Raw genomic sequence first — 230686 nt, forward strand, 5'->3', positions numbered from 1 at the left:
GAAAGTAACTTGATTTCCTGTTCTTTAAGCTTGATGTAAGTAAATACAAATTGTCTGAGCAAAACCAAGAAAGGTATCGCAATGATCAATGCAAAAGCATATGGTAAATATCCTGAAAAACTTGTCATAATTTGAGGTAGCAAAATTACTAATTATTTGGTAGTTTTTGAACATGTTTTCATCAATTCTTACTACAAAATTTTAAAATTTATTTTTAGCATCAAATATTCTTTCCGATCAGCATAAATAGTATTAATTTGCAGGCGCTAAATAAAACAGAAGTGTCTTTCAAAAATTATATATCAAAGCTGTCTTTTAACGGTAAAATGAGTAGTAATATCAAAACATGTATTGCTTTTATTGTTAATTCTAAAAGATACAGTTCAAAATTTAAACAAAATAAACTTGATCTGAACAACAACGAAACTTTTGTTTATCATTTCAAGAAAAATCATAGAAAATTTGATCTTTATCTAAGGACTTTTAAAGGTGATATTGATATTTTTTACGAAATATTCTGGAAAAAAACATATGATCAGCATTTAAATTTCCTTCAGGAAAAACCAAAAGTGATTGTTGATCTGGGGGCTCATATCGGTCTGACTTCCATTTATCTGAGTTTGAAATATCCGGATGCCAAAATTATTGCTGTAGAGGCTTCTCCTGAAAATTTCCTGTTATTGAAAGAAAATACCTCTTCATTCAAAAATATTGAATGTGTGAATGCTGCTATTTATTTTGAAGACGGAACTGTGAATTTCGGAAGTGAAGAACTTTCTTATAATCAGAGAATTTCGGATTCGGGTGCTGAAATTAAGGCTATTTCTGTTGAAAGTTTAATGAAAGAACATCAATTAAACGAAATTAATTTACTTAAAATCGATATAGAAGGCGGAGAAGTTGAACTGTTAAGCAAAAACAATTCATGGCTGGAAAAAGTAGAAAATATCATTATTGAAATTCACCAAGACTACACTCAAGAACACCTGAATAAAGATCTGCAACCTTTCGGATTTACAATAGAACTGAATAAAAATGCGGTGTTGTTTGCCGACAAAAAACAATAAGTCAGGACAATTTTAAAGTCTTTCTGATGACATCTTTTTTAGAATTTGCAATGACCGGATACATTTTCAGTTCAGGACGAAATCCTCTGAAAAATTCTTCGATTGCGGGTACTTCACTTCCCTCAAAATCAAAGATTTTCTGTGCTATATTCTGTGCAATGACATAATCAATAATCGTGGAAGCACCGGAAAGCTTCACATAATCTTTATCATTAAAAGTGCCTAAAAGCGCAACAGTTTTCTCATCAAAATACACGGCAATTGTATTAATAATTTTCTCCTGATACACAAAAGCAACGATTTTCAAATGCCCTGAGTTTTCCAGATTAGTAAATATTTCTAAAAAATGGGCTTTGCCTTTATTATCTTTGGCTCCGATAAAATTGGCTGATATAAACGTTTCCGCATCTTTTATTTTGGTTTCTATCACTTTGGAATGGGCAGAAACCTCTTCGTCCAGCCTTAATTTTCTTTTTCTTTTCGGTGAATATTTTTGACGTATTATTTCGTATTTTTCAGGCTCAATCAGAAAATTTTTTCGAAGTTGTAAAGGTTCTGAAAATTTATTTCCATCATTAAAAGCATAATACCAGATATTGTATTTTTTCCGGAAAAATTGTAAAAACTGATCATTTATTTCAACATTGTCCGTTTTTGAAAAAACGCCCAATTGCTGACAGAGTTTAGGATTAATCACAAGTTTAATTCCCAGTTTCTTCATAAAAGGAACGGGCATAACAGCTTCATAATCACCGTAAACGAGAAGTTCCCATTGCTTATCGGAAGTGATGTCTAAAAAAATCTTTGTGGCAGAATATTTTCTCTGCTCAGAATTTTCCAAACAATCCGAATATTTATCGAAATCAATTTCGTTGTATTTCAATCTTCTAATCATAGCAATCCGTCATCTGAAAAACTAAAATATGAATTCTGCGTGATAATCAGGTGATCCAATAGCTGAATATTCAGAAGTTTTCCCGCTTCTCTTATTTTCTGCGTGATTTCAATATCTTCGCGGCTCGGTTTCAGGTTTCCGGACGGATGGTTGTGAGCAATGACAACTCCCGTTGAAAAGTGGTCTAAAGCCGTTTTAAACAGAATTCTTACATCAACGATGGATTGATTAATTCCACCCTGTGTAAGCTGTGCCAAATGAATGACTTTATTACTTTGATTCAAAAAAGCAGCCCAAAATTCTTCTGTTCTCAAATCTGATAAATGGTTCCTGAAAATCTGATATGCATTGTGACTGTTTGAAATAACAGGCTTTTCCGGGATTTCCTGGCTTGCCCTTCTTCTTCCGATCTCCAAAGCGGTTGTAATTGAGATCGCTTTTACCTCTCCGACTCCTTTAAATTTCATTAAATCTTTAATCGAAAGCAGACTCAGCTGATGCCAATTGTTGTTCACTGAACTTAAGATTCTTCTCGCTAATTCCACAGCTGTTTCATCCCTGCTTCCGCTTCCCATGATAATGGCCAGTAATTCAGAATCCGACAATGAATTCTTGCCTTTCAGTAAAAATTTTTCTCTGGGCCTGTCGTCTTCGGCTAAAAATTTAATGGACATTTATTGAGTAAGAAGTTATGAATAATAAGTTTAATAAAAAGCATATAAAATAATCGACTGCTTTGACTGATCGATGTATTTTGCCGTCTGATTAAATGCGTTTTGAGAAAGCATCGGACAACCCAAGCTTAAACATGCCGGATCAGTCGATTCTTTGTCGGGAATGCAACCATACGAATGAAGGACAATCGCCCGTGACATTGCATTACTGTTTGTGGGATCTAAGCCATTCAACCGGTAGGATTTTCCGAATTTCCCGGAATAGCTTTCTTTGATCTCATATTTTCCCAGAGAAGACTGAAAAGAGCCGTCAATATTACTAAACTGCAGATTCTGAGAGTTTTTAACCACAGAACCAGAGCCGTGGGCAACGACCGCTTTTTGTAAAATTTTATCGTTTTTTAGATCATAAACGAAATATCTGTATTTCCCGGAATGTACTTTAAAATTGATGAAAACCGCCAAATCCTGATTATAATTTTTCCCTTTAATATAATCTTTAATTTCCAGAATTTTTGATTTCGGTAAATAATCAACCAAATTTCCCGACTGAGATTCTATTTTTGAACAGGAAATGATAAAGAGGAATAAAAAAATAAAATATTTCATCATTCAACGGAATTTTAATCGATAATCATCCCGTCTTTCATGACCAATTTTCTGTCGGTAATTTCCGCCAGATTCGGGTTGTGGGTTACAATGACAAAAGTCTGGTTGTATTTATCCCTCAAATCAAAGAATAATCTGTGAAGATCATCCGCATTTCTAGAGTCCAGGTTTCCTGTCGGCTCATCGGCAAAAATGATTTTCGGAGAGTTGATTAAAGCTCTAGCCACCGCTACCCTCTGCGCTTCCCCACCCGACATTTGGTTGGGTTTATGATGAAGTCTTTGTTCAATTCTAAGGTCTTCAAATAAAGCATAAGCCTTTTCCAACGCTTCTTTTTCGTTGGCACCTGCAATTTTTGTCGGCAGCAAAACGTTTTCCAAAGCCGTAAACTCCGGAAGCAACTGGTGAAACTGAAATACAAAACCGATATTCTGGTTTCTGAATTTAGAAAGCTGTTTGTCATTCATATTGATGAACGATTCCCCGGCGATAGTGATTTCGGTATTGAATTTATTGGAAGCCGTAGGCTGATCCAGCGTTCCCAGGATTTGCAAAAGCGTAGATTTTCCTGCCCCGGATTCTCCTACAATAGATACAACTTCACCTACTTTAATGTGAATATCAACACCTTTTAATACTTCTAAATTTCCATAAGATTTATGGATATTCCTTGCTTTAATCATGATTCAAAAATAGTAATTTGATTTGAAATATGGTAGAATTTTACAGTGAATTGTGAGTGGTGATTTTTTTTAATATTTAATTTCTTCTTACTAAACCTTCAAGGTTTTCAAAACCTTGAAGGTTTGATTTCGTAAAATAATTTCCAAACAAAAACGCTTCCCAAAATTGAGAAGCGTTTTTAATATTTAAAACTTTAGAAAATTACAGTAACAAAGTTAAAGGACTTTCCAAATATGTTTTCAGTGTTTGTAAGAACTGAGCACCTGTAGCACCGTCTACCACTCTGTGGTCACAAGCTAATGAAAGCTTCATGATGTTTCCAACTACGATCTGACCGTCTTTTACGATCGGTTTCTCGATGATGGCTCCTACTGAAAGGATCGCAGAGTTTGGCTGATTGATGATGCTTGTAAATGTTTCAATTCCGAACATTCCCAAGTTTGAGATAGAGAATGTAGAACCTTCCATTTCGTTTGCTTTAAGACCTTTAGATTTAGCTCTTGCAGCCATATCTTTCACAGCAGCAGAAATTTGAGTATAGTTCATCTGGTCTGTATTCTTCAACACAGGAACTACCAATCCGTCTGGGATCGCAACTGCTACACCTATATTGATGTTTCCTCTGTGAATGATCTTATCACCTGCCCAGCTAGAATTTACCTGCGGATGTTTTCTTAAAGCAATAGCTGTTGCCTTAATGATCATATCGTTGAAAGAAATTTTTGTATCCGGTAAAGAATTGATCTCATTTCTGGCCACAATTGCCTTGTCCATGTTAATTTCTACCATCAAGTAGTAATGAGGCGCAGTGAATTTACTTTCAGAAAGACGTTTCGCGATAATGTTTCTTACCTGCGAATTCGGAGTTTCCGTATCTTCACCCTGAATGAAGCTTAATGCCACTTGTGCAGCAGCACTTGCAGCCGGAGCTGAAGCAGCTGGTTTCACCTGAGATGGCTGATAATTTTCAATATCTTTTTTTACGATTCTTCCGTTTTCTCCTGAACCCTGTACAGAATGAATATCAACACCTTTATCCTGAGCCATTTTCTTAGCTAATGGAGAGATGGCTACTCTTTCGTTGTTGCCGGTTGCCGGTTGTTGGTTATTTGATTCTTGTTTTGGAGCTTCAGCTTTTTGTTCAGCAGGTTTTTCTGTTGACTGGGCAGCTGCTGCTTTTGGTGCACCAACTCCTGAAACATCCGTTCCCTCAGGTCCTATAATTGCCAATACAGAATCTACCGGAGCAGCACCACCTTCTTCAACACCCTGCTTCAATAATACCCCATTGAATTCAGATTCAAAATCCTGAACCGCTTTATCTGTCTCGATCTCAGCAAGAAGATCACCTTCTTTTACTGTATCGCCTACGTTTTTGTGCCATTTCGCCACTTTACCTTCTGTCATTGTATCAGAAAGTCTTGGCATTGTAATCACTTCTACCCCTGCAGGAACTTCCGCAGAAGTTTGCTCTACGCTTGTAGAACTATTTTCTGTTTTAGATTCTTCTTCAGATTTTTTCTCTTCAGAACCGCCTGCAGCCGGAGCAGCAGCCCCACCTGTCAATCCTGAAATATCTTCTCCTTCATTTCCGATAATCGCCAAAACAGAATCTACAGCAGCAGCACCGCCTTCTTCTACACCCACGTATAAAAGAGTACCTTCTACTTCAGATTCGAAATCCTGAACCGCTTTGTCAGTTTCAATTTCAGCTAAAATATCTCCTTCCTTTACTTTATCTCCTACTTTTTTATGCCATTTTGCCACCTTTCCTTCCGTCATAGTATCGGAAAGACGTGGCATTGTAATTACTTCTGCCATATTATAATATTGATTTGAGATTTGAGATTCGAGATTCGAGATTTGAGATTCGGAAACATCAAATTCAAAGGTCAAATTTCAAACTAATTATTAATTTTTTTAATTTTCTAATTTATCTAAGAACGGATAATCCTGTTGAGCGTACACATACTCGTAGATTTTCTCTGCATCAGGATACGGAGAATTTTCCATGAACTCGATGCACTCTTCAACGAAATCTCTTGATTTGTTGTCCGTTGCTTCCAATTCTTCTTCAGTTGCCCAATTATTAGATAAAATTCTTTGTTTAATTAATTCAATCGGGTCATCATTTTTGTGAAGAGCAACTTCATCCTTAGATCTGTAAGGCTCCGCATCAGACATAGAGTGACCTCTGTAACGGTAAGTTCTTGCTTCAATGAAAGTAGGGCCGTCTCCTCTTCTTGCTCTTTCAATAGCTTCGTAAGCAGCTTCAGCCACTTTCTCAGGATCCATTGCATCTACAGCAAGGCAAGGCATTTCGTATCCTAAACCTAATTTATAAATATCTTCGTGGTTGGCTGTTCTTTTTACAGAAGTTCCCATTGCATACTGATTGTTTTCAACAACGAAAACTACCGGCAGCTTCCAGTTCATGGCCATGTTAAACGTTTCATGTAAAGAACCCTGTCTAGCCGCTCCGTCTCCGAAGAAACAGATATTCACCGCTTTTCTGTCGAAATACTGATCTGCGAAAGCGATACCCGCTCCTAAAGGAATTTGTCCTCCTACGATACCATGACCTCCGTAAAATCTGTGTTCCTTACTGAAAATGTGCATAGATCCGCCCATACCTCCTGACGTTCCTGTAGCTTTACCACAAAGTTCCGCCATGATTCTCTTAGGATCCACTCCCATCGCCATAGGATGGATGTGACATCTGTAAGCAGTGATCATACTATCTTTTGTTAAATCCATTGCATGCGTAAATCCTGCAGGGATTGCTTCCTGACCATTATACAAATGTAAAAAACCTCTGATTTTTTGTTTTAGATAAAGAGAACGGCATTTGTCTTCAAACCTTCTCCACATAGTCATATCTTCATACCACTTCAGGTATACCTCTTTAGAAAATTCTTTCATGTGTTAGCCTTTGCTTATTTATTATGAAATAGTTGAGCAAAATTATAAAAAAAACTTTGTTTTTATTGTATATAGATCAATTGTTTTTTTAGTTATAGTATTATATTTACATTATCAAACTAGAATATGGAAGAAAAACAGCCTTCACTATTACATAAAATCTCAAAAGTCATATCCGATTTTTTCAATCCTTTGGTTTCTTTGTTTATCTTTTTTGTCTACATGAGTGTGAGAAATTATACATTAAAAGACTCATTACTCTACTTTCTTCCTATATTATTAATGATCATTCTTCCTGTGATTATCTGGCTTGTCTGGAATGTGAAGACGGGAAGATATACGAATATGGATGTTTCCAACAGGATCCAGAGGAAAACGTTGTATATTTTTATTGCAGGCTGTGTGGTTTCTTATCTTTTATTTAATTATTTTCAAAATGGGTATGTTGATTTTGTAATGCTTTTCATTTTAATTCTGCTGTTTTCGATGCAGATCAGCAATTATTTCATTAAAAGTTCGATGCATACAGCTTTCAATATATTTGTAGCGGCTTTATTTTTTGCTTTGGATACAACGATGGGGTTTGTCTGGCTGGGAATTTCATTTTTGGTCGGGATTACGAGAATTATTTTAAAAAGACATACGCCCAGAGAGGTTTTTATGGGTGCCGGAATTGCTTTCGTGGTATCTTTTATTTACTTATATTGCAATATACAATTTCAACATTAAGAATTTAATATGAAAATAAATCATCTTACCCCTGCCGAGGAAAACTTAATGAAACTGTTTTGGAAGCTTGAATCCTTTTATCTAAAGGACATCATGGAGCAGCATTCTGAGCCGAAGCCGCATCAGAATACGGTTTCCACTTATCTGAAAATATTGGTTGAAAAAGGCTATTTATCGACCGAAAAAGAAGGCAGGATCTTCAAATATACTGTTCTTGTACCGTTGGAAGAATACCGAAAATTTTTATTGAAAGAGATTTCACATCATTTCTTCAACGATTCCGGGAAGGAAATCCTGGAGTTTTTATTTAATGAAAATCTGATCTCTCAGGAAGATTTGCGAGGGTATTTTGATCTGAAAATCGAAATGAAACCCGCAAAAATAAAGGAACCGAAACATGAATACGCTAATGAAGTTTTGAATCCAAAAAAAGATAAAAAAAGCAAAGACAAGAAGAAAAAAAAGAAAAAAGATCAGCCTAAATAATTATTAACCATAAAAAAACACTCAAATCATGAAAACAAAATTTCAGGAAACGCTGAGCCGGGCAAATGAAGTCATTTTCCGGTACCCTATCGTTCTGGTAATGGCTCTGTTAGCTGCAATCGGGGCTATTTGTATGTTTGAAAATAACAGGGAACGTGAGTTGTTTTTTGTCTTTTCAAAATTTACCATCTGTGCCTGTCTTGGGATTTCGCTGATGTTTGCCTTAAAAATGTTGTCCCAGCGAATAGGAAAAGAGCTTCTGCTACAGCTTTTCGGGATTATTTTCCTTGTCGGATTTTATTTTGTCTTACCCGGAAAAGAGAAGGATTTCACGGAAGTATATGGCTATATTATTGCTATTACGGTGCTTTTAACGCATTTATTCGTCTCATTTATTCCATTTCTGGGACAAAATGTAGAGCTCAAATTTTGGCAGTATAATAAGAACCTTTTTGTTAATATTTTTCTTACAGCCGTATTTACAGGCGTTCTTACGGGCGGTGTTGAACTGGCGATTTTAGCAGTCGACAAGCTTTTTGATTTTAATTTTGATGACAGGCTTTACACTGATACATTATACGTTCTGGCAATATTCGGTAGTTGTTTTATTTTTCTTTTATTCAATGATAAAGGTTTAAATAATCTTGAAAAAGATAGAGATTACCCTATTGTTTTAAAGTTTTTTACTCAATTTATTTTAATTCCTTTATTATTAATTTACGTTGTCATTCTTTATTTTTATTCTATAAAAATCCTCATTAACTGGCAATTGCCTCGAGGCTGGGTTTCCTATCTCATTCTGGCTTACAGTATTGTCGGGATTTTGGCGCTGCTTCTGGTTCATCCTTTGAAAAATGAGAATACGAAATCGTGGGTAAGAATATTTTCAAAAGCCTTTTATTATACAATTATTCCATTAATTATTCTACTTTTTGTAGCCATCTTTACTAGGATTTTAGAATATGGATATACTGAGCCGAGATATTTCGTTTTACTGCTGGCTTTGTGGCTGTTAAGCATTGTTGTTTACTTTATTTTTGTTAAAAAAGGAACGATAAAATTTATCCCGATAAGTTTATTTGCATTTGGAGTTTTTGCTTTAATTTTTCCTTATTTAAATGCTTTCAGTGTTTCAAAAAGAAGCCAGAAGGCAGAACTATCGAAAATTTTAAATGAAAAACAATTATTAAACAACGGCAAAATCGATTTCAAAAAGAAAGTCGCCGATACCATCAGTATTGAAATAGCAGATAAATTCCAGTATTTGTCGGAAAGAAAAGAAGGTGATTTTTTGTCTGAATTACTGGATAAAAAGGAGCAAAATGATTTAAATAAAAATATTGAAAAAGGAGAATTTTATTCTATAAGATATCATATTCAGGATCAATTTACCAATATCAACACAACCTCAAAAAATGATCCTGAAGAAACACAACGACTTAGTATCACTTCTGAAAAACAAACAACAGAAATTGGAGATTATCAGTATTTCATGAGCTTTTCCCGCTACGATCAAGAGCCGAAAAAACTCAATGAAGATCAATTTAAATTCATTGATGAACTTACGGATAAATCTTCATTAAAACTGATTTTAAATGATACAGATGAAGTAGATTTCGGCCCTCAAATCGTGAAGTTATTTGGAGAACACAAGGACAAAAAGAATATAGTAAAAGTCCCTGAAATCGCAATGGAAAGTGACCTGGGAAAATATCACGTGAAACTTGTTTTCCAACAAATTACAAAAGAAAAATATCCTTATAATAAACGGTCAAACATCTATTATCAGGAGGCTTATCTGCTGATAAAACTAAAATAACCTTCTAAAAATAAAAAAAGCATTACGTTTTGTAATGCTTTATATTTTTAGTTTAAAATTATCTTTCTGAGCTCCAAAGAGGGGTAGAATTTTGATACACCACCAAATTCCCATCATCCTGAACAGCTAATCTTGTTGCCCCACGATTTTGAGTATTAGAACTCCAAACAGCTTTATTATAAGAGTCATAAACCACTAAATTCCCATCCTGCTGAAATTCTGCTCTGCTGCCTTTATTATCCGTTCCGGAAGCCCAAATCGCTTCACCATTGTTTCTCGAAAAAACCAAGTTACCATCATTTTGAAATACCAGATAATAATTACGATTGGCAGAGTAAATTTTACTGTTTTTGTAGAATGCAAATCCAGGATTTACGCCTCCGCCTCTGAATCCCCAGCCATTTCCGCCGCCATTATTATTAGAATCGTCATTACTGGTATTAGATGCCCATACTGGACTCGATCTATTATAAATTACCAGGTTCCCATCATTTTGTACCGAAAGTTTGGTGGCTCGTTTTCCATTAGTATTGGAACTAAAAATAGGTCTGTTTCCAGGTGCATACACTACAAGATTACCATCGCTCTGAAAAATAGCCTGAGTACCTCTGTTCGTTGTTTTAGACTCCCATAATGGGCGTGCAGATCTATTGTACAATACAAGATTTCCATCTTTTTGAAATAAAAGATAATATTGCCCATTATCAGACCAATACCTTTTATCCTGTTGAATATTTTGTCCGTTATAAATAATCTGCGCATTGAATAATAACCCACAAAACATCAGGGTCAATGCTAATAAATGTCTTCTCATTATAATTAATTTTTGATTGGTTAAAAATTTTCTAAAATTATGCCAAATAGCAATGTTTTCTCAATCTAAGATACTAATTAAATGATTTACTGTCAATTAAATTTTGCACAAAAAAAGCGGCTTAAAAAAGCCGCTTATATTTTTTTACCAACGTTTTCCGCCGTTTCCGCCGCCGCTGTAACCGCCTCCTCCACGGTTATTTCCTCCTCCGTAGCCACCGCCACTTCTGTTGTTACCTCCGTAACCTCCGCCTCTGTTACCACCTCCATTGTTACTGAAAGTTCTTCTAGGCTTCTCTTCTCTTGGCTTAGCTTCTGAAACGTTAAGTGTTTTTCCGTTAAATTCCTTTTGGTTAAGAGCTTCAATAGCTTGCTGTCCTTCAGAGTCTTCCATTTCGATAAAACCGAAACCTCTAGAACGACCAGTTTCTTTGTCTGTAATGATTTTTACTGAAGAAACTTCTCCAAATTCTGAAAATAGATCTTGCAACTCATAATCTTTAGTTGCGTAATTGATGTTTGAAACAAAAATGTTCATCTGGGTTAAAAAATTAAAAATGTTAAAAATGATTTGGTTTATAAAAGAAAAACAACATAAAGTCATGAACAAATATTGATTCCAAATATAGACTCATGCAAGATACGATTATTAAATTCATATCAAAGACTTTTTTGAAATTATTTTAATAAATTTTTCATTCGATTTTTAGTTTCGTTAAAAAGTATTAATTTTTCACTAATTAATCATGAATTTTTATTAAAATCAATATTATTATTAACAATATTAATTACAAACTCTTTTTTCCGGTGGGGAGTTATTGTAAATAATGAGTATATTTAAATATATTTTTCATTAAATATGAAACAACACACCACTAATTTCATCAATACATTCATCGAAGTTGCGGAAGATTGTCCTGTTTCCGAAGCACAAATTCCGCCCGAAAAGAAAGAAAAAACATTGGCCAATTTACAATACGAACAGATAGTAAAAAATCCATACAAATACTCTTCTGATGATGTTATTTTTGATTGTTATGCCTTTAAAAATGACATTTCAAAAAGTGAAAAGCATGAAACGAGAGAAAAATTTTTCTCCAAAGGTCAACCTTGCCTCCGATGTTCTCCTTTAGCCAAGAAATATGGCTTCGGGATTCATCATAACGACAAAGGAAAAGTGGCAATTTACCCTTTAGAAAGTAAGGAATATCAGGAGTTCTTGCATGACCACTCCATCATGAAAGTGAAAGCCATGCGATCCAAAAAAAAATAATTGAGAATATAAATAATTCTCTTTTGATAACTAAATCCATTTCCTTTGAAAAAGCCGGTTTTAAATACTAAATTTGTGCTTCAAATTATTAAAAAACATGAACTATCATACTAGAAAATGGGTAAAGCCCGAAGATCTGAATCCCAACCATTCTCTTTTTGGAGGAAGATTATTGCAATGGATCGATGAGGAAGCCGCACTTTACGCCATTATCCAACTGGAAAATACCAAAGTGGTTACAAAATTCATCTCTGAAATCAATTTCGTAAGCTCCGCAAAGCAGGGCGACATCGTTGAAATCGGGATTGAAGTTATAAAATTTGGCTCCACATCCATTACTCTGGCTTGTGAGGTTAGAAATAAAATGACTCACCAAACCATCATTACCGTCGACAGAATTGTTATGGTAAACCTTGATGAGGAAGGAAATCCGGCTCCTCATGGAAAGACAAAAGTTGAGTTTGTAAAAGACAGGTTAAACAACCAGCAACCATTATGAAAATTTTCATAAAAAATATGGTCTGCGACAGGTGTGTTGCTGCGGTGTCAACGATTTTCAGTGATAGCAATATTAAGGTTAAATCCATTCATCTTGGTGAAGTGGAAACTGAAGCCGAAGTTTCAGAAAAAGACCTGCAGTCTTTAGAAAAACTTTTAGAAAAAACCGGATTTGAAAGGATAAAAGATTCTGCTCATCAGCTTATAGAGAAAATTAAAAATCTAATCATTGTAAAAATCAGTGAACTTGATATCGATGAAAATTTTCTTTTATCTGAATTTTTAAGTTTAAATCTTCATAAAGACTACAGCTCGCTTTCCAAAACTTTTTCTCAAAACGAAAATATCACTTTAGAACAGTTTTTTATTCTTCAAAAAATTGAAAAAGTGAAGGAACTGCTTTTGTATAATGAATTTAATTTAACAGAAATCGCCGGAAAACTTGGCTATAAAAGTGTTCAGCATTTGTCGTCACAATTCCGGAATAGCACGGGTTTCACTCCCACAGAATTCAAAAAACTGAAAGTTCATAATAGAAAACCCCTTGATCAGGTTTGAGAGTCGGAGCATATGAGTGATATAGAGACTGCCATACACAACTCCAACCCCTCAACCTCTCAGACTTTAAAACTTCCCAACAAAATTCTATAAACATTATCCTTAAATTTATAACAACCTTCCGTTTGCATTTTGGAAATTTGTAATATAAATTAAAGGATCATGGAACAACAATATAAAATTCTCGGAATGACATGTTCCGGCTGTCAGAAAAAAATCTCTGAAAAACTCAATAGTATCAAAGGGATAAAAGCTGAAATCAACCTTGAAAACAATACAGCCACTATCCATTCTGAAAAAAGAATTGATATAAATACTTTAAATAAGGCCTTAGAAGAAATAGGAAATTACAAGCTAGAAGATCCCGCTCAGCCGGAGAAAGCTTTTGTAAAACCGCAGGATCGCGTTTCTCCTTCCTCCGTTTATTACTGTCCGATGGAATGTGAAGGGGAAAAAGTCTATTTCCAGCAGGGAAAAAGATGCCCCGTTTGTAATATGTACCTGGTTCCGATCGAGGAAAAACAGGCGAAAGATCCGAATTTTAAGCCAACTTACTCGTCAACCCATCTTCCCGAAAATTTCAAAGATAATGTCGGTAAATATTACTGTCCGATGTTCTGCGAAGGTGATAAAATCTATGATGAAAAAGGCGATTGCCCTGTCTGCCACATGCATTTGGAGCCAATAACGGAAGATTTGGTTAAAAATTCAGTTTCCCATTCGCATCATCATATTCATGATCACAGCCATCATCATGAAGCTCCGAAAGTTACGGATGAAATGGCTGGAAAGTATTATTGTCCAATGTATTGCGAAGGTGATAAAGTTTATGACAGAAATGTCGGATGCCCCGTTTGCGGAATGGATCTGGTAAAATATCCCGAAAAAAAAGTTGCAAAATACACCTGTCCGATGCATCCGGAAATTGTTCGGGATGAGCCCGGAAGCTGCCCGATTTGCGGAATGGATTTAGTCAGAATGCCTGATGCACACGATGATGAAGAAGATGAAACCTATAATGTCTTAAAAAGAAAATTCATTATTTCCTTAGTTTTCACGATTCCCGTTTTTATGCTTTCGATGGGCGGAATGTTTATTAATTTTTCGTTTTCGCATCAGATTCAGGGATTTATCGAGCTTATTTTAACGCTTCCTGTATTGTTTTATTCAGGTTGGTTCTTAATGAAAAGAGGTTGGGTTTCTTTTAAAACATGGAATTTAAATATGTTCAGCCTGATTGCTTTGGGCGTAGCTGCAGCATTCATTTTCAGTATAATTTCGTTGATTTTTCCTGATATGATTCCTCATGAAATTCGCGGTCACAATCATGAAATTCCGTTGTATTTTGAAGCGGTCTGTGTGATTTTAACGCTGGTAATTTTAGGTCAGTTAATGGAAGCCGCCGCCCACAAAAAAACTGGAAATGCCATTCGCGAATTGATGAATCTTTCGCCTGATGAAGCCAATCTTATCGTTAACGGAGAAGAAAAGAAAGTCTTACTTTCCCAGGTGAAAATCGGTGACCTGTTAAAAGTAAAGCCGGGTGAAAAAATTCCGGTTGACGGAAAAATTACGGAAGGAAATTCATATGTTGACGAAAGTATGATCACGGGAGAGCCGATTCCTGTTGAGAAAACGGTCAATGATCGGGTTTCTTCAGGAACCATCAACGGAAATCAGGTTTTCATCATGAAAGCTGAAAAAGTGGGCGATGAAACCTTGCTGTCCCAAATCATTAAAATGGTGAATGAAGCCAGCCGAAGCAAAGCTCCGATTCAGAAATTAACGGATAAAGTTTCGAAAATATTTGTGCCTGCAGTGATTTTAATTGCTATTTTAACCTTCGTTTTATGGCAGTTTTTTGGTCCGGAAGGAAAGAGAAGCTTATTTGCTTTTGTAAATGCCGTTGCTGTTTTAATTGTTGCCTGTCCATGTGCTTTAGGCCTCGCCACACCAATGTCATTGATGGTCGGAATTGGAAAAGGTGCAAAAAACGGTATCCTTATCAAAAATGCCGAAGCTCTTGAAGAAATGCATAAGGTAAATGTTTTAATTACCGATAAAACAGGTACTTTAACAGAAGGAAAGCCTTCCGTAGAATATATTGAAACAGTAAATAATGATCAAAATTTATTATTAAAACTGGCCTATTCTTTAAATCAAAATTCGGAACACCCTTTGTCGAATGCAGTTATTAAAAAAGCAAAAGACGAAAATATTTTACCTGAAAAAGTGGAAAATTTTGAAAATATTTCAGGAAAAGGCGTAAAAGGAAATATCAATGGAAAGACCGTTTTTCTCGGAAATGAGAGCTTATTAAATTCAAACAAAATTTCAATTCCGGAAAGTTTAAAGCAAAAAGCCGTTGAAGTACAGTCGAAAGCACATACCATTTCATATGTTGCCCAGGAAAATGAAGCATTGGGATTCATCAGTTTTACCGATAAAATCAAAGAAAGTTCTAAAAAAGCTGTTCAACAGTTGCTCAATGAGGGCATCGAAATTATCATGATGACAGGCGATAATGAACACACTGCAAAAGCCGTTGCGGAAGCCCTTGGAATCAAAAATTTTAAAGCCAATAGCCATCCTGAAGATAAATTAAATGAGGTGAAAAAACTCCAGCAACAAGGCAAAATCGTAGCCATGACCGGTGATGGAATCAACGACTCCCCTGCTCTGGCACAGGCAAATATTGGGATTGCGATGGGAACAGGGACTGATATAGCCATTGAAAGCGCAGAAATTACATTGTTAAAAGGAGATATTTTAGGTGTCGCTAAAGCCAAATTATTAAGCGAAAAGCTACTGAAAAATATTAAGGAAAATCTGTTTTTTGCTTTTATTTATAATGTCTTGGGAGTTCCGATTGCGGCAGGATTATTGTATCCATTTTTTGGAATTCTATTATCACCGATGATCGCTGCGGCCGCTATGAGTTTCAGTTCGTTATCTGTGATTTTGAATTCATTACGATTAAATTCGGTTGATCTGGATGTGAAATAAATAGTTTAAACTTCTCTCGCAGATTTGCCAGCAGATGATTGTGTTTTAGTTATTTGCATTAAAAATTTGCGAGAGAAAAATAATCAAAATAATGGAAAAAGAAAATCTTTACATTGGATGCTCAGGGTTTTACAACAATGACTGGAAGGGCTCATTATATCCCGAAGATGCCAAAAGTAAAGACTTTCTGACCTTATATTCTCAGACTTTCAATTGTGTTGAAATAAATTCTACGTTTTACAGAAAACCTACGGCGAAAACACTCTTAAAATGGGTGGATGAAACACCGGCTAACTTTAAATTTTTCATTAAAATTCCGAAAACAATTTCCCATGAAAAGCGATTGAAAGATTGTAAAGAAGAAATTACAGAATTCTGCGAACATGTTCAGACTCATTTAAAAGAAAAACTTTCAGGATTTCTGTATCAATTTCCACCTTCTTTCAAAAATACTCAGGATAATATTGATTTAATTCTTAATAATATTGATTTTAATTATTTAAATGTCATAGAATTCCGTCATGAATCTTGGTGGAAAGAGGAAATTTTTAATCTTTTAAAAAAAAACGACATCATTTTTTCAGGAGTAAGTTTTCCAGGAAATCTGCCGGAAGATGTGATTGTCAATCATTCCGAAATTTTATATTACCGCCTTCACGGAAAACCCATACTCTACAAATCTGAGTACAGTAAAGAATTCCTTCAGGATTTAGCTGAAAAAATTAAAGCAAACAAAAAGAAAGCATTTATATTTTTCAATAATACCTGGGGAAATGCTGCGATTCATAATTCTTTATTTTTAAAGAAAATACTGGAATAAAAAATTGTTAAAAATAAATTTATTAAAATCTCCTTAAAAAGTAAAGTTTTAAGGAAATCTGGCATAAATTTTGTTAAGAATTATTTGGAAAAATTAACAATTTTTAACATTTAAAATTCCATTACCTTTATGAGAAAAAACTTTGCGGAAAAGTCTAAAAATAAGGCTTTTCTTGGGATGTTTGCATTGATGAGTGCAACTTCAATTTTATTCAACGGCTGCAACCGTAAAATCGACAAAAAAGAATCAGAAATACTGATTCCGAATGGACATCCCATCGCAAAAAAAGTCCCCAAAATCGATAATGAAGACGTAACTTCCGATAAAAGAGTTATCTATCTTACCTTCGATGACGGTCCCAATCAGGGAACCGAAAATCTTCTCAGAATTTTAAATAAAAGAAAAGTTTGTGCAACCGCCTTTCTGGTCGGAAAACACGCCTATGGAAGCAAAAAACAAAAGAATGATCTTGAACTTTTAAGGAAAGACCCTCTTGTTGAGCTGGCCAATCATAGTTTTACTCACGCCCACAATAAGTATACAGATTTTTACAAAAATCCTGAAAGTGTAGTAAATGATTTTAATATTGCCAAAGACAGCTTAAAATTATACGATAAAATTGCCAGAACTCCCGGAAGAAATATCTGGAGGCTGAATAATATTTCCGTTACCGATCTTAAAAGCTCAACGGAAGCCGCAAATAAACTTAAACAGGCTGGTTATAAGGTAATTGGCTGGGATCTTGAATGGAAACCAACCAATAAAATGGTATTAAAAGGCAAGCATGAAGAAATGCTTAAAAAAGTTGACAGTATCTTTTTTAACGATCTCGAAAAAACTTCAAGACACCTTGTTTTTCTTACTCATGATCAGTACTTAACGGATACGGATTCTGTGAACGAACTGGATCTCTTTATTGAAAAATTACAGAAAAGCAACAGGTTTATCTTCAGAAAAATCTCGGAATATCCGAAGATTAATGAGGTTTTGAATTGATTTTTTTATCCCACAGATTGCTCAGATTTTATGTTATACTTCCATTAAAATTAAAAAGCAATATGTAATTATCTCTGAAAATATGAGTAGGTCTGTGAGATTTAATTTTAAATTCAGAAATTTGCAATTATGAATATTCAGGAAAATTACAACGATATAAAAAGTCAACTTCCGGGAAATGTACAGCTGGTGGCTGTTTCAAAAACACATCCTGTTTCAGCGATCCAGGAGGTTTATGACTTAGGACAAAGGGTTTTTGGTGAAAATAAAGTTCAGGAATTAACGGAGAAATATCCTCTCCTGCCCAAAGATATTCAATGGCATCTGATCGGTCATTTACAGACGAATAAGGTGAAATACATTGCCGAATTTGTAAATACCATTCAAAGTGTAGATTCTGAAAAACTTCTTAAGGAAATTAATAAAGAAGCGGCCAAATACAACCGTACCATTAAAGTTTTATTACAGATAAAAATTGCTGAAGAAGATAGTAAATTCGGACTTGAAATAAATGAGGCTAAAGATCTGTTTCAAAAATATTTAGACGGAGAATTTTCTAGTATTGAGATCACAGGATTGATGGGAATGGCAACTTTTACCGATGATGAAAACCAGATTCGTAAAGAATTTTTAGTTCTGAAAAGAGTTTTTGATGAATTAAATCAGCTTAAAACACTGGAAACTTTGTCTATGGGAATGAGTGATGATTTTCCGATCGCCATTGATTGCGGAGCTAATTCCGTGAGAGTGGGATCTGCAATTTTTGGGAGAAGAGATTATTCAAAATAGAATGATTTAGGTATAATTTTTGCTAATAATTCATTCAAAAAATCTAAATTTGCAACTATGCAAAAAATCCTTATTGTAGAAGACGAAAAAGCAATCTCGGGAGTACTCCACAGTATTCTTTCTGACGAACTTACTGATTATGAATTTGTTATCGCTGAAGACGGCCTCGAAGGTTACAAACAGGTAGAAAAAGAAGATTTCGCATTAGTGATTTCGGATATTAAAATGCCTAAACTTTCCGGTACTGAACTTTTAAAGCAGAGTTTAGCACTGAAGCCCGAATCCACTTTCATCATGATTTCAGGACACGCGGATATCGATTCTGCCGTTTCCTGCCTGAAAGACGGGGCATACGATTTCATTTCCAAGCCTATCGACATCAACAGATTGATTACAAGCGTAAAAAATGCTTTAGTTAAAGAAACTTTGAAGAAAGAAAATAAAAATCTTCAAACCGAAAATAAAACCTTAAAGAAAAAAGTAAGCAAAAAGTATCAGATGATCGGTGAATCTGCTGGTTTAAAGAAGATTCAGGATATGATCGAGAAAGTTGCTGTTTCTGATGCGAGAGTTCTGATCACAGGTCCGAACGGAGCCGGAAAAGAACTGGTAGCCCACGCGATTCACAATCAAAGCGACCGTGCAAAAGGTCCTATGATAGAGGTAAACTGTGCGGCAATTCCTTCAGAATTAATTGAATCTGAACTTTTCGGACACGTAAAAGGTTCTTTTACAGGAGCAATCAAGGATAAACAGGGAAAATTTGAGCAGGCAACCGGTGGTACTATTTTCCTGGATGAGATCGGGGATATGAGTTTGATCGCTCAGGCAAAGGTATTGAGGGTTCTTCAGGAAAGTAAAGTTTCTCCTGTCGGAAGCGACAAAGAAATAAAAGTTGACGTAAGAGTACTTGCGGCTACCAATAAAGATATGCAGAAGGAAATTGAAGCAGGAAGATTCAGGGAAGACCTTTACCACAGACTTTCTGTGATTGAAATCTACGTTCCGCCATTGGATGAAAGAAAAGAAGACATCAGATCGTTGGTAGAACATTTTGCAGGCATGATCGCCGATGAACACGGAACTGCCGTTAAAAAATTTGATGATAAGGCTATTGATGCCTTAAAAGCGTTATCATGGACCGGGAATATCAGGGAATTGAGAAACGTAGTAGAAAGATTAATTATTTTAGGTGGGAACACTGTTTCCGCTGAAGATGTTGCAAGTTTTGTAAGGAAATAATGTAAATTATTACTTAAACAACATATTAAATTTGCAGTATCAATTGGTTACTGCAAATTTTTTTTTGAATTAAACTATATATGAATTTTAAACTATTATGAACTTTTTACATAAAAACTACACCAAAGAATGCCTTACCCTGGCTCTTCCTGTGATGCTGACGCAGGTGGGGCAAGTCTCGGTGAACTTATTCGACAATATTATTGTCGGGAAACTTTTGGGAGCCGACGCTCTGGCTTCCGTTTCATTGGGAAATGCTGTGTTTTTCTCAATGTTTGTTTTGGCATTAGGATTTTCTTTTGCGATTCCGCCATTGGTTTCGGAAGCGCATTCTCAGCACGATCATAAAACAATCAACTCTGTTTTCAGTCATGGATTTATTATCAATATTTCTGTGGGAATTGTTTTGATGGGAATCCTTTTTTTAGGAACACCGCTACTCTATCATTCCGGGCAGCCGGCGAAGATTATCCCTGATACGGTTGATTTCCTGACGATTATGGCGATCAGTATTGTTCCGTTTATGGCTTTTCAGACGTTACGGGAAGTTTCGGAAGGGTTATCTTATACTATTGGAGTGACAAAGGCTACGATCATCGCCAATGTGATTAATATTGTTTTAAATTATGTTTTCATTAAAGGACTTTTCGGAATTCCGCCAATGGGCGTAAAAGGCTCTGCTTTAGCGAGTTTAATTGCCAGAATTTTCATGGTAGTTTTCCTTTATTTTGTTCTTTTAAACGAAAAGAAAACAAAACGATATATCAAAGATTTCACTTTAAAAATGGAAGTTTTTTCAAAGAATATGTTTGATAAAATGATCAGATTAGGTCTGCCAACCGCTTTGCAAATGTTCTTTGAAGTGACGGCTTTTGCGGGTGCCGCTTTCATTTGTGGATTAATTTCAGCGCATGATATTGCATCCCATCAAATTGCGTTGAGTATGGCTTCATTCACCTTCAATTTATGTATCGGTTTCAGTGTGGCTTCAACAGTGATGATCGGGAGAAAACTGGGCGAACAGAACTTTGTTGAACTAAGAAAAGTAGGTATCAATAATTTGAAAATAGCCTTTATTTTCATGGCAATCTGCGGAATTGTCTTTATTTTGGGACGAAATATTCTGCCAACTTTCTTTACTAAAAAAGAGGAAGTTGAAGTGATTACATTAGCTTCAAAATTAATGATCATCGCTGCATTGTTCCAGTTATCAGACGGAATTCAGGTGACAGCATTGGGAATGTTGAGAGGTTTGCAGGATGTGAAAATTCCTTCTATCTATACGTTTATTGCGTATTGGATCATCACGATTCCTTTAGGATATTTCTTTTGTGTAACGCTAAAAATGGGAGCTTTCGGAATGTGGATCGCATTAGGATTAGGACTGACGGTTTCTGCAGTTTTCCTCGTCAAGCGATTTTTGAATATGTCTGCGAAGAGAATTAAGCAGAATTTGTAATGGAAAGCGATCTTTTGAGGTCGCTTTTTAATTTGATTTCAATGAATGTTCATTTATCCAGATGACTTTTTTAAATTGCTTAACCTGCCCTGTTTGGGCATTAACACCAGTTCCAAAAGCCGCAACTTTATTGGTTTTAATATTTTTAAATGAATAAAGATAATATCCATCAATAATCAAAGCTGGATAAAAATGTGTGGATTTCACAGTATCAATTTTTTCATATTTTGAGATAAATCTTAGATAAATTTTATTGGATTCATCAAATTTTATCCGATTTTTAGATTCAAATATTTTTGCTTCTTCTCTAAGTTTTTCATCACCATTAATAAAATTAGTGACGAGAATTACCTCGTGATTATTCAAAAATCTTTTTTCTTTACAACTAACAAGCAATAAAAATATACAGGCTAGACGAAAAAAAGTAAAAAATTTCATTATAGTTTTCCATTAGCAATCCTCTTCCCCAAAATCACCAGTGTTCTTTCCACTCCGTCCAAAACCGCCACATCAGGAAACACTCCCCAATCTTCGAAACCGAAATGTCTGAACAGCTTTAAACTTGGTTCATTATGCAAAAAGATAAAACCTAATAAAGTTTTTACCCCGAATTTCTCTGCATTATCGATGCAATATTGAAGCACTTTCTTGCCATATCCTTTTCCCCTGCTGCTTTCATGCATATAGATGCTCAATTCCACTGTTCCATTGTACGCAGGTCTGCCGTAAAATGACGAAAAACTTACCCACCCGATTATTTTACTTTCCTCATCTTCAACGACCCAAAGTGGGCGTGTTTCGGGATTGTGTTCGTGAAACCATTGTAATCTACTTTCTACAGAAACATTTTCCGTATCGGCGGTTACCATTCTCGAAAGGATGGTTGAGTTGTAGATTTCTACGATCTTCGGTAAGTCTTTTAAAGTCGCATTCTTAAATATAAGTTCTTGCATTCTTTTAACGTATATTTTCGCAAAGATACGTGAAGAATTTTTTAATTTTTTAAGAATTATTCTTCGTTATTGCTTTGTTTTATTTCTTTTAAAGCTCGGTTAAGGCTTCTTACGGTAATTCCAAGATAGGCTGCCATATCTTCTTTTGAGATTTCCATTTCTTTGGATTTTAATTCAAGAAGTTGAGACAGTGTATGTTCCGTCGTATAAAGCTGTTGATATGATGCTCTGCTTGAAGTATTCACAATACGTTCCACAAAAACATCGAGCAGTAAATTATTCAATGAAAGATCATTTTTAATTAAAAATTGAAAATAAGGAATTGTCATGGAATAAACTGTAACTTCCGTCATCGCTTCAATACTGCAAAGGCAGGAAACATTTTTTATGACTTCAATTTCACCAATAATTTCACCTTTTCCTAGAAATTCAACAATATATTCCTTGTCATTTTCTTCAACGAAATAACATTTTGTAATTCCGTTTTTAATAAGCATTATTTTATTAGAAACTTCATTTTGTGTTAAAATTTTTTCGCCTTTTTCAAAAGATTTCAACACAATATTCTTTTTGTTTTCAGGCTTGTTATAAAGCTCTTCCAGATAGTCTAAAAACTGAGGATTGGTACGTAACATATTTCGGTTGGGACAAATGTCCTTTTCTGGTTTATTTTTTATACTGAATTTTGTCGGCAGAAAATTACAAAAACTAAAGTAAACTCAATATGAATAATAATATCACCACCATCGCTTTTGATGCAGATGATACACTTTGGATCAATGAACCTTATTTTCAGGAAGCGGAAAAAGAATTTTGCATTTTGCTGGAAGATTATCTCCCGCAACATTCTGTATCTCAAGAGTTATTTAAAACAGAAATGAAAAATCTGCATTTGTATGGATACGGCGTGAAAGGATTTATGCTTTGTATGATTGAAACGGTAAGCATAATTTCGAATAACACAGCCTCTCTGGAATTGATTAATAAAACCATTGAAATTGGTCATGAACTTCTTCAAAAACCTGTTGAACTTTTAGATGGAGTAACGGAGACATTGGAAAATTTAAAAGGAAAATACAGACTGGTTGTTGCGACAAAAGGTGATCTGCTCGATCAGGAGCGTAAATTAAAAAAATCCGGATTACAGGAATATTTTCATCACATTGAAATCATGAGCGATAAAAAGGAATCTGATTATCAAAAGCTTTTAAAACATCTAGACTGCAGGACTGAACATTTTCTGATGCTTGGAAATTCAATCAAATCTGATATTTTACCTGTTTTGGAAATCGGTGGATTTGCAGCGCATATTCCTTATCATGTGACCTGGAACCATGAGCAACATGATCTTCAGATAGAACATCCGAATTTTATGGAACTTAAAAATATTAAAGGAATTTTGGATTTTTTATAAATCCTTTCCTATTTGAAGAGGTTTTAATTTTTATCAATAAGCTTAATATTCCATTGGTTCTCTTATTCCGGATCTGCAAAATTTCATATATTTTCTAATATATTCAGAATTATATTTTTCTTCGAAATAAGCAATTTTTTCGAAATAAGGAACTTTTAAGCTTTCTGATAAATGATATCCGCAGATAATTTCAACAAGATATTTTGGAGATTTATGGTCATTTAACACAATTTGATCTAATGTATTAATCAATGAGTCAATTTCTTTAATTGTCCAGCTTGTTTTAGTATTAAACAAATCAAAATAGTCATCAGGCATTGGTTGTTTATTAATGATCATACTATCTCTCCATTTCTTTTCGAATTCTGTCTGTTTTATAATTTGTTTTTCAAAATTTAATCTCGTGTAAATTTTACTGCTTAAATGATCTGTTTCGCCTACACATCCTCTTAAAACACTGACTGAATCCTTACTTTTTAAATAATACTGAAATAATTTCTCCAATGATTTGGATTTTCTTTCAAAAAGAATATTTGTTGCATAATATTTCGTTACAGGATTACCATTGAAAGCAATATATTCTACCTCTTCATCTGTGGCTATTTTTGCCATTTCTTCATGAATTTTATATAAATCACTTTCACTTCCGGCAAACCCTATATTTTTGCCTTCTGCACGTTTACTCATAGATAATTGGTCATAAAACGTCTTGACTTTAGGAGATAATTGTCCAAAAATAAAGCAAGGCAAGCATATTAAAATGATTAAGATTTTCAAGGTTATTTTTTTAAAATTAAAAATAAAAAAAAACTCGTTCACATCTGAACGAGTTTACTATTAATTTTAGTTTATTTCTTCAAACATTTCTCCAAAAACTGATCCTGTTCCCAAAGCAAATGCAGGATATTTTCTTTTGCAACATATCCGTGAGCTTCTTTTGGTAAAAGAACCATTTTTACGGGAGCTCCAAGGTTTTTTAAAGCCTGGAAGTATCTTTCCGTCTGCAAAGTAAACGTTCCCGGATTATTGTCTGCATCACCGTGAATTAACAGTAATGGTGTTTTCATTTTATCCGCGTTCATGAACGGTGACATCGTGTTGTAGATTTCCGGAACATCCCAGTAATTTCTCTGTTCGCTCTGGAATCCAAACGGTGTCAATGTTCTGTTATACGCCCCGCTTCGTGCAATTCCGCAAGCGAAAAGATTAGAATGAGTTAAAAGATTAGCCGTCATAAAAGCACCGTAAGAATGCCCTCCTACCGCAACTTTTTTTCTGTCGATATAGCCTAACTGATCCACCGCATTAATCGCAGCTTCAGCATTGGCCACCAATTGCGGAATAAATGTATCGTTCGGTTCTGTTTTTCCTTCTCCGATGATCGGGAAAGCAGCATCATCCAACACGGCATATCCTTTTGTCGTCCAGTATACGAAAGATCCGTAGTAAGGGAACGTAAAGTCATTTGGATTCTGTGTATTCTGCCCTGCCGTATTTTTATCTTTATATTCAGTTGGATATGCCCAGATTAACAGAGGTAATTTTTCTTTTTTTGCTTTTCTGTCGTAGTTTGCCGGAAGATAAAGGGTTCCTGTCAAGGTCACCCCGTCGTTTCTTTTGTAGGTAATAACTTCTTTATAAACGTCTTTGATGCTTTCAAAAGGGTTGACAAAATTGGTTACTGCTTCTGTTTTATTAGATTTAATATTCTTTTTAAAATAGTTCGGATACTGACTGGGAGATTGTTGGGTTGTCAGGATTTCCCCTTTGGAAGGGTTTAAAATATCAATGATTTCTTCCTTAGCATTTTTAAGATTTGAAGTATAAAGCCTTTTTTTCTTTAAAGTTTTCATATCCATTTCATCGATGAAGGGATGTTGCCCGTCTTTGGTAAAACCGGCTCCGATGAGATAGGACTTTCCTCCTTTCATATCGACCACATATCTTCCGTACTGATTTTTTGTTGTGTTAAAATTCCCCGGATCGCTGTAAACATCCTGATAATTTCTGTCATCAATTACTTTTGATTCACCATTATCCAGATCAACAAGGAAAGATTTTGTATTTCTGGTGTCGTACCAACCTTCGGAAACGATGGCATAATGATCGTTTGTCCAGCTTGTTCCTCCATATCTTTGTTTTGTTTTAAAGAACGATTTCGGAGCATTGCTGAACGGAGCATCCCAAGTGAAAATTTCATCTCTGTAATCGGCCGTTTTCGACTGGTCGCCACCATCCAAAGCTTCGGCATACACCAAAGTTGCGGGCAGATCGCTTCTCCATCCCATATCTCTTTTTCCGGTTCTTACAGACGAAAAACCTTTTGGCATAACCTCATTCAACGGAACTTCATTCACTGTTTTTACAACATTTCCGTTCATATCATAAACAGTCGTCGTCATGGGAAATCTGTTCAAAGGAATGATGTATGAAAATGGTTTTTTAATTGTCGTAGCCATCAGATAATTTCCGTCCGGAGAAAAACTCAGTCCGGAATACAGATCCTGATCTTTTACTTTCTTCAAGTTTCCATTGAGATCAACGTTGTAAATATCAGAAGATGTAAGGATTTCAAAATTCTTTTCATCCTGTGGATTTTTCAAAAGATCCTGATACGTTCTGTTTTGCGAAACTTTTCCGTCTGCTGTAGAAACGATCGGGCCTGTCGGAAGATCTTTGCTGGAATCAATTAAAGTTGCTCTATTTTGAGGAAGTGTTTTAATCAACAAATTCTGAGAATCTTTATACCAAACGTAAGGACTTCCCAGATTGGCATTCAGATTATCGGAGGTGATTTTCTTTGCTGTAGCTGTTTCCAGATCGATTACCCAAAGTTCTACTCCTTTGTTGGTGGTATTTGTAAAAGCTAATTTCTTTTCATCCGGAGAAAATGAAGTGTAAGTGATTTTCGGATTCGATGGTAAATTTTTAACCTGAACTTCCGTTTTATCATTAATTTTTCTAACCTTAATATTATTTGAATACGTCGCCGAACTTGAAATATTGGTCACAGGATTGATTCTCAACCCTCCCAATTTCATTTCCTGCTGGCTCAGATCTTCCAATGTTTTGTAAGTCGGGCGGTAAGTAAAGACAATCCAGTCTTTTTTATTATTCATCAAAACACTTGGAGGTCTTTCATAATCTGCAAGTTTAAGAATTTCAGCAGACGGTTTCTGGTAAGTAATACTCTCCTGCGCATCATAAAAATTAAGAAATGCAAGGAGACAGATGGTTAGTTTTATCTTCATAATAATCTCTTTTCAACGAAAATAATGATTTTAAATTAAAATTAATATGGTCTCAGATCGAAGATTTTAACCCTAAAAAAAGCAGCAAGAAAACTTACTGCTTATATTTTTATTTTCTGATAATTACCAGTCGTTGGCTCGTTTTCTCTTCTCGATCATGTAATCTACGGAGATTTTTCCGGCTCCGAAAACAATCAGAAGGAGGTAAACGGACAAATAAATGAAACTTAATTCCTGTTTTGCAAAAGGTTCTGCACTCAACACTACAAATCCTGCAATAATCATGGTGAAAACCAGAAACCCTAAAGCCACTCTCGTGAAAAGCCCTAAAATAAGCAGGATCGAACAAACGAATTCTGAGAAAACAGTCAGTATCAAAGTGATTTGAGGTCCCAATCCCAGAAAATCAAAAAATTCGATCTTTCCGCCTTCCAGCAGAGTCTGAAGTTTTGGGAAACCGTGAGATAACATGGCAAAACCAATAAACACCCTCACAATCAATAAAATAATATCTTTTAAAACTGTAGAATTTGAATTCGAATAGTTCATTAAGTTAAAATTTACTTTAAAGATAACAATAATCTTTTAATAGAACGGTCTTTATTGGGTTTTTAGTTTATCTGTAACCAAAATTTTTCAGATCCCTGTCATTTTTTCGCCAGTCTTTTTTCACTTTTACGAAAAGATTCAGGTGAATTTTTTTATTAAAGAATTTCTCAAGATCCTGTCTTGCTTCAGTTCCCACTTTCTTGATGGCTTCTCCTTTATGCCCGATAATAATTCCTTTTTGTGTATCTCTTTCTACATAAATAATAGAATCGATGAAAATTATTCCTTCTTTTTCCTTAAACTGTTCCGTAACCACTTCTACAGAGTATGGAATTTCTTTATCATAATTCAGAAGAATTTTCTCACGAATCGCTTCATTTACGAAAAATCTTTCAGGCTTATCTGTATACTGATCTTTATCGTAATATGGCGGGTTTTCCGGTAGCATCGATTTTAATTTAGGCAAAATAATATCCGTATTAAAAGCATTCAACGCAGAAATCGGAAGAATTTCAGCCTTCGGGATTCTTTCGTGCCACTCTCCCACCAATTTTTCAAGTCCTTCCTGATCGGTCTGATCTACTTTATTCAATAAAAGTAATACAGGAACGGGGATTTTATTTAATTTATCAATCAAAAATTCTGACGGTTCGGCTTTATCGGTAACATCCACAATGAAAAGGAAAACGTCTGCATCCTGTAAAGAATCTTTTACAAAATCCATCATTTTTTCCTGTAAACCGTATTTCGGATCCAAAACTCCCGGAGTATCGGAAAATACGATCTGTAAGTCATCCTCATTATAAATTCCGAAAATCCTGTGGCGTGTTGTCTGAGCTTTTTGGGTTACAATTGCCAGTTTCTCTCCCATTAATTGGTTTAATAAGGTAGATTTTCCGGCATTGGGTTTCCCAACTATATTTACAAATCCTGCTTTGTGCATAAAAATTATATTACGAGTTGCAAAGTTAGTAAAACAAATCTGGTCTTTCGGTCTATTCCGAAGATTAAAAACAAAAAAGCCTTCCCAAAATATGGAAAGGCAATCACATTAGATTTTTATTGATTAATTACTGTGATTTTTCATGAATTTCAGACTTCCTAAAGCCAGTTCTTCTGCATCATGCGGAGATTTTTGCCATAAAGAAACCATCTGCTGCATTCCGGGAACGGAAGATGAAAAATTTTCAAGCACCAGATTTCCTTCAAAATTAATTTCTTTTAATGCTTTAAACAATTCATTCCAGTTTACGGTTCCCTCGCCCAGCATTCCGCGGTGGGAATCTGTCATATGAAGGTGTTTCAGTTTATTTCCTGCTAAAATAATGGGGTCATAAAAATTATTCTCCTCAATATTCATGTGGAAAGTATCGAGATGAAGAAACAGATTATCTTTTCCCGTTTTTGAAATTAAATCCAACACATTTTCCGCTGTATTGCAAACATACGTTTCGTAGCGATTGATGGGTTCAATGCCGATATTTACGCCTTTTTCTTTAGCATAATCTGCAACATTGCTCCAGACTTCGGTAATGATTTCCTCTTCATTTTCCGTGAGAATATTCCCCGAAAAAACACCGATTCCGCCATGAAGAACGCCTCCTAAAAAGTCAGTTTCCAGCTCTGAGGTTTTATTGATGGCTTGTTTCATCAGGTTTTCAGCGACTTTTGGATAATGTGCAATATGTGCTTCTTTCGGAAGGTTTAAAGAACAGACTGCTTCCAGATTATTATTTTTAAGCTGTTTTTTTACTTCATCAGTATTAAATTCCATGGATGCAGGAAGCAAAATTTCAATCAGATCAAAACCTGCACCGGCTGTTTTTTCAATAGCATATTTTCCCGCTTCAGGACTCCATACCGGAGTGATCCATGAAAGAAGGGAAGCCCCAAATTTTATATTCATTTTTTTAATTCTTGTTTTTTTATATTTTTTTTAACCATAAAAGATTAAAACACATAAATTTTTAGAAAACCCACCATTCGGTTCTTACGCCGAGATAAGTTCCTATTCTTTTTGAACCTGATTGCTGTAAAAACGGTGAATAAAGCGTATTCATCGCCTGGTCGTTGTATCTGGAAATTTCCGCGATCAGTCGTATGTGAGGTCTTGCCCAAACACTTCTTTCCGCAGTAGGAACTATGGTTGGCGCCAACACAAACTTCACCATGGAAGCAGGATCCTGGGTTCCGTCTTTTCGCTGTGCGTAGTGCAGCTCCGAAAGAATATGGAACCAGTTATTGAAATAGTAAGTTGCTCTTACTCCTGTATTAAACTCAGATTTTTTATTAAAAATTTCTCTTTTATAATAATCAATGGCTTTGTTGTCGCTGTCTGCGCCGCCTTTACTTTGGGTATACACTGCATATCCGTTCAGAGACCATCTGTCTGAAAGATTTAATAAAAAATGTTCGACAGCTGTGAGTGAATATGCTCCTTTATATGTTCTCGTAACTTCATTCGGGGCACCGTACGTTCTCCAGGTCTGGGTATTTCCTCCATCTCCTCCGTTGGCAATTCCAGCTCCGTATCGCAGTGAAATCTGATTAAATGAACCCGGAAGTCTGGTTTTTAAATTTGAATTTAATTTCGCTCCCAAGACCCAACCGTAATCTGAAGGATAATTTTCGACAGAATGCTTTCCGGATTTATCAACAGCGTGGAATTCTGCCAGTAATTTTACTTTATGATCATTATTTTTAAAAGGAATTGTCTGCTCCAAAACAAAAACTTCCCGCTGTCTGTAGATCAGATGTTTTCCTCCACTGATAATATTGGTGTAGGAATACGGCGTTGAATTGCTTGCTGCAGTATCAATCGCAGCCGGGAAAAACATGGAAAATCTTGTGTTTTTATGTCGAACTCCCCACCCCGTCGCCGAATGATCATCAAAGTAAAAATAATCTGCAATATGCACGTCATCAAATCTCAGCCATCGCGAACCTGCCCAGACATCCCAGTCACTTCCCATGATATTTCTAGCTTCAACAAATGCTTCCGGTAATGCCACGATCATTCCCTGATTGGATTTTGTATCTACATTTCCCAAAAAAGTTCCTCCCGAGTAAAAGCTCAATCTCGCCTGCATATCGATTTTTGTTTTTTTGGCACTGTCGCCAACAACCGGTGTAAAATGAAACGCCGGCAAAAAATCCACATAATCTCCCTGATCCATCCTTCCTCCCAAAGATCCCTGATTGGCAAGGTTCAATTGCCTACCTGTTCTTCCATCTGCGTTTGGAGAATATCCTGCCCCGATTCTTCCCGTTGTCCCGAATGAAAACTTCTTATTGGTAATGATAATCTGGGCATATCCTCTCTGGCTGAGAATCAATATCATCAAAAAACAGCCTTTTAAAATTTGATTTTTCATTGTTTTACTTTAAAGTTTTTGGTTTGTAAAGTTTTAAAGCAAACAAAACAATAATCACATAACAGATGATCGGCAATAAGTAAGCATGGGCAACATCCGTTTCTGCAATTTTTCCCATAATCGGAGTGAAGAATGCCCCGCCAAACATAGCCATTACCAGAAAAGAAGATGCCTGCTGAACTTTTCCTCCTAATTTTTTTAAGCCTAAACTGAAAATCGTAGGATACATTACACTTAAAAATAAATTAAGCATAATTAAACTGACAAAAGAAACCCAACCGAAACTTTGAGAAATAATTAAACAAAGAACAATATTACAAGCCGTAAAAATGGCTAAAACCTTATTCGGAGCGATATATCTCATTAAAAATGTTCCGATAAATCTCCCTACCATCATCATCGCCATACTCAGTGAAAAATAATAGGAAGCCTGAGTTTCCTGAAGGTGCATTTTTTCAACACCATAATTGATGAAAAACGCCCAGGTTCCGCCCTGCGCCGCAATATTAAAGAACTGGGCGACAACAGCGAAAACAAAATGTCTCTGCTTCCAAAGCGGTGCAGCAGCATCTACCTGATCTGCGTGATGGTCCTCTCCTGTTGCATGCTCAAGGATTTCCATTTCTTCAGTGTGAGGATCTTTCAAATCAGGAACTTTAATGAAAGAAAAAATAATGGCCAGAACAAGAACCACAATCCCGATCCAGGTATAAAGGCTTTTAACCGAATCCAAAGAATTGTCTTCTCCAGCTCCTCCAAAAATGAAGAAACCACCCAGCAAAGGTCCTACAATGGCTCCCAAACCGTTGAAAGACTGGGCAAAATTCACCCTCTGATCGCTCGTTCTTTCGTCTCCCAAAGAAGCCAAGAAAGGATGCGCTACCGTTTCCAAAGTCGCCATTCCTAAAGCCAGAATGAAAAGTGCAAACCTGAAAAAATCAAAAGAAGCCATATTGGAAGCCGGAACGAAGAGAAAACATCCCCCCGCAAATAAGGTTAGTCCTAAGATAACTCCCATTTTATACCCAAACTTTTTCATAAAAAGTCCTGCAGGAATTCCCATCAAAGCATACGCTCCGAAAATGGAAAGCTGTACCAATCCCGATTTCGATTTCGAAATGTGAAGGACATTCTGAAAATGCTTATTCAGAACATCTCCCATCGTAAGTGCTATTGCCCAGAAAAAGAACAGGGAAATAACAAAAGCCAGTACAACTAGGTACTTTTTTTCTGTAAACTTAGCTGATTTCATACCGTGTTTTTACAAATTAAGTGTTAGTGAAATATTTTAATTAAATGCTATTTTGAATCCTGAAATTCTCAAATTCCGAGTATGCATAATCCGGACAAGCTCCTGATTTTGAAGTAATAAAAGCGCCCAAAGAAATGGCCTGATTCATAATTTCTTCAGGACTTTCCCCCTGAATTCTTTTCGAAATAAAACCGGACAGAAAAGCATCGCCACTTCCTACTGTATCCGCAATGGTAATAGGAACCGCCGGAAATCCGTAATTTTTGTTGCCTACAAAATATCTTGCTCCTTTACTTCCTTTGGTGAGAATAATTTCATTGATATTAAAATGATTTTGAATAAAAACCACACTTTCATCTTCGCTTTTATATTCTTCGCTTAAAAAAAGCATGATCTGCCGCAGTTCGGCTTTGTTCATTTTAACGATATCTGCTTTGTGCAAGAGTGTTTTAATCAATTCTACATCAATAAAAGGCGGTCTAAAATTCACATCAAAAATTTTCAATTTTGCGTGATCCAATAGTTGCAGAAGTGTTTGTCTGGTCTTTTCATTCCTTGCAGAAAGGCTTCCAAAAATAAAAGCATCAGCGTTGGAAACCAGTTCGATATGTTCCGGCTGCAGTTCGATATAATCCCAAGCGACATGGTTGATGATTTCATAGGTTGCTTCATTATGCTCATCAATTTTAGCAATAACAGTACTCGTAGGATTTTCGTTATCGATTTGGATGAACTCAGTCGTGATTCCCCAGCCTTGAATTTGTTCAATCAATTTTTGGCCCAACTCATCACTTCCGATTCTGCTTAGCATTTTTACATCAATACCCATTTTGTGGATATTATAAGCTGCATTAAATGGTGCACCTCCCGCTCTCGAGCCTTCAGGAAAGATATCCCAAAGAACTTCACCAAAACAAACGACGTATTTTTTATTATTTATCATTAGGTTAAACGTTTAATTAAATATTCAAAATTTTTATTTCACGGAATTTCGTCCCATATATTTTGCATGGAAAATTACCCTCTTTCCGTTTGGAGTATAATTATTTATCTGACTGTCAAGAAGTTTTACTGATTCTTTCGCCATATCAATCAAAGGTTGTTGTACAAAATCTATATCGGTAGGAAAAAGATGATAGGCTTCTGTTTCATCAAATGCAATCACCGAAACATCTTCCGGAACTCGGATATTATTGTCATTCAGATAGCGTAAACCTGCGATTCCCAACTTGTTACTAGAAAAATAGATCGCTGTTTTTTTATTAAGATTCAAATTTTCTCTAAGCTTGCTATGAACTTCTTCCGTGATATTATGAATTCCGATTAAAATTCTTTTTGATTTAATCTTTGAAGCAGAAATTCTTTTATCAAAACCATCCTGTCTGTCAAGCAAATGTGGCAATTTCGTATCATATCCAACGTAAATGATTTCATCAAAATTTTTCTCGACCAATTGATCGCAAATATACTCGGAAATCTCTGAATTATTGATCATTACGCCAGGAAGACTTACATTTTTCAGGTAACGATCGATCGTTACAATTGGATATTCTTCACCGATTAATTTATTGATTGCATCATCAGAATCTACCACCGGTGCGATGATCATTCCGTCAACTTGCTGTTCAGAAAATAGTTCGGTTAGTTTTCTAAATTTTTCCGGGTTCTCGTCTGAACTTCCGATCAAAAGCGTATAACCAAGCTTCATGGCCTGATCTTCAATATTCCGTGCAATGTTTGAGTAAAAGTCATTTGAAATATCCGCTACGATAAGTCCGATCAATTTGCTTTTGCTCATTTTCAAGCTTTTCGCAATTTTATTTGGAGTATAATTGATTGATTTTGCTACATCATGAATTTTTTTCTTAGTAGCTTCACTTATTCTGCTTCCTTCCTTTTTGTTTAAAACATAGGAAACCGTTGCCACGGAAACTTCGGCAATTCTAGCTATGTCTTTGATGGAAGCTCTTTTCATAACGGTACTAACTTACAACCGCAAATTATCTCATAAAAAATATAAAAAACAATAGGCTTATTTTTTTGGCTGTTTCAAAAATAATTGTATTTTCGCGCCTTTTTGAAAAACGAAAATCGAACAAATTAAAACACTGTAAATTAAATAGTTAATTGAAAAATTGTAATTTATATTAATCTAATATTAATTCAATATTAACAGAATTATATTAATTTAGGACAAATTTTGGTTAAACGTTTATCTCAATTAAATTAAAGAAATCTGAAATAATTATAAAATTAATAGCAATATTCTTTTATTAAAAATTAAAAAACTGATAATTTTGAAATACTCAATAGATCTTTATGACCATCAACGATATTCTTAATAATATTCATCCCCTACCCGAAAGCTCGGCAAATAAGCTTAAAAAATATATCACAGAAGTTTCATATCCGAAAAATTTCTGCCTGATGGAAGCTCATAAAATTGTGCCTTATATTTACTTTATAAAAAGAGGAATTGTCCGTGCTTATGCTACTACAGAAGATAAAGACATTACTTTTTGGTTTGGAAAAGAAGGCGAAACAATCGTTTCCATGAAAAGCTATGTGGAGGATAAACCCGGTTACGAAAATATCGAACTTCTCGAAGATTGCGAATTATATAAACTGGAAACAGAAAATTTAAGAAAATTATTCAATGAAGATATTCACATTGCCAATTGGGGACGGAAGTTTGCAGAAAGAGAATTGGTAAAAACTGAGGAACTGATTATTTCAAGGCAGTTCAAGCCTGCTTTGGAACGTTATAAAGATTTGATGAGAGATAAGGCAGATCTCATCAAACGTGTCCAGTTGGGACATATCGCTTCTTATCTGGGCATTTCTCAGGTGAGTCTGAGTAGGATTCGGGCGGAGATTAAGTGAATTTGTGTTGAAGAGTTGGAGGGTTTGAGTGTTCTATGTATTTTTTAACAATTGTAAAATTTTAATTCCTTTTAAATCCTCAACTTTGTGGCAGAAAAATAAGTAATTATGAATTGGATTATTTTAATTGTTGCCGGATTATTTGAAGTCGCATTTGCCTCTTGCCTGGGAAAAGTAAAGGAAACATCGGGAACAACCATGTATTTTTGGTTCGCCGGATTTTTAATCTCCCTTACTATCAGTATGCTTCTGCTGATAAAAGCCACTCAAACTTTACCTATAGGAACCGCTTATGCAGTTTGGACCGGGATCGGCGCTGTCGGAACTGTTTTGATGGGAATTTTCTTCTTTAAAGATCCGGTAAGTTTTTGGAGAATTTTCTTTATTGTTACTTTAATTGGTTCTGTGGTTGGGCTAAAAGCGGTTTCTTCACATTGATATTTAAACATAAATAGCACTAATTTTTCACAAAGCTGAAAGATTAATAATATTTCCATTAAGGAGTTGTTTTTCATAATATTATAAATTTATTTCATACTTTTGATTAAACTTATTAACCATGAAAAAAGCTTTACTTCTCTTATTCACAAGCAGCATCTTGTGGGCACAAAATATTCCTGAACTATTCAATACCAATTGGTATATTTCACAGATGGTTATCGGAGGACAGACTACCATTACGCCGGTTATGGATTTTACTGTTCAGCCTTCAACTTTTGCAGTTGTTTCCGGAAACAATGTTTTTACTTCAAAATATTTTAATGTTTCAGGAATTGGGATTACATTTTCAACGATTGACGATACTTTTATGAAAAGTAATTCCGGAAGCTGTACGATTGCCGATTACTCGGGAACTAACATGACGGCCGTACAAGGCTATGACCAGAAGAATTGCGATTTTTACGGTCTGCCATCTATAGGAAATGCTTTCAGTTATGAAATTGTACCCAACGGTTCGGGTAAAACATTAATTGTAACAAACATTTCCAACGGGAATAAAATTTATTATAACAGCTTTATATTAAGGACAAAAGAAAATGAAACAAAGAGTGCTTTTTCGGTTTTTCCTAATCCTGTAAAAGAAAGTTTAACCATTGATAATCTAGGAAACGGGCTGTCTGTAAAGGTTTTCAATATGCTTGGGCAATTGATGTATGAAGGAAAAACAACCGATAGAAAAATTAAAATTGATGCTCAGAAGTTTTCAACGGGCGAGTATATTTTAACGATTCAAAATCACAAGTCGTATAAATTTATTAAAGAATAATTTAATTTTTTAATTCAAATAAAAACAAAAAACCGTCTCCACTATTGAAGACGGTTTTATTATTTTTTATAGACTACAGGCAGAATTTCATTTTTTCTCAGCCCATATTTTTTGATTTCTTCCTCCGTGAAATTTTGAGAATAAAAATTAGGTTCTGTTTCAAAACCGGCTTTTCTCAACCGATCAAAATAATCCATCCCGTACCAGCGAACGTGATCGTATTGTCCGAAATGTTTCTGACGCTCTTTTGGATCTTTAATTGTGAAATCTTCGTAGGTTTTTTCCAGAGAATTTTTCATCGGAACCTGCAAAATTCCCCATCCTCCGGGTTTTAAAACCCTGTATAATTCACTTATTGCCTTCGCATCGTCTTCGATATGTTCCAAGACATGATTGCAGAAAATAATATCAAAACTTTCATCGGCAAACGGAAGATCCAGAATATCCGCTTTCACGTCTACAATCGGGGAAAAAAGGTCGGCTGAAATATAATCCAGATTCCTCATTTTTTTGAATTTTCTTAAAAATTCCTGCTCGGGAGCGATGTGCAGAACTTTATAATTTTTAATAAAAAAATCAGTCTCATTCTGAAGATACAGCCACATCTGACGGTGTCTTTCCAGGCTTAATGTTCCGGGAGACAATGCATTTTCGCGCTGATTTCCGTAGCCGTAGGGAAGAAATTTCCGGTAAGACCTTCCGTCAATCGGGTCGAAAAACTGATCTCCTTTAAAGAATTTATAAATAAGCGGCCGCGCCCAGATACTCATCTTGATAAGCATCGGACGTGGAATTTTATTTAATAAGAGTTTAGTGACTTTTTTCATTAAAAATCCAATTGGAAAGCCTTTTCTTCGTCGCTCTCGATTCCCAAAGCATCATAAATATACTGGAATGTAGAAAGCAGCACCGGTTTTCCGTTGATCACCGCTACATCATGTTCGAAATGTGCAGAAGGTTGATTATCAAGGGTTGTCACCGTCCAGCCATCATTGTGGAACTTCACTTTTTCCGTTCCCAGATTGATCATCGGCTCGATGGCGATGGCTAACCCGTCTTTGATCACTTTTCCACTGCCCTGTCTTCCGTAATTCGGAACCTGAGGATCTTCATGCATTTTTCTTCCCAAACCATGTCCTACAAGCTCTTTTACCACTCCATATCCTTCTTTTTCACAGTGTCTCTGAATAGCATAAGAAATATCCCCGATTCTTTTTCCTCTGATGCACTGCTCAATCCCTTTGTATAAAGATTCTTTAGCAACTTTCAAAAGTTTTTTTGTTTCAGGATTTACTTCTCCGATTTCAAAAGTATAGGCGTGATCGCCCACAAAACCATTCAAAATAACGCCGCAATCTACAGAAAGTACATCACCTTCTTTGACAACATCATTGTTTGGAAACCCGTGAACAACCTGATCGTTCGGGGAAATACACAAAGAATACGGAAAACCTCCATATCCTAAAAAAGCAGGTTCGGCACCGTGATCTTTAATAAAATCATGGGCCAATTTATCTAAATGCAAAGTGGTAATCCCTGGTTTGATTTCTTTTGCCAACATTCCCAATGTTTTTGAAACCAAACGGGCACTTTCCTTCATAAGACGTAACTCGTCAATTGTTTTTAATTGAATCATTGTTCTAAATTACCAATGTATTAGTGTATTAATGTAACAGTATTAAAGAATTGCTAATTGCTACATTGTTAAATTATTACATTATTATTCTACCAGAATAATCCTCTTTTCTTTTCTTTTTTAAGTTTTGAATAGGCAAGAACTTCTTTTCCTTCTACACGGAATTCTATCCTTTCCTGAATGATGTTGTAGATCTCACCCCAACCTGGGAATCCACCAAGATTTCTGTCATCAATAAACCAATCTGCATCGAGCTTTCTTGATTGAGTTTCAGAATCAAAAACTTCTCCTTCAAAACTTGAGTTTACAGCATAGAATTCGATGCCGTTTTGTTTGCAGAATTCTACTGCCTCGTCCAACGTTTTTCCGTGTCTGTATGTCCAAAGTATCAGTCTGTATCCTTCACCCTGAAGCCTTCTCAGTGTTTCAAAAGCAAAAATTTTCGGTTTCCCAATTGCCGGATAAGCATCATCTACGATGGTTCCATCGAAGTCTACAGCAATTTTTTTATTACTCATCATTTCGAATATATTTTTGAAGTGCAAAGATACAAATAAAAAGAGTGCCAAAATACTCGGCACTCCTTAGTTTTATAATTTAATGATAATATGGAACTAACTTTTCACCCAATTGAACTGAAATTGTAAATCAGGTGTTGAAATTCTGTCGGTGATCTTCTGTAATCTTCCTGGTAATTTCATTAGATATTCCTGAGCCTTTTCGGCCTTTTCAGTAAGACCTTTTACATGCTCAATCTTCCATTCATCCAACAAATCTTTTAAAATATTGATGTAATCCTGTCCGGTATACACCATACATCTCTGTGCTGCATCAGAAAAATGTCCCCAAAGTTCACCCGCCATCTGTCCGGATTGTCTCATCATGTGAGCCGGCATTACGATCTTTTTACGCATCATATCTTCAAACGCCAGGATCATTTCCGAAGGATCAATTTCTAAGATTTTTGCTACGAAATGCTTGTATGCTTTTGCGTGTCTTGCCTCATCAGCTGCAATTACACCACACATTTTTGCTAGCTTTCCGTTTCCGGACTGTTTTGCCAGTGTACCTACCCTTCTGTGAGAAATATTGGTAGCCGTCTCCTGAAAACTTGTATACACGAAGTTTCTGTAAGGATCCATACTTGTTCCCAGATCGAAACCGTCGTTAATTAAATACTGAGTCGTGATTTCCACTTCTCTCATATTCACTCTTCCGCACAGGTAAAGATATTTGCTTAAAAGATCTCCATGTCTGTTTTCTTCGGCAGTCCAGGCTCTTATCCAGTTTGCCCAGCCCACTTCTTTCTTTTCCTGATCGATTCCGTCTACACCCATCAGCCAAGATTCGTATGATGGTAAAGCTTCTTCAGTGATACAGTCACCAATTAATGTTACGAATAAATCGTAAGGCATTTCACGTGCAAAAGTCTGGATCTCATCTAAATCGTATCTGAAATTGTCGCTCGACGGATCCGGAAGGTAATCAGAAGGTTGCCAGATTTTTTCTATAGGCGTTAAAAATTTATCCAGAAAAGAACCTACTTCCTTTTCCAAAATTCCCATTACTTCTTTCCTTACGAGCGCTTGATACATTTTTAGAATTTAGAATTAAACTGCAAAGTTATGATATTATTTATTATTTAGGACATAATAATTTGTTAATTGTTCTGATATTAATCATAAAAAATGCCGCTATATAAATTATAACGACATTTTTTCGTTAATATTATTCAATTTTAGCTAACTAAAATATCTCCCGTCATTACTTCCGGAATTGGGATTCCCATTACTTTCAAAATTGTTGGGGCAACGTCTCCCAGTTTACCCGATTTCAAATTCCAGGTGTGGTCTTTATCCATTACGATGAAAGGCACCAGATTGGTTGAATGTTGCGTATTTGGTGTTCCGTCAGGATTAATCATTACATCAGAATTTCCGTGGTCTGCCAAAATGAAAACTGCATATCCGTGTTCGTAGGCTGTCATTGCAACTTTTTCGATGCATTTATCTACTGTCTCGGCTGCTTTTACCGCTGCTTCAAAAACGCCTGTATGACCTACCATGTCTGTATTAGCAAAATTTAAACAAATAAAATCTGCTGTCTCATTTTCCAACTCAGGAACGATGGCATTGGTGATGTCATAGGCTGACATTTCCGGTTTTAAATCGTATGTCGGAACGTCTTTCGGGCTTGGACAAAGTAATCTTTTTTCACCCACAAATTCTGTTTCCCTGCCTCCTGAAAAGAAGAACGTAACGTGAGGATATTTCTCTGTTTCCGCAATTCTGATCTGTGTCTTATGGTTTTTTTCCAAAATTTCACCCATTGTGTCATGCAACACTTCTTCATCGAAAACTACGTGTACATTCTGGAATGTTTTGTCATAATTGGTTAAAGTCACATAATAAAGGTTCAGCTTTCTCATGAAATATTCCGGAAAATCTTTCTGTGAAAGCACTTCTGTGATTTCTCTCCCTCTATCTGTACGGAAATTGAAGCAAATTACTACATCATTATCAACGATTTTTGCGACAGGAACTACATTCCCGATAGCCGTAGAATCAATCATTATGATGGGTTTCATAAATTCATCGGTGATATTTTCATCGTAAGACTTCTGAATGGCCGGCAAAGCATCTGTTGTCTGATCTCCAACACCTTCTACCAAGGCATCATAAGCGATTTTCACGCGTTCCCATCTTTTATCTCTGTCCATTGCGTAATATCTGCCGACAACGGTTGCCAATTTTCCGGTGGTTGCTTCCATGTGCTTCTGAAGCTCCTCGATAAATCCTTTTCCTGAGTGCGGATCACAGTCGCGACCGTCTGTAAAAGCGTGTACAAAGACATTTTCATTTAAGCCAAATTCTTTTGCGGCTGTTAAAAGACCTTTCAGGTGATTGATATGAGAATGTACTCCCCCATTGGAAACCAAACCGATGAAATGTACTTTTTTGTTTTCTCTTTTAGCATATTCAAAAGCGTCCTGAATGACTTTTTCCTGACCCAGCGTTCCGTTTTCAACTGCCATATTCAGCTTTACAAGGTTTTGATAAACGACTCTTCCGGCTCCTAAATTCATGTGTCCCACCTCAGAATTTCCCATCTGTCCTACAGGAAGTCCTACCGCTAAACCACTCGCTTCAAGTGTCGTGTGCGGAAATTTTTGGTAACAACTATCTATAAATGGTGTATTTGCTTTATCTATTGCAGAAACGTCCGGATTCATTCCCAATCCCCATCCGTCAAGGATCGCTAATATTGCTTTTTTTGACATTGTGTATGATTTAAACATACAAATTTATCTATTTTCCTATGAATATAAGAATTTGAAAGGATTATTTTGAAAACATTCATACGTATGTAAATTAATTAAATAAAAATGTAGAAAAAAATCATATAATTCCATTGAATATAATCAATTACTATTGACGTTTTTCATCCAGATATACAGATCTTCTCCTGAGGAAATATTCAGTCTTTTTCTCAGTCTATTTTTTCTGATCTGTATAGACTGTGGTTGTACGAATGTATATGTAGCAATGTCTTTGGTAGAAAAGTTCAGAAATAATAAAGCACAGAATTTTAATTCACTGTTTTGTAATTGGGGTTCAATTTGTAGCAGTTTTGGAAAAAAATTAGGATAAACTTCTTGAAATCTTGTCATAAACTCCGGGTCATTATTTTTAGCCAATAGAATCACTTCTTCAAAAGCAACATTCAGCTTTTGAGTCAATACTTTGGTTTCCTGCTCTTTTACATTGAGAATTTTATTTTTTTTGCGTATTCTCTTATTCACTAAGAAAATAAAAATGATAGAAACTATACCTGCTGCAAATATAATATAAAGTAAAAGGTTGTTCCTGTCTTCCATAGGCTTTTGCTTTTCTTCTACCAGAAGGTCGACGGTATCTTTTAGATTTGCCTCCTCTATTATCTTTAAGCTATCGTTAAGAGTATTATATTTAAGCGCATATTTTTTTTCATTATCCTTTTCACCTGTTTTTTCATATATTCCTGACATTAAGCTATATAATTCCAATAGTTTTTTTAAATTCTTTACTTTTGCAGCAAGGTCTATTGCTTTTTTATAATCCATAATGGCTGAATCATATTGTTTTTTCGCCTCATTAATTTCACCTAAAAGCTTAAATGTTCTGAATTCATTATTGCCCAATACAATAAGTACAGATTGAGCTGACTTTATATAAAATTCTGCAGAATCAATTTTATTTTCTTTAACCTTTGCTTCAGCCAAGATTAAAAGTGCAATTTTTAAACTTGTATTCAAACCCGAATTCAGATTTTTAGGTTTTTTTACCTCTTCAATAACCCTCTTACCGTAATAAGTAGCAGAATCATAGCTCTTTTTCTCAATATAGTTTTTAGCCATTTCAACCAAAGTCATGGCATTTGAGGAATATCTGGTAGAATCTACTTTTATATTGTTTGCCAGTACTATATTTTTTCTGAGTTTTTTCAATGCTTCATCATACATTTTAATTCCTTTATAATTCATGCTGTATAATAAATTCATAGAAATTTCTTCATCCTCGTCATCCAAATTTTTAAACTCAGATTCCATTAATTTCAAATAATAATTACTTTTATTATATCTGTACTGCATAGAAAAAGCAAGAGCTAAATTATAGCATGCATATACTTTTCCTTTGGGATAATTAATACGCTTTGAGTCTTCCAGTATTGAAAGATTTAATTTAATCATGTTATCTGTTTGACCTTCAAAAAGAAGAGCATTAGATTTTTCCAGCCTGTTATCAATAACTGTTGGAGTAATCTTCTGCTGAGCAAACAGAAAAAAAGGAAAAAGTAAAATAAGAAATCTCATAGGTTTAGAGTTTTTTTCAATTGTAAATTTCTCAATCAAGAATAAGTAATTTACCTACAATAATATTAAATTTACCATTAAAATTAATAAGTAATCCATCTTATTCACAATTCATATGTATTTTATTCAAGTTTTGATATTTCTTTTAGCATTAAAGAATATAGCAGCTTTTATTAATTATTATTAATTTTGCGGTATGGATTTAAGAGATCAACTGAAAAACCTTTTTCCTGATCATGAAGAGCAGGATTTTAAGATGCCTGAAGAACAATTCAAGCAGAAAGAACCTTTGGTGTGCAAATTTGAAAAGAAAGGCCGAAACGGAAAGCCTGTAACCATTGTTGAAGGCTGGGAAGGAAGCGAGGAAGACCTTAAGAAAATCTCAAAAAAAATAAAAACTACGCTGGGAATCGGTGGTTCTGAGAAGGATGGAACGATTATCATTCAAGGAGATAACCGTGATAAAATAATGGATATCCTTAAAGAAATGGGGTATAAAACTAAAAGAGTCGGTGGATAGTTTTTGTTCAACTTTTAAGGCAAATTTTTAAATTCTTTAAGCGCTATGATCGCAAAAGTTTTTTTAATTAAACTTGAAAATATTTTCGTTCGCAACGGCACTTCGTTCAGCAAATGATAGCTGTTCAATAAGTTTTTTGACATTATGTCCAATTTCAAAACAGTTTTAGAAATAAATCTGCGTTTGCGGCATTATGGTCTTTAGTTTTTCAATGGTGGATTTATCCATTGGATTGCCCGTTAATATTAATGTTTTCAAATTTTTTAATTGCGAAAACTCAGTGGGAAGATCTTTTAAATCGTTATTCGCCAGATTCATACTGACAATATTCTTCAAACCTTTTACTTTCGGTGAAATTTCTTTGATATTGTTCTGACTTACATTTAAAAATTCCAGGTTTTTTGACTGAAACAGGTTTTCAGGAAGCTTTGAGATAGAATTTTGCTGTAATTCTAGATATTTCAATTGTTTTGGGAAGGTCAGATTGCCTAAATCGTTAATCTGATTTAAAGCTAAATTTAATGATTTTAAATTTTTAATCTGATCCAGGTCTTCAGCAATAAAACTGATCTGATTTCCCTGCAGATTAATTTCTTCCAGACTCGGGATTTTCATCAGCGCTTCCGGAAAAACATTCAGATTGTTGGCATCCAGGTGAATGACTTTCAGTTTCTGAAGCTTAGCGATATTTGGATTTATGTTGGTTAATTCATTTAAATTAATAGAAAAACTTTCCAGCTTCTGAAGTTCTGCAATTTCATCGGGAATGAATTTGATGTTGTTTTCGTTTACATTTAAAATAGTTAATTCTTTTAATGCAAAAATCGATTCATCCATTTTCTCGAACTTATTTCCCATTAAATTCAGAAAAAAAATGGCATTTAATTGTTGGATTTCAACAGGTAAATTAAATATCCCTTTCTCCCGAAAACTCATACTGTAGACCGTTTTTCCGCTTTTAAATGCTTCTTCTACATTGGTATAGGTCGGATATTTTACGGGATCGATCTGGGCTTTTGCCTCTGAAAGAATTAAAATAAAAATGGAAAGAAACAGCTTTTTCATAAATAGAAAAAAGCTACCGATAACAAAATATTACCGGCAGCCTTGTAAATATTAATAGTTTATTTTTTCAAAAGTTTTACCGTCTGCTGGAATCCTCCTTCCGCTTCGATATTTAAAACCAATACTCTTGAAGCCTCAAGCTGGTTTGTAAAATCTAAGTCTAAAGATTTGTTGGTTCCTGAGTATTTCTGAGTGAAAACAATTTTACCGTCGATGCTGTAAGCCGTTACCACGATATCTTTCAATCCTTTTGGAGAGTTGATTTTTACGATACCTGAAGTAGGGTTTGGAGCAACAGTTACTGTGTTTTCAGCTTTAGTATCAACAGTTCCCAAAGATCCTGCAGTTCCTAAATTGTTTTTAAGAGCCACTACGATCGTTGCAGATTTTCCTCTGTAGTCAATGGTATTTCCAGTAGCATCGATATCCGTAGAAATTGTAGAATCCGGGTGCTGGATTGAGAAGAATCCGAATTTGTGATCCGGCGTAAATGTAAGTCCAGTCGGTTCTGATCCTGCAGGCATTGAAGCGAAAAGTCTCACTTTAGGATTCGCCTGAGTATGATCCGGAGCGACTACCCAAATGTAGTTTTTACCCCCATCCTGAAGCACCCAAAGGTTACCCAATTCGTCGAAAGTAAGGTTGTCGTTTCCATCTCCCCAAGCTTCCGTTTTCGTTCCCTGAGCCGTGTCGAAAGAATAGTTCGTAGTAAGACCTCCCACGAAAGTTTCAACCTGAGAAGCGGTAGTTCCGTTATCCTGAAGTCTGTATACTTTATTTAAACCTTTTGCCGTAAAATACACTTTACCATCTAGAGGACTGATCTCAATATCTTCTACCCCGTTGAAAGAAGTACCTCCTAACGATTGAGCTAATGCAGCCGTATTATTTTGATCTGCTTTTGTTTTATTTGGAATCTGAACCCAAGTAGCCGTTGTTGCTACAGGATCTCCTCCACTTAATCCCTGGTCTAATTTTAATGCATAAAGATTTCCGGAAGAAAGATCATTTGGAGTATCCATCACATATTTGTACACCATATGAGTTCCTCCGTCTTCACCGTAATAAGCAACTGTTCCTGCATTATTTACCACTACATTTTCGTGGTTCATGATACCCATTTGCCATAATTTTCCTTTAGAACCGTCAGCGTTTTGAGAAATAACCTGGGCCGTAGCAGGATCAATTTCTACCAACCAACCGTAATCCTTCATTCCGTCAGCATTTACATCACTTGAAGTCGTTTGCTCTTCTGCTGTAACGATGGTTCCCCATGGTGTAACACCTCCTGAACAGTTTCTGATTGTCTGAACCAAGCTCGGAGCAGAGAAACTTACCGCTCTTGATTTTGTCAATTGCCAAAGTTTTGTTGTACCATTATAGTTGATTTCAGCCATGGTAACTCCACCCGGATTCGTTTCGTGGTTTACAGAAAGATATCCGTTGGTAGCGCTTCCATTCTTCGGAACGTATCCTGTAAAGTCGTTCAGACCTCCTACTAATCCTCCGCCTTCTGTATAATTGTCACCTTCTTTTAGGATTAATTGATATTTATGTTCTGTAGGAATGATCAGTTTATTTGTCTGAGCTGTCGGTACGATAGACGTAAAGCAGCTGATATGTGTTGAGTTGCAGGCTACTGGAGTTGTCGTCACAACAGTTTTAAGATAAGCATCAATTCTTAAATCCGAACTTGCAGCACCTCTGTTGTGCAGTTCGATAGAAATTCTGTTGTTTCCGTTTACAAATTTAGATTTTGGAATAGAGAAAACATTATAAACACTTTCCGCAGAGCTGTCGATCGTTGTACTAGACCAAGTCGTGAAATCTATTGTTCCGGCAGGCATATTGTCTCTTACTACTTCTTCTCCGTTAAGATAAACAACGATACCGTCGTCTCTCATAATTCCCAATTCCATGGTAGAAGAAAGATCGTTTAAATTCACTGTAAAATCTTTCGCAAAATAAGCTGTTACAAGACCTGTAGCCGTTGTCGTTGTCACAGGATCACCGTACCCAAGAGGTCCGTTTCCTTGAGACCATGCAGAAACATCGTAAGTTGTATCCTTCCACTGAGCAGCCAACGCTGTATTGCTGTCATTATATTTCCAAGAAGAATTCTTGTTGAAAATAAAAGTCTGAGCATTGAACAATGAACTTGAGATCATCGCAAGAGCTGCAATTGTTAGTAGTTTTCTTTTCATAATTAAATTTCGATTTATTAGACTCTGCAAAGCTATTTTTTTGTTGTGAACCCTCTATTAATAGGACTTTAAATAAACTGTTACGAATATTAATTAATCTGAAATTTAATGTTAAGCGCATGAATTTTTTGTTAAGAGATGCGGGATACGAGTTTCGGGTTTTGAGTTTTCGTGTAAAAACTCAGATTATCCGTTTGAATTAAAACTCGCAACTACCTCTTACTCACATCCGTCAGAGCATTCAAAAAGGCAATGATTTGCTTGATTTCCGGTTGGGTAAGGTTCAGTTTATCCGGAGCCAGGGTTTGATTTTTCATTTTCAAGCCAAGACCTTCTCCTCCGCCTTCGTTGTAGAAATCCATCACCTCTTCCAGGGTGTTGAATGCACCGTTATGGAAATACGGTTTTGTTAAGGCAATATTTCTCACCGTCACTGTTTTGAAAGAATTTTCGTAAATCCAGGAATTTTCCTTTTTCACAGGACTGTTGATTCTTCCTTTGTCGGCATCGAGTTCAATAGGTTTTTGATTGATCGGTTTTGTAGGAATTCCCAACACTTCAGATTCATTTTCATTAAAAAATGGAGGAACTAATCCCGAAAAGTTGGGAGCAAAATGACAAGTAGCGCAATTGGCTTTTCCCATGAATAAATTAAACCCTTTTTTAGCATCAACAGAAATTTCTTTTTCGTTTCTCATGAATTTATCAAAATCACTCTCATAAGAATACAGTGATGCCACATAAGAACTCAATGCTTTGGAAAAGTTTTCTTTGCTGATATTTCCGTTTTTAAAAGCTGTTTTAAACGCTTTTTTGTATTCCGGTTTTGTTTTTAATTTTTTAATGATGCTTTCGTAGCTTGTATTGAACTCATCTTCATTGTAAATCACGTGTTCCGCCTGTTGTTCAAGATAAAAAGCTCTTAAATCGTAGAAAAATCTTTTCGCAAAAACGGCGTTGTATAAAGACGGAGAGTTTCTCAGTACCGTTTTTCCTTCGACATTACTTGGAGATTTTGATTTTAAATCTGTGAAGGCATTTTCCGGCAGGTGGCAGGTTGCACAGCTCATTTTCCCGTTGTCGCTTAAATTCTGATCGTAGAAAATCTCTTTTCCCAATGCTCTTAAATCGGCATTATCTTCCTCTTTTTTCAATAAAGTATAAAAATACGGATCCAGAAAATCGCTGCTGAAAAAGTTTTTGTTATTGACATTCCAACCTGAAAATTCTTTCAGATCATCACTTCTTCCGTCCCATTTTCCGAATTCTTCATACAAAGGCTGAATATATTTTTTGTAGAATTCTATCCTGTCAAAAGTCTCAAAATCGGTATTTTTTGAAAGATAACCGATTCCATCCGTTAAAATCGCATTGGCTTTCTGAATATTATAATTTTTAAAATACGGATCATCATTAATGTATTTTTTCATTCCCGAAAAAACATGCTTTGCTTCTTCTGAAACATTCAAAGAACCGGGAGTATCAAAACCTGTCACGCCCAAACTGTACATTCTGATCAACTCGATTCGCAGGGGTAATGTTTTGTTGTTTCCTTTGCTTAAACCGTTTTTAACAGAGCTTAAATAAAAGCTTGCATAACTATTGTATAAAAAATCTGTGATTGCCTTTATTTTTTCCTTTTCTTCCGCCGCTTCATCGGAAAATATCAACTCATCCAAGACCTGAAGCCCTTCCGGAGGCAACGTATAAGCCGATGTTCCCGCAGCTTCAATGTGAAATAATGGCGCCGCATTCAGGTGGGTTTTTGTAAATTCCGGATAATGATAAGCGATGTAAAATTCTATTTCTTTGAAAGAGTTCCTTGTGTTTTTCAGGGATTCCTGAAGTTGTTCCAAAGGGATTTTTTCCTCAGAAAACTGGTAAACATCTGATTTTAACTGATCCAGCTTGGTTTTAAAATCTGCTAAGCCTTTATTAACAACATTATTTTCATTTTCAACTCCTTTATAAACAGGATTAAAAGACATTATCGCAAAACCGATGAATAGGAAAATAAGAATCAGAGGATAGAATTTCATTAAAAATTTTAACGACAAAATTAGTGTTTGAACAGTATTTCTAGTTTAAATTTAGATTAACTAATGTTTACATTTTATATCAGGGATTTTTTATTAATTTTGATTCTTTAATATTAATTTATACCAATCCTTCGATTACTTTACACCCAGGATGAAACGGATAAATCAGGCTGTCCTTTAATTATACATAATATTTGCAGTGTCATCCTAAGCGCAAAGCAATCGAAGAATCTATTAATTATCAGAATTTAATTATAAAAAAAAACATATTATGCTAAATAAACTGGCTGCTTCAGAACTCGTTCTGAACGATGATGGAAGTGTTTACCACTTAAACCTTTTACCTGAAGATATTGCAGAAAAGATCATCCTTGTAGGAGATCCCGACAGAGTGGCAAAGGTTTCAAAATATTTCGATACCGTAGAAATCAAAAAAAATAAAAGAGAATTTTATACGCATACCGGAACTTTAAGAGGCGAAAGAATCACCGTAATTTCTACCGGAATCGGTACGGAAAATATTGATATTGTGATGAATGAGCTTGATGCTCTGGTAAATATCGATCTTAAAAATAAAGAGTTCAAAAAAGAGCATTCTTCGCTTCAGCTTTTCAGAATGGGAACTTGTGGAAGTGTAAATCCTGATGTGCAGGTTGATAATATGCTGGTGACCCAGAATGTTGTGGGATTGGATGGTCTGATGCATTTTTACCAGGATTATGAGTTTGAAAACGAATTTTCGAAGAACTTTTTAGATAAATTCCCTTACCCGAAAATCAAGCCGATGCTGTATTTTGCAGACTGGTCGGAAGAATTGGGAACCTTATACAAAGACGCCAAATATCACGGAAATACCGCTACTTTCCCGGGATTCTATGCTCCACAGGGAAGACAACTCCGTCTGAAAGCACTTGATGACAGGTTTTTGGAAACTTTAAATGATCTTGGTATTACCAATTTCGAAATGGAAACTTCGGCAATTTATGCTTTATCTAAACTTTTAGGTCATAAAGCGATTACGGTAAACAACGTCATTGCCAACAGAAGACGCGGAGAATTTTCCGCAGATCACCATGCTTCCGAAAGGAACCTGATCGAATGGGTTTTGGATAGAATTATCAAATAAAATAAAAAGGATTTCAACAGTTTTGAAATCCTTTTTTTAATCCCCTATATAATGTTTCTAACCTTAGAATTCATTGATCGTTACATAGAAATGTGATGAGTTCAGACTTTCTGCATTTCCTGAAATATTGGTAAGGTTGATGGTAATATTCGACGTAGAAGTCATTCTCGGATTTGAAATTGAAAACGTAGCATTTCCTGCAAAATCTCCTGCCGGTGTTACCACAATCGTTGCTCTTGTAGAAGTCGGAATCAAAGCCGGAGGAATTATGATATTCATCGTTGTAGATTTCCCGGAAGGCAGGTTATTTACCGATACACCCGGCCAAGTTTCAAAACTGATCTGGTTTTTGTTTACCGTTCCTCTTTCTCCCAATTTGTACTGTCCGTACACATCAAGCTTGGTATTTACATTCGGTGTGCTGGTTCCTATTCCTACATTGGCATTACTGTCTCCCAAAACAATCGCATTATATTGTGAAGTAGTTGCATTATACCCGATCGCTGTAGAATTTTGACCTGTTGCAGAAGCTCCTGAGCCGATAGCTGTAGAATTCTGACCGTTGGTTAAAGATCCGTAACCAATTGCTGTTTCACTATTCGCATTCGTTTTAGCGTTGTATCCTAAAGCAATTGACTGGAAACCTGCTGCCAGAGAATTATTTCCCAACGCTGAAGATTCGTTGGCTGTAGTTTTGGCGTTATACCCTACTGCCGTCGACTGAAATCCTGAAGCCGTAGAATTGTTTCCCACTGCTGAAGATTCGTTCACCGTTACTTTTGCATTGTAACCCAACGCAATCGAGCGAAATCCTGAAACATTGGACAATTCTCCCAAACCAACCGATTCATTAGCCGTCACACTTGCATTATTCCCAATAGAAATCCCTTGGTAAGCCGTACTTGAAGTACCTAAAGCTATACCGTTCTGAGAAGCATTGGCCCCCACTCCGAAGCTTATGGAATTGTAGACTCCCAGTCTTCCCATTATATTTGAATTTACTTTAAAAACAAGATCATCCAAAGTATTTGTTCCTAAAGCCAGTGTTGTATTGGCTCCGGCGTAAGTTCCGCTGTTTGTTCCTGTTGTATTCCAGCCAGAAGAGCTTCCGTTGATCCCGTTTCCGGAATTTGTACTTGCGATAGAAAGCATATTCCATTTCAGGTTATTCCAATAGTAGAATCCTGTATCTGTCAATCCGCCTTGTCCGTTGTTCCAAACAATTAAGCCGTTAGCCGGTGTCGGAACTGTTACGTTGTCAGTAACTGATGTCAAAGCAATGCTCGGAAACAATACTCCTTTATTTTTAGAATTAATTTCCAGCATCGCGGAAGTCGCAGGATCAGGCGTGCCTATCCCTACTTGAGCAAAGACAAAATTAAAATTAATTAAAAGTAAAATGATAAGTCCGAATTGTAGTTTTGATTTTTTTTGCATCCCTAGGATAAAAATTTATTATTAGTTTCTGATGCAAATATAAGAATTTTTAATAAAAGTGTACTTTTTTTGTGAATTTTTTAAAATTAACACTAATTAGTGAATAAATGTGCATTTAATCACCATTTAATGAACGTTAACATAGAATTAATTCTATATTAAATATTGATTAAATGCACTTCAGGAGCCATTTTTAATTCTAAATTGAGTGGATTAATATTGTAAACTTTTTAAAAAACATCACCTAAAATTGAATAAAATACAATTTATCACTATCTGATGAAACAATTTTCGACATGATCATTGACCATTCCCGTCGCCTGCATGTGCGCATAAACGACAGTTGAACCCATAAATTTGAATCCTCTTTTCTTCAAATCTTTTGCTAAAGAATCTGATATTTCGGTAGTTGCAGGAATATCTTTTAATGTTTTCGGCTTATTGTCAACAGGCTTTCCACCTACAAAATCCCAGATATATTTTGAAAAACTTCCGAATTCTTTCTGCACTTCCATAAATTTTTGAGCATTGTTTATGGTGGCTAAAATTTTAAGGCGATTTCTGATAATGCCGGGATTTTGCATCAATTCTTCAATTTTTGCTTCAGAATATTTTGCAATTTTTTTATAATTAAAATGATCAAAAGCTTTTCTGAAATTTTCTCTTTTGTTTAAAATAGTGTACCAGCTCAGCCCCGCCTGAAAGCTTTCAAGAATTAAAAATTCGAAAATAGTTTCATCATCGTAGACAGGTTTCCCCCACTCTTCATCATGATATTTTTTGTAGAGATCGTCTTTTTCGGACCAGCCGCAGCGTATTTTTTCCATGATTTTTGGTTTTAATTTAATTTTTATTGAATTTATACATCTCAATCCTTCGACTGTTTTGCGCTCAGGATGACACTTCTAATACTATCTGTTATAAATTATTAGTATAAATCAACTGCATAATTGTCCAGTGTCATCCTGAGCGCAAAACAGTCGAAGGATTTAGTTTAAACTAATATAAAGTTGATAATTAAATATACCAAAGTTAAAAATAAACTGATTTAGAAAAGTATAACAAAAGTTTATGAAAAGTTTAACACGTCCCGAAATTTTTAGGAATGGTTCTTGTTTATTGAATATCAACACACAAAAATATTAATGTTATGAATAATTCAGAATACAACAAAGCGGAAAATGCAGTAAACAACACCGAAAACTCATTACAAAATGCTGCAGATAAAGCAAAATGGAAAGTTGAAGATTTGGCAGACAAAGCCAGAGATTACATCAACGAAAAAAGAAACAATGATGAGGAAGCGCAACAGGAAGACTGGCTCGACAGGGTAAAAGCTAATGTTTCCGAAACGTGGGAAGACATCAAAGACAAAGCCAACGACGCCTGGGAGAAAACGAAAGATGCAGCAGAAGATGTAAAAGCAGAATGGAACAAGAAAACGAATTAAAATTTCAGTCATATAAATATTTTCAAGAAAAACGGAGTCTTTTATATAAGGCTCCGTTTTTTATTATGTGATAAACACAAATTATTGCTACATTTGTATATTAATAAACATTAAAAAATTATGTCATACGGTTTACTTAAAGGCAAAAAGGGAATTATATTTGGAGCCCTTAATGAACAATCAATCGCATGGAAAGTTGCAGAAAGATGTCATGAAGAAGGTGCTGAATTTATCTTGTCTAATGCTCCTATCGCAATGAGAATGGGAGAACTTAATGCTTTGGCAGAAAAAACTGGTTCCGAAATAGTAGGTGCAGATGCCACTTCAATAGAAGATCTTGAAAAACTTTTTGACGCTGCTGTTGCAAAATTTGGTAAAATCGACTTTATCCTTCACTCTATCGGAATGTCCGTAAACGTAAGAAAGGGAAAACATTATACAGAAATGAACTACGACTGGTTGGAAAAAGGCTGGGATGTTTCCTCTGTTTCTTTCCACAAAGTAATGCGTGTGGCTTGGGAAAAAGACTGTATGAATGAATGGGGAAGTATTTTGGCGCTTACTTATATCGCAGCACAAAGAACATTCCCGGATTACAACGATATGTCTGACAATAAAGCTTATCTTGAAAGTATTGCAAGAACATTCGGAAACTATTGGGGAGAAAGAAAAGTACGTGTGAATACAGTTTCACAATCTCCTACTCCTACTACTGCGGGAAGCGGTGTGAAAGGTTTCGGAGGCTTCCTTGGATATGCAGAAGATATGTCACCGCTAGGAAATGCTACAGCTCTTGACTGTGCAAACTATTGTGTAACGTTATTCTCTGATCTTACCAAAAAAGTAACGATGCAGAATCTTTTCCACGACGGAGGTTTCAGCAGTACAGGGGTTACTCAGAAGGTGATCAGTAAATATGATACTGAATAATTATTCTTACAAAAATAATATATAGGCCGGAGCAGTTTTTCTGTTCCGGTTTTTTTTGCTTAAAATAAATCGGCGGCATCTTCGATGCCGCCGATTCTTAAAAAATAATGTTAATATGAAGCTTATAAAATTACGGTCTGGATAGAATGTGCAGGAGCAGAAAGCTTGGCTGCCATTCCTTCGATCCAGAGATTGGCATCGATATCGTTGTCGGAATCATTCATGATGACAGTTACCAATTGTCCGTTTTCATTCATGAAAGTTGTGGAAGTAAGCGCCGCTCTGTTGGATGAAGTTCCGATTCTCTGTGCATTCGGTTTAATGAATTTCGAAACGTGTCCTACATAATAATATTCGTAAGTATAATGAACTTCCCCTGTTTTGGTATCTGCAATGATAGGCGCAAAACAGAAATTCCCGACGTGGTTTGGTCCGCCAGTTTCATCGAGAAGAACATTCCAGTCTGTCCATAAAGCGGTTCCTTTGTTGAAATCATTCAGCATATTTCTACCGTATAATTCGCCCAACTTCACGTCATAAATTTTAGTCATATCAAACTGCTCTTTACAACCTTCCGTGAAAGCCAAAAACTTATCCGGAAAAGCTCTTTGGGTTTCTGATAAATTATCAAAAAGTTGGGTTTTGTTATTCCATGTTTCGTACCAGTGGTAGCCGATTCCGGAAGCGTATTTTGAAGTTTCGGGATCGCTTAATGTCGTTGTAGCTCTCTGATAAATCAAATCTCTGTTGTGATCCCAGATCATTACTTTTTTATCTTTAAAACCATTCTTCCAAAGGGTTGGCCCTAAATTATTTTTAAGAAAAGCCCCTTCCTCTTCAGCAGTATAAATACAAGATTCCCAGGTTTGTGTGGCCATTGGCTCGTTCTGAACCGTCAGTCCCCAAATATTAATTCCTCTTTTTTCGTATTCTTTAATGAATTTAATATAATAATCTGCCCAGGTCTGATAAAAAGCATTTTCCAGTCTTCCTCCTTTCAGCATATTTTTATTCGATTTCATCCATGCTGGCGGACTCCACGGAGAAAAATAAAAAGTGAAATCTTTTCCGATCGCCTTTTGAGCTTCTTTAATCATCGGAATTTTATACTTTTCATCATGCGCAACGTTGAATGATTTTAATGAATTATCATTTTCCTGAACATAGGTATAAGAATCGCTTGAGAAATCACATGAGTTCATATTGGTACGGACGACCGTGTATCCCAACCCGTTTTTCCCGTAATACGCTTCGATAATTTCCTTCTGCTTATTTTTAGGAAGTTTATAAAAAGTTTCGGCGGAAGCATCCGTGATCGCACCTCCGATTCCGATTAATTTTTGATATTTAAAATCAGGATCCACAAAAATACACGCATCAACTTCTTTAGGTTGATCCATTTTTTCGAATTTTACCATTCCTTTATCTACCATTTTTTCGTTGGTTTTCGAATTGGTAAGAATGACTTTCGCTGTTTTTCCTGCGTTTTTTTTCCAGTAATTTTGTGCGTTGGCATTAAAAGCCATCCCGATAACAAAACAACTTACGATTAGTTTCTTCATAATTTCTTCTTTCTATTTTTCTTTATTAAACCACCCCGTCAAAAATTCTTCGAATTTTCGCCACCCCTCCAAAGGAGGGGAATTTTCACAACGCCCATTATTTATTTTGATAAACTCTTACATAATCTATCTCATATTTTTGAGGAAAGATCGTATCATCTATTCCTTCTTTTCCGCCCCAAAATCCACCGACAGCTAGATTTAAAATGATAAAATACGGTTGATCAAAAGGCCATGCTTCGTACGTCTTTTCTTTATTTTCATAAGTGAAAAACTTTTGATCATCGATATACACATCAATTTTCTCAGGTGTCCAATCTGCTTTATAGACGTGGAATTTCTCACTTGCATCTTTCACGATCAAAGTATCGGTTTTCTGTGTTCCGATGATGTGATTGTATTTTTTTGTATGAACCGAAGCATGAATATAGCCTTGATTAAAGCCCACATGTTCCATGATATCCAGCTCACCGTCGTCCGGCCATTTTTTCATATTTTCGCTCATCATCCAGATGGCAGGCCAGGTTCCGCGACCTTTCGGAAGTTTTGCACGAACTTCAACCGTTCCGTACTGAAAGGAAAATTTACCTTTCGTTAAAAGTCTTGCAGAAGTATATTTCTTATTTTCCCAATCTTCTCTTCTGGCTTCAATGACAAGATTTCCTTTCTCCAGCCTTGCATTTTCTAACCTATCTTTGGTATAAAACTGAGCTTCTTCATTTCCAAAACCGCTTCCTCCCACATCGTAGTTCCACTTTGTAGAATCGGGCAATCCTTTTCCGTTAAACTCATCGCTCCAGATCAGTTTCCTGTTGGAATCAGGTTTGTTTGAAGCACAGTTTGAAACAGAAAAAAGTAATGTTCCTCCGATTAAAATGGTGATGATGGCTTGAAGTTTCATTTATTAGGGTTTTGAGTTTGATGATGCTGTTTTTTAACGCAAAGTTTTTGTTTAAATATTTATAATGTTGAGTGAGCAAAGAGCTGCGACAAGTCGCTGAATAAGCATAACTATAAAACATACACTTCAACTAATCAACTTTGTTGATTTTCTTTGCCTCCTTACAATCAATAATCCTTTTAAATAAATCTTTGCGTTAAAGATTCTTCAATTAAGTTTAATTTATTTTCAAAGTTTGTCATACTGGAAGCATCTCTACAAAGATTATTTAGATTCTTTCAGAATGACAAAAACACTGTTTATAATATTTTATTAAAAACCTTTAGTCTTTTACTACCAAAAGCGGGTTTCATCCCGCTTCTAGTAAGTAAACTAATATTTATTTTGACCAGTTAATTCTTTTTGTCTGAACATTTTGAGAATCGGTTCCGATCATAATGTCGAAGTCGCCGCTTTCCCAATCGTAATTCAGTTGATCATCATAGAATTTCAGATTTTCCGGAGTTAATGTAAAGTTTACCGTTTTACTTTCTCCTTTTTTGATGAACACTTTTTGGAAGCCTTTCAGCTCTTTTACAGGTCTTACCACTTTTCCGAACAAATCTCTGATGTACAATTGTACTACTTCTTCCCCGTCATAATTTCCGGTGTTGGAAACATTGACACTGATATTTAAGGTCTGATTTCCTTTAAGATTGGTTGAGCTTAAAATCATATCAGAATATTTAAATTGAGTATAACTTAAACCAAAACCAAACGGAAATTTCGGGTCATTATCCAGGTCGATGTACGCTGAAACATAGTTTCTGTCGGTGTTGTTTTTCGCGGGTCTTCCTGTATTGTAATGATTATAATAAATTGGAACCTGCCCTTCCGTTCTTGGGAAAGTCATGGGAAGTTTTCCACCTGGATTTACCGTTCCGAAAAGTACATCTGCGATAGAATTTCCGGCTTCCGTTCCCAGCCACCAAGTATACATGATCGCCGGAATATTGTCTGCTGCCCAATCAAAAACCAAAGGTCTTCCTGCATTGATCATCAATACAATCGGCTTTCCGGTTTTTGCAATTTCTTTTAATAAATCTTCCTGAACGCCCGTGAAATGCAGATTGCTTCTGCTTTTCGCTTCACCACTCATGGCGTGACCTTCACCCAAAGTCATGATCACAACGTCTGCTTTTTTCGCTGTTTCCACCGCTTCTGCAAACATCGATTTGTCCTGATCATCAACATTGGCACCTTTTGCGTAGAGTAAAGTTGAGTTTTTGTCTAACTGATTTTTAATTCCGTCAAACTGCGTTACGATTCTTTGATTATCATCTTTAAAAGCAATCGACCAAAATCCGTGATTGGCAGAAGTTTCTTTCGCGAAAGGACCGATCAGAGCAACTGTTTTCGTTGATCTTGAAAGAGGTAAAATATTCTTCTGATTTTTAAGCAAAACAATACTTTTCGAACCAAATTCTCTTCCGAATTTTCTGTGTTCCTGATTGTTTAACTGTTCTTTCTGCCTTTTCTCGCTGCTGAATCTGTAAGGATCATCGAATAATCCCATTTCAAATTTTTTAACCAAAATTCTTCTCGCTGCATCATCAATCAACTTCGGGTCAACCTTTCCTTCCTGAACCAATTTTGGAAGTTCAGCCATGTAAGCGCGGCTTTCCATATCCATATCACTTCCTGCATTGATCGCTTTTTCCGCTGCATCTTTATTGTCTTTGGCATAACCGTGAGGAACCATTTCGCCGATGCTTCCCCAGTCGGAAACAACAAAACCTTTGTAGTTCCATTTTCCTTTTAATAAATCTCTTAAAATGTATTTGTTAGCCGTTGCCGGAACTCCATTAATATCATTAAAAGAATTCATAAAAGTAGCAACTCCTGCTTCTGCAGCCGCTTTGAAAGGTGGCAAATAGGTTTCGTTCAATTGTCTTAAACTCATATCAACGGAATTGTAATCTCTTCCGCCAACTGCCGCTCCATACGCTGCAAAATGCTTTGCACAAGCCATAATTGCATCAAGATTTCCCAAACCTTTTCCCTGAAAGCCTCTGATTCTTGCCAAACCGATCTGTGTTCCCAGATAAGTGTCCTCGCCCGAACCTTCCATCACTCTTCCCCATCTCGGATCTCTCGCGATGTCGACCATCGGTGCAAACGTCCAGTGAATTCCGTAAGCCGATGCTTCTGTTGCTGCAATTCTTTCGGATTTTTCGATTAATCCTAAATCCCAGCTCGCCGCCTGACCTAAGTTTACCGGAAATGTTGTTCTGTACCCGTGAATCACGTCCTGGCCGAACAATAATGGAATTCTTAACCTTGATTTTAAAGCTAATTCCTGAAACTTTCTGGTTTCCTCTGCTCCCGCTACATTGAGCATGGAACCGACTTTGCCTTGTTTTATTTCATTTAAAACAGTTGCAGAATTGGAATTTTGAGGCCCCGTTGCATATTCAAAACCGCTGTATTGAACCAACTGCCCTACTTTTTCTTCTAACGTCATTTTCGACAACAACTCAGAAACTTTCTGGTCGATTGTCTTTTGCCCAAACGCATTCATCCCAAATGCTGTAATTGCCAATAAGAAATAAACTCTCTTCATTTTACTTTAATTTTCTATTTTCTGTCGTTTATCAAATTATTTTTAACGCAAAGTCCGCAAAGTTTTTTTGAAATTAATACTGTCTATTTTTAAGTTCGCAAAGGCGTTTTACTTAACTAAGAACACTAAGACTTTTCAAACCATACAATTGATTCTTTACTTTAAAAAATATATGTCGCTGTTGAGCTTCCTGAAATTGTTACAGGAGCCGTTTTTTGATTATATTTAATCGAAAACGCTTTATCGGTAGAGTTGCCGTTCTGAACGATCAAAACTGTTTTCCCAGCCGGAGTTTTAAACGCTACCGTTGAAAGGTTATCGCTCTGCGTAGAAGCGATTCTCTGAGAATTTACAGGAACGAATTTTGAAGCATGGGCAATAATATAATACGCCACATTTTTTTCATAACCTGAACCGCCGGTAATCGTCACCGCACCCTTACATTGGGTACAACCGCCCGGTGTATGAGGTCCGAAAGATGCGTCATTTGCTACATTCCACTCCAATGCTGTCTTGCTCCAGTTTCTCATGGATCCAATAATAACATTTTTAACGTGCCAATCCAAATCTCCCCCGAAATTTCCTGTAGAACTCGTCCATTGTTCTGTAAAATAGACGTTTTTATTCGGGAATAAATTATGAACCGTACTTAAAGCCGAAATATCTCCCGCGTACAAATGGAAAGCCGATCCGTCAACATAGGGATTTGCCGCTGAATCATTTAAAACCGTCAAAGGATAAGCCGGATTGTCGCAGTTGTGATCGTAAGCAATGATTTTAGTAGTAATATTAGCCGCCTGGAAAGCAGGACCTAAATGAGTTTTAATAAAAGTAGCCTGATCTGTCGCAGTCATATACATACTCGGATTATTTCCGGGATGTAAAGGTTCGTTTTGAGGAGTGATGGCATCGATTTTAATTCCCTGCGCCTGCATTGCCTGAATATATTTTACAAAATATTGAGCATAGACTCCATAAAATTCAGGTTTTAAGCTTCCTCCGATGCTGCTTCCGTTGTCTTTCATCCAAACCGGTGGTGACCAGGGTGTTGCCAAGATTTTAATATTAGGATTAATAATTAAAATATCTTTTAACATCTGGATAACGGCCTGATCTTTAGTTAAGCTAAATTGAGCAAGCGTAGGATCCGTCTGTCCGGCCGGCATATCGTCATAAGAAAATACTTCGCTGTTCAAATCTGAAGCTCCGATGCTGATTCTTAAATAATTAACTCCAATTCCTGAACTTCCGAATAAGTCATTCAGTAATTCCTGTTTCTTGGCTGCATTCAGCTGGTTGATCACCTGAACACTTCCTCCGGTAAGCGTATATCCGAAACCATCAATATTCTGGAAAACCTGTGAAGCATCTACCTCGATCGTCGTTCCTGTACTCGATGTTCCTGAAAAATAGACTGTACTCTGCTGTTGTAGTTTCACTGACTGATCTCCTTTCGTTAACCATACCTGTACCGGATCTCCGGAAGTATTTCCGCCTCCGTTGTTCCCCGAATCGCCATTGGCTAAATCCGAAGATGTACTGCTACAGTTAAAAAAAGAAAGAAGTGCTACACCGCAAAGTGCAGCACCTCTAAGTACGAAACTATATGAATATTGTGATATCATATTAAATTTTATAAGAAAATTATTGTGTTCTTCTCAGCTCAACTTTATCAATACTTAAGCTGTTAACTGTCTTTCCTCCGCATTTTATTACTAGATAAACAGTTCCTGTGGTAGTTGCCGTGTAGATACCTCCATTTTTATCTCCGTTACATCCAATTGTAGAAACTCTTCCTTTAAAAGCAGATTTTCCACATCCGTCCCACGTGTTGATGTTTCTGTAAACAGCTCCACTTACGTCCTGTCCTGAAACCGGAATACTGTTTAGCATGTAAACTTCAAACCATGTATCTTCCAAAGCTGTATCTGACGATGCTACCATATCGATAGCATATTTTTGTCCCGCAACAACGTTTACTGCCTGATAAATAGCCTGTTGATTGCTGCCAGATGCAACAATCGTAGCTTTGCCATTAGCAAAAACCCATTGTGCACCAGAAGGACTGATGGTATGGATAGTCCACTTAGCAATATCATCCGCAGAATCAAATCTTCCTCCCTGAATAATATTTCCCGCCACAGGATCATCTGTAGGAACAGTAATTGTTTCCGTTCCTGTACCCGCTACAACACCACCTTTACCGATAGCTTGATGTTCAATGATATAAGTTCCTTTGTCCGGAAGGAAAATATCCTGGATGTTTTTTCCGATATTAAAGCCTTCGTCATCGATATTCCATTTTGTGGTAATATAATTGTTGGCATTTGTCGTTAATCTATATCTGTTTTCTGCTGTTTTAGCTACTTTAAAAGAACCGTCTACAGCGTCTTGAGAAAGACCGTTTCCATCTCCGTCAACGGTATCAGGAGTACAGCTTGCCAAAAAGAAAACTGAAGCACCTAGTAGAAGCGTTTTATTAATATATTTAGTTATCATTTTTATTTAATTAATAGTTAGGATTTTGTTTAAGAATTGTTCCTGTAAGCTCTGTGTAAGGAATTGGTAAAATCTCGTTCTTCCCTGCAATGAAGCCTCTTGATCCTAATTTTGCAGGAGCTTCTCCCCATCTTACAAGGTCAAACCATCTGTGTCCTTCTCCTGCCAGTTCTCTTCTTCTTTCATCTTTGATGGCCTGCATAGAAACCGGTATAGACGCTAATCCCACTCTGGTTCTTACTGCATCCAGCAACGCCTGAGCTCTTGATCCTGTACCGTTCAATGCTTCTGCTTCCATTAAATAGGTGTCTGCCAGTCTTATGTAGATATAATTTTGACGGTAATTTAATTCTGAGGCTCCCGGTAACGTTGTTACTTCATCTTTTGTTGGCATGTATTTATTCAGGAAATATCCTGAATCCATATAAGCAGGTGAATAGTCTGCTTTATTTTGCTGTTTAAGGACTTTTACATTTAAAATTGTAGCATCCATCCTTGGATCTCCCTGCATAAAATTATAAAGATCTGTTGTCACAGGATTAAATGCCCAACCTGCAACAACATCCGGTGCATCATCTGTTTTTTTGCTATATCCTCTTGGAGCAACCATGATATTAATAGAATTTCCTTCATCATTACCCTGTCCCCAGAAACTCCAGTCAGAATTTCCTTTATTGGTATGCATTACTTCAATAATTGATTCTGTAGTGAATTTGTTATCAGTAACCCAAAGACTTGCAAAATCACTTACAAGCTTATATCCGTATTGGCTGGTTCCTCCAGGAGTTCCGTTTACATCAGCAAATTGTGCCGCAGCTTCAGCTTTTTTATTTTCATATAAATAAACTTTACCAAGCAATGCTTTAGCAGCCCCCTGAGTTAATCTCCCTTTTTGGTCTCCTGAAACTGTCATTGGAAGTTTCGGAATTGCATCCAATAAGTCGGCTTCTATCTGAGTATATACTTCAGTTTTTGTAGCCTGTGGAATGTTGTAGTAATCATCTGTTGCTTTGATTTCTTTGAGAATTAAAGGAATATTTCCAAACATTCTCAATAACTCAAAATAATATAAAGCTCTTAAAGTTTTAGCTTCTCCCGTGAACCTGTTTTTTATAGCATCACTCATACTTGCCTGAGGGATTTTTTCTATCAAAATATTAGCTCTGGAAATTCCTTGGTAATAATCTCTCCAATAGCTCGCAGGCATTGTGTTGGGGTTTAGCTGATAATTTGACAACCCCTGAATTCCGGCACCATCTGTTGCGCTTCCTCCTCCTGCATAGAAATCATCCGATCCTGCATTGAAAAAAGTAACCATATTTTCAAAACCTCCTGCATATTTTCTCAACGGGTCGTAAGTTCCAACAAGGGCAAAGAAACATTCCTGCTCATTTCTGAAGAAATTGTTTGTATCGAATGCTCCAAGATTTTTTACGTCTTCAAGATTATCAGTATTACAGGCAATACTAATTAATCCTGTACCTAATAATAATGATGCGGCTATACTTATTTTAATTATTTTATTTTTCATTTTTAATCTTATTAGAATGTAACGTTAGCTCCAAAAAGGAAAGTTTTAGCTTGTGGATAATAGGCTCTGTCGATACCGAAGCTGTCTCCTGCAGCAATTTCAGGATCGTAACCTGTATATTTTGTAAATGTGAAAAGATTTTCACCTGTTACATAAAAACGTACTTTACTTACTCCAAAATTTTGTGTCATTGTTTGTGGAAGTGTGTAGCCTAACTGAACTAATTTAACTCTCACATAATCCCCTTTTTGTAAATAATAATCTGACATCCATGTGTAATTGTGGTTGGTATCATTAGTAGTTACTCTTGGAGTTGTATTGGAAGTACCTTCGCCTGTCCAACGATCAAGAATAGCTGTCTGATAGTTGGCATTCAGAATATCAAGACGTCTAAGACCTTGGAAAATTTTGTTTCCTGCCTGCCCTTGAGCAAAAACCATCAAATCCCAGTTTTTGTAATTTAAATTCACTGTCAATCCAAAAGTATATTTTGGTACAGAGTTTCCAAGATTCACCTTATCTGCATCACTGATTTTTCCGTCTCCGTTTGTATCCTGCCAAATAAAATCTCCCGGTTTTGCATCTGGAAGGATCATTTGTCCGTTTGCATTTCTATATGCATTTACCTGCTCTTGATTTTGGAAAATACCTAACGTTTTATATCCATAGAAAGATCCGTAAGATTCTCCCACCTGAATTCTTGAAACCGGTCCCATAGACTGGAAGCCTGGTCCGTCCAAATAATCACGTCCACGCTCAAGACTTGTAACGGTATTTTTAAGATAAGCAAAATTTCCATTTACAGAAACTCCAAAATCCGTCCAGCTTTTCTTGTAACCTAATTCTACTTCTACCCCTTCATTTTCCATATCTCCTATATTTGCCGTTGGAGCTACCGTTACCCCGACATATCCTGGAATCTGTATTTGTCTTAAGATATCTGAAGTTTTCTTTTTGTAATAATCAACAGTTAAGTTAAAATTATTCAGGAATCTGATGTCTGCTGCAACGTTTAGCTGGGAAGTTGATTCCCATTTCAAATCCGGATTCGCTAATGTGTTAGGAATATATCCAGGCATAATCACGTTACTTCCGTTTGTATAATTGGCACCCGGTACATAGAAACTTGCAAATAGGAAATCTCCGATACCATCATTTCCTAATACTCCGTATCCTCCGCGAAGTTTTAAAGTATTAATGATTTTATTTTCCGGCCAGAAATTTTCCTTATCCACATTCCATCCCACAGAAAATGCTGGGAAAGTACCCCAATGGTTTGCATTAGGAAACTTTGATGATCCGTCACGTCTGATTGTTCCTGTAAATAAATATTTGTTGGCATAGTCGTAAACAACTCTTCCGAAATAAGATGCTTTATGAGTATTTACATAATCCCAGGCATTTAAATTCTTTTGATCCTGTGGAATAAAATAGTTGAAAGAAGCGTCCTGATAGTTGCTGATTGGCAGATTGGTATGTGTTACCGTTTGTCCGAAGCCGATGTTATATTCATAATAACCCGTACCAGCTAAGATGTTTAAACTATGTTCTCCAAATTTCTTCTGCCAGTTGATTGTATTTTCTAAACTCCACTCCAGTTTTTGTTGTGTCGTTCTGCTTAAGCTGTTAAAATTTAAGTTACTGTAGTTTGGATTCAGATAAAAAAGTGGTGTAAAACTCTGATTTCCCCAATATGATTTTTTACCGTTGATTGAAGATTTAAATGTAAAATCTTTTAAAAATTTTACTTCTGCAAAAATATTAGCGATAAAATCATCAGACCATCCAGAATTTCCTAGTTGTGTATATCTAAAAGCCATTGGGTTTGACATTTCCTGACCAACCAATGTAGAAATACCATATGGATTTCCATAAGGATCTCTTACGATATTAGGATTTGAGTATGTGCTAGAATTAGCTAAGGCCGGATCTGTAACCACTATAGGCGTTGTAGGATCAAGATTCACCGCAGAACTTAACGGTCCTCCGAATTCCCCATTGGAGTTGATTCCCTGAGATTTTGTATGAGTATAAGCAAAAGTCTGGCCTACTGTTAACCAATCCGTTAGTTTGTGTGTTGAGTTTAAACGTCCTGTTAATCTTTTGTAATAAGAAATATCACTCATTACAATCCCCGTCTGGTCAAAATATCCAAAAGATCCGTAGAAAGTAGATTTTTCATTTCCTCCACTGATACTGATTTCATGATTGGATCTTTCTCCCGTTCCGAAGATTACATCCTGCCAATCAGTTCCCTTTCCTAAAGATTGCGGGTTTTGGAAAACAGGATTTTGCCCCCCGTTTACATAAGCCTCGTTTAGGATTGTTGCATATTGAGTTGCGTCCAAAAGGTCTAATTTTCTTGAAGCTCTTGCCGTACCGTAAGATCCATTGTAAGACAAATTAAGTCTTCCCTTTTTTCCTTTTTTAGTGGTTACCAAGATTACCCCTCTTGCTGCGGAAACACCGTAGATTGCAGAAGAAGCACCATCTTTCAATACTTCTATACTTTCTATATCCGACTGGTTTAGCCATCCGATACCATCCACTACAATTCCGTCCACTACCCATAAAGGGTCGTTATTGGAATAATAACTGGTGATACCTCTTACCCGAATTGTAGCCGAAGAACCAGGCTGTCCGGAATTGGTGATCACATTTACTCCTGCTGCTCTACCTTGCAATACCTGTTCCGGTTTACCCGCCGGAATGTTTTCTATATCGCTGGCTTTAATACTTGAGATCGCTCCCGTTACATTACTCTTCTTTTGAGTACCATAACCGATCATTACTACTTCCTCGATTTTCGTCTCTTTGGAAACAGTATCCTTCGTTGTGTTTTGGGCATTGAAATTCGCAGTAAAATAAAGCACTGCAACCATTCCCAAACTTCTAGATATTTTTACATTCATATACAGTTAGTTTTTTAATTCTCAAATTGAGACAATAAAAATATATTTTTTTTTAAATAATTAACATTTTATTAATAAATATTTTAATATTTCGTTTATTTTTGGGACTTCAAAGGCATAAATTTTATCTCTTAAACCGTAAATTTTTCTTAAAATTCATTAAAAACAATCCCCAAAATGACGACCAAGCATTACAATATTTCGCTTCCTTTAAAGCTCACTTTTCTTATTTTCTCTATGGTCTTAAACTGCATGGGTATTGTAATTCTGCAACTTTCGGAGGCAAAAATCACCTATGAAAAATTAGGATTTTTAGAATCTTTTAAGGATATTCCAATTGCTTTTATTTCACTTTTTGTCGTTAATTTTATCAGTAAGATCGGGGCAAAAAAAGCACTGATTCTGGCGTTAACAATTGTTGGCATTTGTTCACTTATTTTACCATTTGTTGAGGTATTTTGGTTTTACAAACTTTGGTTTGCGATTATCGGAACTTGTTTTGCCATCGGAAAAATCTGCGTTTTCGGAATTATACGGAATAATATTTCGGATGAAAAATCCCTTGCAAAGACCATGAATAATGTAGAAGCTTCATTCATGATCGGTATTTTTGTTGTGAATACAGGTTTTGGATGGCTTATTTCCAGCCAGTATTCTCAATTCTGGAAATTCGGATTTTTATCAATTTCTGTTCTTTCAGCAATAACCATATTTTTATTTTCCAGGTTAAATATTTCAGAACCGATAAAGGAAGAAAAAGTAAACATCATTGAAGATCTTTCAGGCTTTATCAACCCATTGGTTATCATATTCTTAGCCGTTATTTTTTCAATTGTTTTTGTAGAGCAGAGTTTTAATTCCTGGCTGCCTTCTTTTTATAAAAATCATTTAAAGGTCAATTCTTTTTTTGCTCTTCAGGCATCGTCATTTCTAGCGCTTTTCTCATACATAGGAAGAACGGTGACTGCCAATATCATTCAGCGGTTTTCTTTGTCGAAATATTATATTTTATGTCTGTCACTTATCATTTTCGTATTGATCATTATTGCCGGAATACAGTTTTTAGACATGGATAACTCAAAAATCCTACTCTATTTATTTCCTGTGATCGGATTGTTTTTATCTCCACTTTATCCTGTTATTAATTCAAAAATGATTGCTCAGATTGATAAAACGAAAGCCAATCTTTTCACGTCGTTAATCGTCATATTTTCGTCGTTGGGAAGCTCTGTCAGTTCGATTATCATGTCGATTTTGTTCGGAAACCAATTGCTAAGCTATTATTCTGTTTATATTTTACTCGCTGTAATTGTGTTATTTACGATAAGTTTAATTTATTTTAAACTTGCTGATAAAACATTTAGAAAATAATTTTATTTTTACTCCCATGAAAATCAAGAACGAAAAAAATAAAGAAACCCTTCAGGAACTCATTGATACAAAAGACTTTGTAGCACATGTCTCTGTCGATTGTACCATATTTGGTTTTCATAATAATATCCTGAAAGTACTGCTTTTAAAGTACCATGACCTGGATTTGTGGTCACTTCCCGGCGGTTTTGTCTTCAATGATGAAGATCTTAGGGAAGCCGCTGCACGTGTTTTGCATGAAAGAACACATCTTAAAGATATTTTTTTAAAACAATTCCATACATTCGGCAGAATTGACAGAACGGAGAATAATGTTCATCAAATTTTGTTAAATAATAAAGGAATTGAAGTTCCAAAAGATCACTGGATTTTCCAACGATTCATCACGGTCGGATATTGCAGTTTGATCGATTTTTCGATTGCAAATACTTTTCCGGACGCTTTCAACGAAACTTGCGAATGGTTTGAGGTCAATAAACTTCCGAAAATGGCCTTCGACCACGACAGAATTATAGAAACCGGACTGGAATATCTGAGAATGAACATCAATACGGAAGTGGCCGCGAGTAATCTCCTTCCTGAAAAATTTACTATGAAAGACCTTCAGTCGCTTTATGAAACTATTTTGGGGCAACAGTTCAGGAGAAATAATTTTCAACGTAAAATATTGAGTTTAAATATTTTGGAAAGACTTGAAAAGTTGTACGACGGCTCTGCCAACAAAGCTCCGTATTTGTATAAGTTCAAAAACAGAATTTACAATCCTACCAACCAGTACCCTATTTCAAACGAAGAAGAAAATTAATTTTTCTCTTATTTTGTTTAAAATTTTAATTTAAACTATTAAAAATCAATTAAAAAAAGACATTCAAAAAAAATTTCTCTGAAATACTGAAAAGTGTTACTTTTAGGAAAATTAAATTACAATGTCATATTATTCCCTTACTAGCATTCCCGATTACTACGGGATTGATGCTTTACTTACCGAAGAACACAAGCTTATCCGTCAGTCCATAAGAGAATGGGTGGAGAGTTTTGTCATGCCAAAGATCGATCAGGCAGCACAGAATCATACAGATTTGCCTGGTTTAATGAGAGAATTGGGAAAAATCGGAGCTTTAGGTCCGTATATCCCGGTTGAGTACGGCGGTTCAGGATTAGACCAGATTTCTTACGGTCTGATTATGCAGGAGCTGGAAAGAGGTGACTCTGCGGTACGTTCTGCGGCTTCTGTACAGAGTTCTTTGGTGATGTTCCCTATTAATGAATTTGGTTCTGAAGAGCAAAAAAGAAAATATTTACCAAAATTGGCGTCCGGCGAAATGATCGGTTCGTTCGGTCTTACGGAGCCTAATCACGGTTCAGATCCGGGTTCTATGGAGTCTAATTTTAAAGATATGGGAGATCATTATCTTCTAAATGGTGCCAAAATGTGGATCACCAATTCCCCACTTTGCGATATTGCCGTAGTTTGGGCGAAAAATGAAGAAGGAAAAGTGCAGGGACTGATCGTGGAAAGAGGTATGGAAGGTTTCACAACACCGGAAACGCACAATAAATGGAGCTTAAGAGCTTCAAAAACAGGAGAATTGGTGTTCAACAATGTAAAAGTTCCGAAAGAAAATTTACTTCCGGGAGTTTCAGGATTGAAAGGACCTTTATCTTGTTTAAATTCAGCGAGATATGGGATTTCTTGGGGTGTAATCGGTGCAGCGATCGATTGCTACTGTACTGCCGTTCAGTATTCTAAAGAAAGAAAACAGTTTGGAAAACCTATCGGATCTTACCAGCTTCAACAGAAAAAATTAGCAGAATTCTTAACTGAAATTACTAAGGCTCAGTTACTTTGCCTGCAGCTAGGAAATCTTAAAAACGACCATAAAGCAACTCCTGCCCAAATTTCAATGGCGAAAAGAAACAATGTAAAAATGGCTATTGATATTGCAAGAGAATCCCGTCAGATCCTTGGAGGAATGGGTATTATGGGCGAATTCCCGATGATGAGGCATGCTGCCAATCTGGAATCTGTGATCACTTACGAAGGAACTCATGATGTTCACTTATTGATTACAGGGATGGATATTACCGGAATTAATGCTTTTTAAGCTTAAAAAATAACAATAAAAAAGAGCTTGGCGTGATTGCTAAGCTCTTTTATTTTATTCATATTCAAATAATTAACTCAATTTGAATAACTTTTAATTTCTTCAATAAAATTAACATCTGGATTTAAAATTTCCTGGATCAGACTTTTTATAGATTTCATCGCATCATCGATATTTCCCTTTTCAAACTGTAGAGAAACCACCCCTTTTTTTGCTTCTGCAAAACTCCAGATTCCTGTTTCGATGGGAAGCCCCCAAAATTCCGGTAAGTTTTGAACAACGTATTGATAGATACATAATTGCAACGCCTGTTTCCTGTCACTGTTATGAAAATATTCATCAACGTTATTTTCGTCAATTTTTACGACAAGGTTTTTAATTTTTGCGGTTTTATAATCGATAATTCTCAGTGTTCCGTTCAATCTGTCAATCCTGTCGATGAATCCGAAGAAAGAAATTTTATCATTTTCATCGAGGTAAAAATCTACATTTTCGAAACGTTTTTCGATGTCGAGAATTTCTAATTTATTGCCTTTTTTTACCAATTCCAGATCATGATAAAGAATACTTTCAATCACTTTTTTGGCAATGGCTTTATGGATGAAGTTCATCCCTTTTTCATAAAATTCCGGCTGATGTTTTAGCTTCTCAATAGCAATTTCAATATATTGATCTATTGCTTTAATTGATTCTTTTAAATCATTTTCTTTTAATACTTTACCTTTTAATACTTCATAAATTTCTTGAAGTGTGTAATGCACTAAATTTCCGTAATTTTTAACGGATAATTCTTCTTCAATTTCATCACTTTCCGAAGTATTTAAAATCTTGGAAAGATAAAAATCTATCGGATTGTAAAGGTAACTCGTAAGGTGCGAAGCGGAAACTTTTTCTTTCCATTTCTGCAGTCTTTCCAAAACGATATCGGTCTTGGAAATTTCGATCGGCTGGATAATGATCGGCTCGGATGAGTTTTCAATAATAAGATGCTCGATCTGGTGAGAACTTTCCATCTCGATCTGGGTGATAAATCTACTCTTTTCCCCCGTATTCACCCCGGAACTCAATGCATTGAAGAGCAAATGAACGTTCTTAGCATCCTGTATCAAACGGTAAAAATGATAGGCATAAATACTGTCATTTTCCAGAAAAGTATGTAGATCAAAAAACTTCCTGATATCAAAAGGAATGTAGGTATTTTGCGAATTTCCGAGCGGCAGTTTTCCTTCATTTACCGACAGCATGATTACATTTTCAAAATTAAGCAAACGTGTTTCCAAAAGCCCCATAATCTGCAGTCCTTTCAACGGTTCTCCTTGGAAATCAATACTTTCAGAGTTGATATGTTGATTGATTAAAATTTCCAATGTTTCCATCTTAATTTCAAACTGATAAGGAGACAACTGGTTTTTAATCATCCTAAAGGCATTCTCGAAGTGAGAGACATTTTCATATTGAATATCATCGATTTCCAGCCATTTAATTTGTCTGCAAAATGCAATTAATGAATCCAGATATACATTCGTAGAATCTGCTTTCTGAAGCAAATGATAATAAGAAAGATTGTGTAAAAGCTCGTGAAGTAATTTTTTTGAGATATAAACAATATTTCTTTCTTCAATTTTAGATTTAAACTGATTGATAATCAATTCATCCTCAGCTGATTTCGGAAGCTCTTCAAGAATTGGAAAAATATCACGGTAATAGTAAGATGATTTATTTTTTTCTAATTGTTTCTGCAGATAAAAAAGCTGTTTAACAGCATTGGAAAACGAAAGATTCTTCAACGGAAACCCCATTGTAATATTCAGATTCTGAACACTGTACATGACATCCAGACTGGCAGGAAGCAGATTCTCATCGAGCAAAACCACTGCAGTATTCGAATAGGTTTTATTTTCAATTTCTTTGAAGATTTCCGGTAAAATTTTAGTCTGCGTAATATTTCCTGAAACCTCGTAAACTTTAATATTTTTTGGCTGATTGAAGTCGTCTTCTATCCATTCAAAAAAACGATGGTCATTAAATTCTTTCCATGTTTTATGATTCCTTAAAAATTTTCCGGCTTCCTGTCTTTCATCATCAAAATAATAACGGTCTGCCTGAAAAAAACATTGCCCTTTATCCCATTGCAAAAGGTTTCGTACGAGTTTTTCCTCAACCGGAGTAAAGGCATTGAAGCCACAAAAAACGAATAGTTCTTGGGTATTTTTAGCGAAATTTACAATTTCAGCTTTCGCTGTTTCGTGGATCATTCCTGACGTAGCCCAGTTTTTTTCCTTTAATTTTTGCTTTAAAACAGGAAGAAAAACATTCATGTTTTTCCAGAAATTAAGGAATTTTTTTCTTGGCACATCATCATCTTCGCCCAAATTCTGCGCCCAGTCTTTGATCCTTTCTTCGTCAAACATATACTGTAAAACGACCTGATCATTTTCAGAGAACTTTAAAATATCATCCCAATCCTTTTGTAAAGTGGGAAACCATTTCAGGAAATCGGCAAAATCATCATTGGGAATGAGATTGAGACTTTTATAAACATCGAAAGCAAAAAGCCATAAGGAAATCCCCTGAATAGGCTGTTTATCGGCAATATCGACAATCAGTTCCTCGATTGTAAAAAAGTTGGGAAGAAATCCTGAATAATTGTTTTCCTCTAAAATCTGCCTGATAAAAACAATGGGACGTTTTCCCGGCAAAACGATGTTAAACGCAGATAAATCCGTGTTTTGTGCTAATAATTCATGGATGATTTTATTGAGGAATTTCAAGACGTTTTATAGCTTTTATAATTTTCTAATTCTTCAGCAATAATACGATTATATTCTGATTGTTTTTCCTCCACCATTCCATTCTTTGTTTCGCCGTCATAAGCTCGTTGGAAATCCTGGTATTGTCTAAGGATTTTGCTATAAATACCTTTAAAATATTTGTCAAAATCGGAAGATGTCTTTATTTTTTCCGAAATTTCTTTTCTTAATTTTCTTGCAAAAATTTCAGCCGCATCAAAATGCTTCTGTTCATGCAACAAGACATAATCATTGATGCGCTTTGTATCTTTCCATGATTTGTCTTCATTGAAAACGGTTTGAACTTCAATTTTTATGGGAGCTTTCGGATTTGAAGATTTTTCATACGAATAGATCCACCCGCAATTGGTGTAAGCAACGACGTTATCCCCTCCTTTACGGTTTATTTTACTTTTAAAATTGTTCCAGTTTAATTTATTTCCCTCTTCCCAAAATATTTTCTGACCCAATAAAACATTGGAAACCAGAAAACAAGCTACAAAAATCCATTTCATTTATCTACTCAACTACAATTGTTTTGGTGATCCAGTTGCTGCCACCATTCCAGAATTTAAATGTATATGTACCAACCTGTTGCGGACTAAAGTTTATCTGGCCCGGCGCCGTATAACTTCCCTGTGCACACGGCCCGTTTGTGATGTATTTATAAGCCGTAACCGTTCTTGTGGAACTGTCGGTGTGAATGTAATCATATCCGTAAAAACCCTCACAATGAGACGGATACGTAGAATACGTCTTAATACTCTGAACGGTAAAAACATCCATGGTATCGTTCACTATCCTCACACTGTCGATCTTTACCTTATCTATAGATTCGATGGTCTGATAATCGTCATCGTCATTACATGAAGTAATAGATAATCCTAAAACCAGCGTCGAAAATCCAAAATATAAAAGCTTTTTCATAACAACAAAATTTTGATTATCAATAAATTTTTATGCAAAAATTATTCCTTAATTATGTTAAATTAAGAATTAAAATTACCTTTTGATACATAGACAACTTTCTTCGTATCAAAAAACTCTTCATCAAAATAGTTTTTAAGATTAAAAATTTCACATTTTATTCCGGCAAGCTCTTCTGCAAGGTCTCCCCCTTTTAAATATAAAATTCCGTTATGTTTGGGATTAAATTGTTCTTTTTCAAATTTGCCTTTCAACCATCTTAAGAATTCCGGCATCTGCGTCACTGCACGACTTACTACAAAATGGAATTTTTCCTTTAATTTTTCCGCTCTTCCATGAATGGCGGTTACGTTTTTCAAACCAACACCTTCTGCTACAGCATTTACCACACTTATTTTTTTACCAATGGAATCTATTAAAGTAAATGTCGATTCCGGAAACAAAATAGCCAGCGGAATTCCCGGAAAACCACCACCGGTTCCGATGTCCAGGACTCTTGTTCCGGGTTCAAATTCCATTACTTTTGCAATTCCCAAAGAGTGTAGAATATGTTTTTCATACAAAGATTCCATATCTTTTCTTGAAATCACATTGATTTTTTCGTTCCATTCTTGGTATAAATCCTCCAATTTATTGAACTGTTCAATCTGATTTTCTGTAAGATCCGGAAAGTATTTTAGTAGTAACGTTGTAGACATGCAAATTATTATAAAAAGCAAAAATAAGTTTTTATTTCAACTTTTTGAAGTAAAAAGCCGGAAGTTATTAATCTGCAAAAAGGCACTTCCAGCTTCCGGCTTCCGACTTCTATCAAAAAAAGCTTAACGTATGCACAAAAATTTCTCGGAGCATGGTTTTTTTATATATTTGTTCAAATGCAAAAAACTATATGAGCAAACTTTCAGATAGAGTAAAAAGACTTGGTTACTCACAAACTTTCGTGATGTCAAATAAGGCTAGAGAAATGAAAGCCAACGGAATAGACGTTATCAGTTTAACTTTGGGCGAGCCCGATTTCGATGTTCCTGATAATATTAAACAGGCGGCTTTCGATGCCATTAATCAAAACTACAGTCACTACTCTCCTGTTCCAGGGTTTTTAGAACTTCGTGAAGCCATCTCTTACAAGCTAAAAAGAGATAATAATTTAGAATACAAACCAACACAAATCTGTGTTTCAAACGGTGCAAAACAAGCTATTTTAAACGTTTTGGCGGCACTTCTCAACGATGGTGATGAAGTGATCCTTCCCAATCCGTATTGGGTAAGCTATGATGAAATGGTGAAAATGATGGGTGGAACTTCAGTGATGCTTCCAACTTCATATGTAACTGATTTTAAAGTAACTGCCGAACAATTAGAGGAAGCTATTACAGATAAAACCAAAGCAGTTCTGTTCAGCTCGCCATGTAACCCTTCCGGTGGATATTATACGTATGATGAATTAAAATCTTTGGCAAGAGTTATTGCTAAATATCCCCATGTAACGGTAATTTCAGACGAAATCTACGAATATATCAACTACGAAACGACAACTACTTCGATAGCCCAGTTTCCTGAAGTTTATGAGCAGACAGCCGTCATCAACGGAATGTCAAAGGCTTTTGCAATGACAGGATGGAGAATCGGATATTCTGCGTGCCCGGAATGGCTGGCAAAAGCGTGTGAAAAAATCCAGGGGCAAATGACCAGCGGAGCCAACACGATGGCCCAGAGAGCGTCAATTGTAGCGTTAAAAACCGATCCTTCGGAGTATAAATACATGATCGATGCCTTCAAAAAAAGAAGAGATCTTGTTTATGATTTGATTAAAGAAATTCCTGGATTTAAAGTGGTATTGCCAAAGGCAGCATTTTATTTCTTCCCGGATATTTCTCATTATATCGGTAAAACATTGGACGGAACAGAAATCAAAGATTCTGATGATTTCGCCATGTTTTTACTAGAAAAAGCTCACGTAGGCTGCGTTGGCGGAGTTTCTTTCGGAAGCCCCGAATGCATCAGATTTTCGTATGCGGCTTCTGAAGAAGATTTAATTGAAGCGATGAAAAGAATTAAAAATTTGTTGGATAAATTTAATTAGACAAAATTATTTTAACCACAAAAGCTTCAAAGATTTTTATTCAACTATCTTTTGAGGTTAACTTTTAAATTAGAATTAATAATTAAAAACACTGAATAAACATCAATTAAAATGAATTTTTTAAAAAAAATCACAATTGCTACAAGCATAGCGGCGGCGAGCTACTGCGGATATGCTTACGGACAGGATTTCCAATGGAAAGAAGCGACATCTAACGGCTATTCGTATAAATATGTAACGAACGACCCTACTTCAGCAAGATATTATACTTTAAAAAACGGCCTAACGGTTATTTTAAGTCCGACAAAAAAAGATCCTAGAATCCAGACTTTTATTGCTACAAAGGCAGGAAGTAAAACCGATCCGTCGGATCATACAGGTCTTGCGCACTACCTTGAACATATGCTTTTCAAAGGTACGGATCAGTTCGGATCGAAGGATTGGGCAAAAGAAAAACCGCTTTTGGATCAGATCGATGCCCTTTACGAAAAATATAATCAGACGAAAGATGAAGCCAAAAGAAAAGAAATTTACAAGGAAATCGATAAAATTTCCGGTGAAGCTTCAAAATACGCCATCGCTAACGAATACGACAAAATGATGTCGGGAATGGGCGCAGATGGAACCAATGCTTTCACTTCTTTCGAACAGACAGTTTATACGGAAGATATTCCTGCCAATGTAGCGGATAAATTTTTGACGGTTCAGGCAGAAAGATTCAGACAGCCGATCCTGAGACTTTTCCATACGGAACTGGAAGCGGTTTATGAAGAAAAAAACAGAGGTCTTGATAATGATCCTAGAAAAGTATACGAAGCCATGTTTGCGGCAATTTTCCCCAATAACAATTATGGAAAACAGACCACAATCGGGACAGTTGAACATTTGAAAAACCCTTCATTAAAGGCGATCAGAGAATATTTCAACAATTATTATGTGCCTAACAATATGGGTATCATTATGTCCGGAGATTTCAATCCTGATGAGATGATTGCTAAAATTGATAAGGCATTTTCTTATATGAAATCTAAGCCGGTGCCTGAATATAAAGTAGGAACCGAAGCACCGATCACGGCTCCTATTATCAGGGAAGTTTATGGCCCAAATCCGGAAAATATCACCATCGGATTCAGGTTTCCGGGTGCAACGACGAAGGATGCAAGAATGCTGAACTTCATTGGAAGTATGCTCACCAACGGACAGGCCGGATTGATCGATTTAGATTTAATTAAAAAACAAAAATTACTGAGTGCTTATGCTTTTCCGTATGTTTTAAAAGATTATTCGGTGCTTTTGCTGCAGGGGAATCCAACGGAAGGGCAGTCTTTGGATGATGTGAAAACATTATTGCTTCAGGAAATTGATAAATTGAGAAAAGGAGAATTTTCTGATGACCTTTTGCAGTCGATTGTAAATAACGAGAAGAAAAACGTTATCCAGAAATACGAAAAATATAATTCCAGAGCAGAATCGCTGATGGATGAATTTACTTCTGATGTTGATCATAAAACGCAACTGGCCTACATCGATGAAATCTCGAAGATAACGAAGAAAGACATCATGGATTTTGCTTCCAAATACCTTCTGGATAATAATTACGTAGCAGTTTACAAGAGAAAAGGTGAAGATAAAAACATTGTAAAAGTTGATAAACCCGCCATTACTCCGGTTTCCGTAAACAGAGAAGACCAATCACCGTTCCTGAAAAAAGTAAATGAAATGCCTGAATCTCCGATTGCTCCCGTTTGGCTGGACTATAATAAAGATATTGCTAAAAATAAATTAGGAAGCGTAGATGTGCTTTCTGTAAAAAATACAGACAATTCTTTATTCAGACTATATTATTACTTCGATTCAGGAAAATGGAATAATAAAATTCTTCCTTTGGCTGCAGAATATCTGCAATATTTAGGAACAAAAAATAAATCTTCGGAAGACATCAGCAAAGAATTTTACAAACTTGCTTCCAGCTTCAATGTAAGCGCAGGAAACGAAGAAACATATGTTACTTTGGAAGGTTTAAATGAAAATTTTGATAAAACAGTAGCTTTATTTGAAGATTTAATTAAAAACTGTCAGCCCGATCAAAAAGCTTTGGATGCTTATAAAACAAGAGTGAAAAAATCTAGAGCCAATGCAAAGCAGAATAAAGGCACCATTATGACCGGATTAAGAAGCTATGCACAGTATGGCCCTCAAAATCCTTTCAATAACACCTTCAGTGATGCTGAGCTGGACGCTTTGAAAGCTGAGGATCTGGTGAATGTACTGCATGATTTGTTTAATTTTAAACATAAAGTCCTTTATTACGGTCCGAAATCAGGAAACGAGGTAACAGCTTCTTTGACACCGATTCATAAAGTTTCGAATTCATTGAAAGATATGCCGAAATCTAAAACTTTCACGCAGATCCCGACTGATAAGAACAAAGTTTTGTTTGCTCATTACGACATGGTGCAGGCGGAGATTTTCTGGGTGAGAAACGGTGATCCTTACAACGTAAATACAACGCCGACGGTAAGTTTATTTAACAATTATTTCGGTGGCGGAATGGGTTCTGTGGTATTCCAGACGATCAGAGAGTCTAAGGCTTTGGCGTATTCTACGTATTCTTATTTCTCTCTTCCGAGCAAGAAAGAGGATAAAGATATGATCATGGCTTACGTCGGAACTCAAGCGGATAAGTTCAATGAATCTACTGTTGCGATGAACGAGCTTTTAACTACGCTTCCGAAATCTGATCAATTGTTTGAAACGGCAAAAAGCGGATTGAAGAAATCTATCGCTTCCGAGAGAATTACCCAGGACGGAATTATTTTCTCTTATCTAAGAGCACAAAAGCTTGGAAATAATACAGATATCAGGAAAAATGTTTACGAACAGGCGCCTAAATTATCTTTCACAGACATTAATAACTTCCATGATAAGGAAATGAAAGGTAAAAATTATACATACTGCCTTGTCGCTTCGCAAGATAAAGTAAGCGAAGCCGATATGAAGAAACTCGGCGAGGTGAAAAAACTTAATCTGACTGAGATATTCGGTTACTAAAATAAACTAAAAGCCCTGAATTCAGGGCTTTTTTATGTCTATCAAGATCAAAAACAATTATAGATTTTATTTATCAATATCAACTTGTTCGATAGACGAAATAGTTTTATATTTGCATCAGAAAAATTTAAATATAAAAACGAGAAAATTATGTCTTTAGTAGGAAAAAAATTCCCGAATGTAACAGTAGATGCAATGTCTGAAATGGGTGATGATCTTAGAATCAACATCTTTGAAGAAGCTACAACAAACCAACAAAAAGTTCTTTTGTTCTGGTATCCAAAAGATTTCACTTTCGTATGTCCGACTGAGCTTCACGCTTTTCAGGAGGCTTTAGGTGAATTTGAAAAAAGAAACACGAAAGTAATCGGTGCTTCTTGCGATACAAACGAAGTACATTTCGCTTGGTTGAACGTATCAAAGGACAATGGAGGTATCGAAGGTGTTACTTACCCGCTTTTGGCTGATACCCACAGACAATTGGCAAACATATTGGGAATTGTTGATCAGGATTTCGAATACAATGAAGAAGGTGAAGAGGTTTTCACAGGTTCAAACGTTACGTACAGAGCAACCTATTTGGTTGACGAAACAGGAAAAATTTTCCACGAGTCTGTAAACGATATGCCTTTGGGAAGAAACGTAAAAGAATATTTAAGATTAATCGACGCTTATACTCATGTTCAGAAGCACGGTGAAGTTTGCCCTGCAAACTGGGAAGAAGGAAAAGAAGCTATGAAAGCTGACAGAAATTCTACTGCTGAATATTTAGCGAAAAACTAATTTTTTAATCTAACAATGTAACAATCTAACAGTATAACAATTTTAAAAGCATTTTTTGAATTGTTAAATTGATAAATTTTTAGATTGTTACATTGTTTATTTTTTATTCTAAAAAATAAATTTATGTATACAGAATTAACAGAAGATACGCTGCAAAATATTGTAAACGATAATGAAAAAGTTGTAGTTCAGTATGGTGCAACATGGTGTGGGAATTGCAGAATTATGAAGCCGAAATTCAAGAAATTGGCATCTGAAAACGATGGTATTCCTTTCCTGTACGTAGATGCAGAAAAGTTACCGGAAAGCAGAAAATTAGCTAAAGTAGACAACTTACCAACTTTCGCGATTTTCAAAAACGGTGAATTGGTGAATCAGGTTCAGACGAATCAGGCTGAAAGTTTAATTAATTTATTTAATGAATTATAATGAAGTTACCCGTAATCAGACAGTTTTATCAAAATCAGACTCCTGAAAACCTTGAAAAAACGCTTGAAGTTTTAGAAAGCTTCTGCGAGTTCAGAGGAACAAGCGAAGAGGATTTAAATGTTGCAGGAGAATTAATTACCAATATCTGCGGAGCGCTTGAAGTGCACGCCAACGTACAAAACGGAATGAGTGAAAAGGATGCCTTAAACTCATTTGCTCAAAAGGTTTTAGGATCGATTGACAAATAATGTTTAAACACTAATTTCCACGAATACTTTCACGAATTGCACAAATCTTATTATTTAAAATTGTGTTATTTGTGTTTAAACAACCAAAAATAAAATCCCGATGAAAAGACATCAGGATTTTTTGGGTTTATAAAATGAATTATAAAATTTCGATTCACTCATCATTTATAATTCATGACTTATTACTAAATTTAGTTTCTTCTGCTCATCAAAATACTCAAGATATACCAGAACAAAAGCATAATCGAAGCAAACAGCTGTAAAGAAGCACCTACATACTGATTCGTACTGTAAGAATCTTTCAGCTTACTTGTTTGATATAAAATAGTTGCAGAAGCCAGGATCACCATTCCTACCGAGAACCAAAGCCCAAGGTTGAAACCGAAAATCATTCCGGCAACGATTAATCCCAAAGAAATAAATCCTCCGATAATAATAATATTTCTAAGGAAAGAAAAATCTCTTTTTGAAGTGAAAGCTACCGCAGAGATCCCTGCAAACATCGCAATAGTAAGCATTGCAGCCTGATAAATCACCTGCGCTCCGGAATATACCACCGCAATGTAGATTAACGGAAGGAAAATCACCGCCTCAAGCAAAACGTAAAACGCCAAGCCGAAATATTGTATTTGTTTGCTCTGTGAAAGCGACCATTTCGTGGCTAAAATCGAAGCCAGCCAAAATACCCCGATAATCAATAACCATGCGAATCTCTGGGCAAACATGGCGATAATCAATCTTTCAGGAACAATTTTTAACAAAATTGTCTCAACACCGATAAATGCTAAGATCGATAAAGCAACGTGTAAATACGTCTTCTTGTAAAAGCTCGCCTTTTCTACATCCGAAGAATGAGCGACTAAAACATCTGTCATCATAATTGTTTAATTTTACTTTAAATATATTAATAATTATTCAATTTTTTTAACTGGCTTAATCCCTAAAATTTTTCCGTTCTCTTCAAAAAGAACAGTGATAATTTCGTTTGGCGGGAAATCGTCTTCTACATATTTGTATTGAAGCATCGGATATTGATTACCATCGTTTATTATTTGATAGCCAGTCATAAAGATTTCTACTTTTTTCTCAAAATGAGTATTTTTAATTAAATTTTTAAGGACTTCATCTGTTGTAGAACTTCTAATCTTTTCGGAAAGAAAGTTTCGAACTTCATTAAAATCAGATGTTTTGAGTTTATCAATAAATTTTAAAAATTCATCATTAAATAATTTTATTTTTTCTTCACTTAAAATATCTTTTTCATTTTCATCTCCATTGGTGACATACAATCGTATTTTGTGAGTAGGCGTTGTTGTTACCATTCCATTCTTTTCATAATATTCTGATAATATTATATAAGAATTTATTTTTAAATTTTTATTGATTTCCCAATTGTCACTTCTTTCAAGCCCATCTTCTGCATTAAGTAATTCTAATTTTTCTAAATTTCCTTTCTGAATACTTTTACCATATTTCTTAGAAACTTCATCTACAAGTTGATAATATTTTTTGATCATTGCTTTATTAAAGCTTAATGTTTTTTTTACATTATCTCCTTTATCAAAATTATAAACATCCCATTCATAAAGGATTTCTGAAATTGTAGAATCTTTTTTATTAGGTGTATAAAAAACCAGCAGATTGGGAATGTCTTTTTCTTTTCGTTCAAAAATTACAGGTTGAAGAACTTCTCCTGAAGAAATATGTTCTTCATCAGTTTTATAGATTTTACTTCCAAGTTTATTTTCTAATTGAACAAAATAGTCTAATTTTTTCCCTTGAATATCTGCTTGAATAATATTTTGTGATAAATAAAATTGACTTATTAGAAGAAAACCTAAAATTTTCACTTTCATTTGTGTTTTAATATTCTTAATAATAAATAATAAAAATTACTCATTACCTATTACTCATAATTTATTTACTATACTCCGGCTTCACCCCAAGAATCTTCCCGTCATTTTCAAAAATCACCGTAATAATATCTCTCGGCGGATTGGATGAGTCATCAACATATTTATACTGAATTCCGGGATACGTCTCGTTATCTAGTAATTTCTGATAACCGGATTTGTACACTTCCGTTTTTCTTTCAAAACTGATGCCACCGGACAATTGTTGAATAACATTTTCTGTCACCACATCTTTCACTTTGTCCGACAGCAAGTTACTGATTGCCTGTCGGTCTGAAGCCTTCAGTGCAGCAACAAATTTTGAAAATGATTGATTATACAGATCGATTTTATCCTTACTCAGCTCGGAAGTGAATTCTATTTTCTTGCTTTCAACAATTCTCACATTTCCTTTTTGTTGAGAAAACCCCAATTGAAAGGCTGCGACAGCAAATATCAGAAGTAATTTTTTCATGCTAAATTTTATGATTGTTGAAGCAAGATACGAAGAATTATATTACCGATAAAAATTTCATCGTATCCACATTATCAGCATAAACATCTAAACCGGGGTTTTGAGCTTCTCCCAATTTCACAGAGTTTAATCCCAGTTCTTCCTTCGCCACAACACATTGAATATTTTCTTCATTTTCGGCAATAAAGTTTTTCACTTCATCCAAAGACGAATATCTGCTAAAATTAATTACAGAAAGCGGACTGAAAAGTTTTTCATCTTCTTTCATCATAACAAAATTATTATCCCAGAATTTTTCCTGATTTAAAAGATAAACTGCCCTGTTGTACTCATAATTGTTGGCATATTTATTATGATTGATAATATCCTGGTAATTTAAAAAGTTTTCAAATAACTTGTCAATTACAAAATCCTGCGGAATAAACAATCTGGTTACATTTCTACAGCCTAAACCAAAATACTGGAAAATATCTTTCGCCAAAAGCTGCAATTCTTCTGTCGTTTCATCACCTTTCAATACAGCGATCGATGTTCTGTTTTTTCTGATGATGTTTAAATGATTTTTAAAGTAATATTCCAGATATCTCGCCGTATTATTACTTCCCGTTGCAATCACAGCATCGAAGTTTTCCAATCTTTCAACAAACTCAAACTCAACCTGATTGTCAGAAAATTCCTTCCATTTTTTTAATAAAAACGGGATCATATACCGGTCTTTTGAAGATAATTTGATCACCGGAATATGATTGCTCAATACCACAGACATCACATCATGAAATCCCACCAATGGAATATTTCCGGCCAGGATCAGCCCTACTCTTTTTGAGATTTTCGAGATGGAATATTCTTTAATCCAGTTATTTATGTTTTCCTCTGTCAACAGATCTGCCCACTGTTGCAAAGCAAATTTCTGATTTTCAAGAGTAAACCACGGATTTTCAATTTCCGATTTCTTCAACAAAAGCTCAAAATCAGAATCATTTTCACTATAATTTTCCGGATTCTTTGCTAAAAACTCTTTTATATAATCACTAAGTCTTGTAAGTCCTAAAACTTGATTTTCGATATTCATAATTACTGTAAAATTGGGGAATATTTTGTAATTTTGTGCAAATTTAAAAAAAATTAGCGATGGCTATTAAAATAACTGATGAATGCATTAATTGTGGAGCCTGCGAACCGGAATGTCCAAATAATGCAATTTATGAAGGAGCAGTAGATTGGAAAGCTTCAGAAGGAACTGAACTTAAAGGTACGGTGACACTCACGTCAGGCCTGACAGTAGATGCAGATGCACCACAGGAACCTGTAAGTGATGATGTTTATTTTATCGTTACCGACAAATGTACCGAGTGCAAAGGTTTCCATGAGGAGCCACAGTGTGCGGCAGTTTGCCCTGTCGATTGCTGTGTGCCAGATGAAGATCATGTAGAATCGGAAGAAGCACTGCTTAATAAAAAAGCATTCTTACACGGAGAATAAAAAACTGCCGTCTCATTCACCATGAGACGGTTTTTTATATACAAAAACACAAAAAATCTTAATAAGAAACTAAAAATAAAGCTGTAAAGTGAAAAACTTTCACAGCAAACCAAAAAAAATAAAAATATGAGCAAAAAGCACAACTTTAGCGCAGGACCATGCATTTTACCTCAGGAAGTATTCGAAAAATCGGCACAGGCGATTTTGGATTTCAACGGAATCGGACTTTCGCTTCTTGAAATTTCACACAGAAGTAAGGATTTTGTTGCCGTAATGGACGAAGCACGTGCAATTGTAAAAAGATTAATGAATCTTGGTGACGACTATGAAGTCTTATATTTAGGAGGTGGTGCCAGCTTGCAGTTTGCGATGGTTCCTTACAATTTGCTTAAAGTGGGCGGAAAAGCTGCTTATCTTGACACAGGAACCTGGGCAGCCGGAGCTATTAAAGAAGCAAAAAAATTAGGAACAGTAGACGTTGTAGGCTCATCAAAAGAAGAAAACTACTCTTTTATCCCGAAAGGTTATACAGTGGGTTCAGAATACGATTATTTTCACTGTACGTCCAATAATACCATCTACGGAACTCAAATGAAGTCTTTCCCGGAAGTGGATACTTTAATGGTTTGTGACATGAGTTCTGATATCTTCTCAAGACAGCTTGATTTTTCAAAATTTGATTTGATCTACGCCGGAGCTCAGAAAAATATGGGGCCTGCAGGAGTCACTTTAGTAGTTGTAAAAAAAGAAATTCTTGGAAAAACAGGAAGAGAAAATATGCTTTCAATGCTTGACTATTCTCAACATATTGCTAAAGAATCGATGTACAACACGCCGCCGGTTTTCCCTGTTTATGCGTCTTTACTGACGTTACAACATTTGGAAAACAATGGTGGAATTGCCGCTGCTGAAGGAAGAAATGAAGCAAAAGCAAAACTTTTATACGACGAAATCGACAGCAATCCATTGTTTGAAACATTCTGTGTGAAAGAAGATCGTTCGTTAATGAATGTTTCTTTCAAATTAATAGACGAAAGCAAAAAAGAAGAATTCGACAACGCATGGAAAGCTGCAGGAATCAGCGGGCTGAACGGACACAGAAGTTTGGGCGGTTACAGAGCAAGTTTATACAATGCTCTACCGATTGAAAGTGTACAGGTCTTGGTGGATGTCATGAAGTCAATTAAGTAATTTAAAGATTTAAAAATCAAACATTTAAAGATTATTGAGTATTATTTTAAATTTTCTTAATTTGCGCAACTATTTAAATTTTTAAATAACGCAGTCTTTAAATTTTTAAATTAAATAAAAAACCATGAAAGTTTTAGCTAACGACGGAATTTCGAAAGCGGGAGAACAGGCATTGAAAGATGCAGGAATTGAAGTGCTGGACAACAGAGTTGCACAGGATCATGTGATTAATTTCATAAACGAAAACAATGTAGACGTTCTTCTGGTAAGAAGTGCTACAAAGGTAAAACAGGATGTGATTGATGCTTGCCCAAGCTTGAAAATTATCGGAAGAGGAGGCATCGGAATGGATAATATCGATGTAGAATATGCAAAAAGTAAAGGGATTAAAGTCATCAATACCCCGACTGCATCTTCAAAATCGGTGGCCGAATTGGTTTTCGGACATTTCTTTTCTCTGGCAAGATTCCTTCACGAATCCAACAGATTGATGCCATTGGAAGGAGAAACCCATTTCAATGCCATGAAAAAATCGTTCAGCAAAGCGTACGAACTTTCAGGGAAAACGTTAGGAGTTATCGGGTTTGGAAGTATCGGTCAGGAAGTGGTGAAGATGGGAATTGCTTTAGGAATGAAGGTTAAAGTGTTAACAAGAAAACCTAAAACGGAAGTTCTTACGTTAAGTTTTTTCGACGGACAGTCGGTGAACTTTGAGATTACTTCCACCAATGATATGGATGCTTTCCTGAAGGATGCAGATTTTATCAGTATTAATACTCCGAAAACGAACGAATATATCATAGACACGCCTCAGTTTGAGAAAATGAAAGATGGAGTCTATATTGTAAATACTGCAAGAGGTGGAGTCATCAATGAAGTTGCTCTGATTGATTTTATAGAATCGGAAAAAGTAGCGGGAGCCGCACTGGATGTTTTTGAAAAAGAACCTAATCCGGAAGTACTTATACTTATGAATCCTGCCCTGTCACTTTCTCCGCACGTCGGAGGAAATACGGTGGATGCGCAGGAGAAAATAGGAGTCGAACTTGCAGAACAAATTATTAAGCTTAAAAAAGAAACTATACAATAAAATATGCCTGTTTTTAAACCTTTCCGTGGAATAAGACCTCATAAAGACTATGAAAGCACCTTCCCTACTCATCCTTTGGACAATTTTACACAGGAAGAAATAGCGGAGAAAGCCCAAGTTGAAAACACTTACATCAACATGATAAAACCGTATGTTGTAAGTAAATCCAAAGATATTGACCGGAATCTAAGGAAAATCCGGTCGACATTCGAAGAGCTTCTGGACGAAAACAAACTCGTACAGGATAATTCGGCGTACTATCTTTATGAGCAGATCTATCCCAGCAAACAGGTTTTCAGAGGACTTCTCGGGCTGGCAAGTATCGAAGATTTCTGGAGTGGTAAAATCAAAAGACATGAAAGTACAATTCCCCAAAAGAAGGAAAAGCTGGCTCATTACCTTGAAAAAGTAAACCTTCAGGCGGAACCTGTACTGCTTACCTACCCTGCCAATTCTAAGATCGAATTGCTGATGAACCATGAAGAAAAGAATGTTCCGATCTTCAACCATGTAGATTCTAAAGGAATCAGACATAAAATCTGGAGAATCGACAACCGTTTGAAACTTCAGCAGTTTAAGGAAGTTATCGACCAGATCGACTCTTTCTACATCGCAGACGGACACCACAGAATCGGATCTACCGCGCTGAATGCCAAATATCATAAAGATAAAAATAAAAGACATAACGGTACCGAGCTTTACAATTTCGTGTACAGTTTCATAGTTTCCAACCAGTCTATTAAAATCCACGACTACAACAGAGTTGTGACCGATCTTAATGGCCTGTCGAGTGAAGTGTTTCTGAAAGAATTGGAAAAATATTTTTTAATTCACGAAAAAGGAGAAACGGCATATTACCCTTCTCAGAAATTCCACCTTTCGATGTATCTGGACGGGAAATTTTATTCTCTTCACGTAAAGCACGATCTGCGTTCAAAGGAAATGTCTCTGGATAATCTGGATCATCATCTTCTGGACAAATATATTTTTAAGGATATTTTAAAAATTGAAGATCCGGACAGTTCAGAAAAAATTTCTTATATAAAAGGAACTTCAACCATTGAAGGAATCAACCAGATCAAAGAAAAAATCGACAGCGGAGAAGGAAAAGTAGGATTCGGAATTTTTCCTGTAAGTTTTAATGATATGATTAAAATTTCAGATTTAAAACTGAGTATGCCTCCAAAATGTACATTTATCGAGCCAAAACTCGTTACTGCATTGTTAATGTATGATATGAAACCTTAAAAAATTACTATTTTTTCCCTACTTTTATCACGGAAAAAGAAAAGGTAAATAAAAAATGAAAAAAATCTTCATTATAATTCCACTCTTTTTGGGTGGATTTTTATTTTCTCAAAAAAAACCTCAGAAAAAACCGGCAAAAAAGACAACGGTCGCTGCAAAATTCAACTATCATGATGAATTTAAAAAGATTTCAGACGAAATCATGACCAACGGAACCGCATATAATAACCTTGGAGAACTCACGAAAGGGATCGGATCCCGTTTCAGCGCTACTCCCGGCTATACAAAAGCCGTAGAATGGGCAGAAAAAAAGTTTAAGGAGATCGGCATTGAAATGATTTGGAGACAGGAAGCAAAAGCTCCGGTCTGGATCAGGGGAAAAGAATCTTTGCAGATAAAAGCAGGAAACGGAGACTGGAAAAACATCAGAATGTTATCTTTCGGAAACTCGGAAGGAACTGGTGGAAAAGATCTTACCGGAGAAATTGTTTTAATTAACAGCACTTCTGAGCTTAATGCCTTATCCGTAGGACAATTAAAAGACAAAATCGTCTTCGTGAATCTTCCGATGGATCCGAAAATCATCAACACCAGCGATTCATATTTAATTACTGCAAAATCAAAATTAATTTCCGCTTCTGTGATTGCTAAAACAGGAGCAAAAGCTTTAATTATAAGATCTTTAACGACCGCTAATGACGATATACCCCATGCTAAAATGATCTACTATGAGCCAGATGATAAGGTGAAAATTCCTGCTTTATCGATCGGGGTAAGATCTGCGGACGAACTTGAAAAGCTATTAAAAAAGCAAAAAGTCATCGCAAAGCTCAACATGACCGCCGAATCAAAAGGCGACACTACCAATCCGAATATCATTGCTGAAATTCCGGGTAAAAAAGATTCTAAAGTGATTCTTTTGGGAGCCCAGCTCGATTCCTGGGATTTTGGAGAAGGCGCAATTGACGACGGAACCGGGGTTGTACAATGTATCGAAGTTTTAAGAACATTAAAAGCACTTGGCTTTGAAAATAATCATACAATCAGGGTTGTACTGTTTGCCAACAGTGAAAACGGCGGACAGGGACGCGAAATGTATGCTGCCTATGTAAAGAAAAAAGAGGAAAAGCATATTTTTGCTTTGGGAACGGATGCAGGAGGCTACTCACCAAGAGGATTTTCACTGGATATGTCGCCACAAAGAAGAAGATTGATTTTTCCATGGAAAGAATATTTCCTTCCTTACGGGGTTTATGATTTTGACCAGACAGATGCCATTCAGGATGTTTCTCCTCTGAAAAAGCTGGATATTCCTTTGGCTGAGCTCGTTGTAGACACCCAAAGATATTTCGATTACCACCACTCTGTAGAAGATACTTTCGACAAAGTAAACAAGAGAGAGCTTCTTCTAGGTGCAGTTGCCATGACACAAATGATCTTTATGATTGATAAAAATTGGTAGAATGAAAAAGATATTAGGAACGTCATTACTTCTTCTGAGCATTACAATTTTTGGCCAGACAAAGCAGGACTCCATACAATTTGCAGAAATTTCTAAAGAAATTCTGAATAACGGTAAAAGTTACACCGAATTAAAAGATTTAACTAAAAATATCGGTCACCGTTTGAGCGGTTCCGAAGCGTATGAAAAGTCCGTAAAATGGGCAGAACAAAAGCTCCGTGAAGCCGGTGCTGACAAAGTATGGCTTCAGGAAGTCATGATTCCGGTTTGGGTAAGAGGAAAAGAATCTTTACAGATAAAAACCCAGGACGGAAAATGGAGAAACCTGAAAATGCTCTCTCTGGGAAATTCAGAAGGAACAGGCGGAAAAGATATTTCCGGAGAAATTATCATGGTAAAATCTCTTGAAGAATACGAAAAACTTCCTAATGAAAAGGTAAAAGATAAGATTGTTTTCTTCAACTACCCTTTTAGTCAGACTTTCATCGAAACTTTTAAAGGATATGGTGATGCGGCAAAATATAGGGTGAATGCAGCTTCTCTGGCTGCGAAAAAAGGAGGAAAATTTGCAATCATACGTTCACTTTCTTCGGCTTTTGACGATGTGCCACACACAGGAGCGATGCGTTATGAAAACGACAATAAAATCCCGGCTGTTGCGATTGGAAACACCACTGCGGATGAATTGGAAGTACTTTTAAAATCTCAAAAAATAACCGCAAAACTGAACTCCAACTGCGGAATGAAAGGGGAAAAACTTTCCCATTCCGTGATTGGTGAAATTACTGGTAAAAAGGATAAAAATGTCATCGTTGTTGGCGGTCACCTTGATTCCTGGGATGTTGGCGAAGGCGCACATGATGACGGAGCCGGAATTGTTCAGAGTATTGAAGTGTTGAGGACTTTCAAAAAAATGGGAATTCCGAATAACCATACCATTCGTGTTGTTTGTTTTGCCAATGAAGAAAATGGCTTAAAAGGAGGCATCCAATATGGGAAAACAGCGAAAGATAATAATGAAAAACACCTTTTCGCGATAGAATCTGATGCAGGAGGTTTCGCTCCGAGAGGAGTTTCCCTGGAAATGGACGATGAAAAAAGAAAGCAGATCAAATCATGGTCTAATTTGTTTTTTCCTTATGGGGTTTATCACTTTGAAGGTACCTATTCCGGTGCGGATATCAGTCCTCTTCATGCCATGGGTGTTCCTACGGCAGAGCTGGTTCCGGATTCTCAACGGTATTTCGACATCCATCACACAGTGGAAGATACTTTCGACAAGGTCAACCGAAGAGAATTGCTGCTGGGCGCCGTTGCCATGACGCAGCTTATTTATATGATTGATAAGAATTGGTAATATGTAACCGCCTTTTAGGGGCGGTTTTTTTGTACTTTTTAATCCTATTTGTTACTCTCCTGTCATTCCAACAAAGGAGGAATCTATTTGTAGTAGATACTTCGACTGATCCACGCTCAGCATGACAGCGTTATGTCTTTCTGGAAGGATCTGTATGGTTGAAAGGATATTGATTGATAATTTAATTGTTTTGTTTTTCTAACTGTATCATTGAGATTCTTTCAGAATGACAAAAAAAGTGTGGCTATTAGTTTTGTTTTAATTGTTTGTTGGAATTCTTTCATATCTTCCGCTGTCATTCCAACAAAGGAGGAATTTATTTGTAGTAGATGCTTCGACTGCTTCGCGCTCGGCATGACAGTGTGGATGTTTTTTCTTGTAAAAATTTGGTTATTACTGTGTTACAGACTAAAAATGACAGTTAAAAACGCCTGATAAAAAATGGGAAATATATCTTAACGATTTCATAATTCATATAGAAAAAAGGTATTTGGCATGATAATGGCTAATTAAAATCACGAAAAAAAATTAAAAAAACACACTTTAACGATGAAAAAATTGACATCGGTGGATCTTTCACGGTTACACCATGCAGAGTTTGGACAATTCATTGTCCGTCTCTTCGAAGATTTCAGCAACTCAGGTTTAAACGCCAATACTGATGAGGATTTTAAAAGAATGTTTACGAATATTCAGGCTCAGATCCCGGTTTACACTGCTGCTCTCGATCAGATAAAAGCTAATGATGAATCGGCGAGAATGGCTGATGCAGATAAGATACGCGATGCGGATCTACGGGCGTTGCGCGATGCTTTAAAACCATACAGGAATGCAAAAACCCAAACAGAGAAAGATGCCTATAACACAGTAAAACTATTGCTGAACGAGTACAAAAATGTACAGCACGCATCTTACGAAGAAGAAACCAGCAAGCTGAATATACTTGTTGAAAAACTTCTCTCTTCAGAATACAGCTTCCATGTGTCTGCATTGGGGATTGTGAAATTTGCGAATCACCTGTCTGATTCTAATGCCGCATTCAACACAATTTTTGCAAGGCGCACTTATCAGACATCACAACAGCCGACATTCGACGTGAAGGCATTGAGGAAAATCCTCACCCACGACTATAAACAGATGACGAACTACATCGTAACCTTAGCCAACGTAAAAGACCAGGTTTTTTACAAAGATGTATTAACCGTCATCAACAATGTGAGAAACTATTTTTCGAATATTATCCTTTCGAGAAATGGTATTAAAAAAAAAGTTTAACAATTTAAAGTAATTTATGATGAAGAATTTAATGGAAACAATGTTTAGGAATCAGGAAGATTCTATGAAAATGAAAGTTTGGAGTATTATTTTATTAATTGGATTTGCACTGCTTTCAGTGCTTGTATTTGTCTCAAAGATCAGTTTTAACAATATTATGATTTACCTGATCGCTTTTGCAGCTTATATCGGTTTCAGTTTTATGTTTATTAATTCTTTAATGGAAAAGCACAGCGTAATGCAGAGCAAAAAAAGAATGAACAGACACTCATAACTTTTCAATTATAATTTTTACTAAAAAACCACTCTCTTTCGGGAGTGGTTTTTGTATGCCGTTAGGTTTTACTGTAAATATTCTTTCTTTTTCATTGTAACATCTAAAATCTTTCCGTCTCTTTTTATTTTGATATCAATGGTTTCCTGATCGCGTTCTATCCTGTTGAGGGTGTAATGACAGGCACCGTCCTGATCCAGATTCTCCAGATTGATATTGTTGATACTGATGATGGAATCCCCGATTTTCAAAGGGAAATTGTCTTCTTTAAATACAAATGTCACCACCGGTTTCAGGTCAATAAAACGATAGCTAAACCCGAAAGTTTCCAGTTTGGCGGGCGTTTCCTTGATTCTTTTCATATAAATCTTGCTGTTTTTCCAGTCGAAAATAAAAGCAAAATCTTTGAAAAATTCGTTTCCGATAAGATCCGAACCTCCGGTTGCGATGAGCTGGTTGGGAAAGTTTTTATTGCCCAACGTCATGTCTTCTGCCCTGAAAATATATCCTGCAACAGGTTTTCCCGCCCCGAAAGCTCCGACAGCACTTGTCCCGAAGGTTTCAACAGCTCGTGTAGCTTTTTTGGAATCAAAATTCTGATCTGCAATTCTCAACCTTCCCGAAGCGCCTGTATCGAAAGTCAGTTTTATGTTTTTATCTAAAATTTTAGTTTCAATCATCGGAGTTTTTTGGGTCTGCGTCAGAAAAGGAATGGTAATGTCGTACCCCGAAAGATCAAAAAGCGACAAATCTTTCGTTGCTTCCAGTGAGTTCTCGGAATAATTGATTCTCCAAAACAACTTGGCCATCTGGTTTGCCCCAATCAGTCCGTCAACTTTCAGACAGCCGAGTTCTGCGGAACTGAGATCCAGGACAATGGCTCCGATTTTCTTGAAAACCACATGATCGATGGTCATTTCCGGAAGTTCCGTAAAGATCTGTTCATGTTTGTTTTTCTGTGAGTCTTTTACTTTGCTTCTGTGTTTTTTCTCAAGGTTCAGTTCTTTGTAGATGGTTTGTGAAATGACCGTCGGCGCACCGGAATCAAACAGAAAATTATACATTTTCCCATTGATTGTCACCTTCACAAAAGGAAGTTCATTCGCATAGTTCAGATTAATTTTCTCAACAGGATTCCGAAGCTGCACTTCCCCATTTTCAAAAAATCTTTTTCCCTGCGCGGAAATCAGAATACTGCAAAAAGCAAAAAACGAACAGAAAATATTTTTCATAAATTATTTTTCATGCGAAAATATCACTATTCATTTTAAGATCATTTAGCTTTTTAATTAACAGGGGTTGAAAAGAAATAATTTTCGATTAAGTTTACACCATTAAAAGTTGCTGCATTATTGAATGTATAAACACTTCTTGAAATGCTGGTACTGTCCGACTGAAAAACATAATATAACGTGATATTCGAGTTGGTACCATTAGTATATACAAACGCCTGTGTAATTTCAAAATCACGTCCCATCAGTGGCTGAAAATTAGTACTTCCCAAAATAGGGGTATCTTGTGGATTGCTATTATTTGTTCCGATATTCTTAGTTCCCACATAAGTTCTTACAAACCCGGAATTAGCGTTGTTTAAAATATGTATTTTCAAATAAATCATATGTGTGCCGGGAGGAATGGTAAGGCTTGCAATCCTGTTCCAATTGGTATTTCCTATCGCAGTGTTGTTTAGCCAGCTGAATGTACCTACAATATTTTGTCCGGTAAAAAGTGATAATTCCTTCCATGTTCCTACTCCATTTGCATCGCTGTACAAAACCTTATTATCAGCTTGATTTCCATCCCAAAGCTTAAAACCAAATATAGGAGAAGCTTGTGTCCCAGCTGTTTTTATATCTAGCTTCACAGTTGGATTTGTATGCCCAAGCGCCAGATTACCATCGGGTTGGGAAATAACAACATCGTTATCTGGATTAATATCCAAACTACTGTTTGCTCCATTTACATGAAATATTCCTGTAGGTTGACTTGTATTAATCCCTATCTGTGCATGTATTAAAAAAACATTGCAAAAAATGCCTAATAAAATAATTTTCTCTTTCATAGTTTTTTCACAAAGGTAAGATATTTTAGATAATATGCAAATAATTAAAAACTTTAACAAATTAAACATAAAATAACTCAAAATAAATACGAATATGACAATTCATATAAATGTAAAATTATTATTAATAAAAATAATTTTAAAAATTAATTCACATTTAAAATAAATATTATTAAAAAAATAAAAAGCATATTTTTAACTTTCAATTCTACACCCTTAACAAAAAAGCCATCCTCCCGGACAGCTTCATATTAAAAAAAAAATCTCTTAAATTTTATCAAGAATTTTCTGTGGCAAGACTTTCACCAGATCACGTTTGAACTCTTTTTCAAGAATGACAAATTTCCAGTACTTTCTGTCTTTGGAAATGGCACAGGCCTTCATGGTGGCATTGATGAGATAAGCGCCTTCGTTGGCAAGGTATTTCACGTTATTTTTACCGTATTTATTCGTCAAGGCACCGTTGATTTTCTTTTTCATGTCCGCATCTAAGGAGCTGACGTTGCATTTCATTGTAAAGGAATAATTGGTGATAGAAAAATATTCGCCTTTTATCAGTTCCGGCTTTTCAATATTTCCGAATTTAAAATCCTGCATGTCGATTTTCATGAAAGGATTGTTGTAGGTCATGTTCAGAAGCTGGGTCATCTTATCTTTTGGAATCACCGTAAAGAACTTCGGATAGATACAGCTTACCGCCTGATCTATGTTTTTGGTTTTAATGCTGTTGGTGAAATAAGTAAGCGATTTTTTTATATTCGCATTATCGGGACTGACTTTGGTCTGTGCAAAAGTCACCAACGACAACAGGACGAATAGAAATAGAAGTGATTTGATTTTCATTATAATTTTAATATTAATTTTCTGCGTCAATTCGAGTGTTTTTCATAATAAAATAAAGAAAAAATGTATCGTGAACTTTTAATTTTAATAAACTTCTCGGTACGATTTTTTCAAAATCTACTCGAAGTGACGTTGTATTAGTTGAATGTTTGATTAATCTGTCGCAGGTTGTAGTAAGTCGTTACAGAGAATATTTAATTCAATAAAAAAGCCATCCTTTCGGACGGCTTTCAGAATATTGTAAGATTCAATTATTTTACTTTTACAAGCTCCACATCGAAAATCAACCATGCATTTGGCGGGATTACCCCTCCTGCTCCTCTTTCTCCGTAGCCCATTGCCGGCGGAATCAATAATGTAGCAGTTTCTCCTTCTTTTAACAAAAGAATACCTTCGTCCCAACCTTTGATCACTCTTCCCATTCCGATAGGAATTTCGATCGGCTCGTTTCTCTTGAATGAAGAATCGAACTCTGTTCCGTCTACTAATTTTCCTGCATAATGTACAGAAACATTGTCACCTGCTTTCGGAGCTTTTCCGTCAGTAGTTTTCGTGATTTTATAGTAAAGACCAGATTCAGTTTTTTGCATTCCGGCTTTCAGGTTTTCAACCATTTTTTCCTGATTTGCTTTGAATTCTTCTTCTTTTTTCTTCTTTTCAGCTTCTTCTTTCGCTAAGTAAGCCTTGTTATTTTCAGCGATTTTAGCTTTTCCTTCCGTGAAAGTCTTTGCTGCATCGTAGTTTTTGTACTCGTCGCCTTTGCTGAAAATAGAAACTTTTTCTAAAACGATATCTGTTTTAGGCTTATCCTGAGCTCCTTTTTCTACGTTGGCAATCGCATCGATCACATCTTCACCTTTTACCACTTTTCCGAAGATCGTGTGTCTTCCGTCTAGCCAAGGGGTAGCAACTTCCGTGATGAAGAACTGAGAACCGTTTGTATTTGGTCCGGAATTCGCCATAGAAAGCACTCCTTTTCCTGTGTGGTGAAGATCGTTTTTCTCGTCTTCAAATTTATATCCGGGATCTCCCATTCCCGTTCCCTGAGGATCTCCCCCTTGGATCATGAAATCTTTGATCACTCTGTGGAAAATCGTTCCGTCATAATAAGGAACTCCTTTAGCCTTAGCTTTGTTGTCGATTTTTCCTTCTGCAAGACCAATAAAATTAGCTACAGTTACAGGTGCTTTTTTATCCTCAAACTTTACGATCATGTTACCTTTTGTCGTCTGAAGATTTGCATAAAGTCCGTCATTAAGACCTTCGTAAGTTTCTTTGTCTACGTTCATTTTTTTATAAATTGGTGTACAACTCATCAGCGAAATACTAGCCGCTGCCAGAATTATATTCTTGTTAAACAATTTCATTGATTATAATGCTTTTAATTTTATGATTAATGGAATATCGTTGTCGATTTTCTTCTCGTCTCCGTAAGTTCCGTATGCGAGAGAAGATGGAACTAAAAGTGTAACTTCCTCACCATCATGTATAAAACGCAAAGCATCTTCTACAGCTTTTAATTCATCAAAGTGTCCGAATCGGGCGTCTCTTCTTTCAAACGGTTTGTCATAGATCTTGGTCTGATCAAAATCGTACAGATCATAAGAATAGGAAATGAAGGAATTGTCCTGTCTTCTCTGTCTCTGGTCGAAACCTTCTGCATTTACCCAATAATTAAGCTGCGTCGGGTAAAATTTCACAGGCTGATCATTGATCCATTCCTGGATCTGCATTCTTTCCTGTGTATTAAGGTTTTTCATCCTGTTTCTGGAAACCTCAAGGTCATTCTTGCTGAGAACTCCGCCAACAGGGGGATGAGTCTGCGCATTCTTGCTGCAGCTCAGTAGACCCAGTACCGATATGAAGAGTATTTTTTTCATAAACTTTTGCGAAAATACACATTTCGGGAATCAATTACAAAACTTGGAGAACTTATTGAATTAAAAGTTTCCATAATTTTTGAAAATAATTTGATCTTGAAATTGCTTTTCTTTTAAACGCAAAGGTTTTATATTAATGATTAATAATTTTAAGGGGGCTAAGTTTTAATCAACAAGTTGATTGGATGAAGCTAAGAGTCAAGCTTCATGAAGTAATGTATTGCTTTTGCCTCCTAACAAAAGAAGTTTGTTTAATAAATCTTTGCGTTTAAATTGAACCATTACAATTCTAAAATTTCTTAAAAAAGCTGTTCAAACTTCCCCGTTTCTATGCATTGTCAGGCTGAGGCTCTCGAAGCCCTTATGTATTATTATTTTAAAATTTTTAATAAGGCTTCGAGAGCCTCAGCCTGACAACGCGGATACTACTACCTGTATCAAAATAAAATAGTTTTAAAACAAAAAAAGCCGGGAAAAACCCGACTTTATATCATTTTTAAGTTTACAATTAAACCGTTTCCAAAACATGATCAACCAATACTCTCCATCCGAAAGGATCTTCTGCATGGTTGGTCTGTATATCAACTAAATCGTTTTTCAAAATAACTGCATAGCTTTCTTCATCCGAAAGTCTTGGTAAAGCCAATTTTTCACCGTTGTATCCTAACGCCTGGAAAACGGTAGTCACAACAGCTGTTCCTACGCCCCAAACTTCTTTCAGAGTTCCGTTTCTCTGAGCTTCTACAACGTCTTTTACTTTAATTGGTTCTATTTTTACTTCGATTCCTCTTCTTCTTGCCAGTTGGATAAAGCTGTCTCTTGTAACACCGTCTAAGATTTTTTCAGAAGTTGGTGGCGTGTAAATGGTATCGTTAATTCTTACGAAAACATTCATTGTTCCACTTTCTTCGAAATATTCGTGAGTAGAATCATCTGTCCAGATAATCTGCTCGTATCCTTCTTCGATCGCCAATTGCGTAGGATAGAAAGATGCAGCATAATTTCCGGCAGCTTTAGCAGAACCAACTCCACCGCTTGCCGCTCTTGAATAGTGATCTGAAATTTTCACAGAAACAGGTTCTGTATAATAGCTTTTTGCCGGTGTTGCAACGATCGCGAACATATATTTATTAGCTACTCTCGCTTTCAAAGCTTCTTCAGTAGCAAAAATCAATGGTCTGATGTACAAAGACATACCTTCTCCCGAAGGAATCCAGTCTCTGTCGATATCCACTAATGCTTTTAGCCCGTCCAAAAACATTTCTTCAGTTACTTCTGGCATTGCAAGACGCTTTGCCGACTTGTTGATACGTTCAAAATTCTTTTCAGGCCTGAAAAGGAAAACCTGTCCGTCTTTGTCTTTGTAGGCTTTCATGCCTTCAAAACAAGCTTGTCCGTAGTTGACACCCATCATGGCAGGAGTAAACATCAAAGGACCGTAAGGAACTAATTTCACATCACCCCATTTTCCATTTTCATACTCGCATATTATCATGTGATCAATAAAAGTATTTCCAAATGAAAAATTGTTTGGGTCGAATGTAGAAATTCGGGAGTTTTCAGTTTTTTGAATTATCATTTCTAAAATTTTTTATGATGTTCTACAAATTTAACATAATTTTCTAAATATAAAAATTTTGGAGTAAATTTGTCAAAAAATAGCTTGAAAAGAGAAATTAAGACCACAAACGACGGCAGTAAAACATTGTTTATCAATGATTTAAATGAAAACTATCATTCTCACCACGGAGCCCTTCAGGAAGCAGAACACGTGTTTATCAAAAATGGATTAAATTTAATAAATGATTACGAAATTAATATTTTAGAACTCGGTTTTGGAACAGGTTTGAATGTTTTGGTGACAATTAATGAATATTTAAAAACTGACAAAAATCATATCATCAATTATTTTACACTGGAAAAATATCCCATAAATGAATCGGAAATTAACGATTTGGCATATTTTGAGCTTTTCGATAACGAGGAATTTAAAAATATTTATCAAAAAATTCATCAAGCAGATTGGGAGAAACCGGTTGAAATTATTAATGGATTTAACCTAAAAAAGATACAATGTGATTTTTTCGATCTGAAAGACATTGATTTACCGAAGATTAACCTCGTGTACTACGATTGTTTCGGAGCCAGAGTACAACCCGATCTGTGGGAAAAACCTTTATTTGAAATGGTTTCCGACAAAATGGCTGTTAACGGACTTTTAACAACTTACTCATCAAAAGGCAGTGTAAGAAGAATCCTGCAGGAGCTGAACTTCCAGGTTGAGAAGAAACAGGGGCCTCCGGGAAAAAGAGAGATGATTAATGCGGTGAAACTGTAGGATGAAGTTTGAGGATGGGTGCAGGAAGTTTATTACTAACTATTGATGAGTTACAGTTTTTAATATTGAAAATTTTAATGATTTTAAAGACTTAATAGTAAACCTTTAGCTTCAAGCTTCCCTCACCCCGCCATTTTTTCAACAAAAATTCCTACATTAGCTTTACAAATTATTATATATGATAGACAAGATAAACATTAGAGTTTATGCCTGTGCTGTAAAGGATAAAAAAGTCCTTACATTATTTGAAGAATATGCCGGTGAACCTTTAATGAAATTTCCGGGTGGCGGACTGGAATATGGGGAAGGATTAATAGAATGCTTACATCGCGAATTCGATGAAGAACTGAATGTGAAAATAGAAGTAGTAGAACATCTTTATACGCAGGAAAATTTTCTGGTATCGCGTTTCAGAGAAAACGAACAACTTCTTACCATATATTATATAGTAAATATTGTAAACGAAGAAGATTTCCTGATCCTCGACCCTTGCATCGAAAAAACCGAATGGATGGACATCGATACCCCCCACAATCCGTTTCCTCTCCCGATAGACAAAATTGTTTTTGATAAATTAAAAGAAAAATTCCTGTAAAATACTTACAGGAATTTTTTATATATAATTAATTATTTTCTTGTTACTTTGAACTCGCTTGCTCCGGGATATGGCTGCAGATAGCCGGAATTCCAGTTGGATTGCAGTAAAGATTCCAAATACTCGTCGGTTCTGTTCTGATAAGGATCATATTTGTCTTTCAGGTCGATATCTGCCATTTTTCCTTTTACATTCCACCAGAAAGCGCTCCATCCACCTCTCAGTTCTTTGATGATTTCGTAGACATTCTTTCCAGTTGCCCTGTTCATCAGCTTTGCGAATACCTGTCCTTCTGTTGTTGTAAGATCTCTCAGTTGCTTTTCATACTGATCGGCCAACATATTCTGCCTGTCTTTGATGTATCTTCTTTTTGCTTTGCTGTCGAGATCAGTCATTTCTTTCTGGATATCTCTGTACTGCTGAAGTGCCGTAAGGAATAAAGGATACACTCTGTATAGCTTTTTATTAAGGAAAAAATAATAATTTCTGTCTAGTTGATTATTGAATTTCGGCTTGTTGATTAAAACCAGTTCATCCATGACAATTACAGTTTCTCCGTTGATTTCATACACCTTCATCTTCTGCCTTTCGTCATAGTAGTACTTTTTTCCAAATTCATCTGTTTTCAGTAATTCAGGAGGATATTGGCTTAAAGGTTTTGCGTACACAGAATCCTTCTGACCAAAAGCACTGACCCCAAAAAAGAAAAGAAAAAGACAAATAATCTTACTAAAATTCATTATTTTTACGCGTATTAGAACAAAAATTAAACGCAAAAATCATTCCTTTTTATGAAATTTGAGAAGAAATCTTTAAAATTTTTAGAAAAATATTTAAATACTTCATCGCCAACAGGTTACGAACAAGAAGGCCAAAAAATCTGGATGGACTACATCAGACCTTATGTAGATAAAATTGAAGTAGATCATTACGGAACTTGCTATGGCATAATCAATCCCGATGCCGAATTTAAAGTAGTGATTGAAGCTCATGCAGATGAAATTTCATGGTACGTAAATTACATTACCGACGACGGATTGATCTACGTAATCCGAAACGGAGGCTCTGATCAGCTCATTGCTCCGTCAAAAGTTGTTCACATTCACGGAGAAAACGGAATTGTAAAAGGTGTTTTCGGATGGCCTGCCATTCATACCAGAGCCAACCAGAACGAACCAATTCCAAAAATCGAAAATATCTTTATCGACTGTGGTGCTACTACCAAAAAAGAAGTTGAAGAAATGGGAATTTATGTCGGCTGCATGATCACCTATCCCGATGAATTCTTTGAAATGAACGACCGTTATTTTGTGTGCAGGGCTTTAGACAACAGAATCGGCGGATTCATGATTGCAGAAGTGGCAAGACTTTTAAAGGAAAATAAAAAAACAATCCCGTTCGGATTATATATTACCAATTCCGTTCAGGAAGAAGTCGGTTTGTATGGAGCTGATATGATCGCAGATACGATTAAACCGAACATTGCGATCGTTACAGACGTTACCCACGACACAACAACACCCATGATCGAAAAGAAAAAAGAAGGTGACCAAAAATGCGGAGCCGGACCGGTAGTTTTCTTTGCACCAAGCGTTCATCACACCATCAGAGAGTTGATTATTGATACGGCAAAAGCTAAAAAAATACCTTACCAGAGAGCAGCTGCAAGCAGAGCAACAGGAACAGATACAGATGCCTTCGCCCACTCAAACGGAGGTGTACCAAGTGCATTAATTTCCTTACCTTTGCGCTACATGCATACAACGGTGGAAATGGTATCTAAAGAAGACGTAGGAAATGTGATCAAACTGATCTATGAAACTGTTCTGAAGATCAAGCCTGAAATGAAATTGAAGTATCATTAACAAAAAGTAAAAAGATACAAGTAAAAAGTATAAAGTATAAAAAGTAAAAATGAAAACGAAGCTTATTGCTCCTTCCCTTTTATCTGCAGACTTTGGGAATCTGCAAAGAGACATTGAAATGCTGAACAATTCGCAGGCAGACTGGTTCCACGTAGACGTGATGGATGGCAGATTTGTTCCCAACATTTCATTCGGTTTTCCGGTGATGAAAACGGTTCAGCAGCATGCTAAAAAATTTGTAGATGTACATTTGATGATCGTAGAACCTGAAAAGTATGTAGAAGAATTCATCAACCACGGTGCAGACCTTGTTTCCGTTCATTATGAAGCATGTACTCACCTTCACAGAACCATTCACCACATTCAGAGCTTAGGGGCAAAAGCAGGGGTTGTTTTAAACCCTTCCACTCCGGTTTTAATGCTTGAAGATATTATCGCTGATGTAGATTTGGTATTATTAATGAGTGTAAATCCGGGATTTGGCGGACAGAAATTCATTGAAAACACCTACAAAAAAATCGCCGAAACAAAAGATCTGATTTTAAGCAACAACTCTACTGCTCTAATCGAAATTGACGGCGGAGTAAATCTTGACAACGCAGCAAAACTTTTCGAAGCAGGAGCTGATGTACTGGTTGCCGGAAATGCAGTTTTCTCGGCAGAAAGTCCTGAAAAAACAATTGAATTATTAAAGATTTAATCTTAATTCTTTACAACAATAAAAACAAAGGCAGCTCAATGAGCTGCCTTTCTTCTTGAAAATCTGAGCCTTTAATGGTTATTAGTTTGAAGACTTTAATGCTTGAATTTCCTTATTCTAATGCTGACGTAAAGATCACAATAAAAATAAATACAAAACATCCGTAAAAACACTGAATTTTAATGTAAGTATTTTTACTGAATTTAAAAATGATAAAAAAATTTTCATTTAGTCGGCCTTATTCCAGATGCAGGCGCAAACGGTCAGAACAATGGTTATTACGGAAAAAACAGTTCTGATATTATTTAAAAAATTCCATTTTCTTTCAAAGTTGTTGCGCATTTCTTTAATCGCTTCTGCAGATGAATTGACGATATCAAATTTATCCAGCTGATCATTCAATGGGACATTCCCGAACATCGTTACTCCGAAAACACCGATCAGATAAGCCAAAGTCGCCATTAACAAGAGGATGAAAACCAGATTTTGTCCGCGATACAAAAATGTTGAAATCGGAAGCAAAAATGCAGTTCCCATGAAACTTAGAAAAAATACAGGATTAAGAATTTCCCTGTTGATCGACTGCATAGATTTCAGATATTCACTGTCCGATAATTTTCCCAACCCAAGAACCACGGAACAGGAATAAGCGTAAAAAAGCCCTGCAATTAAGGCTGTGACAGTCGCTGTAATGATCAAAAGTATTGTCGTCATTTTCATATAATTTATTTTGGGATTGACATTTTAGCCTTAATAAAAATAATACATTAAAATGATTTTTATGTTGAATATTATTAAATAATAAATAGGAATTTTTAAGAATTTTCGGCACTTACTATATTAATTGAACTTTAAATATGCTTTTCTTCTCAGCTTTCCTTATTTTAGTCCGCAAAAGAAGGAAAGTGAAAGGAAAATTTATTTGTATTTTATCTTTGGGACTGGTTTTAGCAGCAGGAAAAATACATGCTCAAAAAGAAAATTCAGACAGCAAAAAAATGGAATGGTTTCAGGATGCCAAGCTGGGAGTCTTTATTCATTGGGGAATTTATGCTGTTGACGGTATCCCGGAATCCTGGTCATTTTTCAACAATTATACCAATCAGGAAAATTATATGAAACAGCTTAATGGTTTTTCAGCTGCTCAATACAAACCTGATGAATGGGTAAAATTAATCAAAGATTCGGGTGCAAAGTATGCCGTAATCACAACAAAACACCACGACGGAATCGCCCTTTGGAATTCAAAAGCAGAAAAAGCCACGACAATTCCAAAAAATTCTCTGGCGCAAAAAGACGTGTTGACTCCTTTCGTTTCCGAACTTAAAAAGCAAGGTCTGAAGACAGGACTTTACTTCTCCCTTCCCGATTGGATTCATCCTTATTATGATATTAACACAAAAATAAAAAAGCGCTATCAAATAAAAAACGATCCCCAACGCTGGCAAAATTTTGTCACTTATTATCAAGGACAATTAAATGAACTTTCGTCACAGTACAGCCCCGATCTTATCTGGTTTGATGGCGATTGGGAACATTCTTCAGAAGAATGGAAAGCTGAACAAACCTTAAAAAATTTAAGAAAATATAATCCGAATATTATCATTAATTCCAGGTTAAATAATCACGGAGATTATGAAACACCGGAACAGGGAATTCCTGTAATAAAACCACACTACGAGTACTGGGAGCTTTGTTACACAATGAATGACGCATGGGGATATCAACCTTTTGACACCAATTATAAAACTCCGAATATGATGGTAAGAGCTTTGGCAGATGTTATCAACATGGGTGGAAATTTACTACTTGATGTCGGGCCAAAAGCAGATGGCACCATTCCCGAGAAGCAGGTGGAAATCTTAAAAGCCCTCGGAAGATGGACTTCAAAACACCCTGATGCGATCTACGGAACACGGTCAGGACTACCTTTTGAAAATTTTAAAGGTAAATCTGCTTTTTCAAAAGACGGTAAAAAATTATTTCTTTTCCTGGAAGAAGCTAAAGATTTTACAAAAATTTACGGCTTACATTCAACTCCGGTATCAGGAAGAATTTTGGGTGACAGAAATGGTAAAGTTGATTTTAAAAAAGATAATCAGGGAAATCTTATGATTAATTTTTCTCAGGTTAACTTTGATCAGGACGTTACTGTTGTAGAATTGAGTTTTAATGAAAAAATAAAATTTAACGAAAATAGTAAAGAAGAAAATCAATCTTTATCTCAAATTTTAGAAAATCCAAATGTGAAACTGGCTGCTTTTGAAATTGCAGAACGGCTTCACGCAGGAAATAATATTTTTAATAATTCAGGCTTAACTGAAGATGGATTGGATATGAAAATTCAAAAAACATCAAAAACAAATCCTGAAGTTATGAATTGGATCAGCAAGCACGCCGAAGCTCTTTTTGAAACAGAAAAAGGTCTGCCAGACGGTCATTTTTCAGGAAATACGGTTTTATCTAAAGACAAACAAACCCTTTATATTTTCGTAGAAGGAACACCAACCGGACCGATCGCTTTGAAGGGAATCAAAAATGGGATTGCCAGAATCCGGATTGTGGGAGAAGGCACTCTTTTAACGCATCAAATTTTTAATAAACTGTATTGGAGCACTACTCCAGGAATCATTTATATCGATGTTCCCAAAGAAAAACTGGATAAGAATATGACTGTCGTTGCAGTTCTACTGGACAAACCTATTGAACTACACCGCGAAAAAGTGGGTGCAATCGAAAATAACCTATAGAATAAACATTGAACTTGTTTAAACTTCTCATAAAAAACAAAATCCGAAGAAAATTTTCTCCGGATTTTTTATGGTAAAGTAATTTTTCTTAGAAAATTTCTCTTCCTGAAAAATGGAATTTTGCTTCAATAAGAGCGTTTTCATCAGAGTCTGAACCGTGAACAGCGTTTTCCCCGATGCTTCTTGCAAACATTTTTCTGATCGTACCTTCAGCAGCTTCAGCAGGATTTGTAGCCCCGATCAAAGTTCTGAAATCTTCAACAGCATTATCTTTTTCAAGAACTGCGGCAACGATTGGCCCAGAGCTCATGAAATCAACCAATTCTCCGTAGAATGGTCTTTCAGCGTGTACTTCATAGAATTTTTTTGCATCTGCAACAGTAAGTTGAGTCAATTTCAAAGCTTTGATTTTGAAACCACCTTCTGCAATTTTACCTAATATAGCACCGATATGTCCATCTGCAACTGCATCAGGCTTAATCATAGTGAATGTAATGTTAGACATAAATGTATATTTTTTTAATGGCGCAAAAATACAAAAAATATCTTTTACTTTAATTTTAAAATAATTTTAACATAAAAATAACTTTTATTAAGAAATCATGAACCAAACTTTGGCACAGTAATTGTTTATTCTATTGCGATTCTCATGTTTAATTTGAGTTTTCATGGTTATTAGTTTTTACCCAGCTTCGGCTGGGTTTTTTATTGGCCGATGTTTCCCAAATTTTGCTCCTAACTGGAAGAATATTAAATAATTAAACCACCGTTTAATTAATGGAAAATTTCATATTATTTTTCATTAACAAAAGAAAGGTTATTTGTGAAATAAACTTTAACGCAAAAAAACACAAATATATTTTCTGTTTTTAATGAAAATTTTTCACATATTAATTCTGCTCAGTAAAACTTTACTAAGAAATTTAAATGAAATATTTTAAAATGTACTATTTCTGAGAATTTTCTTCCGCCTCTTCCATCAGCTTGATGTAGGTAGAATATCTCGAATGTTGAATTTCTCCGGTTTCAAGGGCATCAATTACGGCGCATTTTGGCTCATTGATGTGAAGGCAATTGTGAAATTTACATTCTTCCCTCTTTTTGAATATTTCCGGAAAATAATGCTGTACTTCTTCTTTTTCGATGTCGATCATGGCAAATTCGCGGACTCCGGGTGTATCAATTACATTTCCGCCGAAATCCCAGAAGTGCATCTGTGCGAAAGTGGTCGTGTGCTTTCCTTTTAAATGGGTATCGGAAATTTCTGAAGTTTTTAAGTTCAATCCCGGCTGCAATGCATTCACCAACGTAGATTTCCCACATCCTGAATGCCCGAAAAACACTGAAGTTTTATCCTTGAGAAGCTCCTGCAACTGATCTAAATTTAACCTTGAATAGGAAGAAATCTCCAAAGAATCATATCCTATTTCACTATAAAGAAATTCTATGTCTTTTACAATTTCGATTTCTTCTTCATGCAAAACATCAATTTTGTTGAATAAAATCAATGGAATAATATTATATGCTTCACAACAGGCCAAAAATCTATCCAAGAAGCCGAGAGAAGTTTCAGGATGTTTTAAAGTAAAAATGAAACATGCCAAATCGATATTGGAGGCAATGATATGGGCTTCTTTTGAAAGGTTTACGGATTTTCTGATGAGATAATTTCTGCGGGGTTCGATTTTGGTGATCCATGCAATATCATCCTGTTCCAGCTGAAATTCTACAAAATCTCCTACAGCAAGCGGATTGGTAAGTCGGGTTTTAATTAATTTAAACTTCCCCCGAATTCTGGCCTCGAAAATTTTATCGGTTTCCAACTCCAAAACCTGATACCAGCTTCCTGTAGATTTAATGATTTTTCCTTTCATAAATATTATTGATGCAAATATAGGAAATTAGGATTAGGTTTGAAGGTTTGAGAATTGGGAGTACATATTTTATAACATATTAATAAACTCTCCAACTCTAAAACCCTCAAACTCCCAATGCAATCACCTGTCAATCATAATATTGTTCTGAACTTCAATCGATTCTTCGTGAATAGTCTTGAAAACCTTCTCAATAAATTCCTGTGACATCCCCGTTTCCTTTGCTTTTTGAGTTGCATATTCCGTGATTACTTTCCAACGTTCCGGCTGGAAGATGGCAATATCATTCTCTTTTTTAAGCTTACCTATTTTTTCGGAAATTTTCATCCTTTGGGAAAGAAGTTCGATCAACTGGAAATCGATATCGGAAATTAATGTTCTGTGTCTTCCCATATCTCCTTCAAAACCAGCCAAATCGGTACTTCTCATTTTTAAATTACCAATTAATTCCGCTAATACTTCAGGCGTAATCTGCTGAGAAGCATCACTCCACGCTTCATCGGGATTGCTGTGTGTTTCAATAATCGCACCTTGGTAACCTACGTTTAAAGCTTCCTGGGTAATATCTGCCAAACCAGTCCGGTTTCCGCAAATGTGGGAAGGATCGATTAACATTGGAATATTAGGAAACTGACTCTTGAAATCTAAAGCAATCTGCCAATTTGGATTATTTCTGTATTTTGTTTTTTGGTACGTAGAAAAACCTCTGTGGATCACTCCCAGATTGGTAATTCCCTGTCCTAAAAGTCTTTCTAAAGCACCGATCCATAAAGCCAAATCAGGATTTACGGGATTTTTTACTATAACCGGCTTATCGGTACCTCTTAAAGCCATCGCAATTTCCTGAACTGTAAAAGGATTCACCGTTGATCGCGCACCGATCCAAAGGATATCTACATCAGCTTCAAGAGCCGCAAAAACGTGGTGAGCATTGGCAACTTCAGTCGCGGTTTTGAATCCGTACTCCTCTTTTACTTTTTTCAGCCAGTTTAGACCAATTACTCCTACTCCTTCAAATCCGTTGGGTTTTGTACGTGGTTTCCAGATTCCCGCACGGAAAATCGGAACATTCGCATGAGTTTCCTTAATTCTCCTTGCCGTCTCCAACATCTGAGCTTCACTTTCTGCACTGCATGGTCCCGCAATCATCAATGGCTGTGAAAACTCATTGATCCATTCGTTTTTTAAATCTTTTAAATTCATATCTTAATTTATTTTTATTCTTTTTTCTTTACTGCACATCATACCCATTGCATTATAAAATTACTTTATAATTCTTTTCAAAAAATGCCGTTAAAATTTTTTAAAGGAATCAGGAAATAAGAAGAAATCTATTATTCCTGTATTTTTTTGGAAAGAAATTTATACTAGCAATACCAATAATAAAATCGATAATACGTTCTGAAATTTCTAAAATAAGAAAATGAAAAACTAAAATAACCGCTAAAAAAATCAGCGGGTGTAAAAGCAGACATGTATGGTTTTAATAATTTTTCCACTTTTAAATAAGTCTCTTTCTAGCTTTTCTAAGTTATTTGCTTTTTATCAAAAAATGATTTTTCGAACAAATATTTGACAAATATATAAAATTTATTTAAATACAAGCTTGGAGTGATTCTAAATTTTAAATGATGTGAGAATTTCACTTTGTCAAAAATTTTATTTTTACAAAGGATAAGTCTATGTCAAATCAAATCTCATTAAGTCGTCAAGATCTTTTAATAAAGGATTTTTATCGATGAATTTTTCGAAGATTTTTCTTTTGGTCATCACTTCAACCTTCAGGTTTTCAAAGTCTCTTTTATACTCTATTTCAATGGCAAAGTTGTGAACTTTTGTTTTAAAATGATTGAAAAAAGCCCTGCTCACCTTATCAAATTCAACCTTTGCGGAATCTGACGGATACAAGACCGTAATCTTATTTTCGTCTGATTTCAGCATTTTGAATGTCTTAATGGCGTTGAAAACGAATGTATCTTTGGTTTGAAGTTGTTTCAATAATAGGTTCCATTCCATTTGCAGATCTGTTTCTGTGAAATGGTTTTGCGGAAGATCTTCGGTTTTCACAACAGTACTTTCTTCTTCCTCAGGCTTCTCTTCTTTGTTCATTAAAGAGCTGATGCTGATTCCGGAAGAAACAATCTGTTTAGATAAAGGCTTTGTCGTTTTTTTAATCTCAACCTCCTGAACCATGTTCAGACTAATTACCGTTTCTGCCTTCTCTTCTGTTTTTTTCTCCTGAGGTATTTCAGGAAGCTTTACCTCCTGCTTTTCATGAAGAAACGGGGCTAATATTATAAACTTTTTTTTTTAGAAACGTCTGAATTAGCCGTCAGAGAAGCCAGTTGCATGAGAGCAATTTCTACTGTCAGTCGAGGATTTTTTGAATTTTTATAATTAATATCCGCATGATTACAGATCTCTATAGCATCGATTAGCTGTTGAGCATTCCAGTTTTGCGCCTGCTGCACAAATTTGGATTTTGTTTGTTCGCCAACCTCAATAAGATCAATGGTAGACGCATTTTGAGCCATCATCAAATCTCTGAAATGATTTCCTAGCCCTGCAATGAAAATATGCGGATCGAAACCTTTTTTTACAATTTCATTAAATGCAAAAAGTACTTCAGGAATTTTGTTTTCTTTGGCTAAATCCACCACTTTCAGATATTGGTCATAATCCAAAATATTTAAAACCTCTGCAGCTTTTGCAAGGGTAATATTTTTTTGGGAGAATGTAGAAAGCCTGTCAAAAATAGATAAGGCATCTCTTAGTGCGCCATCTGCTTTTTGGGCAATTAAATATAATGCATCATCTTCATACTGAATATTCTCTTTCTGAGCAATATTCCTAAGATGACCCTGGATATCTTCTATGGTGATTCTCTTGAAATCGTAAATCTGGCAACGTGATAAAATCGTAGGAATGATTTTGTGCTTTTCCGTTGTAGCCAAAATAAAGATGGCGTGAGCCGGCGGCTCTTCAAGAGTTTTAAGGAAAGCGTTAAAGGCAGCAGAAGACAGCATGTGAACCTCGTCTATGATATATACTTTGTATTTACCAACCTGAGGCGCAAAACGAACCTGATCGATCAGTTCCCTGATATCATCTACAGAGTTGTTCGAAGCTGCATCCAGTTCATAGATATTGTACGCAAAACCGTCTTCTGAAACTGAACCATCCTTTTCATTGATCTTTCTTGCCAAAATTCTGGCACATGTAGTTTTTCCTACTCCTCTTGGTCCGCAGAACAATAAAGCCTGAGCTAGCTGATTTTCTCCAATCGCATGTTCTAAAGTATCCGTAATGTGTGATTGCCCAACAACAGTGTCAAACTCCTGTGGACGATACTTTCGTGCAGATACGATAAAATTTTCCATTGGCCAAAAGTAAGAAATATAGTTCTAATTTGAAAATTAAAAGTTTTCAAATTATCCACAAAAACTTATTTATTGGTCAATAGGAAAACTTTTTTTCATCATTATTTTTCTTCGTATGCGAAATCAATGATCTCGATGATTGCTTTTTCGATCTCTTTTCTACCTTCATCTGTTTTCAGATCAATACCGCAGAATTTGCTTGCATTGTACCCTGTGTAAAGGTTCAGATAATACGCTCCGGAAACAAGGAGTGCAGCAATCGCACGGTATCTCGTAGATTTGTCTTTGAAATGCGGATCGACAATGTTGGTAAAAAGCAATTCTCCGATCTCTTCTCTCTCATCGGCAATTTTTTTCAAAATAGGCTTGTTTTCAGAAAGTCCCCAAAGGATAATTTTCTGAAGCTCCTTATTTTTCTTAATGTGCTCAAACTGATTGAGAATCGCTACTTTAGAAAGTTCTTTACCACCATCGGAGAAATCAACGTGGATGTTATCCTGGTTCATCTTACTCCAATAATCCTGAGACTTGATATACTCATCTATGAGTTTCTCGGTACTTCCGAAATACTCATAGATAAGTTTTTTATCAAAACCCGCTACAGCAGCTATCTTACTCACCTTCAGACCTGAGTAGCCTTTTGTTCTTAAAATTTTTCCAACTGCGGCAAGCAGTTTTTGTTTTGTTTTTTCTTTATCCCTTATTGGGCCTTGTACAACTTTTCTAGGCATGTTGTTATTATTTTTTTGCAATATGCAATTTTTTATCGATATCCTCAAACGCGTTGAGTGTTTTATCAAGATGTTCCCTCTTGTGAGTGGCCATAATACTCATCCTGATACGTGCATCTTTTCTCGCTACTGCGGGATATATTATTGGGTTTGTATAGATGCCTCTTTCAATTAGTAGCTTTCCGACGTCACCTGTTACATGCGGATCACCAATTTTTACAGGAATTACTGCAGAACAAGTTGTTCCCGTTTCCAATCCGAGGTCATTCAACCCTTTTTTGAAGTAGTTGATGTTCTCCCACAGCTTTGCACGCCACTGCGGTTCTTCATCTATCAATTCAATGGCTTTTACAATTCCCATTGACGACGGAGGCATTGTTGCAGAAAAAATCTGCTGACGAGACTGGAATCTTATAAATGTCGCCAGTTTCTCATTCGTAATCACATATCCTCCCAAACTACCGAATGTTTTACTGAACGTTCCGGTAATAATATCTATTTTATCCAATAGACCCGTATCTTCTATTGTTCCTCTTCCCGTTTTGCCTAAAATCCCTACTCCGTGTACATCATCAATCATCAGGTAGGCATTATATTTTTTAACTAATTTATAAATTTCCTCGATAGGTGCAGTATCTCCATCCTGAGAATATACTCCATCGATTACTACCAGCTTGGTACGATACATACTTTCAGAAGTTTTCAGAATATTTTCCAAAGCTTCCAGGTTGTTGTGAGGGAATGTTTTTCTGTTGGTAAGAATACATCCTTCATATACACTTGCATGCACCGCCATATCAATGATGGCAATATCTTCTTTCTGAAGCAGGATCTGCAAAGTCGCACTATTAGCAGTATATCCTGTAGTGAAAATCACCGCTTCGTCCTGAGACCTACCAAAAAAAGAAGCTATTTTTGCTTCTAATTCGTTGTGGTACAGATAATATCCACCAATAAGCGGAGTTGCCGCTGTACCCGTTCCATATTTTTCGATACCTTCTATCGCTGCCTGCTTTACTTTTGGGTGCTGAGTAAACCCTAAATAATCGCTGGTAACGAAACTAATGTATTCGTGTGTTGCATTTTCCGTGCCAACATTCATTACCGAGCTGCATCCTGTGTTATTTCTCAGTCTGTATCGGTGTCCGTTAGACTTCATATAATCCAGGAAATCGTAATATATTTCTGCACGTTGCATCATATCATATCCGGGGATATTCTCGAAGTCTTTAAAAGTTGCTGTTGAAAAGTTAATGTCCATCCTTATATTGTTAGCTGTTAATATAACAAATATAGGACTATTTTAAAAGAAAATCTACGTATTTACTAGTAAAATTTATTATGTGTGAAATATTTTTATTAAAAAGTCTTAAATGTGGGATATATTCATAATATACTTCGCTAATTTTAATTAAAAAAATAAAGGCAATTTTCAATCCAATTCATTATAAATTAAATGGTTAATTAACAAATTAAATCATCTAAATCAATAAAAAGGGAACTATTTTAAAAAAAATTAACAAAAAAAATGATGTATTTATTCTACCCGAAAAGTCAGTTTTTATGTCAGTTTTTGTTCCGATTTAAAGTAGAGTTATTAAAAAATAATTCACAAAACCGACATTATTTTACCTGAAGACTTTCACTGAAAGCCATAATTGAGTTTTTTACTTTCAATTTTTCAAGAATATTTTGACGGTGTCGGTTTACCGTATTGATGCTTATGGAGAGAGAATCAGCGATTTCTTTGCTTGTAAACCCCTCTCCCACGTACTTTAAAACTTCCAGTTCTCTTGGCGAAAGAATTTTTTTATAGACCAGCTTATCTTCCACCACCACTTCTCCTTTTGTAGAGTTGATAATCAGGAATTCTGACGGAAGTTGTGGAGACTGATCCAAAGCGAAATTGTACAGGCAAAGCGCAAATCTCAATTTCAGATTGTAAGGCGAGTAAAAATAAAACATCCGGTGCTGAATAAACCTGTAAGCCTCATCTTTGTCCTTCATCCGTATTCTCGACAAAACACTGAAATCCTGTCTCTCATTGATTTTCATTGATTTTAATAATTTAAAGAAACGCAACTCGTGGATATATTTCTTGAGTTTGTCGTCTGGATGAATTTTCTTCAGGATTTCTTCCTCCCAAATGGAATCGATTAGGACAGGGTTTTCATGGAAGTTTATTCCCAATTCCGAGCTTGTTTTTGAGGAATATACCCAGCTTTTATTCAATTGCATATCACTCAGCACTGCGATAGAATTTTCCGTTTGAGAATAGGTGAAAGCAATCGCTTTGTACACTTCAATATCCAGCAAACAGTTTTGTCCGGAATTCTTTTGAAGCAGGGTTTTGTTCAGTGTTTCTACGATTTCCATAAAATGGTTATTTATCAGTATTGATGAAACTCGCTTTTAATTTTACATTTGCTAAAATAATAATTTACATTCAGTTGTACATCAAAATAAACGATGAGTAGAATATTTTTAAGTCTTTTTGCGTTACTAATTTTTAATAAAAACTTTGGACAGACATTAGAAAAAATGTCGTGGTTCAATGAACCGGAAAAATGGGAAATTAAAAATAACAAATTAACCATGCTTGTCACGCCGCAAAGTGATTACTGGAGGATATCACATTATGGTTTTACGGTTGATGATGCGCCTTTTTTATATACAACGTATGGAGGAGAATTTGAAGCAAAGGTAAAAATATCAGGGAATTATAAGGCCAGATTTGACCAAATGGGATTAATGCTGAGAATTGACAAAGAAAATTACATCAAGGCCGGGATAGAATTTGTAGATGGAAAATACAATCTCAGTACGGTTGTCACTCACAAAACCAGTGACTGGAGCGTGATAACTTTAGACAAAACCCCTTCGGAAGTCTGGATAAAAGCCGTCCGCAGACTGGATGCTGTTGAAGTATTTTATTCTTTTGATGATAAAAACTATGTTATGATGCGAAATGCTCATCTTCAGGATAACTCTCCTGTGATGGTCGGTTTAATGGCTGCATGTCCTGATGGAAACGGCTTCAGTGCTGTTTTTGAAAATTTTAAGGTCAAACATCTTCCGGACGAACGTCGCCTGAAATGGCTTAAAAATAATCAGTAGATTGAATTAAGATTCAATATAAAGTCAATTTTTATTTACCTCTCAGCAATGGGAGGTTTTTTATTATTCACTCAATATTTCCCGAAACTTTTGAATAGCATAATTTCAGAAACTTTTTCATCTTTAAAAGTAAGGGAGAGGATAATTTTTTTGCCGAGCCAGGTTTTCCCGACTTCATAAGTCCAGGTGATACTTCTGAAATAATTGAAACCGTTGAAAGGACATCCTATTTCTTTCACAATTTCACGGCGGGTTTTCCCCACCAGATGGTTGTAATTTTCTTTTCTCATATTGTGCTTTTTATTAATATGACAAAAAAGAGACCAAAAATTTAAAAACTTCTGATCTCTAATACAAGACAAGTATTACTTCTTTATAGTAAAAAAGGATCTCACAATCAAAAGAGATCATACCTGTTTACTTATTAGAGAGGTATTAATCATTAAGCAAAATTTAACTTGTCATGAAAACTTATGTGCAAAAATAATGATGTAATGCTATGAATAATAATATTTTGCGTAGTAATAATTCTAATTTTCTGTAGAATTTTTACTACAAAACAGTCTTTTGATGAAATTTTTATTAAAATAATCCGTAGCATTCAATTTTTGTCACGGATTACTGTAATAAAAAAATACTTATGTAAAAATTTTACGGATCATTAAAAGGCTGAAATCTCTTTTGGGAACGGAGGTAGCTCCAGCCTTTTTAATTTGTATTTTTAGAATGTATCGTTGTGTTTTTCTTTTCTATTGAAACATTCAATTCAGATAGAGGAAAACAATGACAAATTTATGTGGACTTTCATCATAAATCAAATAATTTCTGTAGAAATAAATTCACATCTTGTAGAATTATAACTACAAAAAAAGCAAAGAAAAAAATACTATTTATTAAACAATAATTAGCACATACCACAAAAATCACAATAATAATGACGATTTTAAAGAAATATTACATTTTTATACCGTTTTATTACATTTATTTAATATTTTTAAAACAAATTAAAAATTTTGGTTAGATATTTGAAGTAGAAAAAATTAAATAATCTAGAATTATTTAATTAAAAATTTTACACACCTACCACTTAAATATAATATTATGTCAACTCAATTTACTACTGCCAAAGACTGCCTTATCAAGGTCTTGAGAAAGTCTTTCTCGATACCCGTCAATTGATTCTGAAATTATCATTATTAAGTGTTTCTTACCAATTCCGAACAATTAAAAACCTTTACGATCATGATTTTTGAAGATGAGCATTCAGTAATGCAGGACAAGCACAACTTATCATATGTGACCAATGTTATTAATTTTCACGGGGATAAATCTTTCATTCTTAATTCTTTACAAAAAATAAAGAACAATACTTTATGCAAAATAAAGAGAAAAACCATTAATAAACTCATCAAAGAATACACCCATCATTTGAATCAGTATATTGAGAATGAAGATATTAATTCGAAACCGGAAAATTATGAACTTTCTCCTGTGTATGCGAGACAATCGTATGACAAAGTATTGAAAGAAGATGAGTACTTACAAAAAGTTTTAACTTTTCTAATGAATCAATAAAACCCTTTCTTCCTCCAGATCAATTTGCATGAGGTGCTTTCTGATAAGGTCTTCATCGAAATGTTGGTTTTTATCGTGATTCTGTTCGATGAGCCATGCTCTTTGTCGGTTCAGAATATCGAGATAAGCCATTTTGATCTCGGGGGAAATTTTTATATCAGAATCCTCATCTATTTTTCCTTTCCACTTATCATGGATCTGCTGCAGGAAAGGACTTTTCTCCAACATTTCCCCATAGTTATCAGAAAGATGCTGAAGGGTAAGCTTTGCCATTTCGCGACGGATAAGATCGTCTGCTTCATCATCGGGAAGATGGTCGTTATAGGAAGGCATATGCATTTTTCTGATCAGGTAAGGCAAAGTAAGCCCCTGAACCACCAACGTCGTAAGAATCACAATAAAAGTAATGAACAAAATGAGATTCCGTTGCGGAAAATCCGGACCGCCTTCATACAATTTTACAGGAATTGATAAGGCTGCAGCTAAGGAAACCACCCCCCTCATCCCCGTCCAGCCAAGCAAAACCGGGGCTTTGAAGCCCGGACTTCTCTTATCTGCAACGGGAATATAATTTCTGGCAACCAACGTAATGATCACCGCTCCATAGGCCGAGATAATCCTTACAATCACCAAAACAGCAGTAACCAGCAATCCGTAGCCGATCGCAGCAGAAATACTCACGCCTTCCAGTCCGGAAGTGATTTCCGGGAGATCCAGCCCAATGAGGATAAAAACCAGTCCGTTCAAGACAAAAGCAAGGCTTTCCCAGACATTGATACCGCGAAGTCTGGAAGATGTGCTCAAAAAATTATGTCTGTTGTTTGATAACAGTAAACCACCGCTCACTACCGCCAAAACCCCTGAACTGTGGACTTCTTCTGCGGCAATGTACATCACATACGGTGCAACGATGGTAAGTATGGTGTCCATATTCGCATCTGTCGGGAGAATTTTCTGTCCTTTCATAAACAGCCAGCCAACCAGAACGCCGACTCCTATTCCACCGACAACCATCCAAGAGAAACTGAAAATAGCTTCCTGCCAGATGAATTGTCCCGTAGCGACAGCAATCATCGCAAAGCGGAAAATAATTAATGAAGAAGCATCATTCAAGAGACTTTCGCCTTCCAGAATCGATTCCATTCTTTTCGGAACTTTTACAAATTTTAAAATGGCACTTGCACTCACCGCATCGGGTGGAGAAACGATTCCTCCCAATAAAAACCCTAATGCCAGTGAAAATCCGGGAATAAAATGATTGGCCACGAAAGCCACCGTTGTCGCCGTAAGAAATACCACCACAAATGCAAAACTTCCTATAATTCTGCGCCATTTCCATAATTCTTTCCATGAAATTGCCCAAGCAGCTTCATATAATAAAGGAGGCAGGAAAATAATAAAGATCAGTTCCGGGTCTATCCTTATCATCGGAATATTGGGAATAAAACTGATCAGTAATCCTGCAATAACCAGTAAAACCGGATAAGCAACCTTTATTTTGTTGGCCAGCATGATCAGCAAAACAATGGCTACAATAAGCGATAAGTAAAATGGAAAATCTTGTATCATTTGTGTAAGATTTTAATTACAATTAGGATTAAATTTAAAAATTTTAATGAATATTCTCTGCATGATATGGTGAATTTAGCTTTCAATTAATTTCAGGGAGGTCTGCTACCGAAAATTTTAGTTGAAGTTATTGGTATGTGATATTTTATTTTGAAATAAGAAATTAATTCTTCATTATATAAGGAGAATGGTTTTAAGTTTTAAACAAAAATAAATAAAAAACTTAAAGGTTTCCATAATTTCCAATGCCAAAACCTGCGCTTTTCTAATGTTAAATTGCCTTAAAACCAAAAATATGTCACATAAACTGGATTAAGAGCATGATCTACCAGCCATTAAAGTACCACACAAATACCACATTTTTAACCTATTTGAAAAGTGTTTAAATTACGCCAATCCATGTTTTATCCGCTACATTACGGGTTTTGGCTAAAATTTTATGCTAAAATTAACATTAGTTTAAAATATTTTTCACCGTGCAAGGCATAGTATTTGCAACAGTTTATAATACCAGGCACACACTTTTCACTTTATTTAATAACCCTAACACACAGAATATTATGAACGTTGCAGATCTGAAAATTAAAAATTTAGTGGAATACAGAAATCAGATTTTTACAATCACTGAGATATTCCAAAACAATGAAAAAGATTATTTTGTAAAAATTGAGAATGATGTTCATAGTTTTTCGGTTCCGGCAAGATCAATAAAGCCGATTCAAATCACAGCAGAATGGCTGGAAAAATTTGGTTTTTCGAGAACTTACAGCTCCGATCAGCGCATACGATACGAAAGACCTGAGCCGTTCATTAAGTATGACATCGACCTTGATTCCAGAAAACTTGTTGATGGATTAAAAATTTACGGAAATTCAATAAAATGTAAATATATCCACGAATTTCAAAATATATTTTCATGTTTATTCGGCAAAGAGCCCGCTGCAATGAATTATGGATTAATAAGCACCGAATCTTAATTATAATATATTGTTAGTCAGAAAACCACAAGTTAAAGTTGTGGTTTTTCTTTTTAGATAAAGCTAGTTAAAAAAATTTCGGCTTCAAATCTTCGATTTGAAGCCGAAACCTATATTAAATTCTTATTAAATTAAATTTTAAATCACCTCCTCATAATGCCAAACTCCTGAAACCGTAAGCACAGTTAATCCGGGCTGTTTTTCTCCATAACTGAATACACCAATATATTTTGCATCACAGGAAATACAATGAGCTCCAAAATAAAGGGTTGGCAAATTATTGACCGTTAATTCCCCAAAATGCAGTACATTTTTCTGAGTTTCGGTAATCATTTTATGGCTTAATAATTCATTTTTAGATAAAACAAGATCATTATTGTACAGCTGGAAAACCGGGAAACCGGATTCGTAGGGTGTGATTTTCACAACATTTTCCTGACCGCAATTGCAGCAACTAAATCTAATCTGAGCAGATCTTCCGATCTCTTCATTGATAAAACTGCTTTTTTCAACAACAGCCTGTTGTAAAATTTTTATTTTTTTTGAAATTGAATGCATTTAATTTTATTTATTGGATAACAGTACCCACTGAACCCGGATAATGTCCGCTCGGACTTTTCTTAATCGTTACTTTAATGTATCCTTCCTGCGCCAGCTTATTCCATGTTTTCTGGTAACCTGTAGCAGGATCGATCGGGATTTTCCACATCGTCTGTTTCCCGCGACCCACCTGATTAAACCAAGGAATCACATCCGCAGTTTGACCTTTGAAATTTAATAAATTATTCAATACTTCTATTTCATAATAAAAATCGTAAGAATTTTCCGGCTGATTTAAGGCTCTCTGCCCGAAAGTATACACATAACCATTGATGATCGGGCTCGTAAAGCTTCCTCCTAAAGTAGGAACTCCGGTCCCACTGTAACTGCCGACAGCATTACTGTATCGGTCGTATTTCTGTCCGGCTGTAAATGCAACATCATCAATAATATTGAACCCGCCGCTTGCAGGCGGCCATCCTCCATTTAAATTATTATTTTTAAACAAAGTTTCCAGTTCACTCCATTTTCCCTGCTTGTATAAATCGTAGATCTGATCTCTCATCGTCTGATTTACAGCGCCCGACGGATCATAAGTAGCTGCAAGTTCGTTGGCATTTTTGTAAAATACCGTGGTCACTTCACTCGGCGTTTCATCCGGAAATATATCCCGATCCGAGCTGCAGGCCATTGAGAATAAGGTAATGTTTAAAAATAAAAAGTACTTAAATAGGTTTTTCATGTATAATTTTTTAAAGTTTATTTTTCTGCTCAGCCCAAATTAAAAGACAGCCTTGAAATCGGTGATTTTAAGGCTGTCAACTAACGGATCTTAACTAATTAATTCTATTTCATCAAAACTCTTCTTTGTTCAAAAAAACCGAATCATTCAACTTTTTGTTGAAGATGGTTGTATAATGTTGCTATTTTGTTCTGATTGTTTTTGAAAAGTACTTTCATAACCGTTTACAGATCAAAAAACAGCAGGTCTGCTTTTACAATAAAAGAATGATCAAGTGAAATTTCACTTTGGATAAACGGTACAAGTTGAAGTCGAATCTTCTAGTGTTAAATTTAAATTTTTTTTTTCAATTATTAGTGAATTTATTATAAATAAATTAAAAAATAAATTGCACCCATCATTATAAATGTTTATTTGTTTCTTTTTTTCAATTTCTTTGCTAAATACGGTAATGGTTTATTTAAATTGTCTTCCCAGATCCATCACTTTTTGAAGCCATTTTTTTCGTTGCTTTTCTGTAGATTTTCTCATAAAACCGAAGGTGGAAAACTTAATAGGATCAAAACCGACATAGCCGAATACGATTTTCTTTAAAATCTGATATTGTGAAGCCCTGTAGATCAGGTAAAACCACCATTTTGGGGTATCCATCGTTACCAGAAGGCGCATGCTTTTTCCTTTTAATAATTTTTCAGGGAAGATCTTTCCGGAATGATGCTTGAATGCGAAATCAGGAAGAAAAATCCTGTCGATAAAGCCTTTTGTCACAGCAGGCATGAAGCCCCACCAGTTCGGAAAAGCCATCACCACATGATTTGCCCATTGGATAAGCTTTTGGGAATTCACAAGGTCTTCCTCAAGAGCCATGGCTTCTGCATTTCTATAGCCGTCTGAAAGATTGACATTGAATTGTAAATCTGATATATAAATGATTTTACATTCTGCACCTGCCCTTTCCGCTCCTTTTTTATAAGCATCAAGCAAGGCATTACAAAATGAATTTTTCGATGGATGTCCGAGTATAAGTAAAATCTTCTTTTTCATTGCAGTACGTTTTATTTTATACTGCAAAGTTGCACAGGAAAGAAAAGGAACACCTGACACAAATGTGTCAAAAGCTATCTGTGAGCTATTTTCTGACGGATTCTGGTAAGTGTCTGCCTTTCAATTCCTAAAAAGCTGCAGAGGTGTGAGAGTGAAATACGGTTGAATAAAGTAGGATATCTTTTAATAAAATCAAGATACCGCTCTTCCGCAGTCTGGAATATAAAACTTTCAATACGAGCCTGCTGCTGATGTAGAACGGCTTCTGCTACAAACCTTCCGTATCTTTCGAAAATTACGGATTCTTTATACCGCCACTGCATATCTTCATAGGTAAGATTTACAAATGTTGTTGGTTCCAGGCATTGGATGTAGTATTTACTGGGCTGTTGAACGACAAATGCAGGATAATGGGTGGCATATTCCCCTTCAGGATAAAAACCGACCGTGATCTCATCCCCGTTGCGGTCGATAAAGAAAGAGCGAACCAGCCCTTTTGAAATGAAACCAATTGTTTTCTGAACTTTGCCCGCTTCCAGGAAAAAATCTTTCTTGCTCATCTCCTGCACTGAAACTTTTTCAGAAAACTCTAAAAGCTCATCAGAAGTGATCGCAGGGCAGAACGCCTTGATAGATTCTAAATATATTTCTATTTCTGGTTGCATTTCCATAAAGATAATTCAAAATTGCAGCTTCCACAATAGTAAAATCCATTTTATTTTGTAAAATTTTATTTAGACTAAAACTAAAAAGCGGAAAATTATTAATTATTTTTCCCAACTATGTGAAAATTATGTAATTTTAGAATGCTAAAAAGCTATGGATACCCCCTTATCTAAACTCATTTTAAATAAGATTGAATTAAATAATTAAGTATTACTACTGAAATTAAAACAGGAACATCTCATTATTTTTGAACAACAAAAAAATTGATAAGTATGATAAATGAGCTGCGTCTCAAGACGTAAAATGATTTAATTATCATTAAAAAAACTAAAAAACCATCAAAACTTTAAACGATATGATTATTAACAAAATCCTCAACGTCGACGATTATTATTTCGACGTGTTCATGTCTATCTCAGAATCTCTCACGGGATTTTCCGTGAACGAGCTACAATCCACCGGATTAGCCGAGATTTATTACAAGCATATTCTAGGTCAGATAGAAGCTGCTACCTTCACAGAATTCCTGAATATTTCTAAAAACATCCTTGAAAACTCTTACACTCAGGATCAGCTGAACAACGCTATTGCCGCGGAAATATTTGCCAATGCAAGTACTGAAGATATCGCCAACAGCATCATTACACTTTGGTATCTGGGAACCTGGGAAGGCGCTTATGTAAACGATCTGTCTTACAAAGAAGGCCTTGTCTGGAACGTGATGCATTCTCACCCGCCGGGAGCAAAACAGCCGGGCTACAAATCTTGGGGCGTTAAACCTGTAAACAGCAACATATGATTCAGCAAGACAAACCACAGCAAAAAAAAGATGTCATCATCGTAGGAACGGGAATCGCCGGATCATTGATTGCAAAACTACTGACAGACCATGTTTTCGACACCCAGAAAGGTAAAATGATTCACCGCGCGGAAATTGACGAAATAAAAACGTACAAAGAATTATCAGTTTTAATGTATGAAGCGGGATTGGAAGCCGGACTCGAACTGGATTCCGTCTCTTCTATGACGACCTACAACGAGTACATCCGTACTTTTTATATGCAGGAAGCCAAAGTACCGAACTCACCTTATCCCAACCTAAAACAGGCACCTTCACCGGATGTTTTGGATATGGAGCCTATCACGCCGCCATTTCCGGATAAAAAGGGCTATCTGGTACAGTTTGGTCCGATGCCGTTTGCAAGTGATGCGATCCGTATCGGAGGTGGTACTACCCTTCACTGGCTGGGAACTACGCCGAGAATGCTTCCGAATGATTTTAGATTAAAGGAAAAATACGGAAGAGCAATGGACTGGCCTCTGGATTATGATATTCTAAAACCCTATTATGAAATGGCCGAGTTTGAAATCGGAGTTTCAGGAAATGTTTCAAAACAGGAATATCCTATTTCCGAAAGCATGGAAGACTATTACGGTAAAGATTATGTTTTCCCAATGGAAGAAATTCCTCAGAGCTATATGGATCAAAGGATTATCGACGGACTTGCGGGAACCAGTGTTCAGTTAAATTTCGAAAATATTCCCTTGACAATGGTTCCTTCTCCACAGGGAAGAAATTCTACTCCGAATCCTGCTTATGGAACTTCAAAAATCATTAAAGCAGAGAGTTCAGATTCAGGATATACATTATCATTAAATAATATTGAAAACGAGGAATACAAAGCATTAGGCTCTGTCTGGAATCCTTATATGGGAGAACGCTGCGAAGGAAATGCTTCGTGTGTCCCGATCTGCCCTGTTCAGGCGAAATACAATGCTTTAAAAACACTTAAAAAAGCTTTATATAAAGTTAATAAAAACGACAATCTGCAAAGAAACCCGCACATTCAGGTTCAGGCGCAGAGTGTTGTGTACAGGCTAAGTGTAGATCAGGCGGATAAAGACAGAATTTCAAAGGTTCATTTGAGAAGATATATTTCCAAAGAGAAAACAGATTTTATTGAGGAAGTTATTGACACTTCAGACACCATCGTCATTCTTGCAGCCAACGCTTTTGAGAATCCTAAAATTTTGTTGAATTCTAAATATACCGTCATTGAAAACGGACAAAAAGTTGAAAAAACGGTAGCCAACAGAAGCGATCAGGTAGGAAGAAACCTGATGGATCATATGGTTATGCTAACTTGGGGATTGTTTCCGGAACCTGTTTATCCTTACAGAGGACCTGGCTCTACCACCAATATTTCGTCTTTCCGCGATGGGAATTTCAGAAGTGAATTTTCTGCATGGATCTCTCCTCTTGACAATTGGGGATGGAGCTGGCCTGCATTTTCACCGGGATCGGATATTTCAGAATTTTTGGGACAGGGATATTTCGGCGCCGAGCTGAAAGAAGCTTTAGCAGACAGACTTTCGAGACAGGTTTTATTTCACTTTGAAATTGAACAATTACCCAATCCGAATAACAGGGTTACCATTAATAACGAATATCTGGATGTTCTGGGAATTCCGCGTCCAGTCATTAATTATGAACTGACGGATTACGAAATGAGAGCCATGGAACAGGCAAAACTGGCTTCAGACCAGATGTTTGCAAGACTTGGTGTTGAAGATTTCACAAAATACAATGCGACAGACAACAATACTTTCATCTACAACAATGTACGATATTCCTACAACGGAGCCGGTCATATCGTGGGAACTCACAGAATGGGTTCTACTCCGGAAGATTCTGTTACGAACAGCTATTGCAAATCGTGGGATCACCCGAATCTATACATCGTCGGAGCAGGAAGCATGACAACTTTGGGAACTTCAAACCCTACTCTTACCTTATCAGCAGTTACGATCCGTTCGGTAGAATCTATTCTGAGCGACCTGGAAAACAATTTTAAAACAAAAAAGAAATGAGACAAAAACTTATCCGTAAAATAGAACCACAAGATACCTTATTAAAAAGCTCTTTCGCTAAAAACACCATCGTTGCAGAGGCAATATCATTACAGTCTTTATTATTTGATTCAACAATCAGTAAGGAAGACTGGATTGAAGGACTTAAACATCACAGCAAAACACTCACCAGCTTATTATTAAACAATCAGATTGAAGAATTTAATCAATACTTACAATCCCAATTCGGTGGAGAAATTTCTGAATTAAAACCTACAGCAAAACTTTCAAAAACAAAAGCTTCTGCAGTAAAACAAGGCTTGGTTGAAATGGATTACCGTCCGATCCTACAGGATCTTTTGCAAACGGCAATTTTGATTGAACATTCCACGATCCCGCCGTATCTTACCGCTTTATATTCCATAAAAGACGGGACGAATATTTTAGCATCTCAGATTATCCGAAGTGTAGCCGTGGAAGAAATGCTTCACATGATCATGGTTTGCAATGTGATGAATGCAGTGAGCATTCAGCCGTCTGTCAACAGACCGCAGAACTATCCTACTTATCCGATGAAATTACCCATGAATGTTGATTTCTTCGTCGGTTTGGAAACATTCTCCAGCAACAGTATTGCAACATTTATTGCCATCGAAAGTCCAAGTAATCCTTTGGTAAAAGCTCCAAAATACGATCATCAGGTTGAAACTTCGGCATTGCTTTCCAAAAGTGCGGTTCAGGAAAACAATTTCTGGACACTTGAAAATATGAAAGATTTTATGATGAAAAACGTGCAGACCATCGGTGAATATTACGATGTTTTATTCTTTTATATTGTTGTTTTCCAAATTATTGCTTATTACAAAGCAAACGGGAAATTACCTCAGACATTCGAAGAATTAAATACAGGCGGAATTTTCACAGGAGATCTCGCAAAACAAATCCGTCCGGAACAATATTACGGAAGCGGAGGAAAATTACATTTTGTTGAGGATTTATCAGGTGTTATCGCTGTTTTCCAGGAAATAAAAGGTCAGGGTGAAGGCGCAGATGATTCTATTTTTGATGTAGACCCTTCTCAGTTTGAAGAAGGTGCGGAATTGGCGCATTATTTCAGATTTAAGGAAGTTTTTCATGAACATTTTTATGTGGGAGGAAATTATGAACCTTTCATGGATGAAAACGGAATGATGCCCGTAACAACGCCGCCGACAGGAAAACCATTACCCGTAGACTGGAACGCAGCCTATCCGATGAAGCCGAATCCGAAAATGGCGGATTATCAGTCGAATCCGCAATTGTATGCGCAGGGAAAAGCATTTAACCAAACTTATAAAAACCTGTTGGATGCCATTCAGGCTGCAGTGGAAGGCAATGCCAAAGAACTGGAAAAATCGATCATGTACATGTATGCACTGAAAGAACAGGCAATCGGATTGATGAGCCAGCCTCTGAATTCATCTCAAAACGCGGGACCGACTTTTGAATATCCTACTACTTAATTTTTATTTTAAAAAAATTACCATAAAAAAACTAATACCATGCTAAAAAGAAAAAAAGAAATCATTCAAGATCTTAATGCCAGATTATTAAAAGCTTCACCTGAAGAAAAGAAAGGTTATTTGGCACAATTGATGGATGGCTACTCAAAACTTCTGATTGATGATCCTGTAAGGCCTTTTAGAGAAGAAAATTTACAGGAAATAGCCAATAATGTAGATTACGGTATTCTGGCCGCCCTCAACGGAACATGGGTAAGCTACAATGCCAATTACAATAAAAATATCGACAGACACTCACTAGGAAGTGGAATACACACGACCATTATGCCTTCTCCAGGGACAAATCCCGGTACCATTCCCGGTAAATTCAGCTTTGACAGTGAGGAATATATTGAGAAATTAACATTCGAAATCGTTCCCGGTGGTGTCCGTAATCGTGGTGGTGCAAGTGAATTGTTTTGCGGGGCTGTGAAATATGAACAAACCATTAAAAGTGTAAATAAAGTAGAAGGACAGCAGGATTTACAATACATGGGTATTCATGAGGAAAACGGAATGTATCTGTGGCTAAGTGATGTTTACAATTATGCGGCAACTGAAGAAACCATCAAAAGAGACCGCGGAATTCATGCCTTTTCTGAAGAAGACTATCAAAACTACGGCTACAAAGGAGAATACAGAGACCAACCATTGGTTGAGGTAAAAGATGAACATGGTAATTCTTCATACATCCTTCTAAGCGAATTAAAAGAGGGACAGCAATATTATGAAATCATTCCTGCACAGGAAATAAAGCCCATGGATGGCATTACAGGACCTTATTTTATTCCTGACTACTCGATCTCAAGAAGCGGTGTAATTCCTCATGGAAGCACCGTTACTTTACTGGGAGATATTGCACCTAGCGGTTCTAATTACTTAATTAATGGAGCCCCACAATTCCCATATGGTGATGCAACGTGGCAGCCGAATCATCTTTCCATTTCGCCGACAATGGGAGGTGCAGGAGCAAGTGTGACAAATCCTATTAACCTTGATCAGCCAGCTCCGGCTTGGGTTCATGAAACATTGACTGATCAAAATGATCCCGGTTCCAATAAAATCTATACGCAAAGAATACTTGCAGATGATTTGTATCCTTATTCCGTACGACCGGATATGAGATTAAGAGACACATTGAGCGGACAAAATGTAGCCAACTACGTTCTTATTCAGATGTCATCAAAAATGAAAACCGGCGCACAGGGCGGAATTTTAAATGTTCCTTTCGTGAATCGTTTTGTTCCTACCGTTGAAGTCGACTTCCGTCTATGGATTGAAACCGTGATCGAAGATGGAAAAGAAATTCTTCAGTTACAATACGAGCAGATTATATTTTTCGAATTTGATTTCGGAAATGACGGCGGAACCACAAGCTGGCCTCATATTCAGGTAAATACACTTCGTAAAATTGAGGATATTCCCGCAGATCAGAGAAAAATAATCGAAGAACAATTCTTCAACGCTCCTTCTGCTATGAGTATGACAACGCCTGCTTCAATTACTGATATTGTTAATCCACCTTCCGGATGCCCTTATCATAAAGAATAATAGTAAATAAATTCTTTTAATGTAAAGATCAATAAAGCAGAATTTAATTTTTAATATAAAACCTCTGAATTAATTTTTGGAGGTTTTATTTTATTACCCTAAAAAATAGTTATTTGGGCAATTCGGGCGGAGTAATCCTTTCTGTTTTTGAAGATAATGTTCTAAGAAATGCTTCTAATTGAGAAATTTCTTCGTCTGTGAGTTCCAGCATTCTTACCATTCCGGATTTCTCGGAAGCTAATGCAATTCCCTGATGCACGGTCGAGCGTTTTTGTCCATGTTCTGGGTTTCCTTTGCTGTAAAACTGTATCACATCAGCTAATGTCAGCATAGAACCATTATGCATCCAAGGTCCTGTTTTTGCCACTTCCCTTAAACTCGGGACACGGAATTTTCCGGCATCTGCAGGATTTTTCGTTACTAAAAACATTCCCAGATCTTCACCTTTCTCACCTAATAACGATGTTCCTACATTTTCAAATTTTTGATTGGAAAAATACCCGGAATTGTGGCAGTTCATGCACTGTGCTTTGGTTCTGAAAAGATGCAGTCCCATCACCTCGTCATTTGTATAAACATCTGATTTACCATCAATAAACTGGTCAAACTTACTGGAAGAACTTTTAACCGTTCTTTCAAAAGTCGCAATAGCCTTTGAAATCCTGTCTTTCGTTACGGTTTTATCTCCAAATGCTTTTTCGAATAAGATTTCGTAGCCTTTTATTCTAGCGATTTTCCCGGCGGCCATATCGATATGTTCGCCCATTTCCCTTTCATCCTGAATCGGTATCTGCGACTGTTCTTCCAGAGATCCGGCTCGGCCGTCCCAGAATAAAGACCGTGCATAGGCCACATTCAGAATGGTCATCGCATTTCTGGAACCCAGCTGCCTGTCGTGTCCGAAAGAAAAAGTCCTGTTGTCGCACCATCCCAGCTCCGGATCGTGACAGGATGCACAGGCAATCTGATTGGATTTTGAAAGACGCGGATCAAAAAACAGTACTTTCCCCAGCAGTGCTTTGTCTTCGGAATACAGGTTATCTTTAGGAAATTCCGTTTCGGGTAAATGTCCGATTTCAGAGAAAGTTTCCCTTGTTTCGGGATCCAGAATAGGTTTCGGCCATGATGAAGAATCTCCCGAAGAATACAATTTCCGGAGATTGGCAATAAAGCCCTCTTTTTGTCTGATCTCTTTCTGAACGGTATTGTTTAAACAGTTATTCAAAAGTGAAACAACCAAAAATAAAACGAATATCCAGCTTAAAGCATTCTTCATGGTTTGGGTGACGTTTTGGCAAAAATATGGATTCTTGGGAAAACTTTAAGGGTAAAATAAAAATCCGACTTTAATGCCGGATTTGATATTTAGTATTATTGTTTTATAAATTTCTTTACTTTACCTATTGCGCATAAAAATTTGCTTCAGATCTGTTCCAGTCTCCTTGAACATATGTATTATTACCACCATTACTTATTATTACAGATGTTAATGGTCCCATTGATTTATTATTAGATAAAGTATTATTTACAGGATATAAAGAATACCATTCATTGGCAAAAGTCATAGGAACTGCATTATCCATAAAATTAACACCACTAATATTATTCATAGGTTTAAATGATTCCCACCAATCTCTTTCAAAAGTATTCCATACTATAGAAAGATTGCTTTGAAACAAATACTGCCCTTTATCTACTGTTACCCATTCAAATGTTTTTTTCGTACTTGTTATCACTCTGGCAAGAAAATAACGACAATGCCATAGCTCCGGTGATTAAGAAAGAATAAGCATTGATAAAACTCGATTGTTTTTGCATAATAAATTTGTTTGTATTTTTACTGCTGCAAAACTACAATCCGATTAAAAGGCATGATATGAAGAATATGTAAGTGTATTATTTCCCTGAGTAGATGTGGAATTCTATGTTTAAGTGTTATTTAAATAAAATCTAATCTCTAACCTGCAATTTTTGAAGAAATTCGTTTTTCCTGCGTACAGAAACATCCAAAACAGAGTTATCATTCATAATAACCTGCCCGCCTTTTCCTTTTATATATTCCTTTAATTGAGCCAGATTAATAAGATATTTATGGTGTATCCTGAAAAAATTGTACTCAGCAAGGAAAGCTTCAAATTCCAGTAAAGTTTTACAAACGGTTATTTTCGTCTTATCTGTGAAATAGAATGTCGTATAATTGGAATCTGCTTCACAACGGATAATTTCTGAAATATTGACGAGCTTAAAACCCTGTAAAGTCGGCAGGCTTATTTTGTCGTATTGTGTGTTATTTACGGGTAAAACTGTGTTCTTTTTAATATTTTCAAGCGCTTTATTAACCGCAACAATAAAATCCAACTTCTTGATTGGTTTTAAAAGATAATCCGTGGCTCCGTTTTTTATGGCCTGAATTGCAAAATTTTCATAAGCCGTAATAAAAATAATCTCCGACTCTATCTCTTTAAACATGGATAATAGCTCAAAAACATTGCTGTCACCAAGCTGTATATCCAGAAAAAGGATATCGGGCGTTGTTTTGATGAGGTAGGAATAAGCTTCTTCCACGCTCGCTCCCTGAAATACGACTTCCACTTCCGGAAATTCGTTTTCCAGAAGAAGGGCTACATAATCCCGGCCGTGCTGCTCATCATCGATGATGCAGGCTGTTAGTTGTTTTTTCATCATTGTGTATGTGTATTTTTATTTGTGTTCCTTGTTTGTTGTTTTCAGACAGATTATTGATTTCCAGATGAATATCAACTTTAAACAATTGTTTGAATGTTTCTATCCTCTTCTGCGAAAGCTTCACTCCAAAAGAATTTGTCTTAGACGGAAGTCCTTCAATGTTCTGAATTCCGACACCATTATCCTCAATCGTGATACAAAGTACAGAATCAGCATAATCAAATAAAATCTGAATATTCCCTTTCCTGTCTTTAAGGCCGGAAATCCCATGTTTGATCGCATTTTCTACAAAAGGCTGTATCAACAAAGAAGGAATCGTCCATTCCTGGTTGACCTTATCTGAAACCGTGATCGAATAATCAAACTTATCTTTCAACCGAAGTTTTTCCATATTGAGATATAGTGAAAGATATTCTGCTTCATCCTTTATCGTCATAAAAGTTTTCTCGGAATAATGAAGCGTTTTGCGGATCATCTGCGAGAAAACATCCAGATAATTTTCTGTTTCCTGATAATCTTTTTTGTACAATAAAAACTGGATAGAATTAAGACAATTATAAATAAAATGAGGGTTAATCTGCGCTTTGATTGCCTGAAGCTCGAGTTCTGCAATTTTCTTTTCGTATACCAATTCCCTTACTTTTTTATTTCTCCTTTTCTGAAAATAAAGATTGATGATAAGGAAAATAATAATTCCGCCAAATAAAATTAACAATGCTGTAAACCACCAAGTCTGCCAAAATTTAGGCTTGATTTCAAAGCTGAGATCGGTGGATGTGTGAGATTGCTTGCCATTATACCCTATTCCAAAAACTTTAAAAATATATTTTCCCGGCGGCAAAGAATTAAAAATAATCTTTGATGAATTGCCTGTATACCAACTTTTATTGAGTCCTTCGATTTTATACTTATAATGGATCTTTCCCTGAGAAGCATAATCCGGAAAGCTAAGGTTGAAAATTACATCATTATTGGGCGATTCTCCGGTAAGTTTCTCATTAAGATCAAAAAATTCTTTCCCTCCGATAACGACAGAATTGATAATTACTTTTTTATTGATAAATTTCTGCTGCGTCAGTAACTTTTTTATTGAAAATATCCCCAATCCTTTTGAAGTCCCCACATAAATGGTGTCTTTCCGTATAACACATCCTGCAACTATATTGGAAGGAAGACCATCCGTCTGGGTGAAATTATCGATTTTAAAAGAATTTCCTTTCATCTCAACCCGGCTCAGTCCGGAATTGGAACTTGCCCAGAAAACATTCGGGCTTTCTACCTGGATTTTTTTTATCTGATCCGTTATGAGTCCGTTTTCCTCCGAGACTTTATGGAGAATTTTTTGGTTATTAAAAATTACAATTCCCTGAAGATTCGTTGCGCCCACAAAAAGATTTGATCCCAATTTTTTGATGTCCGTAAAATAATAATCTCCGAGAAATAAAGTTTTCTTCTTTGTCTTGATATTAAACTTAAATAAATCCTTAAAATCTCCCACAAACAGGCTGTCCCTATCATAAGGCAGCGCTGTGTATGTTCTTTCCTTTACTAATTCTGAATAGGTATTTTTAACAAAATTATATTCAACCAACGCATCAGAAACGCAAAATAAAACCGAATGATCCGTGTAAGGAATTATATTTTTCAGATTCCACTCGTGGATAAGCTTTTTAGTTTTAGTGATTGTATTGTAGATAAAAACATCTTTAGCTAAGCCGAAAATAATAATATTGCCTTTAGAAAATATGCCTTTGTGTTCCAGCTTCCTGTTTTCTTCAATAGTGATATCTGTAATTTTATTGGAATGGAAAATTCCTCCTTTTGCCTCATTGTAGCCCAGGAAAATATCTTTCCCGTTGTCTGAAATAGCCGTAATATAGGATGAATTGTTCTTTACAGGTAAATTGATATAGTTTTTGAAAAATTTTTCAGCAATAAAAAATAGTCCACTGTTCTTTGTCGTCATCCAGATATTATGATCTGCATCCACCAGTAATCCGTTGATAATGTAGTCGCTTAAAAGCTTTACGGGAGAAGGCAGCTTTTTTCTAAGATGCAAATCCTGATTAAAAAACAGAATGCCTCCTTTTTGCAGGCAGATCCACAGTCTGTTGTCTTTGTCTATAGAGATATGATAAATGTCTTCCTCGGAAGTATAACTATGAATTTTTCTGAAATAAAATTGGTTTTCCAGCTGATAAATATCTACTTTTTTTCCATTTTGAACAATGACAAAATCTTTTTTATCAACTAATATTCCTTCTTTTTCAGTTAATGACAGATTACAAACCGTTTCTTTTTTAGTAAAAATATTATACGCGATAATTTTCTTGTCTGGAGAGGATAAAAAAAGCAAAGAAGGATCACTTTCAAATCCAAAACCTACTACCTTATCCGGTTTAGATTTACTTTGATAGTATAATGGAATACTTTTAACTTTTTCGTTTTTATAAATGAAAATTTTTTGGGGATTTCTCGAGCTATAAAGGATCATCGAGTCCTTAATATTGAATATAATCGGATTATCTTTAAACTGTAACTGCAGTTTTTTAAGTTCCTTATTCTGGTCAGAGTTAATGATTTTTCCGTTTTTTAAATACGCGAAGTCATTCAGAAACGGGGCGATAAAAATTTCCCCGTTGGATAAGGGTCTGCACGCCAGAATATCAACATTTTTTAATCCGTTTTTTTTGGTATACTGTACAAAATCTTTCCCATCAAATCTGAAAAATCCGTTGTCACTTCCTATCCAGATAAATCCTTTATTGTCCTGAGAAATACTGTAGGTATAATAGCTGTTTAGCCCGTCATCCTCATTATAATTGATCAATCCGGGAATCTGACTGCAATATAATGACGAAAAGAGAGAGAAAATAAATAAAAAGTATTTATATATTTTTTTCAAATTTGTGTTTAGCTAGAGATGCAAATATACACTTTTTTTAATGAACAGGATTTATTAAAAGAAATTAGAGTTATCCCATAAAACGAAATTTTTCACACTTACTCTGTGAGACGTCACACTTACTCGTTTTTGATATCCAGGACTGGTAAAAAATATAATTTTGCAGTCACAAATGTCTACTAAAGACTCAACACATTAAACAGATGAAAAAAAGTTTATTACTATTATCCCTGATGGTTTCATTGGGGATAAATTCCCAAATCGTCAATATTCCTGACACTAATTTTAAGGCGAAACTTCTGTCTTCTTCACCGTCTAATACTGTTGCGAAAGATTTGAGTGGAAGCTATTTTGCGATTGATGCGAATGGAGATGGGGAGATAGAGACAACGGAAGCAGAACAAGTGGGAGAATTGGTACTTATAGATAACAACATATTAAACTATCAAGGGATTTTATTTTTTAGTAATGTTAAAAAAATGGAAATAGAAAATGGGAGTGGCTTGCCTGTAATACCATTGGATATTTCTAATCTTAATTTTTTAACAGATGTAGAAGTTCGGCTTTTTTCTATTTTTCCTGTTTTTTCCGGAACACCAAGTTTAAAAAATGTCAATATTACTATTACGAATGACGCCCCTCAATTTTCCAATAATGCAATAAATGCTTTTAATAATACCTTAACTTCACTGGAATCATTAAACAGTTTGGAAAAGGTCTCACTGGCATCTTCGGGGAATCAGATAGGCTTCCCTTTAACGCTTAATTTAAGTAATCATTCAAACTTAAAAGAAGTAAATATTAATAATATTGAGCTAAACAAATTAGATTTGAGCCATTGCAATCTTCTAAACTTAATAAATATTGTTGCTTCTTCTTCACCTTACTTTGAGGAATTGGATATCAGCTACTCTCCACTTATCACTAATTTAACTTCGTATTCCCATGTTAAAAAATTACTAGCGAGTAACTGTTTAAGCCTGCAGAAAATTTTTCTTCAAAAAGCTCAAAATTTATATTTAAATAATTGCCCCCAACTTAATGAAATTGAAATTCGGGAACTTGGAAAAGATGCTGCTACCAACCCTATTGAAGCAATAAACTGTCCCAACATTAAAACTCTTTCTTTAGGCTATCAATATCCGTCATTTGATGCTACTCCTTTTACTAACCTGGAATATTTGACATTGAATACTTTTAGTTTTTTCCCATCAGATCCTACTTTTAATGAAGAATTACAGAATTTGATGCTGAATAATAATGCCAATCTAAAAATATTAAACATTAGTAATTACAAAATATTAAACGATTTAAATATTAATGGATTGGCCAAACTAGAGCAAATTATATGTGGTGTAGGTTATAATCCTATGACACAGCAACTTCCTTCTTTTTCAGACTTTTTACAATCATTAAACATACAAAACTGCCCTCTATTGGCAACCCTTATATTATCAGATCATAAAGGATTAAAAACTGCGGTAATTAAGAACTGTCCGAAACTAATATCCTTTAGCCTAGGATCTTCTAACCCAACGCCTGATTCGTTGGAAAGCTTAGAAATTGATAATTGTACTCTGCTAAACAACGTAGCTGTTTCTAGATCTCATCTTACCAATTTGAAAATTCTAAATTGTCCGGCGTTAAAGGAACTTTACGCAGAATATAACCTATTGAATTCTATTGATTTAACCAATTCAACAGCTTCCATAACGCACCTTTTTTTATCTAATAACAATTTAACTTCCTTTAATAATGCTTTATCATTTCCTAATTTGGAAATGCTTTTTTTGAGTGGAAACAGAATCGAAAACTTGGACTTATCAAATCATAGTAAGATTAATTATTTAGAATATCGAGCAACTTCTGGTTTTACTCCTGGTTCCCCAATCAACTCGCCAACATTTTTAAAAACGGTAAACCTAAATGGTTGTTCAAATATTGAAAGTGTAGATTTAGAATCGTCTGTTTTAGATAAATTATTTCTAAAAAATGGCAGAAATGAATTTCTTTCAATTATCAATTCTCCTACCCTTCAATACATTTGTTGTGATGCAAGCCAAATATCAGATATACAATCTCTTGTTAACCAAAATGGTTATACTAATTGTATAGTAACAAGCGATTGCAATATTGGCCCAGTATTAAGCACCGCTGAAAATTCTTCAAATCCAGCAACAATTAAAATTCATCCTAATCCCACAAAAGGCGATGTCACAATCAATGCAGATTCAAAAATTAAATCTGTTGAAGTATATGACGCACAGGGAAGAATCATCCAGAAACAAATGGGAATCAATTCTCAGGAAGCAAAAGTTTCCATCCACAGCAGCACTTCAGGGATGTATATTTTCAAGATTACTACAGAAAAAGAAGTGATTACGAAAAAAGTGATTAAAAATTAAAGAGTAAATGCCGTTAAAACTCTGAAAGGCAAAAGCACAAAAACAATAAAATTGTTTCATTTTCATTTATTCAAGAAATCCTTTAATTATAATTTTTAAAGGATTTTTTCTTTATATATCTATTCTCAAAAACAGAAAAACTAGTATCCATCCCCGTAAACTTGTATATTTGCGAAATTAAAATTATTTTCGACAAGAATTTTTTAACTATGCCGACCGATGCTTCCCATAAGCTCATTCCCATGACCACTTTTGTCATTGAGTACTATTCCAATGAAGGATATGCCGATCTTCAAACATTGAATTTGATGAACAACTACGCCAGATTCCTGAAGCAGCCATTGACCCTCGGAATGTTTGTACCCATCGATGCTGAAGGAAAAGTTTTGAAGGAACCCAAAAACTACAAATCCTGGAAATCCCTCGAACACAACAATAGAAAAGACAATGATAATTCCCCAAACACAAGCTTCGAAGAATACAGAATCTACCAAAAAGCTGAAGAAAACTGTTTATTTGAAGGGTTTGAGGTTGCCTACAACGGCTATTCTGTAGTAAGAATTGTAGCTTCTTATGATCATTCGATCGAACTTTCTTTTAATACCAACGATTTAACGTCTCAGACCCTGAACGATGTCGAATCTCTTACTGCTTTTCATGAAATCTATCTAAATTCCAATGCTCTGAAAATGATCGGTATCCGAAAATAAATCGATTGGATAAATTCAACTTCAAGCGTTCTTTTTGATTTAATAAACTCCCATTTAAAGTCTTTTTAAACTAACTGAAAATTTCACCACAAAAGATTAAACAAGTTCATCTTATAATTTATGTAAAGATTAAAAAAAATCAACATTTTAACTTTTTTCAGTTTTAATATGATTTTATTCAATCTTAATCTGCATAAAAATTATATCCAATAGATATAAAATGATTAAATTTACGTCAATAATCAGCCAAAAATCATTGGCAAACAAAACAGCACAAAAAAACTTGTATGAATAAAAAAAGTGCCACGATATATGATATTTCAAAGAAGCTTAATGTAAGTGTGGCCACTGTTTCGAGAGCTCTGAATGATCATCCCAGAATAAGTGAGGCAACAAAAGATTTGGTACGGAAAACGGCCAAAGAAATGAATTATAAACAAAATAATCTTGCCAAAGCTTTAAAAAGCGGTGAAACTAAAAACGTGGGAATCATCGTTCCTTTCGTGAATACAAACTTCTTTTCCTCCGTCATCCGCGGAATTGAGGAAGAACTTTCTCCGTTTGGTTATCATGTGATTATCTGCCAAAGCCATGAAGACGTCAATATTGAAAAAAGACACCTCAATACCCTGCTGAATGCTCAGGTTGACGGGATTTTCATGTCGGTTTCAAAAACGACAATTGATACAGAACACATTCAGAATATTTTAGATACAACCAATACGCCTATCATCTTTTTTGACCGTAAAAAGGACATTCCCGGCATTAGTACAGTGACGATTGATGACTATCGCGGCGGTTATATGGCGACCGAACATCTCATTAAGGAAGGTTATAAAAACATCTGTCATTTTTCAGGCGACCTGAATCTTGAGATCTACCAGAATCGTCTGAATGGCTATAAACAGGCTTTAATTGACCATAATTTACCAGTAAAAGAAGAAAACATCATCACGACCGGAAGTTCGATTGATGCAGGAATAGAAGCTATTAAAACACTTTGGGATAAAAAATCGATTCCCGATGCCATCTTTTCGTCCAGTGATTTTGCGGCGTTGGGAGCCTGCCAGGAATTGAAAAAGCGTAAAATAAAAATACCTCAGGAAGTAGCTGTTATCGGCTTTTCCAACGAACCTTTCACCCAATTTATGGAGCTTCCGATGAGTTCTGTAGACCAGACTCCCGTTACGATGGGAAAAATGGCAGGACAAGTATTTTTGGAAGGTATAAAAGAAAGTGGTTCCGGTGTTTCTACGGAGAAGAAAGTGGTTTTGACGCCGGAGATTTATATTAGAAAGTCTTCAAAAAGGAAATGATTTTCTTTTGTCTTGAAACAAAAAGAAACAAAAATTCAAGACTTGGAAACTTACGCTAAAAATTAAAATTTAATCTAAAATTTCCAAAACTTGTAGGAATTGAACGTCTAGTTTGTCATTCTGACGAAGGAAGAATCTGGGTTTATTTTTAGATTAAGTTTTGGCTAAAGCCGACCATTACTCATCATAATAAAAAACGGGCTAAAGCCCGTTTCTATTGATTTGAATTTATTTTATTGATATAAATTATTAATATTAATGTCTCAATTAATTATTTCTGTCCTCTTTTCTTATAATTCGTAAGGTAAATTCCTTTTTGTGAATCTTTTGAAAAATTGGTTCCAAATTCCCAAAACTCACGGGCATTGGCTCTGGCTTTTTCATTGGTGAAATGCTCATATTCAATCCTGTAAATAGAACTGAACAGGCGCGAACGGCCGACACCGTGGTGACAATGGATAAGGACAGGATAGTTTTTGGGATCATCCATAATTTTCAAAAACTTCTGTACCGTGCTGTCTTCAGGGATCTGATCGGTGGGTAAATTAAAATAATGAAGTCCGGCAATTTTGTCTGCAGCAAATTCTTCGTCATTCACTTGCTTTTTGGTCTCCGGATTCAGTTTGGTTTGTACCAGTCCGTCACGCAGATCAATAACGGTTTTTATTTTGTGATCGCTGACAAAACTGGCCAGCTTTTCCGGCGGAACAGCACCTGAATTGTACACTTTATTTTCTGAGATCGTCACCAGATTATAACGCATTTTTTTCTGATAAAAAACAAATGCCAGAACTAAGGCTGCAACGACAAACAATGAAATTAATATTACTTTTACCATATTACTTTTCAACTTAGCTTGATAAAATTTTCAATACTGCGAAGCTACAATCTTTTTTCAGAGAAAGAAATAAAAATGTTTGATTTTACTTATTGACACATTAATAGTTCTGGAATTAATACATAAAAGAAAATGCTCCCTAACAATGTAGAAAGCATTTTCAACCCTAATATTATATATAATTAAAACAATAATTATAAACTTACGCCCCTTCTCCAAGGGATAAAATCATTTTGATTCAGTAGGTCGGCTTTGGTTTTCACCTCTCCGCTTGCTACTTTTATAATGTATTCTAACAGTTCATCGGCAGCTTCCGGAATGGTTTGATCTCCGCTAATCACCGTTCCTGCATTAAAATCGATGATATCCGACATTTTTTCTGCTAAAACCGTGTTGGAAGAAATCTTCACTACCGGAGAAATAGGATTTCCCATCGGCGTTCCCAGACCTGTTGTAAAAAGTACAACTGTTGCACCTGAACCTACCAATGCGGTTGTACATTCGGCATCATTTCCGGGAGTACACAGAAGATTAAGTCCTGGTTTTGTAGCATATTCTGTAAAGTCGAGCACTTCTACAATTGGTGCTGCACCGCCTTTCTTGGCAGCTCCTGCAGATTTCATGGCATCGGTAATTAAACCATCTTTGATATTTCCGGGAGACGGATTCATGTCAAAACCTGATCCTGCCGCCACAACAGATTTTTCAAAATCCTGCATTAGTTTTAGGAATTTTACACCGTCTTCATCATTGATACAACGGTTGACCAACTCCTGCTCTACTCCACACAATTCAGGAAATTCGGCAAGCATGGTTGTTCCTCCAACTGCCGCCATAATGTCGGAAACCTCACCTAAAACAGGGTTTGCAGAAATGCCTGAGAAACCATCTGAACCGCCACATTCTAACCCAATGTTCAGTTTTGTGATGGGTGCCGGTTTTCTTTCTATCTCATTGGCTTTTTTAATTCCCTCGTAGGAATCTTTGATTACGCCTGTCAGCATTTCATCGATCGTTCCCGATTTTTGTTGTTCGTAAACGACAATCGGTTTTTTATTATTTGGAGCCAAAGCATGAAGCGCATCCATAAAGATCTGCACCTGAAGATTCTGGCAGCCTAAACTTAGAACCGTTGCTCCTGCAACATTCGGATTATTCACGTATCCTGCAAACAATCTTCCCAATGCTTCGGCATCCTGACGAATTCCGCCACAACCACCTTGGTGGGTGATAAATCTTACATCAATATTTTTAAATATTCTTGTATCTTCTTCCTCTTCCACCGCAACATCCGAAGTTTCGCCACCATTTAATAATGATCTTAATAACAATTGATGTTTGCTGGCTTTTTCGTGCAATAATTCTCTTTCAAAAATATCTTTAAGCGTTTCAATATTCTTGTTTTCACAGAATACCAAAGGAAAGAAAAGCCAGACGTTTTCGGTTCCCACTTGTCCGTCTTCACGGTGATAGCCCATGAAAGTACGGTCTTTCCATTTATCAACATTCGGTGGAGTCCAGCCCAGAGTAGCGGTTTTTCCTTCTACTTTTGCGCTTTGGTGTTTTACATTTTCAGTCGTAATGACTTCACCTTTTCTTATCGTTTGATTTGCTTTTCCAACGATTACGCCATACATGATAATATGGTCGCCATCTTCAAAATCTACGGCAGCGAATTTGTGTTTTGCCTTCGTATCCTTTATGATTTCATACGTAAGATCGCCCAAAGTAACAGTTTCCCCCTGCGCCAAATCAACCAGCGCGACCACTACATTATCTTTGGGATTTACTTTCAGTACTTTCTTTTGCATAATTTTTTTTAAGAATAAAATTGTATAAAGTTGTGATATGCAGTTTCGATATCATTATGGTCAATTTCCCATAAAGCCTTTGCTACTGCATCTTTCAAACCATTAACCTTTGTAAGGTCTGTGTCCCAGAAAGTGGTTTCGCTTAACGCCAATTCTGCTACTTTTTCATAATCTTCGGTTGCCCAGATTTCTTTGAATCTCGCAATGATCGCTTCTTCATCATTTATCGGAAGGACTTTCTCTCCAAAACTTCCTTGATAGAATCTGATTAAACTTGCCAAGGAGAAGGTTAAATTAAGCGGTAATCTTTGGTTAATTTCAACATATTTTAACAAACTTGGAAGAATTCTTACTTTAAATTTAGAAACAAAATACAAAGCGATACTCGCCTGATAATGTTTAATAAAAGGATTTCTGAATCTGTCAAACACTTCTTCTGCAAAATCTTTCAATTCAGTTTCATCTAAACCTAATGTAGGATTTACTTCATTAAAAATGGTTTCACTTAAAAATTTACCAATAAATACATCATCAATAGATTCTTTTACCGTTTCTTTTCCTGACAACATTGCCGGAGCCAACATCAATGTATGACCACCATTCAAAATTCTTACTTTTCTTAAACGATAGGGTTGAATATCATCTACAACCAAAATCTGTTCGTCAATTGTATCGAAAGGAATTCTTTCATTTAAATTTCCAGCTTCCTGAATGACAAAAAGTAAGAACGTTTCAGAGACAACCATCATTTGATCTTCATAATCCAGCTGATCTTCATAGGTCTGCACATCATCTTTCGGGTATCCCGGAACAATCCTGTCTACCAACGTGTTATGAAAATAATTATTTTGTTCAATCCATTGCATAAAGTTAGAATCTAAATTCCAAAGTTGGGCATATTTTAAGATAATTTCTTTTAAAGCAAAAGCATTGTCCTCGATCAATTCACAAGGGATAATTCTCAATCCTTTGTCCGCAGCTCCATTGAAATGCTTGAATCTTTCATGCAATAAAACCGTTAGTTTCGCAGGAAAATTCTTGTGCGGACCAGCGTAATTATTTTCTGATTCGTCGTAAGCAATTCCTGTTTCTGTTGTATTAGAAAAGATAAATTCTAATTCTTCTTCTTTCGCCAACGCCAAGAATTCATCGTAATTTGTATAAGGATTGATCGACTTCTGAATCGCAGAAATCACCTGTTTTGTATCAATGATCTCCCCTTTTTTGATTCCTCTTGAAAAAAGGGTGTACAAGTTGTCCTGCTCTTCCAATTTGTGAACCGAACCTCCCGGAGTCGGCTGAACGTTGACAATTCCTGCATTGAATCCTGCTTCTTTATTTAATTTATCAATCACATAATCTGTGAATCCTCTCATGAAATTTCCACCTCCAAACTGTACAATTTTAATGGGAAGTTTTTCCTGAGAACCGATTAATTCACGATTTAATTTTTGTTTTATCTGATTTTCCATCTTTCTAATTGATGATTTTATTTTTAACGCAAAAGGCGCAAAATTTTCTTTTAATCAAACCTTGAAGGTTTAGACTGGATATATTTATTTACTTATCACTTTATATTTTGGAACCAATGATTTCATCACAACCCATGCTATCAGGTATGCAACGGCACATATTGAAAAAATGATCATGTAACCTTTATCAATTCCGTCTGAAACTACTGCTCCGGACTTTTCCAATTGCTCAAAAAATCCTTCCGGTAAACGTTCGTTGATGTATTGAGGATATTTTTCAAGCAAAGGTATTCCGTCAACGGTTGTCCAGGCTTTGTGAGCATGATCAAACAATAATCCTGATGATTTATTGATTAAAAATGAACCGATTCCTCCTGCCATTCCGCCAATTCCTGTGATGGTAGCGATGGCTTTTTTTGGGAACATATCGCCGACTGTCGAGAAAATATTTGCCGACCACGCCTGGTGCGCGGCTCCTGCAATTCCGATAATCAACACCGGAATCCAATACGTAATCGTACCTAAAGGTTGTGCTAAAAGCGCTAACAAAGGGAAAAATGCGAAAATTAACATCGCTTTCATTCTTCCTGTATAAGCGTTCATTCCTTTCTTTTCAACAAAATATTTGGGAAGCCATCCTCCGATGATCGACAATAAAGTGATCATATAAAGGACGAACAAAGGAAATGCACTTTGCGTGGAATCCATTTTGTAAACCGAACTTAAATACGCCGGTGTCCAGAATAAAAAGAACCACCAAACACCATCTGTCATAAATTTTCCGAAGGCAAAAGCCCACGTCTGTCTGTAGCTGAAACATTCTCTGAACGTGAATTTCTTTTCCGGAATACTTGTATCTTCTTTTGGCGCATCGTCCTGATCCTGATTAATGTACGTAAGCTCATGTTCGTTAACTTTATGATGCAAATGAGGTTTTTTGTAATAAAATACCCAAAGTCCCATCCATAAAAATCCTAAAGCACCAATAATGATAAATGCCCATTCCCAACCCATTGATTTTGCAATGAAAGGAATCGTAATTGGTGCTGCCAAAGCTCCCACTGTAGCTCCTGCATTCCAGATACTGGTAGAAAATGCTCTGTCTTTTTTAGGAAAATATTCTGCCGTAGTTTTGATCGCTGCCGGGAAATTTCCCGCTTCACCGATGGCCAGTACAAAACGTGCAAAAATGAACAATGTCACACTCGTGCTGATGATCGCTGAAGTGTCGGAAACTGTTGAAATCAGTTCTTTAGATCCGTTAAAACCAGCCAGCCAGTTTCCCGTAAGGATTCCTGATGTTGCAATTCCGCAAAAAGCGTGTAAAACCGCACCGACAGACCAAATCCCGATTGCCCAAAGAAACCCTTTTTTGGTATCCAGCCAATCCACGAATTTTCCGGCAAAAAGCATCCCGATCGCATAGAAAATAGAGAATAATGCAGTGATATTTCCGTAATCATTATTGTTCCAGTGAAATTCCGGAGCGATAAAATCTTTCCACGTCAAAGATAAAACCTGACGATCAAGATAATTGATCGTAGTCGCAATGAACAGCAAGAAGCATATCGTCCATCTGAAGGTGCTCGGTTTAGGAGACTTAACTGAACTCATATTTATTTTAGAATTAGTTTGTTTTTTAATAATGATATTTGTTTTTAATGCAAAGCCCGCGAAGATTTTCTTTTTAAAATTTGATGTATATTTTTAAGTTCACAGAGGCATTTCACTCAACTAAGACCACAAAGTGTTTTAGTTATTTAAACATCATTATTTTAAAGTCTGGATAATTTCCAGTACTTTTTTGGTTTCGTTTTCTATAGTTAAATAATCTTTAGCAAGCATCAATTCCTTGCTTACCAATTTACTTCCCATTCCCACTGCTGAAACACCGGCTTTGAACCAGCTTTCAATGCTTTCTTTTGTTGTATCTACTCCACCGGTCGGCATGAATTTCAGATTTGGGAAAACATCTTTAATGGCACTCATAAATCCGGTTCCTAAAGCATTTCCCGGAAATAATTTAACGAAAGTTACCCCTGAGTTTTCAGCTTCAATAATCTCTGTCGGAGTCATGCAACCCGGGCTATACAGCAAGTCTTTCGGAATTAAAAATTCTGCAACTTCCGCCACAAAACCCGGACTGATAAAGAAATCTGCACCCACTTTATAATATTCTTCAGCTTGTTGTACATTCTTTATTGTTCCGATTCCCAAAAGCATTTCCGGCATTTCCGCATTGCGGATTTCTACCATTTTCGTAAAATTACTCAATGCTGCTTCACCACGGCTTGTATATTCTACTGCGCGGATTCCGGCTTTATAAAGTGCTCTCAATATTTCTAAAGTTACTGTTTCATCAGCGTTATAATACAGAGGTAAAACCCCTTGGTTAGTGATAGTATTGGTAACTGATTGAATTTTTGTCATTTTGTTTAATTATCTTGTTTAAAAATAATTTTTGATGGAATTAAATCCATCCTTTAGTATGCTGTACTTGCAAGACTTTTTTTAATCTTTGTTTTTAACGCAAAGAGCGCAAAGATTTTCTTTTTAAAAACTTGATGTATATTTTTAAGTTCGCAAAGGCGTTTCACTTAAATAAGATAACAAAGTTTTTATTTTAATTCTAAACAAATAGCTAAAAGCTAAAGGCCAATTATCTTTTTATTCTTCCTCCTGAATCTCCGTTCATTACTTCCAGAATATCTTCTACACTGCAGTAATTAATGTCTCCCGGAATTGTATGTTTGATCGCGCAGGCTGCGTTGGCAAATTTCAATGCTTTTTCATCATCAAAATTGATTAAGCCATAAATCAAACCTGCTGCAAAAGCATCCCCCGTTCCAATTCGGTCGACTACAGGATTCACTTCCAAAAGTTCCGTTTCAAAATAATTATCTTCTACCAAAGCTCTTCCCTGCGTTTGCTGAGAACTTGCTGTAACGCCGATTCTTATTTTGTCGAAAATCTTATGAATAGAAGGAATTTGTTGTTTTAATTCTTTACAGGCTTCGATAAAACCTTCTTTATCCGATGAAAACTGAGTTCCGAGAATTTCATTGATTTCATTTACACCACCAATGAAAATCGTTGAATATGAAACCAATTCTTTCAAAACTTCATTCCCATTTTTGCCGTATTTCCAGAGGTTGGAACGGTAAGCCGGATCAGTAGTCACTTCAATTCCCAGTTCACGGGCTGTTTGTAAACCTTTTTTTAAACTTTCATAAGCCGATTCTGAAATTCCGGGGCTGATGCCTGTCCAGTGGAAATATTGGCAGCCCTCAAGGGCTTTTTTCCAGTCAATTTGTTCGGATTTAATATTCGCAAAAGAACCGTTCAATCTGTTGTAAGCAATTCTGCTGGCGCGAACTGATGAACCCACCTCCAAAAAGTACAATCCAAGAGGATGATCATTTTTGTTGATAAAAGTTGTATCGATTCCAAAACTTTTGATGAAAGAAACCGCCGATTCACCTACGAAATCATCAGAAACACTGCTGATATGTCTCACGTCACAACCCATTGTTGCCAACGAAGATGCTACATTAAGCTCTGTTCCGCCGAAAAAGAATTCCATTTCGTGGCTTTGCTTCATGGTTCTGTTTCCGGGTGGCGAAAGTCGCATGATGACTTCTCCGAAAGTGACTATTTTGTTGCTCATTTTTTAATTTAAATAAACTTTTCTCTATTTTTAATTCTGATATTACTTGTTGGAAATCGCAAAGGCGCGAGGTTTTTAATTTTAACACTTCTTTAAGGCTCAAAGCACTTCGACAGGCTCAGTGTGACATTCCTAATACTAATTGTTAGTTACCCTTCTATTAATTTAATCCTTTAGTGAGCTTGTCGAACTATTGAATCGTAAAATTTTATCCTAGATAAAATCCTTGCGCCTTTGTGATTTCCAACTTTAAAAACTCTTATTAAAAATCAAAATAATTTTTAGCATTATGATAACAAATATCGGAAATTGTTTTACCAATCAGCTCAATATCATCAGGTAATTCACCGTTTTTCATTTCTTCGCCGAAAAGATTACACAATACTCTTCTGAAATATTCGTGTCTCGGGTACGAAAGGAAACTTCGGGAATCCGTCAACATTCCAACGAAACAGCTAATCAATCCCATGTTCGAAAGGGCATTCATCTGCTTGATCATTCCGTCTTTCTGGTCAAGGAACCACCATCCTGAGCCGAACTGTACTTTTCCTTTGATGCTGCCATCGTTGAAATTCCCGATCATTGTGGCGAAAATCTCATTATCGGCAGGATTTAAATTATATAAAATGGTCTTTGTTAATTTATCTTTTCCGTCTAAAGCATTCAATAATTTAGACAGAGTTTCAGCCTGAACGAAGTCACCGATAGAATCCCAACCCGTATCAGGGCCTAGAATTCTGTGCATTCTTTCGTTATTATTTCTCAATGCTCCCAAGTGGAACTGCTGAACCCAACCAAATTTATGGTAAGCTTCACCTAAGAATAATAAAATAGCTGTTTTAAACTGATTTACCTGCTTTTCGGCGATTACTTTTCCTGCAATTTTGTCATTGAAAATAGCACTAACTTCAGCTTCTGTGAATTCTTCAAAAGAAATATTATTCAATCCGTGGTCGCACAATCTGCATCCGTTTTCGTGGAAATATTCAATTCTTTTGATTAAAGCATCGCACAAAGTCTGGTAAGAATTAATTTCAATTCCGGCTGATTCGCCTAATTTTGAAATATAATCTGCAAAATTGTGGTTTTCAATCAAAATTGCTTTATCAGGACGGAAAGCTGTACTTACTTTAATAGAGAAGTCACTTTTCGCCAAATCCTGATGGTAATTCAATAGATCTGTAGGATCTTCTGTTGTGCACAGAGATTCTACATTCATCATTTTTAATAAACCTCTTGTCGATTTTTCAGGAGTCTGAAGCTGAGCGGTGATGTTTTCGTAAATTTCTGATGCGTTGTCTGCATTTAATAATTCATCAATTCCGAAATATCTTTTTAATTCTAAATGTGTCCAGTGGTACAAAGGATTTCTCAAAGTATAAGGAACTGTTTTTGCCCAAGCTTCAAATTTTTCTTTATCTGAAGCATCTCCCGTGATGAATTTTTCGTTCACACCCATGGTACGCATCGCTCTCCATTTGTAATGGTCGCCTGCAATCCAAACCTTTGAGATATTTTCGAAAACAGTGTCTTCGGCAATATCTTTGGGAATCAAATGATTATGATAATCAATGATCGGTTGCTTTTCTGCATACTTGAAATATAATTCTTCGGCGTATTTATTTTGTAATAAAAATTGATCTGTAATAAAAGGTTTCATTCTAATCTAATTCTGTTGTTATTCATTAGCAGGTTTTCCGATGGTCGCTAAAATTCCTCCATCAACATAAATAATTTGTCCATTGATGAATCTGCTTGCGTCCGAAGCAAGGAAAATAGCCGTTCCAGCAAGATCTTCTGGGTTCCCCCATCTTCCTTCCGGAGTTCTGCTGATGATAAAATCGTTGAAAGGATGCCCATCCACTCGGATTGGCTCTGTCTGAGAAGTTGCAAAATATCCGGGACCTATTCCGTTCACCTGAATATTGTGTTTTGCCCATTCTGTCGCCAGATTTTTGGTAAGCATTTTCAGTCCGCCTTTTGCAGAAGCGTAAGCGACTACATTGTCACGACCCAGCTCACTCATCATTGAGCAGATGTTGATGATCTTTCCGGATTTTCTTTTGATCATATGTTTGCCGATTAATTTCGACATGATAAAAGGTCCCGTAAGATCTACATCGATTACTTTTCTAAAGTCTTCCACCTCCATATCAATCGCCGGAATACGTTTGATGATTCCTGCGTTGTTGACAAGGATGTCTATTTTTCCATGGGTAGCTTCCATCAAAGCTACTTTCTGAGCGGCTTCCAGCTCGTCTGTAACGTCAAAAATATATCCGGTTGCTTTGTATCCTTTTGAATGATAATAGTTTAAAGCTTCCTCTAATTTTGACGGGGTTGTACTTGTGATCGCCAGTTCAGCACCTGCTGCGGCAAGACCTTCTGCCATTGCCATTCCTAATCCGTGAGTACCGCCCGTTACAACGGCTACTTTACCGGATAAATCAAATAAATTCATTGGAAAAATTACTTTAGTTCGTTTGTTTTGATACCGTCCATATCGCCATAGTCCATATTTTCTCCGGCCATACCCCAGATAAAAGTATAATTTGAAGTTCCGACTCCTGAGTGGATAGACCATTCCGGAGATAAAACCGCTTGTCTGTTGGTCATAAAAATATGTCGGGTTTCATGAGGCTGCCCCATAAAATGACTTACCGTCTGCCCTTCTTCCAGATCGAAATAGAAATAAGCTTCCATTCTTCTGGTGTGCGTATGCGCAGGCATTGTATTCCAAACGCTTCCGGGCTGAAGCTCTGTCATTCCCATTTGTAACTGACAGGTTTCAAGAACAGAATTGACAATCAGTTTATTGATCGTACGTTTGTTGGCATATTTTTCTTCACCCAATTCTACAATCTCGGCTTCGTTTTTCGTGATTTTCTTAGTCGGATAGGTATGATGCGCCGGAGCTGAATTAATGTAAAAATAAGGTTGTGCATCACCTGACTTTTCAAAAACTATTTCTTTAGCTCCTTTTCCGATGTATAACGCTTCTTTGTTTCCAAGTTCGTATACTTCACCATCTACCGTTATTTTTCCGGCACCTCCTACGTTGATGATTCCCAGCTCTCTTCTGTCAAGAAAATGCTGAGCTTTCAGATCGTCTGTCGGTTCCAGTTTCAAAGCTTGTGTTGAAGGCATAATACCTCCTACAATAAGCCTGTCGTACATAGAATAGACTAATTTTACCTTATCTTCATTAAATAAATCATGGATTAGAAACTCCCTCCTAAGATCTTCAGTGGTATACTTCTTTACATCTTCGGGATGATGGGCGTAACGAAATTCTGATTGTGTCATACTACTTTATACTTTTTCTTTTTGCGGTTTTATCAAAACCTGTTAAACAATGCGTAATCGATTGCATAAAATTACACTAAAATTTTGTAGAAATACTTGTGGTATAAATATATCATTATTCTTCAATTAGTTAACAAAAAATTAATTTTAATTTACAAAAAACTGATTTACAAATAAATAAAATTAAAATTTATGACAAAATCGAATAAATTTTAAAGAAAAACCATTTTAAAAATTAACCAAAAATTAACCTTGCCTTCTTATTTAAAATAAAATTATGCCAAAAGAAAATAGCAAAATACGGAATACAATATTGATAATAATAATCCTATTTCCGTTCAATATATAATAGATAATAAGTTTAAACCTTATCAACTTAAAAAAATCATTAAATATTCAAGATTAAAAAGATGACAAAAATCAGGAATAAGATTAAAATTTTGTTTCTGAGTATCAATTTTGGGAATTTTTTAAGCTAAAAATCCGGCAGATTTTAACCAAATTTTAAGTTTTTAAATCTTAAATAAGAGAGAAATTTATATTTTTTTAAACTTTATTATAAAATATTAAAATAAAATTAAATTATTGATTATTAACTATTTAATTCAACCTAACTAACAAATGTTTTGTAAATTTTAATAACCTAAACAATCAAATTAATGAAAAAATAACTTTTTTTTCTTTGCGTATTGGAAAATAATATTAGTTTAGAAGCCAAGATATTTTTTATGAAAAATTACGCAATCGATTGCACTCTAAAATGCGTAAAGAATTTTAGAAGATATTGACCACTAAAAATCCGTAGAATACTTACAAAATCCACAAAAAAACAAAAATGATTGAAAAAAAACTTTCAACCAAAATTAAAACTATAAGGATACAAAATGGATAAAAAAGTACAATCAATAAAGTGGTTATATTTAACTTTCTTTTTACTTCCTGTCCTTGCAATGGCTCAAGAAACAGAAACCAAAAAAGACAAAGAAACCAATATCGACGAAGTGGTTTTGGTAGGCTATAACAAGGTTTCTAAAAAAGATGTTACCAACGCAGTATCATCTGTAAAAGGAGAAGCATTAAAGGATATGCCGGTAAACTCTGCGGCCGAGGCCATCCAGGGAAGACTTGCCGGTGTACAGGTTCAGTCGAGTGAAGGAAAGCCAGGGGGTGATATAGATATCACAATCCGTGGCGGAACGTCTATCACCGGAAGCAACGCCCCACTCTACATCGTAGACGGAATACAGATGGATAATGCCATGAGCATTCTTTCTCCAAAGGAAATAGAATCTATCGAAGTTTTGAAAGACGCTTCCTCCACGTCTATCTACGGTTCCAGAGGAGCAAACGGTGTTGTTTTGATCACCACAAAAAGCGGACGCAAAAAAGCTGTAACAACCATTAACTATAACGGTTTTACAGGGGTAAGAAAAATCATGAATACCCTTCCTGTGCTCGACCCTTACGAGTTTGTGATGTACCAGTACGAATTATACAAAAAGAACGGTATACAAACTGATATTGATGCTTTCGATCAAAGATACGGAAGTACGTTTCAGGAATTGGACAAGTACAAAACCATTCAGAAAAGAGACTGGCAGGATGAGCTTTTTGGGAAAGAAGCATTCAACTTTACCCATAACCTTTCTGTAAATGGCGGCTCCGACAAATCTGCTTTTGCTTTTACTTTAAATCATGTAGATGAAGACGGGATTATGCTTGGCTCCGGCTTTAAAAGAAGCATGGCCAATTTTAAGTATGATTATGACATCAGCAAAAAGCTTAAATTCGGAGTCAATGCAAGATACGGAAGATCATTAACGACCGGCGTGGGAACTTCCAGCACGGGATCACAAAGCAACAACAGGCTCAGAAACTCGGTAAGATACCAGCCTTTTGAGGGCGGATCCAATGTTCCGATCGATGAGTTTGACCCTAGTTATGCCACCAATACCAATCTTGTAAATCCACTTATTTTAAATGATAATGAGGTAAGAGATAACAGAATCAATGACTTGTTATTGAATGCATACATTAATTATAACATCACGAAAGATCTGACATTCCGAAGTGTTGTAGGATATGTACAAAGAGATATTTCTACCAACCAGTTTTGGGGAACAGTAACAGCTCAGGCAAGAGCCAATGCCGATATGCCGATTGTGCAGCTCGACAGATCTCAGACCAGAAGAATTACCAATACCAATACTTTAAATTATACCAAAAAATTCGGTCAGCACAAACTTGATATTCTATTAGGCCAGGAAATCGTACAGACAGACGGAGAATCCAGCAATACGTATGTAAAATGGTTCCCGAAATCAATACTTCCGGAAGAAGCCTTTGCCAATATAGGTGCCGCTACCCCACCTGCAGGATTGATACAGGATGCGCCAAGAACTGCAGTTTTGGCTCCGGATCGTTTGGCATCGTTCTTCGGACGTGTAAATTATATTTTTGCTAATAAATATATCGTTACAGCTTCCGTAAGAGCCGACGGATCCAACGTTTTTATGAAAGGAAACCAATGGGGATATTTCCCTGCCGCTTCCTTAGCCTGGAAACTTAAAGAAGAAAAATTCCTTAAAGATGTTAACTGGCTTGATGAATTAAAGCTTCGTGTAGGATACGGTCTTTCGGGAAATAACAGGATTACTTCTTACCTATGGGCTAATTTTTATAATATTAATGCCAATAACGGATATGTTTTCGGAACTTCTGTTACACCGGGAGCAGCAGTATCTACCACTCAGGCAAATCCTGATGTGAAATGGGAAGCCACCGTTTCTAAAAATGCAGGTATAGATTTTGAGTTTTTCAATGGCAGGCTTTATGGTAGCGCAGATGCCTATATTACAGATACCAAAGATCTTTTGGTTTTGGCTAAAGTGCCTTTCCCGGGCTATTCAAACCAGTTTCAGAACTCAGGTAAGACAAGAAACAAAGGTCTTGAATTTACCGTGGGAGGTGTCGTTGTAAACAAAGAAAACTTTACCTGGAAGATGGATGCCAATATTTCTACCAATAAAAATACGATCCTAAGTCTTGGAAGCAGCGTACGACAAGGGGTAGATTCTTATCTTGTACAGTCAGGAGGAATCGGAGGTTTTGACTTTATTGCTAAAGTTGGAAGCCCTGTAGGAACCTATTACGGATATGTAACCGAAGGAAGATACGAAATTGGAGATTTTAATTATAATCCTACCACTCAGGTATATACTTTAAAAGCAGGCGTACCAAGCAGCAGTGCTATTGCATTGGGAGCTAAAGCCGTACAGCCGGGAGATCTTAAATTAAAAGACCTTAATGGTGACGGACAAATCACCGACGCCGACAGAACAGAGCTCGGAAGCGCTCAGCCAAAGTTCTACGGAGGGTTTAATCAGACATTCAGATATAGAAATTTTGATATGAGCCTGTTCTTCAATTTCTCTGTCGGAAACAAAGTATACAACGCCAATAAAATCGAAAATACCACTCAATACCTTTACAGAGACAACAACATGGCTGCAGAAGTGGCCGATCGTTGGAGATGGTTTGACAGCAACGGAGTGAAAGTAAATGATCCTACAGCATTGGCCGCATTAAACGCCAATACAACAATGTGGACTCCACCTACAGGTCAGTATATTCTCCATTCTTACGGTATTGAAGATGGATCTTTTTTAAGATTAAATAATGTTACCATCGGTTATACACTTCCAAAAGGTTCTTTAGAAATGATCGGTGTGAAAAACTTCAGATTATATGCAACGGTAAACAACCTGTTTGTCATTACCGGGTACTCAGGCTACGATCCGGAAGCCAGTACAAGAAGAAACCCTCTGACTCCGGGAGTAGACTATGCAGCTTATCCGAGAAGCCGATTCTTTGTAACAGGAGTAGATATCACTTTCTAAAAAATTAAACATGAAAAAGAACAAATCAATATTTATTATAACTTGTCTGGCAGGAGCCTTATTTTTCACTTCCTGCAGCGATTTCCTGAATCCGGAAAACCTTTCAAGTATTTCAGAAGCACAGCAGTTTGACAGCACAGCAGATACATTTTCAGCGTTAGTGGGTGTTTATTCCCAGCTTGGAGGTGATGACGGGTACGGACAACGATTATCATTAATTATTCCTCAATCCGGAGATGATTTCAGAACTTCAGGAAGTTACAACTGTAACGACAGAAGAGGGGTTGCCACTTTTGGTGCATGTCCTACCAATACAGAATTAAATAATCCTTTTGCTAAATTATACACAGGAATTGAAAGAGCCAATCTTGTGATCAAAAATATTCCTTTGTCACCTGTTTACCAGAATGGTACGGTAGATGATAAAAAATTAATGGACAGATATTTAGGAGAAGCACTGACTCTCAGAGCACAATATTATTACGAACTGATCAGAAACTGGGGCGATGTACCTTTCTACCTTGTTCCTGCATCTGATGTTACCGAACAAAATCAGCCTAAGACAGACCGTGATGTCATCTACGAACAGATCATTGAAGATTTAGCAAAAGCTTCAGCGCTGGTTCCCTGGAGATCAGAAGGCGGAACCACAAGCAACAGGATTTCCAAAGGTGCCATAAAAGGTCTTAGAGCAAGAATAGCTTTGGCAAGAGCCGGGTGGTCTTTGAGAAGAAGTCCGCAGGTAATGGCACAGGGATCAAATCCTACAAAATATTATCAGATTGCTTATGATGAGTGTAAAGATATTATGGATCACAGTGGTGAACATTCATTAAATCCTAGCTACGAAAACGTTTTCAGAGCTTTGCACTCCAATTCTCAGGATGCAACCAATGAAGTTATCTTCGCAGTCGGAGCATTCGGAGGGGGTACCAGAACCGACTCTAAAATAGGATATTACAACGGTCTTAAGCATGATGACAACTCCAACTGGAAAGGTGGCGGCGGTATCAATGCTTTACCAATCTATTTCTACGAATTTACCAAATATGATCTAAGAAGAGACATGAACGTTGGTATTTTTAAAATCAACAACTCCAATCAGGCAGAACTCGTGGCTTCCAACTCATGGACGGATTCTAAATACAGAAAATCATGGACGAATATCACAGGACCTTCACAAACCCTTGCCGTTGACTGGCCATTATTAAGACTTTCCGACGTCATGCTGATGTTTGCAGAGGCAGATAACGAACTTCACGGAGGGCCTTCTCAGGAAGCCATCAATGCGGTAAGAGCTGTAAGAAGCAGGGCTTATGCAGGAAATTTAGGGCAAATAGGAACCATTCCTACGGATAAAGTCGGGTTCTTCAATTATATCGTTAAAGAAAGATTGCTTGAGCTTGGTTCCGAAGGCATCAGAAAATATGACCTGATCAGATGGAATCTTATTGCTTCAAAAATTGCAGAAACAAAGCAGAAACTTACAGATTTCATCAATGGTGTGGGTGCTTATGCCAATGTTCCTTCTGATATTTACTACAAAAATTCGGTGTACGATCCTACAAAAACGGCTCAGCAAAATGTGAGCGCAATAGACGTTTATACCATCGGATCAGATAAGTCAGAGGTATTTTATTTGCCTACACAATCGGCTACCATTCCGGCAGGTTACAAGAAAATTGCATGGAGATCCGGCATATTGCCAACGTATGTAAATGATCCTTCTGCGGGATATGCTCAATATTTTGAACCCAACAAAAGAGAATTATTACCGATTTATTTCGAGTTTATTCAGAATAATCCTGCTCTTACACAAGATTATGGATATTAGATAAAAAATTTCACATTCATATCAAAGAAATACAGGCTTTCTCCCTCACAAGAGAAGTCTGTATTTTAACTCAAAAATTTTTCAATGAAAACTTTCACTTTTATTAAAAATTTAAAATTATTTTCAATCTTATCGATGCTATGGATAAGTCTTCTTTCTTTTAAAACTAATGATAGAATAATCGTGGTTTCAAAAGACGGAAAAGGCAATTTCACCACCGTACAGCAAGCCATCGACGCCGTTGAAAACGGTTCTTCTACAAGAACGAAAATTTTTATTAAATCAGGAATTTACAAAGAAAAAATTACCGTTCCCGAAACTAAAGGTGCCATTCTAATGGAAGGTGAAAATCCTGAAAATACGATGATCACTTACGATGATTTTGCTTCAAAAAAGAACTCAGAAGGAAAAGATATCGGAACAACGAACTCTTCGACGATTTTTATTTACTCAAATGATTTTACGGCAAAAAATATTTCGTTTGAAAACAGTTCAGGAAGAGTCGGTCAAGCCGTTGCCGTTTTGACCTCCGGCGACAGGATCGCTTTTGAAAACTGCAGATTCCTGGGAAATCAGGATACTTTATATTTAAAAGGAGCGCAAGACCTTACCGATAAGACAAAACCTTCAAGAAATTATTTCAAAAACTGCTACATCGAAGGTACAACAGACTATATTTTCGGAGCCGGAACCGCCGTTTTCGAAAACTGTACGATTTACTCCAAAGAAACTGCAAGCTACATCACAGCCGCTTCTACCCCACAGGAAAACGAGTTCGGATTTGTTTTTATTAATTCTAAAATTACCGGAAACGCAAAGGAAAATTCAGTGTATTTAGGAAGACCCTGGAGGCCTTTTGCCAAAACCGTTTACATCGACTGTGAAATGAATGCAGCCATAAAAACTGAAGGATGGCACAACTGGAACAAGCCCGACGCAGAAAAGACAACTTTCTACGCAGAATCCAATTCCAAAGGTGTAGGAGCCAACAGTTCTAAACGGGTTTCATGGTCGTATCAATTAACCCAAGAAGAAAGAAAAAAATACACAAAAAACACCATTTTAAAAGGAAAAGACCACTGGAACGTGACCAAACTTTTTTAATAATTTTAAATCTAAATTTCAAAAACGCCAAATAATTTTCAATCATGAAAAAACGCTTCACCAGACTGTTCACAATAGCCATCCTATGCGGAATTTCCACATGGGCGGATGCTCAGAACGTCTTGAGTTTCCCGGGTGCTGAAGGCTTCGGAAGATACACAACGGGCGGTCGTGGTGGAAAGGTATTTTTCGTGACAAAACTGGCGGATGACGGTTCGGAAGGAACTTTAAGATATGCTTTAGACCAAAAAGGTGCGCGGTATATTGTTTTTAAAACCGGGGGAACCATCTATCTGGAATCTCCGTTAAGAATAAAAGAAGGCGACGTCACCATTGCCGGACAAACCGCTCCCGGAGACGGAATTACCGTTGCCAATTACGAAACTTTTGTTGCGGCAGATAATGTGGTAATACGGTACATGCGCTTCAGAATGGGTGATCAGAAAAAATTTGAAGGGGATGCTTTTGGAGCAAGATTTATTAAAAATTTAATGGTGGATCACTGCTCGATGAGCTGGTCTACGGACGAAACGGTTTCCATTTACGTTAATGAAAATACCACGCTTCAATGGTGCATCATTGCAGAAAGTCTGAGAAATTCTGCCCATCAGAAAGGCGCTCACGGATATGGCGGTATTGCAGGCGGAAAATTTGCTTCTTTTCATCATAATATGTATGCGCATCACGACAGCAGAAACCCAAGGTTGGGAGAATATGCGGGAAGTAAATTTGCCCTCACCGACCTCACCGATTTCAGGAATAATGTGATTTACAATTGGGGTCACAACAATATCTACGGTGGTGAAGGAATGAATGCAAATATTGTGAATAATTACTACAAACCGGGTCCTGCAACCACGATCAGAAACAGAATTGTTGCCATCGATAAAAATGAAAAACCTGAAACAGAAGTATACAACATCTGGGGAAAATATTACGTTAATGGAAATGTTGTGGAAGGAAGCCCGGAAGTGACAAAAGATAACTGGGCAAAAGGTGTTTTTGCACAAATGAAACCGTCTTACCATTTGACGGAAAAAGATAAAAATTCCATAAAAATCAACCAGCCGCATGATATTCAGAATAATGTAAAAACGCAGTCTCCGAAAGAAGCTTACGAGAAAATTTTGCAGCTTGGAGGGGCAAGTCTGGTGAGAGATGCCGTGGATCTGCATGTGTTGAGAGATGTTCAAAACGGAAGTTTCACTTACAAAGGCTCAAAAGGAAGCATCAACGGAATCATCGATTCTCAACAGGATGTCGGCGGATTTCCAAATTTAAAAACAGGAAAACCTCTCCCCGATTCAGACAACGATGGGATGCCTGATCAATGGGAAATTAAAAATAAATTAAATCCAAAAACAGCAAATGCAAACGGAAGAGACTTAGATAAAAACTATGATAATATTGAGGTGTATTTTAATGATCTTGTTAAAAAAATAACCGAAAAGCAAAACCACTAACCATGAAAATTCTTTGTTAAAAATCGGCTATACAATGAAAAATAATATGAAATTCAATTTGTTTAAAATATTAATTGCAGGAGTATTTGTTACTTCAAATTTTTCAGCACAAACTTCTGTTATTGAAAAAATTAAAAAAAATCCTAAAGCACCCTTTTCGTATGCAGAACTTTCTGTAAAAGAAGGCGGCCAATGGGAAGGCAACAAATATGTTGGCGGAACCTTCAAAAATGTGCAGGAACTTACCCTTCCTTCCGAGCATACCGATCATTCTTACGATATCAGGTATGAAGGTATTGGCCTGGAAAACAACCAGATTGGCTACAGACTATACCTGGATTGGAGAAATGCGACGGATATTTTCGGTAAAAAAGTAAACACCCTGGTTTTACCCGAAGTCGGACAAGACGGCTTCGAGTCTTACCATCACGATGCGCCTTGGGGACAGGATATTTTGAATTCCGGGCGTACGATCGGTATCGGTTCTTACGGAAGATATGATGAGCAGAATGATTTTGTTGAAACTTTTAAAATCGTAAAAAATACGGCTGTAAAAATAGTCAATGAAAAAGACCAGTCGTATGCAACCATAGACTACAAAGGCTGGAAAACGTGGGGAGATGCGGTAGATCTGCAATCCAGACTGACGATTTTCAATAAAGACCGTTTTGTAAAAGTTGATTTAAATCTAAATACTGCTTTTTCAGGATTATGCACCGGGATTGTTGCCATTAAAAATATTCCGTTTAAACAAGGAATCAGTAAAAATAAAAAATGGGGATACATTGCCACTTACGGACAGCAGACTTTAGCAAAAAAAGAAGATAATCTGGGAATGGCAGTCTTCTACCCTCTTGAAATTTTTGATAAATATGTAAAAACAAAATCCACTCACACCGTAGTTTTTAAGAAAACGAAGAGTGTTTCCTATTACTTTCTTGGAGCATGGTCTCAGGAACCCAATGGTCTGACGACAGAAGAAGCTTTCTATCAGGACTTGGATAAAAAACTGGATATTTTAGATAAAAATAATCAACTTTAAAGTTTAAAATCATGAATTTCATTAACAACAATATAAAAGCATACACTTTTGCAATTTTAGGATCAGGAATGTTCCTGGCTTGTGCTCAAACAAAATCCGCAGCAACTTCAAAACCGGCAACCGAAATTTCAAAATCCGGAAAAGTAGTTCCCGTTAATTTAAAATGGTCGGAAAGAATGATGCTTTCGGAAATGCACCGCTTCCCCGAATCCTGGATGCTCGATTTCAGCAAAAGCCCGAAATGGACGTATCCATCAGCAATCGTTTTAGACGGCGCCGAGAAATTATATGAAAAAACGGGCAAGAAAGAATACTATGATTACGTCAGCAGTTTTGGCGAAAAATTAATTCAGGAAGATGGCACCATTCTTACCTATGAACTTGACAAATATAATATCGACCTACTCAATAGCGGAAATGTTCTTCTTTACCTTTATGAAAAAGAGAAAAAGGAAAAATATCTAAAAGCTTTGAAAATGCTTCGTTCGCAAATAGATGGACAGCCGAGAACATCAGAGGGCGGTTTTTGGCATAAAAAAATCTATCCTTACCAAATGTGGCTGGATGGCTTGTACATGGGACAGCCGTTTTATGCTCACTACACCAAAGATTTTGCAATAGGTGAAGAAGCAGCAAAAGCTTATAATGATGTTGTTTTACAGTTTGATTTGATTCAAAAACATTTGGTAGACAAAAAAACAGGTTTACTGTATCACGCTTGGGACGAAAGCAAAGAACAAGCCTGGGCAAACAAAGAAACCGGAGTTTCACCCAATTTCTGGGGAAGAGCCATGGGCTGGTACGGAATGGCAATGGTAGATGTGCTGGATTATTTACCGAAAGACCATCCGGGAAGGGCAAAATTGATTTCTTACTTAAAATCATACACCGATGCCATCATTAAAGTTCAGGATAAAGAAAACGGACTTTGGTATCAGGTGCTGGATAAAGCCGGACAAAAAGGAAATTACACCGAAGCTACGGCATCGTCGATGTTTGTTTATACAATCATCAAGTCGGTGAACAATGGTTATCTTCCAAAATCTTATAAATCTTATGCTAAAAAAGGCTACGACGGAATCATTAAAAACTTAATTACAGTTGATGAAAACGGAGTGGTAAATTTAAATAAATGCTGTGCAGTAGCCGGTTTAGGAGGAAAACCTTACAGAGACGGTTCTTACGAGTATTACGTAAACGAGGAAATTCGCTCCAATGATGCAAAAGGAACGGGACCATTCATTTTGGCAAGTATAGAGTTTGAAAAGTAATACTTTAAACCATTAAGGATAATTAAGAAGTTAAGGTTAATTAAGAAAAATCAACTTGATTTTAAATAAACTTAAAGCAAAGCCAAACTTAACTTTTCTGAACTCCTTAAATTAATCTTAATGGTTAAAAAAATAAACATCATTATTAAAAGTCTTTGAAGTCTTGGCTAAGTGAAATCGAAGATTCGATTTAGTCAAACGCCTTTGCGAACGAAAAAATATACAATAAGCCAATAAAAAAATCTTTGCGCACTTTGCGTTAAAACAAATGAATTTGGATTTATGAAGAGACAAATTTTAAACATAATAACAATCAGCCTTTTTTCAGTTGCTTCGACATATCTTCAAGCACAGGAAAAAAGCTACGTTTCCGAAGTCTGGACTTCCGATCAGGGAAAAAATTATAAAAACCCAGTTCTTTATGCAGATTATTCCGATCCGGACGCAATTCGTGTGGGTGAAGATTATTATATGACGGCTTCCAGTTTCAATGAAGCTCCCGGATTGCCGATTTTGCATTCAAAAGATATGGTCAATTGGAAATTGGTGAATTATGCCATTCAGGATATTGTCCCGGCCGAGCATTTTTCAACCCCGAAAAGAGGTGACGGAGTTTGGGCACCGAGCATGAGGTTTCATAAAGGTGAATTCTACATCTATTGGGGCGACCCCGATTTCGGAATTTATATGGTGAAAACCAAAGATCCTCTCGGACAGTGGGAAAAACCTGTTCTCGTAATGGAAGGAAAAGGTTTGATCGATTCCTGTCCGTTTTGGGATGAAGATGGAAATGCTTATTTAGTTCATGGCTGGGCAGGAAGCCGTGCCGGAGTGAAAAGTATTTTAACCCTAAATAAAATGAACCCGGAAGGAACAAAAGTCTTGGATAAAGGTGTTCATGTTTTTGACGGCCACGATGCACATCCCACCGTTGAAGGTCCGAAAATGTACAAAAGAAACGGCTATTACTACATTTTTGCTCCTGCAGGTGGTGTTGCTACTGGTTGGCAATTGGTATTAAGATCAAAAAATATTTACGGTCCTTACGAAGAAAAAGTCGTGCTGGAACAAGGATCAACGAAAATTAACGGACCACACCAGGGAGCCTGGGTAGATACGCCTTCCGGTGAAGATTGGTTCTACCATTTTCAGGATGTTGATGCGGACGGAAGAATCGTTCATTTACAGCCGATGAAATGGGAAAAAGACTGGCCTGTCATCGGAATTGATAATAATAAAAACGGAATCGGGGAACCGGTTTTAACCTATAAAAAACCAAACGTTGGACAAACTTATCCCCTCATTACACCTCCTGAAACAGATGAATTTGATGGTGAAAAACTAGGAATCCAATGGCAATGGAGCGCGAATGAAAATATCGTCTGGTCATCCAAACTTCCGGGGCAGAAATTTTTAAGATTATTTTCAATAAAAGTTCCTGAAGGTGAAAAAAATTTGTGGAACGTCCCGAATTTATTGACGCAAAAATTCCCTGCTCCTAATTTTGCTGCATCAACAAAGGTTAAATTAACCCCCGAAGACGCCAAAGAAGGAAAAACTGCAGGACTTTTGGTGATGGGATTAGACCATGAATCGATCGTCATTACGAACAAACCCGACGGATTTTATCTTCAATTAAGAAGAGCCGAAAAAGCAGATAAAGGCGGTGAAGAAAAGGTTTTATTTGAAACAAAATTAAAAGGAAACGAAGCTTATTTAAAAGTAAACGTGAACGAACCGAATGGTTTATGCCAGTTCAGCTACAGCGAAAACGGAAAAAATTTCACAAAAATAGGCGATGTTTTCCAGGCAAAACCAGGAAAATGGATCGGTGCTAAAGTCGGTTTATACAGCGTAAGCACAACAAAAGCATCCCGTGGTGGGTACGCAGATTTTGATTGGTTTAGAATAACTAAAAATTAAAACTCAGAAAAAAATAAAATGAAGAAGTCTTTTAAAATGATCGGTTTAGCAGCAGCCATGATGTTTTCAGGGCAAATCTATGCCCAGAATCTGGATATTTATAAAAACATTGAGTTTAAAATGCCTCAGGTTGCAGAAACTTCATTTGCAGCCAACACCGTTTCCATCACACAGTACGGCGGTGTTGCAGGCGGAAATGTAAAAAATACGGAAGCTTTCAAAAAAGCAATTGAAGATTTAAGCAAAAAAGGCGGAGGAAAATTGGTCGTTCCCCGTGGAATGTGGCTTACAGGCCCTATCGAATTGAAAAGCAACATCAATCTTCACGTAGAAGAAGGTGCATTCATTATTTTCAGTAAAGATAAGAATGATTATCCTTTGGTGGACGTAAGTTTTGAAGGATTAAATACCATCCGTTGCCAGTCTCCGATTTCCGCACGAAACGCAACCAATATCGCGATCACCGGAAAAGGTGTTATCGACGGAAGCGGTGATGTGTGGAGAGCCATCAAAAAAGGCAAAGTTTCAGAATCTGAATGGAAAAACATTGTAAAATCCGGCGGAATTTTATCTTCTGACGGTAAAACATGGTATCCATCAGAAAGTTATAAAAAAGGATTTGAAAGCAGTTCGAGCTTCAATGTTCCTGATAAAATTTCTAAAGAAGAACTGAAATCGGTTAAAGATTTTCTTCGTCCGGTAATGGTAAGTTTGATCGGTTGTGACAAAGTTTTACTGGATGGACCAACTTTCCAGAATTCCCCAGCCTGGAACCTTCACCCTTTGATGTGTTCGAATGTGATTTTAAGAAATCTTACCGTTAGAAATCCGTGGTTTTCTCAAAATGGCGACGGTGTAGATCTGGAATCCTGTAAAAATGTTTTGATTTACGATAATACGTTCGACGTTGGCGATGATGCCATTTGCATTAAATCAGGAAAAAATGAAGACGGAAGAAAAAGAGGGATGCCTACTGAAAACGTGATCATTAAAAACAATGTCGTCTATCACGGTCACGGTGGTTTTGTGGTGGGAAGTGAAATGTCGGGAGGTGCAAGAAATATCCATGTTTCCGACTGTACTTTCATCGGAACAGATATCGGTCTTCGCTTCAAAACAACCCGCGGAAGAGGTGGAATTGTAGAAAATATTTACCTCAAAAATATTGATATGATTAATATTCCGGCACAGGTAATCGGTTTCAATATGTTCTATGAAGGTGCTTCTCCGGTGTTGGAAGACGGACAGAAACAGGAAGGCAACAAAGCTCCGGAAAAGGTTTATCCTGTAACGGAAGAAACACCGATTTTCAGAAATATTTTCTTTAAAAACATCAATGCGGTTAATTCTGATGAAGCGATTACATTGTTCGGTTTAGCGGAAATGAATCTTAAAAATATTGTCATTGAAGATTCTCAGTTCGAAACAAAAAAAGCTTTAACGATCGTAGATGCAAACGGAATTCAATTAAAAAATGTAAAACTAAAATATTCCGAGGGAACGGGTGCAACGATTTATAACAGTAAAAATATCAACCTTTCAACGGTGAAATTTGAATCTGCAAATAAGCCTTTTGTTAAGGTTTTAGGAAATAAAACGGGAGCAGTTTTGCTGCCGAAAGAAGTAACGTCTGATAAAAATTTACTTTCTATCGGGACGGATGTAGCGAAAAATGTGGTTAAGTAGTTGGTAATCGCAAAGGCGCAAGATGATATTTAAATATAATCTTTTTAAGGCGCAAGGATTTTATCTTCGATAAAATTTTAGTATGATATAATTTACTGATATTCTGTCACGTAGATGCTTCAGCAAGCTCAGCATGACAGTTAGTATTAGAGATGTCACACTGAGCCTGTCGAAGTGTTCTTACACTTTAAAAACATTATGAATATTAAAAATATTCTTTTGCAATTTCCAACAACAAAAAATAAAAACAGTATTAAAAAAATTCCATAAGCGAATGATTTTTAACAGAAAACATACTTATATTTCTATTTTTTTTGTGGGGACAATGGCATTCGGGCAGGTAAACCGACCGAATGCTACTCCTTACACCAACGAGGCTACCTACGAAAAATTAAAGAAAAAATACCCTTTCATCACTCCAATCGACCGACCTGTTCCGCAAAACATCAATATCGATAAAGATGTGGAATATGCCAATATCAACGGACTCTCTTTAAAAGCGGATGTTTATTATCCTCTCGATAAATCAAAAAAATATCCGGGAATTGCGATGATTCATGGCGGTGGCTGGATTTCGGGAAGCAAGGAAAATGAAAAATTCATGGCGATGGAACTGGCTTCAAAAGGCTATGTCGTGATCGCAATTGGTTACCGATTGGCTGATGTTGCAAAATATCCTGCCGGTGTAGAAGATATTGAAAAAGGTATTCAGTGGTTACAAAAAAATCATGTAAAATATTCTTTAAATAAAAAGAAAATGGTGGTTTTGGGTGAATCAGCCGGTGCGCAGATTGCCACTTTGGTGGGTGTTAAGAAAAAGAATAAAATTAATGCAATCGTGAATATTGACGGAATTGTTTCCTTCATCCATCCCGAAGCTGAAGAAAGTACTTACGCTTCTTTTTGGCTGAGCGGTGACAGAAATATCAACCTAAAAAACTGGACGGAAGCTTCACCGTTGGAGTATGTAGATAAAAATACGCCTCCTACCCTTTTTATCAATAGTTCACAGCCACGTTTTCATGCGGGAAGAGATGATATGATGAAGAAGCTGAAGAGCTATAATATTCTGACTGAATTTCATGAAATTAAAGATTCTCCGCATTCTTTTTGGTCTGCAGAACCTTGGTTTACAGAAACTTTGAATTATACGTTGGATTTTTTAAATAAAGTTTTGAAATAATAATTTAATTATGATTTTAAACGCAAAGATTTATTTCAATCTAATGAATATTTTAGGAAGCAAAGGTGAATCAACAAGTTGATTTGATGAAGTTATCGTCATAGCTTAGCGAAGCAAATTTTATTTTGCCTTTGCCTTCTAAAAATTATGAAGTTTTATAAAAAGTCTTTGCGTCAAAAAACAATAAAATCAGTTTATGAAAAAATTATTTTTAATTCTCCTGATTTCTACGGCAAATTTTCTCTTTGCAGGAAATGATCCTTACATTAAAATTACCGTGGCCAAAGACGGAAGCGGAGATTTTACAACGATTCAGAAAGCGATCAATTCGATACGGGATTTAGGTCCGGCGGAAGCATTGGTTTTTATCAAATCAGGAACGTATCATGAAAAGGTGGTTATTCCGTCTTCAAAGCATAAAATCACCCTGGAAGGCGAAAATAAAGACCATACCATCATCACCAACAATGATTTTTCGGGAAAACTTGATTCATTTAATGAAAAAATGACCACGTTTAATTCCTATACTTTATTGGTAATGGGCGATGATATTAAGATCAGTAATCTGACCATTCAAAACAGCTCGTGCAACGAAGGACAGGCCGTTTCTCTCCATGTAGAAGGTGACCGTTTTGTCATTAAAAATTCGAAAATTTTAGGTTGTCAGGATACCATTTATTCTGCTACGAATCACAGCAGACAATATTTTGAAAACTGTTATATCGAAGGAACCACGGATTTTATTTTCGGACAGGCAACTGTTGTTTTTAAAAATTGTATCATTAAAAGTTTAGCCGATTCTTACATCACTGCAGCGGCAACAGAAGCCGACAGACAGTATGGTTTTGTCTTTTTCGATTGTCAGTTAATTGCAAAAGAAGACATCACAAAAGTGTATCTGGGAAGACCTTGGCGTCCTTATGCAAAGACAGTTTTCATTAATACAGAAATGGGAAAACACATCCTCCCCGAAGGCTGGAATCCCTGGAAAGGCGATAAAATGTTTCCCGATAAAGAAAAAACGGCTTATTATGCAGAATTTGGAAGTAAAGGTGAAGGCGGAAATATCTCAAAACGGGTAAGCTGGTCGCATCAACTGACGAAAAAAGATTTAAAAAATTACACATTGGAAAATATTTTTGATGACTGGAACCCAAATAAATAATGAAATGAATCGCTAGATGCTTCGACAAGCTCAGCATGACAATTCTAATACTAACTGCTTAATTTAACAGCATATTTGTAGCGATGTCATGCTGAGCTTGTCGAAGCATCTTTCAAGTTTAATTAAAAATACAATTTAATATGAAAAAAATACTTTTAATACTATACATTTTCTTAACAACATTCTTATTTGGACAACAAAAACCAACCCTATTCCTCATCGGTGACTCCACAATGGCCAACAAGGAAAACCCTGACAAAAACCCTGAACATGGGTGGGGACAGGTTTTACCACAATTTTTAACGACAGGAATTGAAGTTCAGAACCATGCGATGAATGGTAGGAGTTCAAAAAGCTTCAGGACGGAAGGAAGATGGGATAAAGTGATGAAACAGCTTAAAAAAGGCGATTTTGTGATCATCCAATTTGGACATAATGATCAGAAATTAAAGGATTCCACTAAATTTACCAATCCGTACACCCAGTACAGAGCCAATTTGGAAAGATATGTAAATGAAGCCAGAGCAAAAGGTGCAACCCCCATTCTGATGACTTCCATTGTAAGAAGAAATTTCAATGAAAACGGAACTTTGATTGATACGCACAAAGAGTATCCGCTGGTCGTAAGAATGGTTGCCAACGATTTGAAAGTCCCGTTTGTGGATATGCAGTTATTGACCGAACAATTGGAAATTTCATACGGACCAGAGAAATCTAAACAGCTTCATTTGCATTTCAAAGAAGGTGAAGTGGAATATTATCCAAAAGGGAAAGATGATGATACGCATTTGTCTAAAATGGGCGCTGAATTGGTGGCAAAACTGGCTTTAAAGGATTTGAAAAGCTTAAAGATTGGCTTGGAAAAGTATATTAAATAGACTCTTGTCATTCAGAGCGGAACGAAGTGGAGCTTGAAATCTATTACACAGATAAATTTCTTCTACGTTGAAATGACAAATTAGACGTAAAATTTTAATTAAATAATAATTCAAAAAAATAAAAAATGAATTTCAAAAAAGAACCATTCTTCGATGGCAATTCCGAATGGGAAGATTTGGGAGGCGGTGTTTCCAGGCAGTTTGTCGGATACAATTCTCAAGTTATGATGGTGATTGTAAAGTTTGAAAAAGATTCTATTGGTGCTTTGCACCAGCATTTTCATTCGCAGATTACGTATGTGGCTTCAGGAAAATTTGAAGTGACTGTTGATGGTGAGGTTAAAATTTTACAGCAAGGTGACGGATTTTTCGCACAGCCGAATATTTTTCATGGAGTGAAATGTCTGGAAGAAGGTCAGTTGATTGATGCTTTTACACCTTTTAGAGAGGATTTTCTTAATTCTTAAATAGTTGGAAAACCGCTAAGACGCAAAGTTTTTTTTTAAATGTTTACTGTTTTTAAGGCGCAAGGATTTCATCTGCGATAAAATTGCTTATCGCAAAAAATTTAGTCGAAAATCTATGATTTTCTTGCGCCTTAAAACATAGATAATTATAAGAACTTGCGCCTTCGCGATCGACCAACATAAAACCAAAACTTTTAAAGGCTAATGAAAAAATCTCTTTTCATCTTACTCATATCTTTCCTCGCGCAATTATCTGCACAGGAAAAAATCACGCTGTGGCCAAAAGGTCAGATGCCGAATTCCAAAGGATTATCATTAAAAACCGAGGAAAAAGATGGTAGAATCGTACAAATAAAGGAAACCGAGCTATTCGCTTTTTTACCTCCGAAAGAAGAAAGAAAACCCATGGCTGTGATCGTAATTCCCGGAGGTGGATATTACAAACTTACTTACGATTTGGGCGGTTATCAGATTGCAAAATGGTTCAATACGCAAGGAATATCGGCTTTTGTTTTAAATTACAGATTACCGACTTCTCCTGATGTAATACAAAAAGAAATTGCGCCTTTGCAGGATGTTCAGGCAGCGGTAAAATATCTCAGAAAAAATGCCGGACAATATGGTATTTCACCGGAGCAGATTGGTGTTATCGGAACTTCTGCGGGTGGGCATTTGGCGGCAACTGTAAGCAATATTTCAACGGATTATACAGAATTAAAAGGAGATTGGGAGAATTTTTCAACCATTCCTAATTTTGCTATCTTAGTTTCTCCGGTTATCGATTTTGGTGAATTTGCCCACGTTGGAAGCCGGAACAGTCTGTTGGGCGAAAATGCTTCTCCGGAAAAAATCAAAGAATATTCGATGCAGAATCGCGTGACGGAAAAAACACCACCTACGATTTTATTTCATGCACAAAATGATAAAACAGTTCCGGTAATGAACAGTATTTTATATTATCAGCAAATGATAAAAAATAAAGTAAAAGGTGCACTATTTATTTTCCCGGAAGGTGAACATAAAATCGGGATTACCAACAAATCTGAACTGACGGATAACTGGAAAAAACTGTGCTCGGACTGGCTTAAGACTATAGGTAATAAATAATGGGTAATAAGTAATGGATAATGAGTAATAAAAATATGTTGGAAATCGCAAAGGCGCAAAGTTTTTTTTTAAATGTTTACTGTTTTTAAGACACAAAGCACTTCGACAGGCTCAGTGTGACATCTCTAATACTCACTGTCATGTTGAGCTTGCCGAAGCATCTATGTAGCAGAATATCGGAAAATGATACAGCATAAAATTTTATCAAAGATAAAATCCTTGCGTCTTAAAAACAGTAAACATTTAAAAAAAACTTTGCGCCTTTGCGATTTCCAACCAAAACAAAAATCAAAACAAAAACCAAAATCATCTTAACAAAATAAAATGCTGAAAATCATTCAACACAAAATATTTTTACTGGCTTGCGGAACGGTCATTTCTGTTTCGGTTCAGGCACAGCAAAATTTAAAATTAATTTACAACAAACCCGCAGAAAACTGGAATGAAGCCCTACCTATCGGAAACGGAAGATTGGGAGCTATGGTTTTTGGAGGTGCTGTTCAGGAACATCTTCAGCTTAATGAAGAAACAATCTGGGCAGGAGAACCCGGAAATAATGTTCCGAAAAACACATTCGACAGCATCCAAAAGATCAGAAAGCTGTTGAATGAAAATCAGTTTCAGGAAGCTCAAAATGTGTCCAACAGAACCTATCCCAGACAGGCACCAAAGGACCTGAATTACGGAATGCCTTATCAGACTATGGGTGATCTGTTTTTAGATTTTAAAGGACACGAAAATTTTAAAAATTATAATCGGACTTTAGATATTGAAAAAGCAATCAGCACCGTTTCTTATGAAGTTAATGGCGTGACATTCAAGCGTGAAATTTTCTCGTCTTTTGCCGATAATGTGATCATCATTAAGCTATCTTCCAGCAAAAAAGGAAGCCTGAATTTTTCCATTAACGCTTCTACTCCACACCTGAAAAAATCGATTTTTACGGAGCAAAATCAATTGGTAATTAACGGAACGAGCGGTTCGGTTGATAACAAAATCGGGAAAATTAATTTTAAAACCATTGCTTTTCCTGTTGTAAAGGGTGGAAAATTAACATCAACAAAAGATAAACTGGACGTTTCAGGGGCAGATGAAGTGGTGATCTATGTTTCCATTGCGACCAATTTTAAAAAGTACAATGACATTTCAGGAAATCCGGACGCGAGAGTTTCGGAATATTTAAAATTTGCTTTAAATAAAAAATATGATGCCGAATTAAAGGCTCATATTGAAAAATATCAGAAATATTTCAAAAGGGTAAGCCTAGATTTAGGAACAACCGAACAAGCGAAAAAGACAACCGACATCAGAATCAAAGAATTTGGAAATTCCCAAGATCCGGATTTGGTGGCTTTGTATTTCCAGTTTGGTCGATATTTGTTGATTTCATCATCACAACCCGGAACTCAGCCTGCCAATCTTCAGGGAATCTGGAATTATCAGTTGAATCCGGCCTGGGACAGTAAATACACAGTCAATATCAACACCGAAATGAATTACTGGCCTGCTGAAAACACCAACCTCAGCGAAATGCACGAGCCTTTATTTGACATGATTCAGGATTTGTCGGTGACCGGACAGGAATCTGCACAGGAAATGTACCACGCAAGAGGCTGGAATATGCATCACAACACCGATCTGTGGAGAATCACGGGAGTTGTGGACGGCGGTTTCTACGGAATGTGGCCGATGGGCGGTGCCTGGTTGACGCAGCATCTTTGGAATCATTATTTGTACACCGGAGATAAGGAATTTTTGAAAAAATATTATTCAGCTTTAAAAGGAGCTGCTTTGTTTTATTTAGATGTCCTTCAACAGGATCCTTCGAAAAAATATCTCGTAGTTTCACCTTCCATGTCGCCGGAAAATACCTATTTTAAAAGTGTAGGAATTACTGCAGGAACCACGATGGATAATCAATTGGTTTTTGATGTTTTTAATAATTTTATTAATGCTTCGAAAATTCTTAATGAAGATAAAAATCTTTCGGATGAAGTAAAATCTGCTTTAGATCAACTTCCTCCCATGCAGATCGGGCAACATGCTCAACTGCAGGAATGGCTGAAAGATATGGACAGAACCGATGATCAACACAGGCATATCTCCCATTTGTACGGATTGTTTCCTTCCGGACAGATTTCACCTTTCAGAAATCCCGATCTCACGGAAGCTGCAAAGAATTCTATGACCTACAGAGGAGACAAATCTACAGGCTGGTCGATGGGCTGGAAAGTGAATTGGTGGGCAAGATTACTGGATGGAAACCGTGCTTTTAAACTAATTTCAGACCAGTTAACTCCCGCTCCGATGGAACAGCAGGGGCAGTCAGGAGGAACATACCCAAACCTTCTGGATGCGCATCCACCTTTTCAGATTGATGGAAATTTTGGCTGTACATCGGGAATTGCAGAGATGCTGCTTCAAAGCTACGATGGATATCTTTACATTTTACCCGCTCTTCCGGATGCTTTACCCAACGGTTCTGTGAAAGGATTAAAAGCCAGAGGCGGTTTTGAAGTGGATATCGAATGGAAAAATTCTAAGTTGACGAAATTAACGATCAAATCCAATTTGGGAGGAAACTGCAGAGTCAGAATTGCGAAAAATATTCAAATTAAAACTAAAGCAAATCTACAATTGGTAAAAGGAGAAAATCCAAATCCATATTATCAGGTCAATGCTATTAAAAAGCCTTTGATTTCAGAGAAAGCTCAATTAAAAGGATATTCCCTTCCGGAAACTCATGTCTTTGATTTTCATACGGAAAAAGGTGGATCTTATATTTTTGAAACGAAATGATTTCTCTCTCGCTGATTTTGCTGATTACGCAGATTTTTTTAAAGTTCTTTTTAAATCTGCCAGAAAAATATTAAAATCTACATACCAAACCTAACAGGTTTTAAAAACCTGTTAGGTTTCTTTAATTACTGCACTAGTTTATTCTTCTCCAACCATTTCGGAAACTCTTTATTAATGAGCTTATCCGCAAAGTCTCCAAACCAGCTGTACCCGTTTCTTCTTTCTTCGGACACTTCATTGTAGTTGTATTTTACACTTCCGTCGCGGTCGCCGAAAATTGGTTTGTTGGTATTTACATCATAAAACCTTGCCCAAATCACAGAGTTTTTTTCCTCCGCCAAAACTCTTACCGTCTTTCCGTTTTGTTTGGTAACATTGTAGCTGTAACCTTCGATTTTATTTTGTTTAAACCAGTTTATCGCCGATTTTACGGACTTTTCAATCTCGGGAGTGACAGGCTGCATCATTAAAAATCTTACAATTCCCACAGATTCTCCGGTTGCCAGAGAAATAGGCTCAAAAGCTCTCGCTTTATCGGGCTGTAAAGTGATTTCGTTGTATTGGTCTGCCCAGATCGTCGGATTTCCTTTTTGTAGCACCTGGGTTTTTAAGATGCACTCAATTCCTTTTTGGACTGCTATTTTTGATTTTTCTTTTAATTTTAAATCAACCACATCAAAACCGTTTTTCCCTTCCGCTACATTATACAAAACCGATAATGCATTGATCATCGCATTGTCATTATACGTCACCTGCTTTCTGTACAGCCCTGTGTTTGGGTAATATTGGGGAAATCCGCCATTGCTGTACTGCATCAGAAGAAGATAGCTGATTCCTTTCTCGGCAGACTTCAGATATTGCGGGTTTTTTGTTTCATTGTAAGCTTTTATAAGTCCGTTAATTTCCCTTGAGGTGGCGTTGTTATCGATCGTTGCGTGATCGTCGCCTGTTTCTTTTATCTTTTTTAAAAGGTTTTTGTCGATGGGAAGGTTGTAATTCACTACAGATTTATCATTCAGCTGTTTTCCCCAACCTCCGATGGGAAGCTGATAAAGTAGCATTTTTTCGGCTAAAGTATCTTTCTTTACCTGAGCGGAAAGGCTAATGACAATTAACCCAAAAGCTAATGTGTATATTTTTAAATTCATCCTTAATAGTTATTTTACCTTTACCAGTAAAGGATTTTCAATGATCTGCGACTGCTTTTGCAGGATATTTTCCCAGTCTTTTTGGTTTTGGATCTGTCCGCTTTTTTGCCATGCAAATCCGGCGTAATACGTCAGTTTTTGCTGAGGTTTTGTAACCACCAGTAAGTTGCTCTGATCCGGAATCTCAGATTTAAAAGCGATCGATTTTTCAATAACAGCAGGGTTTACAACAATTCCTTCCCCTACAAAAGCATCATCTATTTTTTCCCAATGAAGATAATATCCCGTTTTGTCATTGAGTTTTGCTTCTCCTTCATTTTTATGTAAAGTGATACCGATCGTATAATTCGGAACCGGTTTTTCTGCTTCAAAAGTAGATTCAAATTTAGAAAAATTAGATCCGATATCTAATGAAATTCGTTTTGTTTCCTTTACTCCAAATTCACTCCATGGAGCATAGGTTAGTTCAAAAACTGTTCTTAAAGGACCTTCTGCAATGGTTTTTGAGCTTATAAAATTCTGAGAAACCTGAAGTTTATCGTCTTTCCAAATTCCGATTCCACCTGTTCCTCTGCTGTCCCCGACCTGGTAAGGATCGTAGCCCTCACCTCTTGTATCTTTGTGATAAAACATAGGATCGGTAAGGTAGCCTTTGTACCATTTGTTGATGATAGGCTGATCTGTTCTTTTTAACCAAATATCAACACCACTGGAAAGCGTGCTGCCTTTAACTCCCGCTAAAGCTTCCTTCTGCCCTTTCGGACCATAGACTCTGAAGGCAACTTTATCGTTCTCCCAGGTATAATCGTCTGCTCTTTCCGGAACCAGCCTGGAATACGTAGTAACCTCTGTCTCAGGAAGCCGAATTTTTGCATCAGAAACAATGGTGTAAATGTTGGTCTTTTTAGCATCAATAGTTGCCAGAAAAAGCAGCTCGTCACCTTTGCCATCGCCATCGTAATCGATCCATTGAATGGGAAGATATTTGTTACTGCTGTCTTTTATCCTAAGATCGGATTCTTTGTTTTTATTTAAAAAAGATTTTAATGCTGAAACCGGAACTGCAACTACCTCATTTCTTGAAAAATCCAGTGTATTTTTTACCTGAACGGAAGTCTGTGCAGACAGTGTATTTACATTTAAAATGCAATCGATTGCGCAAAAGAATAAAAATATTCGTTTTTTATTAATCATCATAATTAATCCTTTTCTCAAAAGTAAATAATTTAATTGAAAAAAGTACAAATTATTACCAATCAAAACTATTATTTTTCAGGATTTACTGTATTGGGCTTACTAACATATTTATTTCCTTTTACAAAAAAACGCCAGGGCAAAAATGCATCTTCCTGGGCATAGGCAACACCTATTCTCGGACCAGCTGCAATTTCATCATCGTGATAGCGGATGCCATGGTCTTCAATCCAGATTTCTTCTCCAGTCAGATCTTTGTTGTTAAAGGATCTGTCGATTCCCAAAGCTTTTGCGGCAGAACCGGGACCTGCTGAAATAGCAGCTTTGGTAAAAGGCATCTTCCTTCTCATTTCCATGATTTCTTTTCCTACCAATGGTTCAATTCCTCTTACCAATACAGCATGCGGATCGTCTTTCACTCCCGTTACAATATTGAACAGATAATGAATCCCGTAACACAGATAAACATAAGAAACACCACCTTCATTATACAAAACTTCAGTCCGGCCTGTACGACGGTTTCCGTAAGCATGCGATGCTTTGTCCTGCACTCCGAAATAAGCCTCTGTCTCCACGATAATTCCTGCCGTGACTTCATCATTGATTTTCGTAAAAAGTACTTTCCCCAAAAGATCTTTGGCCAAGAAAATCACATCTTGATTCAGGTAATAAGGATATTGTAATTTCAATTCTGTTGAGTATTTTAATGGATTAAATCTAATATTTTAAAAGCAGGAATCCAAGTCTTAGCCATAAAAAAAGCCTTTAACCATAAGATCAAATACTTTTATTATTTTAATGATAATTTAAAAATTATTTATCCAGAAACTGAACGGCTTTAGTAACGAATGCATCATGATTCTGAAAGAAAGACGCGTGCCCTGAATCCGGGAAAATCAGCAATTCTGAGTTTTCTAAATTCTGAGACATATTGTGTGCATTCTGAATAGAAACAGGCAAGTCATTTTCACCGTGCACAATAAGAACAGGCTTTTTAATATTTTTTATTTCGTTAAGCGCATCAGCATTTGGCTGAGCCCAACCCAACACCGCAGTAAACTGAGAAGCCGAGGTCGCATCACTTAGAGCAAGATCTCTATCGACCGTGCGGGACTGAATTCTCGCGTATGCAGCTTTTCCCGCAGCAATGCTTTCCGGCGATTGTGTAAATCCGAACTTAAGAAATGACTCTTCCGGACTCAATCCTGCCGTACTGGCAACGATATTCGGTAAATTGGATAATCCGATGGCTCCTTTTGGTCCGGTTCCTGTTAAGATCACTTTATTAATCAAAGCAGGCTTCGTCAAAACCACTCTCTGAGCAATAAATCCGCCCATTGAAAAGCCCATGATATTAACTTTATTCAGATGCAAAGCTTCAATAAAATCTATCGCATCATCGGCCATAGCCTGTATATTGTCGGGGGTCGTTCCTTTCGAAGCAGCCACTCCTTTATTATCAAAAATAATGACTTTATATTTTTTGGCAAGACCATCTGTAACTGCCGGATCCCAATCGTCCATCGAGCCTCCCAATCCCGGAAACAGCACCAAAGGAACCCCGCCGTCTTTTCCTAAAACCCGATAAGCAAATTGAGTTCCTTTTACATTTACAAATCTTGTTTTGGCATTTTGATGGTTGGTTTGTATCTCCTGAATCGTCGTAATTTCACTTTCTTCTCTGCAAGACATTGCTAATGTTGTTGAAAAAAGTGTTAAACATAAAACACCTGTAATTGAAGTTTTTCTGATTGATTTCATTGTAGTTTATTTTTGTAAGATTATGCTGCAAACATAGAAACTACAGCCGTACAAGTCATTCAGAAAGTGCTTCAAACGGACATTTTCAGGATTTAATCAGACATTTTGAAAGGTAAAAAATAGAAAGAAGATGTCTTATACAAAATTAAATATCGATCATCTTAGTTTTAGTTTAAATTAAAAAAGCTATCCCAAAAATCATTGACTTTCAGAATAACTTATGATAAATATTTTAATTAAAATACTTTATTTCACAGCATTTTTCGCTTTCTCAGATTCCATTAGGTGATGCTCTAATGTAGGAACTGTTTTCCCAGCGAAAGACTTCAGGGAAGCTTCCGAACCGTCTGAGGCCTCTTTTTTAAATTCCGCAATATCTTTCTTATGATCGGAAACCATAAGATCTGCATAGGCACGATCGAAGTCTGCTCCTTTTTTGGCTTTCAGATTGTCATATTCTTTCTGTTTTTCGGCATCCAGACCTGTTGGCAATGTGTATCCCACTGTTGAAGCCCATTTTTTAAGCTCTTCATTGGCTTTACTGTGATCATCCACCATCATTTTCCCTAAAGCTTTTACGGTTGAATTTGTTGCATTTGTCGCCGCAAGCTCCCCCATCATGACTTCCATCAATCCACCTTTTGCTGCACCGTCTGCAAATTTTTTGTCCTGGTCACTCAAAGCTGTGGATGTGGTGGTGTTCGCCGTTGTTGTGGCAGAATCACTGGTTGTCATCCCCGAATCTACAGGAGCAGCTGTTGCGGTAGAGTCCGTTGAATGGTCTACAGCCGTACTTTCATTCTTTTTACAGGCAGCCAATGCAACGACCGCCAATAATGTTAAAATTGACTTTTTCATAATATTATTGTAAATGGTTAAAGATAAATGGCAATACGTTATTGCTTACTGCTATTACTAACAATTTTTTTGCCAACATTGCAAAAAATAAACATGAGTTTTTTATAAAAATCCTATAGACTGCTCTATCAGGTAATCTACACACAATCAACAGATTGTTTTTATTTATAATTCTTTTATTAAACGAAAAGTAAGATTAATGCGGGGTTTCATTGGTTTTGCAGATTTGGCGATGCGGTGTTCCCAATGGAGCTGCAGATTACCTTTCATAATTAATAAAGAACCATGTCGGAGCGGCAAGCTGTACTTTAATTGATGATTATCTACCTTTCTAAAATCAAAATTCCTTACCTCACCAAGACTCACGGAAGCTATCATAGGACGGTTTCCCAACTCACTTTCCTTATCGCGATGCCATGCCACGGAATCATTGCCGTCCCTGTATAAATTTAATAATACAGAATTAAAAGTACATCCTGATAAGTTTTCTATTTTCTGTTTTAAAGATAACAGTTCAGATGTCCACGGATTGACTGCAAATTCATTGCCTCCCAACTGGTATAATTTGGTATCATCACCGTACCATGCCGTTAATCTTGGGGTGAGTACCGTTTTATCGTACATCTTTTGGGTTCGCTGTTTCCACGGAACGGTTTTCAATAGTTTTTCTTCAAGTTCCGTTGCTTCTTTTTCGGATAAAAAATGCTCGGTATAGTCCAACAACTCTTCCGGAAATTGGTAATATTCATCATTATTAAATAAACTTAGCATATCCATATAATCTTCATTAAAGCTTTTTCATCAGTTATATCTCATGAGGGAAAAATATTAACACATTCCGGAACTTTTAATTAAATTTTTAACATTAAATATTATTTTCCGATAATCACTTTCCGGTGTTCCGTTCCCCAGTCTGCCAACGTATCGATGATGGTTTGAAGGGTTTTACCATATTCCGTAAGCTGATACATCACCGTTACGGGCTGGGTATCCAAAACATTGCGTTTTACCAGCTTGTTCATCTCCAGTTCTTTCAGTTCCTTACTTAGCATTTTGTTGGAAATTCCCTGCACATCATTCAAAATATCAGAAAAACGTCGTTGGTTGTAGTAGCAGACCGATGAAATGATGGAAATTTTCCACTTCCCGTTCAATACGTCCATTGCATCGTGTACTGCCATGATCTGTTTCTTGTTTTTGTCGTTCGCCGAACATATAATTTCTTCCATAAGTTACTTTGTTACTCAAATGTTACTGTTACTTTTCGTAACAAAGTTACTAAAATAAATTAATCTGTACTACATTTGCTTCGTTAAACAAAAAATAGTTACAATGAATTTCACAAACAAAAACGTAATCATAACCGGAGGAACTACAGGCATTGGATTGGCAACTGCAAAAGCATTTATCACGGCAGGAGCCAATGTCTGGATCACGGGGCGAAATACTGAAAACCTGGAAAAGGCAGCTCAAAAAATCGACAGTCCGAAATTAAAAACCCTGGTTTCCGACACTTCAAATATGGAAGGAATCGCAGCATTAGAAAAAGCCTTTGCAGAAAGCGGAAACCAACTGGATGTCCTTTTCCTGAATGCAGGAATCGCAACTTTCACACCGATAGAACAAACTTCAGAAACTGATTTTGATGCCCAGTTCAATACTAATGTAAAAGGTCATTATTTCACCCTTCAAAAATTACTGCCTTATCTTACAGAAGGTTCGTCCGTTATTTTCACTTCATCAACTGTTGCCACAGCTTCACAAATGTATGCAAGTGTATATTCTGCGACCAAAGGAGCATTAAATAAAATCGCGCAGATTGCCGCAAACGAGCTTGCAGAAAGAAAAATCAGAGTTAATATTGTAAGTCCGGGTCCTACTCAGACAGAAGGTTTTGACAAAGCAGTTCCTGATGAAGCTGTGAAAAAACAATTTGCTTCCACTACGGCTCTGCAAAGAATGGGTGATCCCGATGAAATTGCAAAAACGGTTTTATTTTTAGCTTCCGACAATGCCAGTTTTATTACAGGAACAGAATTATTGGTAGATGGAGGTTATATTGGGTATGCCTTAAAATAACTTAAGTTCTATCACATTTTATATTTCATAATAAAGTAACCTTTCAATTGAGAGGTTATTTTTTTTGTATTAGAACTAAATGAAGCATTCAAGAAAGTCTTATCCTTAATTTTAATTCTTATCAATAATTTTTTCACGTATCCACATTTAATTTTATCTTTGAATTTGTGCAATCGATTACAAAATAAAATTTAAAATTAATTTTATACCGACAGTGCAGGATAATTATTAATCCTAATTATTTTAGATTGCGATAAATAAAGAAAACTATTTAAGATAGCAAGTTTAAAAAAATTAAACAACTCTTTACCATTATGAAAAAATATGCTTTATTCTTTCTTTTACTATTAATAACGATCCCGTTTTCGGCTCAATATAAACCATGGACTTCTGCAGAACAGCCTTTAAAAGAAATTCAGGCCTTAAAAAAACAAATTGTAAAGCCCAATTTCAGGAAAAAAGACTACCTGATTACAGATTTTGGCGCCATTGGTGACGGAAAGACAAAAAATACGGAAGCTTTTAAAAAAGCGATTGAAAAATGCAATGCAGATGGTGGAGGAAGAGTTGTGGTTCCAAAAGGAGTTTTTTTGACAGGAGCGATTTATCTGAAAAGTAATGTAAATCTTTATGTAAGCGAAGGTTCAACCATTTTATTCAGTCAGGACAGCAACGACTACCCTATCGTTTTCACCCGTTGGGAAGGAATGGAATGTATGAATTATTCATCTTTAATTTACGCATACGAAGAAGAAAATATCGCCGTAACAGGAAAAGGAACCTTAGACGGAAATGCCGACCTTGATCATTGGTGGTTCTGGTGTGGAGCCACAAAATACGGCTACAACGAATCCCGCCCGGGAAGACAAAATCCTGCCCGTGCAAAGCTTCATGAATACATGGCTCAGAGAAAACTTGCCAGAGAAAGAATTTTTGGAGACGGATATTATTTAAGACCCAATTTCGTTCAACCATACAGATGTAAAAATTTCTATATGGCGGATGTTTTGGTTAAAAATTCACCAATGTGGAATTTAAATCCTGTTCTTTGCGAAAATGTGTTAATTGAAAGAGTAAAAGTAATCAGCCACGGTCCGAATAACGACGGTTGCGATCCTGAAGCATGTAAAAATGTTTGGATTAAAGACTGTTATTTTGACACCGGAGACGACTGCATCGCCATAAAATCAGGAAGAGACGAAGATGGAAGAGATATCGGAAGACCTGCTGAAAACCATATCATCGAAAACTGTGAAATGAAAGACGGACACGGCGGTGTCGTGATCGGAAGCGAAATTGCTGGCGGAGCGAAAAATATTTATGCCATCGGAAACCTGATGGACAGTAAAAATCTCGACAGAGCTTTAAGAATTAAAACAAGCTCAAGCCGCGGCGGAATCATTGAAAATGTATTTTTCTACAACACAAAAGTAGGCGCTTTTCAGGAAGCTGCCGTGCGTTTCAATATGCACTACGAAAAACCGGGAAATTTTATTCCTACAATAAGAAATATCTGGGTGGAAAATTTAACCGTAGAAAAAGGTGGAAAATATGCCGTATTTTCTGATGCCTATGAATCTTCACCAGTTACAGATTTTACGATGATTAATGCTAAAATGAACGGTATTGAAATTCCATATAAGGTTGATTATATGAAAAATGTGAAGCTGAAAAATGTGACCGTTAACGGAAAGCCATTAACTGAGTTAAAGAATTAAAATGCGAAAAAAAACCATTTTTGCCGGACTGATTGTTTTATCCGCTTTCTCACTTTCATTTTCCCAATCGAAACATTGGCAGAACAATGAAAGAGAACTGCATTATAAAGAGGATAAAGGCGATTTTTTATTGGTAAATGGAAAATATCGCTTCAACCGGGCTTTGTACGGAAACAATCTCGCATCAAGAGTGGAAGCCGGAGATCTACCGGAGTTTGCGCTCTATCTTCCTGGAATGGGCGGAAATCTTCAGTTCGTCATTCAAAAAGGAAATTCCATTAAAAAATTAATTCAGGCTGAAAAAATTGAAACGCGGTATCGTCCCGGATCAATGCTTTACAATATCAAAGATCCGATTCTTGGATTTGGAAGTTTAAAACTTACTGTTTTAGCACAATCTAAAGAAGAAGGATTGGTTTTAAAAATGGAAACGGACAATGTAGATCCTTCAACGAAAATTTATGCAGTTTACGGAGGAGCAAGCGGAACAACTTTCAGCAGAAACGGCGATATTGGTGCCGATCCGGAATCCGGATTCTACTTATTGCCTGAATATTGTTTGAATAATCAGTTTCAGATTAATAAAAATCAGTTTCAGTTAAATTATTTAAATAAGAAAAAAGAAACTCAAACTGTTACCGGAAATTTTTCAAACACCGGTTCTTTGCAAGTAACGGATGCTGAAACGCTGGAAAAACTTTCAGATTTCTCTCAAAACAAGGCAGATAAATCACCTATCATTTACGCTGCTTATTCTGCACAGAAAAATCCTTTTTATATTCAAATTAAAAAAGGAAAATCAGACAAAAACTTTTCAGACGAAGAGTTAAAAAATATCTTTAATGAAGCTGAACAATCCAGGTTAAATTTAACCAGCAGAGTTCAGTTAAAAACTCCCGATTCCGATTTAAATAGTTTCGGAGCTACTTTAGCCGTTGCCGCAGACGGAATTTGGGAAAGTCCGACCTATCTTCACGGAGCCGTTGCCTGGAGAATGCGCTTAAATGCTTGGCGTGGTGGTTATGTAGCAGACGCTCTCAATTGGCACGAACGAGCGAAAGAACATTTTGAAAGCTATGCCAATTCGCAGGTTTTAAAACCTGATTTCGCACCTGTCGAAATGGATACTTTGCTGCATTTGGCGAGACATGCGGAAAAAATGGGAAACTCTGTGTTTTCAAGTGGATATATCTCCAGAAATCCGAATAACAATACAAAACCACATCACTACGATATGAATCTGGTGTTTTTTGATCAAATGTTTACGCATTTCAATTACACCGGAGATATAGAATTTTTAAAGAAAATGTGGCCGACGATGGTTCGCCACATGGACTGGGAAAAAAGAAATTTTAAAAGAGGCGATCTTTACGACGCTTATGCTGCAATTTGGGCGAGCGACGCACTGCAATATTCAGGGGGAAAAGTTACCCACACTTCTGCTTATAACTACAGAGCCAATCTCGAAATGGCAAAACTGGCGAAAATCATTGGCGAAAATCCTCAACCTTATGAAAAAGAAGCTGAAAGTATTTTAAATGCCATGAAAACCCAGCTTTGGCTTAAAAAAAACGGTCATTTTGCTGAATATAAAGATTCTTTGGGCAACCAAATTCTTCACGACAAGCCTGGAATCTGGTCGATTTATCATGTTTCGGATGCTTATATTTTGAATGAATTTGAAGATTATCAAAATTTACAATACATCAATAATCACATTCCAAAAATCCCGGTGAAGGTGAAAGGTGAAACGGATAAAAACTATTACACGCTTTCCACAACTAACTGGCAGCCTTACGATTGGTCGATCAACAACGTAGCTTTGGCGGAAAACTTACAGACTGCTTTGGCCTATTGGCAAGCGGGAAGAAATGAAGATGCTTTCCAACTTTGGAAAGGAAATCTGGCGGAAAGCATGTATTACGGCATCAGTCCGGGGAATTTTGAACAGTTGTCACATTATGATGCTTTTCGTGGTGAATTGTACCGAGATTTTGCCGACCCGATCGGAGTGGCGGCACGAACTTTAACGGAAGGGCTTTTCGGAGTGTATCCTAAATTATTAGAAAATAAAATTCTACTAAAACCGGGCTTTCCAAAAGACTGGAATTTTGCAGAATTAAAACTTCCGGATTGGGAATTTAAATTTAACCAAAATTCAAAAAAAGCGGAATATTTTTTCAAATCAAATTATTCAAAACCGGTTGCTTTGGAAATGCAGATTCCGGTAAATCATACTCAAATACAATCGGTAAAAGTAAATGGTAAAAAAGTGGATTGGAAGATTAAGCCCAACTCTATTTTACAGCCTTTCGCACAGTTTGAAACACCGGCTGGAAAGGACTTTAAGGTTGAAATCAATTATTCCGGAGAAGAATTAAAAATTGAAAAAACAGATTATACAAGTTATATTTCTGAAAATCTTCAATTAAATTTCGGTTTAAAAAAGAAAATTAAACAGGTTTTTGATCCTCAAGAATTAATTAAAAATTCTCCTTCTATGGAGGGATGGCCGAAGGTCGGGGCGGTTAATAACCAGTTTGAATTAATTAAAGAAGAAAGAAAAGGAACTTTTTTCGTTCAGCTTGAACAAAACGGAACAACCTGGTGGCAACCTGTGAATGTTGATATTCAATATCCTTTGGAAGCAAAATGGGTGAATAAAAAACTGGAGATTCAATCAAAATCAGAAAATTCTATTAATGGAAAACTGAATATCAAGGGTTTACATAAGACTTTTTCAACTCAGAAAAATCAAAATACATCAATTGAAATTCCTGAAATTTTTTTAACGAAAGGAACCAATTCTCTTGAGCTTGAATATAATGGAATTAAGCAAAATATTGAAATTACAGACTGGGAAATTGACAATAAAGGCGACTTCAATCCAATTTCACTGGCTTCAAAATACAATGAAAAAGTAACCGGAATTTTCAACCAAAAATATCTTTCTCCAAGATTGAATGTCCCTACTCTACAGCTTCCGTGGCAGGGAATCGGGAATTGGTGTTATCCGTTAATCACAGCTCAAATCGACGACAGCGGATTGATGAATAAAAGAAAAAACGATAAGGTGGATTTTCTTGGAATTCCTTTTTTAATTAATAATGAAGATAAAAATATCGTCTTTACGAGCCAATGGGATAATTTCCCGAAATCGGTGGAAATCCCTGTTTCAGGAAAAGGTAAAAAAATTTATTTTCTGATGGCTGGTTCTACCAATCCTATGCAGTCGCAGATCATTAACGGGAAAATTACGATTCAATATGTTGATGGATCGACAACGGAATTAGAACTGAAAAACCCGATCAACTGGTGGCCGATCGAGCAGGATTTATTTGATGATAATTATGCTTTTGAAATTCCGTATGATAAAATTCCGTACAGGGTAAAATTGAAAACGGGAGAAGTTTACAAAGGTGGAAGTTTGACCCAATATTCAGGCATAAAAGGATTCACCGACCGTGCTGTAGAAGGTGGCGCTGCAACGATTCTGGATTTGCCGATTAATCCAAATAAAGAATTAAAAACAATACAACTAACAGCAGTGAGCAACGATGTTGTTATCGGGATGATGAGTGCCACTGTTTTGAAATAAAATGAAATTTTATGGTGTAGACTTCGACAAGCTCAGTCTGACAGCGCGAAAAAAGACATTTAGTATTAGGATTGTCAGGCTGAGCCTGTCGAAGCCTCAGTGATAAATTTAAAGAGTAAATAGAATTAAAAGATCAATAGAGGCGGGCTTTAGCCCGTCTGCAAATAATGAAAATCATCAGGGCTTTAGCCAAAACTTATTGAAGTTTAACATGTCTGATTCAATAAAATAAATTTAAAAATGAAGAAATTAGTCATATACCTGAGTCTTTTTTGCATTGGATTTTCTTCTCTCAATGCACAGAAAATCGATCGTAAAAGGGTGGTTCAGCGACATAATATTGTCAATAACAAAATTGATACTTTATCGTCTTTGACGGTTGGAAACGGAAAATTCGCTTACACAGTCGATATCACCGGAATGCAGTCGTTTCCTGAATATTATAAAAACGGAGTGTCTCTCGGAACACAATCAGAATGGGGCTGGAACAGTTTTCCAAATACTAAAAATTATACATTTGATGAAACGCTGAAACCTTACGATTTCAATAATGATGGCCGAAAAGCGTTGTACAGTGTACAAATCAAAGAACCGGAGCGCAACAAAAAAGCTGTTGAGTATTTCCGTGTGAACCAACATCGTCTGCAATTGGGAAATATCGGGATCGAACTGTATAAAAAAGACGGTCAGAAAGCAAAAATTTCAGATTTACAAAATATTAATCAGAAATTTGATTTGTGGACGGGGATTATCACCAGTGAGTTTACTTTAGAGGGAATTCCTGTAAAAGTCTGGACCGCTTCTTTTCAAAATTCCGACAAAATCGGAGTTAAAATTGAATCAGATTTAATTGCTCAAAACAAATTAAAAGTTTTCGCCCACTACCCTTCTCCTACCGGACAATTTTTGGACGATGCCGCTTTTTATGGCAATGAAAATGATCATTCCACAAAAATTATTTCATCAAGTTCATCCCATGGATTAATTGAGCATAAATTACAAACTGCTGATTATTTTACTCAATTATATTTCACCGAAGGAAAATTACGTGAAGCCGGAAAGCATTATTTCGTCTATGAACCTTCTTCTAAAGCTAAAACCATCGAATTGAGCGTTGAATTTTCAGCTAAAAATCAAAAAACTACAAAAAGTTTATTTGCTGATGCTGAAAAAGAAAGCACTTCAGGATGGAAATCTTTCTGGGAAAGCGGTGCAGCCGTAGATTTTGAAGGCAGCACAGATCCAAGAGCCAACGAACTGGAGCGCAGAGTTGTTTTGTCGGAATATTTAACCAAAGTACAATGTGGCGGAAGCAATCCTCCCCAGGAAACGGGCTTAACCTTCAACAGCTGGTACGGAAAACCGCACACAGAAATGCATTGGTGGCACGGCGTTCATTACGCTTTATGGGGAAGACCTGAGATTTTAGAAAAACAATTGGATTATTATTTCAGATCATTTGAAAAAGCCAAAAAATTAGCAGAAAGACAAGGTTACAAAGGCGTTCGATGGATCAAAATGTCTGATAATGAAGGTAATGAAAGTCCGTCTTCCGTAGCTGCATTTTTGATTTGGGAACAACCGCATTTGATTTACATGACTGAACTTTTATATCGAAATAACAAGGATAAAAAAGTATTGGAAAAATATAAAGATCTGGTTTTTGCAACGGCCGAATTTATGGCAGATTTTGCAACATATGACAAAGAGAAAAACCGCTATAATCTAGGAAAAGGTGTGATTCCTGCACAGGAAGTTTTCCCGGCAAAAGACACCTACAACCCGACTTATGAAGTGGCGTATTGGGATTGGGCGCTGAAAGTTGCTCAACAGTGGAAGGAAAGATTAGGCCAGCCAAGAGATAAAAAATGGGATGATGTCATCTCAAAATTGGCTCCGCTTCCGGTTCAGGATGGTGTTTATTTATCAACAGAATCGGCAAAAGATTCGTTTACATTTCCGAAATGGATGACCGATCACCCTTCAGTTTTAGGAGCATTGGGAATGGTTCCCGAATCACCAAAATTGGATAAAAAAATCATGAAAAACACGCTTGATATCGTTTGGGAAAGATGGAACTGGGAACACACCTGGGGTTGGGATTTCCCGATGACGGCGATGACAGCAGCACGATTGGGACTTCCGAATAAAGCTTTGGATGCACTTTTCATGAAAATTCAAACCAATACTTATCTGAAAAACGGACACAATTATCAGGACGGAAGATTGAGAATTTATCTTCCCGGAAACGGCGGAGTTCTGACAACCGTTGCCATGATGCTCGAAGGCTGGGACAATTCTCAGGGACAATTTCCCGGTTTCCCGAAAGACGGCTCATGGAAAATAAAAGCAGAAGGTTTCAAAAAAATGCCTTAAAAATACACATTCATACTTAGTTTGAGGTCTGTCGGAAACGGCAGGCCTTTTTTGTGATGGGTTTTCCATATATCAAACCTTCAAGGTTTTTGAAACCTTCAAGGTTTATTAGGCTTAAGTAAAAAAATCAATGTATTTTAAGTTTAAATCCGACAATAATAAAATAATACAAGTAGATCGATATAAAATTTCCAACTTATCTGCAATCATTGGTTAATTTTTTATAAATTAGTTTCTTTAAAACCGTTTTAATCTCTCCTACCTGAAAGTCATGGCAGAAACATTTGAAATCAATATCAATGAACACTCCAGAGTGCCTAAATATAAACAGATTGTAGATTCTATTCTGAATGGAATTGATGGTGGAGAAATTCAGATCGGAGAAAAAATCCCTTCCATCAACGAGCTCAGCGAATCCTGTTTTCTCTCCAGAGACACCGTGGAAAAAGCTTACAAAGAGCTTAGAAAAAGACAAATCATCGAATCTGTAAAAGGAAAAGGATATTATATTTCGCGTGTCAATAAAAATGATATCATTAATATTTTCTTCCTGATCAACAAGCCAAGTACGTACAAGATGATGATTTACAATTACTTCGTCAATGCAATCGGTACCAAAGGCAATGTGGAGATGTATATTTATCATTGTGACGAAACCCTTTTCATTAATTCTTTAAAAAAGAACCTCGGAGGGTTTGATTATTATGTGATCATGCCCCATTTCCGTGATGAACAGTCGAAACACACCAGTTCTACAAGGGAAGTTTTAGATATGATCGAAAAAATCCCGAAGAACAAATTACTGATGCTTGACAATACCAAACCTAACATTTCAGGGGAATACGGTTCTATTTATCAGGATTTTGAACATGATATTTACAATGCATTGAAGGAAGGTTTGGATAAAATCAAAAAATACGAAAAGATCATTTTGGTGTATCCCGACAGATCGATTCACCCCTATCCTTTCCGTATTGTGCGGGGCTTTGAGAAATTTTGTAAAGATTTTAAACTCGATTATGAAATTTTGGATGAGATATACCCTGACATGGAACTTCAAAAAGACATTTTCATTACCATTCGTGAGCGTGATCTGGTGAATCTGGTGAAACAAATCCGACAGAATAATATGAAATTGGGAGAAGATATCGGAATTATTTCCTACAACGAGACACCTTTGAAGGAATTGCTGGGAATCACCGTAATTACTACTGATTTTAAAGCAATGGGAGAATCTGCAGCTTATATGATTTTAAAAAATAAAAAGGAATCGGTGAATAATGTTTTTAAATTTATTCAGAGGGATTCTCTTTAAAATTTTAATTTTTTAAACGCAAAGATTTAATTTTAAAACAAACAATTTAAGTGAGCAAAGAATGCGACAAAGTCGCTGAAGAAGCCACTTAACACTCTTTGCTCACTTAAAAATATTCAGAAATAATATATAAAACTTTGTGTTAAAAAATTTTAGTTCTGCATATAAAAGTGCAATCGATTACACAATTATATTTAATTAAGAAAAATATTATAAAATTTAATTATGATTAAAAAATTAATTTTTGCCCTGAGTTTTTTGATGGCAGTGACTATTTCAGCACAAAAAACAAATGATAAAGATGCAGTGACCGCAGCGGCTGAAAAACTAAGATTAGCCATGATAAGCGGTGAAAAACCGGCATTGGAATCACTGATCTTACCGGAGCTTACTTACGGACACTCAGGTGGTCACATCGATGATGCAGCGGAGTTTGTAGAAAAATTAGTCAGTAAAAAATCTGATTTTGTAACCATTGATATTACAAATCAAACCATCAGTATCACTGGGAATACAGCGATTGTTCGTCATCATTTCTATGCAACGACTGCTGATGCAGGAAAAGCTCCTGGGGATGTGACTTTGGATATTTTATTGGTTTGGGTTAAAGTAAAAAAAGACTGGAAATTGTTGGCAAGACAAGCCGTAAAATCTGAGAAGAAAAAGTAATTGGATTAAATTATGATAAACAAAATTCGCAGAGTTTCTTTGCGAATTTTTTGTTGTAAAGATATTTAATTTTCAACCATTAAGATTTTTATTAAGAAGTTTAGAGTAGATGAGCTTTGCTTTAAGAAGAATGCTTATAAAAATTATTTGATTTCTCTTAATTAAACTTAACAATTTAAATATTCTTAATGTTTTTAAAATACTCCGTTGAAATCATTTTTATTTTTGACGCAAAGATTTATTATTTATCCTGAATATTTTTGAGTGAGCAAAAATTGAAATCAATACATTGATTCTTATGAAGGTAGCTTCTTCAGCGACTTTGTCGCATTCTTTGCCCACTTAAAATGGAGAGTTTTTTAAATTAAATCTTTGCGTTAAATTTTTTTTTTAAGTTTAAAGTTTGGGCTAAAGCCAATCGAGATGCTGCAATGAAAAAAACGGGCTAAAGCCCGTTCCTATTGATAAAATCATTATGTAATCTTTTTTTATTAAAGTTTGGCAACTTCCATCCTCCCTCCTCCATCTTCCAGCCCAAAAACTACTTCACTCTAAAATTCTGCAAATCCCCCGGTTTTTCACAGCAAACCTGCTCCATTACCTGTCTGAACTGCATTTTCAGCATTTCAATAATGTGATCGCCGCCTTTATCCCCTAAAGCTCCGACAGCATACATAAACGTTCTTCCCATAAAGGTAAATTCAGCGCCACAGCTTAATGCGCGGGCAACATCCGGACCGGTTCTCACGCCACTGTCCATCATTATTTTGATTTGATTTTTATATTTTTCGCTGATTTCTTTTACAACCGCAATAGTAGATTCTCCCGCATCGAGCTGTCTTCCGCCATGGTTGGAGATGATCATTCCATCAAAACCTAAACGTACGGCTTCTTCGGCATCTTCATCGGAAGCGACGCCTTTAATGACCAATTTTCCTTTCCATTTATCGCGGATTGCTTTGATTCTGTCTGGATTCAACCTACCTGAAAAAGTGGAGTTCATGAACTGTCCCAATTGCTTCACGTTCATGTTTTTATCCATATATTTTTCCATGGTTTTAAAGCTTGGAATACCATGTTTCAACATTTCCATACACCATTGAGGTTTTACCAATGCCTGGGAAACGTTTCTGAAATTCAATTGAGGAGGCATAGCCAACCCGTTTCGGATTTCTTTTGCTCTGTATCCGAAAGTCGGAACATCTGCCAAAATACACAAAACATCGTAGCCAGAAGCTTCACAACGATCGAGAATATCGTCTCGCAACCACTCTTCTCTTGGATGATACAATTGATACCAGGCTTTTCCTTCCGTTAATTCGGCAATTCTTTCGATACTGCTCGTCGTTACCGTACTTAAAATAAAGGGAATATTATGTTTAAAAGCAGCTTTTGCCAAAATTTCGGGAGCATTCGGCCACATTAATCCTTGTAAGCCAACAGGAGAAATTCCGAATGGTGCAGAATATTTTACTCCGAATAACTCGGTTTCCATATTCGCTTCCGCAAAATTATTATTCAGATAACGCGGACGAAGCAGAACATCTCTTAATTCGTCTGTATTCCGGTCTCTGTTGATGTTTTCATTACAACCGCCATCCAGATATTCGAAGGCGAAACGGGGCATTCTTTTTTTAGCTCTTTCAATCAGAAGTTCAAGCGATGCATAGCGGGTATCAAACGGAAATGCCATGATTTATAAATTAAGAATTAAAGGTTGAAGCACTTTCATCTGATAATGCTGTTGTAAAAAAGTTTCATCTATTTTTTTGTTGGAAATCACCATCGAAGCTCCCAACGCAGAACCTAGCGGAGAATGTGTAGACATCACGTTGTAATGCTGAAAATGGTGAGACATCAGCTTCATAAAAACATCATTGTCTGTAAATCCGCCGTCGATGTAAATGTTTTCAATTTCTGAATTTCCGATCGCATTTTTAATGGTATGAATCTGCAGATCCATCAATTCTATCATTAATTGATGATACGCTTCTTCAAAGGTCTGGAATGAGTTTAAATCTGTTTCACTGATCATTTTTCGTTTTAAAGCAATACCTTCAAAACGGAAATAAACCGCTTTATTTTTCATTAAACGAAGATACAAATCCTGATCAAACTGCACTTCCCTGTGGAAACCATATTCTTTTCCGTAATAATCACACAGTTTTTCTACCTGAATTTTGTATTCATTTCCCATGAAAAAACGCGATGCTTTCACACGTTTACCGTCGATTCGCATATAATTCAGGCAATTGTTTTCAATGTCTTCATCCGTCAGACTTTCATCATTAAATGGATTTAAAGAAATACTCCATGTTCCTGTCGACAGCAATAAGAACGGTTCTTTTTTACTTAAAATATAAGGTAACAACGCTGAAGAGCTGTCATGAATTCCAACGCCGATTTTTATTTTTTTGTTTCTGTATGAAGTGTTGATACTTGCAGAAGTCGGTACAATCGGTCCCAATAAGGCATCGATTCCCTCTTCGTAAACCCAGTCATGATAATCTGCTTTGTCATAATCCCACAAATTGGTGTGGCAGCCTATCGAAGTGAATTCCGACACACAAATTCCGGTAAATAAATACGACAAATACTGAGGCAAATGCAGGCTGTACCTGATTTTTTTGAAGGTTTCCGGATGCTTGTATTTTAACCAGAATAATTGCAACCCTGAATTGAGCATTCCTGATTGTGGTGATGCTGTTTCGCGTGCAATTTTCAGTTTGTCTCCATGCTTTTCGTAAAATAAATCAAGAATTTCCTCATCCATCGGTTTGGTGTAATTGTACAAAGGTGTCAGAACATTTCCTTTCTGATCCAGATGTACAAAACTCGCTCCATACGTGGAAAAATTGATTGCTTTTACTTCATATTTTTCATTATCAAGAATGGCATTGAAGTTATCTTTGATCCAGTTTTGCAGTGCGGCCAGATCTTCCGTCGGATAACCATCTTCATCGGTAGTGAGCGGCAATTCTGTATATTCCCGGACAACTTCTTTATAATTTTTATCAAATAAAAAGAATTTTTTATTGGTCTTTCCAATATCAAATACTATGGTTACCTTCTTTTTGGACATTCTTGTGATGAATTTATTTTTATAGTTTAAACACAAATGGCACTAATATTTTTCCACTAATAACACAATACCATTCGTGAAATTTGTGTAAAAATTAGTGTTTATTTGTGTTTTATAATTTAAATATTTTTTTCGAACCATTAAGGAGTGTTCAGATATTAAGATTCATGAAGAAAAAATCCACTAATTTCTCAAGCAATGATGCTTAAACCCCAATAATCCAAACACTTTCAACCTTAATGATAAAAAAATAAGGATACATATAATTAAAAACTTTCGATTGCACTTGAAAGTTTAAATTATCAATTTTAAAACAGGATTATAATCCCGTTGCTTTCACATTTAAGCCTCTTTCGGAAATTAAATTTTCTCTTACTTTAAGGTTTCTGTAAGCTGAAATCGGGTCTAGCGCTGCCCCTGTCTGCAATCTTGCCGCTCTCAATAACGGACGAACGTCTGTTCTGTAGGCATTCTGCAAAATCTCCTGTGCACGAACGACATCGTTATTCAGCTGTGCATCTTTTAATGCTTTCTGATTTACCAAAAGTGCCTGTGCATAAGCAATTAAGATCGCTTCCAAAGACTGAATCAAATCTTCCAAAGGATCTTTGATATTGTGACTTGCATCGATCATCCAGGCCGGATAAGGATTTTGAGGATTGTTTTCCATACCGTATACCAATTCATTGAAAATCAAGAACAAAGCATAAGGTTTGATAGAACCCACCGTTAAATCATCATCTCCATATTTGCTGTCGTTGAAGTGGAAACCACCCAATTTCCCTTTATACATCAGGGTTGCAACGATCTGCTCGATATTCGTATTCGGTAAATGGTGACCCAAGTCTACCAGCGTGTAAGCTCTTTCTCCACAAGCATTGGCCAGCATAAAAGACGTTCCCCAATCCTGAATGGTGGTTGAATAGAAATTAGGTTCGTACGGTTTATATTCGATGAATAATCTCCAGTCTTCCGGCATTCCTGCGTAGATTTCTTTTAAGCTTTTTTCAGTATTTGATAAGGCCGTTTGGAAGTTTAATTGTCCCGGAAAACTTGCGCCATCTGCCAACCAAACGGTTAAGCTTTTGGAACCTAATTCTTTCCCGATTCTGATCACTTCTTTGTTGTGCTCCACTGCATAAGCTCTTGAATCTTCATTAACACTGTTCAAAGAACCGAATTTATAAGATTGCTCCGCTCCCGGCTGATCCTGAAACGTGTTGGAATTCATCGCATCAAAAATAAGCCCGTGAGAAGCTGCTTTTTCTTTAATTGCCGCCACATCACTCGGAATATCCCATGGAATATGCAAAGATACCGCTCCCGCAGAGTGCGTTAAGGCGTGAATTAACCCAACATCATCTAATTTCTGTTCCAAAGAAGAAGGTTCGCCGCCGTAAGAAAATCTTCCGAAACGTGTTCCTCCAGCTCCTAAAGCCCAACTCGGAATAGCTACCTGAAAATCGGCAATTTTGTTGACGATTTCCGTAACATTGGCGCCGGTTTTTGTTAATTTATTTTGTAGAAAATCAAAATCTAAATTAAAATTTTCAACTTCATTTTTATTGTACTGTTCTATAATATCTTTTCCTATAATCATGATTTGATTTTTAAATTTAAATTGAGACCTGCCTGTAGACAAGCCCCAATTTAATAAATTAAATATTTTTTAAACCTAATCATAAAATTTTAATGATTAGTCTTTAGATTAATGTTAGTTTCTAACGCAATGTCCGCAAGGATTTTTTTTAATACGGATATTTTTACGTTCGCAAAGGCGTTTCACTCAGCCAATGATACTAACTTTAATAAAAGTAGAATTTAAATTTTATCTTGGGAATGCATTCGCCATTCCACCATCTACATTGATGATGTTTCCTGTACTTTTATCTAAAATTGCGATGCAGGCAAAAACTCCGTTGGCAATGTCTTCAGGAAGGATAATTTCGTTTAATAAATTTCTTTTTGCGTAGAATGCAGGCAATTCTTCAACAGAAATTCCGTTGGCTTTTGCACGACCTTCCGCCCAAGAACCTTCCCATATTTTGCTGCCTACGATAACTCCGTCCGGATTTACAACATTCACACGGATCTTATCAGCTGCCAATTCTGCTGCCAATAATCTTGTCATGTGCTGTTGAGCCGCTTTTGCAGTTCCGTACGCTACATTATTTGGTCCCGCAACTAAACCATTTTTACTTGCAATATTGACGATATCTCCGCCTAAACCTTGTTTTTTAATGATTTCCACTCCATTTTTCACCATCAGGAACTGACCTTTAACCAAAACATCTTCCAGTAAATCCCAATCTTTTGTTGTGGTGTCTTCCAACGATTTAGAAATTGCCAAACCAGCTGAGTGAACGATGATATCCACCCCACCGAAAGCTAAAACAGTTTCTTTGAAAGCGTTTGCAATCGCCTCTTCATTGGTCACATCACAAGTCACGGCTACCGCCTGATCTTTATTGTATTTTGCCGTAACAGCTTCTACCGCTTCCTGATTTAAGTCTGTGAAAACGACTACCGCCCCTTCCTGAACCATTTTGTCAGCAATTGCCTGTCCGATTCCGCCTCCGGCTCCGGTTACTACAGCGATTTTTCTTGACAATGGCTTTTCTTTCGGCATTCTTTGAAGCTTAGCCTCTTCCAGCAACCAATATTCGATGTCGAAAGCTTCCTGTCTTGGTAATGAAGTGTACTCAGAAATAGCTTCTGCTCCACGCATTACGTTGATTGCATTTACGTAAAACTCACTTGCAACACGCGTCGTCTGCTTATCTTTTGAGAAACTGAACATTCCCACTCCCGGATAAATGATGATCACCGGATTCGGATCACGCATTGCAGGGCTGTTCGGATGTTTGCACGTTTCGTAATATTCTTTGTATTGTTGTCTGTACTGCTCGAAAAGAGGAGTTAATTTCTCTAAAATGGCTTTAGAATCGCTTAAATCTTCATTTTTATCTAAAGTCAAAACTAAAGGCTGAATTTTCGTACGTAAGAAGTGATCCGGGCAAGAAGTTCCCAGTGGCGCCAACCGCTCCAGATCGTTGCTGTTGATGTATTCCAAAACAGTGTCGCTGTCTGTAAAATGACCTACCATTCTGCTTTCGGATGAAGCTAAACCACGCAATAAAGGCATGATTTGAGCTGCTTTATTCTTACGTTCATCGGCAGGAAGAGATTCTACTTTCTGACCACCGAAAACCTGTCCGTTTTCTTCGATTTTTTTAGCAATATATTCAGAAGCCATTTCGATAACTTCCAAACTGTTGATGTAGCATTCGTACGAAGTGTCACCCCAAGTGAACAATCCGTGGCTGCCTAAAACAATCCCTCTGATGCCTGGATTATCGTTTAAACACTTTTCCAATTGCAGTCCTAAATCGAATCCCGGACGTTGCCATGGAACCCAACCCATTGTATCTCCCCAGATTTCTTTGGTGATTTTTTCGCTGTCTTTCGCTGCTGCAACCGCAATTAAAGCATCCGGATGAAGGTGATCAATATGTTTGAATGGAAGTAAACCATGCAGAGGTGTGTCGATAGAAGGTGCTTTGCTATCCAAATCAAAAATACAGTGATTGAATAGGCCTACCATTCTGTCTTCATCTGCTAAACCCTGGTAAATATTTTTTAAGTTTCGTAATCTTTCTGTGTACAATCCGGCAATACCTTTTCTGGTAAGAGTTCCGATGTCGCCACCTGAACCTTTTACCCACATTACTTCAACCTCTTCGTTGGTCAAAGGGTCTTTTTCAATGGTTTTGCAGCTGGTATTTCCTCCTCCATAATTTGTGATTCTTAAATCTGCTCCCAGAATGTTTGAACGGTACAAAAATAAAGCAACCTGATCGTCTCCTAAAGCTGCAGCTTTATTTTCGTCCCATAAATAGTCTACGTATTTGAATGTTTTTACTTTTTCCATTGTTTGTCTTATATTTCTAAATTGTATCCCAAAATTAGACTGTAATATTTGTTACAGCATCCCGTACTATACTGGTAAATACTGTATTTAAAGATAAATTAACTTTTAATTTTTTTTCATTTTAATTCATCTTTTGATTTTTTATAACAATCTCATTAATGGATATGCATGGTTAATATTTTATGATTGTGTGGTTTTTATTTTAAATTATTAAGAAAGATTTAGAAGACTCATATTATATTGAGTCGTATTTTTTATTTAACCACAAAAGTTACAAAAGATAATAAGTGTTATTTAAGTTCATAGATAAACTGTAAATAAGAACACATAAGCTTTTAAAAATCTTTGATTTTTGCTCTTTCTAAGGCTTTTATTAAACTTTAATAGTTCAATAATCTTTTGTTTCTTTTGTGGTTAATTTTTTAAATATTTAATTCTTAATGTTAATACTATTCAAGCGGTTATTCATTAATACCCTGGAAGCTGAGTCAGATTCGGATTATCAACTAATGGATGACCTGCAGAAGCTGCTGCGAATGGAAGCAATTCTGTTTTGTTTGGTACAAATCCATAGAAAAGCCCATCTCCACCGCCTTCGATCCAGTTTGGATATGTTCCTCCGTTTTCAGCAGAACCCGTTGGTTTTGTATAAATGATATTTCCGATCTGCAATGCATTAAATCCGCTTGTGAAACCTACCGCTTTTCTTGCATTTCCGTTAAAAGTACTTGTATAGGCCTCAAACATCCTGGTAGGATACCACTTGTCACCAGCTACAACAGTTTGTCCGTGTGCAGTAACTATACTTGCCAAAGCTGTCTGATAAGCAGCATAATTTGCAGCCGATGTAGGAACATTTTGAACGATTGCAATCTCTGCAGGATTCGTTATCTCTATATATTTAAGTGCTAAAAACGGATCTCCGTATACCTGTGCATTTTTCTCAAATTTATACAGACGCAAAGCAGGTGTGTTTGCGTATGCTCCGCTTTTGTTTGATAAATTTTTCATTGCCTGTCTTGTTGCATCGATTTCACTTGCCAAACGGTTCATTCTGATCAAATCCGTACGAAGATTAAATTCTCCCGCAAACTCCCATTTACGCTCCTGAACAATAGCAGATTCAAAAGCCTGCTGACCAGTCGGAGCCGGTATATTTCCGATTCCTGCACGGTTTCTTACCTGCATAAGAGCAGCAGTACCTGCAGCAGTAGGACCTCCGTTTAAGTAGTTTTGAGTTTCTGCATACATTAATAAAACATCTGCATATCTTAAAATAGGGATATTCAAGTTACGTGCATCTGCCGCCTGAGGCGCCACACACCATCCCATTCTGAATTTTCCTGACATGATACAAGAGAACGTAGTTCCTACATTTACCCAAGTATCCGTAGCTGCACCGCCATTTAAGAAATAAATACTGTAAGAAGTACAAGAAACATCCCTACGGGTATCTCCCGGATTGAAAGATAAATAATAACTAGGCAGTATAAACTGTAGTGCTTTACGCGAACCGTAAGTTCCTCCGCGGGAACCCTCCATTGCATAAACTCCAAAAGCTGAGTTGGTATTGGCTCCGTATTCAGCGATATGCCATAGCATTTCCGGATTTGTTACGGCAAATTTTCTTTGATCAAAATTGAACCACAACGCCTCGAAGCCGCTTTTACCACCCTGAGCCTGTACTAAACTTGCAGTACCGCCATTGATAACCGCTGCACAAGCATTATCTGCAATTTGATACAATTGCTGAACTCTTGCATTATCACTTCTTCTGGACATTGTCCCAGCCGATCCTGTATTAAGATCCCATCTTAAAGAATACCCTGCTGCATACAAGGCGATTCTTGCTAACAGACCATTACCTGCTGCTTTTGTCAAACGTTCTGTCGTTGTTCCGGTAGCCGGTAAATCATTTACCGATTCCTGCATGTCTGCAATCACACGATCGTAGATTACATCACGGGAAGTACGTTTTGGATATAAAGTATTTGGGTCGTTAGGATCTGCATCTTCCAAAGGAATCCAAACTGCAGGAACGTCTCCGTATACCCTGATTAAATTGTGATAGCAAAATGCACGGATAGCTTTTACCTCTGCAAGCAAAGAATTACGCTTTGCACTTGGCTCCATCAAACTTAATCTTGTGATGGCAATATTCGTTTTCTCTATACCGGCATACATCGCAGCATAAATTCCTGTAACAGTATTCGGTGTATAAGCATCATATTGATAGTTACAGATATTATACTTAGAATTATTAGTAGATCCATCTTCAGAAGAATGAGTTACCGTATCTCCAGCTCCCAGCTGATAATACATTTCTGTAGGAACCAACCCTCTGTAACAGCCCTGAACAAACAAATCTGCAGTATCTAAGCTTTCAAAAACCGTATTGGTATCTGTAATATTATAGGCAGGCTGATCCAAAAAATCTGAACTACAAGAATTGATGAATAATCCGGCAATTACAAAAGAAGGAATTACCACCAATTTTTTAATAAGTATTGATTTATTATTAATTATATTTTTCATGATTAAATATTAAAAAGTTAAATTGATACCAAGAACATAACTTCTTGAACGTGGGTAAGATGAAGTATCATATCCAGGCGTGATCGCCACTCCTGTTGCTGCTGAAACTTCAGGGTCATAACCAGAGTACCCTGTAATTGTAGCCACATTGTTCACTGTAACGTAGATGCGCGCATTAGTTACCGCAATACGCTGTAAAAATTCTTTATTAAAACTATAGCCAAGCGTTAACTGAGCAATTCTCAGATAAGAGCCGTCTTCCACATAATATGATGATGGATAGGCTATATTTGCAGTATTCGTATTGCTTAAACTCCAAAGTCTTGAATTTTCATCCGGGTTAAGCTCTTTTAATCTTTCTAAATTTGTTGTTGCCTGTCCTGTATTTGGATCTATTAAACGATAATAATTATTTCCGAATTCCGAAGGTACGTTCTGAAACATAGCGTAAGGACTTAAACTTTGTTTTGTCGCATTGTAAATATCACCACCAACGCTGAATTTCATGAATACAGCCAGATCAAACCCTTTGTAAGTAAAATTATTGCTGATTCCCCCAATAAAATCAGGTGTTCCGTTTCCTATTTTTACTAATTTTCTTGTAAACTGATCTCCCGCTTCATTATCTGCGGCAAATTTCATATCTCCCGGTTTAGGAGTTCCCGTAGCAGGTTTTACAACCCCCGGTTTTAAAGTAAGTGTTCCGTTTGGCCCCTGAATAAAGTCATCAGTCGTATAAACTCCCTGATAAACATATCCGTACATATCTCCCAGCTGTTCGCCTACTTTAGCATAATAAGTTACCATCCCGGATCTGCTTCCGCCAACGCTGAAAGGTCTGTTGTCTCTTCCATCCAAAGCAAGAACTTTAGACTTATTGAAACCAATATTAGCGTCTGTCGACCATCTGAAGGCTCCGGATTTTACGTTAATGGTATTAAGTGTAAATTCCATACCGCGGTTTCTCATCACTGCTATATTTTCATATCGTGTTGTATAGCCTGTAGACACCGGCAGCCCAACTGGTAGCAACATTTTATTTACATCATTATTGTAAAATTCTGAAGTTAATCTTATCCTGCTATTGAAAAACGCCATATCTACCCCAATATTCGTTGCTTTCATCTCTTCCCACTGCAAATTTTTATTCCCCACAGTAGAGCTTGTTGTAAGTGCCGGATTATTAGGATCATTGTTGGAAGGATAAGTCGTAAGCACTAAGTTTGTTGTGTACAAGCTGTTTCCAATATCATTATTTCCTGTAATACCGTATTCAAATCTTAATTTCAGATCATTAAAAATATTATTAATCTTGCTGTTTTGCCAGAAACTTTCCTGAGAGACACGCCATGCTGCTGCTACTGACGGGAAATTTCCCCACTTTTTATTTGAACCAAATTTTGAAGATCCATCTCTACGAAAAGTAGCTGTCAATAAATAACGGTCATCATAGCTATAGTTTACACGCCCAAAGAAAGAACTCATCGCATAGCTTGAGTGATCTACATTTTTATCGGCCACTGTTGCATTGGTGATATCATCTAATCCATAATTAAAGAGTGGAAATTTGATCAATCTCATACTGCTACTTTCAGCTTCCTGATAAACAGCTTCTTGCCCTACCAAAACAGTAACTTTATGTTTTTCTGCGAATGTTTTATTATATGTTAAAGTATTCGTAATCTGATAACGGTAATTTTCTGAATTTCCGATACTTCCATTGATCCCTGTATTTACAGGATCTGTAAGATAAGCACGGGAATTTGCATCTGAAAATGAAGTAGATTTGCTATTATTCCAGTTATAAGATCCTGCCGTTCTGAATGTGAAATTTTTCAGAAAATCAAATTCAATACCCGCATTAGCTACAAATGATCTGAAACGTCTGTTGGATGTAGATGCCTGAGTTTCTATATACGGGTTTTCTGTATCGAAGCTGGAATCCAATCCCGAATAATCACCATAGGTCTGTGTATTGAACAACTCATCCTGGGTAAATTTTGTTCCTCCAGTAATTGGTTGAAGAAGGATTTTTTTCATTCCGGAATATGCTCCTCCTCCATTAGTTGAATTGGAATTGAACATAGAACTGAAGTCTACTCTTATTCCTTTATATAATTCAGAATTGATATTAGCACGCAGTGAATTTCTGGTTTCACTGTAATTTTGTAATAATCCATCCTGTTTATTATAATTATAACTTATGTATGCCTGAGTTTTTTCATTTCCTACAGAAATGTTGACATTCTGGTTTTGAGTTGTCCCCGTCCCACCAAGCATTTTTTCTTGCCAATCCAATGCAGGAGCCGATGCATATCTACTGTTGATTCTTCCAAAAACTCCTGTATAAAATCCTGGAGTATCAGTCCCTAAGCTATTATCGAAAACATTGCTCCATTGTGTTGTTTTTCCTGCAAGCTGTGCCAGTTCGTATTGATATTTCACATACTCTTCCGATTTGGAAACCATATCCAGCTTCTTCGAAAGCATGTCGAATGACATAAAAGAGTTGTAATTAACAGTCGTTCTGCCCTTTTTTCCGGTTTTTGTTTTAATTACAATAATACCGTTGGAACCACGTGCTCCATAGATCGCAATCGCAGAAGCTCCTTTTAATACATCAATACTTTCTATATCATTTGGATTGATAACATTCAATGCATTATCCAGCTGGAAGCCATCTACAATATAAAGTGGTTCCGTACCCTGGGTAATAGATGCACCCCCACGAAGGGTAACGTTGGCTCCTGCTCCCGGAGCACCGCCTGCTGTGACGATATTAAGACCGGCAGCTCTTCCCTGTAATGCCTGCAAAGCGTTCATGGCCGGTGTTGCCGCAAGATCTTTTGCCGAAACAGAAGATACCGATCCCGTAAGATCAGATTTTTTTACTTTGCCGTAGCCGATAACAACAACCTCTTCGATATCTTTCGTTTTTGCAGAATCCTTAGTTGTTGTTTGCCCAAAGACAAAACCAGATGCAAGCAGAAATAAAGGTGCAATTAATGGCTTTAAATTCTTGTTTGTATTTTTTAAAGACATATATTAATTTTTAATAACGTTAAATAAGTATGAGCAATGTACACTCTTAGAAAAGTTTGGGCATCCTGCAATATCCTGCATTATAAAATTCTTAATTTTTCTTAATAATTTATTAATATTTCACGTAAAATTTAGAAATTATAACGATATAATCATATTTATTTAAAATAATTGTTGAAATTTACAACCGTAATTCTCGCAGGTTTCCTGATTTTATTTCATTCTGTTGAAATTTTACCTAAGCCAGCAAGAAAATTTTTCTTAAAACTGAGTTTTCATTGGCTCCATTAGAATTATTTACCGGTAATGTTTGATTTTATAGTGATGATCTTTCATTATTCTTGTACATTTTTCAAAAATACAGTATTCATTAAACATAAAAAAGGCAGCTGAAAAATTCAGTGCCTTTGGTGAGTTAAAAAAATCTAACTCTGAAACTATATGAATGGTATAAAAAATTAAAGTTAAAAAAAACTGTAAACACTTTATCTCAAAGAATTACCGTATCCTACAATTAAAATTGAAATAAACATCACCGTCATTCCAATAGCAATGGTGGTAGTTGTTTTTTTGGAAACACCTTTCCATTCCTTTATGATGATCCCCCATAAATTGGCAATTAAAATAATAAAAGCCATGTGTAAGATCCACGAGCTGGCGCCATTTCCCATTTTACTTTCTCCCATTCCGTAGAAGAAGAACTGTAAAAACCACATTGTTCCGGCCATTGCACAGAAAATAAGATTGCTCAAAACAGGCACATTTCTTTTGGTGTAGTCGGTATACGATTTATTTTTAATGGCAAGATATAAACAACCTATCAGGTTCACTGCCATCCCGCCCCAAAGCACAACGACATATGTTACATTGTTTTGAAAAAGGAATTCTCCCTGTCCCGGATTTGCGTTTTTCCACAATTCGTTGGCTACGGTTGCCATTGGTTTTCCGGCTTCCAGTCCAAAATTGAAGCATGCACTTAATACTCCTGATATGATGGAAACTATTAATCCCAATCCGAATTTATATTCCGTTTTTACCTGTGTCCCATGAGGATCCAAAGAATCTGTCTGTAATTCCTTTTCCTTCATCATCCCTGCTTTTCCACTGATGATGATTCCGATAACGCAGACAAATAATCCTAATAAAACCATCTGTCCCCATTTACTGGAAAGCATTAAACCGATATTATCTTTCCCTGTTTGCGGAGAAAATTCATAATAAATCGAAGGAACCAGCGAGCCAAAAACCATGCAAAGCCCCAAAATAATGCTGCTTCCGAGCGCTACCCCCAAATATCGGACTCCCAAACCATAAGTAAAACCTCCAATTCCCCACAAGGCACCGAACAAAAACGTCAGTCCCAATATGGAAGAACTCTCATTCTGTATAATTTCCCAAAAATTAGGAATGGTAAGAAAAGCAGCCAACGGCGGAACGATGATCCATGAGACAATTCCTCCTATCAACCAATATGTTTCCCAAGACCATCCTTTGACTTTTTTATACGGCAAGTAAAAACTTCCTGAAGAAAAGCCTCCTAAAAAATGAAAAAAAACTCCTAATAATGCATTCATAATTTTATCTTATGGATTGAATTTGAAAATTAGCAATATGAAATCGATTGCGCATCTTGTAGTGTCATGCACTTAATTTTATAGCTTTCTTTTTGGCAATAAATCTAAGATTTTTTCTTAAATTCTTTAATACTATTTTGTTTTTGAAATTTTTGAAACTGTTGAATGATTTTAACGCAAAGATTTTCAATGGTATATCTTCTAATTCTAGGAAACAAAGGAGGCGAATAAATTCGCTTCAGAAGCAGGCGCTTTATAAAATTGATTTACAAATTCTTTGCTTTCTCGCTTAAATTTAATTATTGAGATAAATCTTTGCGTTAAAAAAATAAGGTTTTATTTTTAGTCGGGCTAAAGCCCGAATCTATTGATATTCCCACAGATTTCACAGATTTGCACAGATTTTTATGTTATATTTTTTATTGTCATTGAAAAAACCTAACGGGTTTTCAAAACCCGTTAGGTTTGAGACGCTAAATCTGATATTTTCAGAGATTAAAAGGTATGATTATTTTAAAATCTATTTCAATTGATAAACCTCGCTCGCTGCAAGCAACAGACAACCCAAACCGTAATCTTCAAAATCCGGTTGCTTATCGATGGCAAGAGGCTGACCATCTTTCGGTTCTTTCCCGGTTCCCTGTACCCAGCCCAAAAATCCATTCGGCTGAACAGAATCTTTAACAATAGCATTCCAGGCTTTAATAACAACAGGTAAATACTTTTCTCTGTCAATCAATCCTTTATTGATTCCATACGCCATTCCGTATACGAAAAGAGCGGTTCCTGTCATTTCTTTTCCTCCGAAATTGGTAGGATCATGCAGACTTACATTCCAGAATCCGTCTTCTCTCTGAATCGGAGGCAACGCAGACAACAAATCTTTGTAATCCTGCAAATATTCCTGATAATGAGCGTCGGATTTTGGGGTATCTTCCAATGTTCTGGCCAAAGCAGCCACTACCCAGCCATTTCCGCGGCTCCAGTAGCAATCTTCACCATTCGGTTCTTTATAAGGTGGAACAAAACTTTTATCTCTCCACCAAAGTTTGTCTTTAGGGTTGTAAAGGCCGTTTCCACCGTGCTTGTATTTTGTAAAGGCATACATTTCGTAGTTTTTATCGAAATATTTCTGCTCTCCGGTAATTCTTCCCAACTTCGTAAAGATCGGCATTCCCATTTGCAAAGCATCGATCCACCACCAGTCATCGGATTTTTTGGAAGCGATCATACTGTCCATCGAAGCTTTAACAAATTTAATTCTCTCCGGATTCTTTTTGCCGTCAATTTCATAAAGATCCAGATAGGTTTGTCCGCAAGCCTGATTGTCTGCATTACGCGTGTAAGTGTCACGCATCATGTTCCATTTGTGATTTTCTGACCATGAAATTGCGTAATCGTAATATTCTTTTTTCGGATCTACTTTATACAGTGCCATCAATCCTTCATAATAAACCGCGCGCGTCCACAAGTTGCTTGGCCATACTTTTTTACCTACAATTTCTTTTCCCGTGTCCGGCCATTTGTTCATGAAATATTGGTTAGCCCGCCTTGAAACTTCCAACACTTCTTTTTTATCAGGCAGATTATTATTTTTAGCTGATGCCTGTTTTTGAACGGAACACGAGGATAAAGCCCCGAATATCAGTATAAAAACAGCACTTCTCATTATTACCTTTTTCATAATATTTATTTTTATTTTATATATTTTTTCAGTTCGCAACTTTTTAAATCCTTAATTCCTTTAGTCACCAATTCTGCATTTAAGACAGCTCCTTCTTTATTAGTATGGGTATGGTCTTTCGGGAAGAAAGCTTTCACTTTTTCCTGTCCCATTTCCTGATATTTTTCGATGACCATTTTATTTAAATCAATAAAATAAGCTCCTGTTTGTTGTGCAACTTGCTGTGCCCAAATTCCGTATTGATCTTTTTTTATTTTCCCGCTTTTATCAAAATCATTTCTCGGAATTGGAGAAACAATAATAGGAATTGCGCCTTTAGCTTTTGCTTCCTGAGCATACTTTCTCATATAATGCCCGTACGTATAAACGGTTTCGTTCACTTTATGAATTGGATTATAGATATCTTTTGACTCTTCTCCAATACCTTTGATCGTGCCTCTTGCCCGCAATGTATCTGCCAGTTCACCCCCATCATTGTGACCAAACTGCATTAAAACATAGTCTCCTTTTTTAATCGTTTTCATAATCGAATCCCAACGACCTTCCGTTATAAATGTTCGACTGCTTCTGCCTCCTTTTGCATGATTCTGAATTTCAATTTTATTTGTATTTAAATATAAATTCATAAAACTTCCCCAGCCCCAAAGTGAATCTGAGCCTTTGCCTGAACCGTTTTGCACCGTGGAATCACCGATAATGTAAAGAACAGGTTTGTCCTGAAGTTTTTGAAATGAAACTCCTAAAAACACTGCTAATAGAAGCGGAATGATAATTTTAAATTTCATAAATCTTTTATTTTTTCATAATTCTGAATTTTAAATACTAAGCTCACCAAGTTTTTATTTGAAATCTCAAAACTATTATTTAAAGTTTCACAAAGCTGCTAAAGCTTATAAAAGTTCACTATTCTAGTGATGACCGCTTACAGCCATTTATTTTTCCGTATAAATATTCGGTTTTGGCACTTCTTTCACTGATTCATCAAGATAATAATCCGTATGTGGGGGCTGATTGTAGCCTACATTTTGCCAAACGATGCTCAAACGATATTGCGGATTGTGCATCAAAGTATACAAACGATGCTTTGTAGGAATAGTTGAACTAAAGATTCTAAGCTCCTGATTATCTGAAGTCCTGTAGATCAATTCTTCCCGCCAGTCTCCGAATAAATCTGCTACCAACGAAGGGTTTTTCTTCGTCCCGTTGTTGGATTCACACTGAAAATCTTTAGCATCAAATATTAAGTTTGATTTCTCATTTTTCCAATTCCATTTTGATACCGTAGTTCCATCTAAAATTTCGCTTAAAAAATCGCCGTCCCAATAAATTCCCATATTAACAGCCGGATTTTTATTACTTATTTTATTTCCTTTGGCATCATAAAGCCCCTTCACTCCCGCTCCTGCAGCCCAACATTCTGATCCTTCGTGACGGGGATCGATATTTAAAGATAATCCTCTTCCGGGACCTTGGAATTTGCCTTGCTTACTATAAATCAAAGAAGGTAATTTCCATAAAACCTTTCCTGTTGCACCATCTCTGAAATGTGCTCCCGCATCGTCAAACCTTTCCTGAATGTCGAAAATTTCCAATCCGGGATGAGAAGGGTCGAGATCACCGACGTGCAAAGCATCACCATGACCAAATCCTGTGCTGTTTAAAACTTTCCCGTTGTCATCGACCGTCATGGCGCCAAAAACGATCTCATCTTTCCCGTCGTTATCAACATCTGCAATGCTCAGATTATGGTTTCCCTGTCCGCGAAATTTCTTGTTTTCTTCCGAGCTTTCCGTATCAAATAACCATCGCAAGCTGAGCTTTTTATCTTTGTAATCCCAGGCTGCAATCGCCGTTCGGGTGTAATATCCCCTCGACATAATCACACTTGGGTTTTTCCCATCAAGATACGCAACTGCGCCCAAAAACCGATCTATCCGGTTTCCTTTTGCATCGCCCCAGGTTTCGGTCATTTGTTCATCAGTAGGATTCAAACTGCCTGCAAATCTTGGAACCTGATAATTGACTGTATTAATTTCCTCACCTGTCTCTCCGTTAAAAACGGTCAGATATTCTGGTCCGGAAAGGATAAATCCGTTTTCATTGACGTAATTTTTTGTGGCATCTCCGATAACTTTTCCTTTGCCATCCTTACTTCCGTCCGCTGTTTTCATCACCACTTCCGCTTTACCGTCCTGGTCTAAATCGTACACCAAAAACTGGGTATAATGTGCCCCTTCCCTAATATTTTTCCCTAAATTAATTTCCCATAAAAACTTCCCATTCAATTTATAAGCCTGGATAACCGGAGGATCTGTGATCCCTTTCTGGCTGTTGTCGCGGGATTGTCCCGTTTGATGAAGGATGATCTCGTATTCACCATCACCGTCAAGATCTGCAACTGAAATATCATTGGGCGTATATCCGGCTGGTGTTTTCAAAGGAATTGAAAAATACGGCTTTTGAGAAGCTGTATATTTTGCAGAATCCTGATCGATCTCCTGATTTTTGGTATTTGACTTTACAAAATATGTGTAATTTTTTCTTTTATCTGCTGTTTTGTCTAAAAAGCTGGTTTCATTAAGCAATGGCTTTTCATTCAGTTTTTTAGTTGAATTATTTTCAATCCGATAGAGATCAAAATGAGTATTCTGAGGTTCTGTTCCGAGTAATCTCCAGCTTACAAAAATGCCTGATTCTGCAGGTATAGCGACAATTCCTCTTTTCAGGTATTCCATTTGTCTCTGTGCTGAAATGGATTGTGAAAAAAGAACCGTAAGTATAATTAAGTTAAATTTTATATTCATAATTCTGAATTATTTAAAATTAGCATTATTCAATCGATTGCACAAATTTAAAAATGCATCATCTATTATTTTGAATAATGCAAAGGCATCAACTGAATCTGTCCATCCAATCCTGAAGGCTGAACTTTCCAATTGGAAGCATCAAAAGCTTTATAATCAATATTTACAAAATTGATTTCATGGTAATTCCGCCATTGGATTTTGTTCTGATCCATGTATCGGATTCTGTTTGCCATCAGATTACACACCTCAATCTGAATGGTATTTTTACCTTTTTTAAGGTATTTTCCAATGTTTATTTCAAACGGAATACTCCATACAATCCCCGCATCCTGACCATTGACAATCACTTTTGCACTTTCGTACAATTTGTCAAATTTTAAAAGATAATCGTCTGCATTTTTCTTGTTTAAATTCAAAGTTGTTGTGTAAACACCCGTTCCTGAAAAGCTTTGTGTAGCAGGGTCTTCTGAAAAATTTGTCCAGGGTTCAAGCTTTTTTAAATTTCTGGATTTCGGAAGTTCGGGACCGCCTTCCTTGAAACTCAAATGCCAAGGTTGATTCAAAATAATCGGAGAATCTGTTTTTTCAATGTATTTCCATTTTGGGATTGATTTATCGGGATTTTCAACAGTTTTTAATACTAAAGATTCTCCCGGTTTCAGCTGGATTTTAACTAAATTATTCTGTACTTCAGCAACACCAAAATCTCCATTTTCAGGGTTCATTATCGTTGTTTGCTTTCCTGTATAATTCATCGGGACAAATTGATTGATCTCCTTTGAAGTATGATTAACAATGAAATAATATTTTCCACCATCAAAGGTTCTTCTCACAAACTTCAATCCGGTTTCCGTTAATTTTTCTCTTTCTATTCTTAAATATTCCAATCCTTTTGCAACATCAAAACTTAAAATAATTTTTCCTTTTCCGAATGTTGCAATTTTCATAGTTTCACCTTGATTTTGAAACGGAATTTTGTTCCACAACGATGTTAATTCATTCCTTCTTTTTTCAACTTCAAAATATCCCGGAATATCTTTCGGTTCGTTTTGAAAAACAACGGAAGCGCCGTTTTCGGCTAATTTTAAAATATGATTTAAGGTAGTTTCCGGTAAATATTTTAATTCAGGAATAATTAAAACCTGATAAGAAGAACCTTTATCCGTCGTCTGAATTCTTTGATTTTGAAATGTTGACTCGCCAATCATTTTATCCGAAATCATATCCAACGAATATCCAATTTTGCTCAGCTTCGTCAGATCTTGATAAAAAGGTGTCGGCTGCAGCCATTTTTCAACGTTATGAACTTTAAAGGCCATATCTTTCCCTTTCGGATTCGCCCATTGGTCGTAAATTGGCCAGTACATTAAAACTTCGTTATCGGATTTTCCGCTCTGTAAAACACTTTGGGTACGTTCGATATAAGAATTGAGACCTTTCAAATGCGGCCAAAGGCTGTTTTCAGGAACAAAATTCACCGAGGCATAAAACAGCCATCCCGGAAACGGAACATCGGCAGGTGTATACGTTGTCCCATGATAAAAAACGTGATTGATTCCTGATAAAAAAACCTGCTCCACTTCCGGTTTTGCCTGTGACCAGGAGGTTTTAAAATGTTCCGTCAGCCAAGTGAAAGTTTCGTTGGATATCAATGGTTTTCCTGTAACATTTGCAGCCGAAGATGCAAATTTCAGCATATTAATATCTGGAATATCGGATTTTTGAACATCTGCACTATCCCTTCTCAACCCCGGAATATCAAAAACAGTACTTCCGAATGTTTCAGATTCAGGAATATCGACTGCAGCGTACAAATCAAGCAAATTTCCGGGCGACCCGTGTGCCTGATTGGTATTTTTTGAGTTTTTCGAATCTGCCCAGCTGGTGAAATTATCGGCAAAATTATTTAAAATCAATTCACTCAGCGTTTCGCGGTAATCGGATTTTATTCTTGTTGTAATTTCATTATCCTCATCGCTCACCAAATATTTGATGTACGGACTTAGATCGTACCCTCTCCTTTTTTTAAATTCATTTGTAAAATCAGGCGTCCAGTCGGCATTGAAGACTTCATAACTATCATTAAAAAAAGAACGAACCCCATAGTTGGAATTTCCAAAAGCTTTATCGAAAGTTTTCAAATAATCTTTGGTGGCATCAGGTGAAAAATGGTCTAAAGTATATCCCTCTCCACCCGGAGCGGCACGTTTTACTTTTTGCAAAGTTTTCCCTGTAAAAACTGCATAAACTGTCCATTTTCCGGAATCAGGTTTCCAGTTGAGAGAGCCGTCGCTGGTGATTTTTTCAGTTAAGACAATCGCTTCATTTTTTTCGTTATAAGCGGTTACAATGTTTAATTTTATCCTTTTTAAATTCTTTAACTTTTCATCTTTTAAAACAATTTTTTCTGAAAATTTTTCACCCGATGAAATGGTGTAAGTCTGAACGATCATTTTGGTTGCAGCATCCTGTTCATCAACCTGAGGTCCACCGATCGGCCAGCCTGTTCCGACAGCCATATCAACACCCATATTCATGCTTTTGGCTTTGTTTGTGGTAAATTGAAGCATTTTCATCCACTCTGGAGAAAGGTAATTGATGTATTGATTTTCAAATCCTTTTGCTCCGTAAATCGGAACGATTTCTACGCCTCCAAAACCTGCTTTATGAAGTGTTGTCAGCTGTTTATCCAGTCCTTTTTCGTCAACGGCATTTCCCATCCACCACCAGCGCGTCCACGGTTGGGCGGTGTTTGTAGTTGGCGGCCATGGGTTTTGTGCGGAAAGATTTCCGAAGGCAAGACAGATGACACTTAGACAGATTATATTTTTAATTTTCATTTTTGATTCCTATTTTTTCACCGAGTTTCACCCGATACTATTCATATTGAACCACTTCGTGGTTCTTTAAACTTTACGTTTAAGTTGATTTTCAATTTCCATCAGGTTTTAAAGATTCCATAAAGATGCTTTCCGGCCAGTAAAATTTCTCGACGGCATCAGGTTTATTTAAATCAAAACCTTTATAATTCTTGGAAACAAATTTACTCAAAGGTAATTTTTGATCTACCATACTTTTTACCACACATTTTGCCAGTTCATAAGCTCCATACGTATTAAAATGAGTGTCATCCGCCAAAGCATTCGGTTGGTTCGGATAAGAATTTGCCGGATAATAGACAAATGCTTTTTTAGAATTTTCCGGTCCCATTGCTTCAAACAACGTTTTGCTCATGGCATTTAGATCTATCAAAAATATATTTTCTTCCTTTGCCACTTCACGCATCGCTTCAGGAAAATCATCCAAAGTATTGACAATCTTGTTATTTTCATCAAAAACATGACGGTTCATTGAAGTCACCAACACCGGAATTGCTCCCCATTGTTTTGCTTTATCAATCCATTCTTTTAACCTTTTTCTATATCCTGATTTTTCACTATTTCCATACTTTTGGTCGTTGTGTCCGAATTGAATGAATAGGTAATCACCTGGTCTTAATTTCTTCCAGATTTTATCGATTCTGTGACGGTCTTCAAAGGCTTTTAGCGTTTCGCCGCTTTCGGCATAATTGGCAATCACAACTTTTTCCGGTACAAAAAAATACGGCAGCATCTGCCCCCACGAAGCCCACGGTTCGTACTGCGCGTCCACCACAGTGGAATCTCCTGTCAGGTAAATTGTTTTCGCTGTTTTATTAGGCTGAATGATTAATGAACAGACTTTCGGAGCTTTATCATTAAACTCGATCGTCAGTAAATTGTCCCAATGCAGGTATTTCCTTTCTCTTGGCTTTAATTTTACAATCCCGATTTTTTCTCCATCATGATTGCGGATGATGCTGTCTTTTACGTGAACAGTGATTGTTTTTTCTAAAATTTCGCCTTCTTTTGTTTTCACATTATCCAACATGAGGCGACGGTTTTCTACGCGAACTGTTGTTTCAGAAGTGCCATTTGTATCGCCAAGATTGAGTTTAATATCATAATTTCCTTCCGGAATGACCACCGAAAAATAGAAAGGTTTGTCGCTGGTGATGTAATCTCCCGTCAATGCGTTTCCTCCGTTGTCCACGGATTTTAAACCGGAAATATCCATGAAGCCGTAACCTGTTTTTCTATCAAATTTTGAATTTTTAGTAATGGGGATATATCCGTTTTCGACTCTGCTTCCTCCAAAATCAAATTTGAAAGTGGTTTGTTGAGCAAACATCAACGAACAGACAAAAATCATTAAAAATTTTATTCTATTTTCCATCATTAATCCGTTAAAATATTAACTTCCGGCATGGTAAACTGTTTCTTTTCATCGCCCAAATCCGGCAGTCCGAAATAGAAATACAGTGTTCTTTTAAAAGTTCCGTTGAGATGATTCAACTCACTTTCTGGCCCTAAAGATTCTGTTTTATCATTAATATTAAAAGCCAAAACAGTTCCCAACGGCGGTATTGCATCTAGAAATGAAATATTTCCTGTCGGCAATTTCGGATAACCTTCTGCACCATAAATTCCATAAAAATCGAAAAGTCGGACGAACATTTTTTCTTCTTTCGTTCCGATGGTGATTTTACCTTCTGCCGTGTCTAGCTGCAACCAGGAAATATCATCAAAATAGCCTTTAAATTCAGGATAAATCCATGATGAAAAGCCTGTTCTGGTAGAGTTTTTCAAATTCTGCCAAACATTATAAGTTTGTCCCTGAGTACGATTTTTCCAGACGTGATAAGGACCTTTGCCCAGCCATTTTGCGTTAATGACATAATTTTCAGGATAATCAAAACTTACGCCTGCAAACGGATAATCGCCTGAAAGTGCATATTCGTAATTTAACTCTAAAATTCCGTCAGGATTTAGCTTCCAGATTATTTTATTTCCATTTTTATAGTATGCTTCAATGAATTGATTTTTTCCTTCAGCAAAAGATTTTATAGATGATAATTCTACTTTTCCATTCATGAAAACAGGTCCGTTTCGAAAGGTCATTTTTTTTCCTTTTTTATCGAGAATAACTGATTTTAATAATCCATCCTTTTTCCCGATTGAAAATTCTTTTTCATCAGATTTTAAAATAAATAAAGAATCATTTTCCGCAACAGAAACCGGGAATTCTTTGGTTAAATTTTTCTGAAACTGTTTTGAAATTTCAAGATTTGAAGCAATTTTCCAAGTCCAGGTATACATTTCTTTCCCGAAAGGATCGATTGCGGTTAATGACAAAGCATCACTTTCTTTCCAGTTTTGAGGAAGATTGAGATTAACATTTCCTTTTTCTGTCGGTTTAATATTGGGAGATTCGGCTTTTCCTGTTTTAATACTCTCAAACCCTGATTCTGATGAGAATGGTGTTTTAAATTGTATTAATTTCCATTCAAACTGACATTCATTTAAGTTGGTAAAATGGTAGCGGTTTTCTACCGGAATACTTCCGTTAAAATCGTTTGAAATCGTCTTTAAATCAATCTTTACCGGACTGTAAATTTCGCGGATGGCGTAAAAACTTCCCTCCTTTTCACGATGCGGCCCAACAACTCCATCCGGCGCGTTGATGGCATTGACATCGATCTGATTGTTGAAATCGGTTCTTACCAAACCTTCATCTGCAAACGCCCAGATAAAGCCTCCTGCTCCTTTTTTGGAATTCCAGTGAAGTTCCCAATAATCGGCCAGAGAAGTTCCGCCGCCGCCATCATCCTGTGCGTGCAAAAATTCGGTCGGCATATAGATATTTTCTCCGTTAAGGATTTTTTGTGTGCTGTAATAATCTTCGTAATGGTTGCAATCGATCCCGTTGAAAGCATTTCCCGGCTTGTGATGCGCGTGAATGACCGGGCGATTGGAAAGGTCATATTTTGCAAATTCTGCATCCAGATCAAAATTATGTCCGCCTTCGTTTCCGTTGCTCCAGAAAATGATGGAAGGATGGTTTGCATCTCTTGTAACCATTTCCCTCACGAGTTTTTTTCCGATTTCCGTGCTGTATTTTTTCTGCCAGCCTGCCAATTCATCCAAGACATATAATCCTAAAGAATCACAGATTTTTAAAAATGATCTATTCGGTGGATAATGCGAACAGCGAACGGCATTCATATTCATTTCTTTGATGAGCTGAACATCCATCAAATCAATATTTTCCGTCACAGAACGACCGGTTTCCGGCCACCAAACGTGTCGGTTGATGCCTTTCATTTTAATTTTAGTTCCGTTGATGTAAATTCCATCATCTTTCCGGATTTCAATGGTTCGGAAGCCGAATTTTTCTTCGGTCTGATAAATTCTTCTTTTATTTTTATTTAAAGTAAATTTTGCTTTGTATAAATTCGGCGTTTCGGCTGTCCAGAGTTTGGGATTTTTAACGGAAAACTGAAGTTGTTTTAAAGTATCTCCTTTTTCAATGTTAACTTGAGATTCAGCAACCAGAGTATTGTTTGAATCAAATAATTCCACTTTTAAATTATTGCTGGATTCAATTCCTTTTAAATGAATATTGGAGCGAAAAGTTCCGTCGGCTTTAGCATCAATGGCTGTCCATGAAATATTTTCTCTTGGAGTCGCTTCCAGATAAACAGGTCTGAAAATTCCTCCCAAAACCCAATAATCGGCGAGACGTTCTGCATTGTTGACGGATTTGTCGGCGGACATTTTGGAGACTTTGACTTCAAGAATATTCTCTTTTCCGAAAATTAATTTATCAGAAATATCATATTTAAACTCATAAAAAGCGCCTTGATGAGTTGCTCCGGCAGGCTTTCCATTAATTTTCACTTCGGTGTCGGTCATTGAACCTTCAAAAACGATGTTCACCGATTTTCCTTTCCACGAATTTGAAACTGAAAACTTGTGTTTATATACACCTACTTCATCATTAAATTTAAAATTTTTGCCGTAGGTTACATAGTCTCTGCCGTAATTGTACGAGCCAAATCCCTGCTGTTCCCATTGAGAAGGTACCTGGATTTTGCTCCAATTTCCGGATTTCCGACCTCCATTGATCCAAAAATCCCATGCTTCAGTATGCTCAGCATCTTTCCCGCTCAGGAATTGGATTTCCTTAGACTGAGAATGCAATAATTGTGAGCATAAACATAACAGAAAGAATATTTTAGAAGAATAATTCATTATTTTTTTCCTTCGTCGGAGTCGTCTTTTTTATCGTATGATTGGTTGAGAGAAGCTATTTTGGTAACAGTTACATTCGTTTTCTTTAAATTTTCAATCGCATTCAAGTTCTGCTCTTCAGGCTTTAATGCTTTAATTTTTACATTTTCAAAAGTAAAGTCTTTCAACTGGTACAGATCTGATTTTTCAATATCGAAAGCCGTTTGACAACTGATGTCGATATTTTTTAGAACAATATTATTTGCTAACCTCCTTTTCGGTGCTTCTTCTCCTTTCAAATCGAAAAACTGGTTCCAGCCTTTTACAAATAAGAACGTTTTTACGTTTCCTTTGATATTGTCAAGTGTGATGTATTCGTAGTGTTGCGGCGTATCCGGACGCATTTTCAAATGCAATAATCGTGACGCATCTTTCACCGTAGAATTTCTGAAAATGATGTTGTAATTGTGGATCGATTCACTGCCGCACGTCAATGCAGAATGACAGAATCCAAACGTATTGTCTTCGATGATAATGTTTCTGTTTTCACCATTATTTGGGTCTTTATCCGCTTTTGGACCTTTTCCGCCTTTCAAGGCAATGGCGTCGTCATTCACGGACATATAACAATTTTTAATTAAAAAATCCGAACATGCGTCGATGTCTACAGCGTCTGTACTAGGCGCTTTTACAGGTTCTTTCGGGGCTAAAATTGTTAAGTTTAATAATTTTACGAATTGACTTTTATAATAATGAGTGCTCCAGAAAGGTGAATTTTTCACCGTAATATCTTCAATCTGAACATTTTTAGAATTTGAAATATAGATAATGCGAGGTCTCATTTCATCCATATTGGTGCATTTGGGATTCCATTCGCGTCTTTTCCAGAAGGCTTTCCAGAATCGAAGTCCGTTTCCGTTGAGTGTACCTTTTCCTGAAATTGTGAAACCATCCAATCCATCGGCGTTTATCAGTGCAGGGAAATATTTTACGGTTTGTCCTTCCATTCTTGTTGTCACAACCGGATAATCGCTGATATCGTCACTTCCTTTTAAAACCGCTCCTTTTTCTAAATGCAAATGCGTTCCCTGCTTAAAAAAAACAGAACTGATCAGGAAAGTTCCTTTCGGGACGATGATTACCCCACCTCCATTTTTAGCAGCTTCATCAATGACGGCCTGAACCTGTTTTGTCTGCAGGACTGTACTATCATTTTTAACTCCAAAATCTGTAAGAATATATTTTTTTCCTAATTTGTTGATGTCTGTAGGCTTATTTTCTTTAAACCATTTCGGAATGAGCGTTCCGTCGGGAAATTTATCCTGGCTTTTCACTCCTGATGAAAAGAAAAAAAGTATCAATAGAGAGAATAGAAGACTTGATTTATTTTGAAATTTCATAATCTTTTTCAGTAAATCCTGAATTTATTTTAATTAAACTAATTAACAAAAATAAAAATATACATTTTAAGCACTTGCAGTATCCTGCTCTTTCATGTTGTGCCTATATTGGATATTTAACAAAAACTTAGGTTAAAAGAAAAAGGAAAAACAACTATAATTGCTTTTCCTTTTGTCATGAAAATAAGATATTGTAGAGTTATTTTTTCACAAAAATACTGTGCGGAATGAAGATCTCGTCTCCTTCTCTGCCGTATTTTGGTACGATAAATCCTTTGGGTTCGTAGCGGTTGGTTCCGGAATTGTAATACCAGTTTGCACAGCCGCTGATCTGCAGTTTAATATGATAAATATGATTATAAGCTTCTTTCTGAAAAGGTCCGAAATCCGGAAGTGACCGATGCAGCTCGTCGAGTTCATTCGCATAAGCATCATGCAGTTTCATCGCTTCTGTACAGGCATCCTGATAAGAAAGATTGTACTGATGGCTTAGAATAAAGATAATATTCAGGCATTCGGCTTCTATTTCAAGTTCCTTTTTCAAAGAGGCAAAATCATTTTGGATTACAATAATTAAAGAAAGCAATTCCCGGCATCTCTGTACAACAGGATGGTTGTAAATGTGGACAGGCAAAGCAAAATTAACACAAGGATCTATCAAATCCCCGTAAGGCCACATCCCGATGGAATATTTCCGGAAACTCAGATAGTGCGGAAGCAAGGGGTATGTTCTTTTTTCAGCCTGTTTGAAGGGGATTTCCTCCGCCATTCCGTACATGATGAATTCATAGAAATTCTTGGAAACACGTTCTATCCAGAAACGGGGCATTCCGTTGACGATCCATTCCTTTCTTGCCTGTGCCATCTGGCGGAGAATACCGATTTCGCCCGGACTCGGCTCGTCTCCCATCATTATTTCGTAGACACGGTCTGCCATTATTTTCAGTTCATTTCTTGGAGTCAGTCCAAAAAAATCATCAAAAAGCGTAATGTAGATCATCAATCTGGCGCAGGGACGCATTCTTTCGATACTATCGCAAGTCGGATTCATATAAGTGGCCACTCTCGACAGAAACTGTGGTTTGCATCTTTTGATGCCTTCTTCGGAAATAAAAGTATAGTCGCTATCATACCAGTCTTTTTCTTCATCATCAAATGCATTGGCAATAGGACTATTGACTGTTGGCCACGGATAATGGCATTTGGGAACTATTAATTCTTCTCTCATGGTTATATATTTTTAAATAGTTCAATAATAGCTTTTGTATCTTTTGTGGCTAAATTTTTAATGAGTTTAAACAAACTTTACATTAAAGATATTACAGTTGTATTTTATCTGTATTGCTCATTTCCGGCCATGCAAACCCCTCTCCTCCGTGCTTGTATCTTTCTGTTTCTAAGTAAAAAGAATTCACACCCTGCAGCCCAACTCCTGCATAATAGACAAATTTATCTACATGTTCCTGATATTCACCAAATTCACGATACTCGGCATGTAAAGTGAGTGCTTTTTCCAACTCTTTGTGATGGATGTTGAGTGCTTCTGCACAGGCATCCTCCAGCGAAAGATTATATTCCTGCTGCAATACAAAAACGAGGTTGAAAACTTCGGTACCTTTTGCCATTTCTTTCGGCAGGGAATGAATATCATTTTGCCAGGCAACCACTAAGGTCATGTGAGATATCATCTTTTGGAAAACAATATGTTCAAAAATATGTTCCGGTAAGACAAGTCCCGATTCAATCTCTCCGAAAATAAGATATGGGCGCATAAGAACAGAATACTCACGAATCGTTTTGAAAAGGGTAAGAGAAGGCGGTCGCTGTGCTATTTTATAAGGATATTCCAATTCAATTCCATACCTGAAAGATTGATAGAAATAGTAAATAAAGCGTTCTACCCAAATATCGGGCATCAAAGCACGGAATTCATCCCGTATCAACGCCATATGATGATAAAGTGCATTTTCTTCAGGTTTTGGCTGAGCTCCCTTGAGAATGTCCACACAACGAATTCGTAACTGCTGGATTTCCTCTAAGGAAGAGTTTTCTACCTGATCATCAAGAGCAACATACTGAAGCATGAATCTGTTGCAGGGAATAGACTGCTCATAGGTCAGATCCGGCCACATGCGCGCTGTGCACATATGCAATTTCATTTTCTTGTATGTTTTGCGCTGTTTTTCTGTGAGAAAAGTGTAGTCATTATCAATCCATCCGTCCATATCTTTTCCCATTTGTTCTGCATGCGGATTAATAAGGTCGGGCCAGGGATAATGACCGAGTGGCAGGTAATTTTTTGATTTATATTCTTCTGGGTTCATTATTTTTCATTTTTAAGTTTTCTGAAGTGGAAATATTTATAAATTAATATCTCCTTATATTTGGTTGAGTCTTTCTTTTAGTTCCTTTGCTTCCGGAAATTCCATTGCGTTATAACGGCCGAGCTTGGTAGAGATGTTCTTCCAACCGCTCAGAACCATACTCATGTAGTGTACCCAGTTGACCACAGCATCCTGCCATATTCCAAAATCGGGAAGTGAAGACTGGAGTTTTACAAATTCTTTTAAATCTTCATTGTGCAGGCGAAGATCTTCAAGGCAGGCTTCTTTCAGGGAAATGTTTTTTTCGTGCTGTATGACTTTAACAATATTGTAATAAATACTGTCGGTAGCTTCATCTTTCATCACCGATTGTACCTCGTTGAAAAAAGTAACCAGATGGCACGCCAAAGTCTGCAAACGGCAGATCACCGGATGCTCATGGATCTCGGGAGGCAGGATAATCCCAGTCTCTACCTCGGTAAGCTGCAGGAAGGGATAAAGACATATAGAATTTTCGCGTAAAGCAATACATTCTGCTACAGAAGGAAACATTTTGTTCTTTTTGTACTTCAGTTCGGTTTCCAATCCTTTGAAATATCTGCTGATCATCTGTGTAAAACGGGAAATCGATTCCTGTGGGATGAACTGCAGCAATTCTTCCCGCAATGAAGCCAGCATTCCTCCTAAAGGTATTCCCGATTCTGCGGCGGTTATTTCACCATTCAGAACAGCGATGGATCGAGCGTGTACAAACTCAATATCTTCAGGTTCGCTTTCTTCGTAAAGATCATCATTGTATAAAGTCCACAACATCAATCTGCAGATAGGCCTGAATCGCTCCATAGATGCCGTCGGAAACCACTGCGCAGCAATATGTGCCGTTTTGGTTTTCTTATACTTTTTGCGGAGGTCGGGATTTTGCTCGTAGAGCCAGAGATATTCTCCATCAATCCATTGATTTTCGGTAATCTCCTGTAATTGGTCTGCGTGAGGATTTTTTAGTGTTGGAAAAGGGTACCTAAACTGACTGTTGAGCAGCTCAAGCGGATCAAAATTTTCATGGTTCATAATTTGGTGGTTTTTAAGGTTTTAGTTTGATTACTAATATAAATTTTTATTTAATATGATACCACATTATTTCACATTATTTTGAATTTTAATGCAAAAATTTTTACATTTTATAGTATTTAAAGGAAATAAATATTGATAAACATTTGTTTAATATCAGCATCAAATCTCAAAAATCCTGTCTTTTTTAATGAAATTGATGACCTCTTTCACTCCCATTTTTTCAACAGAAAAGACTTAAAAATAAAAATTAATAAAAAATATAACCACCTAGGTATTGAGTATTCTGATTTTAATTTAAATAAAAGATAATGCAACCTCTTTGCTTTAAAAGAAGCTAGTGTTGTTAAGAAAAGAAAATTTAATTTGTCTTAAAACTAAATATCTACGGATGCAGGTGCCTTATCCCCTACTTTTTCGCGGTGCATATTTCCCCAATCGGACATGGCTTCCAACATCGGGTTCATTGTTTTTCCAAGGTCTGTCAAACGGTATTCTACACGAGGCGGAACTTCCGGATAGACGATTCTCTCGATGATCTGATCCTCTTCCAATTCCCGAAGCTGCGTAACCAACATACGTTCCGAAATCCCTTCAATAGATTTTTTTAATTCGCCATAGCGCATCGTATTATGCTTTAATCTGCACAATATGGCGGGTTTCCATCGGCCACCGACAATGCTTAATGCTCTGGCCATACCACAACCGTCGATAATGAGTTTTTCATTGATAGCGTTCGTAGATGTCGTCTTTCTCATTTCTTACTTTTTTGTTAGTACTTAACAATTTCATCAGTACTTACAAATTTATAAATTACCCTCTACATTTGCATAAAAAAAGAAATGAAAAATTTATCAAACAAAATTGCTGTTGTTACCGGCGGATCTCGCGGAATAGGAGCTGCCATCACCCGTAAACTTGCTGCTGAAGGCGCTCATGTAATATTTACTTATCAAAATTCTGCAGAAAAAGCAGAAGCACTGGCCGACGATATTAAAAATAATGGAGGAAATGCCATTGCTTTTGCTGCCGACAGCTCCAACCCTTCTGATTTACAAAACGTTATTGAAAAAACCGTTCAACAATTTGGAAAGATCGATATTTTGGTAAACAATGCAGGAATTTATGTAGGAAAACCATTTGAAAATTATACAGCAGAAGATTATCAATCTACGATGGATGTCAATGTGAGAGCGGTTTTCCTGGGATCTCAGGAAGCTGTAAAACACATGCCGCAAGGTGGCCGCATCATCTCAATTGGAAGCAATATGGCTGAAAATTCGATCGGGCCACAAACTACACTTTATACAATGAGTAAATCTGCGTTACAAGGTTTCACCAGAGGACTTGCCCGTGATCTGGGACCAAAAAAGATCACGGTAAATCTTGTACAGCCGGGACCTATTAATACAGATATGAATCCTGATAATACCGAGTTTGCAGATTTCCTTAGAACCCGTATGGCGACAGGAGAATATGGTAAATCTGAAGATATTGCCAATGCCGTTGCCTTCCTTGCCAGCGAAGAAAGCGGATTTATCACCGGTTCGTTTGTGACTGTGGATGGTGGTTTTAATGCATAAAAGACAGATAAAAGCTTAAAAATAAACAGCAAGTAGTAATTATTTGCTGTTTTTTTATTTAAAAATGTCTAAAATAAATAAGAATTAAAATTCCTGAATCCATTTGATAAGATCTGTTTCCGGGGCAATTCCCAGCTTCTTTTTTAGCCTGTATTTTCTTGTTTCCACAGCACGTAAAGTGACATTTTCATATTGTCCTATTTCTTTATTAGTAAGGTTAAGCCTTATAAAGGCGCATATTTTCAGATCACTGTCTGTAAGATCGGGGTATTGAGACATCAGTTTTTCATAAAATTCAGGATAGACTTCTTTGAAGCGTACAATAAAAAAAGGATCATTATTTTTTGCAAGTTTGATCAGTTGTGGAAATTTGGTATTAATTTTCTTTTTCAACTGAGACGTTTCCTGTGAATGTTTTTCTATTAGCTGGTCTTTTTTCTCTATCAATTCATCTTTTTGTTCAATCAGGTTATCTTTTTTCTTTTGTTTCTCGAGATAAGCTTTGCGAAGGAAATACAGTAAACCTACAAATACAGCCGAAATAACACAAATTAAAATGAAAAGCCTCGTTTTATTGCTTTCTTCCTGTTTTTTTTCTTCGTCTAACTTTTCTACAATGGCATGAAGCACTCTCTTCTCTCCTGCATTGATACTGTCATTCAAAAAGGAATAGTTTTTATAATATTCATCGGCTTTTTCCTGATTATTAAGAGCTTTAAAAGTTTTTGAAATTCTTTCATATCCATTTCTTATATGATCCCTGCGTTTCATTTTCTGAGAAATGGCCAGAGACTGAAAATAATAATCCAAAGCCTTCTGATATTCTTTCTTTTCTGTGTAAAGATCTCCGAAAAGCAGTAAAGTAAGCGCTTTTTGGTCTGCCGGACTTTTTTCAAATAGAGGAATTGCTTTATTCAGATAATATTCTGCAGAATCCAGATGTTTTTTTTCGTCGATAAATCTTCCCGCTGCTTTTACATAAATGATCGGCTCCTGAATAATTTCCAGGCATTTTTTCTGCATACTGTATACAGAATCCATTTTTTTCATGTATTCGAAATTGTACCATTTCCACGTATAGCTGAAATAAAGCTGATGTTTTTTCTTTTTCTGATTCGAAACTTTCAGTGCATAACCGATGGCTTTATCAAGATTTTCATTTCCTTTCCCAAATAAACCCAACAAAGAATAATCTCTGCCGAATTCATTATAAAGCCTTGCATATAAATAAGGATTTTTAGTTTTTGAAATTTCAGATTTGGCTTCTTCCAGATAAGAAATACTTTCTTTATACTGATTAAGCGTGCAGAGAAGGTTTCCCAGATTAATATTTACGGCAATGATTCCTTCCCGATTATCATTTTTCCTGTATTGTTTTAAAGCATTTTGGTTAAAATCTACCGCCTTTTCTATATCTCCTTTTGTTTTATACATCTCGGTAATGCTGTCGAGTTCAAATATACTATACGTCTGTGCCTGATACGGAACCATAAAAAGCACCGTAGACATTAAAAAGAGTTTTATGAAATAGTTTTTGACCATCCTAATGATTTTACCAGAGAATATTTTATGAAAAAATAATAAAAATCTATCAAAACCCAATTTTTTTTCACATTAAATCATATAAAAATAGAATTTTTTTCACTCTACCACTGTACTTCAAAAATATTTATAATTAATTGATTTTAAATAAATTAAAAACATGACGTATAACTGCAGTAGAAGTTTTCCTCTTCCATCAGTATAATTTTGCCCTCACATTTTCATCAATGATACTTCGAAAAAACAGAAAGCCTGTTTTGGAGATACGATTCTAAACACACAAGAAAGAAAAATTTAAGAATGTAAAAAATTTAAGAAATGAAAAAACATGTAATTATTTTACCTGCACTATTAGTTTCAGCCTTTGCCTACTCTCAGGTAGGAATCAATACCCCTGATCCTAAGGCAGATCTAGACATTGTAGGAAATACGCTGGGATTGAAATCCAGTGCAAATTCAGGAAGCTGGGACAATATCTGGCTTCAGGTGGACAGCAGAAAGGCTGCCGTAAATGCTTCAGGTGCAGAAGACGGTCTACAGTTTAATGTCGGAAGCAATAACAAAGGAACTTACGGAGATGACCAAACACTGAAAACCGTAGCTACAATGACGCACAATGGAAATCTGGGAATAGGAACCACGACTCCTCAAAACAGAATAGACCTTGGAAGTGATGCTCCCGGTGCAACCAATAATCCTGCGGGAAAAAAACTCGCGGTCTATAACACCTCAACAGCATCTTCTTTTTACGGATTGGGAGTAAGCTCATATACCCTTCAGATACATGCAGGTTCACCTGCTGATGGCGAACCCGGAATGGTGCTTACCCAATCCGGTAACGTAGGAATCGGAGCACCCTCCCCAAGCTCAAGTGCAATTCTGGAATTAGCTTCTACCAACAAAGGTTTTCTTCCGCCAAGAATGACAACAGCCCAAAGAGACGCCGTGAATCCCAAGCCTGCAGGACTCATGATTTACAACACGACTGTAAACATTATGCAGTACTGGAACGGTTCATCCTGGATCAATTACCAATAATAGAATGATTAATAATAATGTAAACATCAACAGAATGAAAAAAAATATAATTATTCTATCACTATTACTGGTCTCTGCATCCTTTTACTCGCAGGTCGGGATAAAAACACCCGATCCTAAGGCTTCCTTAGACATTGTCGGAAATACGTTAGGAATGAAAACAGGAGCAAACTCAGGAAGCTGGGAAAATATCTGGCTTCAGGTGGACAACAGGAAAGCATCCATTAACGCTTCGAGTGCGGAAGACGGTCTGCAATTTAATGTCGGAAGCAACGGTAAGGGAACTTACGGAGACGATCAGGTATTGAGAACCGTAGCTACAATGACATCTGATGGGAATCTGGGAATAGGAACCACGACTCCTCAAAACAGAATAGATCTGGGAAGTGATGCTCCCGGTGCAACCAATAATCCTGCGGGGAAGAAACTTGCGGTCTACAATACCTCAACAGCATCATCTTTTTACGGATTGGGGGTAAGCTCAAATACCCTTCAGATACATGCAGGTTCGGCTGCTGATGGCGAACCGGGAATGGTGCTTACCCGAAACGGAAATGCCGGAATCGGAGCGCCTTCTCCAAACTCCGCAGCTTTATTAGAATTAAATTCTATAAATAAAGGTTTTCTCCCACCAAGAATGACAACTGCGCAAAGAGATGCCATCAATCCCAAATTAGCCGGGCTTACCATTTACAATACCAGTCTCAACTGTATGCAATACTGGAATACCCAGGCCTGGAAAGGCAGCTGTGGCACAACACCGCCAACACCGGATCTTTCGGCTAACTGTACAGGTTGGAGATTGCCATACAAGACTAACAATCAAAGTGCTACAGGTACTGTAAAAGGGACTTCCCTTACGGCTACTTTTTCAGATTATGGTAATGTAAAACATTCTACTAATGGCCCGAACAGATGCGGGATTAGCTTAACACCTGCAGACATTTACTGGTTGGGTGACGATAGAAGTCAGAATACCAAAATGAAGATTAGATTCAGTCGTGGAGTAACTAATTTTAAGGTAATACAAGCCGGAACACATGCCAGAGAAACGTTCACTTTTACTTTAAAATATAAAGGTGTCGCAGTTTCTCCTACCGTAACGGTTTCCCCGGTGGGAGGATGTAACGATCAGTTCCAGATTACTAAACCAGCCAGCAATCAGGTGGAAGTGAAGTCACTGAATAACTGGAATTGGACAGTGGACGGAACAGGTATTATTTACAATATCGGAGGCGTTTGGTTTGATGAAATTGATATTACTGCACTGGAAACAACAAACCAGCAAAACGGAAGCAGTTTCAATTTTTGTGTAGGAGATGTTTTATAGCTCCTTTACTTTAAAATTTATTTTTAATTAAATAAAATATACAGAAATTCTTCACATAATTCAGTTTTTATTTAGTGTTTGTGGACACAGGGGCAAAATCTTATCAAGCCATACTTATGCCCCTGCTGTCTTTTAAATACAATAACATAAAAGTATGTTCCTGTAAAAAAATACAAATTATATATACAATATCTCAACCTGGCAGGAACTTACAAAAACAAAATTATTCATTTCAAATTTTAGTTAGTGATTGGATTTGGTTTGAGCCGGAAATTTCCTTTGTGAAGTTTCCGGTTTTTTTTATTATTAAAAATTATCATATGAGATATAAAAAAGCCCGCTGTGTGCAGGCTTTTCAACGTATTAAAAAAATAATAAATGTAAACTTCCAAACATTACAATTATTGATGTATCTGTATTTTATTATTAATGAAAACTGAGGGATGTCTCATTAATTTTACAAAAATTCTTGTGTTTTTAGAATCTCTCGGCTGATAGAAGTTTAATTTTTATTTTCAGGTTATCGGGAAAAAATTTAATATGTATCATGTCTCTTTGTTTTTACAGCCCTAATTTCTTTTTCACGGCCTGCATTTCAAGTTCCATCTTTTTGATTTTTATTTTTTGATGTTCTATTTCTGCCTGTTGCTCCTGAATGGCTTTTGTTAAGGCCGGGACAAGTACGGCATAATCCACAGCCCAGGCTTCTTTGCTGTCATCTTTTGGTTTGTGCACCGCTTCGGGAACCAATTTATAAAGATCCTGCGCCAGGAAACCGATTTTATGCTGAGTATTCAATTCGGGATCTACAGCGGGTTTTCCGTTTTTAATCTCTGTATTGTCAGAAATTTCATATTGTTTCGGTTCTAAGGCTAAAATAGTTTTGAGACCATAGTTAATTTCTTTAATCTGAGTTTTCAGACGCATATCGGAAGTATTGACAAAACCTCCTGCTGCATAGACCGTTCCGTTACCGTCGATCCACATGGGCGTGTTGCCGTTGTATCTGTACTTAAACCCGTTGGTACCCAAATAAATCTGAGTAGGCTGAGCCGGATTCAGGGTATTATAGCCACTTAAATCCAGATGACCTGCTGTAGCTGAAATTCTATTTCCACCACTGGTTTCAGATATTTCGGGTCTGTTCATATAAATATCGCCATTCCCATCCACATTCATCCAATTTCCGCCGTTGTAATAATATTGAAGTCCATTAAAACCGACATTAAATTGGGCAAATGAATTATTTCCCCTTAAACTCAAAGGTCCATTAACAGAATTAAAAAAATTGGAAGAAGCTCCGTAAGTATTGATGCTTCCGTCACCATCGATCTGAAGCCTTCTTGTTCCATTAAAGAAATACTCGCCACCGCCGGCTGTGCTTAGTTTGAGCTGTGCGATATTGTTATTTCCGGCTACCGTTAAAGGACCACCCGTATTGTTTATCGTTGCAGCATTGGCACCTCCGTCTGCAGTTCTCGTGGATGAGTTAAGAAACATATTAAGAGTACCCGTAGAATTATTTGTAAACTGTAAAAGTGCAGCGGCACTGGTTCCGGCATTCACATTACCGATTGAGGTAAGCCCGAAATTGTTTACATTACTGCTTAAGTATAACGATTTATCACCATAATTGATGGATGTATTTTGCGAAAGCGTTCCGCCCAGTCTCACATCGGTGCCGACAGCCGTCAATCCGTTACTTGCCGTTACTGCAGTTGTTACCGATGAGTTATTTCCTGATATGTCCCATGTAGAAGCTGCTCCTGTAAGCCCTGTACTAATTAGTTGCAGGCTTTGGTTGGGTGAAACCGTCATGCTGGCGTTTCCGTTAATGGTTTCTGAAGCTGCGGGATTTACTGTAATCGTAAAAGCAGTATTATTTTTAATGGTGTACATTCTCCCTTTGAAATTCCCCTCTCCCGCTATCGCCACCGGTAAGGTAAAAGTAGCGTTTGCGGTTCCGTTGTATGAAATATGGAAATCTGCGGAAGTCATTGCATAGGTTGCAGCAGTGACAGCCGTATATTTTGCGGCCAAAGAACCGTTTACATCCAGCGTAGAGCCGGGTTTATCCATGTTGACGCCGACACTTTGTGCAGAAGCAATACCGTATGAAAGCAATGCTGCAGCTACTGATAACGTAGTAAAATTTTTAAACATGATCTTAGAGTTTTTAGTTAGTATATTTCCTGTATAATTGCTGTCTGAAAATAAAATTGAAACCCCTGTATCCGATGATTGGTACAGGATCTGTTTTAATTATATCGAAAAGCTTAAAAGAGAAGAAAAATGACAATTGTATTCTTTCATGGTGAGGCGTTTTTTATTCTTACAAAGCTAATTTTTCCCTAAGCGTTGAATAAATAAAGTTTGTAGAAATTTTGTTACTTCCCTGTAGTAATATTGCCATTTTTTTGTAGAAAAAATTATACACCAAAGGTGAAACCCATTGAAACCATTTAAAAAACAACAGTTTATAAAATAAAAAAATCCCTGAAGAAAAACCAGGGATTGTATATTGAATGTAAACTATAATTTTAAGCTAATGCAAATTGCTGTGCATTTCTATTAATTCTGCGATGTTCTGAATTTTAATTTTTTTAAAAATATTCCTTTTAATCGTACTTACGGTAGTTTCTTTAATTCCTAACTGGTTTGAAATTTCAAGGTTTCCGCCGCCTTCCGCCAGAAGCTCAAAAATCTGATACTCCCTTTTGGTAAGGCTTTCCAGCACGGGAGTTTCCCTGGAACTTTTTACCAGCTCGGGAATCAGTTGAGACGGATAATGACATCCTTTTTCAAACATATTTTTAATCCCGTTTTTAAGTTCCTGCTCATTGCATTTTTTATGGAGATACCCTTCTGCACCTTTGCGGATGTACTGCAAACCAATGTTCTGGTCATAAGATGTAAATATTAAAATCTTAACATCTTTCTGAATATTTTTCAGTTCGGAAATGATCCGTGTGCTTTGTATTCCCGCCATGCTGATATCAAGAATGACGAGGAAATAGTTGTGATTTTGCAAAGAAACCATCACCTCTTCATAACTTTCTGCCATATCAATGATAAGGTCGGGATATTCAGCTTGTAAGGCTACTGAAATGCCCAGCCTTACCACCAAATGATCATCTGCTATTAAAACTCTTTTATTCATAATGTATTTTTTAAAAGCAGGGATTTAGTAACTGTTTTTGCAAGAATATTTTAGTCAATTTAAAAATAATAAAAAGAAATTTCATTAAAGTAAATTTTTAATCGAATCCTTTATTAGCCTGATAAAATTACTATAATTATTCTCATTTTTAATTTAAATAAAAAAGATTTTGTCTTAAAAACTTAAAATAACCTCTATTTATTTCTGGGATCATCTTCTGAGTGGATATAATTTATTCCCAACGGCCCGGTTGCGCTTACCTGTGTCACATATTCACCGGATTTTGCCCAATGAAAATGTGGCGTATTTCCGGGAAGAGTAATCACACTTCCGGGTGGATAGGCTTTCAATTTTGAAGGGTCGAATTCCTTACCGATCCCGATATAAAACACCCCTGAAATAACGGTATAAATACGGTTTTCAGGATGAATATGAGGCATCAGCTTCAATCCTGCGGGAACTTTTACGCGCACCGTATAAGATTCGGCATTTTTCGGATCACCGACTAACACTGAGAGCCGAGCTTCAGGTGGAAAAGCCGGAAATGACGACCATTGTATGTCTTCAGGAAATATCTCTCCCAACTTAGTTTCTGTTAAACTCTGAGCTTTGATAACGGTTGCAGACAGCAATGCGACAAAAGATACTGTCTGTGCAAATTTGTTTATCTTTTTCATAATGATAAGTATTAAAAATTATACCTCAAAGTACAGCAGTATCCCGCGATGGATTGCGTGACCTATATCACATTTATAAGTCACTGATTTATATCAAATTCATTTATATTAAATAAAAAAAGAGTCCCTGTACAGAACTCTTCATTTCAATGATGAAATATTTATATTAAAAAAAACGATTTTAAGGATTTTGTTCGTATCCCGCTACCTGAATCTGCGATAAAGGAATCTGATACAGATAATCTTTCGTTGTAATGGTAAAATTATAATTAAGATCCGCAGCTGCCTGATTGATCACATCTGCCGCAATATTCCAGCGAACCAAGTCATGCCAGTAAACCCCTTCTCCGGCAAACTCAATTCTTCTCTCTTTACGAAGTGCCGTAGTGAAATCGCTGCCTGAAATAGACGTAGAAAGCGGAGCCAGACCGGCTCTCTGGCGAATTCTGTTCACATACGGAACAGCAAGACCAGTATTTCCTTCATTATTCAAAACTTCTGCATACATTAAAAGAACATCTTCGTACCGAATAACCGGAAAGTTGATCGGCCAGTCGTAGCGGTTGGTCAGGGCAATTCCCGGCTCACGGAATTTTACAAAATAATTGGCATTATCAGGTTGTCCGTTTTGAGCGATAAACTGAGTTTTAACCGTTAACGGGCGTCTTAAATCTCCCGGTTCATAAGCATTGATCAACGATTGGGAAACACCTAGTTCGGCAGAACTGTATAAACTTCCCTGTGCATTATACAAAGGATCGGCAGACCCAAAAGTAGGTGAAACGTAGCTCGGCAGATAAGAACCCTGCGACAACCCGCCACTGATATGCTGGATCTCAAAAATATGGTATTTGTTATCATTTACACTTTTAAACAAATCTGCATAATTCGCTGCAAACGTCACATACTGTCCTTCCACCTGAATCACAGCATACAAATGTTCTTTTGCTTTTTGCAGATAAGAGCTGTTGTTGAGAGGATAGCCGTACCCTGTAAGATACATTCTGCCCAACATCGCATGAGCAGCCGATTTTGTTATTCTCCCTTTATTGCCTGTATCGTAGACATTTTTCAAACCTGCTACAGAGGCCTCAATTTCTGAAGTGATAAAATTATAAAGCGATGTTAAATCCTTTCTTGGTATTGTAGCTGCTTCTTCAGGGCTCACCGGATGGTCTATTAAAGGGACTTTTCCGAAATTGCGCATCAGTTCGAAATACGCATATGCCCTTAAAAAACGCGTTTCGGAACGGTACTGCTCCCTGACCGCCGGATCATTGAAAGGAACGGCATCAATTCTTGCTAAAATATTATTTGCATAAGAAATAAGCTGATAAGCGTCTTCCCAAAGAACCTCCACTTCTTCCGTTGAAGAGGTATCCTGAAAACGATTGATCGCATAATAATCTCTATTTCCGTTTTGTGAAATGGCGTTGAAATTATTGGAACGAACTTCCGATGCCAGTAAATAAAAATTAACATCAAAACCTCCTCTGGATGAAGAATTGATCATTGCAGAATACACTCCCGACAACGCCTGCTGAATCTGTAGCTCGGTGGTGTAAAAAGAGGTCTGCGTAATATTATTTTCGGGCTCCAGCATCAGGTCTTTTTCACAGCTTATTGCTCCTAATGTTAATGTTCCCCAGATTAATGCTTTTCCAAAAGTTTTAAAATTTAATGGAAAAAAAGAAATATTTTTATTGTACGTTGTTTTCATTTTTAAAATTTTAGAAATTAAAGTTGATGCCCATCATATACACCTTTGCATTAGGATAAGCTCCGTAGTCGGTTCCGTCGGATTGTACGGATTCGGGGTTGTAACCGCCGTAGTAATGGTCTTTTCTCCAGACATTTTCTAAACTGATATATACTCTCAGATTTGAAATTTTTAATTTACTGGCCAGATCCTGATCGAAATTATATCCTAAAGTCACATTTTTAAGCTGAATATACGTTGCATCATACAGCCATCTTGTATCCAGAAGGCTTCCTGTGGTTCCGTCTAATCTAGGTGTTTTTCCATCTCCGGGATTTTCGTCGGAACGCCAGCGATTCACCCAATTTCCCATGGCATTGACAGTAGTTCCCATCCCTGTGCGATCGATTGCACGACCTAATAAAGCATAACTGTAACCTCCTTTCTGCCCTTGAAAGAAAATAGAAAGATCGAAATTTTTATATGAAAAAGTATTCGTGAAACCCCAATAATAATCAGGAGTCGGACCTCCAATGATATGACGGTCTTCTTCATTGATAACGCCGTCTCCGTTCACATCCCTGTATTTGACATCTCCTGCGATTGCCCCAGTCGTTTTAGCGACACTTGCATTGTTGATGTCTGCTGTTGAAAGTACGCCAATGGCTTCATACAGGTAAAATGAATTCAGCTCCTCGCCTACTTTTATGATATTTGTACTGTTGCTGAAACCTGTGTAAATAGGGGCATTATCAGTACCCAGCTGCAATACTTTATTATTATTGAAAGCAATATTGGCCGAAGTATTCCATCTGAAGGCACCTGTTAAGTTTTTTGTGGTTAATTCCAATTCCAAGCCTTTGTTCTGAACCGATCCTACGTTTTTCCACATCGTTGTATATCCCGTTACAGCAGGTATCGGCTGTTCCAAAAGAAGGTCTTTTGTTTTTTTAATATAATAATCTGCCGTAAAATCTATTCGGTTGAAAAGTCCCAGTTCAAAACCAAAATCCGAGGATTGTGTTTTTTCCCAAGTCAGATCAGGATTGGGAATGGTGTTGGGAATTAACCCGTTTGACAAACTTCCTCCAAATGAATAATTTCCTCCCGAAAGCGTTCCGAATGCCCTGTAATCACCGATTGAATTGTTACCATTTTCTCCCCAGCTATATCTGAATTTAAGGTTATTCAGCCATTTTACATCTTTTAAAAATTCTTCATTATCTACTTTCCAGCCAGCTCCAAATGCAGCAAATGTCCCCCAAAGATTGTTCCACCCGAATCTGGAAGAACCGTCTCTACGAATACTCGCCGATACCATATATTTTTCTTTGTAATCGTAATTGACACGTCCAAACATAGAGATCAGCATCCATTCTGCAGCGGTATACTCAGAATTGAGCACAGATGCCGACTGCGTGAAATTAAACGTTTCCAAATCATCATTCGGGAAGCCTTTATTTCGATTGTACTGAGTCGTTGTTCTGTAATTTTCTGCACTGTACCCCGCAATAGCATTGATATCGTGTTCTCCGAAAGATTTTTTATAGCTTAATAAAGCTTCGCCCAAATATCTGTTGTAATTTACCGTTCTGCGGCTTGCAATACTCACTTGCCCCGGTATATTGGTGATAAGATCGAAAGTCGGGGTATAGCCGTTGTTAAGGTTAAAATTATTCGTTGCCCCTCCTGAAATTTTAATATTTAAATCCGGTAAAATATCATAAGACACATACAAACTCGACAATAATCTGAATTCGTTGGTATTATTGGTCGTTTCCTCCATCACCCCGATCGGACTTTGAGTAGAACCCGCCCATCTGTATCTCGTATTTTTCCAGAAATTGGTGTAAAGTCCGGCGCTCACTTCCGCTACAGGAACCATTGACAACATTTTATGGGCTAGATTGTCTTTTCCATCGACGGTGGCTCCGTAACTTTGAGAATAGCTTGGTCGCAATGCAATTCCGGCTTTCCATTTATCTGAAATATTGACGTCGATAACGGCACTTAAATTAAATCTGTTAAAACCTGTATTAATTGCCAGACCTTCCTGATCAAAATACGCTCCGGAAATCATATATTTCACATTTTTACTTCCCCCTCGAACTGCCAACTGATAACTCTGAATGGCTGCGGGACGATAAAATGCATCCTGCCAATCGATATTAGCCACCTGATTGGTACCCCATCGAGGATCGATCATGTAATTGATATTAGCGAGATTATAATCGGTAGCATTTGCCAAACCAAAATAATTTGCCCTCACCGCATAACTGTCTGACGCTGAATTCCCCGGAGCTAAAGCGACCCATCTTTTATTAATCGCTTCAGTGGCAAAATCAATCCACTCTGAACTGTTCATGATATCCAGCTTCTTTTCAATCGTCTGAACACCGTAATATTGGGAAAAACTAAATGAGGGTTTTCCTGATGTTCCTTTTTTTGTGGTTACGATCACGACCCCATTAGAACCTCTCGAACCGTACATTGCGGTGGATGCCGCATCTTTTAACACTTCAATCGACTGTATATCGTCCGGTGAAATATTGGCCATATCGTCGACAACCATCCCGTCTACAACGTAAACCGGTGAATTACTTGCCGATATGGAAGCCGTTCCACGCACTCGGATTTCCAGCGGTTCGCCTGGTTTTCCCGTTGTCGAACGGGTTTTCACTCCGGCAATCTGACCGGTCAGTGCCTGATCAACCCTCGCAATAGGACGATCTTTAAAACTTTGAGCATCGACCCTGCCGACTGAACCTGTAACTTCCCCTCTTTTTTGCGTACCATAAGCAATCACAACGACTTCTTCGATGTTATTCACTTTGTTGTCAGGTGTTGGCTGCAAAGTAATTTTTACATTTTCCTGATTGGAAATATCAACCGTTTTATTGAGATATCCCTCGTGAGAAATAGCCAAGACAGGCTTATTAACTTCCTCTGAAACCTTGATACTAAAAGCTCCGTCGGTATCGGTGGCCACTTCCTGAGAAGTATTATTGAGTTTCACAACGGCATTTTGCAGGGGCTTTTCATCCTGGCCTAAGATGATACCGGTAACCTGTTTTTCCTGCCCGAAAACAAGACCTGTCGTACTGATTAAAAGACCTAAAATTATTATAGAATTTTTCATTTTTAAGTTATTAATTGTTTAAAGAAATTATCATAACTTTTAAATATTTTCAATGTAT

188 protein-coding genes (1 of these 188 running past the window's edge) are annotated in these 230686 nt (G+C 36.5%); 75 read left to right on the forward strand and 113 right to left on the reverse strand.

Features of this window, described 5'->3' with window-relative positions:
* Positions 1-128, reverse strand: the 5' portion of a protein-coding gene (locus tag BMX24_RS07140; protein WP_089791347.1) for a DUF7935 family protein. It extends 385 nt beyond the left edge of the window; the window shows 128 of its 513 coding nt (coding positions 1-128); it begins with the start codon at positions 126-128; the stop codon falls past the left edge of the window.
* Positions 129-326: 198 nt separating this feature from the next.
* On the opposite strand from BMX24_RS07140, the gene BMX24_RS07145 reads away from it, so the two are divergent.
* Positions 327-1067 carry an FkbM family methyltransferase gene (locus BMX24_RS07145; RefSeq protein WP_139176767.1) on the forward strand — a complete coding sequence of 247 codons (741 nt, stop codon included), beginning with the start codon at positions 327-329 and terminating at the stop codon, positions 1065-1067.
* Between the two features lies 1 nt (position 1068).
* On the opposite strand, the gene BMX24_RS07150 is transcribed toward BMX24_RS07145, so the two are convergent.
* The 6 genes from BMX24_RS07150 to pdhA all read right to left on the reverse strand — a co-directional run bounded on the left by BMX24_RS07150 (position 1069) and on the right by pdhA (position 6851).
* Positions 1069-1962, reverse strand: coding sequence for a hypothetical protein (locus BMX24_RS07150; RefSeq protein ID WP_089791349.1), 894 nt, complete (start codon positions 1960-1962; stop codon positions 1069-1071).
* Positions 1959-2636, reverse strand: coding sequence for a RadC family protein (radC, locus tag BMX24_RS07155; protein ID WP_089791350.1), 678 nt, complete (start codon positions 2634-2636; stop codon positions 1959-1961). The genes BMX24_RS07150 and radC overlap by 4 nt, the downstream gene beginning before the upstream one ends.
* Before the next feature lie 30 nt (positions 2637-2666).
* The gene (locus BMX24_RS07160) at positions 2667-3248 is read right to left on the reverse strand and encodes a murein L,D-transpeptidase catalytic domain-containing protein (protein ID WP_089791351.1); all 582 of its coding nucleotides are present in this window, start codon (positions 3246-3248) and stop codon (positions 2667-2669) included.
* A gap of 11 nt (positions 3249-3259) precedes the next feature.
* Positions 3260-3928: an ABC transporter ATP-binding protein gene (locus tag BMX24_RS07165; protein ID WP_089791352.1), complete on the reverse strand. Its 669-nt coding sequence runs from the start codon at positions 3926-3928 to the stop codon at positions 3260-3262.
* Positions 3929-4130: 202 nt separating this feature from the next.
* Positions 4131-5750 carry a 2-oxo acid dehydrogenase subunit E2 gene (locus BMX24_RS07170; RefSeq protein WP_089792807.1) on the reverse strand — a complete coding sequence of 540 codons (1620 nt, stop codon included), beginning with the start codon at positions 5748-5750 and terminating at the stop codon, positions 4131-4133.
* A gap of 99 nt (positions 5751-5849) precedes the next feature.
* Positions 5850-6851, reverse strand: coding sequence for a pyruvate dehydrogenase (acetyl-transferring) E1 component subunit alpha (gene pdhA, locus BMX24_RS07175; protein ID WP_089791353.1), 1002 nt, complete (start codon positions 6849-6851; stop codon positions 5850-5852).
* A gap of 126 nt (positions 6852-6977) precedes the next feature.
* Between pdhA and BMX24_RS07180 the strand changes: the two genes are divergently transcribed.
* From BMX24_RS07180 to BMX24_RS07190, 3 genes are read left to right on the forward strand one after another with little or no spacing between them, the layout of a single operon-like run.
* Entirely contained in the window at positions 6978-7580 is a 603-nt protein-coding gene (locus BMX24_RS07180; RefSeq protein WP_089791354.1) for a phosphatase PAP2 family protein, read from the forward strand.
* A gap of 9 nt (positions 7581-7589) precedes the next feature.
* Positions 7590-8066, forward strand: coding sequence for a BlaI/MecI/CopY family transcriptional regulator (locus BMX24_RS07185; protein WP_089791355.1), 477 nt, complete (start codon positions 7590-7592; stop codon positions 8064-8066).
* Positions 8067-8094: 28 nt separating this feature from the next.
* Complete coding sequence (locus tag BMX24_RS07190; RefSeq protein ID WP_089791356.1) at positions 8095-9885, forward strand: DUF4153 domain-containing protein; 1791 nt, start codon at positions 8095-8097, stop codon at positions 9883-9885.
* 58 nt (positions 9886-9943) lie between these two features.
* On the opposite strand, the gene BMX24_RS07195 is transcribed toward BMX24_RS07190, so the two are convergent.
* Together BMX24_RS07195 and BMX24_RS07200 are read right to left on the reverse strand one after the other, a co-directional pair.
* Positions 9944-10699 carry a hypothetical protein gene (locus BMX24_RS07195; RefSeq protein WP_089791357.1) on the reverse strand — a complete coding sequence of 252 codons (756 nt, stop codon included), beginning with the start codon at positions 10697-10699 and terminating at the stop codon, positions 9944-9946.
* Positions 10700-10843: 144 nt separating this feature from the next.
* Complete coding sequence (locus BMX24_RS07200; RefSeq protein WP_089791358.1) at positions 10844-11236, reverse strand: RNA recognition motif domain-containing protein; 393 nt, start codon at positions 11234-11236, stop codon at positions 10844-10846.
* 321 nt (positions 11237-11557) lie between these two features.
* Here BMX24_RS07200 and BMX24_RS07205 point away from each other — a divergent pair, with 321 nt between their 5' ends.
* From BMX24_RS07205 to BMX24_RS07245, 9 genes are all read left to right on the forward strand, one after another.
* Positions 11558-11971, forward strand: coding sequence for a DUF6157 family protein (locus BMX24_RS07205; protein WP_089791359.1), 414 nt, complete (start codon positions 11558-11560; stop codon positions 11969-11971).
* A gap of 97 nt (positions 11972-12068) precedes the next feature.
* Positions 12069-12470 carry an acyl-CoA thioesterase gene (locus BMX24_RS07210; protein ID WP_089791360.1) on the forward strand — a complete coding sequence of 134 codons (402 nt, stop codon included), beginning with the start codon at positions 12069-12071 and terminating at the stop codon, positions 12468-12470.
* On the forward strand, positions 12467-13027 hold the full coding sequence (locus BMX24_RS07215) for a helix-turn-helix domain-containing protein (protein ID WP_089791361.1): 561 nt from the start codon (positions 12467-12469) through the stop codon (positions 13025-13027). Before BMX24_RS07210 ends, BMX24_RS07215 begins: the two co-directional genes overlap by 4 nt.
* A 162-nt stretch (positions 13028-13189) precedes the next feature.
* Positions 13190-16033, forward strand: a complete 2844-nt coding sequence (locus tag BMX24_RS07220) for a heavy metal translocating P-type ATPase (RefSeq protein WP_089791362.1) — start codon at positions 13190-13192, stop codon at positions 16031-16033.
* 91 nt (positions 16034-16124) lie between these two features.
* A complete protein-coding gene (locus tag BMX24_RS07225) occupies positions 16125-16853 on the forward strand; it encodes a DUF72 domain-containing protein (protein WP_089791363.1) in 729 nt (242 codons plus the stop codon).
* A gap of 129 nt (positions 16854-16982) precedes the next feature.
* Positions 16983-17849: a polysaccharide deacetylase family protein gene (locus BMX24_RS07230; RefSeq protein ID WP_089791364.1), complete on the forward strand. Its 867-nt coding sequence runs from the start codon at positions 16983-16985 to the stop codon at positions 17847-17849.
* 129 nt (positions 17850-17978) lie between these two features.
* Positions 17979-18638, forward strand: a complete 660-nt coding sequence (locus tag BMX24_RS07235) for a YggS family pyridoxal phosphate-dependent enzyme (protein WP_089791365.1) — start codon at positions 17979-17981, stop codon at positions 18636-18638.
* Positions 18639-18695: 57 nt separating this feature from the next.
* The gene (locus tag BMX24_RS07240) at positions 18696-19880 is read left to right on the forward strand and encodes a sigma-54-dependent transcriptional regulator (RefSeq protein ID WP_089791366.1); all 1185 of its coding nucleotides are present in this window, start codon (positions 18696-18698) and stop codon (positions 19878-19880) included.
* Between the two features lie 97 nt (positions 19881-19977).
* The gene (locus tag BMX24_RS07245) at positions 19978-21339 is read left to right on the forward strand and encodes an MATE family efflux transporter (RefSeq protein WP_089791367.1); all 1362 of its coding nucleotides are present in this window, start codon (positions 19978-19980) and stop codon (positions 21337-21339) included.
* A 27-nt stretch (positions 21340-21366) separates the two neighbouring features.
* Here the strand turns inward: BMX24_RS07245 and BMX24_RS07250 are convergent, their stop codons facing one another.
* The 3 genes from BMX24_RS07250 to BMX24_RS07260 are packed head-to-tail and all read right to left on the reverse strand — an operon-like array spanning position 21367 to position 22927.
* Positions 21367-21777, reverse strand: a complete 411-nt coding sequence (locus BMX24_RS07250) for a hypothetical protein (RefSeq protein WP_089791368.1) — start codon at positions 21775-21777, stop codon at positions 21367-21369.
* Positions 21777-22292: a GNAT family N-acetyltransferase gene (locus BMX24_RS07255; RefSeq protein WP_089791369.1), complete on the reverse strand. Its 516-nt coding sequence runs from the start codon at positions 22290-22292 to the stop codon at positions 21777-21779. The genes BMX24_RS07250 and BMX24_RS07255 overlap by 1 nt, the downstream gene beginning before the upstream one ends.
* Positions 22293-22348: 56 nt before the next feature.
* On the reverse strand, positions 22349-22927 hold the full coding sequence (locus BMX24_RS07260; protein WP_089791370.1) for a Crp/Fnr family transcriptional regulator: 579 nt from the start codon (positions 22925-22927) through the stop codon (positions 22349-22351).
* A gap of 89 nt (positions 22928-23016) precedes the next feature.
* On the opposite strand from BMX24_RS07260, the gene BMX24_RS07265 reads away from it, so the two are divergent.
* Entirely contained in the window at positions 23017-23706 is a 690-nt protein-coding gene (locus BMX24_RS07265) for an HAD family hydrolase (RefSeq protein WP_089791371.1), read from the forward strand.
* Between the two features lie 42 nt (positions 23707-23748).
* Here the strand turns inward: BMX24_RS07265 and BMX24_RS07270 are convergent, their stop codons facing one another.
* The 9 genes from BMX24_RS07270 to BMX24_RS07310 form a co-directional block, all read right to left on the reverse strand.
* On the reverse strand, positions 23749-24483 hold the full coding sequence (locus tag BMX24_RS07270) for a hypothetical protein (RefSeq protein WP_139176769.1): 735 nt from the start codon (positions 24481-24483) through the stop codon (positions 23749-23751).
* 71 nt (positions 24484-24554) lie between these two features.
* A complete protein-coding gene (locus BMX24_RS07275) occupies positions 24555-26957 on the reverse strand; it encodes an alpha/beta hydrolase family protein (RefSeq protein ID WP_089791373.1) in 2403 nt (800 codons plus the stop codon).
* Positions 26958-27080: 123 nt separating this feature from the next.
* Positions 27081-27506, reverse strand: coding sequence for a DoxX family protein (locus BMX24_RS07280; protein WP_089791374.1), 426 nt, complete (start codon positions 27504-27506; stop codon positions 27081-27083).
* A gap of 67 nt (positions 27507-27573) precedes the next feature.
* Positions 27574-28449 (reverse strand): GTPase Era, encoded by an 876-nt coding sequence (gene era / locus BMX24_RS07285; RefSeq protein WP_089791375.1) that lies wholly within the window; start codon positions 28447-28449, stop codon positions 27574-27576.
* A 123-nt stretch (positions 28450-28572) separates the two neighbouring features.
* A complete protein-coding gene (locus BMX24_RS07290; RefSeq protein WP_089791376.1) occupies positions 28573-29412 on the reverse strand; it encodes a sugar phosphate isomerase/epimerase family protein in 840 nt (279 codons plus the stop codon).
* Between the two features lie 61 nt (positions 29413-29473).
* On the reverse strand, positions 29474-30880 hold the full coding sequence (locus tag BMX24_RS07295; RefSeq protein WP_089791377.1) for a carbohydrate porin: 1407 nt from the start codon (positions 30878-30880) through the stop codon (positions 29474-29476).
* A gap of 4 nt (positions 30881-30884) precedes the next feature.
* Positions 30885-32132: a sugar MFS transporter gene (locus tag BMX24_RS07300; RefSeq protein ID WP_089791378.1), complete on the reverse strand. Its 1248-nt coding sequence runs from the start codon at positions 32130-32132 to the stop codon at positions 30885-30887.
* Between the two features lie 40 nt (positions 32133-32172).
* A complete protein-coding gene (locus tag BMX24_RS07305) occupies positions 32173-33075 on the reverse strand; it encodes a carbohydrate kinase family protein (RefSeq protein ID WP_089791379.1) in 903 nt (300 codons plus the stop codon).
* Between the two features lie 33 nt (positions 33076-33108).
* Positions 33109-34107: a LacI family DNA-binding transcriptional regulator gene (locus BMX24_RS07310; RefSeq protein WP_089791380.1), complete on the reverse strand. Its 999-nt coding sequence runs from the start codon at positions 34105-34107 to the stop codon at positions 33109-33111.
* Between the two features lie 344 nt (positions 34108-34451).
* Between BMX24_RS07310 and BMX24_RS07315 the strand changes: the two genes are divergently transcribed.
* The 3 genes from BMX24_RS07315 to BMX24_RS07325 all read left to right on the forward strand — a co-directional run bounded on the left by BMX24_RS07315 (position 34452) and on the right by BMX24_RS07325 (position 36282).
* On the forward strand, positions 34452-35015 hold the full coding sequence (locus BMX24_RS07315) for a Crp/Fnr family transcriptional regulator (RefSeq protein ID WP_089791381.1): 564 nt from the start codon (positions 34452-34454) through the stop codon (positions 35013-35015).
* Between the two features lie 108 nt (positions 35016-35123).
* Positions 35124-35453, forward strand: a complete 330-nt coding sequence (locus BMX24_RS07320) for a DMT family transporter (RefSeq protein WP_089791382.1) — start codon at positions 35124-35126, stop codon at positions 35451-35453.
* Positions 35454-35574: 121 nt separating this feature from the next.
* Positions 35575-36282, forward strand: coding sequence for a T9SS type A sorting domain-containing protein (locus BMX24_RS07325; RefSeq protein ID WP_089791383.1), 708 nt, complete (start codon positions 35575-35577; stop codon positions 36280-36282).
* A gap of 59 nt (positions 36283-36341) precedes the next feature.
* Here the strand turns inward: BMX24_RS07325 and BMX24_RS07330 are convergent, their stop codons facing one another.
* The 6 genes from BMX24_RS07330 to BMX24_RS07355 form a co-directional block, all read right to left on the reverse strand.
* On the reverse strand, positions 36342-37109 hold the full coding sequence (locus BMX24_RS07330; RefSeq protein WP_089791384.1) for a class I SAM-dependent methyltransferase: 768 nt from the start codon (positions 37107-37109) through the stop codon (positions 36342-36344).
* A complete protein-coding gene (map, locus tag BMX24_RS07335; RefSeq protein ID WP_089791385.1) occupies positions 37109-37918 on the reverse strand; it encodes a type I methionyl aminopeptidase in 810 nt (269 codons plus the stop codon). Before map ends, BMX24_RS07330 begins: the two co-directional genes overlap by 1 nt.
* A gap of 89 nt (positions 37919-38007) precedes the next feature.
* Positions 38008-38439 carry a BT0820 family HAD-type phosphatase gene (locus BMX24_RS07340; protein WP_089791386.1) on the reverse strand — a complete coding sequence of 144 codons (432 nt, stop codon included), beginning with the start codon at positions 38437-38439 and terminating at the stop codon, positions 38008-38010.
* 93 nt (positions 38440-38532) lie between these two features.
* Positions 38533-39513, reverse strand: a complete 981-nt coding sequence (locus BMX24_RS07345; RefSeq protein ID WP_089791387.1) for an acyl-ACP desaturase — start codon at positions 39511-39513, stop codon at positions 38533-38535.
* A 143-nt stretch (positions 39514-39656) separates the two neighbouring features.
* Positions 39657-41198, reverse strand: a complete 1542-nt coding sequence (gene gpmI, locus BMX24_RS07350; protein WP_089791388.1) for a 2,3-bisphosphoglycerate-independent phosphoglycerate mutase — start codon at positions 41196-41198, stop codon at positions 39657-39659.
* A 141-nt stretch (positions 41199-41339) separates the two neighbouring features.
* Complete coding sequence (locus BMX24_RS07355; protein ID WP_089791389.1) at positions 41340-42770, reverse strand: tetratricopeptide repeat protein; 1431 nt, start codon at positions 42768-42770, stop codon at positions 41340-41342.
* Between the two features lie 196 nt (positions 42771-42966).
* Between BMX24_RS07355 and BMX24_RS07360 the strand changes: the two genes are divergently transcribed.
* On the forward strand, positions 42967-43290 hold the full coding sequence (locus BMX24_RS07360; protein ID WP_089791390.1) for a translation initiation factor: 324 nt from the start codon (positions 42967-42969) through the stop codon (positions 43288-43290).
* A 165-nt stretch (positions 43291-43455) separates the two neighbouring features.
* On the opposite strand, the gene BMX24_RS07365 is transcribed toward BMX24_RS07360, so the two are convergent.
* From BMX24_RS07365 to BMX24_RS07375, 3 genes are all read right to left on the reverse strand, one after another.
* Positions 43456-44355, reverse strand: coding sequence for a leucine-rich repeat domain-containing protein (locus tag BMX24_RS07365; RefSeq protein ID WP_089791391.1), 900 nt, complete (start codon positions 44353-44355; stop codon positions 43456-43458).
* Positions 44356-44414: 59 nt separating this feature from the next.
* Complete coding sequence (locus BMX24_RS07370) at positions 44415-46559, reverse strand: alkaline phosphatase PhoX (protein WP_089791392.1); 2145 nt, start codon at positions 46557-46559, stop codon at positions 44415-44417.
* A gap of 212 nt (positions 46560-46771) precedes the next feature.
* Positions 46772-48598, reverse strand: a complete 1827-nt coding sequence (locus BMX24_RS07375; RefSeq protein ID WP_089791393.1) for a cytochrome-c peroxidase — start codon at positions 48596-48598, stop codon at positions 46772-46774.
* Between the two features lie 271 nt (positions 48599-48869).
* Here BMX24_RS07375 and BMX24_RS07380 point away from each other — a divergent pair, with 271 nt between their 5' ends.
* Positions 48870-49724 (forward strand): nucleoside phosphorylase, encoded by an 855-nt coding sequence (locus BMX24_RS07380; protein ID WP_089791394.1) that lies wholly within the window; start codon positions 48870-48872, stop codon positions 49722-49724.
* A gap of 63 nt (positions 49725-49787) precedes the next feature.
* Here the strand turns inward: BMX24_RS07380 and BMX24_RS07385 are convergent, their stop codons facing one another.
* Complete coding sequence (locus BMX24_RS07385; RefSeq protein ID WP_089791395.1) at positions 49788-51161, reverse strand: hypothetical protein; 1374 nt, start codon at positions 51159-51161, stop codon at positions 49788-49790.
* Between the two features lie 272 nt (positions 51162-51433).
* Positions 51434-51988 carry a DNA-3-methyladenine glycosylase I gene (locus BMX24_RS07390; protein WP_089791396.1) on the reverse strand — a complete coding sequence of 185 codons (555 nt, stop codon included), beginning with the start codon at positions 51986-51988 and terminating at the stop codon, positions 51434-51436.
* A 323-nt stretch (positions 51989-52311) separates the two neighbouring features.
* Here BMX24_RS07390 and BMX24_RS07395 point away from each other — a divergent pair, with 323 nt between their 5' ends.
* On the forward strand, positions 52312-52611 hold the full coding sequence (locus BMX24_RS07395; RefSeq protein WP_089791397.1) for a hypothetical protein: 300 nt from the start codon (positions 52312-52314) through the stop codon (positions 52609-52611).
* Positions 52612-52731: 120 nt separating this feature from the next.
* Positions 52732-53541, forward strand: a complete 810-nt coding sequence (locus tag BMX24_RS07400; RefSeq protein WP_089791398.1) for an enoyl-ACP reductase FabI — start codon at positions 52732-52734, stop codon at positions 53539-53541.
* A gap of 122 nt (positions 53542-53663) precedes the next feature.
* Here the strand turns inward: BMX24_RS07400 and BMX24_RS07405 are convergent, their stop codons facing one another.
* The 7 genes from BMX24_RS07405 to BMX24_RS07435 form a co-directional block, all read right to left on the reverse strand.
* Entirely contained in the window at positions 53664-55103 is a 1440-nt protein-coding gene (locus tag BMX24_RS07405; RefSeq protein ID WP_089791399.1) for a glycoside hydrolase family 30 protein, read from the reverse strand.
* Between the two features lie 97 nt (positions 55104-55200).
* Complete coding sequence (locus BMX24_RS07410; RefSeq protein ID WP_089791400.1) at positions 55201-56004, reverse strand: glycoside hydrolase family 16 protein; 804 nt, start codon at positions 56002-56004, stop codon at positions 55201-55203.
* 379 nt (positions 56005-56383) lie between these two features.
* Positions 56384-58606 carry a glycoside hydrolase family 3 N-terminal domain-containing protein gene (locus BMX24_RS07415; RefSeq protein ID WP_089791401.1) on the reverse strand — a complete coding sequence of 741 codons (2223 nt, stop codon included), beginning with the start codon at positions 58604-58606 and terminating at the stop codon, positions 56384-56386.
* A 161-nt stretch (positions 58607-58767) separates the two neighbouring features.
* On the reverse strand, positions 58768-60231 hold the full coding sequence (locus BMX24_RS07420; protein WP_089791402.1) for a glycoside hydrolase family 30 protein: 1464 nt from the start codon (positions 60229-60231) through the stop codon (positions 58768-58770).
* A gap of 19 nt (positions 60232-60250) precedes the next feature.
* Positions 60251-61105, reverse strand: coding sequence for a hypothetical protein (locus tag BMX24_RS07425; protein ID WP_089791403.1), 855 nt, complete (start codon positions 61103-61105; stop codon positions 60251-60253).
* A gap of 10 nt (positions 61106-61115) precedes the next feature.
* The gene (locus tag BMX24_RS07430; RefSeq protein ID WP_089791404.1) at positions 61116-62636 is read right to left on the reverse strand and encodes a RagB/SusD family nutrient uptake outer membrane protein; all 1521 of its coding nucleotides are present in this window, start codon (positions 62634-62636) and stop codon (positions 61116-61118) included.
* Positions 62637-62647: 11 nt separating this feature from the next.
* Positions 62648-65548 carry a SusC/RagA family TonB-linked outer membrane protein gene (locus BMX24_RS07435; RefSeq protein WP_089791405.1) on the reverse strand — a complete coding sequence of 967 codons (2901 nt, stop codon included), beginning with the start codon at positions 65546-65548 and terminating at the stop codon, positions 62648-62650.
* 177 nt (positions 65549-65725) lie between these two features.
* On the opposite strand from BMX24_RS07435, the gene BMX24_RS07440 reads away from it, so the two are divergent.
* The 3 genes from BMX24_RS07440 to BMX24_RS07450 all read left to right on the forward strand — a co-directional run bounded on the left by BMX24_RS07440 (position 65726) and on the right by BMX24_RS07450 (position 69024).
* Positions 65726-66919 carry an MFS transporter gene (locus tag BMX24_RS07440; protein WP_228404717.1) on the forward strand — a complete coding sequence of 398 codons (1194 nt, stop codon included), beginning with the start codon at positions 65726-65728 and terminating at the stop codon, positions 66917-66919.
* Between the two features lie 16 nt (positions 66920-66935).
* Positions 66936-67724, forward strand: coding sequence for an NUDIX hydrolase (locus tag BMX24_RS07445; RefSeq protein ID WP_089792809.1), 789 nt, complete (start codon positions 66936-66938; stop codon positions 67722-67724).
* A gap of 121 nt (positions 67725-67845) precedes the next feature.
* Positions 67846-69024, forward strand: a complete 1179-nt coding sequence (locus BMX24_RS07450) for an acyl-CoA dehydrogenase family protein (RefSeq protein ID WP_089791407.1) — start codon at positions 67846-67848, stop codon at positions 69022-69024.
* Positions 69025-69101: 77 nt separating this feature from the next.
* On the opposite strand, the gene BMX24_RS07455 is transcribed toward BMX24_RS07450, so the two are convergent.
* The 4 genes from BMX24_RS07455 to rsmG form a co-directional block, all read right to left on the reverse strand.
* Positions 69102-71795, reverse strand: a complete 2694-nt coding sequence (locus BMX24_RS07455; protein ID WP_089791408.1) for a PD-(D/E)XK nuclease family protein — start codon at positions 71793-71795, stop codon at positions 69102-69104.
* Entirely contained in the window at positions 71792-72328 is a 537-nt protein-coding gene (locus BMX24_RS07460) for a DUF922 domain-containing protein (RefSeq protein WP_089791409.1), read from the reverse strand. The genes BMX24_RS07455 and BMX24_RS07460 overlap by 4 nt, the downstream gene beginning before the upstream one ends.
* A gap of 4 nt (positions 72329-72332) precedes the next feature.
* Positions 72333-72740 carry a hypothetical protein gene (locus tag BMX24_RS07465; protein ID WP_089791410.1) on the reverse strand — a complete coding sequence of 136 codons (408 nt, stop codon included), beginning with the start codon at positions 72738-72740 and terminating at the stop codon, positions 72333-72335.
* Positions 72741-72802: 62 nt separating this feature from the next.
* On the reverse strand, positions 72803-73438 hold the full coding sequence (gene rsmG / locus BMX24_RS07470) for a 16S rRNA (guanine(527)-N(7))-methyltransferase RsmG (RefSeq protein ID WP_089791411.1): 636 nt from the start codon (positions 73436-73438) through the stop codon (positions 72803-72805).
* Between the two features lie 191 nt (positions 73439-73629).
* Here rsmG and BMX24_RS07475 point away from each other — a divergent pair, with 191 nt between their 5' ends.
* The 5 genes from BMX24_RS07475 to BMX24_RS07495 all read left to right on the forward strand — a co-directional run bounded on the left by BMX24_RS07475 (position 73630) and on the right by BMX24_RS07495 (position 79334).
* Positions 73630-74823: a pyridoxal phosphate-dependent aminotransferase gene (locus BMX24_RS07475; protein ID WP_089791412.1), complete on the forward strand. Its 1194-nt coding sequence runs from the start codon at positions 73630-73632 to the stop codon at positions 74821-74823.
* Between the two features lie 111 nt (positions 74824-74934).
* Positions 74935-77874, forward strand: a complete 2940-nt coding sequence (locus tag BMX24_RS07480; RefSeq protein ID WP_089791413.1) for a M16 family metallopeptidase — start codon at positions 74935-74937, stop codon at positions 77872-77874.
* 150 nt (positions 77875-78024) lie between these two features.
* Positions 78025-78657 (forward strand): peroxiredoxin, encoded by a 633-nt coding sequence (locus BMX24_RS07485; RefSeq protein WP_089791414.1) that lies wholly within the window; start codon positions 78025-78027, stop codon positions 78655-78657.
* A gap of 123 nt (positions 78658-78780) precedes the next feature.
* Positions 78781-79086: a thioredoxin family protein gene (locus tag BMX24_RS07490; protein WP_089791415.1), complete on the forward strand. Its 306-nt coding sequence runs from the start codon at positions 78781-78783 to the stop codon at positions 79084-79086.
* The gene (locus BMX24_RS07495) at positions 79086-79334 is read left to right on the forward strand and encodes a DUF6952 family protein (protein WP_002980002.1); all 249 of its coding nucleotides are present in this window, start codon (positions 79086-79088) and stop codon (positions 79332-79334) included. Before BMX24_RS07490 ends, BMX24_RS07495 begins: the two co-directional genes overlap by 1 nt.
* Before the next feature lie 191 nt (positions 79335-79525).
* Here the strand turns inward: BMX24_RS07495 and BMX24_RS07500 are convergent, their stop codons facing one another.
* From BMX24_RS07500 to BMX24_RS07515, 4 genes are all read right to left on the reverse strand, one after another.
* Positions 79526-80212 (reverse strand): Bax inhibitor-1/YccA family protein, encoded by a 687-nt coding sequence (locus tag BMX24_RS07500; RefSeq protein ID WP_089791416.1) that lies wholly within the window; start codon positions 80210-80212, stop codon positions 79526-79528.
* A gap of 33 nt (positions 80213-80245) precedes the next feature.
* Positions 80246-81190 carry a hypothetical protein gene (locus tag BMX24_RS07505; RefSeq protein ID WP_089791417.1) on the reverse strand — a complete coding sequence of 315 codons (945 nt, stop codon included), beginning with the start codon at positions 81188-81190 and terminating at the stop codon, positions 80246-80248.
* Between the two features lie 61 nt (positions 81191-81251).
* On the reverse strand, positions 81252-81701 hold the full coding sequence (locus tag BMX24_RS07510) for a hypothetical protein (RefSeq protein ID WP_089791418.1): 450 nt from the start codon (positions 81699-81701) through the stop codon (positions 81252-81254).
* A gap of 37 nt (positions 81702-81738) precedes the next feature.
* Positions 81739-82773, reverse strand: coding sequence for an acyl-CoA reductase (locus BMX24_RS07515; RefSeq protein WP_089791419.1), 1035 nt, complete (start codon positions 82771-82773; stop codon positions 81739-81741).
* A gap of 59 nt (positions 82774-82832) precedes the next feature.
* Between BMX24_RS07515 and BMX24_RS07520 the strand changes: the two genes are divergently transcribed.
* The 8 genes from BMX24_RS07520 to BMX24_RS07555 all read left to right on the forward strand — a co-directional run bounded on the left by BMX24_RS07520 (position 82833) and on the right by BMX24_RS07555 (position 91080).
* Positions 82833-83183, forward strand: a complete 351-nt coding sequence (locus BMX24_RS07520; protein WP_029292947.1) for a 4Fe-4S binding protein — start codon at positions 82833-82835, stop codon at positions 83181-83183.
* 126 nt (positions 83184-83309) lie between these two features.
* Complete coding sequence (gene serC / locus BMX24_RS07525) at positions 83310-84374, forward strand: 3-phosphoserine/phosphohydroxythreonine transaminase (protein ID WP_089791420.1); 1065 nt, start codon at positions 83310-83312, stop codon at positions 84372-84374.
* Between the two features lie 124 nt (positions 84375-84498).
* Positions 84499-85464, forward strand: a complete 966-nt coding sequence (locus tag BMX24_RS07530) for a D-2-hydroxyacid dehydrogenase (protein ID WP_089791421.1) — start codon at positions 84499-84501, stop codon at positions 85462-85464.
* Positions 85465-85467: 3 nt separating this feature from the next.
* A complete protein-coding gene (locus BMX24_RS07535) occupies positions 85468-86712 on the forward strand; it encodes a DUF1015 domain-containing protein (RefSeq protein WP_089791422.1) in 1245 nt (414 codons plus the stop codon).
* Between the two features lie 55 nt (positions 86713-86767).
* A complete protein-coding gene (locus tag BMX24_RS07540; protein ID WP_089791423.1) occupies positions 86768-88174 on the forward strand; it encodes a M28 family peptidase in 1407 nt (468 codons plus the stop codon).
* 1 nt (position 88175) lies between these two features.
* Positions 88176-89531, forward strand: coding sequence for a M28 family peptidase (locus BMX24_RS07545; RefSeq protein ID WP_089791424.1), 1356 nt, complete (start codon positions 88176-88178; stop codon positions 89529-89531).
* A 549-nt stretch (positions 89532-90080) separates the two neighbouring features.
* Positions 90081-90806 carry a DUF6261 family protein gene (locus BMX24_RS07550; RefSeq protein WP_089791425.1) on the forward strand — a complete coding sequence of 242 codons (726 nt, stop codon included), beginning with the start codon at positions 90081-90083 and terminating at the stop codon, positions 90804-90806.
* Between the two features lie 16 nt (positions 90807-90822).
* Entirely contained in the window at positions 90823-91080 is a 258-nt protein-coding gene (locus tag BMX24_RS07555) for a hypothetical protein (RefSeq protein WP_139176772.1), read from the forward strand.
* A 68-nt stretch (positions 91081-91148) separates the two neighbouring features.
* Here BMX24_RS07555 and BMX24_RS07560 read toward each other — a convergent pair whose 3' ends face one another.
* The 6 genes from BMX24_RS07560 to BMX24_RS07585 all read right to left on the reverse strand — a co-directional run bounded on the left by BMX24_RS07560 (position 91149) and on the right by BMX24_RS07585 (position 97444).
* Positions 91149-92312, reverse strand: coding sequence for an aspartyl protease family protein (locus BMX24_RS07560; RefSeq protein ID WP_089791427.1), 1164 nt, complete (start codon positions 92310-92312; stop codon positions 91149-91151).
* A gap of 53 nt (positions 92313-92365) precedes the next feature.
* Positions 92366-93022, reverse strand: coding sequence for a hypothetical protein (locus tag BMX24_RS07565; RefSeq protein ID WP_139176775.1), 657 nt, complete (start codon positions 93020-93022; stop codon positions 92366-92368).
* A gap of 387 nt (positions 93023-93409) precedes the next feature.
* Positions 93410-93985, reverse strand: a complete 576-nt coding sequence (locus tag BMX24_RS07570; protein WP_089791429.1) for a hypothetical protein — start codon at positions 93983-93985, stop codon at positions 93410-93412.
* A 251-nt stretch (positions 93986-94236) separates the two neighbouring features.
* Positions 94237-95274: a peptidylprolyl isomerase gene (locus tag BMX24_RS07575; protein WP_228404802.1), complete on the reverse strand. Its 1038-nt coding sequence runs from the start codon at positions 95272-95274 to the stop codon at positions 94237-94239.
* 81 nt (positions 95275-95355) lie between these two features.
* The gene (locus BMX24_RS07580) at positions 95356-95865 is read right to left on the reverse strand and encodes an FKBP-type peptidyl-prolyl cis-trans isomerase (RefSeq protein WP_089791430.1); all 510 of its coding nucleotides are present in this window, start codon (positions 95863-95865) and stop codon (positions 95356-95358) included.
* Positions 95866-96373: 508 nt separating this feature from the next.
* On the reverse strand, positions 96374-97444 hold the full coding sequence (locus BMX24_RS07585) for a branched-chain amino acid aminotransferase (RefSeq protein WP_089791431.1): 1071 nt from the start codon (positions 97442-97444) through the stop codon (positions 96374-96376).
* Positions 97445-97528: 84 nt separating this feature from the next.
* Here BMX24_RS07585 and mnmD point away from each other — a divergent pair, with 84 nt between their 5' ends.
* Both mnmD and BMX24_RS07595 read left to right on the forward strand, forming a co-directional pair.
* Positions 97529-98203: a tRNA (5-methylaminomethyl-2-thiouridine)(34)-methyltransferase MnmC2 gene (gene mnmD, locus BMX24_RS07590; RefSeq protein ID WP_089791432.1), complete on the forward strand. Its 675-nt coding sequence runs from the start codon at positions 97529-97531 to the stop codon at positions 98201-98203.
* Between the two features lie 178 nt (positions 98204-98381).
* The gene (locus tag BMX24_RS07595) at positions 98382-98798 is read left to right on the forward strand and encodes an NUDIX domain-containing protein (RefSeq protein WP_089791433.1); all 417 of its coding nucleotides are present in this window, start codon (positions 98382-98384) and stop codon (positions 98796-98798) included.
* A gap of 32 nt (positions 98799-98830) precedes the next feature.
* Here the strand turns inward: BMX24_RS07595 and BMX24_RS07600 are convergent, their stop codons facing one another.
* The gene (locus BMX24_RS07600; RefSeq protein WP_089791434.1) at positions 98831-99538 is read right to left on the reverse strand and encodes a DUF4294 domain-containing protein; all 708 of its coding nucleotides are present in this window, start codon (positions 99536-99538) and stop codon (positions 98831-98833) included.
* Between the two features lie 51 nt (positions 99539-99589).
* Here BMX24_RS07600 and chrP point away from each other — a divergent pair, with 51 nt between their 5' ends.
* Together chrP and rpe are read left to right on the forward strand one after the other, a co-directional pair.
* Positions 99590-100663: a chryseobasin maturation metalloprotease ChrP gene (gene chrP / locus BMX24_RS07605; protein WP_089791435.1), complete on the forward strand. Its 1074-nt coding sequence runs from the start codon at positions 99590-99592 to the stop codon at positions 100661-100663.
* A 49-nt stretch (positions 100664-100712) separates the two neighbouring features.
* Positions 100713-101363 (forward strand): ribulose-phosphate 3-epimerase, encoded by a 651-nt coding sequence (gene rpe, locus BMX24_RS07610; protein WP_089791436.1) that lies wholly within the window; start codon positions 100713-100715, stop codon positions 101361-101363.
* Positions 101364-101591: 228 nt separating this feature from the next.
* On the opposite strand, the gene chrI is transcribed toward rpe, so the two are convergent.
* Entirely contained in the window at positions 101592-102083 is a 492-nt protein-coding gene (chrI, locus tag BMX24_RS07615; RefSeq protein WP_089791437.1) for a chryseobasin maturation helper ChrI, read from the reverse strand.
* 185 nt (positions 102084-102268) lie between these two features.
* On the opposite strand from chrI, the gene BMX24_RS07620 reads away from it, so the two are divergent.
* Entirely contained in the window at positions 102269-104113 is a 1845-nt protein-coding gene (locus BMX24_RS07620) for an alpha-L-fucosidase (RefSeq protein ID WP_228404719.1), read from the forward strand.
* An 88-nt stretch (positions 104114-104201) separates the two neighbouring features.
* On the opposite strand, the gene BMX24_RS07625 is transcribed toward BMX24_RS07620, so the two are convergent.
* The 8 genes from BMX24_RS07625 to BMX24_RS07660 form a co-directional block, all read right to left on the reverse strand.
* Positions 104202-104618: a nucleoside-diphosphate kinase gene (locus tag BMX24_RS07625; protein WP_089791439.1), complete on the reverse strand. Its 417-nt coding sequence runs from the start codon at positions 104616-104618 to the stop codon at positions 104202-104204.
* A 442-nt stretch (positions 104619-105060) separates the two neighbouring features.
* Entirely contained in the window at positions 105061-105987 is a 927-nt protein-coding gene (gene rsgA, locus BMX24_RS07630) for a ribosome small subunit-dependent GTPase A (RefSeq protein ID WP_089791440.1), read from the reverse strand.
* A gap of 123 nt (positions 105988-106110) precedes the next feature.
* Positions 106111-107190, reverse strand: coding sequence for a chorismate mutase (locus BMX24_RS07635; RefSeq protein ID WP_089791441.1), 1080 nt, complete (start codon positions 107188-107190; stop codon positions 106111-106113).
* A gap of 477 nt (positions 107191-107667) precedes the next feature.
* On the reverse strand, positions 107668-108180 hold the full coding sequence (locus BMX24_RS07640) for a hypothetical protein (RefSeq protein ID WP_228404721.1): 513 nt from the start codon (positions 108178-108180) through the stop codon (positions 107668-107670).
* Positions 108181-108281: 101 nt separating this feature from the next.
* Positions 108282-109367 carry a DNA polymerase III subunit gamma/tau gene (gene dnaX, locus BMX24_RS07645; RefSeq protein WP_089791442.1) on the reverse strand — a complete coding sequence of 362 codons (1086 nt, stop codon included), beginning with the start codon at positions 109365-109367 and terminating at the stop codon, positions 108282-108284.
* Between the two features lie 101 nt (positions 109368-109468).
* On the reverse strand, positions 109469-110098 hold the full coding sequence (locus tag BMX24_RS07650; RefSeq protein ID WP_089792816.1) for a TetR/AcrR family transcriptional regulator: 630 nt from the start codon (positions 110096-110098) through the stop codon (positions 109469-109471).
* A gap of 7 nt (positions 110099-110105) precedes the next feature.
* Positions 110106-111359, reverse strand: coding sequence for an aminotransferase class I/II-fold pyridoxal phosphate-dependent enzyme (locus tag BMX24_RS07655; protein ID WP_089791443.1), 1254 nt, complete (start codon positions 111357-111359; stop codon positions 110106-110108).
* 362 nt (positions 111360-111721) lie between these two features.
* A complete protein-coding gene (locus BMX24_RS07660; protein WP_089791444.1) occupies positions 111722-112474 on the reverse strand; it encodes a response regulator transcription factor in 753 nt (250 codons plus the stop codon).
* Between the two features lie 93 nt (positions 112475-112567).
* On the opposite strand from BMX24_RS07660, the gene BMX24_RS07665 reads away from it, so the two are divergent.
* On the forward strand, positions 112568-113215 hold the full coding sequence (locus BMX24_RS07665) for a DUF1349 domain-containing protein (protein WP_089791445.1): 648 nt from the start codon (positions 112568-112570) through the stop codon (positions 113213-113215).
* A 71-nt stretch (positions 113216-113286) separates the two neighbouring features.
* Here BMX24_RS07665 and BMX24_RS07670 read toward each other — a convergent pair whose 3' ends face one another.
* Complete coding sequence (locus BMX24_RS07670) at positions 113287-113505, reverse strand: hypothetical protein (RefSeq protein WP_089791446.1); 219 nt, start codon at positions 113503-113505, stop codon at positions 113287-113289.
* A 952-nt stretch (positions 113506-114457) separates the two neighbouring features.
* Between BMX24_RS07670 and BMX24_RS07675 the strand changes: the two genes are divergently transcribed.
* Positions 114458-114790, forward strand: a complete 333-nt coding sequence (locus BMX24_RS07675; RefSeq protein ID WP_089791447.1) for a hypothetical protein — start codon at positions 114458-114460, stop codon at positions 114788-114790.
* On the opposite strand, the gene BMX24_RS07680 is transcribed toward BMX24_RS07675, so the two are convergent.
* Positions 114776-116359 (reverse strand): Na+/H+ antiporter, encoded by a 1584-nt coding sequence (locus BMX24_RS07680; RefSeq protein ID WP_089791448.1) that lies wholly within the window; start codon positions 116357-116359, stop codon positions 114776-114778. The genes BMX24_RS07675 and BMX24_RS07680 overlap by 15 nt on opposite strands.
* Before the next feature lie 560 nt (positions 116360-116919).
* On the opposite strand from BMX24_RS07680, the gene BMX24_RS07685 reads away from it, so the two are divergent.
* Positions 116920-117336 carry a hypothetical protein gene (locus BMX24_RS07685; RefSeq protein WP_089791449.1) on the forward strand — a complete coding sequence of 139 codons (417 nt, stop codon included), beginning with the start codon at positions 116920-116922 and terminating at the stop codon, positions 117334-117336.
* Between the two features lie 138 nt (positions 117337-117474).
* Here the strand turns inward: BMX24_RS07685 and BMX24_RS07690 are convergent, their stop codons facing one another.
* The 4 genes from BMX24_RS07690 to BMX24_RS07705 all read right to left on the reverse strand — a co-directional run bounded on the left by BMX24_RS07690 (position 117475) and on the right by BMX24_RS07705 (position 120333).
* Positions 117475-117894 carry a hypothetical protein gene (locus BMX24_RS07690; protein WP_089791450.1) on the reverse strand — a complete coding sequence of 140 codons (420 nt, stop codon included), beginning with the start codon at positions 117892-117894 and terminating at the stop codon, positions 117475-117477.
* A 10-nt stretch (positions 117895-117904) separates the two neighbouring features.
* Entirely contained in the window at positions 117905-118618 is a 714-nt protein-coding gene (locus BMX24_RS07695) for a glycohydrolase toxin TNT-related protein (protein WP_089791451.1), read from the reverse strand.
* Positions 118619-119074: 456 nt separating this feature from the next.
* On the reverse strand, positions 119075-119662 hold the full coding sequence (locus BMX24_RS07700) for an NAD(P)H-dependent oxidoreductase (protein ID WP_089791452.1): 588 nt from the start codon (positions 119660-119662) through the stop codon (positions 119075-119077).
* A 74-nt stretch (positions 119663-119736) separates the two neighbouring features.
* Positions 119737-120333, reverse strand: coding sequence for a Crp/Fnr family transcriptional regulator (locus BMX24_RS07705; protein WP_228404723.1), 597 nt, complete (start codon positions 120331-120333; stop codon positions 119737-119739).
* A 350-nt stretch (positions 120334-120683) separates the two neighbouring features.
* Here BMX24_RS07705 and BMX24_RS07710 point away from each other — a divergent pair, with 350 nt between their 5' ends.
* From BMX24_RS07710 to BMX24_RS07725, 4 genes are read left to right on the forward strand one after another with little or no spacing between them, the layout of a single operon-like run.
* Positions 120684-121127: a sugar dehydrogenase complex small subunit gene (locus BMX24_RS07710; RefSeq protein ID WP_089791453.1), complete on the forward strand. Its 444-nt coding sequence runs from the start codon at positions 120684-120686 to the stop codon at positions 121125-121127.
* Positions 121124-123199, forward strand: a complete 2076-nt coding sequence (locus BMX24_RS07715) for a GMC oxidoreductase (protein WP_089791454.1) — start codon at positions 121124-121126, stop codon at positions 123197-123199. The genes BMX24_RS07710 and BMX24_RS07715 overlap by 4 nt, the downstream gene beginning before the upstream one ends.
* The gene (locus BMX24_RS07720; protein ID WP_089791455.1) at positions 123196-124680 is read left to right on the forward strand and encodes a ferritin-like domain-containing protein; all 1485 of its coding nucleotides are present in this window, start codon (positions 123196-123198) and stop codon (positions 124678-124680) included. Before BMX24_RS07715 ends, BMX24_RS07720 begins: the two co-directional genes overlap by 4 nt.
* 39 nt (positions 124681-124719) lie before the next feature.
* Positions 124720-126270, forward strand: coding sequence for a peroxidase, FMP-type (locus BMX24_RS07725; protein ID WP_228404725.1), 1551 nt, complete (start codon positions 124720-124722; stop codon positions 126268-126270).
* Positions 126271-126379: 109 nt separating this feature from the next.
* Here the strand turns inward: BMX24_RS07725 and BMX24_RS07730 are convergent, their stop codons facing one another.
* The 4 genes from BMX24_RS07730 to BMX24_RS07745 form a co-directional block, all read right to left on the reverse strand.
* Positions 126380-127546: a cytochrome-c peroxidase gene (locus BMX24_RS07730; protein WP_089791456.1), complete on the reverse strand. Its 1167-nt coding sequence runs from the start codon at positions 127544-127546 to the stop codon at positions 126380-126382.
* Between the two features lie 124 nt (positions 127547-127670).
* A complete protein-coding gene (locus BMX24_RS07735; protein WP_089791457.1) occupies positions 127671-128006 on the reverse strand; it encodes a hypothetical protein in 336 nt (111 codons plus the stop codon).
* Between the two features lie 214 nt (positions 128007-128220).
* Positions 128221-128955 carry a LytR/AlgR family response regulator transcription factor gene (locus BMX24_RS07740; RefSeq protein ID WP_089791458.1) on the reverse strand — a complete coding sequence of 245 codons (735 nt, stop codon included), beginning with the start codon at positions 128953-128955 and terminating at the stop codon, positions 128221-128223.
* Positions 128918-131860, reverse strand: coding sequence for a sensor histidine kinase (locus BMX24_RS07745; protein WP_089791459.1), 2943 nt, complete (start codon positions 131858-131860; stop codon positions 128918-128920). The genes BMX24_RS07740 and BMX24_RS07745 overlap by 38 nt, the downstream gene beginning before the upstream one ends.
* A 203-nt stretch (positions 131861-132063) precedes the next feature.
* On the opposite strand from BMX24_RS07745, the gene BMX24_RS07750 reads away from it, so the two are divergent.
* The 3 genes from BMX24_RS07750 (at position 132064) to BMX24_RS07760 (ending at position 136291) form a co-directional block, all read left to right on the forward strand.
* Complete coding sequence (locus BMX24_RS07750) at positions 132064-134265, forward strand: T9SS type A sorting domain-containing protein (protein WP_089791460.1); 2202 nt, start codon at positions 132064-132066, stop codon at positions 134263-134265.
* 209 nt (positions 134266-134474) lie between these two features.
* Positions 134475-134975 carry a hypothetical protein gene (locus BMX24_RS07755; RefSeq protein WP_089791461.1) on the forward strand — a complete coding sequence of 167 codons (501 nt, stop codon included), beginning with the start codon at positions 134475-134477 and terminating at the stop codon, positions 134973-134975.
* A gap of 287 nt (positions 134976-135262) precedes the next feature.
* Positions 135263-136291, forward strand: a complete 1029-nt coding sequence (locus BMX24_RS07760) for a LacI family DNA-binding transcriptional regulator (RefSeq protein ID WP_089791462.1) — start codon at positions 135263-135265, stop codon at positions 136289-136291.
* Between the two features lie 271 nt (positions 136292-136562).
* Here BMX24_RS07760 and BMX24_RS07765 read toward each other — a convergent pair whose 3' ends face one another.
* From BMX24_RS07765 to kduI, 9 genes are all read right to left on the reverse strand, one after another.
* Complete coding sequence (locus BMX24_RS07765; protein WP_089791463.1) at positions 136563-137129, reverse strand: dual specificity protein phosphatase family protein; 567 nt, start codon at positions 137127-137129, stop codon at positions 136563-136565.
* A 194-nt stretch (positions 137130-137323) separates the two neighbouring features.
* Entirely contained in the window at positions 137324-138940 is a 1617-nt protein-coding gene (locus BMX24_RS07770) for a UxaA family hydrolase (RefSeq protein WP_089791464.1), read from the reverse strand.
* 8 nt (positions 138941-138948) lie between these two features.
* The gene (locus tag BMX24_RS07775) at positions 138949-140412 is read right to left on the reverse strand and encodes a tagaturonate reductase (protein WP_089791465.1); all 1464 of its coding nucleotides are present in this window, start codon (positions 140410-140412) and stop codon (positions 138949-138951) included.
* An 84-nt stretch (positions 140413-140496) separates the two neighbouring features.
* The gene (locus BMX24_RS07780) at positions 140497-142026 is read right to left on the reverse strand and encodes an MFS transporter (RefSeq protein ID WP_089791466.1); all 1530 of its coding nucleotides are present in this window, start codon (positions 142024-142026) and stop codon (positions 140497-140499) included.
* A 156-nt stretch (positions 142027-142182) separates the two neighbouring features.
* Entirely contained in the window at positions 142183-142842 is a 660-nt protein-coding gene (locus BMX24_RS07785; RefSeq protein WP_089791467.1) for a beta/alpha barrel domain-containing protein, read from the reverse strand.
* 229 nt (positions 142843-143071) lie between these two features.
* The gene (locus BMX24_RS07790) at positions 143072-144079 is read right to left on the reverse strand and encodes a sugar kinase (protein ID WP_089791468.1); all 1008 of its coding nucleotides are present in this window, start codon (positions 144077-144079) and stop codon (positions 143072-143074) included.
* 262 nt (positions 144080-144341) lie between these two features.
* Complete coding sequence (gene uxaC, locus BMX24_RS07795; protein WP_089791469.1) at positions 144342-145739, reverse strand: glucuronate isomerase; 1398 nt, start codon at positions 145737-145739, stop codon at positions 144342-144344.
* Positions 145740-145757: 18 nt separating this feature from the next.
* On the reverse strand, positions 145758-146540 hold the full coding sequence (locus BMX24_RS07800; protein ID WP_089791470.1) for a gluconate 5-dehydrogenase: 783 nt from the start codon (positions 146538-146540) through the stop codon (positions 145758-145760).
* A gap of 8 nt (positions 146541-146548) precedes the next feature.
* Positions 146549-147385 carry a 5-dehydro-4-deoxy-D-glucuronate isomerase gene (kduI, locus tag BMX24_RS07805; RefSeq protein WP_089791471.1) on the reverse strand — a complete coding sequence of 279 codons (837 nt, stop codon included), beginning with the start codon at positions 147383-147385 and terminating at the stop codon, positions 146549-146551.
* A gap of 884 nt (positions 147386-148269) precedes the next feature.
* On the opposite strand from kduI, the gene BMX24_RS07810 reads away from it, so the two are divergent.
* From BMX24_RS07810 to BMX24_RS07875, 14 genes are all read left to right on the forward strand, one after another.
* Entirely contained in the window at positions 148270-151284 is a 3015-nt protein-coding gene (locus BMX24_RS07810) for a SusC/RagA family TonB-linked outer membrane protein (RefSeq protein WP_089791472.1), read from the forward strand.
* A 10-nt stretch (positions 151285-151294) separates the two neighbouring features.
* Positions 151295-153118: a RagB/SusD family nutrient uptake outer membrane protein gene (locus BMX24_RS07815; RefSeq protein WP_089791473.1), complete on the forward strand. Its 1824-nt coding sequence runs from the start codon at positions 151295-151297 to the stop codon at positions 153116-153118.
* 84 nt (positions 153119-153202) lie between these two features.
* Complete coding sequence (locus tag BMX24_RS07820) at positions 153203-154222, forward strand: pectinesterase family protein (RefSeq protein WP_089791474.1); 1020 nt, start codon at positions 153203-153205, stop codon at positions 154220-154222.
* A 44-nt stretch (positions 154223-154266) separates the two neighbouring features.
* Positions 154267-155685, forward strand: coding sequence for a pectate lyase family protein (locus tag BMX24_RS07825; RefSeq protein WP_089791475.1), 1419 nt, complete (start codon positions 154267-154269; stop codon positions 155683-155685).
* Between the two features lie 34 nt (positions 155686-155719).
* Positions 155720-156727, forward strand: coding sequence for a DUF4861 family protein (locus tag BMX24_RS07830; RefSeq protein ID WP_228404727.1), 1008 nt, complete (start codon positions 155720-155722; stop codon positions 156725-156727).
* Positions 156728-156738: 11 nt separating this feature from the next.
* Positions 156739-157998 (forward strand): glycoside hydrolase family 88/105 protein, encoded by a 1260-nt coding sequence (locus tag BMX24_RS07835; RefSeq protein ID WP_089791476.1) that lies wholly within the window; start codon positions 156739-156741, stop codon positions 157996-157998.
* A gap of 282 nt (positions 157999-158280) precedes the next feature.
* The gene (locus BMX24_RS07840; RefSeq protein WP_089791477.1) at positions 158281-159921 is read left to right on the forward strand and encodes a glycoside hydrolase family 43 protein; all 1641 of its coding nucleotides are present in this window, start codon (positions 158281-158283) and stop codon (positions 159919-159921) included.
* A gap of 18 nt (positions 159922-159939) precedes the next feature.
* Complete coding sequence (locus tag BMX24_RS07845) at positions 159940-161607, forward strand: glycoside hydrolase family 28 protein (protein WP_089791478.1); 1668 nt, start codon at positions 159940-159942, stop codon at positions 161605-161607.
* Positions 161608-161881: 274 nt separating this feature from the next.
* The gene (locus BMX24_RS07850) at positions 161882-162790 is read left to right on the forward strand and encodes an alpha/beta hydrolase (RefSeq protein ID WP_089791479.1); all 909 of its coding nucleotides are present in this window, start codon (positions 161882-161884) and stop codon (positions 162788-162790) included.
* 196 nt (positions 162791-162986) lie between these two features.
* The gene (locus tag BMX24_RS07855) at positions 162987-163955 is read left to right on the forward strand and encodes a pectinesterase family protein (RefSeq protein ID WP_089791480.1); all 969 of its coding nucleotides are present in this window, start codon (positions 162987-162989) and stop codon (positions 163953-163955) included.
* Between the two features lie 140 nt (positions 163956-164095).
* Positions 164096-164833, forward strand: coding sequence for a rhamnogalacturonan acetylesterase (locus BMX24_RS07860; protein WP_089791481.1), 738 nt, complete (start codon positions 164096-164098; stop codon positions 164831-164833).
* A 125-nt stretch (positions 164834-164958) separates the two neighbouring features.
* Entirely contained in the window at positions 164959-165300 is a 342-nt protein-coding gene (locus tag BMX24_RS07865; protein WP_089791482.1) for a cupin domain-containing protein, read from the forward strand.
* A 204-nt stretch (positions 165301-165504) separates the two neighbouring features.
* Positions 165505-166407: an alpha/beta hydrolase gene (locus tag BMX24_RS07870; protein WP_089791483.1), complete on the forward strand. Its 903-nt coding sequence runs from the start codon at positions 165505-165507 to the stop codon at positions 166405-166407.
* Positions 166408-166731: 324 nt separating this feature from the next.
* Positions 166732-169206 carry a glycoside hydrolase family 95 protein gene (locus tag BMX24_RS07875; RefSeq protein WP_089791484.1) on the forward strand — a complete coding sequence of 825 codons (2475 nt, stop codon included), beginning with the start codon at positions 166732-166734 and terminating at the stop codon, positions 169204-169206.
* A gap of 125 nt (positions 169207-169331) precedes the next feature.
* Here BMX24_RS07875 and pelA read toward each other — a convergent pair whose 3' ends face one another.
* From pelA to BMX24_RS07910, 7 genes are all read right to left on the reverse strand, one after another.
* Entirely contained in the window at positions 169332-170354 is a 1023-nt protein-coding gene (gene pelA, locus BMX24_RS07880; protein ID WP_089791485.1) for a pectate lyase, read from the reverse strand.
* A 9-nt stretch (positions 170355-170363) separates the two neighbouring features.
* Positions 170364-171551 (reverse strand): DUF4861 family protein, encoded by a 1188-nt coding sequence (locus tag BMX24_RS07885; protein ID WP_228404729.1) that lies wholly within the window; start codon positions 171549-171551, stop codon positions 170364-170366.
* Positions 171552-171619: 68 nt separating this feature from the next.
* On the reverse strand, positions 171620-172237 hold the full coding sequence (locus tag BMX24_RS07890) for a DNA-3-methyladenine glycosylase (protein ID WP_089791486.1): 618 nt from the start codon (positions 172235-172237) through the stop codon (positions 171620-171622).
* 124 nt (positions 172238-172361) lie between these two features.
* A complete protein-coding gene (locus BMX24_RS07895; RefSeq protein ID WP_089791487.1) occupies positions 172362-173309 on the reverse strand; it encodes an alpha/beta fold hydrolase in 948 nt (315 codons plus the stop codon).
* A 246-nt stretch (positions 173310-173555) separates the two neighbouring features.
* Complete coding sequence (locus tag BMX24_RS07900; RefSeq protein ID WP_089791488.1) at positions 173556-174167, reverse strand: DUF4142 domain-containing protein; 612 nt, start codon at positions 174165-174167, stop codon at positions 173556-173558.
* 165 nt (positions 174168-174332) lie between these two features.
* On the reverse strand, positions 174333-174944 hold the full coding sequence (locus BMX24_RS07905) for an alpha-ketoglutarate-dependent dioxygenase AlkB family protein (protein WP_089791489.1): 612 nt from the start codon (positions 174942-174944) through the stop codon (positions 174333-174335).
* Between the two features lie 95 nt (positions 174945-175039).
* On the reverse strand, positions 175040-175396 hold the full coding sequence (locus tag BMX24_RS07910; protein ID WP_089791490.1) for a winged helix-turn-helix transcriptional regulator: 357 nt from the start codon (positions 175394-175396) through the stop codon (positions 175040-175042).
* A 103-nt stretch (positions 175397-175499) separates the two neighbouring features.
* Here BMX24_RS07910 and BMX24_RS07915 point away from each other — a divergent pair, with 103 nt between their 5' ends.
* The 6 genes from BMX24_RS07915 (at position 175500) to BMX24_RS07940 (ending at position 185922) form a co-directional block, all read left to right on the forward strand.
* Positions 175500-176246 (forward strand): SDR family oxidoreductase, encoded by a 747-nt coding sequence (locus BMX24_RS07915; protein ID WP_089791491.1) that lies wholly within the window; start codon positions 175500-175502, stop codon positions 176244-176246.
* A gap of 314 nt (positions 176247-176560) precedes the next feature.
* Positions 176561-177964: a glycoside hydrolase family 28 protein gene (locus BMX24_RS07920; protein WP_089791492.1), complete on the forward strand. Its 1404-nt coding sequence runs from the start codon at positions 176561-176563 to the stop codon at positions 177962-177964.
* Between the two features lies 1 nt (position 177965).
* Positions 177966-181562: a DUF4450 domain-containing protein gene (locus BMX24_RS07925; protein ID WP_089791493.1), complete on the forward strand. Its 3597-nt coding sequence runs from the start codon at positions 177966-177968 to the stop codon at positions 181560-181562.
* A 240-nt stretch (positions 181563-181802) separates the two neighbouring features.
* Entirely contained in the window at positions 181803-183938 is a 2136-nt protein-coding gene (locus BMX24_RS07930) for a hypothetical protein (RefSeq protein WP_089791494.1), read from the forward strand.
* A 271-nt stretch (positions 183939-184209) separates the two neighbouring features.
* Entirely contained in the window at positions 184210-185253 is a 1044-nt protein-coding gene (locus BMX24_RS07935; RefSeq protein ID WP_089791495.1) for a GntR family transcriptional regulator, read from the forward strand.
* 225 nt (positions 185254-185478) lie between these two features.
* On the forward strand, positions 185479-185922 hold the full coding sequence (locus BMX24_RS07940; protein ID WP_089791496.1) for a nuclear transport factor 2 family protein: 444 nt from the start codon (positions 185479-185481) through the stop codon (positions 185920-185922).
* 541 nt (positions 185923-186463) lie between these two features.
* Here the strand turns inward: BMX24_RS07940 and BMX24_RS07945 are convergent.
* From BMX24_RS07945 to BMX24_RS08030, 18 genes are all read right to left on the reverse strand, one after another.
* Entirely contained in the window at positions 186464-187615 is a 1152-nt protein-coding gene (locus tag BMX24_RS07945; RefSeq protein ID WP_089791497.1) for an alpha-hydroxy acid oxidase, read from the reverse strand.
* Positions 187616-187618: 3 nt separating this feature from the next.
* The gene (locus BMX24_RS07950) at positions 187619-189004 is read right to left on the reverse strand and encodes an FGGY-family carbohydrate kinase (RefSeq protein WP_089791498.1); all 1386 of its coding nucleotides are present in this window, start codon (positions 189002-189004) and stop codon (positions 187619-187621) included.
* Positions 189005-189323: 319 nt separating this feature from the next.
* On the reverse strand, positions 189324-190604 hold the full coding sequence (locus BMX24_RS07955) for a sugar isomerase (protein ID WP_089791499.1): 1281 nt from the start codon (positions 190602-190604) through the stop codon (positions 189324-189326).
* 228 nt (positions 190605-190832) lie between these two features.
* On the reverse strand, positions 190833-192935 hold the full coding sequence (locus BMX24_RS07960) for a bifunctional aldolase/short-chain dehydrogenase (protein WP_089791500.1): 2103 nt from the start codon (positions 192933-192935) through the stop codon (positions 190833-190835).
* Positions 192936-193403: 468 nt separating this feature from the next.
* Entirely contained in the window at positions 193404-195470 is a 2067-nt protein-coding gene (locus tag BMX24_RS07965) for a RagB/SusD family nutrient uptake outer membrane protein (RefSeq protein WP_089791501.1), read from the reverse strand.
* Between the two features lie 9 nt (positions 195471-195479).
* A complete protein-coding gene (locus tag BMX24_RS07970; protein ID WP_089791502.1) occupies positions 195480-198512 on the reverse strand; it encodes a SusC/RagA family TonB-linked outer membrane protein in 3033 nt (1010 codons plus the stop codon).
* Positions 198513-198997: 485 nt separating this feature from the next.
* Entirely contained in the window at positions 198998-200086 is a 1089-nt protein-coding gene (rhaT, locus tag BMX24_RS07975; RefSeq protein ID WP_089791503.1) for an L-rhamnose/proton symporter RhaT, read from the reverse strand.
* Positions 200087-200606: 520 nt separating this feature from the next.
* On the reverse strand, positions 200607-201770 hold the full coding sequence (locus BMX24_RS07980) for a glycoside hydrolase family 88/105 protein (RefSeq protein WP_089792824.1): 1164 nt from the start codon (positions 201768-201770) through the stop codon (positions 200607-200609).
* Between the two features lie 11 nt (positions 201771-201781).
* A complete protein-coding gene (locus tag BMX24_RS07985) occupies positions 201782-202555 on the reverse strand; it encodes a rhamnogalacturonan acetylesterase (protein ID WP_089791504.1) in 774 nt (257 codons plus the stop codon).
* A 147-nt stretch (positions 202556-202702) separates the two neighbouring features.
* Positions 202703-204574 carry a rhamnogalacturonan lyase gene (locus BMX24_RS07990; RefSeq protein WP_089791505.1) on the reverse strand — a complete coding sequence of 624 codons (1872 nt, stop codon included), beginning with the start codon at positions 204572-204574 and terminating at the stop codon, positions 202703-202705.
* A 65-nt stretch (positions 204575-204639) separates the two neighbouring features.
* On the reverse strand, positions 204640-207417 hold the full coding sequence (locus BMX24_RS07995) for a glycosyl hydrolase (protein ID WP_089791506.1): 2778 nt from the start codon (positions 207415-207417) through the stop codon (positions 204640-204642).
* A gap of 91 nt (positions 207418-207508) precedes the next feature.
* Positions 207509-208831, reverse strand: coding sequence for a rhamnogalacturonan acetylesterase (locus BMX24_RS08000; protein ID WP_089792826.1), 1323 nt, complete (start codon positions 208829-208831; stop codon positions 207509-207511).
* Positions 208832-208833: 2 nt separating this feature from the next.
* Positions 208834-211689: a glycoside hydrolase family 2 protein gene (locus BMX24_RS08005; RefSeq protein ID WP_089791507.1), complete on the reverse strand. Its 2856-nt coding sequence runs from the start codon at positions 211687-211689 to the stop codon at positions 208834-208836.
* Positions 211689-213068: a rhamnogalacturonidase gene (locus tag BMX24_RS08010; protein WP_089791508.1), complete on the reverse strand. Its 1380-nt coding sequence runs from the start codon at positions 213066-213068 to the stop codon at positions 211689-211691. The genes BMX24_RS08005 and BMX24_RS08010 overlap by 1 nt, the downstream gene beginning before the upstream one ends.
* 199 nt (positions 213069-213267) lie before the next feature.
* Positions 213268-214296: a terpene synthase family protein gene (locus BMX24_RS08015; RefSeq protein ID WP_089791509.1), complete on the reverse strand. Its 1029-nt coding sequence runs from the start codon at positions 214294-214296 to the stop codon at positions 213268-213270.
* A gap of 91 nt (positions 214297-214387) precedes the next feature.
* Positions 214388-215215 (reverse strand): terpene synthase family protein, encoded by an 828-nt coding sequence (locus BMX24_RS08020; protein WP_139176778.1) that lies wholly within the window; start codon positions 215213-215215, stop codon positions 214388-214390.
* Between the two features lie 231 nt (positions 215216-215446).
* A complete protein-coding gene (locus BMX24_RS08025) occupies positions 215447-216460 on the reverse strand; it encodes a terpene synthase family protein (protein ID WP_089791511.1) in 1014 nt (337 codons plus the stop codon).
* A gap of 377 nt (positions 216461-216837) precedes the next feature.
* Positions 216838-217218, reverse strand: a complete 381-nt coding sequence (locus BMX24_RS08030) for a winged helix-turn-helix transcriptional regulator (protein ID WP_089791512.1) — start codon at positions 217216-217218, stop codon at positions 216838-216840.
* Between the two features lie 84 nt (positions 217219-217302).
* Here BMX24_RS08030 and BMX24_RS08035 point away from each other — a divergent pair, with 84 nt between their 5' ends.
* The gene (locus BMX24_RS08035; protein WP_089791513.1) at positions 217303-218043 is read left to right on the forward strand and encodes an SDR family NAD(P)-dependent oxidoreductase; all 741 of its coding nucleotides are present in this window, start codon (positions 217303-217305) and stop codon (positions 218041-218043) included.
* Positions 218044-218127: 84 nt separating this feature from the next.
* Here BMX24_RS08035 and BMX24_RS08040 read toward each other — a convergent pair whose 3' ends face one another.
* The gene (locus tag BMX24_RS08040; RefSeq protein ID WP_089791514.1) at positions 218128-219585 is read right to left on the reverse strand and encodes a tetratricopeptide repeat protein; all 1458 of its coding nucleotides are present in this window, start codon (positions 219583-219585) and stop codon (positions 218128-218130) included.
* A gap of 318 nt (positions 219586-219903) precedes the next feature.
* Between BMX24_RS08040 and BMX24_RS08045 the strand changes: the two genes are divergently transcribed.
* Together BMX24_RS08045 and BMX24_RS08050 are read left to right on the forward strand one after the other, a co-directional pair.
* Positions 219904-220623, forward strand: coding sequence for a hypothetical protein (locus BMX24_RS08045; RefSeq protein ID WP_089791515.1), 720 nt, complete (start codon positions 219904-219906; stop codon positions 220621-220623).
* A 34-nt stretch (positions 220624-220657) separates the two neighbouring features.
* Positions 220658-221953: a hypothetical protein gene (locus BMX24_RS08050; protein WP_139176781.1), complete on the forward strand. Its 1296-nt coding sequence runs from the start codon at positions 220658-220660 to the stop codon at positions 221951-221953.
* 561 nt (positions 221954-222514) lie between these two features.
* On the opposite strand, the gene BMX24_RS08060 is transcribed toward BMX24_RS08050, so the two are convergent.
* The 5 genes from BMX24_RS08060 to BMX24_RS08080 all read right to left on the reverse strand — a co-directional run bounded on the left by BMX24_RS08060 (position 222515) and on the right by BMX24_RS08080 (position 230628).
* Entirely contained in the window at positions 222515-224116 is a 1602-nt protein-coding gene (locus BMX24_RS08060) for a tail fiber domain-containing protein (RefSeq protein WP_089791518.1), read from the reverse strand.
* A 382-nt stretch (positions 224117-224498) separates the two neighbouring features.
* On the reverse strand, positions 224499-225113 hold the full coding sequence (locus BMX24_RS08065; protein WP_089791519.1) for a response regulator transcription factor: 615 nt from the start codon (positions 225111-225113) through the stop codon (positions 224499-224501).
* A gap of 194 nt (positions 225114-225307) precedes the next feature.
* Positions 225308-225790, reverse strand: a complete 483-nt coding sequence (locus BMX24_RS08070; protein WP_228404731.1) for a cupin domain-containing protein — start codon at positions 225788-225790, stop codon at positions 225308-225310.
* Positions 225791-225971: 181 nt separating this feature from the next.
* The gene (locus BMX24_RS08075; RefSeq protein WP_089791520.1) at positions 225972-227510 is read right to left on the reverse strand and encodes a RagB/SusD family nutrient uptake outer membrane protein; all 1539 of its coding nucleotides are present in this window, start codon (positions 227508-227510) and stop codon (positions 225972-225974) included.
* A gap of 10 nt (positions 227511-227520) precedes the next feature.
* On the reverse strand, positions 227521-230628 hold the full coding sequence (locus BMX24_RS08080) for a SusC/RagA family TonB-linked outer membrane protein (RefSeq protein WP_089791521.1): 3108 nt from the start codon (positions 230626-230628) through the stop codon (positions 227521-227523).
* Positions 230629-230686 lie beyond the last annotated feature (58 nt).

Origin of the sequence: Chryseobacterium wanjuense, from assembly GCF_900111495.1 — a bacterium.
Taxonomy (GTDB): domain Bacteria; phylum Bacteroidota; class Bacteroidia; order Flavobacteriales; family Weeksellaceae; genus Chryseobacterium; species Chryseobacterium wanjuense.

Coding starts and splice junctions, on each gene's coding strand:
- BMX24_RS07145 (WP_139176767.1), top strand. CDS start 327: ATGAGTAGTAATATCAAAACATGTATTGCTTTTATTGTTAATTCTAAA.
- BMX24_RS07150 (WP_089791349.1), bottom strand. CDS start 1,962: ATGATTAGAAGATTGAAATACAACGAAATTGATTTCGATAAATATTCG.
- radC (WP_089791350.1), bottom strand. CDS start 2,636: ATGTCCATTAAATTTTTAGCCGAAGACGACAGGCCCAGAGAAAAATTT.
- BMX24_RS07160 (WP_089791351.1), bottom strand. CDS start 3,248: ATGATGAAATATTTTATTTTTTTATTCCTCTTTATCATTTCCTGTTCA.
- BMX24_RS07165 (WP_089791352.1), bottom strand. CDS start 3,928: ATGATTAAAGCAAGGAATATCCATAAATCTTATGGAAATTTAGAAGTA.
- BMX24_RS07170 (WP_089792807.1), bottom strand. CDS start 5,750: ATGGCAGAAGTAATTACAATGCCACGTCTTTCCGATACTATGACGGAA.
- pdhA (WP_089791353.1), bottom strand. CDS start 6,851: ATGAAAGAATTTTCTAAAGAGGTATACCTGAAGTGGTATGAAGATATG.
- BMX24_RS07180 (WP_089791354.1), top strand. CDS start 6,978: ATGGAAGAAAAACAGCCTTCACTATTACATAAAATCTCAAAAGTCATA.
- BMX24_RS07185 (WP_089791355.1), top strand. CDS start 7,590: ATGAAAATAAATCATCTTACCCCTGCCGAGGAAAACTTAATGAAACTG.
- BMX24_RS07190 (WP_089791356.1), top strand. CDS start 8,095: ATGAAAACAAAATTTCAGGAAACGCTGAGCCGGGCAAATGAAGTCATT.
- BMX24_RS07195 (WP_089791357.1), bottom strand. CDS start 10,699: ATGAGAAGACATTTATTAGCATTGACCCTGATGTTTTGTGGGTTATTA.
- BMX24_RS07200 (WP_089791358.1), bottom strand. CDS start 11,236: ATGAACATTTTTGTTTCAAACATCAATTACGCAACTAAAGATTATGAG.
- BMX24_RS07205 (WP_089791359.1), top strand. CDS start 11,558: ATGAAACAACACACCACTAATTTCATCAATACATTCATCGAAGTTGCG.
- BMX24_RS07210 (WP_089791360.1), top strand. CDS start 12,069: ATGAACTATCATACTAGAAAATGGGTAAAGCCCGAAGATCTGAATCCC.
- BMX24_RS07215 (WP_089791361.1), top strand. CDS start 12,467: ATGAAAATTTTCATAAAAAATATGGTCTGCGACAGGTGTGTTGCTGCG.
- BMX24_RS07220 (WP_089791362.1), top strand. CDS start 13,190: ATGGAACAACAATATAAAATTCTCGGAATGACATGTTCCGGCTGTCAG.
- BMX24_RS07225 (WP_089791363.1), top strand. CDS start 16,125: ATGGAAAAAGAAAATCTTTACATTGGATGCTCAGGGTTTTACAACAAT.
- BMX24_RS07230 (WP_089791364.1), top strand. CDS start 16,983: ATGAGAAAAAACTTTGCGGAAAAGTCTAAAAATAAGGCTTTTCTTGGG.
- BMX24_RS07235 (WP_089791365.1), top strand. CDS start 17,979: ATGAATATTCAGGAAAATTACAACGATATAAAAAGTCAACTTCCGGGA.
- BMX24_RS07240 (WP_089791366.1), top strand. CDS start 18,696: ATGCAAAAAATCCTTATTGTAGAAGACGAAAAAGCAATCTCGGGAGTA.
- BMX24_RS07245 (WP_089791367.1), top strand. CDS start 19,978: ATGAACTTTTTACATAAAAACTACACCAAAGAATGCCTTACCCTGGCT.
- BMX24_RS07250 (WP_089791368.1), bottom strand. CDS start 21,777: ATGAAATTTTTTACTTTTTTTCGTCTAGCCTGTATATTTTTATTGCTT.
- BMX24_RS07255 (WP_089791369.1), bottom strand. CDS start 22,292: ATGCAAGAACTTATATTTAAGAATGCGACTTTAAAAGACTTACCGAAG.
- BMX24_RS07260 (WP_089791370.1), bottom strand. CDS start 22,927: ATGTTACGTACCAATCCTCAGTTTTTAGACTATCTGGAAGAGCTTTAT.
- BMX24_RS07265 (WP_089791371.1), top strand. CDS start 23,017: ATGAATAATAATATCACCACCATCGCTTTTGATGCAGATGATACACTT.
- BMX24_RS07275 (WP_089791373.1), bottom strand. CDS start 26,957: ATGAAGATAAAACTAACCATCTGTCTCCTTGCATTTCTTAATTTTTAT.
- BMX24_RS07280 (WP_089791374.1), bottom strand. CDS start 27,506: ATGAACTATTCGAATTCAAATTCTACAGTTTTAAAAGATATTATTTTA.
- era (WP_089791375.1), bottom strand. CDS start 28,449: ATGCACAAAGCAGGATTTGTAAATATAGTTGGGAAACCCAATGCCGGA.
- BMX24_RS07290 (WP_089791376.1), bottom strand. CDS start 29,412: ATGAATATAAAATTTGGGGCTTCCCTTCTTTCATGGATCACTCCGGTA.
- BMX24_RS07295 (WP_089791377.1), bottom strand. CDS start 30,880: ATGAAAAATCAAATTTTAAAAGGCTGTTTTTTGATGATATTGATTCTC.
- BMX24_RS07300 (WP_089791378.1), bottom strand. CDS start 32,132: ATGAAATCAGCTAAGTTTACAGAAAAAAAGTACCTAGTTGTACTGGCT.
- BMX24_RS07305 (WP_089791379.1), bottom strand. CDS start 33,075: ATGATAAATAATAAAAAATACGTCGTTTGTTTTGGTGAAGTTCTTTGG.
- BMX24_RS07310 (WP_089791380.1), bottom strand. CDS start 34,107: ATGAAAAGAGCTTCCATCAAAGACATAGCTAGAATTGCCGAAGTTTCC.
- BMX24_RS07315 (WP_089791381.1), top strand. CDS start 34,452: ATGACCATCAACGATATTCTTAATAATATTCATCCCCTACCCGAAAGC.
- BMX24_RS07320 (WP_089791382.1), top strand. CDS start 35,124: ATGAATTGGATTATTTTAATTGTTGCCGGATTATTTGAAGTCGCATTT.
- BMX24_RS07325 (WP_089791383.1), top strand. CDS start 35,575: ATGAAAAAAGCTTTACTTCTCTTATTCACAAGCAGCATCTTGTGGGCA.
- BMX24_RS07330 (WP_089791384.1), bottom strand. CDS start 37,109: ATGAAAAAAGTCACTAAACTCTTATTAAATAAAATTCCACGTCCGATG.
- map (WP_089791385.1), bottom strand. CDS start 37,918: ATGATTCAATTAAAAACAATTGACGAGTTACGTCTTATGAAGGAAAGT.
- BMX24_RS07340 (WP_089791386.1), bottom strand. CDS start 38,439: ATGATGAGTAATAAAAAAATTGCTGTAGACTTCGATGGAACCATCGTA.
- BMX24_RS07345 (WP_089791387.1), bottom strand. CDS start 39,513: ATGTATCAAGCGCTCGTAAGGAAAGAAGTAATGGGAATTTTGGAAAAG.
- gpmI (WP_089791388.1), bottom strand. CDS start 41,198: ATGTCAAAAAAAGCAATATTAGCGATCCTTGACGGATGGGGATTGGGA.
- BMX24_RS07355 (WP_089791389.1), bottom strand. CDS start 42,770: ATGAGATTTCTTATTTTACTTTTTCCTTTTTTTCTGTTTGCTCAGCAG.
- BMX24_RS07360 (WP_089791390.1), top strand. CDS start 42,967: ATGGATTTAAGAGATCAACTGAAAAACCTTTTTCCTGATCATGAAGAG.
- BMX24_RS07365 (WP_089791391.1), bottom strand. CDS start 44,355: ATGAAAAAGCTGTTTCTTTCCATTTTTATTTTAATTCTTTCAGAGGCA.
- BMX24_RS07370 (WP_089791392.1), bottom strand. CDS start 46,559: ATGAAAAGAAAACTACTAACAATTGCAGCTCTTGCGATGATCTCAAGT.
- BMX24_RS07375 (WP_089791393.1), bottom strand. CDS start 48,598: ATGAAATTCTATCCTCTGATTCTTATTTTCCTATTCATCGGTTTTGCG.
- BMX24_RS07380 (WP_089791394.1), top strand. CDS start 48,870: ATGCTAAATAAACTGGCTGCTTCAGAACTCGTTCTGAACGATGATGGA.
- BMX24_RS07385 (WP_089791395.1), bottom strand. CDS start 51,161: ATGCAAAAAAAATCAAAACTACAATTCGGACTTATCATTTTACTTTTA.
- BMX24_RS07390 (WP_089791396.1), bottom strand. CDS start 51,988: ATGGAAAAAATACGCTGCGGCTGGTCCGAAAAAGACGATCTCTACAAA.
- BMX24_RS07395 (WP_089791397.1), top strand. CDS start 52,312: ATGAATAATTCAGAATACAACAAAGCGGAAAATGCAGTAAACAACACC.
- BMX24_RS07400 (WP_089791398.1), top strand. CDS start 52,732: ATGTCATACGGTTTACTTAAAGGCAAAAAGGGAATTATATTTGGAGCC.
- BMX24_RS07405 (WP_089791399.1), bottom strand. CDS start 55,103: ATGAAGAAACTAATCGTAAGTTGTTTTGTTATCGGGATGGCTTTTAAT.
- BMX24_RS07410 (WP_089791400.1), bottom strand. CDS start 56,004: ATGAAACTTCAAGCCATCATCACCATTTTAATCGGAGGAACATTACTT.
- BMX24_RS07415 (WP_089791401.1), bottom strand. CDS start 58,606: ATGAAGAGAGTTTATTTCTTATTGGCAATTACAGCATTTGGGATGAAT.
- BMX24_RS07420 (WP_089791402.1), bottom strand. CDS start 60,231: ATGATATCACAATATTCATATAGTTTCGTACTTAGAGGTGCTGCACTT.
- BMX24_RS07425 (WP_089791403.1), bottom strand. CDS start 61,105: ATGATAACTAAATATATTAATAAAACGCTTCTACTAGGTGCTTCAGTT.
- BMX24_RS07430 (WP_089791404.1), bottom strand. CDS start 62,636: ATGAAAAATAAAATAATTAAAATAAGTATAGCCGCATCATTATTATTA.
- BMX24_RS07435 (WP_089791405.1), bottom strand. CDS start 65,548: ATGAATGTAAAAATATCTAGAAGTTTGGGAATGGTTGCAGTGCTTTAT.
- BMX24_RS07440 (WP_228404717.1), top strand. CDS start 65,726: ATGACGACCAAGCATTACAATATTTCGCTTCCTTTAAAGCTCACTTTT.
- BMX24_RS07445 (WP_089792809.1), top strand. CDS start 66,936: ATGAAAATCAAGAACGAAAAAAATAAAGAAACCCTTCAGGAACTCATT.
- BMX24_RS07450 (WP_089791407.1), top strand. CDS start 67,846: ATGTCATATTATTCCCTTACTAGCATTCCCGATTACTACGGGATTGAT.
- BMX24_RS07460 (WP_089791409.1), bottom strand. CDS start 72,328: ATGAAATGGATTTTTGTAGCTTGTTTTCTGGTTTCCAATGTTTTATTG.
- BMX24_RS07465 (WP_089791410.1), bottom strand. CDS start 72,740: ATGAAAAAGCTTTTATATTTTGGATTTTCGACGCTGGTTTTAGGATTA.
- rsmG (WP_089791411.1), bottom strand. CDS start 73,438: ATGTCTACAACGTTACTACTAAAATACTTTCCGGATCTTACAGAAAAT.
- BMX24_RS07475 (WP_089791412.1), top strand. CDS start 73,630: ATGAGCAAACTTTCAGATAGAGTAAAAAGACTTGGTTACTCACAAACT.
- BMX24_RS07480 (WP_089791413.1), top strand. CDS start 74,935: ATGAATTTTTTAAAAAAAATCACAATTGCTACAAGCATAGCGGCGGCG.
- BMX24_RS07485 (WP_089791414.1), top strand. CDS start 78,025: ATGTCTTTAGTAGGAAAAAAATTCCCGAATGTAACAGTAGATGCAATG.
- BMX24_RS07490 (WP_089791415.1), top strand. CDS start 78,781: ATGTATACAGAATTAACAGAAGATACGCTGCAAAATATTGTAAACGAT.
- BMX24_RS07495 (WP_002980002.1), top strand. CDS start 79,086: ATGAAGTTACCCGTAATCAGACAGTTTTATCAAAATCAGACTCCTGAA.
- BMX24_RS07500 (WP_089791416.1), bottom strand. CDS start 80,212: ATGATGACAGATGTTTTAGTCGCTCATTCTTCGGATGTAGAAAAGGCG.
- BMX24_RS07505 (WP_089791417.1), bottom strand. CDS start 81,190: ATGAAAGTGAAAATTTTAGGTTTTCTTCTAATAAGTCAATTTTATTTA.
- BMX24_RS07510 (WP_089791418.1), bottom strand. CDS start 81,701: ATGAAAAAATTACTTCTGATATTTGCTGTCGCAGCCTTTCAATTGGGG.
- BMX24_RS07515 (WP_089791419.1), bottom strand. CDS start 82,773: ATGAATATCGAAAATCAAGTTTTAGGACTTACAAGACTTAGTGATTAT.
- BMX24_RS07520 (WP_029292947.1), top strand. CDS start 82,833: ATGGCTATTAAAATAACTGATGAATGCATTAATTGTGGAGCCTGCGAA.
- serC (WP_089791420.1), top strand. CDS start 83,310: ATGAGCAAAAAGCACAACTTTAGCGCAGGACCATGCATTTTACCTCAG.
- BMX24_RS07530 (WP_089791421.1), top strand. CDS start 84,499: ATGAAAGTTTTAGCTAACGACGGAATTTCGAAAGCGGGAGAACAGGCA.
- BMX24_RS07535 (WP_089791422.1), top strand. CDS start 85,468: ATGCCTGTTTTTAAACCTTTCCGTGGAATAAGACCTCATAAAGACTAT.
- BMX24_RS07540 (WP_089791423.1), top strand. CDS start 86,768: ATGAAAAAAATCTTCATTATAATTCCACTCTTTTTGGGTGGATTTTTA.
- BMX24_RS07545 (WP_089791424.1), top strand. CDS start 88,176: ATGAAAAAGATATTAGGAACGTCATTACTTCTTCTGAGCATTACAATT.
- BMX24_RS07550 (WP_089791425.1), top strand. CDS start 90,081: ATGAAAAAATTGACATCGGTGGATCTTTCACGGTTACACCATGCAGAG.
- BMX24_RS07555 (WP_139176772.1), top strand. CDS start 90,823: ATGATGAAGAATTTAATGGAAACAATGTTTAGGAATCAGGAAGATTCT.
- BMX24_RS07560 (WP_089791427.1), bottom strand. CDS start 92,312: ATGAAAAATATTTTCTGTTCGTTTTTTGCTTTTTGCAGTATTCTGATT.
- BMX24_RS07570 (WP_089791429.1), bottom strand. CDS start 93,985: ATGAAAATCAAATCACTTCTATTTCTATTCGTCCTGTTGTCGTTGGTG.
- BMX24_RS07575 (WP_228404802.1), bottom strand. CDS start 95,274: ATGAACGTAGACAAAGAAACTTACGAAGGTCTTAATGACGGACTTTAT.
- BMX24_RS07580 (WP_089791430.1), bottom strand. CDS start 95,865: ATGAAAAAAATACTCTTCATATCGGTACTGGGTCTACTGAGCTGCAGC.
- BMX24_RS07585 (WP_089791431.1), bottom strand. CDS start 97,444: ATGATAATTCAAAAAACTGAAAACTCCCGAATTTCTACATTCGACCCA.
- BMX24_RS07595 (WP_089791433.1), top strand. CDS start 98,382: ATGATAGACAAGATAAACATTAGAGTTTATGCCTGTGCTGTAAAGGAT.
- BMX24_RS07600 (WP_089791434.1), bottom strand. CDS start 99,538: ATGAATTTTAGTAAGATTATTTGTCTTTTTCTTTTCTTTTTTGGGGTC.
- chrP (WP_089791435.1), top strand. CDS start 99,590: ATGAAATTTGAGAAGAAATCTTTAAAATTTTTAGAAAAATATTTAAAT.
- rpe (WP_089791436.1), top strand. CDS start 100,713: ATGAAAACGAAGCTTATTGCTCCTTCCCTTTTATCTGCAGACTTTGGG.
- chrI (WP_089791437.1), bottom strand. CDS start 102,083: ATGAAAATGACGACAATACTTTTGATCATTACAGCGACTGTCACAGCC.
- BMX24_RS07625 (WP_089791439.1), bottom strand. CDS start 104,618: ATGTCTAACATTACATTCACTATGATTAAGCCTGATGCAGTTGCAGAT.
- rsgA (WP_089791440.1), bottom strand. CDS start 105,987: ATGAAAGGAAAAATCATTAAATCTACAGGAAGCTGGTATCAGGTTTTG.
- BMX24_RS07635 (WP_089791441.1), bottom strand. CDS start 107,190: ATGAATTTAAAAGATTTAAAAAACGAATGGATCAATGAGTTTTCACAG.
- BMX24_RS07640 (WP_228404721.1), bottom strand. CDS start 108,180: ATGGTTCAGGAGGTTGAGATTAAAAAAACGACAAAGCCTTTATCTAAA.
- dnaX (WP_089791442.1), bottom strand. CDS start 109,367: ATGGAAAATTTTATCGTATCTGCACGAAAGTATCGTCCACAGGAGTTT.
- BMX24_RS07650 (WP_089792816.1), bottom strand. CDS start 110,098: ATGCCTAGAAAAGTTGTACAAGGCCCAATAAGGGATAAAGAAAAAACA.
- BMX24_RS07655 (WP_089791443.1), bottom strand. CDS start 111,359: ATGGACATTAACTTTTCAACAGCAACTTTTAAAGACTTCGAGAATATC.
- BMX24_RS07660 (WP_089791444.1), bottom strand. CDS start 112,474: ATGGAAATCGTAGAAACACTGAACAAAACCCTGCTTCAAAAGAATTCC.
- BMX24_RS07665 (WP_089791445.1), top strand. CDS start 112,568: ATGAGTAGAATATTTTTAAGTCTTTTTGCGTTACTAATTTTTAATAAA.
- BMX24_RS07670 (WP_089791446.1), bottom strand. CDS start 113,505: ATGAGAAAAGAAAATTACAACCATCTGGTGGGGAAAACCCGCCGTGAA.
- BMX24_RS07675 (WP_089791447.1), top strand. CDS start 114,458: ATGATTTTTGAAGATGAGCATTCAGTAATGCAGGACAAGCACAACTTA.
- BMX24_RS07680 (WP_089791448.1), bottom strand. CDS start 116,359: ATGATACAAGATTTTCCATTTTACTTATCGCTTATTGTAGCCATTGTT.
- BMX24_RS07685 (WP_089791449.1), top strand. CDS start 116,920: ATGAACGTTGCAGATCTGAAAATTAAAAATTTAGTGGAATACAGAAAT.
- BMX24_RS07690 (WP_089791450.1), bottom strand. CDS start 117,894: ATGCATTCAATTTCAAAAAAAATAAAAATTTTACAACAGGCTGTTGTT.
- BMX24_RS07695 (WP_089791451.1), bottom strand. CDS start 118,618: ATGAAAAACCTATTTAAGTACTTTTTATTTTTAAACATTACCTTATTC.
- BMX24_RS07700 (WP_089791452.1), bottom strand. CDS start 119,662: ATGAAAAAGAAGATTTTACTTATACTCGGACATCCATCGAAAAATTCA.
- BMX24_RS07705 (WP_228404723.1), bottom strand. CDS start 120,333: ATGGAAATGCAACCAGAAATAGAAATATATTTAGAATCTATCAAGGCG.
- BMX24_RS07710 (WP_089791453.1), top strand. CDS start 120,684: ATGATTATTAACAAAATCCTCAACGTCGACGATTATTATTTCGACGTG.
- BMX24_RS07715 (WP_089791454.1), top strand. CDS start 121,124: ATGATTCAGCAAGACAAACCACAGCAAAAAAAAGATGTCATCATCGTA.
- BMX24_RS07720 (WP_089791455.1), top strand. CDS start 123,196: ATGAGACAAAAACTTATCCGTAAAATAGAACCACAAGATACCTTATTA.
- BMX24_RS07725 (WP_228404725.1), top strand. CDS start 124,720: ATGCTAAAAAGAAAAAAAGAAATCATTCAAGATCTTAATGCCAGATTA.
- BMX24_RS07730 (WP_089791456.1), bottom strand. CDS start 127,546: ATGAAGAATGCTTTAAGCTGGATATTCGTTTTATTTTTGGTTGTTTCA.
- BMX24_RS07740 (WP_089791458.1), bottom strand. CDS start 128,955: ATGATGAAAAAACAACTAACAGCCTGCATCATCGATGATGAGCAGCAC.
- BMX24_RS07750 (WP_089791460.1), top strand. CDS start 132,064: ATGAAAAAAAGTTTATTACTATTATCCCTGATGGTTTCATTGGGGATA.
- BMX24_RS07755 (WP_089791461.1), top strand. CDS start 134,475: ATGCCGACCGATGCTTCCCATAAGCTCATTCCCATGACCACTTTTGTC.
- BMX24_RS07760 (WP_089791462.1), top strand. CDS start 135,263: ATGAATAAAAAAAGTGCCACGATATATGATATTTCAAAGAAGCTTAAT.
- BMX24_RS07765 (WP_089791463.1), bottom strand. CDS start 137,129: ATGGTAAAAGTAATATTAATTTCATTGTTTGTCGTTGCAGCCTTAGTT.
- BMX24_RS07770 (WP_089791464.1), bottom strand. CDS start 138,940: ATGCAAAAGAAAGTACTGAAAGTAAATCCCAAAGATAATGTAGTGGTC.
- BMX24_RS07775 (WP_089791465.1), bottom strand. CDS start 140,412: ATGGAAAATCAGATAAAACAAAAATTAAATCGTGAATTAATCGGTTCT.
- BMX24_RS07780 (WP_089791466.1), bottom strand. CDS start 142,026: ATGAGTTCAGTTAAGTCTCCTAAACCGAGCACCTTCAGATGGACGATA.
- BMX24_RS07785 (WP_089791467.1), bottom strand. CDS start 142,842: ATGACAAAAATTCAATCAGTTACCAATACTATCACTAACCAAGGGGTT.
- BMX24_RS07790 (WP_089791468.1), bottom strand. CDS start 144,079: ATGAGCAACAAAATAGTCACTTTCGGAGAAGTCATCATGCGACTTTCG.
- uxaC (WP_089791469.1), bottom strand. CDS start 145,739: ATGAAACCTTTTATTACAGATCAATTTTTATTACAAAATAAATACGCC.
- BMX24_RS07800 (WP_089791470.1), bottom strand. CDS start 146,540: ATGAATTTATTTGATTTATCCGGTAAAGTAGCCGTTGTAACGGGCGGT.
- kduI (WP_089791471.1), bottom strand. CDS start 147,385: ATGACACAATCAGAATTTCGTTACGCCCATCATCCCGAAGATGTAAAG.
- BMX24_RS07810 (WP_089791472.1), top strand. CDS start 148,270: ATGGATAAAAAAGTACAATCAATAAAGTGGTTATATTTAACTTTCTTT.
- BMX24_RS07815 (WP_089791473.1), top strand. CDS start 151,295: ATGAAAAAGAACAAATCAATATTTATTATAACTTGTCTGGCAGGAGCC.
- BMX24_RS07820 (WP_089791474.1), top strand. CDS start 153,203: ATGAAAACTTTCACTTTTATTAAAAATTTAAAATTATTTTCAATCTTA.
- BMX24_RS07825 (WP_089791475.1), top strand. CDS start 154,267: ATGAAAAAACGCTTCACCAGACTGTTCACAATAGCCATCCTATGCGGA.
- BMX24_RS07830 (WP_228404727.1), top strand. CDS start 155,720: ATGAAAAATAATATGAAATTCAATTTGTTTAAAATATTAATTGCAGGA.
- BMX24_RS07835 (WP_089791476.1), top strand. CDS start 156,739: ATGAATTTCATTAACAACAATATAAAAGCATACACTTTTGCAATTTTA.
- BMX24_RS07840 (WP_089791477.1), top strand. CDS start 158,281: ATGAAGAGACAAATTTTAAACATAATAACAATCAGCCTTTTTTCAGTT.
- BMX24_RS07845 (WP_089791478.1), top strand. CDS start 159,940: ATGAAGAAGTCTTTTAAAATGATCGGTTTAGCAGCAGCCATGATGTTT.
- BMX24_RS07850 (WP_089791479.1), top strand. CDS start 161,882: ATGATTTTTAACAGAAAACATACTTATATTTCTATTTTTTTTGTGGGG.
- BMX24_RS07855 (WP_089791480.1), top strand. CDS start 162,987: ATGAAAAAATTATTTTTAATTCTCCTGATTTCTACGGCAAATTTTCTC.
- BMX24_RS07860 (WP_089791481.1), top strand. CDS start 164,096: ATGAAAAAAATACTTTTAATACTATACATTTTCTTAACAACATTCTTA.
- BMX24_RS07865 (WP_089791482.1), top strand. CDS start 164,959: ATGAATTTCAAAAAAGAACCATTCTTCGATGGCAATTCCGAATGGGAA.
- BMX24_RS07870 (WP_089791483.1), top strand. CDS start 165,505: ATGAAAAAATCTCTTTTCATCTTACTCATATCTTTCCTCGCGCAATTA.
- BMX24_RS07875 (WP_089791484.1), top strand. CDS start 166,732: ATGCTGAAAATCATTCAACACAAAATATTTTTACTGGCTTGCGGAACG.
- pelA (WP_089791485.1), bottom strand. CDS start 170,354: ATGAATTTAAAAATATACACATTAGCTTTTGGGTTAATTGTCATTAGC.
- BMX24_RS07885 (WP_228404729.1), bottom strand. CDS start 171,551: ATGATGATTAATAAAAAACGAATATTTTTATTCTTTTGCGCAATCGAT.
- BMX24_RS07895 (WP_089791487.1), bottom strand. CDS start 173,309: ATGAAATCAATCAGAAAAACTTCAATTACAGGTGTTTTATGTTTAACA.
- BMX24_RS07900 (WP_089791488.1), bottom strand. CDS start 174,167: ATGAAAAAGTCAATTTTAACATTATTGGCGGTCGTTGCATTGGCTGCC.
- BMX24_RS07905 (WP_089791489.1), bottom strand. CDS start 174,944: ATGGATATGCTAAGTTTATTTAATAATGATGAATATTACCAATTTCCG.
- BMX24_RS07910 (WP_089791490.1), bottom strand. CDS start 175,396: ATGGAAGAAATTATATGTTCGGCGAACGACAAAAACAAGAAACAGATC.
- BMX24_RS07915 (WP_089791491.1), top strand. CDS start 175,500: ATGAATTTCACAAACAAAAACGTAATCATAACCGGAGGAACTACAGGC.
- BMX24_RS07920 (WP_089791492.1), top strand. CDS start 176,561: ATGAAAAAATATGCTTTATTCTTTCTTTTACTATTAATAACGATCCCG.
- BMX24_RS07925 (WP_089791493.1), top strand. CDS start 177,966: ATGCGAAAAAAAACCATTTTTGCCGGACTGATTGTTTTATCCGCTTTC.
- BMX24_RS07930 (WP_089791494.1), top strand. CDS start 181,803: ATGAAGAAATTAGTCATATACCTGAGTCTTTTTTGCATTGGATTTTCT.
- BMX24_RS07935 (WP_089791495.1), top strand. CDS start 184,210: ATGGCAGAAACATTTGAAATCAATATCAATGAACACTCCAGAGTGCCT.
- BMX24_RS07940 (WP_089791496.1), top strand. CDS start 185,479: ATGATTAAAAAATTAATTTTTGCCCTGAGTTTTTTGATGGCAGTGACT.
- BMX24_RS07945 (WP_089791497.1), bottom strand. CDS start 187,615: ATGGCATTTCCGTTTGATACCCGCTATGCATCGCTTGAACTTCTGATT.
- BMX24_RS07950 (WP_089791498.1), bottom strand. CDS start 189,004: ATGTCCAAAAAGAAGGTAACCATAGTATTTGATATTGGAAAGACCAAT.
- BMX24_RS07955 (WP_089791499.1), bottom strand. CDS start 190,604: ATGATTATAGGAAAAGATATTATAGAACAGTACAATAAAAATGAAGTT.
- BMX24_RS07960 (WP_089791500.1), bottom strand. CDS start 192,935: ATGGAAAAAGTAAAAACATTCAAATACGTAGACTATTTATGGGACGAA.
- BMX24_RS07965 (WP_089791501.1), bottom strand. CDS start 195,470: ATGAAAAATATAATTAATAATAAATCAATACTTATTAAAAAATTGGTG.
- BMX24_RS07970 (WP_089791502.1), bottom strand. CDS start 198,512: ATGTCTTTAAAAAATACAAACAAGAATTTAAAGCCATTAATTGCACCT.
- rhaT (WP_089791503.1), bottom strand. CDS start 200,086: ATGAATGCATTATTAGGAGTTTTTTTTCATTTTTTAGGAGGCTTTTCT.
- BMX24_RS07980 (WP_089792824.1), bottom strand. CDS start 201,770: ATGAAAAAGGTAATAATGAGAAGTGCTGTTTTTATACTGATATTCGGG.
- BMX24_RS07985 (WP_089791504.1), bottom strand. CDS start 202,555: ATGAAATTTAAAATTATCATTCCGCTTCTATTAGCAGTGTTTTTAGGA.
- BMX24_RS07990 (WP_089791505.1), bottom strand. CDS start 204,574: ATGAATATAAAATTTAACTTAATTATACTTACGGTTCTTTTTTCACAA.
- BMX24_RS07995 (WP_089791506.1), bottom strand. CDS start 207,417: ATGAAAATTAAAAATATAATCTGTCTAAGTGTCATCTGTCTTGCCTTC.
- BMX24_RS08000 (WP_089792826.1), bottom strand. CDS start 208,831: ATGGAAAATAGAATAAAATTTTTAATGATTTTTGTCTGTTCGTTGATG.
- BMX24_RS08005 (WP_089791507.1), bottom strand. CDS start 211,689: ATGAATTATTCTTCTAAAATATTCTTTCTGTTATGTTTATGCTCACAA.
- BMX24_RS08010 (WP_089791508.1), bottom strand. CDS start 213,068: ATGAAATTTCAAAATAAATCAAGTCTTCTATTCTCTCTATTGATACTT.
- BMX24_RS08015 (WP_089791509.1), bottom strand. CDS start 214,296: ATGAGAGAAGAATTAATAGTTCCCAAATGCCATTATCCGTGGCCAACA.
- BMX24_RS08020 (WP_139176778.1), bottom strand. CDS start 215,215: ATGTGCACAGCGCGCATGTGGCCGGATCTGACCTATGAGCAGTCTATT.
- BMX24_RS08025 (WP_089791511.1), bottom strand. CDS start 216,460: ATGAACCATGAAAATTTTGATCCGCTTGAGCTGCTCAACAGTCAGTTT.
- BMX24_RS08030 (WP_089791512.1), bottom strand. CDS start 217,218: ATGAGAAAGACGACATCTACGAACGCTATCAATGAAAAACTCATTATC.
- BMX24_RS08035 (WP_089791513.1), top strand. CDS start 217,303: ATGAAAAATTTATCAAACAAAATTGCTGTTGTTACCGGCGGATCTCGC.
- BMX24_RS08040 (WP_089791514.1), bottom strand. CDS start 219,585: ATGGTCAAAAACTATTTCATAAAACTCTTTTTAATGTCTACGGTGCTT.
- BMX24_RS08045 (WP_089791515.1), top strand. CDS start 219,904: ATGAAAAAACATGTAATTATTTTACCTGCACTATTAGTTTCAGCCTTT.
- BMX24_RS08050 (WP_139176781.1), top strand. CDS start 220,658: ATGAAAAAAAATATAATTATTCTATCACTATTACTGGTCTCTGCATCC.
- BMX24_RS08060 (WP_089791518.1), bottom strand. CDS start 224,116: ATGTTTAAAAATTTTACTACGTTATCAGTAGCTGCAGCATTGCTTTCA.
- BMX24_RS08065 (WP_089791519.1), bottom strand. CDS start 225,113: ATGAATAAAAGAGTTTTAATAGCAGATGATCATTTGGTGGTAAGGCTG.
- BMX24_RS08070 (WP_228404731.1), bottom strand. CDS start 225,790: ATGAAAAAGATAAACAAATTTGCACAGACAGTATCTTTTGTCGCATTG.
- BMX24_RS08075 (WP_089791520.1), bottom strand. CDS start 227,510: ATGAAAACAACGTACAATAAAAATATTTCTTTTTTTCCATTAAATTTT.
- BMX24_RS08080 (WP_089791521.1), bottom strand. CDS start 230,628: ATGAAAAATTCTATAATAATTTTAGGTCTTTTAATCAGTACGACAGGT.